Raw genomic sequence first — 167,627 nt, forward strand, 5'->3', positions numbered from 1 at the left:
GTTGTGGTTGAGCATCCGGGCCTCTTCTTGGGCCAGGACGACAACCCGTCGCGCTCGGTCGGTGAACCGCTCGAACATGCCCTCGTGCTCCTCACGTGCCGTGCGCACTCGATCTTGGTGGTCAAGACTCTCGGCGGGGCCGGATACGCAAGCGCCCGGGACGGGCGTCCGCGCCTCTTTACTCTATCGCCGCGGACCGACTCGGCTGACCTCGTGTGTCTCCGACGATGGCCCGGTACGCGTCGTTTTGCACAACCCTCCACGCTCAACGGGTGTTCCGGGCATGGTGCGTGTACGCGCAGAGCGAAATTCGAGCACGAGCCGGGGGCCGCCGGAAGCACCGCACGGAGCCCTCCCGACACCGGACGGTCACCCCTCGCCCGTTGTCCACAGGCTGTGGACAACCCGTCCACCGGCTGTGGACAACGGGCGGCGCGACCCGTACGGCCGGACGACCGCGCCGGCCCGGAGAGGCGCTCCGAACCGGCGTGGCGGACGGCCTGGTCTCAGTGACCGGCCTTGGAGTGGTACTCGTCGACGATCTCCTGGGGGATCCGGCCCCGGTCCGAGATCTCCTTGCCGGCCTTGCGGGCCCAGGCGCGGATGGCCTTGTTCTGCTCGCGGTCCGCCGTGGCGCCGCCCCGGCCCCGGGCGGCACGCCCACCGACGACCACACCGCCGCGTCCCACCTTCGACCCACCGGCGATGTACGGCGCGAATGCCTCACGCAATTTCTCGGCGTTCGAACCCGACAGGTCGATCTCGTACTGAACGCCGTCGAGCGCGAACTTGACAGTCTCGTCCGCGTCCCCGCCGTCCAGGTCATCGACCAGCCTCTGAATGATCTGCTTGGCCACGTCCCACATTCCTTTCGCGCAGGGTTCGGTGCACCTGCCAGTTACCAGAGCACAATAGCTCGTCAGATGCTTGTTACGTCAATGGGATCCGGTAACGCGGCGGAAAGTTCCGTGTCGACTACTCGGGGCGAACCAAGGGGAACAGGATGGTTTCCCGAATTCCAAGACCGGTCAGCGCCATCAGGAGCCGGTCGATTCCCATTCCCATGCCACCCGCCGGCGGCATTCCGTACTCCATCGCCCGGAGAAAGTCCTCGTCGAGCCGCATCGCCTCGTCGTCGCCACGGGCACCCAGCTGCGCCTGCGCGACCAGCCGTTCCCGCTGCACCACCGGGTCGACCAGCTCCGAGTACGCGGTGGCCAGTTCAACCCCGCGCACGTACAGGTCCCACTTCTCGGCCAGCCCCGGCTCCTCGCGGTGCCCACGCGTCAGCGGGCTGGTCTCCTCCGGGTAGTCCCGCACGAAGGTGGGTGCCACCAGGCCGGGCACGACCAACTCCTCGAACAGTTCCTCGACCAGCTTGCCCGACCCCCACCTGGGGTCGACGGTGAGGCCCACCTTGTCCGCGTACTCGACCAGGCGGCGGTGCTCGGTGCGGACCGTGACCTCGTCACCGAGTGCCTCGGAAAGCACGCCGAACAAGCTCACCGAACGCCACTCACCGCCGAGGTCGAACTCCTGACCGTCGGCGTGAGTGACCACCGTCGACCCGGCGACCGCCATCGCCGCCTGTTGCACGAGATTGCGGGTCAGTTCGGCCATCGTGTTGTAGTCGCCGTACGCCTCGTAGACCTCCAGCATCGCGAACTCCGGCGAGTGCGAAGAGTCGATGCCCTCATTACGGAAGTTACGGTTGATCTCGAAGACTCGCTCGACACCGCCGACCACGGCGCGCTTGAGAAACAGTTCCGGTGCGATTCGCAGATACAGGTCGGTGTCGAGTGCATTGCTGTGGGTCACGAAAGGACGGGCCGTCGCGCCACCGTGCAGCAACTGCAACATCGGGGTCTCCACCTCGAGGAAACCCGTGTCGTGCAGGGAATCGCGAAGACTACGGACCGCCGTTGCCCGCGTGCGTACCATCTGGCGGGCCTGCGGGCGCACGATCAGGTCGACGTAGCGCTGCCGGACCCGGGCCTCCTCGCTCAGCGGCTTGTGCGCCACCGGCAGCGGGCGCAGCGCCTTCGCGGTGGTCACCCACTCCTGCGCCAGCACCGACAACTCGCCCCGGCGGCTGCTGATCACCTCGCCGGTGACCCCGACGAGGTCACCGAGGTCGACCAGCCGCTTCCAGTCCTCCAGCCGCTCGGGGCCGACCCGGTCCAGCGAGAGCATCGCCTGGAGCTCGGTGCCGTCGCCGTCGCGCAGGGTGGCGAAACAGAGCTTGCCGGTGTTCCGTACGAAGATCACCCGGCCGGTCACCGACACCTGGTCGCCCGTCGCGGTGTCCGTCGGCAGGTCGGCGTAGCGTTCCCGCACCTGGGCCAGGGTGCTGGTCCGCAGGAAGCTGACCGGGTACGGCTCGACGCCGTCGGCGAGCATCCGGTCCCGCTTCTCCCGGCGGACCTTCATCTGCTCGGGAAGGTCGTCGGCGGGGTCGACTGGCACGGGGCTCTGCTGGGTCACGGCACGCTTCCTCAGTGGGAGATTTCGGGCGAGGTCAGGCCCGAGCGTACTCAAGCCCTCCGGCGGCCGTCGGCGGATAGCCTGCCGGTCATGACGCATCCCACCGAGGCCCGCTCGTTCGGTCCGGCGGCGGCCGACTACGACCGCTACCGGCCCCGCTACCCGGAGGCGGCACTGCGCTGGGCGCTGGACGGACTGGCCCGGCCCGCCCGGGTGGTCGACCTGGCGGCCGGCACCGGCATCCTCACCCGTGGCCTGCTCGCCCTGGGACACGAGGTGATCGCCGTGGAACCCGACCCCGAGATGCGCGCCCACCTGGTCGCCACCACCCCGGGGGTACGCGCGGAGGCCGGTGCCGCGGAGTCCATGCCGCTACCCGACGGGTACGCCGACGCCGTCCTCGCCGGTCAGGCGTACCACTGGTTCGACCGGGAGACGGCGCACGCCGAGATCGCCCGGGTGCTGCGCCCCGGCGGCGTCTTCGCCCCGATCTGGAACCTCCGGGACGAGCGCGTCGACTGGGTGACCGAGCTGAGCCGGATCGCCGAGATCGGGGACACCGTCGACCGCCTGCGCCAGACCGTCATCGACTTCGGCGACGCCTTCGGCCCACCCGAGTGGGCCGAGTTCCCCCACACCACCACGCTGACCCGCGACGACCTACGGGGCCTGGTCCGGACCCGCTCCCACTACCTGACCGCCACCCCTGCCCGCCAGGCCGAGGTCGACCGCCAGGTCCGCCACCTCCTCGACACCCACCCCGCCCTGACCACCCGAGGCCCTATGACCCTTCCCTACCGCACCCTCACCGCCCGCACCCACAAACCCTGACCCACCACCACGAAATCACCGCCAAACCGCTCCACGCAGCACCAGGCGGGTCGATGCCCGCGACCTCCATCTGTCCCCGACCCGCAGACCCGCCCCACCCCAACCGCCGCACGCACCGTCCCCACCCCACCGACCACCTCACCGGAACGGACGACGCAGGCCCCCCGAGGGTTTCCGGGCCGCCCGACCGGCGCAGGGATCAAGCCTGACCGCCCGGAGCCGGTCGGGCGGCCCGGAAACCCCACCGCAACCAGGCCCACCGCAACCCCGCCCACCGCAACAACCAAGAACAAAAAGCGTCAGACGTTCCGCTCATACACCATGCGCAACCCGATCAACGTGATCATCGGCTCGTGATGAGTGATCGTCCGGCACTCGTTGAGCACCAGCGACGCCAGTCCACCGGTGGCGATGACCGCCTTGAGCTCGCCCAGCTCGGCGGCCATCCGCTCGACGATCCGGTCCACCTGGCCGGCGAAGCCGAAGTACAGCCCGGCCTGGAGGCACTCGACGGTGTTCTTGCCGATCACCGACCGGGGTCTGGTCGCCTCGACCTTGCGCAACTGGGCGGCGCGGGCGGCGAGCGCGTCGAAGGAGATCTCGATGCCGGGCGCGAACGCGCCACCGAGGAACTCTCCTCGACCGCTGATCACGTCGAAGTTGGTGGTGGTGCCGAAGTCGACCACGATCGACGGTCCGCCGTAGAGGCTGTGGGCCGCCAGCGTGTTCACCACCCGGTCGGCCCCGACCTCCTTGGGGTTGTCGATGGCGAGCTGTACGCCGGTGCGGACACCCGGCTCGACGATGACGCTCGGCAGGTCGGCGTAGTAGCGGGTCAGCATGGTCCGCAGCGAGCGCAGGGCGGCCGGGACGGTCGAACAGGCGGCCACCCCGGTGATCTCGACCGCGTCCCCGGCGAGCAGACCCCGGAACATCAGGCCCAGCTCGTCGGCAGTGGATCGGGCGTCGGTCTTGATCCGCCAGTTGTGCACCAGCTTGTCACCGTCGAAGGTCGCCAGGACGGTGTTGGTGTTCCCGATGTCGATGCAGAGCAGCACGCACGAAGCCTAGACGGGTTCAGTCCGTACGCAGGTCCAGGGCGATGTCCAGGATCGGCGAGGAGTGGGTGAGCGCACCGACGGAGAGGAAGTCGACGCCGGTGGCGCCCACCTCGGCGGCGTCGGCGAGGGTGAGTCCGCCGGTCGCCTCCAACTCGGCCCGGTCGCCCACCGCCGCCACCACCGTGCGCAGTGTCGCCGGAGGCATGTTGTCCAGGAGCAGGAAGACCGCGCCGGCCTCCACCGCCTCCACCGCCTCGTCGAGGGTGTCCACCTCCACCTGCACCGGTACGTCCGGAAACGCCTCCCGGACCCGGCGGTAGGCGGCGGCGACACCACCGGCGGCGAACTTGTGGTTGTCCTTGACCATGGCGACGTCGTGCAGGCCCATCCGCTTGTTCGTGCCGCCACCGGCGCGGACCGCGTACTTCTCCAGGGCGCGTAGGCCGGGCGTGGTCTTGCGGGTGTCCAGGACCATCGCCTTGCTGCCGGCCAGCGCGTCCGCCCAGGCCCGGGTGTGGGTGGCGACGCCGGACATCCGGCAGAGCAGGTTCAGCGCGGTCCGCTCGGCCGTGAGCAGCACCCGGGTGGGGCCGGTGACCGTGGCGAGCACGTCGCCCCGCGCCACCCGCTCGCCATCGCGGGCCACCAGCGACACCTCGACGGTACGTCCCGTCCCGGTCACCTCGCCGGCCAGCTCGAACACGGCGGCGGCGACGGCCAGCCCGGCGACCACCCCGTCGGCCCGGGCCACCAGGTCGGCGGTGTCGGTCTGGGTGGCCGGGATGGTGGCGACGCTGGTGACGTCGAGCAGGCCCGGACCGAGGTCCTCGACCAGCGCCGTCTCCACGATCCGGCGCACCTCCGCCGGGTCGAGCCCGTTCTCGTGCAGCATCCGTGCCGTGTCCGCCATCAGCTCTCCTCCCACCGGGTCGTCAACCGGCTCTGCGCGCCTATCGCGCCGACCAGGTGCCCCTGCCATCGCTCGTCGGCCGCCCCGTGGTCCTCCCGCCAGTGGCAGCCACGGGTCTCCTGCCGCGCGTACGCGGCGGCGACCAGCGTGGCGGCCACCGTGAGCAGGTTGGTCGCCTCCCAGTCGGCGGTACGCGGGGTGCCCCGGTCGGCGCCCAGGTCGACCAGTTCGGCGGCGGTCGCGGCGAGCGTGCCGGCGGAGCGGAGCACACCGGCGCCCCGGGTCATCGCCTGTTGCAGCCTCGGGGTCGCCGCTGCCGGCGCCACCCAGCCGGTGCCGCCGCGCCACGCTCCGGTCTCCGCCGGGCGGGCCTGCTCGGGCAGGCCGGACGCGATGTCGTCGGCGATCCGCCGGGAGAAGACCAGCCCCTCCAGCAGCGAGTTGCTGGCCAGCCGGTTGGCGCCGTGCACGCCGGTGCAGGCGACCTCGCCGCAGGCGTACAGGCCGGGGATGGAGGTCCGGCCGCGCAGGTCGGTGCGTACGCCGCCGGAGGCGTAGTGGGCGGCCGGCGCGACCGGGATCAGGTCGGCTCCCGGGTCGACGCCGATGGCCAGGCACGAGGCGACGATGGTGGGGAAGCGTCGGGCCAGGAAGTCGCCGCCGAGATGTCGGGCGTCGAGGTGGACGTGGTCCGCGCCGGTGTCCAGCAGGACCCGGTGGATGCCCTTGGCCACCACGTCCCGGGGCGCCAGCTCGGCGAGGTCGTGCTGGCCGAGCATGAACCGCTTGCCGTCGGCGTCCACCAGGGACGCGCCCTCACCCCGCAGCGCCTCGGAGACCAGCGGCTGCTGGGCGTGCCCGGCACCGGGTACCCGGGCGGCCGGCGGCACGATCAGCGCGGTCGGGTGGAACTGCACGAACTCCACGTCGGTGACCGCCGCGCCGGCCCGCATCGCGAGCGCCACGCCGTCGCCGGTGGAGACGGCGGGATTGGTGGTCGCCGCGAAGATCTGCCCCATCCCGCCGGTGGCCAGCACCACGGCGCGTCCGAGGATGGCGCCGACCCCGTCCTCGCTGCCCTCGCCGAGCACGTGCAGGGTGATGCCGCACGCCCGGCCCAGCCCGTCCGGGCCGTCGCCGGGGGCGCGGAGCAGGTCCAGCACCAGTGCGTGCTCGACGAGCCGGATCCACGGGTCGCGGCGTACCGACTCGTGCAGGGCGCGTTGGACCTCGGCGCCGGTCGCGTCGCCGCCGGCGTGCACGATGCGGTCGGCGCGGTGTCCGCCCTCGCGGGTGAGCATCAGCGAGCCGTCCGGGTGGCGGTCGAACTCGGCACCGATCCGCATCAGCTCGCGCAGTCGGGTCGGTCCCTCCTCGACCAGTACCCGCACCGCCGCCGGGTCGCAGAGGCCGACGCCGGCGATCTCGGTGTCCGAGGCGTGCATCGCCGGGGTGTCCGCCGGGTCGAGGACCGCCGCGATGCCGCCCTGGGCCCAGCGGGTCGACCCCTCGTCGATGTTGACCTTGGTGACCACCGTGACGTGCAGTCCGGCCCGGCGCAGGTGCAGCGCGGCGGTCAGCCCGGCCACCCCGGAGCCGACCACGATCACGTCGGTGGTCTCCACCCAGCCGGGCGCCGGGGCGGCCAGCAGGCTCGGCAACGTGGGCAGGCCGACGGTCGGGAGCTCCATGCCACCAGTCAACCCGAATGCGTCTCGGCTCGGACGGCGGGGGCCGGACGAGTGGTTCTTGCTACTTCGTCCGGACCGGCAGGCCGGCCGGACCGGCACCCTTGAGCGAGCCGGTCACCTTGCGGTCACCGAGCCACAGGTAGCAGCGGACCCCCCGGTCCCCGGCCCGCCACCGGCCGGCCCCCGGCGGCCGGACCACCAGGTCGCTGCGGAAGACCAGGTCCGTGTCGTTCGGTACGCCCGCGTAGCGCGCGATCACCGCACGGCAACCCTCGTAGAACGGCGCCCACTGGGCCCTGCGCGTCGGGTACGCCCGCTCGGGCGACTGCCACACCCCGACGAACTCGGCGTCGTGGCGCGTGGCGCAGTCCACCGCGACCAGGGTCTGCACCATCCTGTTCCGGTCGGTACGCGTCTGCTGGCAACCCAACCGCACCGGCGACGGTGCCCGGAGCGCGTCCCGCAGCGAACCGGTACGCAGCACCACCGTGGCCGCCGCCTCGGCCGTGGTCACCTCCATCAGGTCGCAGCGGTACCACCGCGAACCGGCGGCCCAGCCCGGCTCGGAGGGCACCGCCACGGCCAGCCGAAGCCGGCCGGCCCGCCAGTTGTCACCGACGAAGCCACTGGCGCGGTTGTCGCACTCGGCGAAGGCGGTCCGCAGTTCGGCGGAGCCCACGGCGGGCGGTGCGGCACGGTCGGCCGGCAACGCACCGACGTGCACCGTCTCCACCCGGTGCGGCTGCGCGCAGTCCACCGGCGCGTACGCGGCCAGCGAGACGGTGGGGGTGAACTCGGGCTCGTGGCAGACCTGGGCGGCCGGGGTGAACGGACCGGGTGGCGGCAGAGCCCCCCAGTCGTCGATCAGGTCACCGTCGAGCCCACCGGACCCGCTGCAGCCCACCAGCAGGGCCGCCACGGCGAAGGCCGCGACCAGGCTTCTCGTCGCACGCTGCATGACGCCGCCTCCCCCAGCCAGCGACCGTCTCCCGACGGCGCCCCCAGGGTAACCAAAAATGACCTTCCGGTGACAGACCGGATTCCCGGGCCTGTGTGTAAGGAGGGGACCCTTCCTATACACGAGGCGTTAGCAGGGGGCCCTTCCTTACACCGTGAGCGGGTTGGGGATGGGGGCGCCGGCGGTGCCGGGCGCGGCGGTCGCCGGGTCGGCGTCCAGCTCGACGATCCGGTTCTCGGCGTCGACGTGCACGACCCGAGGGTGGTACGACCGCGCCTCGGCGTCGTCCATCTGCCCGTACGAGATCAGGATCACCAGGTCGCCCGGGTGCACCAGGTGGGCGGCGGCGCCGTTGATGCCGATCACGCCGCTGCCCCGCCGCCCCGGGATCACGTACGTCTCCAGCCGGGCGCCGTTGGTGATGTCCACGATCGCCACCTGCTCGCCGGGTAGCAGGTCGGCGGCGTCGAGCAGATCCTCGTCGACGGTCACCGAACCGACGTAGTGCAGGTCCGCCTGGGTGACGGTGGCCCGGTGGATCTTCGACTTGAGCATGGTGCGGTACATCGGGAACGCCTTTCGCGAGCTGCGGGGTCAGGAGGTCGGGGCGAGCCGGACCGGAGCGTTGTCGATCAGCCGGGTCTCGCCCACCCAGGCCGCGACGAGCAGCCGGGCCGGACCTTCGACCGGGCCGGGCGCCAGATCGGGATCGGCGAGCACCAGGTAGTCCAGCCGGGCACCGGCGGCTGCGGCGCCGAAGGCCGCGTGCGCGGCGGTCAGCACCGCCCCGGCGTCCCCGCCGGCCTCGGCGGCGTCGGCACCGGCGCGCAGCGCCCGCGACAGGCTCAGCGCCGCCGTCCGCTCCGGGGCGGAGAGGTACCGGTTGCGGCTGGACAGCGCCAACCCGTCCGGTTCCCGGACCGTCGGTACGCCGACCACCTCGACCGGTACGTCCAGGTCCCGGCACATCCGCCGGACCAGGGTCAACTGCTGGTAGTCCTTCTCACCGAAGAACGTCAGATCCGGCCGGGTGAGCTGGAGCAGCTTCATCACCACGGTCAGCACGCCGTGGAAGAACCCGGGTCGGCTGAGCCCCTCCAGGTCCTCGCCGAGCGGCCCCGGGTTGACCCGGACCGCCGGCTGGCCGCCGGGGTACATGTCCGCCACCGAGGGCGCGAAGACCAGGTCGGCCCCAGCCCGCCGGCACACCTCAAGATCAGTTTCCAGGGTACGCGGATAGCGGTCGAAATCCTCGTTCGGCCCGAACTGCAACGGGTTCACGAAGATCGTCACGATCACGTGGTCGACGCGGTCCCGGGCGGCCCGGATCAGCGTCTCGTGCCCGGGGTGCAGCGCCCCCATGGTCATCACCACCCCCACCGTGCCGGTGCGGGCGGACCGCGCCCGGGCCAGGTCGGCCCGGCTGTGCACCAGTTCCGTCATCTCGTCCGCCTCCCTGGGCATCGGCCGGACCGCCCCGTCACCCGGTGTCACGCCGCCACTCCGGTCTGGTCCCGGCCGAGCACGCCGAGCAACGACTCGGCGTCCACCGGTCGCAGCCGGCCGGCGGCCACCGCCCGGTCGGCGGTACGCCGAGCCAGAGCCAGGTACGCGCCGACCGCCTCGGGCGCGGTGGCGGCGAGCGCGGCCAGGTGACGCTCGACGGTGCCCGCGTCACCCCGGGACACCGGGCCGGTCAACGCGTCGTCGCCCAGCCGTAGCGCGTTCTCCAGCGCGGCTCGCAGCAGCGGGGCCAGCACCTTCTCGGGTCGACCCACCCCGGCGTCCCGTAGCCGGTCGGCCGCCTCGTTGACCAGGGTCACCAGGTGGTTCGCACCGTGCGCCAGCGCCGCGTGGTACAGCGGCCGGTCGGCCTCCCCGATCCACTCGGGCACCCCGCCCAGATCCGTCACCAGCCGGGCGGCCAACGGCCGAAGCTCGGCCGGGGCGGTCACCCCGTACGAGATGCCGGGCAGCCGGCCGAGGTCGTCCGGCGTACCGGTGAACGTCATCGCGGGATGCAACGCCAGCGGTCGGGCACCGACCCGGACGGCCGGTGCCAGCACGGACAGGCCGTGCGCGCCGGAGGTGTGCGCGACCACCTGGCCCGGGTGCAACGCGCCGTCGGCGGCCAACGCGGCGACCACCCCGGCGAGCGCGTCGTCGGGTACGGCGATCAGCAGCAGGTCGGCGGCGGACCGGGCGACCGCCTCGGCGGGACGGCAGGCGGTGGCCGGCAGCAGCAACGCCAGCCGGGCCTGGGAGGCTCCGGAACGCCCGGTGGCGGCGACCACCCGGTGCCCGGCGGCGGCGAGCGCGGCGCCCAGCGTGGCACCGACCCGGCCGGCGCCGATGACGCCCACGGTGAGTACGGCACGGTTCACGACCTGGGCCGACGGGCCGGTCGCAGGCCGCCGAAGGGCGGCCGGATGGTGGCGCAGCGGTGCGCTCATGTCACGATCCAGTCCTCGAGATGGGTACCGGTCGGGGCAAGTATGCGTCGCTGACACGGATCTCAAACAAGGATGTGTGAAATCGTTCACCGACGCCGAGGAGGTACCCCGATGTCGATGCCTTGGCAGGCCGCCATGCAGCAGGCGCTCTACGGACCCTCGGGGTTCTTCGTCGCCGGTGCCGGGCCGGCGGCACACTTCCGCACCAGCGTGCACGCCTCCCCGGTCTTCGCCTCGGCGCTGCTGCGGTTGATCCACCACCTCGACGCGGCTCTCGGCTTTCCCGACCGGTTCGACGTGGTGGATGTGGGGGCGGGTCGGGGTGAGCTGATCTGTTCGTTGGCTGTTGCGGTGGGGGTTTCCGGGGAGCCCACCCGCTCCGGGCGGTCAGGCTTGATCCCTGCGCGGGTGGGCTCCCCGGAAACCCTGACTTCCACGGCCGCCGTCCGTGCCGGAGGCTTCACCCCGGGGGTTGGGGGTACGGCGGGACGCGGGGAGGGTGCGGCCGTCAGGCCGAGGTCTGAGGGGGCGGCGGGAATCGGGGAGGGTGGGACCGTCACGTCGGGGGGCGGGGGTCCGGGGGTTTCGCTGGTGGAGCGGGTGCGGTTCACCGCGGTCGAGGTGGCGCCGCGACCCGATGATCTGCCCGAACAGATCGCCTGGACGGATGAGATCCCCGACGGCGTCACCGGGCTGCTGCTGGCCACCGAATGGCTGGACAACGTGCCGCTGGACCTGGCCGTCCACACCGAGGACGGCTGGCGCTACCTCCTCGTCGACCCGACGTCGGGCGAGGAGACGACAGGTGCCCCGGTCAGCCGAGCAGACGCCACCTGGCTCACCACCTGGTGGCCCCCACAAAACCAACCTCACCCCACAGACCCACCCGAAGGCTCGCCGGAGCTCGCCCTTGACCTCCCACCGGACGCGAACGCCCACCCCCTGAGCCCCCACAGCCCGACCGGGTCGGGTTTCCGGGCAGCCCGACCGGCGCAGGGATCAAGCCTGACCGCCCGGAGCCGGTCGGGCTGCCCGGAAACCCCCACGGACCGCACCCTCACCGTCGAGCGCGCCGAGATCGGGCGGAGCCGGGACGAGGCGTGGGCCGCTGCGGTAGGCCACGTCGAGCGTGGGCTGGCCGTCGCGGTGGACTACGGGCACCTGCGTACGAGCCGGCCCTTCGAGGGGTCGTTGACCGGGTACCGGGGTGGGCGACAGGTGCCACCGGTGCCGGACGGGTCGTGTGACGTGACGGCGCACGTCGCCATGGACTCGGTCGCCTCTGCCGGTGAGCGGGTCGCGCGGTGTGCGTACTCCCTGGGGACTCAGCGGGAGGGGCTTCGGGCGCTCGGGGCCGACGGCGGGCGACCACCGTTGAGCCTGGCCTACCAGGATCCGGCCGGGTACGTGCGGGCGCTGGCCGAGGCGACGGCGGCGGCCGAACTGACCGATCCGGCCGGGCTCGGCGGGCATCTGTGGCTCTGGCAGCCGGTCGGGCTGGCCGTGGACCGGCTGCCACTGTGGTCCTGACGTTCATGGCACGATGGCGGGCATGACCACGGGCGACCTGCGCGAGCTGACCGTCGGCACCGGTGCCGGGCTGGTGGCGGGCACCGGTGGGGAGCAGCTCGGCACGGACATGGTGCTCAACATCGGGCCGCAGCACCCCTCCACCCACGGTGTGCTGCGGCTCAAGCTCGTCCTCGACGGCGAACGGGTGATCGCCGCCGAGCCCATCGTGGGCTACATGCACCGGGGCGCGGAGAAGCTGTTCGAGGTACGCGACTACCGGCAGATCATCGTGCTGGCCAACCGGCACGACTGGCTCTCCGCCTTCGCCAACGAGTTGGGCGTGGTGCTCGCGGTCGAACGGCTGATGGGTATGGAGGTGCCGGAGCGGGCCACCTGGCTGCGGATGGCGCTGGCCGAGCTGAACCGGGTGCTCAACCACCTGATGTTCCTCGGCTCGTACCCGCTGGAGATCGGCGCGATCACGCCGATGTTCTATGCCTTCCGGGAACGGGAGACGCTCCAGACGGTGATGGAGGAGGTCTCCGGCGGGCGGATCCACTACATGTTCAACCGGGTGGGCGGCCTGAAGGAGGAGGTGCCGTCCGGTTGGACCGGGCGGGCCCGCGCCGCCGTCGGCGAGGTACGCCGTCGAATGCCCGACCTGGACAATCTGATCCGGCGCAACGACATCTTCCTGGCCCGGACCGTCGGGGTGGGGGTGCTCTCCGCCGCCGACGCCGCCGCGTTCGGCGCCTCCGGGCCGGTCGCCCGGGCCTCCGGGCTAAACCTGGACCTACGCCGCGACGAGCCGTACCTCGCCTACGACCAGCTCGACGTGCCGGTGGTCACCCGCACCACCGGCGACTGCCACGCCCGCTTCGAGGTCCTCCTCGACCAGGTGTACGCCTCGTTGGACCTGGCCGAACAGTGCCTCGACCGGGTGGACCGGCTCACCGGGCCGATCAACACCCGGCTGCCGAAGGTGCTCAAGGCGCCCGAGGGCCACACCTATGCCTGGACGGAGAACCCGCTCGGCATCAACGGCTACTACCTGGTGTCGCGGGGTGAGAAGACGCCGTGGCGGCTCAAGTTGCGCACCGCGTCGTACGCGAACGTGCAGGCACTCGCCACGCTGCTGCCGGGCTGCCTGGTGCCGGACCTGATCGCCATTCTCGGCTCGATGTTCTTCGTGGTCGGCGACATCGACAAGTAGGCCGGCGACCGGTCAGCGCCAGCGACCCCGGTCGGGTTCGTAGCCCTGCCGGTCGTAGCCGGGCTCCTCGGCCTGGTGCCGCCGCCCGTACGGCTCCGGTTCCGGGCGCCCCCGGACCGGTTCGGGCTGTGGAGCACGCTGACGGGGCGGCCGCCACTCCTGCGGCACCGGGACCCCGCCGGGCGGCAGCGCCGGCTGGCCCTCCGGCTCGCCCCGGCCCTCCCGCCACGCCTCGTCTCGGGCCCGCCGTGGCTCGTCCTGTCGCACACTGGCCCAGCGGTCCTGCATCCGGTACTCGGTGCCGGTCTGGTCGGCGTGCACCTCGGCGCGCCGCTCACCGACCCGCAGTTCCCGGCCCTGGTCGTCGTCGCGTACGGCGGCCCAGCGGTCACCGGCGCGCATCTGCGCCCAGTACTCCCCGGTGTCGTCCGGCCGGGCCGTCCGGTTCTCGGCCGGGGCCTCGGGAGCCGCCTCCCACCGCGCGGCACCGCCGTCCCACCCCCGGTCGTCCCGGCCGGTCGGTCGGTCGTCTCGATATCCGGCGTACTCGTCCCGGTAGGCCGGGCGGTCGTCGCGGTGGCCGGCACGGTCGTCGTACGCGCCGCTCCAGGACCGTTCCTGGGGCGGTTCCCCCCAGGAGGTGTCCTCCTCGCGGGCCCGGCCGGACCGGGGACGGTCGTCGGCCCGGGCCGCACCGGACGACCAGGACCGCTCCTCCTCGCGGCCGGGCGGGGCCGACCAGGAACGGCTCTCGCCCCGGCGGGAACGCTCGTCCGCGTCGGACCACGACCGGTCGTCCCGGTCGGCGGCGTGGCCGCCCCGCTGCCGCTCGTCCGGCCAGGACGTCCCGTAGCCGCCGTAGCGGCCACCGGACTCCCCGCCTCCACCGTCCACGACGGTGTGCCGGGTGGTGACGTGCACGGTCTCGGTGTGCCGGACCACCCCGTGCGGGCGGTGCGCGTGGTCACCCGAGCGGCTCTCCGGCTCCTGGCGGTTGGCCGCGCCGTAGACCCCGGCGGTCGCCGCCGGACGGTCGGCGCCGTACCCGGACGACCGGTCCTCACCGCCTCGCGATGCCGGACGGTCCTCGGCGAAACCGCCGGGCGCGGCAGCGTCGGGTTCGGCCGTCGCGGCCGCTCCGTACACCCCGGAAGCGGGCTCCGCGACCTGGGCCGCACCGTAGGTGCCGGTCGTGCCGGCGGGCCGCTCGGCGTACCGGGGCGGTGCCTCCGCAGCGGGCGCCGGGACCCGGGCCCGACCCGGGCCGGGTGCCTCCTCGGCACCGGCCACCTGGGCGGCACCGGCCAACTGGGCGGCGCCCGCGTCGAGCCGACGCCGCAGCCCCGCCAACGCCTCGTGGGCCCGTTGGGCCTCGGTGAGCGCCTGGTTGCCGCGCTGGGCGGCGGCCACGATCTCGCCCCGCAGTTCGCGGCGGAGCTCGTCGAGGTCCGCGCGCAGCTCCTCGCTACGCGCCGACCCGTCCCCCTCGGTCCGCAAGGCGATGGAGAGGCCGATGAACACCACGGCCATGATGGCCAGCACCGCGGCGAAGCGGAGCGGGCCGTTGCCGTCGGCGACCAGCAGGATCAGCGCCGCGACGGGGGCCAGCGCCACACCGCCCCAGAAGAGCGCTTTCAGCATTTTCTTGTTGCGCGCGTCGACGGGTACCGGGGCAGGCATGGGTCCTGACCCTACCGAGAGTTGCGGTGGGTGGGAACGGCTCGACCGAAGACCTTTCGGTGGGCGATGCGCCGATTTCGCGGCACTTGCCGGGGACCAGCGACGACGCGGCGCCCCCGGCCGGATTCGACCGAGGGCGCCGGGAGTCGACGGGTCAGTTCTGCGCGTACGCCGCGTCGGTGGAGAAGACCAGGCCGACACTGATCGTGCCGTTACGCAGACCGGTCTTGGTCAGCGGGCCACCACCGTCGAGGGACGAGAACGAACCGACCGTGAGGCCGTACTTCTCCTCCAGGCCGGGCTTGCAGAACGGGCGCTCCTGGCACTCCGGCGGGCCGCCCAGCACGGTGGCCGTACCCGAGCACTTCTCGGCCAGCTCGGAGAGGGTCCGCACGCCGTACTTGTCGGCGAACTCCTGGGTCACCGCGAACGCGTTCTGGCTCTGGGCGGCGGCCGGGGCACCGAAGGTGAGGCCGGCCTTCTCGCCGAGGCCGCGCAGGGCGGTCACGGTGGCTTCCACGTCCGGCGAGGAGACCGGCTGGCCGCCGCCCGCCTTGCCGTTGAGGAACTCGGCCATGGTGGCCGCGTACTCGGGGACGACCTGGATCTCGCCCTTCTCCAGCGCCGGCTCGTACAGCTCCCGGTTGCCGATCTGCTGGACGGTGACCTGGTAGCCGGCCGCCGTCAGCTGGATCTTGTAGAGCTCGGCAATGATCTCACTCTCGGTGAAGTTGCCGGCGCCCACGGTCAGGCGCCCGCCCGGTCCCCGCTCGACCCCGTCGGCAAGCGAGTTGGCCGTGGCGAACTCCTGCGCGGCCACCTGGGCGCTCTTGCGGTCCACGTCGACCGCCTTGTTGAGCTGCACCAGCTTGGGGGTGTCGAGCACCGACGAGACCTTGTCCAGCGCCGCGACGAGCTGCGGCGTGGACACCTCGCTGTTGATCGCCGGAATGATGTTGTCCGCGTTCTGCAGGGACTTGTCGTCGTCGAGCGCGATGAGCTGCTCGCCGGCCACCGGTGCGCAGCCCTCCCCCGAGGCCCCCTGCTGCGGCGCCTCGGTGCCGGACGAGCCGGCCTCACCGCATCCGGCCAGCACGCCCGCGGCGGCGATCGCGCCGACGAACGCGATGGACAGTCTTCTACCTGCGCGCATGTGCCCGCCTTCCGTGTCCCGGCGCGACCCCTCGGGCCGGCCGCGTGTCCGACGGGCGATCCGCATCAGCCGCCCGCAGTCCCACCCAACATCCTGGTGGCGGGCACCGACAACTCGGAGAGAACTTCGTCACCGGAACGTCACCATCCGTCCACGACGGCGGCGCGACGGGCCACCCGGACCGGTGACTCCAGGGCGACTCAGGTGCCGGTGACCGCGTCCGCCGCGCGTCGTGCGGCCCGACGCCGGACGCGACGCAGCGGGCGGGGCGTGACCATCCGCTCGACCCCGGCGAAGATCAGTTCGACGCTGACCGCGAGCGCGGCCACCAGCAGGCCACCGGCGAGGATCTGTCCCCCGCCGACCGCGATGCTCAGCCCGAAGCCGAATCGGATGATCTCCCCCAGGCCACCACCGTTGACGAAGGTCGCCAGGGCCGCCGTGGCGACCACCTGAACGGCGGCGGTCCGGAACCCGGCAGCCAGATAGGGCACCGCGAGCGGCAACTCGACCCGACGCAGCACCTGCCTGCCGGTCATCCCCATCCCCCGGGCCGCCTCCCGGATCTGCGGGTCGACCTGCCGCACCCCGGTGTACGCGTTGGCCAGCAGCGGCGGCACCGCGAACACCGCCAGGGCGACCACCACGGCCGGGCGGCCGAAGCCGAGGAAGGTCAACGGCAGGATGGTCAACAGCGCCAGCGTGGGCACCGCCAGGGTGACGTTGGAGACCAGCACCACCACGCCGCCGCCCCGGCCGGTGTGTCCCAGCCACAGCCCGAGCGGCCAGGCCACCAGGCAGCCCAGCAGCACGGCCGTGGCCGACATGCTGACGTGCTCGCCGAGCCGGTCCAGTGCCCCGCCCGGGTTGGTCCAGTTCAACGGGTCGTTGAGCCAGACCACCGCCTGCTCCACGGGATTCATGGCGTCCTCCCGCCGGTCCGCCGGCCGCCCGCCGCGTCCGCGCTCATCCGACCCGCCCGCGCAGCCACGGGGTGAGCAGCCGGCCGACGCCGACCAGGAACAGGTCGAGCACCAGCGCCAGCAGCACGCAGAGCAGCGTCCCGGTCATGATCTGGGCCTTGTAGAAGTTGTTCTGGAAACCCGCGAAGATGATCTGCCCGAGGCCGCCGCGCCCGATCACCACACCGACGGTGACCAGCGCGACGGTGGAGACCGTGGCCAGCCGCAGGCCGGTGAGGATGCCGGGGAGGGCCAGCGGCAGTTCCACCCGCAGCAGTCGGCCCCAGCGGCCGTAACCCATGCCCTCGGCCGCCTCGCGTACCTCGACCGGCACCTGGTTGAGCCCGGCAACGGCGTTCCGGACGATCACCAGCAGCGCGTAGAGCACCACCACGCTGAGCACCGTCGTCACCCCGATGCCCAGGTACGGCGCGATGAACGCGAACAGCGCCAGGGACGGGACGGTGTAGAGCACCCCGGTGAGTGCGAGAATCGGACCGGTCAACGGCCGGAACCAGTACGCCACGACGGCCAGCGGGACGGCGATCAGCGCCGCGATCAGCACCGCCCGTAGGGTCAGCGTGGTGTGGTCCCGCAGGGCGGCCAGCACCGTGTCAGAGTTGTCCCGCACGTACTGCCAGGAGAACCACGGGTTACCCGGGTCGGCCCGGTAGCTCAGGCGGAAGGACATACGTGGACGTTACCCCGGCCACCGACGACGGTCGGCGCGCGGCGTCGATCACTCTCGACGGTATCGGCAAGCGGTATCCGGACGGTACCGAGGCCGTCCGCGACCTCAGCCTGCACATCGACGCGGGTGAGCTGGTCGTGCTGATCGGGCCCTCCGGGTGCGGCAAGTCGACCGTGTTGCGGATGGTCAACCGCCTGATCGAGCCGACCGCCGGCCGGATCGTGCTCGGCGAGTCCGACGTGACCCGGGTCGACCCGGTGAAACTGCGGCGACAGATCGGGTACGTCATCCAGAACGTCGGCCTGTTCCCGCACCAGACGGTGGCCGCCAACGTGGCCACCGTGCCCCGCCTGCTCGGCTGGCCCCGGGACCGGGCCCGGCGCCGCGTCGACGAACTGCTGGAGCTGGTCGGCCTCGATCCGGCGCAGTTCGGCCGGCGCTACCCGCACGAACTCTCCGGCGGTCAACGGCAGCGGGTCGGCGTGGCCCGGGCACTCGCGGCCGACCCGGTGGTGCTGCTGATGGACGAGCCGTTCTCCGCCGTGGACCCGATCGTGCGAACCCGGTTGCAGGAGGAGTTCCTGCGGCTCCAGGCCGAGGTCCGCAAGACCATCGTCCTGGTCACCCACGACCTGGACGAGGCGGTACGGCTCGGCGACCGCATCGCGGTGCTCTCCGAGGGCGGCCACCTGGAGCAGTACGACACCCCGGCGGCCCTGCTCGGCAGCCCCGCCACCCCGTTCGTCCGCGAGTTCGTCGGCGCCGACCGGGGCATCCGGCGGTTGGCGGTGACCCCGCTGACCCGGGAGGTGCTCGAACCGCTGCCCGCCGACGGCACGGCGGAACTGCCCTCGGTGCCGCTGGGCGGTTCGGCGTACGACGCGTTGGCGGTGCTGCTCACCTCGACGCAGGGTCGGGCCCTCGTCACCGAGGACGGTCGCCCGGTCGGGTTGCTCAGCCGGGAACGCGTCCTCACCCTGGCCGAACCGACCGGCTGAGCCACGCCGCACCTCGGTCGACGCGAAACCGGGCCCGCCGATGCGGCAGGCCCGGTCGCGGTCGTCGAGCAGGTCAGCGGCGTCCCCGGTAGCCACCGAGGGTGGCGATGCCGATGATCCAGCCGGTGAACAACCCGTACTCGGCACCGTCGCCGGCGGCCTGGAAGGCGCCGAGCAGCGACGGGTTGGTGCGGATCAGCGCGGTGAGCAGGGCCGCGAAGGCGCCCGCGAAGACGAATGCCGCCCAGCCGGCGAAGAACTGGCTGAGCGTGCCCCGGGCCCGGGCGAGCTGCGAGCCCGGCAGGAGGTAGAGGAAGACGAAGGTCATCACGACCACGAGAATCGCCTTCAGGTCGGCGGCGAAGATCTCCTGGATCGAGTCGGAGGAGTCGAACCGCCAGGCCGGCCAGGCGAGAAGTCTCAGGAACCAGCCGCCGGCGCTGTCCGGGTCGGTGTTGTCCCGTGCCCAGTCGGCGTACCAGGGGCTGCCGAAGACCAGGACCATGATGAGCGCGGCGAGCGTGCCGGCGCCCGGTGCGGACTTGTATCGATTGGTGAGAGCCATGGCCCCGCTAGTTCCCAGCACATCGACACGGGCAAACGCGAGGCGCGTTTTATGGGGGTACGCCCCGTTCGGCGATGGGTACCGACCCGGCCGGTCAGTGCTTCATCAGGTAGTCGATGAAGGCGGCACGCAGCAGCGGAGCGGACTCCTCGTAGCCGTGACCGGTCATCTCCCGCCACAGCGCGGCGGCCTCGTCGATCGTCGGCCCCACCGAGTTCGGCGCGCCGTCCAGGGCGGCGGCCTCGTCCGCGTTCGGCAGGCGGCGCAGCACCGACCAGAAGAACTTCACGTCCCGGTTCTCCCGGGCGAGCGCGAACGCCTGCTCGCGCAGCTCCTCGGTGGAGAGGGCGTCCAACTCCTCGAACGACCGGCCGCCGGAGATCGATGATGTGTCGGTCATGAACCGAGCCTAACCGCCGAGATCACATTCGGCGCGTCGACGGCGCGCGGGACCGACGGTCCGTCACCGGTCCTCGGCGTCCCAGGGGCGCGGGCCGGTCTCCCAGCGGCGGGGCCCCCACGGGTCGGTCGTGCTCGTCGGCGACTGCGCCGGAGGCATGGGCGGCCAGTCACCGACCGGCTCCGGTCGTGGCAACGTCCAGCCGCCGCCGTTGGTGGCGTCCGGCGGCGGGGGCGGCGGTGCGGCCGTGAACAGCGGCGCGGGCCGCCCGTACGCCTCGACCAGCCGGGTGACCACCAGACCGACGGCCAACACCACTCCGCCGACCGCCCACCGGCTGACCGTCCAGCCACGGGTCTGGGCGTACGCGAGGAACAGGCCGATCGCACCGGCCGTCAGCAGCGTGCCGAACACCCCGCCGCGCAGCCCGAAGGCGCTGGTGCCGGCGAGCACGGCCGCGCCCACCGCCAGCACCGTCCAGTCCAGCCCGGTCGCCGGGGTCACCGCCCCCTCGGCGGAGGCGACGAGCGCACCCGCGAGCATCGCCAGGACGGTGGAGAAGACGTACCCCAGGGTGGTGACGACGGCGGCGGCCGTCCCCCGCCGCCGGGCCGGGTCGGCGACCGGGCGGAACCGGCCGACCAGCCGGCGGACCGGTCCCAGCGCTCCGAACAACGCGCCGAACACCGCGATCGCGGCGAAGCCGACGAAGAGCTGGCCGGCGACGCCACGCGGGTCGAAGTCCCCCTGCACCAGCACCGGTGCGGAGCGCTGCTCGATGTAGACGATCACACCGGCCGCACCCGCCAGGCTGGCCGCCCAGCCGGGCACGTGCAGCACCACCACGAGCAGTCCCAGCAGCAGTCCACCGAGGGCGGCCACGCCACAGGCCAGCCCGACGGCCTCGACCAGGCCCCGGTCCGACTGCTCGGCGAAGTGCAGCCCGGCCGCGACCGCCACCGGCCCGATCGCCAGGTTCACCGCGGCCGTCCGCAGGCTCAGCCCGGCGGCCAGCGCCAACAGGCCGAGGGCCACCACCTCGACGATGAGTACGCGCAGCCCACCGCCCCGCAGGATCGCCGGGTCCTCCCGCCAGACCAGGTAGACCAGCGCACCGAAGCCGAACAGCAGGAGCGTCTCCCAGACGATGTGCACACCGAAGCGGTCCGGGCCGGTCTCGCACTGCGGATCGTCGGGACCGGGCTCCGTCACCGCGACGGGGGCGGCGGAGGTCGGTTCCGGGAGTTGACTCCGGCCCGGGTCGTCGTACGCCATGATCGTTGCCTCCCAGCAGCCGCCGGGAACCCATCGACGCACCGGCGGTGACCGTCACTTCTGGTCGCTGGCACCGTACCCGCGTGGCGGAGCCGGGCGTAACCCCGCGTTCACCGTCGAGGAGGGCGACTCTCCCAGTCGTCGGGCTCCTGCTCGTCCTCCGGCCGCTCCGGGACCCGGCAGGACCGCTCCAGCCAGAGCGCGGCGGCCACCAGCGCGACCGAGGCCACCAGCCCGGCGATCGCCGCCGGCCGATCCGATCCCGCAGCCTGGGTGCTCTGCACCAGCAACCAACCCACCAGCCCGGCGTACGCCCCGGCGAAGATCGCCCCGACCAGGGCGGACGCCTTGGCCAGCACCACGAAGCGGGCGACCAGCAACGGGTTGACCGGGTCACGGCCGGGTCGGCGGTCGATGCGACCACGGGTGTTGACCGCCGCGTACGCCTCCAGCACGGCGAGCCCGGCCAGGGTCACCACCGGCAGCCAGGGCAGCGGCGGCAACCCGCTGTAGTAGAAGCTGCTGATCAGCAGCCAGGTGGCCGCAGCCGCGGCCAGGGCGGCGACCACCAGGGTCGAGATCCGGGTGGGACCCATCCGCGACTCGTCGTCGGGGGGCGTGGACCGCGTCATGCCGGCCCGCCGTCACGCCGCGCGCCGACCAGGGCTGCGGCGCCGCGCCTGACGGCCGACCCGCCGTACTCGCCCGTGTCGACTCCGCTGCGCTCTCTCATGGCGTCGACTCTAACGTCAGATCCGGCCGTGGGCTCAGTTCCGCGACCTCGGCGTCGAGTGGCCCGGCGGTGAGCAGATCGGTCAGCCAGCCGTGTCCGGGCAACCGGCCGTAGGGCTGGATGTCGATCCACGGCCGCAGCACGAAGGCGCGCAGATGGGCCCGGGGATGCGGCAGCGTCAGCTCGGGGTCGTCGCGGAGCACCGGCTCACCGTCGTCGCCCCAGACCGCGATCACGTCGACGTCGAGCGTGCGGGGACCGAACCGCCGTTGCGGGTCACGGACCCGCCCGGCGGCCCGCTCGGCGCTCCGGGCCCGCGCCAGCCAGTCGTCCGGCCCGGCGGCCGGGTCACCGACCAGCGCCACCGCGTTCAGGTACGCCGGCTGCGCGGTGTCGCCCCAGGGCGGCGTCTCGTACACCCCGGAGACCATCAGCACGCTCTCGCCGAGCGTGGCCACGGCGGTACGCAGGTGGTCGAGGCGGTCACCCAGGTTGCTGCCCAGGGAGAGCACCGCCCGCGTCATCGGGTACGCGTCCGGCGCATCGTCACGGCCACGTCGCCGAAGGCGTGCGGGATCGGCGCCTCGGGTTTGTGCACGGTCACCGTCGCGGCGGACACCCGTGGATCGGTCAGGCAGACCTCGATCAGGCGGTCGGCCAGCGACTCGATCAGGTCGACCGGCTCGCCGGTGATCACCGCGACGAGGCCGTCGGCCAGCTCGCCGTAGTGCACCGTGTCGGCGACGTCGTCGGAGCGCGCGGCGGGGCCGAGGTCCAGCTCCAGGACGACGTCGACGACGAACTCCTGCCCCCGGGCGCGCTCGAAGTCGTACACGCCGTGCCGGCCGTGGGCCCGCAGGCCGGTCAGCGCGATCCGGTCGGTCATCGCCGGACCTGCCGGTCGCTGCCCGCCCCGACGGACGGTCGACTCTCCGGCGTGCCGCCGAGCCGGGGAGCGCCGGTGGCCTGCCAGACCGCGAGCGCGTCCACGGTGGCGCGGACGTCGTGCACGCGTACCCCCCAGGCACCGGCGGCGATCGCGAGCAGGCTGGTGGCGACGGTGGCCGCCTCCCGACCGCCGGTGGGTCGCGGGGTGCCATCCGGTCCGGCCAGCAACTGGCCGAGGTAGGACTTGCGGCTCGCGGCGAACAACAGCGGACAGCCGAGGTCGAGCAGTTCCGGCAGCCGGGTGCTGAGCTGCCAGTTGTGCGCCGCCGTCTTGGCGAAGCCCAGGCCCGGGTCGATGATCAGTCGGTTCTCGGACACCCCGACGGCGAGCGCCGCCGCCACCCGCTCGCCCAGTTCGGCGCGGACCTCGGCGACCACGTCCCGGTAACTGGCCAGTTCGCTCATCCGTCGGGAGTGACCGCGCCAGTGCATCAGCACCCAGGGGCAGTCGGCGTCCCGGACCACGCGGGCCATGTCCGGATCGGCCAGGCCGCCGGAGACGTCGTTGACCACCACCGCCCCGGCGGCCAGTGCCGCCTCGGCGACCCGGGCCCGGGTGGTGTCGATGCTGACCGGTACGCCGGCCGCGGTCAGCTCCCGGACCACCGGCAGCACCCGGGCGCTCTCCGTCTCGGCGTCCACCCGGTCGGCGCCGGGCCGTGTCGACTCTCCACCGACATCCACCAACGCCGCTCCGTCGGCACGCAGCCGGACGCCGTGTGCGACGGCCGCGGCGACGTCGGCGTAGCGTCCGCCGTCGGAGAACGAGTCGGGCGTGACGTTCAGAACGCCCATCACCACCGGGGCCGAGGCCCGTACCAGATCGGTCACGACTAGACGGTACCGGTCCGTTCCACCGCCCTGAGCAGGCCCGCGATCCGGGCACTGACAAGGCGATTAGAACGCGTGTACGATCGGTCGTCCGGGTAGCTTCGGGCAGACTCTTCGCGGCTTGTCGCAAAGGGGGGCGGCCCGTACGCTGTGGAATTGCCCAGCATCGAGATGGCGAGGCGTGAAGAGGAGGGCCGAAGCGGGGTAATTCGCCCAAAAATCGCCACTTTCCGTGGCGAGTGACACACACAGGGTCTCGGGCGCTGTGCCGACCGAGCGCCCATCCCGCAAGGCTTGCCTACTGCACCACCGCGGCACCGCCGGCCGCGACTTGGGGAGGTTCCAGTGATCGCCATCGAGCTGATGGAAGCGGCGTCGAGCAACGCCGCCCACCTGCTCTCCACTGTGGCGTCGTCGATCCCGCTCGCTGCCGACGAGCCGACCGGGATCAACACCGAAGGCGTCGTCACCTTCTTCGCCAGCAAGATCGCGCCGATCCTGCTCGCCGTCCTGGGTGTCATCTTCATCGGCCGTGCCAGCCGGGGCGAGATCTCCAAGGTGTTGACCAGCTCCGCCATCGCGATCGTCGGGCTGGCCTTCATCGCCGGAGCCGCCACCCTCTTCTTCATCGGCGACTTCCTGATCAACCTGATCTTCGAATAGGCGCGGGCTCGACATGCGGCTGCGCACCGACGACGACATCTACCGGGCCCGCCTGGTCTACCTCGGGCCGCCCGGCTACACCCTTCCGGTCCACCTGCCGTACGCCCAGTACGGGCTGTTCATGCTGCTCGTTCCCCTCTACATGTTCATCCACTGGTTGTTCACGTTGCAGGTCGAGCTCTTCCCCGCCTGGGAGATCGCCCTCGCCATCGTGACCACCTCGTTCGTCTTCCGGTACGTCGACCCGGATCGGCCGGCGCGCATGGTGATCCGTACCGCGCTGACCGACTGGCGACGCACCCGGGAGCCGGCCGCCGAGCAGCGCGATCCGCGCCTGGTCGGCAGCAGGATCAGGATCCGGGAGGAACTCGCATGACCGGCTGCACGCCGTACCGGCCGTCCCACAGGTTGCCGGGCCGTCCCGGTGCCGCCGAGACGACACACGGCCTCCCGACGGCCACCACGGACGCGGGCAGGGCGGTCGCATGAGCCCCTCCCCCACGCCGGGTTCCCCGGCCGGGCGTCCGGCCGCACCACACGGTAACCGTGCGCGATCATTCGACTACCCGCAGGCCGGTGAGCTCGACGAGGCCGACCTCGATCCGGCGCTCGCCACCACCCCCGGCCACGGTGGCGTCGGCGTCTTCCAGGCTCCCCGCCCACCGCAGCGCCTGTCGGTGGCGGCGGAACCCGCGCCGCCACCCCCGGCACCCCGCGACGGGGCCGACATCGACTCGCCCTTCCTGGACCTGTTCGGCGGCACCTACGCCCGGCCGGGTTCCGCCCAGCGCGGCAACGCCCTTTCCGGGCGGAGCGTGCCGCAACAGGCACTGCCCCCGCCACCCCCACCGGTCGTACCGCCGACGCCGGTGACCCAGCGGCCGGCCACACCGCACCTGCCCGCGCAGGCCACCGGCCCGGCCCCCGCCGTAGCCCGACCGGCCGTCGAGCCCCCCGTGGTCACCGCACCCGCCGTGCCGCCGCCTCCACCTCCGGCACGGCCGCCGGCACCGGCCCCCGACCGGCTCCCGAACGCCCGCCCGCCCGTCGACGACCAGCCGACCCGGGCCGAGCGGTCCGCGCGACCCGGCGTCGACGAGCGCCCGCCCCGCGACGATCGTCCGCAGCGCGATCCCCGGCCGGACCGCGACGACCGTCGGCCGGCCGACGAGGCCCCCCCGGCCGAGCCCGCCCCGCCGTCGCGCCGGACGCCGGCACCCGCCGCCCGGACGACCGCCGCACCCCGGCAACGCTCCGTGGAGCGGCGGGACCGTCCGGTGAAACCGGCCCGCGTCCGCGCGCCGAAGATCAAGTTCGGCGACCGGGACCCGGCGGTCGAACTGGCCATCACCGAGATCGCCGGTCACCTGACCTTCACCCCCAACACGGTCACCGCCTGGTACTGGCTACCCGAGGTGCGCTGGGCGTTCCGGCCGGACGCGGAGCGGGAAGCGCTGCTCTCGGCCATCTCCGAGCAGTACGCCGGCCTGGCCGGATTCCGGCTGCACCTGCGGCGCACCAGCCGGCCCTTCCCGGCCGACGAGTGGGCCCGCACCATCGACGGAAACACCGCCTCCCCGTTGCCGGACGTCCCCGGCACCCCTGGCTGGGCCGATCACCTGGTCGCGGCGCAGCGGCACCTGCTCTCGGTCAACCACGCCGAGGGGCAGACCTACCTCGGCGTCACCTTCGCGCGTCGCTCGCTCGGCGACTCGCTCACCGAACGGGTGCTGCGCACCTTCGGTCGAGGCGTGGCCGAAGGCGAACGCCGCAAGCTCGGACGCACCGTCGAACAGTTCGACGAGGTCCTGGGCGCGTTCGGCATGCGTGGCCGCCGGGTCACCTCGCAGGAGCTGGAATGGCTGCTGTACCGCTCGGTGGCGCTCTGCATGGCGCCGCCCGGTGCCCTCTCGCCCATCACCGACGGGCGCTGGGAACGCGGTGACCTGCTGGCCCTCACCGAGCAGGTCGAGCGCTACCGCACCCCGTACGGTTCGACGGTAAAGCTGGTCAACCGGATGACCGGCGAGGAACGGCACGTGGCGGTGCTCGCCGTCGGCCGGATGGAGCCGCTGGAGATTCCCGAACGCCACGAGCCCTGGCTGCACTTCCACGAGCGGCTGCCGTGGCCCATGGAGCTCTCCACCCGGGTCGACATCCTCGGTTCCGGCGACTCCTTCCGGAACCTGGAGCACCGGCTCCGGATGATCCGGTCGCAGCAGCTCGACTACGCCGAGCACGGCATCGACGCCCCGCCCGAGCTGGAACGCCTGGCCAAGCGCGCCCTGGTGATCGGTGACGAGATGACCACCGGGCTGCCGGTCGACTCCGCCCGGGCGCACGGCTGGCACCGACTCGCCGTCGGTGGGCGTACCCGGGAGGAGTGCCTGGAGCGGGCCCGGCGGCTGATCCAGCTCTACTCGCGCGAGCTGCGCGTCTCCCTCCAGCACCCGAAGAACCAGGACTGGCTGGCCCGCGAGTTCATCCCCGGCGAGCCGATCGCCAACACCGGGTACGTCCGACGGATGCCGGTCCACCTCCTGGCGGCGGCGCTGCCCCAGGCCGCGTCGACGGTCGGCGACCGCCGGGGCGACCTGATCGGGCGTACCGCGGGCACCTGCCGCCGGCCGGTCTTCCTCGACCTGCACTTCCCGATGGAGGTCCGCGAACGCTCCGGGCTCGCGGTCTTCGTGGCCGAGCCGGGCGGTGGCAAGTCGACCCTGCTCGGTGCCCTGGGCTACCTCGCCGCACGACGCGGTGTGCAGGTCACGCTGCTCGACCCGTCCGGCCCGCTGGCCCGGCTCTGCGCGATGCCGGAGCTGCGCCCGTACTCTCGGGTGCTCAACCTGACCGGCTCCGAGCACGGCACCCTCGCGCCCTACTCGCTGATCCCGACGCCGCTGCGCAGCGAGTTCAGCAGCGGTGCGTCCGGCGACCGCGAGTTCGAGATCGCGGTCTCCAACGCCCGGGCCGAGCGTCGGATGCTGGTGCAGGACATCTGCATGATGCTGGTGCCGCCGCAGGTGGCCCGCGAGGCGTCCACCGCCACCCTGTTCCGGCACGCCGTACGCCAGGTGCCCGCCGAGGAGACCTCGACGCTGGACGACGTGGTCACCTGCCTCGGGCAGCTCGACGACGACGCCGGCCGGGAACTGGCCAACCTGCTGCTGGACACCGCCGAGATGCCGCTGGCCATGCTCTTCTTCGGCCGGCCGCCGGAGGGGCTGCTCGGGGCGGACGCGGCACTCACCGTGATCACCATGGCCGGCCTGCGGCTGCCCGACCTCAAGATCGAACGCGAGTACTGGTCGGCCGAGGAGGCGTTGGCGCTGCCGATGCTGCACACCGCGCACCGACTGGCGGTACGCCGCTGCTACGGCGGCTCGATGTCGTCCCGCAAGCTCGTGGGCCTGGACGAGGCACACTTCATGGAAGGGTGGCGCTCCGGCCGGTCCTTCCTGGTCCGGCTCGCCCGCGACTCCCGCAAGTGGAACCTCGCCGCGCTGGTCGCCTCTCAGAATCCAAAAGACATCCTCGGCCTCGACGTGCAGAACCTCGTCTCCACCGTCTTCGTCGGCCGGATCGCCGAGGACGCCGAGATCGCCTCCGAGGCGCTCCGGCTGCTGCGCGTCCCGGTGGACGACGGGTACGAGGCGACCCTCGCCTCACTCTCCACCGCCGACGCGACCTCCGCCCACCGGCTCGGCTTCCGTGAGTTCGTCATGCGCGACGTGGACGGCCGGGTGCAGAAGGTCCGCGTCGACGTCTCCTACGTGGACGGACTGCTGAGTCACCTCGACACCACCCCCGCCGCCATCGCCGCCGCCGCAGGGGTGTTACCTACCGTCCTGCCTGACATGGAGGCGTGACATGGCGAGGGCCCGGGCAAGGATCACGGCGTTCCTCCTGGCACTCGGCGTCCTCGCCGTGGCCACGATCAGTTGGCCCGGGCTCACCGCCACACCCGCGTACGCCGCCCCGGTCGCGTACCAGGCACCCACCGACCTCTGCACGGTGCAGGAGTGGCAGGTCGACTTCCGGGCCTGCGTCGCCAAGCTCCAGCAGGTCGCGGAGTCGGAGGCCACCTGCCTGAACCCCCCGACCCCGACCGCACCGGACTCCGGCATGGCCGGCTGGTTCGCCTCCCGCCCCGATGCCTCCAAGCTCCCCGGCCCCAAGGGGTATTACACCGACTACGGCTACGCCGGTTACAGCTACAGCACCTACAAGGTCGAGTCCGGCTGCGCCACCACACTGCTTCACCCGGACTACAAGTTCACCAACACCGTCGCCAACGGCGAGTTCATGATGGCAACGGCGATCATCGGCGCCTCGAACGCCCTGCGCGAGCGCGCCTGGGAACCAGGGACGATGTGGGGCTGGGCCGACCCCCTGGTGGACCAGGCGACCAAGGCGATCTACCAGAAGGTGTTCAGCGTCTTCGGCATCGTCACGCTCTGTGTCGTGGGGCTCTACCTGCTCTGGCGGTCCCGCCAGTCCGACATGAGCACCGCCATGACCACGGCGGGGTGGGCACTGGTGGTAATGATCGCGGTGACCGCGTTGGCCGCCTGGCCGGTCAAGTCCGCCAACCTCGCCGACGGTGCCCTCGTCTCCACACTCGGTGTCGTACACGACGCCGTCGGCCCGGCGTCCAAGGACGTGCCGGCCGACCGGTGTGTAATGCCCAACCCGGATGCCTGCACGGACAAGCGTCCACCCGCGGTACGGGCGAGTGACACCGCCGCCGAGGCGATGCTCTACCGCAACTGGTTACGTGGCGTGCTGGGTTCGGCCGACAGCGAGACCGCGCGCAAGTACGGTGCCGCTCTCTACGACGCCAAGTCGCTGACCTGGGGCGAGGCTGAGAAGATCCGCACGAGTCCTGAGACCCGCGATGCCACCATCGCTGCCAAGAAGCAGCAGTGGATGACCGTCGCGGCGCAGATCGAGCGGGAGGACCCGGAGGCGTTCGAGTACCTACAGGGCGTCCGGGACATGGACCGGGTCGGTGCGGGTTTCATCGCCGTACTGGCCGCCCTGCTCTTCGCGATGTTCGACCTGACCGCGTCGCTGCTCGTCCTGCTCGGCTTCCTGATCTTCCGGTGGGCGGTCATCGCCGCGCCGATCCTGGGCACGATCGGTCTGCTCCGACCGGCCAGCGCCGGGCTACGACGGCTCGGCAACGCGGTGGTGGCGGCCCTCTTCAACATCGCGATCTTCGGCACCGGTGCCGCCATCTATCTCTTCGCCGTCGACCTCATCATGAGCACCGCCACGCTGCCGGGCTGGCTGCAGGTGGTCCTGGTCTGGCTGTGCGGAGTGGTCGGCTGGCTGCTGCTGCGCCCCTACCGGCGGATCACCCAACTGGGCGGCAAGGACAGCAGTGCGGCGGTCAGTTCCGCCGGCTCCTGGCACCGACGGTTCTTCCGGGACATGCGTACCGCCGCCCGGCTCGATGTGGCGGAGCCCGGTGGGACCACGGAACCCGGCATGGGACGGCGCCGAGGCCTGGTGCCGGAACAGCCGAAGGTACGTCCGGAGGCCCGTCCGGATCCGGTTCCCACCGGAGGTTCGGCGGCACCGCAGCGTCCGGATGCTCCGCAACGCCCGGACGGTCGTGAGCCGAAGGGCACGCCTCCCCCGGCAGACGAACCGCGCCCCGAGGGCCGGCCCTCCGCGCCGCGACCGCGCCGTCGTCAGCCCGCCTCCTGGACGGCGCCGGACGTACCCGAGGAGAACCCGTCCTTCGCCATCTACCGTCCGGGCTCAGCCGAGCGCGCGCCCGAGAAGGTGACGCCGCGGGTTCGCTCCGAGGCCCGGTGAGTGTCGTGCGACGTGCCATCGAGTTCGTCTTCACCAGGTTGTTGCGGTCCCGGCTCGGCGTCGCGCTCGGCATCGCCGTCCTGGTGCTCGGCGTGGTCGGGGCGGCCCGGGTGATCTCCGGTCCGGACGACTCCACCGGGTTGAGCAATCGCCCTCCGGCACCGATCACCACGGTGCACCCGACCACCGGCGACGACGGTGCGATCTCGACGACCACGACGCCGTCGCCGGTCACCCGCCCCGGCGAGCCCACACCGGAGCGGATCGCGGAACGCTTCACGACTGCCTGGCTGGGGCAACCGGGCCAATCTGCGGAGCAGTGGCGTCAGGAGTTGCGCCCGTTCGCCACTCCGGCTCTTCTCGACAAGCTCGCCGGCGCGGATCCCGCCGGCGTGCCCACGGGAAAGCCGACCGAGGTGACCGTGCGCGCTCGAGGGGAGACCTTCGTGGAGGCGCTGGTCACGCTCGACACGGGGCGACTCCGACTCGAGTTGGTAGCGCCGGACGGACGATGGTTGGTGGACGCCGTGGACTGGGAGCGCGCATGAGCGAGCGGCAGCGAGCGAATCATCATCGCAGTGCGGTGGTGCCTCATGACGGCACGAAGCGAAGCGGAGTGCAGTCATGAGCGAGCGGCAGCGAGCGAATCATCATCGCAGTGCGGTGGTGCCTCATGACGGCACGAAGCGAAGCGGAGTGCGGTCATGAGCAGCGAGAGCAGTCCTCGTCGGCAGCCGGTGCGGGTGGGCGCACTCGCTGCGGCGCTCACCGCCGCGCTCGCCTTACTGTGCTGCACTGGTGGGGCCGGTGCCTTCTTCCTCACCGAGTTGGGTGGCGAGTCCGCCGAGCAGATCGATCCGGTCAGCATGGAGTGCACCGGGGACTTCACGGTCGACGTCACGGGCAAGATGCCCCGGTTCTCCGATTACGGGGAACGGCAGATGCGCAACGCCGCAGCAATCATCAAGGTCGGCCAGGACATGAAGGTGCCGGCGCGGGGCTGGGTGGTCGCCGTGGCGACCGCGATGCAGGAGTCGCGGCTGCTCAACCTGGCCAACCGCACCGTCGCCGAGTCAAACGACATCCCCAACGAGGGCGTCGGCGCCGACCATGACTCGGTCGGCCTGTTCCAGCAGCGCGCCTCGTGGGGGTCGGTCCGGCAGCGGATGAATCCGGCGTACGCGTCCCGCAAGTTCTACGAGAAGCTCGTGGACGTACCCGACTGGGAGAAGCTGCCGCTGACCGTGGCCGCCCAGCGGGTCCAGATCAGCGCCTTTCCCGACGCGTACGCGAAGCACGAGGAACTCGCCTCACGCATCGTCGACGCGCTCGCCGGTGGTGCCGCCCGGACGGCGCTGATCGCCGGCCAACAGGTCTGCGACGCGGCCGCGTCGGGTGATATCGCCGCCTCCGGCTGGACCGCGCCCATCCCCGGCGGCGTGGGCTCCGGCTTCCAGACGGCCAGCCGCCCCGGGCACAACGGGGTGGACATCGCCGCGCCGAAGGGCACCCTGATCAGAGTCGCGGCCACCGGCCGGGTCATCGTTTCCCGCTGTGACCCGGACTCGCGCGGGCGACTCAGCTGCAACGTGGACGGTTGGCCGAACAAGGGCGGCTGCGGCTGGTTCGTGGACGTGCTGCACGCCCAGGATGTCATCACCCGATACTGTCACCTGGTCAGTCGTCCCCGCGTCCAGGTGGGTGACACCGTGCAGGCCGGTGAGGTGATCGGCGAGGTGGGCAGCAGCGGCAACTCCTCCGGGCCGCACCTGCACTTCGAGGTGCACGTCGACGGAGACCGCAGCAGCCGGGGTGCCATCGACCCGGTGCCCTTCATGCGCGCCAAGGGCGCACCGCTCAAGGGCGCGGGGTGAGACACCCGCCGTCATGACAGGACCCCTTCCCGACCCCTTCGCCGACCAGCCGGACTGGGCGCCACGACCACCCCGCCCGATCGAGATCGTGCCCGCCACCAGCCGCGTCGACCTGCGCGGCCAACGGGTCCTGGTCGGGCTCCCCGGCCTCGGGTGGCGCACCGACCTGCGGGCCGACGAGCGGGTGGTGCAGAACAGCCGCACCTTCGTGCCGGTCATTCCCGAACACGAGTGGTACCGCGCCGAGTCCGAACAGGTGGAGGTCTTCGCACCACTGGTGCCGGTCGAGCGGGTCTGGGTCGAGACGGTGAGCTCACCACGGACCACCCCCGTCGAGGAGAGCGGGCTGCGGCTCGTCTCACTGGACGCACCCGCCCACCGGGCACCCACCCCGGTCTTCGAGGCGGATGCGGTCACCGGCCGGCGCGTCGTGCACATGGTCGACGGCGTCGAGCACCGCGACCTGCGCGCGGTCACCGAGACCTACTCCGGTGCCGAGGGCGACATCTGCGTACGGGTCACACCCGAGTTGGAGTGGTATCGCTGGGCCTGGCGCGGTCAGTCACCGACCACACTGGAGGTTCCCGTACACCTGCTGTGGGTCGAGTAAGGTCTCAGCCTTCCGTCACACCAGAGCAAACACGCCAATCATCGCGTAGTTGTGTCGTGAATTTCCACGACTGGCGATCAGTTTGCCGAAGGCCATCAACCTGTGCGGAGAAGGTGACATCAACACGAACCTCGGCGTTGTTGCCGTCCCTATTGACCTGAAGCCCTTCCCAGCTGACCAACAACGTGATCCCGAACCGCTCCTCACGAGCACTCAGGTCGCTTCTAAGGTCGCGAACCTGCTCCAGATTCGTAGCACCTTGGCAAGTGAAGAGATCAGCACGAATATCGTTCTCATCGACCAGAAACGCACGAAGATAGTTATCTACTACCGCCGCAGGTGTACTGCGGTCGGGGGCGGTGGCGCGGTCGTACAGGACGAAGCCGGTGATCCCACCCGCCAGGCAGAGCGCCGCCACCGCTCCGGTGATCACCATCAGGACCTTCCGCAGCCGCCGCCGAGGCTGGGGTGGCGCCGGCGCGGTCGAGGGCGGCGCCAGATCCTCCTGCGGCGGGGTCCGTTGCGCCGGTACGCGGGAGACCTGGGAACCGGCGGGGGGCGGCACTGATTCCACCCCCTGAGGCTATCGGCTGGACGCTGTGGACCCAATGCCCCAGATTCAGCAGATCGTGACGGACCACTGGCGACCGGTGAGATCCACGACAACACCGGCGCTGTGGCGCCACGCATCCCCGAGAAGGAGCCGCGACTGGGATACCGTCGTCTCTGCCCGGGACGTGGTGCCGACCTCGGGCGGAGGAGGTGGACGCGGTGGGCGGTCCGAAGGCACGGACGCTCCGCGCCGCCGCGCTGCACCGCCGAGCCGCCGCGACGGTCACGGCGGCGGCTGCCGTCCTCGACGAGACCCGTCCCGCTCCCGCTGATCAGCGTCGGCAGTACGCGCTCGCCGAGCGACTACGGGGCGCCGCTCAGGTTCTCGCGCCCGGCTGGGCCGGTACCGCGCTGGACGCGGTCGCGCCGACCTGTCCCGCCGGGGAGGGGCCACCGCCCTTCGTCCGGGTGGGTACCGCCGCGCCGCTGGACGACGCCCGTTTCCCCGCGCTGGTCCCGCTCGTCGGCACCGGGCATCTGGCCGTCGACGTCGACGCGCACGATCCCCGGGTGGCCGGGCTGCTGCGGGCCGTACTCCTGCGGTTGGTGGCGGCGACACCGGCGGGGGCGCTGCTGGTCCGGGCGGTGGACGCGACGGGTGGGGTACTCGGGCCGTTCGGGGCGCTCGGCGACGCCGGGGTGCTCTCGCCCCCGGCCACGGACACCGACGGCCTGCGGACGGTGTTGACCGAGGCGGAGCGGTGGGTGGCGCCGGGGGCCTCGGGTACCCGCCGGCACGACCGCTCGATGGTGCTGGTGGTCGCCACTCTCCCGGACGAGATCGAGGCGACCGACCTGACGCGGATCGAGGCGCTTGCCGAGCAGGGACCTGCCGCCGGGCTGCACCTGGTGGTGGCCGGGTGGCCGGCGGCCGGGCGGGATCCGCTGCCCCGGGCCACGGCACTCTCGGTCCGCACCGCGTACGCGCTGCTGGGCGATCCTCCCGGGGCGCCTTTCGCCAGCGCGGGCACGGGCTCGCCGGGTGGCTTGAACTCGCCGGTGTTCGTCGAGCCGGATCCACCGGCCGAGCTGGTCGACTCCGTCTGCCGTCGAATCGCCGCCCAGATCGAGGCCGGCACCCGACTCTCCCTGTCGGGCCTGCTGCCGCCGGACACCGACGAGTGGTGGCAGGCGGACGCGACCGACGGGCTGAGCACCACGGTCGGGGACGCGGGTGGGCGTCCGGTGCTCCTCGGCTTCACCGAGTTGACGCCACACTGGCTGGTCAGCGGCCGGTCCCGGGTCTGCCGGGCCACGTTCCTGACCACGGCGTTGCTGGGTCTCGCCGCCCGGTACGGCCCGGAGGAGCTGGAGCTGTACCTGGTCGACCTCGGTGCCGGCGAGTCCTTCGCGGAGTTCCTGCAGACCGAGCGGGACCGGTCCTGGATTCCCCAGGTTCGCGCTGCGGCGATGGCCGCCGACCGCGAGTACGTGCTGGACCTGCTGGAGCAGTTGGCGGCGGAGGTGCAGCGGCGGTCCGAGGCGGCGGCCCGCGCGGGCGGTCAACGCTTCGCCGAGCTGCGGCGATACCGCCGGCTGCCCCGGGTGGTCTGCGTGGTGGAGAACCTGCCGCTGCTCTTCGCCGAGCGGGACCGGTTGGCCGCCGACGTGGTGGCCCGGTTGGACTCGTTGACCAGGGCGGGCCGGGCGTACGGGGTGCATCTGGTGTTGTCCGGTGAGGGTGACCTGGGGTTGGGCGTACGCGACGGTGGACAGCGGGATTCGCTGCTCGGTCAGTTCCCGGTGCGGGTGGCGCTGCCGGGGGGCGGGCCGGTGCTGGAGCCGACCAACGACTCGGCGGCCGGGCTGCCGGTGGGCAGTGCCGTGGTGAACACCGCCGGGGGTCTCGGTGGCCCGCGTGGCGCGATCCGGGGTCACGAGCGGATGGTCCGGTTCCCCGATCCGCAGGACGAACCGGCCGTCGTGGAGGGCCTACGGCACCGTCTCTGGCAGGCGCGTCCGGAGGGGAGCGTCCCGCCGGTGGTCTTCGCCGGGTACGCGTACCCCTCGTTGCGCAACGATCCACGACACCGGTCCGCCGAGTCCGGGCAGGCGCTGGCGCCGGCGGCGCTGCTCGGGCGGGCGGTGGACGTGGCACGGAGCACGGTGGCCGTGTCGCTCGGTCCGGTCGCCGGACGCAACCTCGCCGTTCTCGGGCCGCGACCGGAGGCGACCCGGCTGCTGGCCACAGCCGCTCGGAGCACGGCGGCGCACCACCCGCCGGGGACGGCACGCTTCGTGATCGCCGTACCGGACTCCGAGTCGCGGTCGTCGGCGGAGGATCTGGCGCGGGAGTTGGCGCAGCGGCATCCGGTGGAGACGGTGGACCTGGCCGGGCTGCTCGCGGTCGTCGACGCCGGGCAGCCCGCCTACCTGGTGGTGTTCGGGCTGGACGTGGCGCCGCCGGAGCAGTTACCCCCGGAGCGGCTGCGGATGCTGCTGCGGGACGGCCCGCCGGCGGGGCAGCATCTGCTCGGCTGGTGGCGCACGGTGCCGTCGTTCGCGGCGCTGCTGGGCCCGGAGGAGACGGTCGACAAGCTGAGCGCGGTGGCGGTGGCGGGTGTGCCGGGGGCGCAGCTCACGCCGGTGTTCGGTCGGCCGGTGGAATGGCGGCCCCGGCCCGGGCGGGTGGTCCTCTGGGACGGCCCGGTCGAGCACGGACTGGTGCTGGTGCCGTACGACGTGCCGGATGACGTGGACGGGGAGGCGGCGTGACGGGAAGCGGATCGTCGGTCACGGCCGCCGGGCCGGTGCGGCAGCGGACCGGTGGGACGTCGCCGTCCGGTTCCTCTGACCCGGTGGCTGTGGCGTGGGCCGACTATCTGGCCGCGACCCGTCAGCTCGACGGGGTACGCCGGGACGCGGCGACCGCCGCGAGCGAGCAGGCGCGGACGGTCCAGGCGGCCCGCGAGGAGTTGGCGGCGGTGCGTACCCGGTTGGCGCCGCAGGAGGCCCAACTGCGGGAGGCGGGCGTACCGCCGATGTCGCTGGTGCCCGCGCCGCCGGAGCTGACCGAGGCGACCCGCACGATGACCGGTGGGTCGGGCGCGGTGCTGGCCGCGTTGCGGGAGGCGAACCGCTGGGCGCACGGTGCGGACGACGTGCTCGCGGCCCGGGGCCTGCCGGGCGCGGCCCACTGGCCGGCCCGACCGCGCAACCTGCTGGTGTACGGGCCGTTGGCATTGTTGGTGCCGCTGCTCCAGATCGTGGCGTACCTGGTCGCCGGGAGCGACGCGGTGACGGTGTTGACGCTGGTGGTCGGCCTGCCGGCACCGGCGGTGGCGTTCGGGGTGGGGTGGCTGGCGGTGGGGCGGCTCTTCCCGTCCCGGCCGGGCGAACGGGTGGACCGGACGTTCCGGTTCGGTGCGTTGACCTGCCTGGTCCCGGCGGTGCTGACTACCGCCGGGATCGTCCTGGCGATGCTGGCCGCCTGAGCGGCCCGGGCCGGGCGCGGTCCCCGTGGTGGGGCGTCCCGGTCGAGCCGCTCAGCGCGGGATGATCAGCGCCATCGCCTCGGCGCGGGACTTGGCGTCCCGTTGCAGGGTGCCGCGCACCGCCGAGGTGATCGTCTTGGCGCCCGACTTCTGGATGCCGCGCATTGCCATGCACATGTGTTCGCACTCCAGCACGACCACCACGCCCCGTGGCGCCAGCCGCTCCATCAGCAGGTCGGCGATCTGGGAGGTGAGTCGCTCCTGCACCTGCGGGCGTCGTGCGAAGACCTCGACCAGCCGGGCCAGTTTGGACAGGCCGGTGATCCGACCGTCGGGCCCGGGGATGTAGCCGATGTGCGCGCTGCCCCGGAACGGCAGCAGGTGGTGCTCACAGAGGCTCATCACGTCGATGTCCCGGACCAGCACGAGTTCCTCGTGGTTGGCCTCGAAGGTGGTGGTGAGCACCGTGGCCGGGTCCACCCGCAGGCCGGCGAAGAGTTCGGCGTACGCCCGGGCGACCCGCGCCGGGGTCTGCTGGAGGCCGTCGCGGTCCGGGTCCTCGCCGACCGCGATGAGGATCTCGCGGACCGCCTTCTCGATCCGGCCGAGGTCCATGGTGTCCTCGACCGGGCGGCCGGTGAGCCGGCCGTTGACCAGCCGGGCGGCGATGTAGTCGAGGTCGTCGAGATCGTCGATGTCGGGCTCGGTTGCGGAGGCGGCCGATCCCCGTTGCTGGGGACCGGCCGCCGTGTCGTCGGTGCTCAGTGCGGGCCGTCCGAGTTGTTCGAGCTGACGCCACCGACCGTGGTGGCCTGGGCGCCGTCGGCCTCGGCCTGCACCTTGAGCGCGTCCTTCTCGGCCGGGGTGAGCACGGGCGGCTCGGTGGAGGGCTGCCGTTTGCCGAAGCCGTTGTACGGCGCCATCGGCGGACGCTTCACCACCCGGGAACAGATCCGGGCCATGTCGGCGGTGGAGAGGGTTTCCTTCTCCATCAGCTCGAGCACGATGTTGTCCAGGACGTCCCGGTACTCGACCAGGATCTCCCAGGCCTCGTCGTGGGCCAGTTCGATCAGCGCCCGCATCTCGCCGTCGATCTCGGCGGCGACGGAGTCGGAGTAGTCCCGCTCGTGGCCCATGTTGCGACCGAGGAACGGCTCGTCCCCGCTGGTGCCGTACTTGATCGCACCGAGCTTGGAGCTCATGCCGTACTGCGTGATCATCGCCCGGGCCAGTGCGGTGGCCTTCTCGATGTCGTTGCCGGCACCGGTGGTGGGCTCGTGGAAGACGAGTTCCTCGGCGGCCCGGCCGCCCAGCGCGTACGCCAGGGTGTCGATCATCTCGGCACGGGTCTGGGTGTACTTGTCCTCGGTGGGCAGCACCAGCGTGTGCCCCAGCGAGCGACCGCGCGACAGGATCGTCACCTTGTGCACCGGCGCGGCGTGCGGCAGGGCCCAGGCGACCAGTGCGTGACCACCCTCGTGGTACGCGGTGATCTTCTTCTCCTGGTCGCCCATCACCCGGGTCCGGCGCTGCGGGCCGGCGATCACCCGGTCGATCGACTCCTCCAGCGACTCGTTGCTGATCGCCCGCTGGTCCTTGCGGGCGGTCAGCAGGGCCGCCTCGTTGATCACGTTGGCCAGGTCGGCGCCGCTGAAGCCCGGCGTCCTCTTGGCCACCGAGTCGAGGTCGACGTCGGGCGTGAAGGGCTTGCCCTTGGCGTGCACCCGCAGGATGGCCTTGCGGCCCTCCATGTCGGGGGCGTCGACCGGGATCTGCCGGTCGAACCGGCCCGGACGCAGCAGCGCGGGGTCGAGGATGTCCGGCCGGTTGGTGGCGGCGATCAGGATGACGCCGCCCTTGACGTCGAAGCCGTCCATCTCGACGAGGAGCTGGTTCAGGGTCTGCTCACGCTCGTCGTGCCCGCCGCCCATGCCGGCGCCACGGTGGCGACCGACGGCGTCGATCTCGTCGACGAAGACGATCGCGGGGGCGTTGGCCTTGGCCTGCTCGAACAGGTCGCGGACCCGGCTGGCGCCGACGCCGACGAACATCTCCACGAAGTCGGAGCCGGAGATCGAGTAGAACGGCACCCCCGCCTCACCGGCGACCGCCCGGGCGAGCAGCGTCTTACCGGTTCCGGGCGGCCCGAAGAGGAGTACGCCCTTCGGGATCTTGGCCCCGAGCGCCTGGTATTTCGCCGGGTTCTGCAGGAAGTCCTTGATTTCGTGCAGTTCCTCGACGGCCTCCTCGGAGCCCGCGACGTCCGCGAAGGTCGTCTTCGGGGTGTCCTTGGTGATCATCTTCGCCTTGGACTTGCCGAAGTTGAGCACCCGGGAGCCGCCGCCCTGCATCTGCGACATGAAGAACAGCAGCAGCAACACGAGCAGCACGATGGGGAGCAGGTTGACCAGCAGGCTGACCCAGATGCTGTCGGACGACACCTCGGTGTCGGCCGGCCCGGTGACCCGGTTGTTGGCCTTGGCGTCGAGGACCTGGTTCCAGACCTCGTTGCCGACCTCGTACGGGAACTGGGCCTCGATCAGCTTGGTCTTCGTCTCGCCGAACTCGGCCTCTTCGGCCAGGTCCAGCTGGATCGTCTGTTCCTTGTCCTGGAAGACGACCTTCTCGATACCGCCCTTGTTGAGCTGGTCGAGCGCGACTGAGGTGTCCACGCGGTGGTAGCTGGGTCCACCGGTGAACAGCTGACTGAGCACGACGGCGCCGAGGATGACCAGGATGACCCAGAACACCGGTCGGCGGAAGAAACGCGTACGTTCCATGCTGTATGTCGAGCGCCGAGACGCCCGCATCCTCCTGATCGACGTCCTGACCGACTGTGGGTGTCGCCGCTTGGGCGGCTGCCGGAGCCGCCGTGCGGGCCGGCCTCGACCCCGGGGCGCGAATTGTCGCACCACGGTCATTCGACGGTACACCGTACGCGACCGATCTGAGCTGGCGAGCCCAGCACTTACGCGTACGGCGAACCGGATGTCGACCGGCGTGACGGAGAGCGGATTCCACCGTCACCGGAGTCCACGGTAGCCCGACCAGCTGAAAGTCGGCTGAACGTCGACCGGACCGGCGGCATCGGACCTCGGTGCCGTCCCGGCCGGAACCGAGGTCAGGAGCGGGCGTACACCTCCGGCTTGAGCACGCCGACGTACGGCAGCTCGCGGTATCGCTCACCGAAGTCCAGGCCGTACCCGACGACGAACTCGGTCGGGATGTCGAAGCCGACGTACTTCACCGGCACCGTCACCTTGACCGCGTCCGGCTTGCGGAACAGCGCGACCACCTCGACGCTCGCCGCCGACCGGGACTCCAGGTAGCGCAGCAGCCAGGACAGGGTCAGGCCGGAGTCGACGATGTCCTCCACGACGACGACGTGCCGGCCGGCGATGTCCCGGTCGAGGTCCTTGAGGATCCGGACCACCCCGGAGGAGGTGGTGCCCTGGCCGTAGGAGGAGATGGCCATGAAGTCCAGCTCGGCGGGGGGGCCCTGGCGGCCCAGCGCCCGGGCGAAGTCGGCCATGAACATGACCGCGCCCTTGAGTACGCAGACGAGCAGCAGCCCGTCGGTGACGTGGGCGTAGTCCGCGGAGACCTGCTTGGCCAGTTCCGCGGTCTTCTCGCGGATCTGCGCCTCCGAAATGATCACGTGGTCGATGTCGGCGTCGTACCAGGAGCCGTCAGCCATGGCCCTAGCCTGCCGTACGCCCCGGGTTCGCCGTCGGCGGGGCCGCCTCTTTCGGGGCGACCCCGGCCCGGATCTTTCCGACGAAGGGCACGAACCGCATCAGTACGGGTGGGACCGCCAGCGGTGGCCACCGTCGGACGGCTTCCAGTCGGCCGAGTCACGGCTGTCCGCGGTCAGCCCGACGGCCGAGAGCAGAGCGAGGAGCAGGAAGAACACGAGGAAGAAGAGAAGTCCCATGGCGGCGCTCGCTTTCATCTGGTTTCTGGTGATCTCGCCGCCGGTGCACCGGGCTGACACCAGTCTGCGGGTACCGCCGATCGCCGGACAGTGGCAGGAATGCCACTCATCCTCGATTTTCTGCCACCTCCCGGGTTACCCTCGTCACATGCTCCGCTCGGTCGCGGTACTCACCCTGGACGGCGTCGCCCCGTTCGAAGTCGGCGTGCTCGCCGAGGTCTTCGGCACCGACCGCACCGCCGACGGCCTGCCCGGCTACCGGTTCGACCTGTGCAGCCCGCAGGGCGCACCGGTGCGTACTACCGCGGGTTTCGGCCTGGTGCCCACCGCCGACCTCGACGCGATCGACCGGGCCGACCTGGTGGCCGTGCCGGCGCACCACGGCACCGAAGCGCCCGCCGAGGTGCGCGAGGCGCTGCGGCGGGCCGCCGACCGGGGGGCACACCTGTTCAGCGTCTGCACCGGGGCGTACCTGCTGGGTGAGGCCGGGCTGCTCGACGGCCGGGAGTGCACCACGCACTGGCGGCACGTCGACGAGTTGCAGCGCCGCAATCCGAGTGCGCGGGTCCGCTGCAACTCGCTCTACGTGCAGGACGGCCGGCTGCTCACCAGCGCCGGCACCGCCGCCGGCATCGACGCCTGCCTGCACCTGGTACGCCAGGAGCACGGCTCGGCCGTCGCCACCCGGCTGGCCCGACGGATGGTGGTGCCGCCGCACCGCGACGGCGGCCAGGCGCAGTACATCGAGGCGCCGATCCCGAAGGCACCGGAGGCACCCACCCTGGAACCGGTGCTGGAGTGGCTGATGGAACGGCTCGACCAGCAGTTCACCGTCGACGAGTTGGCCGCCCGCGCGGGCATGGCGCCCCGGACCTTCGCCCGCCGGTTCCGCGCGGAGACCGGCACGACCCCGCACGACTGGCTGACCGGCCAGCGGGTGCTGCTGGCCCGTCGACTGTTGGAGGACACCGGGCTGTCGGTGGAGGCAGTCGCCGAGCAGGCCGGCTTCGGGGACGCCGCCGCCCTGCGGCACCACTTCACCCGCCGGGTCGGCGCCACCCCGCACACCTACCGCACCACGTTCCGCGACCGCGCCCCGGCGGGCTAGAAACCGCCGGCGGCGCCGTCGACCCGGGACTCCGAGCCGGCGACGTAGCCGCCGTCGGGGCGACGCCAGATCGCCTGGCCGTACCCGAAGACGCCCGGATCGTCCGCGACGGTGACCCGGTGACCCCGGGCGCGCAGGTCGGCGACGAGTTCCGGCCCTCCCGGCCCGGCCGCCAGGTGCTCCTCCACCAGCAGGGACCGGCCGGCGTGCCAGTACCAACGCGGGGCGTCCAGCGCCGCCTGCGGGTCGAGACCGGCGTCCACGGTCGACGACATCAGCTGCACGTGTCCCTGGGGCTGCATGTGCCCACCCATCACCCCGAACGGCCCGACCGGCGCACCGTCGCGGGTCAGAAATCCGGGGATGATGGTGTGGTACGGCCGCTTCGCCGGGCCCACCACGTTCGGGTGGTCGGGGTCGAGGCGGAAGCCGAGACCTCGGTTCTGCAGGGCGAAGCCGTGTCCGGGCAGCACCACGTGCGAGCCGAAGGCCAGGTAGGTGGACTGGATCAGGCTCACCATCATGCCGTCGGCGTCGGCCGCGCAGAGGTACACCGTTCCGCCGCGCTCCGGGACCCCGACGGCCGGATCGGCGGCGTGTCCGCTGATCGAGGACCGGCGGGCCGCCAGGTGCTCGGGAGTGAGCAGCGCCTGGACCGGCAGCCGCATCCGGTCCGCGTCGGTGACGTGGGCGTGCGCGTCGGCGAAGCCGAGCTTGACCGCCTCGATCTGCCGGTGCCGCCACGCCGGGTCGGCCGGGTCGAGCCCGTGGAGGACGCCCAGGGCGATCAGGGCGGCCACGCCCTGCCCGTTCGGCGGCAGCTCCCACACCTCGTGGTCCCGGTAGCCGACCGACACCGGGTCGACCCAGGTGGAGGCGTGCCCCGCCAGATCGTCGCCGGTGAGCAGCCCGCCGGTCCGGGCCGCGTGGTCGGCCAGGGCCGCCGCGATCCGTCCCCGGTAGAACTCCTCGGCCCCGCTGCGCGCGATCAGCCGCAGGGTCCGGGCGGCGCCCGGGTTGCGCCACCGTTCGCCGGGGCGGGGTGCCCGCCCGTCCGGGGCGAAGACCCGGGCGAACTCGGCGTACTCCGGGCCGGTGGAACCGGCGTGTCCGGCCACCGCCCGGGCCCAGGCCGTGGCGGTGCCGGTGGAGACCGGGTGACCGTGCTCGGCGTACCCGACGGCGTCGGTGAACAGGTCGGCGAAGGGCAGCGAGCCGAACCGGTCGTGCAGGTCACGCCAGCCGGCCGGTACGCCCGGCACGGTCACCGGCAGCCAGCCACGGGCCGGCATCGCCGGTCCCCTGGCCTGTGCCCCGCCCAGCGCGTCGGTGGGCTCGGCACCCCGGCCGTCGGTGGCGGCCAGCACCACGTCCCGGGTCAGCGCGGCCGGTGACCGACCGGAGGCGTTCAGCCCGTGCAGCCGCTGGCCGTCCCAGACGATGGCGAACAGGTCACCGCCGATGTCGTTCGACGGCGGCTGCACCACGGTCTGGGTGATCGCGGTGGCCAGGGCGGCGTCGACCGCGTTGCCGCCTCGGCGCAGCACCGCCAACCCGGCCGCGGTGGCCAGCGGATGGCTGGTGGCCACCGCGCCGTGCGGGGCGTACAGCGGGCTGCGGGGGTACGTCACGTGTCGACCTCGCCGTCGTCCGTCGGGAGCGCGGCGGTCGGGTCTGCGGGCAGCAGGCGGTCACGATGCCGACGGACCCGCAATCCGCCGGGCAGGTACGCCGCGCCCTGCCCGCGCCAGGCGGTGATCAACGTGTCCAGCGCGGCGACGTGCCGGTGCGACAGGGCGGCCGGCGACGCGCCCAGCTCGTGCGCCCAGGCGCGGAGCACCCGGCCCCGCAGCGCGGGAGCGAGGTCGGCCAGCGCCTTGACGGTCAGCCCGCCGTCCGGGTGCCGGGCGGCGGTCAGCGCCTCGACGGCCAACCCGTCCAGCACCGCGTTGTCCGCCGCGACCAGCCGCGCGGTCCGGGCGAGGTTGTCCACCACCGCCGGGCCGAGCGCCCCGACCAGCGCGGGCAGCACGTCGGCCCGTACCCGGGACCGGGCGTAGGCGGGGTCGGTGTTGTGCGGGTCCTCCCACGGGGTCAGGCCCAGCGCCGCGCACGCCGCCCGGGTCTGTTCCCGACCGGTCTCCAGCAGCGGCCGGAGCAGCGGCACCCCGGCCAGTTCCCGGTACGCCGGCATCCCGGCCAGCCCACGCGGCCCGGCACCCCGGGCCAGCGCGAGCAGGACCGTCTCCGCCTGGTCGTCCCGGGTGTGTCCGGTGAGCACCGCCGCCGCCCGGTACCGACCGGCGACCTCGACCAGCGCCTGGTAGCGCGCCTGGCGGGCGGCGGCCTCGGGGCCACCGGGCCGGCCGGCGACCTCCACCCGGACCACCTCCACCGGCGCCAGCCCGTTCTGCCGTGCCCAGTCCGCGACCGACTCGGCCCGCTCGGCGGATCCGGGCTGCAACCCGTGGTCGACGGTGACCAGTCCGGCGGCTCGATCCGTCCGGGGCGCCACGAACACGGCGGCGGCGGCCAGGGCGAGCGAGTCGGCTCCGCCGGAGCAGGCCACCAGCACCGGTCCGGGCCCCGTCAGGTCGGCCAGCGCACGACGGACCGCGACCCGGATCGCGGCGACCGCCGGGGCGAGTGGGGCCATGCTCAGTCGGCGGGGGGCTTCGGCCCGACCGGACCGTGCACCCGGGCCACCCAGGCGTCCGGTTCGCTCAGCTCGGAGAGGCGGGGCAGGGTCAGCGGCGACTCGAAGATCCGGTTGAAGCCGGCCATCCCGACCCGGTCCACCACCGCGTGGACGAACGTGCGGCCCTCCGCGTACTGCCGCAGTTTGACGTCGAGGCCGATCAGGCGGCGGACCGCCTTCTCCACCGGGTTGCCGGCCTCCCGGCGCCGGTCGAACCCGGCCCGGATCCGCTCGACACTCGGGATGACCTGCGGCCCGACGCCGTCCATCACGAACTCGGCGTGCCCTTCCAGCAGCGTCATCAGCGCGGTCAGCCGGTCCAGCACGGCGCGCTGCCCCGGGGTCTGCACGATGTCCAGCACGCTGGACCGGCTCTCCGGGTTACGGACCACGTCGGCGAGCGTGCCCACGCCCCGGCGCAGCCGCTCGGCGAGGTGCTCACCCCCCTGCGAGGCGTCCACGAAGGCCTGCACCTCACCCAGGAAGTACCCGCGCATCCACGGCACCGCGGTGAACTGCGTCCGGTGGGTCACCTCGTGCAGGCACACCCAGAGCCGGAAGTCACGCGGCTCGGCGCCCAGCTTCCGCTCCACCTCGACGATGTTCGGCGCGACGAGCAGGAGCTGACCCGGATCGGCGGAGAAGACCTCGTACTGGCCGAGCACCCGACCGGACAGGTACGCCAGCACGGTTCCCGCCTGGACCCCGGTGACCCGCGACCCGATCGCCTCGGTGAACGCGCCGGGCTGCTTGTCCTCAGCGAGCCGGCCGACGAGCGGAGTGATCACCTCGCGCAGGCCGGCGATGTTGGTCGCCGCCCAGTCGCGCCGGTCGACCACCCGCACCGGCGGATGGGCCACCTGCGACGTCAACCCGGTGTAGTCGGCCACGTGCCCGGCCGCCTCGTCGGTCAACCGGCGCAGCTCGGCGACCACCTCGGTGGCCTCGGCGTACGACACCCGGGGGCCCGACTTGCCCAGCGCCCCCGCAGTAGCGGCGGCCAGATCCCAGTCCACGAACTGCGCCATGCCACCCACCGTACCCGCGCCGCGACACCCGTCCCCGGATCGCGCCGGGCGCACCGGCCGTCCTGGTCAGCGGCAACCGCAGGTGGCGAGCGCCGAGGCGATCCGGTCCAGCGCCACCCGGGCGGGTTCCATGCCGTCCGGCGACACCTGGTCGGTGAGCACCGCGAAGGTGAGCAACCGTCCCTCGACGGTGGTCACCACACCGGCGATCGCGTGCACCCGGGTCAGCGTGCCCGTCTTGGCGCGGACTACCCCCATACCGGCGTCCGTGCCCGGTGCCGAACCGTAGCGGTCGCGCAGCGTGCCGGACCAGCCGCCGACCGGCAGCCCACCGAAGATGCCGCCGAGTTCGGGCCGGTCCGGACCGGCCGCGAGCGCCAGCAGCTCGGTCAGCAGCGCGGGGCTGATCAGGTTCTTCCGGGACAGGCCGCTGCCGTCGGCGAGCGTCAACCCGTCCACCGGCAGGCCGAGTTCGGGCACCATCTCGGCCATCGCCGTGGCGGCACCGGCGAACGACGCGGGCTGGCCGCGGGCCAGCGCGACCTGACGGGCCAGTGCCTCGGCCACGATGTTGTCGCTCTCGCTGATCATGACGTCGACCAGGCGGATCAGCGGTGGCGAGTGCACCACGCCCAGCTCCGCGCCGGGCTCGGTGCCGCCGGTCGCGTCGACCGGGGCCACCGGGGCGGTGCCCTTGCTCACCGCACCGGCCGGTACGCCGAGCAGCCTGGCGAAGGCCCGTCCGGCGGTGAGGTCGGGTTCGGGTACCCGCTCGGCCCAGCTCCGCCCCGCCTTGGGGTCCTTGCGGGCGCCGTCGAGCATCAGCGCGGTGATCGCGCCGCCGTAGCCGCCGGTGGGGATGTCGTCGTCCCAGCCCGGCCCGAAGACCGGCCCGGGATACAGCGAGGAGTCGACCACGACGCGGGTCGGCGGGGTGCCGCCCAGGGCGGTACGCACCTGCTCGGCGAGATTCTCCAGGCTCGCGGCACCGGTGTAGAAACCCTTGGCACCGGCGGTCAGGGTGGGATCCCCGCCACCGACGACGACCACCTCACCGGGCTGGGCGCCGGCCACCACCCGGGTCGGGATCCGGTAGCCGGGGCCCCGGGCGGTCAGCACGGTGACCGCGGTCAGCAACTTCGTCACCGAGGCCGGCACGGTGGCCTCGGCACCGCCCCGGTCGAAGAGCAACTGCCCGGTCAGGGCGTCGGCCACGGCGAGGTGGACCCGGTCACCGAGCGCGGGGTCACCGATCAGCGGGTCGAGCACCGCACCCATCCCGTCGGCGCTGGGCACGGGCGCGCCGACGTCGGCGGCAGCCAGCACCGCGACCGGCGCGGGCTCCGGTGAGCCGGCGACCGTCGAGGTGTCGGGGTCCTCGCCCAGCCACTGACCGACCGGTCCGGGGCGTACCACGGCCACGCCCACGCCGACCAGCACGAGCGCCAGCACGGCGGCGAGCACCAGCGGCAGTCGGCGGCGGACGGCGGACGGTGGCGCGGGAGGCGGCCCCTGGTCGGCGGGCGCGGCGGTGTTCCCGGGTGGGCCCGGCGGCACCGCGCCGGGGTCCGCCTGCGGACCGGCCGGCGCGTCGGCGGCACCGGACGCCGCTGCGGCCGGGACCGCCCCGGAACCGCCCGGGACGCTCACCCGCCCGGACGCGGTGCCGGACGGCACGGACGCGGTGCCGGACGGCACGGACGCGGTGCCGGACGGCACGGACGCGCTGCCGGGCGGCACAGGTGACACCGAGGCAGTGCCCGGCGGTACGGACGCGGTGCCGGTGGCGGGCGGGGTCGGGCCGGGAGCCGGGCTCGTCGGAGCGGAGTCGGCGGATGTCGGTGACGGTGTCCGGAGCAGGTGCGCGTCGGGTACCACCACACGCCCGGTCGCCGGTGTGACCGGCGGTGTCGCGGGACCGCCCTCGGCGGCACCCTCCGGACGGTAGTGTGAATCTTCCCTCCCCACGACCCCCTCCTCCCCCACCGGAAACCGGCCTGGGTGACACTACTTCGGTCCGAAGACTATGCGGCGGCCGGACTCGGTGGGCGGGCAATCGCCCGTCCGGGCTGGTCGCCGGTTCCGTCAGGCCAGCGTGGGCGAACGAGGGAGCGTGCGAATGGATTTCGACGTCACGGTTGAGATCCCCAAGGGTCACCGCAACAAGTACGAGGTGGACCACGTGACCGGCCGGATCCGGCTGGACCGCACGCTCTTCACCTCCACGCAGTACCCGGCCGACTACGGCTTCATCGAGGGCACCCTCGGCGCGGACGGCGACCCCCTGGACGCCCTGGTGCTGGTGCCCGAGCCCACCTTCCCCGGCTGCCTGATCCGGTGCCGCACCATCGGCATGTTCCGGATGACGGACGAGAAGGGCGGCGACGACAAGGTCCTCTGCGTGCCGTACGAGGACCCCCGGCAGGAGCACCTGCGCGACATCCACCACCTCGGCGAGTTCGACCGGCTGGAGATCCAGCACTTCTTCGAGGTCTACAAGGACCTGGAGCCGGGCAAGTCGGTCGAGGGCGCGACCTGGGTGGGGCGTACCGAGGCCGAGGCCGAGATCCTGATCTCCTACCAGCGGGCCAAGGACGCCGAGGAGCGTGGCGAGACCATCCACTGACGCGGCCTCGCGACGGGCCCGCCGGACCGCTCAGCCGAGCAGTCCCCGGGCCCGTTCGTAGAGTCCGAGCACCGCGCAGGCGATCGGCACCACGGAGATCACCAGAGCGGTGTCGGTGAGGTCGGCGAGCCGCCCGACGTACGGCGAGACCGGCCGGTGGGCGTGACCGGTGCCGGCCGCCGCGACCGCGAGGCCGACCAGCACACCGCCGACCGCCAGGATCAGTGGTCCGGTCGCGGGGTCGACGGCGAGCACCGTGCCGAGGGCCGCGTACCCGGCCAGACCCGCGAGCACCGGCGGCACCCGGTGGCGTACCGCCGCGAAGAGCCGGGCGCGCAGCAGGAACACCGTCGAGGTCACCCCGACCAGCAGCCGACCGGTGACGCCGCCGGTGACGGCGAGGACCAGACCGGCCACGCCGCCCAGCACCGCGTGCCCGATCAGCATCCCGGTGAGCATCTCCTCGGTGCGCGCCACCGCCGCGTACACCCGGCCGCGATCGGGCAGGTCACGGGCCTGGTCCAGGTCGTGGTCGGCACCGGTCGGCAGGGTGGTCGGCGGCAGCGGCACCCGGCCCAGCCGGATCGCCAGCAGCGGGACCGCACCGATCGCGAAGGCCAGCACGCAGAGCAGGACGGCCGTCGCGCCGGCCGGGCCGAGCAGCATGTCGCCGAGGGCAGCCGGGACGCCTACCGCACCGACCGCCACCCCGGCCACGAAGACCCGTTGCCGGGTGGCCACGCCGAGCAGCCCGAGCACCGACACCAGCAGCAGCGCCACCGCCCCGGCCAGCGCCTCCTCCGCGCCGACCCAGCGCAGCGGACCGAGCGGCCCGACCGGGTCGCCCGAGCTGACCGCGAGGGCACCGGCCACGGCGGCGTACGGCAGCGCGTACCCGCCGAGGACGGCACCGGCCGCGCCGTCGCCCCGGGCCCGCGAGAACACCGTGCCGGCGAGCACCAGCAGGACCGCGAGCAGGGTCGCCACCGGCCACACGGCCCGGTCGACGGGGCCGGTGGCGAGCAGGGCGACCAGGCCGACGCCGAGCGGCACTCCGGCACCGGCCAGCGCGGCGACCCGGGTGGCCTCGGGTGACCAGGCGGCACCCCGCCGTCGTGCGCCGTCGGCGATGGCCTCCACCACGTCGTCGTACTCGGGTTCGGGCCACTCGGCACGGCCCGGCACCAGGTGCAGCACCTCACCGTCACGGACGCCCTGGGCGAGCAACGCCTGCCCGGTGGCGAGCATGCTGCCGTCGGCCCGCCGCAGCAGCCAGCCGCCGTGCCGTTCACCGTCGTCGGCGAGCCCGACACCGGCGTGCCGGAGCACCTCGGGCAGCAGCTCGACGAGCGGGACCTGCTCGGGCAGGGCCACGTCGACCCGGCGCAGCGGCGAGCTGACGGTGACCCGGGCCAGCCCGATCGTCATCGACTGATCTCCCTATCGAGCGGGGTGCGGGCCTGCGCGGACGGAAGGACTTTACCTACCATGAGCCAGGCTCGGGTCACCGTGCGTCGTCGGGAGGTCGAGTGTCCACTGTCGTCGTCCGGCGGGCGGCCCGACGTCTGGCACCGGAGATCCCCGTCGGCGAGGTGCCGGTGCAGGCCCCGCCGGAGATCCCGGCCGTCACCGGTGGCCGCTGGCAGCAGATGCTGATGGTGCTGCCGATGCTCGGCGGTACGGTCGCGATGGCGATGATGTTCGGTCGGGGCGGCGGCGCGTACGCGTACGTGGTCGGCGCGATGTTCGGCCTCTCCACGCTGGCGATGCTGGTCACCTCGTGGGGCAGCGCCTCGGGCAGTCCCCGCAAGTCCGAGATGATGGCCGCCCGACGCGAGTACCTGCGACACCTGGCGACGTTGCGGCGGCAGGTCCGGCAGACCGCGGCACGACAGCGCAGCGGCCTCTGTTACCGGCACCCGGATCCGCAGGGCCTCTGGTCGACGGTGGAGAGCCACCGGGTCTGGGAACGTCGTCCCACCGATGCCGACTTCGCCGTGGTGCGGGTCGCCGTCGGGCCGCAGACGCTGGCGACTCCGCTGGTCCCACCGGTCACCCGGCCGTTGGAGGAGTTGGAGCCGATGACCGCCGGGGCGCTGCGCCGCTTCCTGGACGCGTACTCGGTGGTGCCGGAGCTGCCGGTGGCGGTGTCGCTGCGGAGCTTCGCCCGGGTGTTCGTCCGGGCCGCGCCGGCCGGTCCCGCCGGGTCACCGGCCGCGCAGTCGCTGGTCCGGGCGATGCTCACCCAGCTCGCGGTCTTCCACTCCCCCGACGAACTGCTGATCGCGGTCTGCGCCGGGCCGGAACGGCGGGCGACCTGGGAGTGGGTGAAGTGGTTGCCGCACACCGGTCATCCGTCCCGGGTCGACGCCCTCGGCCCGGTCCGGCTGGTCGCGAGCGCGGCGGTGGACCTGGAGAAGCTGCTCGACGAGGTGCTGGACAGCCGGTCCCGGTTCAGCCCGGCCGGGCCGGTCACCGACGGGCCGCATCTGGTGGTGGTGCTCGACGGCGGCGACCTGACCGGCGCCACCGAGCTGGCCGGGGACGGCGGTATCGACGCGGTCACCCTGATCGACCTGAGTTCCCCGCCGCCCCGCCTGCTGGACCGCTTCGCCCTGCTGCTGGAGGTGCGGGGCGGCCGGCTGCACTCGCACTCGGCGGACGGGCCGGCCGAGGTCGGCACGGCCGATGCGCTCAGGATCGCCGAGGCCGAGGCGGTGGCCCGCCGGTTGGCCCCGTTACGCCCGGCCGCCGTGCGTGGTCCGGACGCCGCGACCGGTGCCGAGCCGGGCCTGCCGGAGCTGCTTGGCATCGGCGACCCGGAGGGCTTCAGCACCGAGCAGGGCTGGGCGCCCCGGTCGCCCCGTGACCGGCTGCGGGTGCCGATCGGCGTCGGGGTGGACGGTATCGCCGTCGAGCTGGACCTGAAGGAGTCGGCGCAGGACGGCATGGGTCCGCACGGGCTGTTGATCGGCGCCACCGGCTCAGGCAAGTCCGAGCTGCTACGGACCCTGGTGGTGGGGCTGGCCGCCACGCACTCCTCCGAGCAGCTCAACTTCGTCCTGGTCGACTTCAAGGGCGGGGCCACCTTCGCCTCGTTCGACCGGCTGCCGCACACCGCCGCCGTCATCACCAACCTGGCCGACGCGTTGCCGCTGGTGGACCGCATGGTCGACGCGATCAACGGCGAGTTGGTACGCCGGCAGGAACTGCTGCGTCGCGCCGGCAACTTCGCCAGCCTGCGCGACTACGAGCGGGCCCGGGCGGCCGGCACCGCGCTGGCCCCGCTGCCGTCGCTGCTGCTGGTCTGCGACGAGTTCTCCGAGCTGCTGTCGGCCAAGCCCGACTTCGTCGACCTCTTCGTGCAGATCGGCCGGTTGGGGCGGTCCCTCGGGGTGCACCTGCTGCTGGCCAGCCAGCGGTTGGAGGAGGGGCGGCTGCGCGGGTTGGACACCCACCTGTCGTACCGGATCGGTCTGCGTACCTTCTCGTCGCTGGAGTCGCGCACGGTGCTCGGCGTGCCGGACGCGTACGAGCTGCCCCGCTCGCCGGGTCACGGCTACCTGCGCTTCGGCACCGAGCCGCTGGTGCGTTTCAAGACCGCGTACGTCTCGGGGGCGGTCCGTCGACGCCTTGTGGCGGCCGGTGCGGCCGGGTCCGAGCGCCCGCGCCTGCTCACCTTCTCCACCCATTTCACACCCGAACCGGAGCCGCCCGCCCCGCCCGTCGAGGAGGACGAGGAGCCGGGCCGGGAGACCCTGCTGGACCTGCTGATCACGCGCCTCGCCGACCAGGGGCCGCCGGCACATCGGGTGTGGTTGCCGCCGTTGGACGGCGCGCCGGGGCTGGACGAGGTGGTCGGGCCGTTGACCGTGCACCCCTCCCGGGGGCTGACCTCCGGCAATCCGGAGCTGCACGGGGCGTTGCAGGTGCCGGTGGCGCTCGTCGACAAGCCGTACGAGCAGCGGCGCGATCTGCTCTGGCTGGCCCTGGACGGCGCCGCCGGGCACGTGGCCGTGGTCGGCGGTACGCAGAGCGGCAAGTCCACCGCGCTGCGGACGTTGATCTGCGCGCTGGCGCTCACCCACACTCCTGCCGAGGTGCAGGTCTACGGTCTGGACTTCGGTGGCGGCGGATTGGCCGCGCTGCGCGACCTGCCGCACGTCGGTGGGATCACCGGTCGCGCCGACCCGACCGGCGTGCGACGCACCGTGGGTGAGATGGCCACCCTGCTGGCGGACCGGGAGCGCGCCTTCGCCGAACTCGGCGTCGAGTCCATGGCGGTCTGGCGGCGTCGGCGTGTCGAGCAGGCCGCCGCCGGTACGCCGGACACCGACCGGTTCGGAGACGTCTTCCTCGTCGTCGACGGCTGGACCACGCTGCGCGGCGAGTACGACGACCTGGAGCCGCTGATCACCGACCTCGCCACCCGGGGACTCTCCTACGGCGTGCACGTGGTGGCCACGGCGGTGCGTTGGCTGGACTTCCGACCGGCCATCCGGGACCTCTTCGGTTCGCGACTGGAGTTGCGGCTCGGTGACCCGTCGGACTCGGTGATCGCCCGGCGGGCGGCGGCGGACGTACCGGAGCGAACGCCGGGTCGCGGCATCACCGCCGGGAGCCTGCACTTCCTCACCGCCCTGCCGCAGGTCGCCGACGCGGACACCGCCGCTCTGGTGCGGCGGGCGGCGGAGAGCTGGTCCGGTCCGCCGGCACCCCGGGTACGGCTGCTCCCGGCGGTGCTGCCGTACCCGGAGATCGACCTGACCGGCACCGCCGGGTTGCGGATCCCGGTCGGGATCGCCGAAGCGGACCTGCGGCCGGTGGTGCTCGACTTCGCCACCGAGCCGCACTTCGTGGTCTACGGCGACGCCGAGTGCGGCAAGTCGTCGTTCCTCCGCGCGCTGGCCCAGTCGATCGTCACCCGGTTCACCCCGGAGCAGGCGCGGGTGATCCTGGTCGACTACCGCCGCAGCCTGCTCGGCGCGATCGAGACCGAACACCTGATCGGGTACGGCACCGCCGCCGCGCACACCGCCGACCTGGTGGAGTCCGCGGCCGGTTACCTGCAGGGCCGCACGCCCGGTCCCGAGGTCGGGCCGGCGCAGTTGCGCGACCGGTCGTGGTGGACCGGCCCGGATTTGTTCGTGCTGGTCGACGACTACGACCTGGTGGCGAGCGGGCCGGCGAACCCACTGCGGGCGCTGGAGGAACACCTGCCGCACGCCCGCGACGTCGGGTTGCACCTGGTGCTGGTCCGCCGCTGCGGCGGTGCCGGCCGGGCCCAGTACGAGCCGGTCGTGCAGCGGCTGCGTGAACTGTCCACCTCGGGCCTGGTGATGTCGGGCAGCCCCGAGGAGGGCGCGTTGGTGGGTGCGGTCCGGCCCGGCCCGCTGCCGCCCGGACGCGGTCGACTGTCCACCCGGCGGGAGGGTGTCCGCCTGGTGCAGTTGGCATACCTGCCGCCACAGTGACGTCGAGTCCACGGAACGTCCCGTAAAGGGGAGGCGAACCGGTAATCTCCGATCGTCATGTGTCCCTGCGACGAATGGCGGAGGATGTGACCAGGGTGCGGCAGAGCGGCCCGCCGGGGCCGCGACGGTTCGCGCATCGGGCGCTGCTGGCGGCGGCCACGACGCTGGCAGCCGCGGTCGCGGCCGTTCCGGCCGCTGCCGTGCCGGTCGCCCCGACCTCCTTCGGCGTGCCGGTGGCCTACGCCCCGGACACCGCCGAACGCGCCGACCCGGTCCGTGACGAGCAGTGGCAGCTCGACAAGCTGGGCGCGCAGATCGCCTGGCGTACCTCGACCGGGCGTGGCGTGATCGTCGCGGTGATCGACTCCGGGGTGGACGGTTCGCACCCGGACCTGGCCGGTCAGGTGCTCCCCGGTCTCGACCTGGTCGCACCGGACGGAGCCGCCGAACCCGATCCGGTCGGGCACGGCACCACGGTCGCCGGACTGATCGCCGGGCGCCGGGACGACCGCCGGGGCGTGGTGGGGCTGGCCCCCGACTCCCGCATCCTGCCGGTCCGCGTGCTCGACGAGGAGAACCGGTACGACGACGCGTTGATCGTCGCCAAGGGCGTCCGGTGGGCGGTCGACAACGGCGCCAAAGTGATCAACCTGTCGCTCGGCGGCAACGGCGACAGCCCCGCCCTGGCCGCCGCCATCGACTACGCCTTCGCCAAGGACGTGGTGGTGGTCGCCTGCACCGGCAATCTCGCCACGTCACCGGAGGCGAAGGTGTGGTATCCGGCCCGGGAGCCGGGCGTCATCGCCGTCTCCGGGCTGGAGCGCAACAGCGACAACCTGTGGAGCGGCGCGATCACCGGTCGCGCCACCGTCCTCACCGCCCCGGCCAGCGGCCTGGTCGGCGCCCGGCCGCCGCAGGGGTACTGGCGGGTGCAGGGCACCAGCTTCGCGGCCCCGCTGGTCGCCGCCACCGCCGCCCTGGTCCGGGCCCGCTACCCGCAGATGTCCGCCGGGGACGTGGTGAACCGGCTGCTGGTCACCGCGAAGGACATCGGGCCCACCGGCCGCGACGACCGGTTCGGGTACGGCCTGGTCGACCCGATCGCGGCACTGACCACGGACGTACCCCCGGTCGGCGACAACCCGCTGGACGACAACGACTCGCCCGGGGTGACCGGCTTCGGCCCGGCACCCGGCTCGGTGCCGGTCGGCGACCGCGACGCCGAGCAGCTCGGTCTGACCGGATCGCCGCAGGAGACCCGGTGGCGGGCCCGCGCCGCCGGGGCGGCGGAGGACACCGGTCCGGTCCGCCTCTGGGCCGGCTCGGCGATCCTCGTCGCCCTGGTCACCGGTGCGGCGCTGATGGTGCGTCGGCTGCGGCGACGCTGAGCGGCACCGCCGGGCAATCCGGCGATCCCGGGTCTTCGATCCTGCTCGGCGGGGTACAACCATCGGCGTGAGTGCCTCTGGCCGGCGCACGACGGCGCCCCCGTCGGTCCGCGACCCGTTCGGTCCTGCGGACGGTCCGTCGGGCCTGCGCCCCGGCCCCACCGCCTCCGGCCTGTCGATGCTCGTGCCGTTCGCGCTGCTCGCCACGCTGGTGATGGGCGACTGGTCGCCGCTGCGGCGGCTGGACGCGGCGATCACCGCCGACCTGCACGCCGTCGCCCACGACCATCCGGCCTGGGTGTCGGTGATGCGCCTCTGGACGGACGTGTTCGCACCGATGCCGCTGCGCGCCGGGGCGCTGTGTCTGGTGGTCTGGCTGGCCTACCGGGGTGCGCGGCGGCTGGCCGTCTGGGTCGCCACGACCATGATCCTCGGCGGTCTGCTCGGGCCGCTGCTCAAGCTCGTGGTGGGCCGTCCGCGACCGGATCTGCCCGAACCGGTGGCACTTGCCCCCGGCCTCTCCTTCCCGTCCGGCCACGCGCTGAACGCGGCGTTGGCCGCCGGGGTGCTGCTCGTGGTGTTCCTGCCCCGGACCAGGGCCCGATCGGCGGCCCGGGTGGCGGTCTGGGCCGCCGCGCTGGCCATCGCCCTGGTCACCGGGTTCAGTCGGGTCGCGCTCGGGGTGCACTGGTCCAGCGACGTGGTCGCCGGATGGCTGCTCGGCACGGCGGTGGTCACCGCGACCACTGCGGTCTTCGCACTCCGGGCCCGCCGGTCACCGTCGGCCGGGTGACCGTCAGGTGCACTCGCCGGTGCCCACCTCCCGGGTGCGTTCCGCACCGGCCAGCGCCACCGGCCGGGCCTCGGCGGCGGTCACCGCGAAGCCGGTGTTCGGGTCGTACGCGGCCGCTGCGAAGATCACCCCGAGCACCAGGCCGTTCGAGGAGACCAGCGGCCCGCCGGAGTTGCCGCTGCGCACCAGGGCCCGGATCGTGTAGATCTCCCGGGTCACGTCCCCCGACGAGTAGATGTCCGGGCCGGTGATCCGGTCGACGTCGCGGATCCGCGCCGACTGGGCGTTGTACGGCCCGTCCAGCGGGAAGCCGAGCACGATGGCGTCCGCGCCGCTGGTGGTGTTGCCGGCGGCGAACCGCATGGAGGGGCCGGGCAGGTTGGGCACGTAGAGCACGGCCAGGTCGCGGTCCGGGTCGTAGACGACGACGACGCCCTCGTACCGCTCGCCGCGCAGTTCCACCGCGACCGAGTCGGTGCCGGCGACCACGTGCGCGTTGGTCATCACCCGGTCGTCGGCGTACACGAAGCCGGAGCCCTCGATGCGGCGGGAGCAGCTCTTCGCCGAGCCGAGCACCTTGACCACCGACTGCTGGCCGTTCGCGACCACCGGCGATCCGGCCAGCGCCGGGTCGGGCGGCTCGACCTGCCGTGCCTGGGAACGGCGCAGGCCGTCGAAGACGTCCGGGAAGCCGTTGGTGTCGACGGTGTCGCGCAGTGCGGTGGAGAGCTGCTGGGCCTGGTCCGGCAGCACCTGGTCGACCACGTTGAGCAACGCGCTGCTGCGGACCGAATTGGCGAGCCAGGGCAGCGAGGAGGAGCCGAGCGGCACCGCCACCAGCCAGGCGACCAGGAGCACCGCGAAGAGCGAGACGAAGGCACCGCCGATGTCGTCGAGCCGCCGACCCGTGTCGCTGGCGATGGTGCGGCGCAGGTGGGAGCCGAGCCATCCGGCGAGTGCCTGGCCGATCACCGCCAGGCCGAAGATGGCGACGAGCGAGATCAGCACACGGGTGCCGCTGTCCACGAACTGCTGGGCGAACATCGGCCCGATCTGGAGCCCGATCAGCGCACCGAGGAAGAACCCGGAGAACGAGAGCACCCCGATGACGAACCCCTGCCGGTATCCGCTGATCGCGAACACGAGCATGAGTAACAGCAGAACGAGATCAACGGCCGACACGGGTCAAGCGTACGGGCCGGGGGCTCGTGGGATGACGACCGCTTGCGGAAGGTGACCGCACGATCAGCGGATCGCGCTCTCGTCCACCTCGTCGGTGCCGGCCGAGGGGGCGGGCGACGCACCGGACCGGGGCAGGTCGATCACCCGGCCGTGCGGCCACGGTCGGCTCCAGCCGCCCATCTCCAGCAGCGCGGCCAGCACCCCGGCGGTGAAGCCCCAGACCAGCATGCCGCGTACCGAGAAGGCGGGGCCGACCCAGCCGCTGGAGTGGCGTACCCGGACGCGGTTCTCCGGGTCGACCAGCTCGGTGACCGGCAGCCGGGCCACATGCGCCACCTCGGCCGGTTCCCGGGGGTGCACCCAGTGCGGCGTGTGCCACCAGGCGAGCACCGGCGTCACCACGAACTCGCTGACGGGGATCCACAGCCTCGGTAGTTGCGCCAGTACGGTGACGCTCGCCGGGTCGAGGCCGACCTCCTCGTTGGCCTCACGCAACGCGGTGGCGGCGGCGTCGGCGTCGCCCGGGTCGGCGGCACCGCCCGGGAACGCCGGCTGACCGGCGTGGTTACGCAGCGTCGCGGCACGTTGGAGCACCAGCACGTCCGGACCGGTCTCGGGGTCCTCACCGAGCAGCACGAGTACGGCGCTCTCCCGGCCGCCCTGCTCCGGCGTGCGTACCTGGGTGAAGTCCTCGATGCGGGCGGTACCGAGCCGGACCAGCAGCGGGTCCAGCCAGTCCGGCACCGGCCGTGGCGCGTCGGACGTCCCCGGGCCCGAGGTCATCCTGGCGGGCACCTCGCTCACGCCGGTACCACGATGTCGAGGTGCTGCCGGACGAGGTCGGCGAGGCCGGCGTCGTCCAGGGCACCGGAGGTGTCGATGTGCCGGACACCGCCGTCGGCGCCGACGAACACCGTCATCGGGAACGCGTTGCGTTCCAGCGCCCGCTGGAACGCCTTACCCTGGTCGAACAGCATCGGGAACCGCACGCCGAAGTCCTCGCCGATGGACTGCGCGGCGCTGCGACTGTCCTGGGTGTTCACCCCGACGACCCGCAGTCGTCCCTCGGTCTGCTCGCTGAGCCGCTGGAAGGCGGGCAGTTCCTTGCGGCAGGGCGGGCACCAGGAGGCCCAGATGTTGATCACGGCCGGGCCGGGGATGTCGCGCAGGGCGACCGGGTTGCCACCGGTGAAGCAGGTGAGGGTCAGCTCGGGCAGCCGGTCACCCTGCGGGGTGCCGGTGTCCACCGCGCCGGGCTCGGCGACGAGGGAGGTGCACTCCTCGAACGGCGACGGCCGGCTGGTGCTCGTGTCCGCCCCGGTGGCGGCGGGCCGGTCGGTCTCGGGCGTACACGCCACGGTGCCGAGCAGCAGCAGCGGCAGGGACATCAGGGCCAGTCGGCGGATCACGGCGCCTCCGCCCGGACCGCCTGCACCGGCACCAGGTCGGGGTCGACTCCGGCGGCGACGGCCAGGTCACGGGCCCGGGGGCCCTTGAGCAGCTTCGCGGCGGCGGCCGCCTCGGTCGGGCCGGTGCCGTACGACGGGCAGAGCTTCGCCAGCGTGCACGCGCCGCAGGCGGGCTTGCGGGCATGGCAGACCCGTCGGCCGTGGAAGATGATCCGGTGCGACAGCATGGTCCAGTCGCGCTTGGGATACATCGCCCCGATGGCGTGCTCGATCTTGACCGGGTCGGTCTCGGCGGTCAGTCGCCAGCGCTGGACCAACCGCTGGAAGTGCGTGTCGACGGTGATGCCGGGCACGTCGAAGGCGTTGCCGAGGATGACGTTGGCGGTCTTGCGGCCGATCCCGGGCAGGGTCACCAGGTCGGCCAACCGCCCCGGGACCTGGCCGTCGTACCGCTCGACGAGGGCCTGACCGAGGTGGATCAGCGAGCTGGTCTTGTTGCGGTAGAAGCCGGTCGGCCGGATCAGCTCCTCCATCTCGTCCCGGTTCGCCCCGGCGTAGTCGGAGGCGCTCGGATACCGGGCGAAGAGCTTCGGCGTGACCTCGTTGACCTTCTTGTCGGTGCACTGGGCCGAGAGGATGGTGGCGACGGCCAACTCCAGCGCGTTGCCGTGGTTCAGCTCACAGTGGGCGTCGGGATGTGTCTCGGTCAGCACGCGGCCGATCCGCCGCGCCCGACGCGTACGACCGAGGTCGGTCTCGGTGGCGCTTCTGGTCACGACGGCCAGCCTACGTCGCCGCGCCGACGCTCCGGTCGGCCCACACGTCTCGGACCGGCGATCAGCCCTCGTCCGGCGGACTGATCTTGCCCGCCTTGGTGAACTGGGCGCCGGTCTCCGGGAAGTCGAGCTTGGTGAGTTCACGGAGCAGGCCGAGGCCCCGGTCGTCTGGGTCCGTGGTCGGCTTGCCGATGCCGTTCATGTACGTCGAGACGAACGACCCGCCGGACCAGGTGCCGTCCGGTTCGAGGGTCACCTTGAGCACCCCGCCCCAGCCGAGGCGGCCGTTGTTGCTGAGCATGCCGCCGCCCCCGGCGAAGTTGCCCAGGCTGTACGCGATCAGTCGGCCCTTGTAGAACTCCATGCCCCGCAGCACGTGCGGGCCGTGGCCGACGATCAGGTCGGCGCCGGAGTCGATCATCGCGTGGGAGAACTTGATCGGGTCGCCCCGGTTCTCGCCGAGGAACATCTCGGTGCCCGGACGGGTACGGGTCATCTCCGAACCCTCGGCCCCCATGTGCACCTGCACCACGACGATGTCGGCCATCGTGGCGGCCTTCTCGACGACCTTCTTCGCGGACGGGATGTCGACCAGGCTGTTCGACCAGCGGTACGACGAGAAGCCGGCCACCGCGACCTTGACGCCGTCGGCCTCGACCACCGTGATCTGGTCGGGCGCGCCGGTGTGCGCCAGGTCGTGCTCCTCCAGCGCCTTCTGGGTGTTCTCGTACCCCTTGGGCCCGAAGTCGTAGCCGTGGTTGTTGGCCTGGTTGAGCAGGTCGAACCCGGCGTCGGCGAGGTGCGCGGCGTACTCCGGCGGCGCGCGGAACTGGAAGCACCGGGTGGAGTCGGCCCCGCACTTGCCGGTGCCGGTGTCCACCGTCAACGGCTCTTCCAGGTTGCCCATCGCCACGTCGGCGGAGATCGCCTTCTTGACCGAGTCGAAGAAGCCCTTCCCGCCGTCGGGCGGCAGCCGGTTGGGCGCGTTGCCCATCACGATGTCACCGGTGGCGGAGAGCGAGATGGTCTTGACCTTGGGCGGGGTCGACTCGACCGGCCCACCGGTCCCACCGCCCGCGCCCGGCTGCCAGACCGGCTCCTGACCGAGATCGGCACAACCGGCGAACAGCAGCATGGCGAGCAGCGCACCGAGCGCGGCCAGGGAACGGCGGCGTGGACGCGCCGCGAGAGCGGCGTGGGGGCGCGGACGCGACGCCGTGGAGGCACGGCGGCGTGGACGCGACGCGAGGGGGGCGCGAGCATACATCGGGGGCGACCATACCGGGCGGGAAACGCCGCGACGACGGCCGATCGGGTGGAGGATTCAGCCCTGGAGCCGATCCGACCATGGGACGACGGTGTCGGTGCCGACCGCCGACACCGCGGCGTGCACCGCGCGGGCCAGCGGCGCTCCCCAGGTCGAGCGCGGGCCGCCGTACGCACTGACCGGCCCGTCCGGTGGGCAGAGCACGGTGACCGCGTCCGTCGGGGTGCCGGTGCCGGGCAGCCCGAGGTCCGCGATCGCCTGCGCCTTCGCCTCGGTCGCCGTGGCCACCGCGTTGACCAGGGCCGCGTCGCCGAGCCGGGCCGGGACGTACACCACGATGTTGACCGTGCCGACCCGCTGGGCCGGGGCCGCCACGTCGGGTGCCGCCGCCGGCACCGGGGTACCCAGGCCGACGGTGGCCCAGACCTGCACGCCGGTGTCGGTCCGCGCGATCACCTCGGTCACGTCGACACCGGTCAGCAACCCCACCCCGGGTCCGTCGAGGCCGAGCCGCCGGGCCATGCCGGCCAGGTGGTCGGCGGGGTCGTCCCGGTCGTACGACATCGGCACGGTCGCGTTCAACACCCACCGCCGTACGCCGAGCCCGCCGCCGAGCGGGCCGGTGCCGACCGTCCGCAACGGCCGCACGGCGCGCCACACGAGTAGCGGAATGTCCCTTCCGTCCTCGTGTCGGGTGGTCACCAGCGGCTCACTCAACACGCCGTGACCCTACGGCCGACGGCCCTGCCGGTCGTCGGCGGCCCGCGCGGGCGAGCGATGGTACCGGGCGACCGACACGGGAAGGTTACGCCCAACGATCAAGATTCCAGGGGTGCACCTCTGATTCCTGCTCACGTGCGCCTAGACTGGGCGGCGCGCGAGGGATCAGCGGACGGCGGCCCGGCCGACAGACGGCACGCGCAACCGGAGGTGCGCGATGGACGAGGTACTGGCCCGCAGCGGGATCTTCCAGGGAGTCGACCCGGAGGCTGCCGAGGCGCTCGCCAAGGAGATGGAGACGATCGAGGTCCGCAAGGGCGAGGTCGTGTTCAACGAGGGCGAGCCCGGCGACAGTCTCTACATCCTGCTGTCCGGCAAGATCAAGGTGGGTCGCCGGGCGGCGGACGGCCGGCAGAACCTGATCGCGGTGATGGGGCCGTCGGACATGGTCGGCGAGCTGTCGCTCTTCGACCCGGGTCCGCGTACGGCGACCGCCACCGCGGTGACCGACAGCCGCCTGGCCCGACTGCGCAAGCAGGCGCTGCGTCCGTGGCTGAACAACCGGCCGGAGATCGCCGAGCAGCTGCTGCGCGTGCTCGCCCGCCGGCTGCGCCGGACCAACGACGCCCTCGCCGACCTGATCTTCACCGACGTACCCGGCCGGGTCGCCAAGAACCTGCTCCAGATGGCGGGCCGCTTCGGCACCCGGGACGGTGGCGTGCTGCGGGTGACGCACGACCTGACCCAGGAGGAGATCGCCCAGCTCGTCGGCGCCTCACGCGAGACGGTCAACAAGGCGTTGGCCGACTTCGCCTCGCGGGGCTGGCTCCGGTTGGACGGCAAGAGCATCATCATCCTCGACCCGGAGCGCCTGGCACGCCGCGCCCGGGTCTGACACCCCTGCTCCCGACACCGCCCGGCCGCCACTCGCGGCCGGGCGGTGTCGTGTCCGGGCGGCCGTGTCCAGGCGGCATCGTGACCGGACGGGGCCTTGTCCGGGCAGAGTCGTGTCCGGCCGGGCGGGGTCGGGTTCGGGTTCGGTGACCGACTCGTGCGGCTCACCGCACCGAAAAAAGTCAGTCTTGACTGTTTGTTTTCCGGGCGGCAGGCTGTGCCCGTGCCTCCCGCATCGACCCGCGTCCCTCAGCAACAGCGCAGCCGTGCCACCCGGGCCCGGCTGCTGGAGGCGACCGTCGAGTGCCTGGTCGAGCATGGCTGGTCCGGCACCACGACCACGGTCGTGGCGGCCCGGGCCGGAGTCTCCCGAGGCGCCCAACTGCACCACTACCCGACCCGGGCCGCCCTGGTCACCGCCGCCGTGGCACACCTCACCGAACGCCGGGCGGCCGAGCTGCGGGCCGAGGCGGAGGCACTGCCGGCCGGCCCCCGCCGGCTGGACCGGGTGGTCGACCTGCTCGCCGCCGCCTTCACCGGGCCGCTCTTCGTGGCCGCCCTCGAACTCTGGGTGGCCGCCCGCACCGACGCCGAACTGCGTGCCGCGTTGCTGCCGCTGGAGACCCGGGTCGGGCGCGAGATGCACCGCCTGACCGTCGAGCTGCTCGGCGTCGACGAGCGACGGCCGGGCGTACGCGAGGCGGTGCAGGCCACCCTCGACCTGCTCCGGGGCCTCGGGGTGGCCAACCTGCTCAGCGACGACTCGGCCCGCCGGGCCGCCCTGCTGCACGCCTGGAAACACCAGTTCACCACCCTGCTCACCCCCGCCGACGACCTGCCGGAAGGCGAGCGGGACTGATTCCCACCGGAGGCACCATGGTCGACCTGGCCGTACTCCTCACGGATCTGGCCGCCGAGTCCGCGCAGCTCGACGCGCTCGTCGCGACCCTGCCCGCGACGGAGTGGGAGCGCCCCACCCCGGCAGCGGGCTGGACCGTCGCCCACCAGATCGCCCACCTGGCCTGGACCGACCACGTGTCCCACCTGGCCGCGACCGACCCGGACGCGTTCCACGCCTCGGTCGCCTCCGCGCCGGACCCGGCCCGTCTGGTCGACGCCGGGGCGGAAGCGTTCCTCGCCCCGCCGGACGCGCTGCTGAACCGCTGGCGGGACGGCCGCCGCACGCTCGCGGCGTCGCTCGCCGCCGCACCGGCCGGACAGAAGCTGCCCTGGTACGGCACCCGGATGTCGCCCGCCTCGATGGCCACCGCACGGATCATGGAGACCTGGGCGCACGGCGAGGACGTGGCCGACGCGCTGGGCGTGTCCCGGCCCGCCACCGCCCGGCTACGGCACATCGCGTACCTGGGCTCCCGGACAGTCGGGCACAGCTTCGCCGCGCACGGCCGGGCGGTGCCGACGGCGCCGGTCCGGGTCGAGCTGCTGGCGCCGACCGGCGACACCTGGGCCTTCGGCCCGCCGGACGCGGGCGACCGGGTCACCGGCGCGGCGCGCGACTTCTGCCTGCTGGTGACCCGACGCCGGCACCGGGCCGACACCGCCCTGGTGGCCGACGGACCGGTGGCCGACGCGTGGCTGGACGTGGCGCAGGCGTTCGCCGGCCCACCCGGCCCGGCCCCCACGCCCCGGTCGCCGGGCGACGACCGTGCCGGAGCCCGCGCGTGAGCGCGCCCGACCGGCGGCCACGCACGGGTGACGTGCTGCGGGTAGGCAACGCGTCCGGCTTCTACGGTGACCGGTTCTCCGCCTGGAGGGAGATGCTCGACGGCGGCGAACTGGACGTGCTGACCGGCGACTACCTGGCCGAGTTGACCATGCTGATCCTCGGCCGGGACCGGATGCGCGACCCCGACCTCGGGTACGCGAAGACGTTCCTGCGGCAGCTCGAAGGGTGCCTCGGCGCCGCGCTGGACCGCCGGGTCGCGCTGGTCACCAACGCCGGCGGACTCCACCCGGCGGGGCTGGCCGCCGCGATCCGTGCCCTCGCGGAGCGACTCGGGCTACCCGTGCGGGTCGGGTACGTCGAGGGCGACACCCTGGCCCGCCCGGACGCGCTCACCGCGAACGCGTACCTCGGGGCGTTCGGTATCGCCGCCTGCCTCGACGCCGGGGCGGACGTGGTGGTGACCGGCCGGGTCACCGACGCCTCCCTGGTGGTCGGCCCGGCCGTGGCCCACTTCGGCTGGACGCACGACGACCTGGACGCGCTGGCCGGCGCCACCGTCGCCGGGCACCTGATCGAGTGCGGGGCCCAGGTCACCGGCGGCAACTACAGCTTCTTCACCGAGCTGCCCGACGGCGGCCACCGGCCCGGCTTCCCCGTCACCGAGCTGCGCCGCGACGGTTCGTCGGTGCTCACCAAGCATCCCGGCACCGGCGGCGCGGTCACCGTGGAGACGGTCACCGCCCAACTGTTGTACGAGGTGGCCGGGCCCGCGTACCTCGGGCCGGACGTGGTGACCCGGCTGGACACGGTCGCGCTGCGCCAGGACGGGCCGGACCGGGTACGCGTCTCCGGTGTCCGGGGCACGCCACCGCCGGAGACGCTCAAGGTCGGCGTCAACAACCTCGGCGGCTTCCGCAACTCGATGACGTTCGTGCTCTGCGGGCTGGACATCGAGGCGAAGGCGGCCCTGGTCCGGACGCAACTGGAGGCGGCGGTCGGCACCGACGGGCTGGAGTTCCAGGTGGCCCGTACCGACCACCCGGACGCGACCGACACCGAGGTGGCGAGTGCGCTGCTGCACGTACACCTGCGGGACGGTGACAGGACGCGGGCCGGACGGGCGTTCTCGGCGGCGGCGGTGGAGCTGGCGCTGGCCTCCTATCCCGGCTGCACGCTGACCACGCTGCCCGGCGACGCCACCCCGTACGGCGTCTTCACCACCGACACCGTGCCCCAGGACGCGGTCACCCACGTCGCCGTACTGCCCGACGGCACCCGACGCACCATCCCCCCACCCCCGGTGCGACGTAAGGAGGGGTCCCCTGTACGACACCAGGCGATAGCAGGGGACCCTTCCTTACACCTGAGGGCGGGGACGCGGCGGGCACCGCTCGGGGAGTTGGTCGGGGCGCGCTCGGGCGACAAGGGCGGGGACGCGAACCTCGGCGTGTGGGCGCGTACCGACGCGACGTGGGGCTGGCTGCGCGGGTGGCTGACCGTGGCCCGGCTCGCCGAGTTGCTGCCGGAGACCGCCCCGCTGACCGTGCGGCGCTACGAGCTGCCGAACCTGCGGGCGGTCAACTTCGTGATCGAGGGGCTGCTCGGACCGGGGGTGGCCGGTTCGACCCGTTTCGACCCACAGGCCAAGGCGCTCGGTGAGCTGCTCCGCGCCCGGCTGGTCGACCTGCCGGCGGAGTTGCCCACGGGTCCGGCCCCCACCGGTAGGTCGGCAGGATGACCATCGTGGACACGCCGGAGCGGCGTCAGTTGCGCGAACTGACCCGGGCCTTCGTGACCCGGGAGGTGCTGCCGTACCTGGCCGACTGGGAGAGGGCCGGCGAGGTGCCCCGCGCGCTGCACGTCACCGCCGCGCGGACCGGGCTGCTCGGCGTCGGCTTCCCGGAGTCGGTCGGCGGCAGCGGCGGCGACCTGCTCGACTCGATCGTCGTCACCGAGGAGATCATCCGCGCCGGCGGCTCGTCGGGGCTGGTCGCGGCCCTGTTCACGCACGGCATCGCGTTGCCGCACATGGTCGCCGCAGCCGGCGGTCGGCTCGGCGGCACGCTCCCGGGCGCGGCCGGGCCGCCGGTGCCGCGCACGCCGGCCGATGACGACCTGGTCGACCGGTACGTCCGACCGACGCTCGCCGGCACCACGATCGGCGCGCTCGCCGTCACCGAGCCGGAGACCGGTTCCGACGTCGCCGGGATCCGCACCCACGCCCGCCGCGACGGCGACCAGTACGTCGTCAACGGTGCGAAGACGTACATCACCAGCGGTGTCCGGGCGGACTTCGTGACCACGGCGGTCCGCACCGGTCCACCGGGTGGCGGCGAGTTGAGCCTGCTGGTGATCGAGAAGGGCGCGCCCGGGTTCACCGTGGGGCGTCGGCTGGAGAAGCTCGGCTGGCACTGCTCGGACACCGCCGAACTCTCCTTCGTCGACGTACGCGTCCCGGTGACGAACCGGATCGGTGAGGAGGGCACCGCCTTTCTCGCGATCATGCAGCATTTCGCCGCCGAGCGGCTCTCCCTGGCCACCCAGGCGTACGCGATCGCGCAGCGCTGCGTCGAGTTGACCGTGCGCTGGTGCCGGGACCGGTCCACGTTCGGGCGTCCGCTGGTCGGGCGACAGGTGGTCCGGCACCGGCTGGCCGAGATGCACACCCGCGCCGAGGCCGCCCGCGCGTACGTGCACCAGGTGGCCGCCCGGGTCGTCGCCGGGGAGCCGGTGGTGACCGAGGTGGCGATGGCCAAGAACGTGGCCGTGGCGGCGAGCGACTGGGTGGTCGACCAGGCCCTGCAACTGCACGGCGGCTTCGGCTACCTGCGCGACGCCGAGGTGGAGCGGCACTACCGGGACGCCCGGATCCTCGGCATCGGGGGCGGCACCACCGAGATCATGAACGAGATCGTCGCGAAGGGCATCGGTCTATGACCACGTTGGAGAGCACGGTCGACCTCACCTCACCGCCCCACCGGGCCAACCGGGAGGCGTTGCGGGACCGGATCGCCGAGCTGGACGCCGCGCTCGACCAGGCACGTGCCGGTGGTGGCGAGAAGTACGTGACCCGCCACCGCGCACGCGGGAAGCTGCTGCCGCGCGAGCGCATCGAGCTGCTGCTGGACCGGGACGGCCCGTTCCTGGAGCTGTCGCCGGTGGCCGCGTACGGCACGGACTTCCCGGTCGGGGCCAGCGTGGTGACCGGGATCGGGGTGGTCGAGGGCGTCGAGTGCATGATCGTGGCGAACGACCCGACCGTACGCGGCGGTGCGGTGAACCCGTGGTCGCTGGCGAAGACCCGGCGGGCCGGGGAGATCGCGCTGGCCAATCGGCTGCCGATGGTCAACCTGGTCGAGTCGGCCGGCGCGGACCTGCCCACCCAGGCGGAGATCTTCATCCCGGGCGGCCGGGTGTTCCGTGACCTGACCCGACTCTCGGCCGAGAAGATCCCGACGGTCAGCGTGGTCTTCGGCAACGCCACCGCCGGTGGCGCGTACGTGCCCGGGATGTCGGACTTCACCATCATGATCCGAGAGCGTTCGCAGGTCTATCTGGCCGGGCCGCCGCTGGTGAAGATGGCCACCGGGGAGGACGCCGACGACGAGTCGCTCGGTGGTGCGGCGATGCACGCCACCCGTAGCGGCCTGGCCGACTTCCTCGCCGCCGACGAGCGGGACGGCATCCGGCTGGCCCGGCAGTGTGTCCGCCGGCTGAACTGGCGCAAGCAGGGGCCGGGGCCGCGTACGCCGCACCCGCGCCCGCCCCGGCACGACCCGGAGGAGTTGCTCGGCATCGTCAGCGCCGACCTGAAGGTGCCGTTCGATCCACGTGAGGTGCTCGCCCGGCTGCTCGACGGCAGCGAGTTCGACGAGTTCAAACCGGCGTACGGCACGGCCCTGGTCACCGGGTGGGGCGAGCTGCACGGGTTCCCGGTCGGCGTGCTGGCGAACGCCCGGGGGGTGCTGTTCAGCGAGGAGGCGCAGAAGGCGACGCAGTTCATCCAGCTCGCCAACGCCGCCGACACACCGTTGATCTTCCTGCAGAACACCACCGGCTACATGGTCGGCACCGAGTACGAGCAGCGCGGCATCATCAAGCACGGCGCGCTGATGATCAATGCGGTGTCGAACTCGACGGTGCCGCACCTGACGGTCAACCTGGGCGCCTCGTACGGGGCCGGGAACTACGGCATGTGCGGCCGGGCGTACGAGCCGAGGTTCCTGTTCACCTGGCCGAACGCGAAGTCCGCGGTGATGGGCCCGGCCCAGTTGGCCGGCGTGCTCTCCATCGTGGCCCGGCAGGCCGCCGCCGCCCGGGGCCACGAGTTCGACGAGGACTCCGACGCCGCCATGCGGATGATGGTCGAGCAGCAGATCGAGTCCCAGTCCGGCGCGCTGTTCCTCTCCGGACGGCTCTACGACGACGGGGTGATCGACCCCCGGGACACCCGTACCGTCCTCGGGCTCTGCCTGTCGGCCGTGCACAACGCGCCGGTACGCGGTGCCGCCGGCTTCGGCGTCTTCCGGATGTGAACCCCCGTGAGCGCGAGGAACGCAGCGCAGCGGAGTCCCGCAGTCGCGAACGAAAGACCAGCCCGATGAGCGCGAGAAAGGCTCTGCTGCCATGATCACCAGGCTTCTGGTCGCCAACCGGGGCGAGATCGCCCGCCGGATCATCGCCACCTGCCGGATGCTCGGCGTCGAGACGGTCGCCGTGCACTCCGACGCGGACGCCGACGCGCCCTTCGTCGCCGAGGCCGACCGGGCGGTACGCCTGCCGGGGAACACGCCCGCCGAGACGTACCTGCGGATCGACCTGATCCTGGCGGCGGCCCGGCGGTCCGGCGCGGACGCCGTGCACCCGGGCTACGGCTTCCTCGCCGAGAACGCCGACGTCGCGGCGGCGGTGACCGACGCCGGGTTGACCTGGGTCGGCCCGTCGGCGAAGGCGATCGCCGCGATGGGCGACAAGCTGGCCGCCAAGGCGTTGCTCGCCGAGGCGGGCGTGCCGATGCTGCCCTCCTGGACCGACGCCGCCCAGGTCACCGACTTCCCGGTGCTGGTGAAGGCGTCCGCCGGTGGTGGCGGTCGCGGCATGCGGATCGTCCGGGACGCCGACGGTCTCGCCGAGGCGGTGGCGGGCGCGGGCCGCGAGGCGGCGTCGGCGTTCGGCGACGGCACGGTCTTCATCGAGCGGTACGTCGAGCGGGGCCGCCACGTCGAGGTGCAGATCGTCGGGGACCGGCACGGCACCGTGCTGGCGCTCGGGGAACGGGACTGTTCGATCCAGCGCCGGCACCAGAAGATCGTCGAGGAGGCTCCGGCGGTGCTCGCCCCGGAGCTGCGGGACCGGCTGCACGCGGCGGCGGTGGCCGCCGGCCGGGCCGTCGACTACGTCGGCGCGGGCACGGTGGAGTTCCTGCTCGCCCCGGAGGGCGACTTCCACTTCCTGGAGATGAACACCCGTCTCCAGGTGGAACATCCGGTCACCGAGGCGGTCACCGGGCTGGACCTGGTCCGGCTGCAACTGCTGGTCGCCGAGGGCGAGCCGCTGCCGCTGACGGTGACGCCGCCGGCCGAGGGCCACGCGATCGAGGTACGGCTCTGCGCCGAGGATCCGGCCCAGGGTTTCCTGCCGGCCACCGGCACCCTGCACCGGTTCACGGTCCCCGAGGTGGTCGGCGAGTTCGTTCCGACGCGTGGGCTGCGGCTCGACTCGGGCGTGCGGGACGGCTCGGCGGTGCAGGTGCACTACGACTCGATGCTGGCCAAGGTGATCGCCTGGGCGCCCACCCGCGCCGAGGCGGCCCGTACGCTGGCCGCCGCGCTGGCGCGGGCCGAGTTGCACGGCGTGGCCACCAACCGGGACCTGCTGGTCCGGGTGCTGCGGAGTCGGGAGTTCGGCGCGACGGAGGTCGACACCGGCTTCCTGGACCGGCATCCCGGGGTCTTCGCCCCGCTGCTGCCGCCCGGCGAGGTGCCCCTGGTCGCGCTCGCCGCCGCGCTCGCCTCCGCGGCGGCCCGCCGTGCCGCCGCGCCGGTGCTGGCCGGGCTGCCCTCGGGGTGGCGCAACGTGCCCGCCTTCCCGCAGGTCGCCCACTTCTCCGGCCCGGACGGGGAGGTCGAGGTCCGGTACCGGCTGGACCGCGACGGCGGCATCGCCGAGTGGTCGACGTCGCCGGAGAGCGAGTCGCCGGAGGTCACGCTGGTCGAGGCGGGCCCGGAACGGGTGGTGCTCGACGTCGACGGGGTGCGCCGGGCGTACCGGGTGCACCTGGTCGGTGCGTCGATCTTCGTGGACGGCCCGGACGGCGCGGCGAGCCTGACCGAGCTGCCGCGCTTCCCGGCGCCCGGTGCGGAGCTGACCGCCGGGTCGCTGCTCGCCCCGCTGCCCGGGGCGGTGGCCCGGGTCCACGTGGAGGTCGGCCGGCGGGTGGCCGCCGGTGACCTGCTGCTGACCCTGGAAGCGATGAAGTTGGAACACCCCGTGCTCGCCCCGACCGACGGCGTGGTCACCGAGCTGCCGGTCGCGGCCGGCGGCCAGGTCGACACGGGTGCGGTGCTGGCCGTGGTCACCCCCACCGAGGAGGCATCGTCATGAACTTCGACCTCAGCCCGGAACAGGAGCAGCTCCGCGACGCGGTCCGGTCGCTGGGCCGGCGGTACGGCCACCGCTACTTCGTGGATAAGGCCAAGGCCGGCGAGCACACCACCGAGCTGTGGCACGAGGCCGGCCGGCTCGGCTACCTCGGCGTCAACATCCCCACCGAGTACGGCGGCGGGGGCGGCGGCATCACCGATCTGGCCATCGTCTGCGAGGAACTGGCCGCCGCCGGCTGCCCGTTGCTGCTGCTGGTGGTCTCCCCCGCCATCGCGGCCACCGTCATCGCCCGGCACGGCACCGAGGACCAGCGCAAACGCCATCTGCCCGGTCTGGCCGACGGCTCCCAGAAGATCGTCTTCGCGATCACCGAGCCGGAGGCCGGGTCCAACTTCCACCGCCTCGGCACCGTCGCCCGTCGCGACGGCGACGACTGGGTACTCTCCGGTCGCAAGTGCTACATCTCCGGCGTCGACGAGGCCGGGCACGTCCTCGTGGTGGCCCGCGCCGGGGACGACACCACCACCGACGGTGCCGGGCAGCGGCTGAAGCCGGCCCTGTTCATCGTGCCGACCGACGCGCCCGGGTTGACCCGGTCCAAGCTGGACATGGAGATCCTCTCCCCGGAGAACCAGTTCCTGCTCTACCTGGACGAGGTCCGGCTGCCCGCCGACGCGCTGGTCGGCGAGTCGCTCGACGCCGGACTGCCGGCGTTGTTCTCCGGGCTCAACCCGGAACGCATCACCGTCGCCGCGATGGGCGCCGGCACCGGCCGGTACGCCATCGAGCGCGCCTCGGAGTACACCGCGACCCGCACGGTCTGGGGCGGTCGGACCATCGGCACGCACCAGGGCGTGTCGCATCCCCTGGCCCATGCGGCAGTGCAGGTGGAGCTGGCCCGGTTGATGATCCAGAAGGCGGCGACGCTCTACGACGCGGGCCGCGACCTGGAGGCCGGGATCTCCGCCAACATGGCCAAGTACGCCTCCGGTGAGGCCGCCGCGCTCGCGGTCGACACCGCCGTGCAGGCGCTCGGCGGTGCCGGCATGACCACCGAGTACGGCGTGGCCACGCTGCTCGGGGCGGTACGGGCCGGTCGTATCGCCCCGGTCAGCCGCGAGATGATCCTCAACTTCGTCGCCCAGCACGTGCTCGGCCAGGACAAGTCGTACTGAGCCCGGGGCGGTGGGCGCTCACCGGCAGGCGGCGTCCACCCGGTGCACCGGGCGTACCCGCCGGCCCAGCCCTTCCAGCAGTGAGTCCTCGATGTGGAAGTCGTGGATCCAGAGCCGGTAGCGGGGCAGCTCCTCCTCGGAGGGGCAGAGCACCTGTTCGCGTACGTGGTCGACGGGCACGTACCGGACGCCGCCCCGGTCCTGGAGGATCACCGTGTGCACGTCGTCGGTGGTCACCACGTGCCCCCGGATCTCCTCGGTGGCCTCGGCGGAGTCGCCGACGGTGGTCACGGTGAGCGGCAGCACCGGTGTGCTGATCACCGGCAGCGCCGCCCAGACCAGCACCACCAGCACGGCGGCCTGACTCAGCGGGGCGAAGGCCCGGAGCACCACCCGGGGCAGCGGCCCGGCGACGAAGATCGCCAGCAGCGGCGGCACCACCAGCAGCGCGATCGGCAGCGGCTCGGCCTGCCGCCACGCGTCGCGCAGCGTCGGCAGGAGCAGCCACAGGTAGCCCGCGTACGCCGCAGTGATCATCAGGATGCGGACCGCCGGGCGCTCGTGCAGCCGGACCGCCGTGAGCCCGAACGCCGCCGCCAGGGTGGGCAGCAGCAGCGGGAGGTACAGCAGCGGCCAGGTGAGCAGGGCCATCAGGAAGCTCGCCGCGATGAACCAGCTCGGTGTGACGTCCATCCAGCGGGCGAAGAGCGAGCGGCGGGCGGTGGCCTCCCGGCTGGCCGCGAGCACTCCGCCGAGCGCGAAGACCGCGACCAGCGCGGTGCAGAGCAGGCGGGCCGCCGTGGTGAGGAAGCCGGCCAGCATGTTGACCGGTCCCACGTTTGCCACCAGCAGCAACGTGGTCTGCAACTCGCCGCCGGCCTCGACGCCGAGGCGGAGCACCGAGAAGATCGCCGGTACGCCGACCACCGCCGTCCAGAACGACTGGCTGGACCGCGCTCGGCGCTCGGTCCGGTCCCCGCCGACGTCCGCGGGCCCCTCCGACGTGGCAGGCCCGTCCTGCCTGGCGGGGGCGTCCCGTGGCGGCACCACCGGCTCGGAGGGCGTCACCTGGGACGGCACCGGCCGGTCGGCGTCCGGGGCGTTGCCGGTGGTCGCCGCCGGCGTGCTCATCGGCCCGGCACCTTGTCGTCGAAGTCGACCAGTCGGGGCACGTCGAGGGGCTGCGGTTGCCGCTTCTCCGTCCGCAGCCACGGACCGAGCGTCCGGTTGTACGCGACCTGCCACGGGCTGATCTCCCCATTGCGACCCTGGCGGTAGCTCTTGTCGAGGAAGTACGCCACCAGGTCGCGCAGCGCGGGGTCGCCGATGGGCACGCCGATGCCGAGCAGTTCGCTGGTGCCGAAGGGCATGTCGACGATCTCGAACTCGGTCGGATACCGGGCCACGAAGCCGGCGAGGATCGTCTCGTCCGAGCTGACGGCGTCGTACCGGCCGTCCAGGATGCCCTCGACGCAGTCGCCGACGTCCTTCACCACCACCGCGCGCACCTGGTGCTGTTCCAGCTCCGCCTCGGTGGTGGAGCCACCGCTGGTGCAGATCTGGAACTTCGGGTTCCGCAGGTCCTCGATGGTCCGGATGGTGTCCCGGTGCCGGCTCGGGACCATCACCTCCTGTGTGGTCACCAGGTACGGCCCGGCGAAGCTGACCTCCTTCTTGCGCTCCTCGGTGATGGAGAAGCTGGACACCACCAGGTCGACTATGCCGCCCTGGAGGGCGGGGATCCGGTCCTCGGTGGAGACCGACACGAACTCGATCCGCTGGTCGCCCTCGAAGCCGAGCGAGGCGGCGACGTAGCGGGCGATCTCGACGTCGAAGCCGACGTGTCCGCCGTCGCGTACGTCTCCCATCAGCGGCTCGTTGACCGCCACACCGATCCGCAGCACGTTCTGTTCCCAGACGTGCGACTCGCGGAGCTTCTCCTGCACCGAGGGCAGTTCCGGCTCCTTCTGACTGTCACAACCGGCCGCTGCGCCCAGGAACAGCGTCAGGGCGACCGCGAGGGTGGTGGCCACCGAGCGGAACCGGGTGGTGGAGAACCGACTGACCATGGATCACCTCGCTACCTTCCGAAGTTGTCATGACACTGAAAGTAGCGAGTGTCTGCCAGTCGGTACCGTCGTGAAACGCAGCGGGGTGCGGCGGGCATCCGACTGCCCGCCGCACCCCGGAGGGTGTGTCGCGACCTCAGCGCGCCGTCAGCGCGCCGATCCCCGGCATCGGCACGACCACCGGCGGGAGCTGCTTGGGCGCACCGCGGCGCGGTGCACCCTTGGCCGCAAGGTCCTCCTTGGAGGTGTCGACCCGGGCGCCTGCCGCCGACTCCGGCAGTTCCTCGAACGGCTGGATGTCGCCGTGGCAGACGGTGCCCTTCTTCGGCAGCGTCAACCGCAGCAGGTAGGCGTCGATGGCGCCGGTCGCGCAGGCCGAGGTGCCGTACGCGGTGTGACCCCAGTTGTCGCTGGAGAGCAGACGGCTGTTCGGCAGCAGCTTCGCGGAGGCGACAGCGCCGTTGTAGTTGGTCGCCGGGTCCCAGTGGTTGCCGACGACCAGGACCGGGTTGACGGTCCGCCGGTCGAACGGGCCGGTGAAGCGGTCCTCGTCCCGCACCGTCCAGGTGTCCCGGGCACAGGGTGCGGTGACCCAGGTCCAGTACCGACCGAAGTACGGGTCGCGCTTGTCGGCCTTGGCGGCCCGAGCCGCCCAGGAGGCCGGGTCCTTCGGGTGGTTGGCGTCGGTGCAGTCCACCCCGAGGAAGGTCTCCAGCCCGTTCTCGTACGGGAAGTCGTAGGCGCGTGCCTGCTCCCGTGCCTTCTCGGCCCGCTGGAGCAGCGAGGTACGTGCCTGCGTCCGTGACGCGGTCGCCGCCGACGGGTCGGTCAGGACCAACAGCTCCTGGGTGAGGTAGGCGACGTCCAGGTAGCCGAACGGGCCGTAGAGGGAGCCCGCGATGATGGCGACGAAGTCGGCGTAGGTGAAGGTGTACTCGCCCAGGTCCGGGTCCTCCAGCACCAGCGGCGTGGCCTTGAGTCGCTTCGCCACCAGCTCGAACAGCGCGGCCGGGTCACCCGAGGCCAGCGGGCAGGCGTCCACCCCGGCGGTCTTGCAGCGCTTGAGGATCTCGCGGAGCGCCAGGTACGCGCCCTGCGCGCTGCGCATCCGGTCCTCCTGGCCCAGGTTGCCGGCGGCGCCCGCGCCTAACCACGCGGTCGGGTCCAGTACGCCGTCGATCGCCAGGGCGCGCACCCGGTCCGGGAACATGTTCGCGTAGTACTGCCCGAGCACGCTGCCGTAGCTGAAGCCCACGTAGGACAGCAACTTGTCGCCGACCGCCCGCCGCAGCACGTCCATGTCGCGGGCGACCTCGGCGGTCGACATCGCGCCACTGAGCGGCTTACCGGTGGTCGAACAGCCCTTGCCGATCCGGATCGCGGCGGCGACGTACGCCTTCTCCTCGGCCTTCGTGTACGGGAAGGCGACGTTCGCCCCCTCGTACGCCCGGGTCTGGTCCTTCACCGACCGGAAACACCGGAGCTGCTCGCCGGAGCCCACCCCGCGCGGGTCCACGCCGACGATGTCGAACCGGTCGAGCACGTCGTCACCGAAGACGTACGGCGCGGCGAGGGCGAAGCTGGTGCTCGAACCACCGGGGCCACCCGGGTTCACGAAGAGGCTGCCGATCTTGCGCTTCTGGTCCCGCGCCTTGACCCGCAGCACCGCGATCTCGGTCGTCGCACCCCTCGGCTGGTCGTAGTCCAGCGGCAGGTCGACGGTGGCGCACTCGGCGTAGTCGTAGCACTCGTACCAGTCCAGCTTGGGCGTGGGCACACGGTCGACGCGCAGCCGCTCCAGCGGGCTGGTGCGGTGCGAGACCGTGGCGGTGCCCCCGCCGATCGTGGTGGGTGCGGCGCTGGCGGGCACGACCGCCGCTCCGGCGAGGAGCGCGCCGATCAGCCCGGCGGCGGCGAGGTTCCGGATTGGTCGTGGCATGTGGACGCCTTCCGGTGGGAGACGGGACACGTCGAGTCGGGCTCGACCTCCGTCACTCTAGAGACGTCGGACGATGCATGCGGTCCGATGAACAGCAACATGTCCGACAATGCAGGCGTCAAGGTCGCGTTTTCAGCATCCCGTAAGGTGGAGTTGTCAGATGTTACGCAGGCGCTCGACCGTCTGCTGTTGACAGATCGGCAATCTCCGACATTCTGGACGCGTGAGACGCATCCCCGGACCTGACGCGCGCACCGTGGCGGTGGTCGCCGCACTCGGATCGCTGTGGCTGCTGGTGGCACTGATCGTCGGGCCCCGGCAGGACCTGCTGGGGGTCGCGATGGCCCTGGGCTGCGTCCTGCTCGCCATCGTCACCGGGGTGGCGGTCACCGCCGCCCGGCAGGCCGCCCCGGTCGACACGCCACCTCCACCCCCACCGGTCCACCCGATGGCACAGGCGCCCGGCGTCGACGCGGACACCCTGGAGACGCTAGGCGACCGGGAAGCCGTCCGGGCGATGCGGGACCGCTACCGCCGCGACGCGAGCCACTGACCCCGGTCAGCTCCCGGTGAGGGTGGGGGACGCCAGCCCGTCCAGCCCGCGCCCGGCCAGGCAGCGGTAGGTCGCGTCGTTCTGCGCGTCGGCCGGCGGCAGCACCTCCAGGTTCCACCCGGTGGGCTTGTCGATGCCGCTGACCAGGCGGAACGTCTCCGTGTTGCAGATCTTGCGGACGGCCGGATCCGCCACGATCTCGTCGTGGTCGGCGTCGCGCAGCGTGGGGGGCAACTCCCCTGCGGCGTAGCTCTCCCAGGTGTGCCGGGTGTCGCACGGCACCTGGCTGGCCTCGGCCCGCTGGGCGCGCACCTGCACCGGGCCGAAGCACTCCAGTTCCTCCGCGCAGCGGGCGCCCTCCGGCAGCGCCTCGGGCAGGGCGGCGCAGCCGGGACGGTGCACGCCGGTCGTGATCTGCCGGGTCGGGGCGGTGGGCTGGCCGGACTGAAGCCCACCGGCGGCCCAGGCACCGACGCCCGCCGAGGCGGCCAGCGCCACCACGCCGGTGGCACCCAGGAACCAGCGCCGTCCCCGGCCGCGCTCGGTGGAGGCGCCGGTGTCCCCGGCGTCGGGTGTCTCACCCGCCGCCCGGACACCGCCGTGGTATCCGCCGCCGAGCAGGCCGATAGGCGGACTCGGCGGGCCGAGACCCTCCAGTTGCAGGCCGACGAGCATGTCGTGCAACTGGACGACGGAGGGGCGGTCCGCCGGGTCGTTGGCCATCCCGGCGCGGAGCACGTCGAGCAGCTCCTCCGGGATCCCGGGGATGCCGGGGACCGGCTGGTGGAACATCTCCAGCACGGTGACCAGGCTCGGGTTGCGTTCGGTCTGCCAGCGTGGCGGCCGACCGTGCATCACCGCGTAGAGCGTGGCGCAGAGCGCGTAGACGTCCACCGCCGGTGAGGGCGGACTGTGGCTGAACATCTCCGGCGGGGCGTACGCCGGGGTGAGCACCTCCAGGGCGACCGTGGCGTCACGCATCTCGGCGACCACGGCCAGCCCGAAGTCGGCCAGCACCGCCGAGTTGAAGTGCGAGTAGAGGATGTTGGCCGGCTTGACGTCGCGGTGCAGCACCCCGGCCGCGTGCGAGTGGGCGAGCGCGTCCGCGATCTTGATGCCCAGGTCCCGCGCCTCGGCGGCGCCCAGCGGCGAGGTACGCATCCGTTCGGCGTACGACCCGTCGCAGAGCTCCATGATCAGGTAGGGGTGCTGGTCGATGGTGACCCCGACGTCGAAGAGGTCGACCACGTGCGGGTGCGACGACATCCGACCGGCCGCACGCGCCTCGCGCAGGAAGCGGGCCTGGTCCCGGTCGCTGGCGAGAGTGCGGTTCTCGACCTTGACCGCGACCTCGCGGTCCACCGAGATCTGGGTGGCCCGGTAGACGGTCGCATAGCCCCCTCGGGCAAAGACCCGCAAATCAGTCAGACCAGGCACGATGGGCGTCGGCAGGGCGCCGGGCGGGGTGTCGGTCACGGTTTCGAAAATACCCAACTGGACCGGCGGCTCAGTGAACCGCATCGGCGGGCGACGGCTCCGGCGCGGTCTGCGCGGCGCGTCGGGAGTCCCACCACAGGCCGGCGGCGGTGGCCAGAGCGCCCACACCCTCCCAGGCCGCCACGCCGAAGAACCGGCCGGGCGCCACGTCGGCCAGCACCGCGAGAGTGAACACGGTGAACGTGACCAACCGGAACACCACCGTGAAGCGGAAGAACGCGCGCCACTCGGTGGCGGTGGCGAGCAGGTAGTAGACCCCCATGTTGAACGAGGCCATCGACGAGGCGGTCACGAACACGCCCGTGTAGTCGCCGGGCGCCCGGGTCGCCGGGATCTCGAAGCCGAGCATCCCGAGCAGCACCTCCGGCCAGATCAGCCCGACCGCACCCATCACCAGCGCCAACACGCCGAACACCGCGACCGTCCAGCCGGCGACCGAGCGCGGCAGCCTCATCTGAGCCCTCCCCCTTGACGGCACGACCGCCCATGTTGACCGCCGCGTGCACCGTGCACGCTATCGGTCGGCCCCGACAGCCCACATCACCGGAACCGACATACCCGGCCCCACCGCACCACGTCGGCAGGCCGACGGGTCGGCTCAGCGACCGTCGCGCAACCGGGTGTACAGCGCCTCGGCGTCGGCGCGCTCGCTGCGCTGCTCGGTGGCGAACGACAGACGGACCGCCTCCTCGGCACTGGTCAACGCCTCCGCCGGCCGGCCGCAGGCAGCCAACGCCTCGGCGCGTACCCGGGCCGCGACCACCTGGCTGCGGACGTCCTCGGCCGGCGTGCCCGCCGCCCGACGGGCCCAGTCCAACGCCTGCTCGTACTGCCCGTGCGCGAGCAGTGCCGAGGCGTAACGCGCCATCGACTGCCGACGGGAGAACAACAGCGACGGCGAGGTGGCGGCGGCGGTGGCCACCGGGGCCAGCAGGCCGACCGCGGTGCCGGAGTCACCGGCTGCCAACCGGGCCGTCGCCAGCAGCACCCGAGGCCCCACCTGCGCGGGCGCCTGCGGATTGTGCGGCTCCACACTGGTCAGCACCGCCCGCGCGTACCGCTCGGCACCGGCCACGTCGCCCATGTCCAGCGCCACGAAGCCGCGCAGCGTGCCGGCCATGCCGGTGAGCAGCGGATGGGCGGTCCGACCGGCGTACTCCAGGGCGTCGGTGAGCAGGTCGGCGGCGTGTTCCGGCTCGCCCAGGCCACGGGCCACCACACCCCGGACGACAAGCGCGAACCCCTGCCCCCACTCGTCGGAGGCCGCGGCGAACTCGCGGTACGCCCGACGGGCCTCCCGGTCCGCGTCGAGCAGTTCGCCCAGCTCCGCGTTGGCGTACGCGTCGACCGCCCGGAGCGTGCCCACCGCCCACGCCTCGCCGACCCGCTCCCCGAAGGGCAGGAAGATCCGGGCCAGCCGACGCGCCTCGCTCAGTCGACCGGCCAGCAGCCGGGCGAAGGCGGTGGTGCCCCGCAGCCACGCCCGCCCGTACGGGTCCTTGAGTTCGGCGAAGAGTCGGGCGGCCCGGCCGAGCACCGCGTCCGTACCCGCGAAGTCGCCCCGGGTGGTGGTCACCCAGGCCAGGTTCTGCAACGACCACGCCTGCCCCCGACGGTCCTGCACCGCCAGGCTGACCTGGTACGCGGCGGCCAACCGGCTGCTCGCCTCGCCGAGCCGGCCGGCCAGGAAGTCGGCCATGCCCAGCCGACGCATCGCCGAGGCCCGCAGGCTCGGCAGGTCCGCGTCGGTGGCCACCTGCAACGCCTCCCGCCAGCAGGTCTCGGCCCGCCGCAGGTCACCCATGGCCTGCTGGGCCTGCCCCGCGAGCAGCAGCGCGCTGATCCGGGTGGTCGCCTGGTCCCCGGCGTTGGCGGCGATCTTCTCGGCCGACGCCAGCGCGTCGGCCACCCGCCCGACCTGGAGCAGCGCCCGCGCGTGCACCACCCGGTCCTGCGCCGGTACGCCGTCGACGCGGGCCAGTTCGGCCGCGCGTTCGGCGTACTCGACGGCGAGGGCCGGCTCGCCCTCGTGCAGCGCGCGCCGGGTGGCCCGGCCGAGCGCGGCGACCCCCAGCGGGGCGACCGCCCGGGCCGGCGCGTCCGGACGCAACGTGACCGCGTCGGCCAACGCGGTGGCCCGCTCGACGTGCTGCGCCACGAAGTCGTCCCGGGCCGCCTCGGTGAAACCGCCCGGACCGACCGTGGTGCCGGTCGCGACCAGGTCGGGGCCGCCCAGGCCGCTGGTGACGCTGGCCGCCGGGCTCGCCCACCGGGCCAGCGCGGCGTGCCGTTCGGCCAACTCCGCCTTGCTGACCCCGGCGTACGCGGCCTCCCGCATCAGCGGGGTGGCGAAGGCGTACCCGGTGCGCGTGCGGTGCAGCATGCGGCGTTGCAGCAGTTCCTCCACGGCCCGGTCCAGTTCGAGCGCGACCACGGCGGCGGGTCGACCGTCGCGCCCGGCCCGCTGGTCGCGCAACGCCTGCAACGCACCGTCGGGCACCGTGTCGCCGACCACCGCCGCGTCCCGCAGCACCGAGCGGGCCTCGGCGGGCAGCGCGTCGATCCGGGCCGCGAGCACGGCCGCCAGGTCACGGGAGAGCAGCCGGCTGCCGAGCGAACCGGGGGCCAGCCGCCAGTCGTTGCGCGCCCCGGCGGTCAGCGCGCCGCGCTCCATCAGCAGGGTGATCAGCTCGGCCAGATAGAACGGGTTGCCCTGGGCGGTGGCGAGCAGCCGGTCGGCGTCGGCCTGCGGCAGCCGCCCGCCGCCGAGGTAGCTGGTGAGCAGGCGGGACGCGTCGGCACCGCGCAGCGGCGGCAACGGCTGCACCTCGGCGTCCGCGACCCGGGCCAGGGTGCCCGCGGTACGCACCAGTTCCGGCCGCCCGAGCAGCAGCACCAGGACCGGCCCGTCGAGCCGGGACAGGGTGATCTCCAGCGCGCCGATGGTCTCCGCGGTGGCGTCGTGCAGGTCGTCCACCACCACCATCAGCGGCGCCTCCTCGGCGAGCGCGCTCAGCAGGGCGGCCACCGCGTTCGGCACCGCCTCGGCGTCGGGTGGCGGTTGCGCGGCGGTCCACTCGCTCTGGTCGGTGTGCGCGGCGGCGGGCAGCTCGGCGTACCCGAGCAGGGCCAGCAACTGGTCGACGGCGACCGGGGCGGGCGCGGTGCGGGAGCGGCTGAGGCGCTGCCCGAGGCGGCGCAGCCGCTCCTCGACGGCGGCCCGGGTGACCGCCGTGGCCGTGTCGTTGGGCAGGCCGGCGGCGGCGCGCACCAGGTCGGCCAGGGGGGCGAGCCGACGGCGCTCGCCGAACGCGGCGCAGCGTACGGAGAGGACCCGGGCACCGGTGTGTGCCGCGTACCGTCCGGCTCCCACGTCGTAACCGGCGGCCAGGCGCTCCACCTCGGCGGCGAACCGGGACTTGCCGATCCCCGCCTCGGCGGTCATCAGCAGCACCCGGGGCTCGCCCCGGTCGATCACCTCGGCCAGCCGGCCGGCGACCCGGCCGATCTCGGTCTCCCGGCCCACGAAGGGCGCCTCGTCGCCGAGGCCGGAACGGGTGCCCGGCGCATCCAGCAGGCCGAGCAGCTCGTACGCCTCGACCGGCTCGCGCTTGCCCTTGAGCCGCAACGGCCGCAGCGCCCGCCAGCTGGCGACGTGGCGGGTGGCCGCCGCGGTCCGCGCCCCGCCGTAGACCGCGCCGACGGCGGCGGCGTCGGCCAGCCGTGCGGCGGTGTTCACGGTGTCGCCGATGACGGTGTACTCGATGGCGGCCTGGATGCCGGCGATCACGTCACCGGTGTTCAGCCCGACTCGCAGCCCCAGCGGCGCACCGCCGCCGCGCTCGTCGTCGAGCACCCGGCGGACCGCCCGCTGCATGGACAGGGCGGCCCGGACGGCGCGTTCGGCGTCGTCCTCGTGCGCGACCGGAGCGCCGAAGACCGCCATGATCCCGTCACCGGTGAGTTTGTCGACGTGCCCGCCGAAGGTCTTCACCGCGCCGGCCAGGGCGGCCAGCACGCGGTCGGTGACCGCGCCGACGCGTTCCGGGTCGAGGTCCTCGGACCAGGAGGTGAAGTCGGACAGGTCGCCGAAGAGCACGGTGACCACCCGCCGCTCGGCGGCGGGCAGGGTGGCGGCGGCCGGCAGCGCGGCGCCGCAGTTGTGGCAGAACCGGGCGCCGGGCACGGCGACGGTTCCGCACACCGGGCAGGTCACGGTCGGTCCAACCTCGCGGCGTCACCCTCGGATTCCCGGCCCAGGTACTCCAGTTGGGCGCGCACGGACCACTCCGCCGCCCACCAGAGCGACCGGTCCACGTCGGCGTAGACGACGGCGACCACCTCGGCCGGGGTCCGCGCCCCACCGTCGCGCGCCGCCCGGACCTGGTCCAGGCGGGCCCGCCGGTGGGCCAGGTAGAAGTCGGCGGCGGCGCCGCAGTCGGCCAGCGCCGGCCCGTGGCCCGGCAACGCCGGGATCCCCCGGTACGTGGCGAGCAGTTCCAGGCTGGCCAGGTAGTCGCCGAGGTGGCCGTCCGGATGAGCGACCACGGTGGTGCCCCGCCCGAGAATGGTGTCGCCGGTCAGGACCACCTGCCGGCCATCGTGCTCGACCAGGAAGCAGACCGAGTCGGCGGTGTGCCCGGGGGTGGGTACGAGCCGGATCGTCAGCCCGTGCCCGTCCACGTCTCCGGCGGGATCGAGTGCCGGACCGCCGATGCTGTGCGCCGGGTCGGCGGCGCGTACCGGTGCACCGCCGAGCATCTCGTGCAGGCGCGGCGAGGCTTCGGTGTGGTCCGGATGCCCGTGGGTGATCAGCACCAGGCCGACCGGTCCCCACTGCGCGATCGCGGCCAGGTGGTCCTCGTCGGCCGGCCCCGGGTCGACCACGACGCCGTACGCCGCGCCCGGGGCGCGCAGCAGCCAGGTGTTGGTGCCGTCCAGCGTCATCGGCCCCGGATTTGGTGCCCGCAGCAGCGTCACCCACTCCGGCAACTCGCTGGCGAGGGCGCTCACCGCCCCCGTCACATGCCCTCCCATGGCTGCGATCGTACGACCCCGGGCACGCACCTCCGCGATCTTGCAGTTCTGGTCCCCGATTCGCCCTCGTTAGGGGCCTTCGTCCGGCCGGAACCACAAGATCGCGACGGTGCGGTCAGGCGACCTCGACGATGACCTCGACCTCGACCGGCGCGTCCAGCGGCAGCTCGGCCACGCCGACGGCCGACCGGGCGTGCCGACCGGCCTCACCGAACACGGCGCCGAACAGGTCGGACGCTCCGTTGATGACGCCGGGCTGACCGGTGAAGCCGGGGGCGCTGGCCACGAAGCCGGTCAACTTGACGATCTTGACGACGTTCTCCAGGCCGACCAGCGAGTCGATCGCGGCGAGCGCGTTGAGGGCGCACCGCTCGGCGAGCTGCTTGGCCTGGTCGGCGGAGACGCCGGCACCGACCTTGCCGGTGGCCAGCAGCTTGCCCTCGGCCATCGGGAGTTGCCCGGAGACGTACACGTGCTGGCCGGACTGCACCGCCGGGACGTAGCTCGCCACCGGCGGGACCACCTCCGGCAGCTCCAGCCCGAGTTCCGCCAACTTCCCGTGCGGTCCGTTGCTCACGGCCTTATGCCTTCGGGCGCTTGAGGTAGGCGACGAGCTGCTCCGGGTTCGGCCCGGGTACGACGGAGACCAGTTCCCAGCCGTCCTCACCCCAGTTGTCGAGGATCTGCTTGGTCGCGTGGACCAGCAGCGGGACCGTGGCGTATTCCCACTTCTGCATCGGTGGAGAGCTCCCTCGGTGGCATGGACACTTCGGGGCACAGCCTACGGTCCGCCGGCCGGTCAGGACGCGGGACGCTGCTCCGAGGTCGGCCACTGCTCCGTGGCGGGACGCTGCTCGGGGGCGATCGACACGTCCCCGCAGAGCCCCTTGTGGTCGTACGGCTGGGGGCACCGGGTGCGGTCGGGCAGCAGCAGGTCGCAGAAGACCCGGTGCCGGTTGTTCTGGTCGTCGGCGGTGGACACCTCGGTCTCCCCCGCGTCCAGCTCGGGCAGGAAGTTCAGCGAGGTCGCCACCCGGGCCGCCAGCGCGGTCGCGGCGGCCAGGTCGGCCACCCGGACGGGCAGGTGGATGACGTAGCCCGGAACCTCGTCGTCCCGCCCACCGGCCGGCTCGACCATGCCGACCGGGTCGGCGGGACGCCGGTACGACCGCTCGTTGACCGGCAACCGGCCGGAGGGGTCGCCGCCGGCCGTCCGGCTGCCCCGCCGCCCCCCGACGGAGAACTGGGCTCGGGGGGTGTTGTCGATGTCGCGCATGCACTGCCTCCGGGCGTCGTACCTGGTCACGGCGCCGCCGGCCGGTCCGGCACCGCTGCGGCCAGCCCAGTCAGGGCGTGCCGGAGCGACGGTAGGGCGGCGGCGGCGGTCCCATCAACAGGACGCGCACGCCCGGCGGCCTTTCGTCACATTTGCGACACCCCACCAGCAGGAAACTGATGGCGCCGTCCGCACAGGTGACACCGGGACCCCCGCACCCCACCGATGGACCGCTACCCTTCCCGTCTGGACGGGCGCACGGCCCGGCCGCCCCAATCCCACGCCCGTCGCTGTCGCGCGACGGTGCGCCGCACCCGGGGGTACGCGATGACCCAGCCACCCGCAGGCGGCCCGACCGGCCCCACCGACCCGCTGCCGGCCGGCCCACCGGTCGCCCCCTCCTCGCCGGCCGGTCCGGAACCGGTCACGGCGTCGCCCGGCAGCCGTCCGCCGTACCCGCCACCGACCGCGCCACCCCGCAAACGGGGTGGCGCCATGGTGGCCTCGATCGCCCTGGCCGTGGTGCTGCTGCTCTGCGCGGGCGGCGGCGTGGTGGCGTTCCTGACCGTGCGCAACGCCGAGTCCGGCGAGGGTGCCCAGGATCCGTCGGTCGCGGTCGACGAGTTCCTCACCGCCGTTTACCAGGAGCGGGACGCGGCCAAGGCGGCCCGACTGGTCTGCACCGGCGCACGCGACCAGGACCGGATCCGGGCCAAGGTCACCGAGGTCGAGCAGTACGTGGCGGCCCACCAGAGCCCCCGCTTCCGCTGGGACACCCCGACGGTGGACAACGAGACCGGGGACCGCGCCACCGTCACCACCACCGTGACGGTGACCACCGCCGACGAGAAGATCGCCGACCAGGACCTGCGCTTCACCGTGATCCGGAAGAGCGGCTGGTGGGTCTGCGAGGTCGCCTGAGCCGGCCGGCTGGATAGGCTCGGCCGGTGGGAGCAGCGCAGCGCCCGGCCGACCGGGCCGGCACGGAGTGGCCCGCCCGACTGCACGTGGTGACCGGCAAGGGCGGCACGGGCAAGACCAGCGTGGCCGCCGCCCTGGCCCTGGCCCTGGCCGCCGGTGGGCGGCGCACACTGCTGGTCGAGGTGGAGGGGCGGCAGGGCATCGCCCAGCTCTTCGGCACCGACCCGTTGCCGTACGCCGAGCGGCGTCTGGCCGACGCGGCGGACGGCGGTGAGATGTGGGCGCTCACGGTGGACGCCGAGGAGGCCCTGCTGGAGTACCTGGACATGTTCTACAAGCTGGGTGCCGCCGGCCGGGCGCTGCGCAAGCTCGGCGCGATCGACTTCGCCACCACCATCGCCCCCGGCCTGCGCGACGTGCTGCTCACCGGCAAGGTCAAGGAGGCCACCACCCGCAGGGTCGAGCAACGGCGGGTGTACGACGCGGTGGTGCTGGACGCCCCGCCGACCGGCCGGATCGCGCGCTTCCTGAACGTGACCGCGGAGACCGCCCGGCTGGCCAAGGTCGGCCCGATCAAGACCCAGAGCGAGGGGGTCTCGGTGCTGCTGCGGTCGCCGATGACCGCCGTGCACGTGGTGACGCTGTTGGAGGAGATGCCGGTCCAGGAGACCGTCGACGCGATCGCCGAGCTGGCCTCGCTCGGTTTCGGGGTGGGCCGGGTGATCGTCAACGGGACCCGGCCGCCGCTGCCGGCGGGACGGATGGTCACCGAGGCGGAACTGGAGCGGGGGCTGCGCGCCGCCGGGTTGTCCGCCGACCGGCGCGTCCTCGCCGGGTTGCGCGACGAGGCACGTGACCAGGCCGTCCGCCGGGATCTGGAGGACTCGCTCCGCGCCGATCTGGCGGAACTCGACGTGCCCCTGGTGGAGCTGCCCCTGCTGCCCGACGGGGTGGACCGCGCCGGCCTGGACGTGCTCGCCGCAGCCCTGGTGAAGGGCGATTGACTCACACCTGACGTCGGCCCGCCGCGCGGACCGGGTCGGGCCGATACGCTCGAATGGTGCCTTCCGACAACGCCGCACCGCCGCTGGACGTCGACCGGATCCTGGCCGATTCCGGCGTACGGATCGTGGTCTGCTGCGGTGCGGGCGGGGTGGGTAAGACGACCACGGCCGCCGCGCTCGCACTCCGTGCGGCCGAGCGACACGGTCGCCGTACGGTGGTGCTCACCATCGACCCGGCCCGCCGGCTGGCCCAGTCGCTCGGCCTGACCGAGCTGGACAACACGCCCCGGCAGGTGAAGGGGATCGACGTCGAGGAGAGCGGCGGCGAGTTGCACGCCATGATGCTCGACATGAAGCGCACCTTCGACGACGTGGTGCTCGCGCACACCGACCCGACGAAGGCCGCCGAGATCTTCGCGAACCCCTTCTACCAGGCGATGAGTTCCACCTTCGCCGGTACGCAGGAGTACATGGCGATGGAGAAGCTGGGCCAGTTGCACGCACGGGGCGACTGGGACCTGATCGTGGTGGACACCCCACCGTCGCGGTCGGCGCTGGACTTCCTGGACGCGCCGGCCCGACTGTCCCGGTTCCTCGACGGACGGATGCTGCGCCTGTTGCTGGCCCCGGCGCGGACCGGCGGGCGCAGCATGTTCAGCCTGGTCACCGCCTCGTTCGGGATGTTCTCCCGAGTGGTGCAGAAGATCCTCGGCGCGCAGTTGCTGACCGACCTGTCCGGCTTCGTGGCCGCGCTCGACTCGATGTTCGGCGGGTTCCGGCAGCGGGCGGAGCAGACGTACCGCATCCTCCAGGCGAACGAGACGGCGTTCCTGCTGGTCGCGGCCCCGGAGCCGGACGCGGTCCGGGAGGCCGCCTACTTCGCCGGACGCCTGCGGGAGGAGAACATGCCGCTGGCCGGTCTCGTGCTCAACCGAGTGCACCGCCCGGCCGACACCGGGTTGGACGCGTCGGCCAGCCGGGCCGCCGCCGACCGGCTGGCCTCGACCGGGGGCCACGAGGGCGTCGTCGAGGTGTTGCGGGCCCACGCGGCCCTGTCCGAGCAGGCGGTTCGCGAGAAGCGTGTGGCGGCACGGTTCACCGAGGCGTTTCCGCAGGTGCCGGCGGTCTCGGTGACGGCACAGCCCGCCGACGTGCACGACGTCGACGGGCTGCGGACGATCGGTGCGGCGATCGGCCGCTCCTGACCGTGCCGGTCAGGTGGTGGCGAGAATCTTGTCCTTGCCGACCTTGTCCTTGGCGTTCTTCTTCATCGCCGCCTCGAACATCTTGCGCCAGCTGGTGACCTGCGGGTGCCGACGCAGCAGTGCCCGGCGTTCGCGTTCGGTCATGCCGCCCCAGACGCCGAACTCGATGCGGTTGTCCAGCGCGTCGGCCAGGCACTCGTAGCGGACTGGGCAACTCCGGCAGATCCGCTTGGCCACGTTCTGTTCGGCGCCCTGTACGAACAACGCGTCCGGGTCCCCGTTCTGACATGCCGCCAACGACGGCCAGTCAGTGATCATGCCCATCTGTACTCGTCCCCCCTTGCAGTACTACCGACGCCGTCGCGGGTCAGCCGGCAATTCCCCCCGGTCATCCGGCACGCCTTACCCCAAGGCGGCACAGACGACATGTGGCGCTGTCGCCGCAACCATCATGCTCTGTAGTCACCCGATTACGCAACGTTGTCGGCTAAATCCATCATTCCGGACACTCCCGGCTTCTCGGGCTCGGGGCCCCCGCTTACCCCGCCCGAGTCCGCGAAAACGCTGCGCGCCACCCCCCACGCGGAGGAAACTCGGCACGGATCACACGCAACCAGATCTCCGGTGCCACGCGTCTAGCACAACGAGGACGGCGCGCGCAGGAAATGGGGAAAAGACGCCCCAGCGCCCCTCGTTACCTGTTCGCGTACCCTGTCGAGGTGACCTGGATGCGGAAACGTGACCACAACATTCTGACCAACGCCGCATCGCTGCTCATCTGTGGGTTGTTGGCCGGCGTAGTGGTCGCCGCAGCGGCATTCCCCGCGGTGGCGATGTCTGGCCTGGCCGCCAAGGCCGGCGCGGAGACCTTCGGCGCGCTGCCGAAGGAACTGACGGTGTCCCGCGCCCCCCAGATCAGCTACCTGCTGGCGTCCGACAAGAAGACACCACTGGCCACGATGTACGACGAGAACCGGCGGGACATCAAGTTCGCCGACATCGGCGAGAACATGCGCAACGCGATCATCGCGGCCGAGGACCACGACTTCTACAACCACAACGGGGTCGACCTCAACGGCGTCGCCCGCGCCTTCGTCAACAACAGCGCCGCCGGCAACGACCGGCAGGGCGCCTCGACGCTGACCATGCAGTACGTCCGGATGGGCATCGCGTACTCGGCGACGCACCCGGCCGACGTGGTCGCCGCGACTGAGGACACCAGCGCCCGCAAGCTGCGCGAGATGAACTACGCGTTGCAGATCGAGAAGACGCTCACCAAGGACCAGATCCTGGAGAGCTACCTCAACCTCGCCGCGTTCGGCAACGGCGCGTACGGCGTCTACGCCGCCAGCCAGGTCTACTTCAGCAAGCCGCCGAAGGACCTGACGGTCGACGAGGCCGCCATGCTGGCCGGCCTCGTGAAGGCGCCGACCTCGTTCGACCCGACCACCAAGAGCGGCTACCCGCAGGCGGTCGCCCGGCGCGACTACGTGATCGACAACATGGTCAAGACCGGTGCCGTCACCCAGGAGGACGCCGACAAGGCCAAGGCCGTCAAGCTGGTGGTCAAGGGCAAGCGGGCGCCGAACGGCTGCGTCGCGACGAACAAGAACGCCTGGGGCTTCTTCTGCGACTACTTCTACCGCTGGTGGATGTCGCAGGAGACGTTCGGCTCGACCACGTACGACCGGGAGCGGCGGCTCAAGAGCGGCGGCTACACGATCATCACCACCCTGGACAAGCAGGCCCAGGAGGGCGCCGACAGGGCGGTCCGCAAGGCCAAGTCGGTGAAGTCCAAGGAAGCCGCGATGATCGCGGTGGTCGAGCCCGGCACCGGCCGGGTCCGTGCCCTCTCGGTCAACCGCAACTTCAAGCTGGACAACCCGAACAAGCCGAAGAACCTGCCGCACAGCGACCCCAAGCAACGCGGGAACGGCAAGCTCGGCAACTATCCGAACACGGTCAACCCGCTGCTGACCGGCGGTGACGGGATCACCGGCTACCAGGCCGGCTCGGTCTTCAAGATCTTCACGATCGTGGCCGCGCTGGAGAAGGGCATCCCGCTCAGCTACACCATCAACGCGCCGCAGCAGTTCAAGTCGGAGTACATCATCAGCCCCAGCAGCCCGGCCGCCTGCGAGGGTACGCACTTCTACTGTCCGACCAACTCGAACCTTCAGCCCGGTGGCGTGAAGGACATGTGGAGCGCCTTCTCGGCCTCGACCAACACGTACTTCGTCCCGCTGCAACAGCAGGTGGGCGCGGCGAACGTGGTGGACGTGGCCAAGCGCCTGGGCATCCAGTTCCGGGAGCGCGAGGACGCGGACCTCGCGCGCACCAAGGAGTCGGCGAACCAGTGGGGCGCCTTCACGCTCGGCGTCTCGCAGGTCACCCCGCTGGAGTTGGCCAACTCCTACGCCACGCTGGCCGCCGACGGCAAGTACTGCGAGCCGACCCCGGTGCAGGAGATCCGCGATCTCGACAAGAACAAGCTGGACGTGGCGAACCCGCGCTGCGAGAAGCGGATCAGCACGGACGTGGCCCGGGCGGCCGTGGACGCGGCCCGCTGCCCGGTCGGCGACAACTCCCCCACCACCAAGTGTGGTAGCAGCCGGACGTCCCCGCAGACCAAGGTCGTCGTCAACGCTCCGGTCGCCGGCAAGTCCGGCACCACCGACTCCGAGAAGACCGCCTCCCTGGTCGCGATGACCAAGCAGTACGCGGTCGCCGGCATCATGGCCGACCCGGACTGGCCGCAGACCAACGTCAAGATGAGGCACAACGCGGCGGACGGCATCAACCCGCCGGTCAACGAGACGCTGCGGGACGCCATGAAGGGCAAGAAGAGGATCAACTTCGACCCACCCGGCAAGAAGATCTCCGAGGGCGACCAGCGCAGCATCCCCGGCGTCAAGTGCCTCTCCGTCGACGAGGCCAGATCACGCATCTCCGGTGCCGGGTTCCAGCCGGTCGTCTCCAGCAACCGGGTCACCTCGGAATGCGCGGCGGGCACCGCGGCCGGCACCAGCCCTGACGGTCGCACCATCAAGAACGGGATCGTGACGATCCTGGTCAGCGCCGGTGGTGGCGGAAGCAACGCCGGTAACGGCCCTCCGGGTGGTACGCCGAGCAGTCCCGGTCGACCGCCGGGCAGACCTGGCGGCTGATCACCGCTGAGACCGCACGCGAACGGGCGGGCAACCCTGGAGAGGGATGCCCGCCCGTTCCGCGTCGTCGGGAGTGATCAGCGGTAGCGCCGCGTCCGGGGCGTACCGGCCGGTGACGTGTCAGAGACCGAGCTGTCGGCGTACCTCGGCGGCAACCCGACCGCCCTCGGCCCGGCCGGCCGTCGCAGCCTGGGCCGCCTTCATGGCCGGGCCCATCTGTGCCTTGCCGGTGAACCCGCCCCCGGCGAGTGCCCCCGCGACAAGCTCGGTCAGCTCGGCGTCGGAGAGCTGCTTCGGCAGGTAGCGCTCCAGCACCTCGCCCTCGGCGGTCTCCTTGGCGGACTGCTCGGCGCGACCCGCGTCGGCGAAGGCGGTGGCCGCCTCGCGGCGCTTCTTGGCCTCCTTGGTCAGCACGCCCAGCACCTCGTCGTCGCTGAGCTCACGCTTGGCCTTGCCGGAGACCTCGGCCGTGCCCACGGCGGCCAGAGCCATCCGCAGGGTGGAGGTGGTCAGCTCGTCGCGGGCCTTGAGGGCGGCGCGCATGTCGGCGGTGAGGCGGTCCTTCAGCGTGCTCATGGTCGCCCAAACTACCCTGATCGGCATGCGAAAGCGCACACTATTCCGGCTCGCGACCGCCACCGTCGCGACGGGCGCCGCCGCCCTGGCGTACGCGTCCCTCGTCGAGCGCAACATGTTCACCCTCCGGCGCTTCGACGTCCCGGTGCTGCCGACCGGCACCGAGCCGCTGCGCGTCCTGCACCTCTCCGACCTGCACATGACCCCCAACCAGGTACGCAAGCAGAACTGGGTGGCCTCGTTGGCCGCCCTCGACCCCGACCTGGTCGTGGTCACCGGTGACAACATGGCCCACCCGGGGGCGGTGCCGGGTGTCCTGCGGGCGCTGCAACCGCTGCTCGACTACCCGGGTGCCTTCGTCTTCGGCTCCAACGACTACACCGGGCCGGTGCTGAAGAACCCGTTCAGCTACTTCCTGCCCGACCGGGAGTACACCGAGGGCGTCGAGCTGCCCTACGAGGAGCTGCGCGACGTCTTCAGCGGGGCGGGCTGGACCGACCTGAACAACCGGCGGGTGACGCTCAAGGCCGGTGGCCGGACGATCGACATGGCCGGCGTGGACGACCCGCACATCGAACGCGACGACTACCCCTCGGTGGCCGGTCCGGTCTCCGCCTCGGCCGATCTCTCCATCGCCCTGACCCACTCCCCCGAACCGGCGCTGCTCGACGAGATGGCCGCCGACGGCTTCGGGCTGCTGCTCGCCGGGCACACCCACGGCGGCCAGGTGTGCGTACCGGGTGTGGGCGCGCTGGTGACCAACTGCGGGCTGCCCCGGTCGATGGCCAAGGGCCTGCACCGCTGGCCCGGCTCGGACTCCTGGCTGCACGTCTCCGCCGGCCTCGGTACCCATCCGACCGCCCCGGTCCGGTTCGCCTGCCCGCCCGAGGCCACCCTGCTCACCCTCATCCCCCGCTGACCCTCCGGCCCCGGGGGTACCGAGTTTGACCCCCGGGGCGGGTGGGCTAGTATTTGTCCGCACGCCTCGGGGTGTGGCGCAGCTTGGTAGCGCGCTTCGTTCGGGACGAAGAGGTCGTCGGTTCGAATCCGGCCACCCCGACAGATGTGAGGCCCTGACCGGCATTCTCGCCGGTCAGGGCCTCACTCGTGTGCAGGGCAGCGGTCCTGCACGGGGGCGCACCCGTGGGCCGGCCGGTCGGACAGTGCACACCATTCGGTCGAACGCTCCGGGCCTCGCATCGCCCCCCCCCCGCGTCCCACCCCCCGAGAACGGGCGTGGTGCACTACAGTCCGAGAACGCCCAAAAGGCCGCCTGACCTCACTCGGCACGGCCGCCACCACAATCTGGGCACCTCGTTCGAACACAAATACCTACGCGCAAAGTCGCTGAGATCAGTTCAATGTTTGCTGGTTCGGTAATCCTCCACTCAAGCCAGGATAAACCAGACAGGCGATAATTCCTGGGGTCGACCCTTTTTCCTCCACCACTGAGCGTGTTACCGTACTCACGCAACAACGGCCGTAGATGGTTTGGGGACCCCGGCTGATAATTTCCAATGGGGGGAACAGTGCGTTGTCCAAGCTCGGCGCGCTCCGAGTTGACCCCGCAGATGCTTGTTTACGATGATTTCGACCAGCGCGGCCAGGCTCGCTGGATGTCCTATGTGATGCATTTTCACCGCGTGCACTACCGCTCTCCCGTCATCAATACGGATCGTCTCGGTTTTCGCATCTCGCACGGCGCCGACGGGTACGCCTCGGCGGGCGGGGAGCCGGCCGACGGCCCGATCCGGTTGTTGGCCGGCAGTTCCATGGCGATGGGCATCGGAGCCACCTGCGACCAGGCGACACTCGCCTCGCGACTGTGGACCGCCCACGCACCGTCGCTGCCCTGGTTGAACTTCGCGGGACGCAGCCATTCCTCGGCCCAGGAGCTGCTGCTCTTCCTCTTCTACCGGCATCTGCTGCCGCCGGTGGAGGAGATCGTGATCGTGTCCGGGCTCAACAACCTGGCCCTGGCGCGCCTACCCGCCGCCCAGCGCGGCGACGACGGCGCGTTCTTCAACTGCGGTGACTTCTTCGGCCAGATGGACAAGCTCAGGTCCCAGCACCGGACGCATCCCTTCGGCTCCGGCACCTCGTCGAACGGCGGCGACGAACCGGTCCGCCCGCTGGAGGTACGCATCGCGGACGCCGCCGCGCTGACCGTGCGGCACCTGGAGTCGTGGAAGCAACTCGCCGCCGCGACCGACACCAGGATCACGTTCGTGCTGCAACCGCTGGCAACCTGGGTACGCGAGACGGCCGCGCCACCGGAGAAGTGCCTCTTCGACGAGCTGGACAAGATCTCGAACTTCTGGGAGTTGTTCGGCGACATCGCCACCCGGGAATCGGTCCGCAGATATGCGGAGCTGCTGCAACTGGGCTGCGAGAAGATCGACGTCGGGTTTCTGGACATCAACCCCCTCCTCGCGACCAGCGTCAAGGACGACAGCTGGCTGTTTGTCAACCGGGCCCACATGACCGACCACGGGTTAGACCTGGTGGCCCGGCTGTTGGCCGAACAGTTGAATTTCTCGTCCTAGGACCGACACGGGTCCGACTCAGGTGAGGGCAGAAAGATGAACGTGGTGCGCAGAATTCTTAACAAGATCTTCGGTCGCAAGAAGAAGCCGAAGAACGACGCCTCGATCTACCCCATGTTCTAGCTTCTGCGAAGACGGCGACACCTTTCCCGTCACGACGAATGGCACGTTCGTCGCGCGGGCCATCCGTGCCGTCCAGATTCCGCACACATTTGGTTACCACATTGTTTCGGGATACCAGACACGAATAGAGCCAGGAGCTGGCAGTGTCAACGAAAGAAGTCGGTCAGTCAGGTCGACATACGGCCCGACCGCTTGATCAGCAGGCCCGGTCCCGCGAGCTCTTCGTCATCGCGGTCGACCCCGAGACCTCCTTTCCCGGCGACCCGTTCGTGACACGGCTGCGGGCCGAGATCAGTGACGTGGCAGATCGCGAGTCGTCGCCGACCCCGTTGGACGTGCTCCGGGACGAGGCGGTGCGCTGGTCGACCGCCGAGTCCCGCCGGTTCGAGGAGTTGGGCGCGACGGCCTCGGCTCCACCGGCCACCGAGTCCCTCGTCCGCCGCACCGCGCTCGCGGTGGCACCGCTCGCGCTGCGGTCGGGCGCCTGGTTGCAGTGGCAGAGTGCGCCGGGCAACGCGGACGACGCGACCACACTGCGCATCCTGACCCTGTACGCGTCGGACGTCGGCGTCGGCCGGCCGCAGGACTCCCGGGGCAGCGTCTACCTGACCCTGCTCCGGCACCTGCACCTCTCCGAGCACGCGGTGCCGGTGGCCCGGCTGGTGCACGACCCTCGGGTGGCCGACCACCACTTCTATCTGCCCGCGATGCTGCTGGCCATGAGCAGGAGACCGGCCGACTTCCGCCCCGAGATCATCGGCGCCGACCTGTGCCTGCGGACGGTCGGGCTACTGCCCGCGTTGCGGCTGGTACGTCAGGCGCATCCGCAGCTCGTGGAGTGGAGCGCGATCGATCCGTCCGCCGGCCGGGACGGCGCGGCGCGTACCGGGTTGGAGCTCTGCCTGGACGTCGTCGAGCACGGGTTCGACGACGGGGAGCTGGCCCGGGTACGCGACGGTTTCCGGTGGGCGCTCACCGTGCTGGACAGGTGGAGCAGGAGCCTCTTCGCCGAGTTGGAGGAGGCCCTCGACCCGGCGTACGAGATGGCCGAGCTGCTCCGCCATCGGGCCCGCGAGGGCGCCGTCTACCACCGGGACTTCACCGTCGGGGACCGTTCGCTGTCGAACTGGTTGGAGGAGGCTCGGACGGATCCGCGCGGGTTGCTGGCCGAGCTGGCCGCCAGCCGTCTGGTCAAACCGGGCCGCTCCGCACAGAGTCCGCTGGTCAACGGCCTCGTCGGGGAACGGGGCCCGATGTTCCGGGTGTTCTCCCCGGCCGATCTGGTCGTCATCCGCCGGTGGATCGACTCGCTCCCCACCGGGCAGCCGGTGCGCGATCACCCCGGACCGGTCCACGACGTGCACACGGTCTCCCCGGAGCTGCTGGCCCCGGTCACGGCCGGTCCGGTCGCGAACGACCGGGAGCCCGTCGACGTCCGGGAGGCGTACCACCTCCTCCAGCAGCGGACGGACACCCCTGCCGTCCGCCGGTTCGCCGTCGACTACGTGCGGGGCTGGCTGGCGCGGTCCCGGCACAACATGGCCTCCGACCCGCAGCGCCTGCCCGACGTGTGGGGCCGGGAGGGGCTGCGGCCCTGGCTCGTCGAGCAGCACGACCGGCAGGGGCGTGACTTCGAGGAGTCGGCCGGCGCGCCGATGCCGTCCCGGGAGGATCTCGTCGACTCCACCGTGCAGCTGGCCCCGTTGACGTTGATCGACGGTGCCTGGCTCCAGGGGTTCACCGACTACGAGCACGCGGCGTCGGAGCAGGGCTACTTCCTGTTCGAGACCTACTGGGACGAGCTCGGCAACGGCGTGCCACGGATGAACCACCCGTTGATCTATCGGGAAGTGCTCGCCGAGATGGACGTCCGGGTGCCGCCGACCGCGTCGCGGGAGTTCGCCGAGTGGGACGGATTCCGGGACGAGTCCTTCGAGCTGCCGGTGTACTGGCTCAGCATCGGGCGCTTTCCGCGTACGTTCCTGCCGGAGATCCTCGGGTTGAACCTGGCCATGGAGCTGTCCGGCGTGGGCGGGACGTACCGCCGGGCACGTCAGGCGTTGAAGAGCTACGGCTTCTCCACGAAGTTCGTGGACATCCACAACACCATCGACAACGTCGCCACCGGGCATTCCGCCTGGGCCGCCGATGCCGTCGACACCTATCTCGCCTCGCTGCCGGTGTCCCACGGCGCGCAGGCGGTCACCGAGGTCTGGGACCGGGTACGCACCGGCTTCCGCTCGCTCAACCCGCCGACGGGTCTGCTGGCTCGACGGGCGTTTCGCCGCGCCCGCAGGGCCAGCAGGTCACTCGCCGCCATCTGACCGTCCACCCGCCCACACCCACAACCGAGGGGAACGCCCGTGGGAAAGCTGGTTCTGGGGTTGTCCGCCTACTACCACGACAGCGCGGCGGTGCTGGTGCGGGACGGCACGCCCATCGCGGCCGCCCAGGAGGAGCGGTTCACCCGTAAGCGCCACGACCCGGCCTTTCCGACCGAGGCCGTCCGGTACTGCCTGGCCGAGGGCGGCGTCACGCTGCGCGACGTGGACGCCGTCGCCTACTACGAGGACCCGGAGCTGAAGTTCGGCCGGGTGCTGACGAGTTTCGCCGGATCGGCTCCGTTCTCGCTGGAGGCGTTCACCAGGGTCCTGCCGGAGTGGATGTCCTGGAAGCGCGACACGATCGGAGAGGTACGCCGGTCGTTGGCCGCGCTGGGGTCGGCCGAGGTGCCGGAGATCAGCGTACGACGGCACCACGAGTCGCACGCCGCCTCCGCGTTCCTGCCCAGCCCGTACGAGTCGGCGGCGGTGCTCTGCATCGACGGTGTCGGCGAGTGGGCGACCACCACCCTGTGGCACGGTCGGGGCAGCGAGCTGCGTCAGGTGGCGGAGATCCGGTACCCGCACTCGTTGGGCATGCTCTACTCGGCCTTCACCTACTTCTGCGGGTTCAAGGTCGACTCGGGCGAGTACAAGCTCATGGGGCTGGCCCCGTACGGTGTGCCGCGCTACGCGGACGTGATCCGGCAGCACCTGATCGACGTCAAGGACGACGGTTCGTTCCGGCTGAACATGCGCAACTTCGAGTTCCTGCGCGGTCGCGTGATGACCGGCCGTGGGTTCGAGCGGTTGTTCGGTGGCCCCCGGCGCGAGCCGGAGAGCCCGCTGACCGAACGCGAGTTCGACCTGGCCGCCTCGGTGCAGCTGGTGACCGAGGAGGTGGTGACCCGGCTGGCGCGGACCGCCCGCGAGCTGACCGGGGAGACCAACCTGTGTCTGGCCGGCGGCGTGGCACTGAACTGCGTGGCCAACGGCAAGGTCGTCCGGGAGCGCCTCTTCGACTCGGTGTGGGTGCAACCCGCCGCCGGTGACGCCGGTGGCGCGTTGGGTGCCGCCCTGATGGTGGCGACGGAGTGGGGTGCGCCGCGCGCGCACCTCGCCGAGGGCGGCGACGGCATGTCCTCCGCCCTGCTCGGTCCCGCGTTCGACGACGAGGAGATCGCCCGTTTCCTGGACGGTCTGGGTGTGCCGTACACCCGGCTGGCCGAGGACGCCATCGCCAAACACGTGGCGGAGGAGTTGGCCTCCGGCAAGATCGTCGGCTGGTTCCAGGGCCGGATGGAGTTCGGGCCCCGGGCTCTGGGCGCCAGGTCGATCATCGGTGACCCGCGCGACGTCGACATGCAGTCGACGATGAACTTGAAGATCAAGTTTCGGGAGTCGTTCCGGCCGTTCGCGCCGTCGGTCCTGGCCGAGGACGTCGAGGAGTACTTCGACCTGGCCCAGGAGAGCCCGTACATGCTGCTCGTGGCGCCGGTCGCCGGGCGGCAGCGCCGGGCGGTGTCGGAGTCGGCGGCGGCCACCGGCCTGGACCGGCTGAAGGTGCACCGTTCCACGATCCCGGCGGTGACCCATGTGGACCACTCGGCGCGGGTGCAGACGGTCACGGCACGGTCCAATCCGACCTACCACCGGCTGCTGACCTCGTTCAAGCAGATCACCGGCTGCCCGGTGCTGGTGAACACCTCGTTCAACGTCCGGGGCGAGCCGATCGTCGCCACTCCGCACGATGCCTACCAGTGCTTCATGCGGACCAACATCGACCTGCTCGCCATGGGCAACTTCCTCCTGCACAAGGCCGATCAGCCCGTATGGCGGGAGCAGGGCGACTGGCGCGACGAGATCGCCCTGGACTGACCGACCGATTCCGCACCGACGAGGGTTGATCATGAAACTTCTGTGGATCCTGGCCTATCTTCTGATATTCGTTCCGGTTGGTATATTCTTCCGGGTGTTTCGCGACCCGCTGCGCCGAAAACTGCAGCCGGAGCTGAGCACCTACTGGGATTTCCACGAACGGCCGCTGTGATTTCGGCTGCCCATTATCCGAAGCAGGAGAAAAGACGTGATCGACGTCAACGCAGGGCTCGGCATCGCCGCTGTCGCCCTGGCAATGGTGCTCACCCCGGGGCCGAACATGATCTATCTGGTGTCCCGGTCGATCACCCAGGGCCGCCCGGCCGGCCTGGTCTCCCTGCTCGGGGTCGCCGTCGGCTTCTTCGTCTACCTGCTCGCCGCGGTGACCGGTGTCTCGGCGGTGTTCGCGCTGGTGCCCGCGCTCTACACGACGATCAAGATCGCGGGCGCGTGCTACCTGCTGTGGCTCGCGTGGAACGCCCTCAAGCCCGGTGGCCAGTCGGCCTTCGCGCCCAAGGACCTGCCCGTCGACGGGACCCGGAAGCTGTTCACGATGGGCCTGATGACCAACCTGCTCAACCCCAAGATCGCAGTGCTGTACGTGTCACTCCTCCCGCAGTTCGTCGACCCGGCCAAGGGCGACATCGCGACGCAGAGCCTCTCCCTGGGGCTGATCCAGATCACGGTGGCACTGACCGTCAACTGCCTCATCGTGCTCACCGCGGGTTCGGTCGCCGCCTTCCTCGCCCGGAAGCCAGCCTGGCTGCGGGCCCAGCGCTACATGATGGGCACCGTCCTGATCGGTCTCGCGGCGAGCATGGCCTTCGACCGGACGGAGGCATCGGTACCGCAATAGTCGATTCCGGCAACGTCGGGCAATTACTGCGTGCCGCTGAGCGACTTCCTGACTACGTGAACGGTGGCGAACTCGCCACCCATTCGAATCGTGGGATCGACGGAAAGGCGAGGAGCACGCCCCGATGAAGCCGCACATTCTGATCATTCACCGCTGGCGCGATCACTATGCGGGATACGCGGAATACCTCGACCACGACCTGCACCACGTCACGTACGTCTGCACCGAACTGGCCACGGCCGCCGTACCCGCGTCGGCCGCGGCCGTGGCGCTCGTCGCCGCCACCGACCGCCTGGATCTGGTGAGCGCCGCCGCCGACGGGTTGATCGCGCGATTCGGCGTCCCGGAACGGATCGTCGCCCTCAACGAGGGTGACCTGGACACGGCGGCCGAGCTACGCGCCCACCTGGGGGTGGCCGGTGACCGTCCCGACCGGCTGGCCCGGTTCCGCGACAAACTGGTCATGGCGGAGACCGTCGTGCGCGGCGGCGTCGCCATCCCGGCGTTCGCCGACGCACCGGACACCCAGGCCGTCGTACGCTTCGCCGACTCCCACGGCTGGCCGTTGATCGTCAAACCCCGTCGGGGCACGGCCAGCCGGGACGTGCTGCGGCTGAACTCGGTCGACGACCTGGTCACACTCGACCGGTTGCCGCCCGAACCCCGGATGGTGCAGACCTTCTGCCCGGACCAGGTCTTCCACATCGACGGCCTGTGGACCGGTGCCGAACTGGGTCCCTGGCGGGCGTCGCGCTACGTGAACACCTGCATGGAGTTCGCCGCCGGGGACGTGCTCGGTTCGGTCGAGGTGGACGACGCCGACCTGCTCGGTCCGCTCGGCGGGTTCCTCGCCGACGCCTGCGCCGCCTTCGGTGACGCACCGTGGGTGTTCCACATGGAGGCGTTCGTCGGCACCGAGGCCGACGGCACCGTCCGGATCAACTTCCTGGAGGCGGGCTCCCGGGTGGGTGGCGCCGAGATCCCGTTCGTCTGGCGCGAGGTGCACGGCGTCGACCTGATGGAAGCGGCGATCCACATCCAGCTCGGCCGCAACCCGATCGTGCGGCAGATCAGCGATCAGCGGGTCGGCGGTTGGCTGCTGGTGCCGACGCCGGTGCCCGCGCCCTGCCGGATCACCGTCGCGGAACTCGACCTGCCGGCGGCCGAGTGGCCCTACGCCCGGGTCATCCCGGCCGTCGGCACCGAGATCCCCAAGGCCGGCGGCTACGAGCACGTCGGCGCGCGGTTCCGGTTCTCCGGTGCGGCCACCGACGACGTGGAGAAGGCCATCCGGCGTACGGCGGGCCAACTCTGGTTGGAGTGCGTGCCCAGCCGGTCGGACCTGCCGTCGGCACGCTGACGCCACGATGAGCACCTCCTTGTCCTACCTCCACCAGCAGCGTGGCCCCCTCGACAGCGTCGAGTCCGCCGCGTACGAACATGCGGTGCTGGGCAGTCGGCTGTACGCCGACCGCCCGCCGCCGGAGACCGGCATCAGCCGGGGCGAGTGGGCACACGCCTGCGAGAACCTGGTCCGACGCCGGCTGCTCTCCCGCGACGAGGACGGCGGCCTGACCGCAGTGCATCCCGATGTCGCCCTGAGCATCCTCAACGCACCGCTCACCGACGAGATCCGCGAGCGGGAACAGGCGATGGCCGCCAACAGCCGGGTGCTCCAGTCGATCGGCCGACGGCTGGCCGAGAACGGCAGGCAGCACGAGGGCGTACGGGTCGTCCAGGGCGAGAAGGCGATCCGTGACGAGATCGACTCGGCGATCCTGCGCTGCGCCACCGAGATCCTCTCGCTGCGTCCGGGAGGTCCACGGTCGACGGACCAGTTCAGCGCCTCGGAGGCGTCGGTGACCTCGATCTTCGTACGCGGGCTCCGCTGCCAGTTCGTGTACCACCACACCGCCCGCGCGAACCCGGGTCTCACGGCCCGGGCCAAGGCGGTCGCGGCGTACGGCGGTGGCATCCGCACCACGGCGGCGAGTTTCGAACGTCTGATCATCTTCGACCGACGGGTGGCGTTCGTTCCGGTCGACGCACCGGGTGCGGATCACGCTGCCGCCGTCATCTCCGACGACCTGGTGGTGGAGTACCTGCACCGCACGTTCACGCACCTCTGGGCCAACGCGGTCCCGCTCGAACTCGCCGAGGACCAGATGGACGAGGTGTCGCTGGGCACCAGGATGGCGATCCTCCGACTGATGGCCGCCGGGCTCAAGGACGAGGCCATCGCCAACCGGCTGGGCATGGCGCTGCGGACCTGCCGACGGCACATCTCCTCGATCCTCAAGGGTCTCCAGGTGTCGAGCCGGTTCCAGGCCGGCATCAGGATCGCTCAGCTCGGGATCCTCGCCGACGAGGTGGCGGACTCCGACCAGTCCAGCCGGACCGACATCAGCCCGCTCTGGTGACCCCTCCGCCTCTCTCCACCCCCATCCGACAAGGAGAACCGACGACGTGAAACTCCAGCGCGAGATCCTGACGCCGCAGATGCTGCAGTACGACGACTTCGCGTCCCGTGGGGAGACGCAGTACCTCCCGTACCTGATGTACTTCAACCGGCCGGACTACCGGTCGGAGGCGATCAACACCGACCGGCTCGGCTTCCGTATCTCCCACGGTGTCGACGAGCAGGCCTCGGTCGGTAGCACCCTGCCCGAGGGGCCGGTCCGCCTGCTGGTCGGCGGTTCCGTCCCGCTCGGGTACGGCTCCACCAGCGACGCGGCCACGATGGCGTCGCGGTTGTGGACGAAGCACGCCTCGTCCCGTCCGTGGCTCACCTATGCCGGCCACTGCTACAACTCGACCCAGGAACTGCTGTTGTTCCTGCTCTACCGGCACCTGCTGCCGCCGGTCGAGGAGATCGTCATCCTGAGCGGTTTCAACACGCTGGTGATGTCCCGGCTGGTCGAGATGCACCGCGCCGACCAGGGTCCGTTCTACTTCTGCGGCGAGTTCTTCGAACAGATGGAGGAGGTCCGGGCCCGGCACCGCAAGACGTCGCGTGGTTTCGGTCGCCGGGCCAAGCCGACCGTCCCCTCCTGGCCGTCGCCGGACGAGGTCCGTCCGGAACTCGACGAGGCGATCGCCAGCGCGGTCGACCTGGTCGGCAGGCATCTCGCGAGCTGGCAGGTGCTCGCCGCCGCCACCGGCGCCCGGGTCTCCTTCGTGTTGCAGCCGATGGCCACCTGGCTGCGGGCCGAGCCCGCGCCGGAGGAGAAGCTGATCTTCGACGAGCTGGACCGGATCTCCAAGCTGGGCACCTGGGAGGCCCTCTACGGCGACGTCTCCTCGGTGGCGGCCGGGCAGCGGTACGCCGACGCGCTGGCACCGGCCTGCGAGCGGCAGGGCGTCCGCTTCGTGAACCTCAACCCGGTCCTGCGCGCGGCCGTGACCGACCGGTCCTGGCTGTACGTCGACCGGGCCCACCTGACCGACGAGGGCAACGACATCGTCGCCGCGCTGCTCGCCGAGCAGCTCGGCCTCTCCTGAGCCGGCTGCGATGACCGGGCAGCCGTTCCATCCCACGAGAAGGTGCGCGACTGATGTTTAGAGTAGCCGTGATCGGTGGTCGTCCCGCCCCGATCAAGGGAGCCAAGGACCTGGGCGTCGACGTCGTCCTGGTGCATCAACCGGGGCAGTACGAGGAGTCGATCCGGCAGCACTGCGAGCGGATCGTGCACGCGCCGCTGGCCGACGGCGAGGCGATGCTCGACGTGCTGCGCCCGCTGCACGACGAACGCCCCTTCGACCGGGTGCTGACCGTCTCCGAGCCGTGGGGTGTGCCCACCGGACACGTGGTGGACGGCCTGGGCCTGCCCGGGACCTCGGAGAAGACCGCCCGCCTGCTCAAGGACAAGGCGCTGATGCGCGAGCGGCTCGCCAAGTACGACCTGAGCCCGGTCCGCTACCGCGTGGTGCGCACCGAACGCGAGGCGAACGACTTCCTCGCGGAGGTCGGCGGTCCGGTCGTCCTCAAACCGGTCGACGGTGCCGCCAGCCGGAACATCCTGCGGGTGGCGGACGCGGCCGAGCTGGGCCACGCCTGGCGCGTGCACACCGAGGCCGGCAACACCTCGGTGCTCGCCGAGGAGTTCCTCGTCGGCCCGGTGGTGAGCGTGGAGTCGTTCTCCTTCGGCGGTCGGCACCTGCCCGTCGGCTACTCCGAGTACCTGGTCAACTCGTACCACGTGGAGTGGCAGGTCAGCGTGCCGAGCCGGCTCGTCGTGCCGTACCTGGAGGAGCTTCGGGACCTCACCGTGCGCCTGCTGGACGCGGTCGAACTCACCGAGGGCCCTTCGCACAGCGAGTTCGTCCTGACCGACCGGGGTCCGCGGGTGCTGGAGTCGCACGCCCGGATGGGTGGGCACGCCATCCCCGAGCTGGTCCGCCGGGCCTACGGCCTGGACCTGGCCCGGATGTGGCTGACGGTGCCGCTCGGCATCGACGCGCTGTCCGCCGAGTCTCCGCAGCCCACGGCGGGTGCCGCCATCCGGTTCCTGCGGCCCGAGCCCGGGGAGATCCGCGCCGTCACAGTCGCCGAGGACATCCCGGCGGTGGTCAAGCGGGTCCCGCCCGGCGAGATGGCCGACGTGTACCTCCCGCTGCTCGGCGAGTTGGTCGACGTCCCGGTCGGCGCGGTCGTGCACAAGAACCCGGGCGACGTGATCACCCCGATCCAGACGCTCGCGGACTGCAGCTCCGGGTACGTGCTGGCCACCGGCGCGGACGCCGACTCGGCGATCGCCACCTGTGTCCTGGTCGACCAGCAGATCCAGTTCCACACGTGACCCTCCTGCGGCATCACGACTTCCGGCTGCTGTGGACCACGCAGACCCTGGGGCAGTTCGGCGCGCACTTCAGCCGGGTCGGCCTGCCCCTGGTGGCGATCCTGGCCCTGGACGCGACCGCGTTCGAGGCCGGACTGCTGGCGACGTTCCAGACCGTGGCGTTCCTCGTGGTCGGCCTGCCCGCCGGGGCGTGGGTGGATCGGCGGCGCAAGCGTCCCGTCATGATCGTGGCGAACCTCGGGCGGGGTCTGCTGTTGGCGTGGGTGCCGGTGGCGGCCTACCTGGGGGTGCTCTCCCTGACCCAGTTGTACGTGGTCGCGCTGGGGGTGAGCGTGGGGACGCTGCTGTTCGAGACGGCGTACGTGAGCTACCTGCCGCTGCTGCTCGAACGCGGGCAGTTGGTCGAGGGCAACGCGAAGCTGGAGAGCACCCGGTCGGTGGCCCAGGTCGGCGGTCCCACGCTCGGCGGCTACCTGATCCAGTGGCTGGGGGCGCCGCTCGCGGTGCTCACCGTCGCGGGCGGCTACCTGACCTCGGCGGTGGTGCTCTGCCGGATCCGGATGCGGGAGTCCGTTCCCGCGCGCGGCACCGACCGCCACCTGGTTCGGGAGATCCGGCAGGGGCTGTCGTTCGTCTTCGGGCACCGGTCCCTGCGCGCGCTCGCCGTCTCGGGTGCCCTGTTCAACCTCGGGGTGTTCGTCACCGGAACGGCGGTGGTGGTGCTGCTCGCCCAGCAGCTGCGCATCGCGCCGGGAACGGTGGGACTGTGGTTCGCCGTCGGCGGACTGGGCGGGCTGGTCGGGGCGTTCCTCGTCCGGCGGGTCAGCGCCCGGATCGGCCCGGGGCCGGCGGTCTGGGTGGGTATGGCGGTGGCCGGCGTCTCCGGTCTGGTCGTGCCGCTCGCCGACGCCGACTGGCGTCTCTGGCTCGCCGGGGCGGGCAACGCGTTGGTCTCCACCGGCCTGGTCATCAACAACGTGAACAGCATGGCGATACGCCAGCAACTGTGTCCGCAGGAGTTGCAGGGCCGGATGAACGCCACCATCCGCTTCCTCATCTTCGGGGCCATGCCGATCGGCTCGTTCCTCGGCGGGTTCCTCGGGGAACGCGTCGGGCTCCGGGAGGCCCTGTGGGTGGGGGCCGGACTCAGCCTGGTCGCCGTCCTGCCGGTCTACTTCTCGCCGCTGCGGACCATGCGTGGCGACCCGGGCGACGACGACCCGGGTACGGATCGGAGCAGCACCCGGCCCGGACGCCGGGAGCGTCGACGCGACCCGGACGGCGTCGGTTCCCGATGAGGCGGGCTTCCGTCGGGCCCGCCGGGTGTGTCATCCTGACTCCAACAGTTCTAGAACAGTGGGAGTCCACGTGACCGACCTGACCGTGCTGCCCAACGGCAGCGTCATGGCCGATCCCGGCGAGCGCGGCAGATTCGGCGGGCACGGGGGTCGTTTCGTCCCCGAGTCGCTGATCCCCGCCTGCACCGAGCTGGAGGCGGCGTTCCGGGAGGCGTGGGCGGACCAGCGCTTCCGCCGCGACCTCGACCGGCTGCTCGCGGTGCACGCCGGCCGCCCTACCGCGCTCACGCCGGCCTGGCGGCTCTCCGAGGAACTCGGCATCAACGTGCTGCTGAAACGCGAGGACCTGGCCCACACCGGCTCACACAAGATCAACAATGTGCTCGGTCAGGCCCTGCTGGCGCGCCGGATGGGCAAGACGAGGTTGATCGCCGAGACCGGCGCCGGCCAGCACGGCGTCGCCACGGCCACCGCCGCCGCGCTGCTCGGCCTCCAGGCGACCGTCTACATGGGGGCCAAGGACGTCGAGCGCCAGGCGCTGAACGTGTTCCGGATGGAGCTGCTCGGTGCCGAGGTCGTTCCGGTCACCGGCGGCAGCCGCACCCTGAAGGACGCCACCAGCGAGGCGCTGCGGCAGTGGGTCACCCGGGTCGACGACACCCACTACTGCATCGGCTCGGTCATGGGCCCGCACCCGTACCCGTGGATCGTGCGGGAGTTGCAGCGGGTCATCGGCGAGGAGGCGCGCGCACAGTGCGCCGCCGAACTACGGACCGGCGTGCCCGACTACGTGGTGGCCTGCATCGGCGGTGGCTCGAACGCCGCCGGCACGTTCGCCGGCTTCGTCGACACCCCGGCCCGACTCGTCGGCGTGGAGGCCGAGGGTGGGGCGGCGGTCGCGTTCGGCCGGGTCGGCGTGCTGCACGGGTTCCGCTCGTATGTCCTCCAGGACGAGCACGGCCAGGTCAGCGAGGCGCACTCGATCGCGGCCGGGCTCGACTACCCGGGCGTGGGCCCGGAGCACGCCTTCCTCAACGACTCCGGCCGGGCGCGGTACGTCACCGTCAACGACGCCGAGGTCATCCCGGCGGTCCGGCGGCTGGCCCGCACCGAGGGGATCCTGCCCGCCCTGGAATCGGCCCACGCCATCGCCTGGGTGATCCGCGCCGCGGAGAGCGGCGAGCTGCCGCCGTTCAGCACCGTGCTGGTCGCGCTCTCCGGCCGTGGCGACAAGGACATCCACACCATCCGGGAGACCGCATGAACGGCAAGCTGCTGGTCCCGTACGTGACCGGGGGCATCCGGCCCGACTGGACCGGGTACGTCGAGGCGTACGCCCGCAGCGGCGCGGACATGATCGAGATCGGGCTCCCCTTCTCCGACCCGATCCTCGACGGGCCGACGATCCAACAGGCGTCCTACCGCGCCCTGCAACAGGGGGCCACGGTCCGGTCGATCCTCGACGACCTCGCCGGGGTGGACGTCGACGTACCACTGATCGCCATGACGTACTACAACCTGGTGATGCACGCGCCGTCGTTCTGCGCGGACCTCGCGGCGGCCGGGGTCAGCGGGCTGATCGTGCCCGACGTGCCGATCGACGAGGTGGACGACCTGGCGGCCAGCGCCACGGCGGCCGGTGTCGACCTGGTGCTGCTCGCCGCGCCCACCACCCCCGGCCCTCGGCTGGCCGCCATCGCGCGGCGCAGTCGCCGCTTCGTCTACGCCGTCTCGGTGATGGGCACCACCGGCGAGCGCGACCGACTCGCCGAGGACGCCGCCCGGCTCGCCCGCGACCTGCGGGCCCTGACCGACCTGCCGGTGCTGCTCGGCTTCGGCATCTCCCGGCCCGCGCACGCGGTGGAGGCGGCCGAGGCCGCCGACGGTGTCGTGGTCGCCTCGGCACTGATGCGGATGGTCCTCGACGGCGCGGACCCCGCTGAGGTCGGAGCCGTGGTCGCGGAGTTCCGCGCGGCGTTGGACGGGGTGGGCGCAGCGGTTCCCGGGTGACCGCGAGCCGGGCGGGTGCCCGGTGCGGCCGGTCACGGACCGTGGGCCACACTGGGCACCGGCACGGCCGCAGGGACGGGAGACACCCATGGGTGAGGCGACGGCGGGTGGGCGACCGACCGCGCGCTACCGGCAGATCGCGGCCGACCTGGCGGCCCGGATCCGGCAGGGCGAGTACGAGCCGGGCGAGGCGCTGCCGGCGCAGCGGGACCTGAGCGCCCACTACGGCGTCACGCTGATGACGTTGCGTCAGGCCCTCCAGGAGCTGTCCGACGAGGGACTCATCGTCCAGCAGGCCGGGCGGGGCACCTACGTCACACCGGTCCAGGCCGCCTATCGGGTGGACACGCTGCGCAGCTTCACCGAGGACCTCCGCGAGCAGGGCCACGACGTGCTCACCCAGGTGGTGTCCGGTGCGATGCGCCGACCGCCGGCCTGGGTGGTCGACCGGTTCGGCGACGGTGGCGGCGAGCGGGCCCTGCGGCTGGAACGGCTGCGCCTGCTGAACGGCCGTCCCGCCATCCACCAGGTCTCCTGGGTCCGCCCGCCGTACGCGGCGACGATCCGGGACCGCGACTTCGCCCGGACGTCGCTCTACGCCGCGCTGGCCGACGCCGGTGTCGCCATCCTGCGGGCCTCGGAACGGATCGTCCCGTCTCTCCTCGCCGCGCCGGCCGCCGGGCATCTGCGCCAGCCCGTCGGCAGCCCGGTCCTCGTCAGCGAACGGACGACGATCGCCCTGGACGGGACCGCCGTGGTGGTGGACCGGGCGGTGGTCGTCGGCGACGCCATGGAGATCCGTGCCGAGCGCGCGGCGACCCGGTTGTCGGTCCGGTGGGGTGCCGTACGCTCCCCGGTCCTGCCGGGCGACGGACGTCCCGGCGGCGACGCGCCGTAGGGCGGTCCGCTTCCTGCCCGCAGCGGGCGACGGCAGCAAGGTGTCTGGCCACTTCTGGCCTCCGTGACGGCGTTGTTACCCGCTGTCGCCGTCCGGCATCGTGAGGTCTCGGGTGCACGACGACTGGGCGTCGCACCCGATCCGACCGCGAGTTGGGGATTCGCGGCGAACCCTCATGATCGGAGCCGTTCATGACCCGTGCACTCCGGGTGGCCCGTCACCATCTGAACGACCGGACCCGTGACCTGCTCGACAAGGAGCTCACGGCCGCTGTCTGCGACATCGAGCTGGATTCGGACGCCCACGAGGCGATCCTCGCCGGAATCGGTGCCCACGCCCTGCAGACCCACCTGCCCGGCGAGATCCTCCAGGCACTGACGTTCTTTCCGGCCACCGGCTCGCACGTGCTGACCATCGGCAACCTGCCGCAGCAGGAGTTCCCGGCCACGCCACGTGACGGCTTCACCGACGAACCCGCGATGGCCGTGACCAACGCCCTGCACTTCGGGCTGCTGCAACTGCTCTCGCTGACGCCGTTCGCGGTCGACTACGAGAACGCCGGCAAGTACATCCGCAACGTCGCCCCGAACCCGGCGGCGGCGGGAACCACCAGTTCCTGGGGGGCGGATTCCGAGTTCTCCTGGCACACCGACAACCCGCACCTCCCCTTCGGCGGCAGGGGCGTCGACCCGCGCCGGTACGTCCCGCGCTACCTCAGCTTCTATGCGGTCCGCAACGACGAGCAGGTGCCGACCGAGGTGCTCGCCATCGAGGAGGCCGTGGCCGCGCTGGACGAGACCACCGTGCGGGAGTTGCAGTCGGCCCAGTTCACCGTCGGCCCGCCCGCCTCGAACGACGAGACGGCACCGCTGCGGGACACCGCCCTGCTGGAGCAGAGCTACGAGGGAACACGGGCGCGGTTCGACCGGGGCACGGTCGCCGCGAACACGCCGGCCGCGAGTGCCGCCCTCGACAGCTGGGTGCGGGCCCTCGACCAGGCGCGGTCCGAGGCGTTCGTGCTGCGGTCCGGCGATTTCCTGATCTTCGACAACTACCGGGTGCTGCACCGCCGTCGGGCGTTCCGACCCGGCCCGGCGGACACCGCCCGCTGGCTGCGCCGCTGCTACGCAAGCTGACCCGGACACCAGGAGGATGACCATGGGCAAGTATCGCGTCGCCGTCATCGGCGGTATGCCCGCGCCGATCCACGGCGCCAAGGAACTCGGCATCGACGTCGTGCTGGTGCACGAGGAGGGCAAGTACGAGCCGTCCATCCTGGCCCACACCGAGCGGGTCGTCCACGCTCCGCTGGACGACGGCCCGGCCATCCACGCCGCGCTCAGCCCGCTGCACGCCGAGCGCCCGTTCGACCGCGTGATGACCACGACCGAGGTCGCCGCGATCTCGTCGGGCTACGTCGTGGACATGTTCGGCCTGCCGGGCGTCACCGAGTTCACCGCCCGCGCGCTCAAGGACAAGTCCCTCACCCGGGAGTGCCTGGCCAAGGCCGACGTGGAGAACGTCCGCTACCAGGTGGTCAACTCGGTCCAGGAGGCGGTCGCGTTCCTGGAGCAGATCGGCGGGAAGATCGTCCTCAAGCCGATCGACGGTGCGGCGAGCCTGCACATCAAGGAGGTCGAGACCCCGGAGCAGGTGGCCGAGGCCATGTCGGAGCTGGCCGCCGCCGGTATCACCGCGCCGATGGCCGAGGAGTTCCTCTCCGGCCCGGTGGTGAGCGTCGACTCGTTCTCCTTCGGGGGCCGGCACCTCACCATCGGCTACTCCGAATACCGGATGAACGACCGGTTCGTCGAGTGGGAGGTCAGCACGCCGAGCCGGGTCGCCGTGCCCTACCTAGCGGAACTCCGGGAACTCACCGCGAAGCTCCTGGACGCGGTCGGTGTGACCGAGGGACCGTCGCACAGCGAGTTCGTCCTCACCCCGCACGGGCCCCGGGTGCTCGAATCCCACGCGCGTCTGGCCGGCAGTGGCGCGCCGGAACTGGTGCGGCGCGCCTTCGGGCTGGACCTCAACCGCATGTTCCTGACGGTCCCGTTGGGCATCGACGAGCTTCCGCTCGAATCACCCGCACCGATCGGGGGCGCGGTCGCCCTCTTCCTGACCCCGAAGCCGGGGCCGATCACGTCGATCACCGTCAGCGAGGACATTCCGGCGACGGTACGCCGGATCCCGCCCGGCGAGTCGGCGCGGGTCTTCATGCCGTACCTGTTCGAGCTGGGCGCCGAGGACACCGCCGTGGTCATCACCAAGAACCCCGGCGACGAGGTCGCACCGTTGCTGACCGTCGCGGACTGTAGCAACGGCTACATCCTGGCCTCCGGCACGGACGCGCTCGACGCCATCGCCAAGGCCGAGGCGATCAACGCGAAGATAGACTTCGTCACCGGTTGATGAGGGAGAACACCATGAAGCGCACCGCAGTGGTGACGGGTGCCAGCAGCGGGATCGGGGCGGCCACGGCGCGCCGGCTGGCCAAGGACGGATTCTTCGTCGTGGTGGCGGCCCGCCGGTGGGACCGACTGGAGGCGCTGGCGGCCGAGATCGGTGGGCAGGCCGTCGCGCTCGACGTCACCGACCAGGCGTCCGTCCAGGCTCTCGCCGCCGGTCTGGACCGGTGCGACCTTCTGGTCAACAACGCGGGCGGGGCGGTGGGTGCCGACCCGCTGGCCACCACCTCGCCGGCCGACCTGGTGCGGAGCTTCGAGATCAACGTCCTGGGCATGCTGTACGTGACCCAGGCGCTGCTGCCGCTGCTCCGCGCCTCCGACGCACCGACCATCGTGACCGTCACCTCGACGGCCGCGCACGTGACCTACGAGTCCGGCGGCACCTACACGGCCGCCAAGCACGCGGAACACGCGCTGGTCGAGACGCTTCGGCTGGAACTCTGCGGTGAGCCGGTGCGGGTCATCGAGATCGCACCGGGCATGGTCCGCACGGACGAGTTCGCGGTCAACCGGTTCAACGGCGACGCGGAGAAGGCCGCCTCCGTGTACGCGGGCGTGGACCGGCCGCTGGTGGCCGAGGACGTCGCCGAGTGCATCGCCCTGACGGTGGCACTGCCCAGCCACGTCAACGTGGATCGTCTCGTCGTCCGGCCGGTCGCTCAGGCCGCCCAGCACAAGGTGCACCGTCAGCCGATCTTCGGGAGCTGACGGACGGGACGTCGTGCTGAGTCGCACCGCGAGCGGTGCGACTCAGCCCAGATCCTCGGGTTTCACCTTCCCCCTAGCGACAAGACTCTTCGCGAGACGAACCCGCCCCAGCATGACCGCCTGCACGTAGCCGAGCACGACCAGCACGGCGGCGAAGATCTCGCCACGCTCGGCCAGAATCCAGGTGGGAATGATCGCGAAGAGGACCACCGGCACCGCGAAGACCCACAGCGGGTAGCGCAGGTGGTTGCTGAGTGTGGCGTCGAAGAGCTTGGGCACGAGATCATTAGATCTCACCCGGCAAGGACTCCTCGTCCGTCCGTCGACTCAGAACCCAGCGGGCACGTCCCGTGCCTCCGATACGTGGTCACCACCACTTGGGGTAGTGCCGGAGTACCCGGTCCGCCGGTTCCGGTGACTTCGACCTGCGTTCCCGCCACTTCTGCACCAGGTTCGGGCCGTGCACGAGTGCGCCGGCGACCAGCAGGAGCAGGGACCCGTACCGTCCCGACCACCCGAACCAGAGACCGAGACCGGCCACCAGCCAGAGCAGGAAGCCGAGGCCGAGCAGTGCCGTTCGAAGACGTGGGCGGCGCACGACTCTCAGACTACGGCTCGCCGCCAACGAGGCACGTCATCCGTGACCCCTTGGGCCACGGGCGGAACCTGATCCCACCGAGAACCGCGACGCCTCGGTGGGATCAGGCCCGTGCGAGAGATTCCCCTCGGCGCGCCCCAACGCTCGCGCGCCGATCAACGGTTACCCGTTCAGCAGGCGGTGTAGCCCTTGCCCTTCTTCGACCAGGCGCACTTGTCGATCAGCTTGCCGCTGGCGTTGCGCAGGTACGCGGTGTCGCCATTGTTGTTCCAGACGTAGTTGCCCGAGCCCCAGTAGCGGTTCTTGGCGGTGTTCGTGCCCTTGCCGGTGCGGATGACCACGCTCTTGCCCTTGGCGAGCTTCACGTCCCCGCTGAACGTGTAGACGTGGTTGGCCTTGTCGCGCAGCGTCCAGTTCTTCAGGTTGATGGTGCGGGCGCGCCGGTTGGTCAGCTTCACGTACTCGGCGTTCAGGCTGGCGTTCGAGCGGGTGTCCGTACCCGGCGAGTCGTAGTAGACCTTCGTGATCTCGATCGCCGGGGTGGCGGCCTGCGCCGGGGCACCGACGGCCAGCGAACCGCCGAGCGCCACGGCGAGCGCGGACACCAACCCGATGAACCTTCTCGACATGCGTGTTACCCCCACAGGATGCGCGCCGACGTTCGGCGCGGAAACGTCACGCCGACGCGTGACGGAGCGAGGTTAACGACGAGTTACGGCAACATGCGTCCCACTCGCACCCGCGCCGCCGATTACGGCCACGCGGTTGTCGATTAGCGTCCAGCCGGCTCGACCCGACCCGCCGGTCCGGTTGTGCCGACTCGACCGGAGTTCCGTGCCGACCGCACGAAAGATGATCGACGGCTGTGCGTTCGACGTACATCGAGGACCGCAAGACGAGGCACCGAAGCCGCAGGTCCTTTCCGGCGGTCTTGCTGCCATCGCCGCAGACGTCCGGGCGTTGCCCACAGGCCGCATCCACAGCCTGTGGATAGCACATGTGTACGAGTCCAGCTCGCTCCCAGTCTCCGGTGAGTACGCTTGGTCATCCTCCCGGTGCCGCCGGGAGGCGTACCCGACCTGGAACGACGTGCGAGTGGATCATCAGCAAGTCCTCCGCGACGTGACGGTCCGCCTGCCGATGGCGTCGACCGTCGCCGAGGTGTGCCAGGCCACCGTCGATTCGCTGGCCCGTCACACCCCCGCCACCATCGCCGTCCTGCTGCACGTGCACGACCGGCTCCGGTGCGTCGCCGCCACCGGCTCCTGGCAGGTCTTCGCCACCGTCGCGCCGGACGCCGGGATCGTCGGTCGGGTCTACACCGGCGGCGCAGCGGTCGTCGCCCCGGACGTCACGACCGATCCCGACCACATCCCGGTACGCCCCGACGTCACCGCCGAGGTGTGCGTACCGGTGCCGGATCCGGCCGGGCGGGTCATCGGCGTACTCGACGTGCAGTGGACCGGCCCCGCCGACCTCGCCACGTGGCGGACGACCGCCGAACGGGTGGCCGCCCGCCTCGGCGCGCGGATCGTCGCGCTGGGCGGACCGACGGAGAGCCGCAGCGAGAAGCTGCTCCGGCACGCCGCCGCGATGACCGCCGCCGGCACCGAGTGGGACCTGATGACCGCCGCGATCGGGGCGGCCCGGGACGTCTCCACGCTCGGCGCGGCCGTCCTGGTGCTCGGCGGCCGGGGCGGCGTACGGCTCGGTGCCCCGACCGGGGCTCCCGGGGAGCTGGAGAACCGGATGCGGGCCGAGCTGGCCGAGGCGGGCCCGGAGGCGCTGCGCGGCATCATCGACCGGGCGCACCGCTACGGGGCCGGCTACACCCTCGGCGAGGCGGGCCACCCGCCCACCGTGGAGCACGAGCCGCTGGTCCGCGCCGGTGTCCGGACGCTGGTCACGGTGCCGGTGGGTCCGGCCCGACGCGGCGGGGTGCTGCTGGTCGCCGACGACCGGCTGCTGCGTCCCGACCCCACCACGGTCAACCTGATGGAGCTGCTGGCCGGTCAGGCGTGGAGCTGCCTGGACCGGTTGCGCACCCTGGACCGGCTGCGCGAGCAGGCCAGCTCCGACCCGTTGACGGGGCTGCGGCACACCGGCCCGTTCGGGCAGCGGATCGCCACGGCGACGCCGGGCCGGACCGCGCTGCTCGCGATCGATGTGGACGGCTTCAAGACGATCAACGACACCTACGGGCACCAGGCCGGTGACCGGGTGCTGGTCGGCCTGGCCCGGGCGCTGGAGGGCGCGCTGCGCCAGGGCGACGAGCTGTACCGGGTCGGCGGCGACGAGTTCGTCGCGGTGATCGAGGTGAGCCGTCCCGAGGAGGCGGTCCGGGTCGCCGAGCGGCTCACCGAGGCGGCCCGCCGGATCGGCCGCACGATCAGCGTCGGTGTCGCCCTGCCCCGGCCGGGCGAGTCGCCCGAGATGACGCTGCGCCGCGCCGACCAGGCGCTCTACGCGGTGAAACGGCAGGGTCGCGACGGCGTACGCCTCGCCGCCGCCTGAGTACGACGCTCAGCGCTGGGTGATCTCCTTGGCCAGGAGTTCGGCGATCTGGGCGGTGTTCAGGGCGGCACCCTTGCGGAGGTTGTCGCCGGTGACGAAGAAGTTCAGTGCGCGAGGGTCGTCGAGGGCACGACGAATCCGGCCGACCCAGGACGGGTCGGTGCCGACCGCGTCGATCGGCATCGGGAACTCCCCGGCCGCCGGGTCGTCGACGACGATCACACCGGGGGCGTTACGCAGCACGCCACGGGCACCCTCGGCGTTGATCTCGATGCCGAAGACGGCGTGCACCGCCACCGAGTGACCGGTGAGCACCGGCACCCGTACGCAGGTGGCGGTGACCTTCAGGTGCGGCGTACCGAGGATCTTGCGCGACTCGTCGCGCATCTTCATCTCCTCGGAGGACCAGCCGTCGTCGGCCGGTGAACCGGCCCACGGCACCACGTTGAGCGCTATGGGTGCGGGGAACGGGTCGAGGTCGTCGCCGACCGCCTGCCGCACGTCCCCGGTACGCGAACCGAGCAGCCGGTCCCCGGCCACCTTGGCCAACTGGTCGTGCAGCGTGTCCGCGCCGCGCTGACCCGCCCCGGAGACCGACTGGTACGAGGCGAGCACCAGCTCGCGCAGGCCGTACTCGCGGTGCAGCGGGGCGACCGCGACGATCATCGCCAGGGTGGTGCAGTTCGCGTTGGCGACGATGCCCCGGGGGCGGTGCTGGACCTCTTCGGGGTTGATCTCCGGCACCACCAGCGGGACGTCCGGCGCCATCCGGAAGGCGCCCGAGTTGTCCACCACGATCGCGCCCCGGCGTACCGCGATCGGCGCCCAGTGCGTGGCGACCTCGTCCGGTACGTCGAACATCGCGACGTCGACGCCGTCGAACGCCTCCTCGGTCAGCGCCTGGACGGTCAGCTCCTCGCCCCGGCACCGGACCTTGCGCCCGGCCGACCGCTCGGAGGCGAGCAGGCGGATCTCACCCCAGACGTTGCGACGCCCGGTGAGCAGTTCACACATCACGGTGCCGATAGCGCCCGTCGCCCCGACCACGGCCAGGGTGGGCAGCCCGGCCATCCGCGCTACCGTCCCGTTCCCGCGTACACCACGGCTTCGGTGTCACCACCGAGGTCGAACGCCTCGTGGATGGCGCGTACGGCGGCGTCGAGGTCGGTGTCCCGGCAGACCACGGAGACCCGGATCTCCGAGGTGGAGATCATCTCGATGTTCACGCCGGCCTGGCCGAGCGCGGCGAAGAAGCCGGCCGCGACGCCCGGGTGCGAGCGCATCCCGGCGCCGATCAGGGAGACCTTGCCGACGTGGTCGTCGTAGAGCAGGCCCTTGAAGTTGACCGACTCCTGGATCTTGCTGAGCGCGGCCATCGCGGTCGGGCCGTCGGTCTTCGGCAGGGTGAAGGAGATGTCGGTGCGTCCGGTGCCCTCGGTGGAGACGTTCTGCACGATCATGTCGATGTTGATCTCGGCGCCCGCGACCGTGTCGAAGATCCGCGCGGCGGCGCCCGGCTCGTCGGGCACGCCGACGATGGTGATCTTGGCCTCGCTGCGATCGTGGGCGACGCCGGTGATCAGTGCCTGCTCCACAGGAAGCTCCTCCGTCGATCCGATGACCATCGTGCCGGTGTTGGTCGAGTATGACGAGCGGACGTGAATCGGGAGTCCCGCCCGGCGGGCGTACTCCACGCTGCGCAGGTGCAGCACCTTCGCGCCGCAGGCGGCCAGCTCCAGCATCTCCTCGTAGGTGATCTGCTTGATGTGCCGGGCGTTGGGGACGATCCGCGGGTCGGCGGTGAAGACGCCGTCCACGTCGGTGTAGATCTCGCACACGTCCGCGTGCAGTGCGGCGGCCAGCGCCACGGCGGTGGTGTCCGAGCCGCCCCGGCCCAGGGTCGTCACGTCCTTGGTGTCCTGCGAGACACCCTGGAACCCGGCGACGATGACCACGGCGCCCTCGTCCAGCGCACCCTTGAGCCGCCCCGGGGTGACGTCTATGATCCGCGCCCGACCGTGCACCGAGGTGGTGATGACACCCGCCTGGGAACCGGTGAACGAGCGGGCTTCGTACCCCAGGTTGTGGATCGCCATGGCGAGCAGCGCCATCGAGATCCGCTCGCCGGCGGTGAGCAGCATGTCCAGCTCGCGCCCGGGCGGCAGCGGGCTGACCTGGTTGGCCAGGTCGAGCAGCTCGTCGGTGGTGTCGCCCATCGCCGAGACGACCACGACGACGTCGTCGCCGGCCTTCCGGGCGGCCACGATCCGTTCGGCCACCCGCTTGATCCGCTCGGCGTTGGCGACGGAGGACCCGCCGTACTTCTGCACCACGAGTGCCACGACGGCGCACTCCCTCCCAGTTGCCTGAGCGTGCCGACGCCGCCGGCACCGGGGCCGGCGGCGCGGGTCGGACGACCTCAGGGTATCGGGCCGCTCTGACCGCCGGGTCAGGTGATCCCACGATCCGGCCCGGCGTGGCGGGACGGGTGGTGTGCGACACGCCGGAAAGGCCGACCTTTCCGGGGGTGTCCGCAAGGGCACCCAACGCCGAGAATGGCCGGGTGTACGCCGCCCACCGTCCCGTCGTCCGTCTGACCGCCCCGATCGCGTTCGCCCTGCCCGTCCTGCTCGCCGGCTGCTCCTCGGATCCGCCGGACGATCCGCCGCCCCCGCCGAGCGCCGCGCCACGGCCGGCGGGTCAGGACGCGGCCCGCGACGAACTGGCCGCGCTCGCCGCCGCCGCGCAGGATCGGCACCTGATCGCCCGGTACACCCTGCGGGTGGCCGACACCCCGGACCGCTCGATCGTGGTGACCAGCGCCAACGACGGCAGTTGGCGGGTGGACGTACCCGGCGGCGCGCTCGGCGGCACGGCGGACATCTCGCTCGCGGCCACCGCCGACGGGCTGTTCCAGTGCGCGTTGCCGACGGCGACCCGGCCCGAGCCGGCGACCTGCGTACGCGTCGGCGAGCGGGACGACACGCTGCCGCGCCGGATCGACCCCCGCGTGCAGCACCCGTTCACGGACTGGCTGGACGTGCTGACCGACCGGCGCGCCCCGCTGTCGGTCTCCCCCGCGATGGCCCCACCCGAGGCCACCGGCACCTGCTACTCGGTGGAGACCACGGCCGCCTCGATCAACCCACCGTTGGACGTCGGCATCTACTGCTTCGACGGGGACGGCACGCCGACCGCGGTCCGCGCGGCGTTCGGCACCCTGACGCTGGCCGGACCGACCGAACCGGCACCGGCCACGGTGCAGCTCGCCGGTCCGGTGGTCGACGGCGAGCCGCTGGGTATGGAGGCGCCACCACCGCCGTCCACGCCGTCCGATCCTGATCCGGGCGGCACCGCTCCGGACGGCACCGATCCGGGTGACTCCGGAGCGGGCGACGCCGGGCCGGGAGGTACCGCGCCGACCGGTGGCGGGTAGGCCCGGTCCGATCTCCAGGTCCGGCACACCGGGCGTTCTCCGCCCCGGTCCGGGCGGGTGCGGCGTCGGGGTGCGGCTCGGCAACGCCCGGCCGGTCGTCCCGTTACGGGTGTCGTTTCCCACATTCGACCCCCCTGACAACACCACCAAATCCCCCATAAAGGACGCTCCTGCACATGACCGACCTCACCCCCGTACTGGCCTTCCGCTGGAGCCCACGCTCCTTCGACCCGGTCGCGGAACTGCCCCGGGCCGAGGCGGCCACCCTGCTGGAGGCGGCCCGGTGGGCGCCGTCGGTCGGCAACCGGCAGCCCTGGCGGTTCGCCCTCGGACACCGCGACGACCAGACCTTCAAGCGGATCCTGGTCAACCTCGCCCCGGCCGAGCAGCGGTGGGCCGGACGGGCCGGTGCGCTGGTGCTCGGCGCGTACCGGCGGACCGAGCAGGCGTTCGCCGCGTACGACCTCGGGCAGGCGGTGGCCCACCTCACCGTGCAGGCCACCGCGCGGGGACTGCACGTACGACAGGTGACCGATTTCGACCGGGCCGGACTGATCGCCGATCTCGACCTTCCCGCCGATGTGCGACCGTACGTGGTGGTGGCGGTCGGCCAACTCGGCGATCCGTTGAGCCTTCCGGCCGACCTGCTGGCCGATGAGACCAGTCTGCGGCACCGTCGCCCACTCTCCGAACTCGTCCTGAGCTGCGGCGAGATCGTCATCTGATCCGCTAGGCGCAATTTCCATCCCATACTCCGGACGGACCTTTCCCACACCACGTCCCATCACGTAGGGTCACCCTGTCATGTGGCAGGCGCACCTTCTCCTTGGTCGCCGCGACGAGGCCTGACGGCCGGCACCTCGTCGCGGAGTCGAACCGCGCCGCCAGCACCGTCCCGGATCTTTCGCTCGGCATTCCTGCCGACCCCCGTCGCTGACGACACATGACCCCAGGAGAAGTCCGCCATGGCTCACCCAGCCGGCCCCACCGACGTTGACTCCGATGCCATCGCCCGGCAACGTCCCAGCCAGATGCCGCACCGCCGCTACCAGCCCTACCAGCAGCAGTTCCGCATCGACCTGCCGGACCGCACCTGGCCGACCCGGCACGTCGAGACCGCGCCGCGCTGGTGCGCGGTCGACCTGCGCGACGGCAACCAGGCACTGATCGACCCGATGTCGCCGGAGCGCAAGCGCCGGATGTTCCAGCTCCTGGTCCAGATGGGCTACAAGGAGATCGAGGTCGGTTTCCCGTCGGCCAGCCAGACCGACTACGAGTTCGTCCGGCAGCTCATCGAGCAGGACATGATCCCCGCCGACGTCACGATCCAGGTGCTGACCCAGTGCCGGGAGCACCTCATCGACCGCACCTTCGAGGCGCTGCGCGGTGCGCGCCGGGCGATCGTGCACTTCTACAACTCCACCTCCACGCTGCAACGACGGGTGGTCTTCGGGCTGGACCGCGACGGCATCGCCGACATCGCCACCACCGGCGCCCGGCTCTGCCAGAAGTACGCGGAGATCCACACGCCGGACACCGAGATCTACTACGAGTACTCGCCGGAGTCGTACACCGGCACCGAGCTGGAGTACGCGCTGGAGGTCTGCGCCAAGGTCATCGAGGTCGTCGACCCCACGCCGGACCGCAAGCTGATCGTCAACCTGCCCGCCACGGTCGAGATGGCCATGCCGAACGTGTACGCCGACTCGATCGAGTGGATGCACCGGCACCTGCCCCGACGCGACAGCCTGGTGCTCAGCCTGCACCCGCACAACGACCGGGGCACCGGCGTCGCCGCCGCCGAGCTGGGCCTGCTGGCCGGCGCCGACCGCATCGAGGGGTGCCTCTTCGGCAACGGCGAACGCACCGGCAACGTCGACCTGGTGACGCTGGGCCTGAACCTCTTCTCCCAGGGCATCGACCCAATGATCGACTTCTCCGACATCGACGAGATCAAGCGGGCCGTCGAGTACTGCAACCAACTGCCCGTGCACGAGCGCCACCCGTACGCCGGTGACCTGGTCTACACCGCCTTCTCCGGCTCCCACCAGGACGCCATCAACAAGGGCTTCGCCGCGCTGAACGCCGACGCGGCGGCGGCCGGCGTACCCGTCGACGACTTCACCTGGGCCGTGCCGTACCTGCCGATCGACCCGAAGGACCTGGGCCGCAGCTACGAGGCGGTGATCCGGGTCAACTCGCAGTCCGGCAAGGGCGGCGTCGCGTACATCATGAAGACCGAGCACCAACTGGACCTGCCCCGACGGCTCCAGATCGAGTTCTCCGGCGTGGTGCAGCAGGTCACCGACCACGACGGTGGCGAGGTCGGCCCGGACACCATGTGGCAGATCTTCGCCGCGCAGTACCTGCTCGACCACCAGAGCGACCCGGCGGTGACGCTGACCGAGTACGAGATCGGCAGCGCCGATGGCAAGGTCGAGATCACCGCGCAGGTCGGGGTGGACGGTCGGGCCCGTTCGGTGAACGCGATCGGCAACGGCCCGATCGACGCGTACGTGAACGCGCTCGGATCGGCCGGGGTGAGCGTACGGGTGCTCGACTACCACGAGCACGCGCTCTCCTCCGGCGGGGACGCGCAGGCGGCCGCGTACGTGGAGTGCGAGGTGGACGGCCGGACGGTCTGGGGCGTCGGCATGGACGCGAACATCGTCACCGCCTCCGTCAAGGCGGTCACCAGCGCCGTCAACCGCGCCCGTCGCTGATGTAAGGAGGGGTCCCCTGCTATCGCCTCGTGCATAGCAGGGGACCCCTCCTTACATCGCAGAGATCATCCGTCCGGCGTGGAGACCGGCATCGAGTGGCAGGGTTGTGCGGGCGGTGCACGGCGGGTCGGCCGGCGTACCAGAAGTGCGGCGACGATCGCCCCGACCACCAGCAGGCCGGCGCACCAGAGCAGCGCGCCCCGGTACGCGGCGGTGAGTTCGGCGGGCTGCTCGTAGCCCGTGCCGGTGAGCCCGACCAGCAGCGGCAACGCGGCCACCGCCAGCAGGCCACCCACCCGGGACGCGGCGTTGTTGAAGCCGCTGGCCACCCCGGCGAAGCGGTCCGCCACGGCGGCCAGCACGGACGCGGTCAACGGCGCCACCACCAGGGTCAGCCCGGCGCCGAACAGCACCACCCCGGGCAGCACCTGCCGCCAGTACGACGCACCCGCGTCCACCTCCCGCAGCATCAGCAGCCCGACGGCGGCCAGCACCGGGCCGACGGTCAGCGGCAGCCTCGGCCCGATCTTCGCCGACAACGCTCCGGCCTTGGGCGAGCCGACCAGCAGCAGCACCGTCATCGGCAGCAGGGCCAGGCCGGTGAGCAGCGCCGACCAGCCGACCACGTTCTGCAGGTAGACGGCGAAGAAGAACGTGAACCCGCCGAGTGCGGCGTACACCAGCACGGTGAAGACGTTCAGCACCGAGAAGAGTCGGCTGCCGAACAGGCCGGTGGGCAGCATCGCGGTCTCGCCGCGACGCCGCTCCACGAGCACGAACGCCAGCGCGGCCAGCACCGCGACCAGGGCCGACACCAGCACGGCAGGTGAGCTGATCCCGCGACCCGGCGCGTCGACGAGCGCGTACGTGACCCCGGCCAGTGCCACCGCGCCGAGCAGCGCACCGGCCACGTCGAAGCGTCGGCGCCCGCCCCGGCTACGCGAGGCGCTCTCGTCCCGGCTCTCCGGCACCCAGCGCAGCGCGGCCAGCACCACCAGCACGGCCAGCGGCAGGTTCAGGAAGAAGATCCACCGCCAGGAGAGCGCGTCGATCAGCCATCCGCCGATGAACGGGCCGAGGGCGGTGGAGACGCCGGAGAGCCCGGACCACGCCCCGATCACCTTGCCCCGGTCGTCCGGGTGGAAGCTGGCCTGGAGCAGCGACAGCGAGCCGGGGGTGAGCAGCGCGCCGCCGGCACCCTGGAGGAACCGCGCGGCCACCAACCAGTCGGTACGCAGCGCCAGCCCGCACAGCACCGAGGCGACGGTGAACCAGACCACGCCCAGCAGGAAGATCCGCCGTCGCCCGAAGCGGTCCCCGAGAGCCCCGCCGAGCAGCACGAACGCGGCCAACGTGAGCAGGTATCCGTTGACCGTCCACTGTAGGCCCGCCACCGAGGCGCCCAGTTCGGCGCCGAGTCGGGGCAGGGCCACGTTGACCACGGTGGTGTCCAGGAAGACCATGCCGGAGGCGAGGACGGCGGCGGCCAGGGTGCCTCGACCGGCATGCGACTTCAGCCGGAGGGCGGGCGCGGTTTCGGGCATGACTACCAATGTGCCGTGCGCCATACGTGAGACACCACGAATCGCCGAAACTGGGCCCGGGTACTGTGCGGGATCGCCGAAAGCCCGCAAGCTGGAGAGGTGTCGTCTGTGCGTACCAGATCAGGACCTCGCGCCCTGGGGGCGCTCGCGCTCGTCGCGGCGCTGACCCTAGGCGCGGCCGGTTGCGTCGAGTTGGTGGAGCCGGAGGTGTCGCCCACCAGCGGTGACGGCGGCACCGCCACCCAGATGCTCTCCGAACTGACCGTCGCCGAAGCCAACCCGATGCGCGGCTACAGCCGCAACCGTTTCTCGCACTGGCGCAAGACCGGCCAGAACTGCGACGTCCGGGACACCGTGCTGGAACGCGACGGCAAGGACATCCAGCACTCCGGGTGCAACGTGGTGGGTGGCAACTGGGAGAGCGTGTACGACGGGCGGACCTTCACCGACCCGTCCAGCGTGGACATCGACCACATGGTCCCGCTCGCCAACGCGTGGCGCTCCGGCGCCGACGAGTGGGAAGACTCGAAGCGGAGTGATTTCGCGAACGACCTCGACCGGCCGCAGCTCTTCGCGGTTTCGGCCTCCTCCAACCGGGCAAAGGGTGATCAGGATCCGTCCCAGTGGAAACCGCCAAACCGGTCATACTGGTGCCAGTATGCCGGCGACTGGGTGGCGGTGAAGCACCACTGGAAGCTCACGATCACCAGTGCTGAGAAGGCCGCGCTGGCCGACATGTTGGAGGGCTGCACATGGGAGAGCAAGCCGTAACCGGAGCCGGCGGCACCCCGGCACCCGAGCGGACGCCCGACGCGGGTGGGGACGACGCCGCGGCGGCCACCGGCAGCCCCGGCCCGGCCACCGCCGGGATGACCGCCGACGGAGCGGCCGCGGGTGAGGTGGAGGTACCCGGTGCCGGCATGACCGCCGACGCCGGTGGCGCCACCGGCCCGCAGAGCCGGACCACGGACGTCGTGCCCGGACCAGGTGGGGTGATGACCGACGAGGTCGGCGTGGTCACCGGGGAGTTGACCCTGCGCACCGACCTCGCCGACGGCCGGGTCACCCTCCACGTGCAGTACAAGGACGCCGACGAGTGGTACGCGGTCACCGGCGGCAGCGCGGCGCTGGCCGACGCCGCCGGGCTGGACGCGGTGCACAGCATCGCGGTCGGTCTGCTGAACCGCCCCGAGGGCTGATCCCGGGTGTTGATGTAAGCAGGGGTCCCTTTCTAACGCCTACGGCATAGAAAGGGACCCCTGCTAACAGCTCAGCTAGACGAACGTGCCCGGCTCGCTGGGTGCGGAGACCACGCCGGGCTCCTCACCCTCGCCCTCCGGGCGGACGATCTCCGCACTCACCTTGTGCGGCCGCAGTTCGCCGCTGGCGATCTGCTCGGCGAAGTGACACGCGACCCGACTGCCACCGATCTCCCGCAGCACCGGCCGCTCGTCGGCGCACCGCGTCGGCTGCGCCCACGGGCAACGGGTGTGGAAGCGGCAGCCCGACGGCGGGTTGGCCGGCGAGGGCAGGTCACCGGAGAGCAGGATCCGCTCCCGGCGGTCCTCCACGTCCGGGTCCGGCACCGGCACCGCCGACATCAACGCCCGGGTGTACGGGTGCAGCGGCTCGGTGTAGAGCCGGTCACTCGGCGCCTCCTCGACCAGACCGCCGAGGTACATCACGCCGACGGTGTCGGAGATGTGCCGCACCACCGCCAGGTCGTGCGCGATCACCAGATAGGTGAGGCCGAGGCTGTCCTGCAACTCGTCGAGCAGGTTGATCACCTGCGCCTGGATCGACACGTCCAGGGCGGAGACCGGCTCGTCGGCGACGATCAGCTCCGGCCCGAGCACCAGCGCGCGGGCGATCCCGATGCGCTGCCGCTGGCCGCCGGAGAACTCGTGCGGATAGCGGGACAACGCCCAACGGGGCAGACCCACCTTGTCCAGCGTCTCACCGATGATCTTCCGACGGCCGTCGCGGTCGCCACCGATGCCGTGCGTCTGCAGGCCCTCGGTGAGGATGGACTCGACGTTCTGCCTCGGGTCGAGGCTGGACATCGGGTCCTGGAAGATCATCTGCATCCGCCGCCGCATGGTCCGCAGCTTGCCCGGCGCCAGCGTGGTCAACTCGACCCCGTCGAAGCGCACCTCGCCCGCCGTGGGCGGGTTGAGCTGGAGCAGCGCACGACCGAGCGTGGACTTGCCGCAGCCCGACTCGCCGACCAGGCCGTACGTCTGTCCGCGCGAGATGCTCAGGTCGACGCCGTCGACCGCCTTGACGTGGCCGACCGTCCGGTCGAACAGCACCCCCCGCTTGATCGGGAAGTGCACCTTGAGATCCCGTACCTCGACGAGGACATCGCTCTCGGTCATGACTTCTCCTCCTCGCGCGGCGCGGGCACCTGGCCGGTACCCGACGCCTCGACGGGCGCGGCCGACTCAGCAGCCGGCGGTGCCTCAGCGACCGGTGCGGATGGTGCAGCCTCGGCGGACGGCGCAGCCGGCGAGGGGTCCGACACCGGGGCCGGGTTGACGCAACGGTAACTGCGGCCGGCGTGGGTGAGCACCAGCTCCGGCGGCTGGCCGACGCAGGCGTCCACCCGGCGGGTGCAGCGCGGCGCGAAGGCGCAGCCCTCCGGCCAGGGCAGCAGGTCGCGCACCGAGCCGGGGATCGGGGTGAGCCGCTCGCCGCGCCCGGCGTCCAGGCGCGGTACCGAGCCGAGCAGCCCCACCGTGTACGGGTGTCGGGGCTCGCGGAACAGTGGACGCCGCCGGGCGGTCTCCACCACCCGGCCGCCGTAGAGCACGTTGATCGTGTCGCACATGCCGGCGACCACGCCCAGATCGTGCGTGATCATCACCAGCGCGGTGCCGGAGTCCCGGACCAGGTCCTTGAGGAGTTCCAGGATCTGCGCCTGGATGGTGACGTCCAGCGCCGTGGTCGGCTCGTCGGCGATCAGCAGCCGGGGCTGGCAGGCCACCGCCATCGCGATCAGGGCGCGCTGCCGCATCCCGCCGGAGAGCTGGTGCGGGTACTCCTTGAGCCGCCGCGTCGGGTCGGGGATGCCGACCCGGTCCAGCAGTGCGGCGGCCTCCTTCGCCGCGGCGGCGCCCTTCATTCCCCGGTGCCGGGTCAGCACCTCGGTGACCTGGAGTCCGATCGGTACGACCGGGTTCAGGGACGACAGCGGGTCCTGGAAGATCATCGCGATGTCGCGGCCCCGGATGTCCCGCCGGGACCGGTCGTCGAGCTGGAGCAGGTCCGTGCCGTCGAACACCGCCTTGCCGCCGACCCGCAGACCGGGCTGCTTGGGCAGCAGACCCATGATGGCGAGCGAGGTCACCGACTTGCCGCAGCCGGACTCACCGACGAGGCCGACCACCTGACCGGCGTCGACCGAAAAGGACACCCCGTCGACGGCGTGCACGGCGCGCTGACCGCGCCGGGCGAAGGTGACGGAGAGGTCGTTCACTTCGAGTAGTGCCATTACGAACCCTCCTACTTCCGCAGCTTCGGATCGAGGGCCTCGCGCATCGCCTCACCGAGCAGGGTGAATCCCAGGGCGGTGATGATGATGGCGACCGCCGGATAGATGGCCAGCTCCGGGCGTACTCCGAGGTACTGCTGCGCGTCGGCCAGCATGACGCCCCACTCGGGGGTGGCCGAGTTGGGGTTGCCGAGCCCGAGGAAGGAGAGCGCGGCGGCCTCGATGATCGCGGTGGCCAGGGTCAGCGTCGCCTGGACGATGACCGGGGCGAGCGAGTTGGGGAGTACGTGGGTCAGCGCGATCTTCGACTTGCGTACGCCGAGCGAGGTGGCGGCGAGGACGTAGTCGCTGTTCGACTGCACGATCATCGAGCCGCGCAGCAGCCGGGCGAAGACCGGCACCGAGACCATGCCGACCGCGATCATCACGGTGGTCAGGCTCCGGCCGAGCAGGGCGGCGATGCTGACCGCGAGCAGCAGGCTGGGCAGCGCCAGCAGCATGTCGATGAACCGCATCAGGATGCTGTCGATCCAGCGTCCCCAGCGGCCGCCCAGGCCGGCGGCGGCACCCGCGACGCCACCGATCAGCGCGCCGACGGCCAGACCGATCAGGGTGGCCACCACGCCGACCAGCAGGGTCTGCCGGGCGCCCACCACCATCCGGCTGAACACGTCCCGACCCTGGTGGTCGTAGCCGAACCAGTGCTCGCTGGACGGGCCGGGGATGACGCCCGGCCGGATCACGCCTTCGCGGATGCCCATCGTGTCCGTCGGGCCGTACGGCACCAGGAACGGGCCGATCAGCGCCACCAGCACGAAGATGGCCAGGATGACGGCACCGATGATTGCCGCCGGGTTGCGCCGCAGCCGCCGGAAGGCGTCCTGCCACAGGCTGACGCCCCGCTCCTCCTCGCGCGCGGCGAGTTCGGCGAGCCGGTCGATCTTCTCGCGCTTCTTGCCACTGATGATCGTCATCGGACCCTCACCCTCGGGTCGATCAGGCTGTACGAGAGGTCCACGATCAGGTTCACCAGCACGTACACCACCGCAATGATCATGATGAAGCCCATCAGGACCGGATAGTCGCGCTGGTTGATGGCCTCGGCGAGGAAGGCGCCGATCCCGCTGAACGCGAAGACGGTCTCGGTGAGCACCGCGCCGGAGAGCAGACCGCCGGTGAGCAGACCGATCGAGGTCACCACCGGGAGCATCGCGTTGCGCAGGACGTGCCGGCGGCGTACGACGTTCTCGGTCAGGCCCTTGGCCTCGGCGGTGCGGACGAAGTCCTCGTTGAGCACCTCCAGCACGCTGGCCCGGGTGATCCGGACGATGATCGCCAGCGGGATGCTGGCCAGTGCGAGCCCGGGCAGGACCAGATGCCACAGCGCGTCGGCGGCGGCGTCCCACTCCCGGGTCATCAGCCCGTCCAGCACGAAGAAGTTGGTGATCCGGGTGGCGCCGATCGTCGGGTCCTGCCGGCCGCTGGAGGGGAACCAGCCGAGGTTCTCCGAGAAGATCGCCTTCAGCACGTACGCCAGGAAGAAGACCGGGATGCAGATGCCGATCAGCGACCCGCCGACGGAGGCGTGGTCGAGGAAACGGCCGCGTCGGCGGGCGGCCAGATAGCCGAGCGGGATACCGATGCCGATCGCGATCACCATCGCGGTGACGGTCAGCTCGACGGTGCCGGGGAAGCGCTGGAGGAACTCCGTGGTGACCTCGCGCTTGGTGGAGATCGACGTGCCCAGATCCAGGCGGACCATCCGCCGCACGAACCGGCCGTACTGGATCAGGATCGGCTCGTCGAGGCCGAGATTGCGGCGGATCGCGGCGCGCATCTCGGGCGTGCCCCGCTCGCCGAGGATGGCGGTCTCGGGGCCGCCGGGCAACCGCCGGAGCCAGATGAACAACAGGATGGAGAGCCCGAACAGCGTGGGTATCAGCTGCAGGAGGCGTCTGACGATGAACCGGAACACGGCGGCCTCGAAGGGTGTGCTGAGGGTAGCGGGCGGGCGCTGTGGTACAGCGCCCGCCCGCGTTCTGTTTGCGTCAGATCAGGACTTGAACTCGGCGGTGGAGAACCGCTCGTCGGTGAGCGGGCTCGCCTTGACCCCGGTCACGTCCTTGCCGAACACGATGGCCGGCGGTGCGTGCGAGATCGGCACACCGGGCAGGAAGTTCATGATGTCGGCGTTGATCTCCTTGTAGAGAGCCACCTTGGCCGCCTGGTCCGCGGTGGTGTCCGCCTGCTTGAACTTCTCGAACAGCGCGGGGTTGTTGAAGCCCCACTCGTCCTTCTGCCGGTCGAAGAACGTACCGATGAAGTTGTAACCGTCGCCGTAGTCACCGGTCCAGCCGAGGAAGTGCAGGTCGTGCGCGGAGCCGGAGGTGGTGGCGTTGAGGTAGTCCGGGCTCCACTTCAGCGGGATCGGCTCGATCTTGATGCCGGCCGCCTGGAGGTCCGCCGAGACCAGCTCGAACAGGTCCTTCGGGTTCGGCATGTAGGGCCGGGTGACCTCGGTCGGGTAGTGGAACCGCAGGGTCAGGTCCGACGCGCCGGCCTCGGCCAGCAGCGACTTGGCCTTCTCGACGTCGTAGTCGTACTTGGTGACGTCGCCGTTCCAGCCCTCGACGGTCTCGGGGAAGAAGTTCACCGCGACCTGGGCGCCCGGGGGCAGCTTCGAGTCGACCAGCGCCTGACGGTTGATCGCGTGCGCCAGCGCCTGCCGGACCTTGATGTCGGCCAGCTTCGGGTTCCCCTTCTGGTTGATCGCCAGGTAGAGGATGTTGAAGGCCGGGCGGGTCAGGACGTTGAAGCCCTCGCCCTTGAGCGGCTCGACGTCGGCCGGTCCGACCAGGTCGTAGCCCTGGATGTCACCGGAACGCAGCGCCTGCTTGCGCGCGTTCTCGTCCGAGATGGTGCGGAAGATCAGGCTCTTGAGCTTGGCCTTGTCGCCCCAGTAGTCCTCGTTGCGCTCCAGGGTCAGCGTCTTGTTCGGGACGTCCCAGGACTTGAACTTGAACGGACCGGTACCGGTCGGGTGCTCGGTCGCGTACGCCGGGTACTTGATGTCGTCCGCGCTGCCCGTGACGTTGCTGGCGTCGTGCTCCTGCAGCGCCTTGGGGCTGTGGATCGAGAACGACGGCAGCATCAGGGCGGCCGGGATCTTGCTGGAGACCCGGGTGAAGGCCAGGCTGACCGTGGTCGCGTCGGTGGCGGTGCAGGACTTGAAGAGGCTCTCCGGGAGAGTGTCGTCCTCGTTGGCGGCGAAGCCACCCATGATGTCCTGCCAGTACGCCGTCACGTCCGGGCTCTGCATGAGGCCCTTGGCGTTGTACCAGCGGTCGAAGTTCGTGCAGACGGCCTCGGCGTTGAAGTCGGTGCCGTCGTGGAACTTCACGCCGGAGCGCAGCTTGAAGGTCCAGGTCGTACCCGCCGCGTCGGGCTCCCAGGACTCGGCGAGGCCGGGGCTGACCTTGGTGCCGCCCTCCTCGGGACGGACCAGCGTCTCGAAGACCTGACGCGCCACACGCAGCGACTCACCGTCGCTGGCGAAGCTGGGGTCGAGCACCTTCGGGTCTCCGGCGACGCCGAAGACGAGGGTCTCGTTGCTACTACCGCTGGAACCTTCGCGATCGCTTTCGGCACAGCCTGCTACCGCGAGGGCCGCGGCCGCCACGGCCGCGATAGCGACCTTCGGCCTGGATGCACGCATGGGTGCTTCACCTCGTCCTTGGGGGTACGGACAACGTGGTGACAGGGTCACCGATCGCGGTGACCATAGCTCCCACTTCGACCGCCGGGAAACGGCGCGCGAAGCTCTTGGTACCGGATCGTGTCCTTAGTGACCGGCCACCAGGAGGCACGCTCACAGGCCATGGGACAAAAAGGGCCGAAAGCCGCGAATAATCGATATCAATCTGTTACGTGTTTCGGACAGCCGTCGACGGCGGTGTCACACCCACCGGCCCTCGATCAGACCGCTCGGCGGCCCTCGAAAGCACGGCCCAGGGTGATCTCGTCGGCGTACTCCAGGTCGCCGCCGACCGGCAGGCCACTGGCCAGCCTGGTCACCGAGATCCCCATCGGCTTGACCATGAGGGCGAGGTACGTCGCGGTCGCCTCGCCCTCGGTGTTCGGGTCGGTGGCGAGGATCAACTCCCGCACCTCGCCGTCGCTCAGCCGGACCAACAGTTCCCGGATGCGCAGGTTGTCCGGCCCGATGCCCTCCAGCGGATTGATCGCCCCGCCGAGCACGTGGTACCGCCCCCGGAACTCACCGGTCCGCTCGATCGCGACGACGTCCTTCGGCTCCTCGACCACGCAGATCACCTCGTTGCCGCGGCGCGGATCGCGGCAGATCCGGCACTGCTCGGACTCGGCGACGTTGTAGCAGGTGGTGCAGAAGCGCACCAGGTCCTTGACCTTGCGCAGCGCACCGGCCAGCCGGTTCACGTCGGCCGGATCCGCCGACAGGACGTGGAAGGCGATCCGCTGGGCGCTCTTCGGGCCCACGCCCGGCAGACGCCCCAGCTCGTCGATCAGATCCTGGATGGCACCCTCGTACATCGGGTGGCTCAGAACCCGGGCAGGCCGAGGCCGCCCATCCCACCCGCGACCGGGCCCATCTTCTGGTCGGTCAGTTCCCGGACCGCCGCAGTGGCGTTGTGCAGCGCCGCGAGGACCAGATCCTCCAGGGTCTCCACGTCCTCCGGGTCGACCGCCTTCGGGTCGATCTTGATGCTCTTGATCTCACCGGCACCGGACACGGTCGCGGTGACCAGACCACCACCGGCGGTGCCGGTCACCTCGGCCTCGGCCAACTCGGCCTGCGCCTGGGCGATCTGCTGCTGCATCTTCTGCGCCTGCTTCAGCATCTGCTGCATGTTCGGCTGTCCACCAGGCCGCACGATCGCTCCCTTGACTCGTCTACAAGACCACGCCCACCCTAACCATGCCCACCGACCACACTCCGGCGGCCACACCCCGCCCACCGGGCACGGTCCGTGGGTCAGCGGGTCGGCACCTCGTCGATCTTCTCGGCGCCGAACGCCTCCCGCAGCAGACGTACCGCCTGCTCCTCACCCGACTCCCGGGCGGTCTTCTCGTCGATGACCTCGTCCCCCGGTTCGTCGCCCGGGTCGAAACCCTCGTAGGCCGGCGCCGTCGCCGCTGGGCCGCCGCCGGCACGCCCGCCGCCGCGCCCCGGACCGTCGAAGTCCGGGTCGTACGGGGGCTCACCGGCGAACTCGGCGTCCGCAGTCCGCCGGCCCGCCGCAGCGGTACGGGTACCCGCCGCACCGGTACGCGGACCCCGCCCGGCCGCCGCCGCCCGGGCCGCCGCGATCGCGCTGCTGACCGGTGCGCCACCGGAACCGCCGCTTCCGTTGCCGTTGCCCGCCGGAGTCTGCCGGGGCGGGGCCGCCGTGCCGGACCGGCCTGCCGCAGCGTCCACGGCGTGACCGCCCGACGCCGGGGCGGACCGGCCGTTCGCGACCGTGACCTGCGCTGCCGAGGCAGCCCCGGTCGACGCGGACGCGCCGCCGGGTCGGGCCGCCTCCGGCCAGTCCTCGTCCGCTCCACCCGACTCGGCGGGCGGCGTGACGCCACCGGGACGCGCCGGCTCCGGCCAACCCTCGTCGTCGTTCTCGTCCGACGCAGCCGACGGACCGCCACCGGCCCGTCCCTGCGGTCGCCCGGCAACACCGGGCGCACCCGCACCACCCTCGCCACCGGAACGGGCAGAACCGGGCGCGCCCGCGTGGGCCGCACCACCGGAGCGTGCGCTACCAGTCGCGCCACCGGGGCCCCCACCGGCCGTGCCCCCGGCGCGGCCCGAGTCAGCAGCACCGGGCCCGGCGTTCGCACCACCACCAGTGCCCGCGTCGGCGCCGCCGGGTCGACCGGCCGCTGCCGCCCCGGCGGGACCCGCAGCAGCGACGCCTCCGGGAGCGCGGCCAGCGGAGCCCGGGTGGGCCGTGCCGTCGGACGCACCGCTGTCGACCGGAGTCCCCCCACCGGCGGGACGACCCGGCGTCTCGGCGGCGGGGCGGCTCGGAGCCTCGGCGGCGGACGTCGGACGGGCGGGAGCCGGCCCGCCGGCGGCGCGCGGGTTGCCGGGCGACATACCGCCCCGCTCGCCGGCCACCTCGCACCGGATCTGCCAGCGCCCGCCCAACTCCTCGTAGAGCGCGTCGGTGAGTACCCGGGCGTGGTCGGTCATCATCTTGGCCAGCACGGTCGACTTCACGGTCACCACGAGCGTGTCACCGTCGAGGTCCCGCACCACCGCGTCCCGCATCAGCGCGGCGATCCGCTTGTTGCTCCGGTTGACCTTGCCGACCACCTCGGGCCAGACCCGGCGCACGGCCACCGCGTCCAGTTCGCCGGGAGCCGCCGCACCGGGGCGGGGCGGTTCCGGGGTGGCCGGGTCGGGCATGACGGCCGACGGCGGCACCTGACGGCGCGGTGCGACCGCCTCGGCATGAGCCGCATCGCCGCCGGAGCCACCTCCGCCCGTGTGGGCGGTGTCGTCGGAGTCGTACGTGACAGCGGCACTCCCCGTCGGGGCGGGACCGGTCGAGGCGGGGGCGGCAGCCGGCGTGCCGGTCCCGGTCCGGTGCGCGGCGGCAGCCGCGGGCGCGGCGGGAGGCGCGGAGCGTACGGCGGCGGGCTCGGTCGCGGATGCGGAGCCGACGGCGGCCGACGGCGCGTCCGTGCCGGCGAGCGTGAGCCGACGTTCCATCCGTTCCAGGCGCTGGAGCAGGCCGCCGGTGGAATCGTCGACGCCGGGCAGCAGCATCCGGGCGCAGATCAGCTCCAGCAGCAGCCGGGGCGCGGTGGTGCCGCGCATCTCCACCAGGCCCTCGTGCACGATGTCGGCGCACCGGGACAGCGTGCCCGGCCCGAGCTGTTGGGCCTGGGCCGCCATCCGCTCGATCTGGTCGTCCGGCCCGTCGATGAGCCCCTTGGTGGCGGCGTCCGGCACCTGCTGGAGGACGATCAGGTCACGCAGGCGTTCCAGCAGGTCCGAGGCGAACCGGCGCGGGTCGTGCCCGGCCTCGGCCACCCGGTCGACGGTCGCGTACGCCGCCGCGCCGTCTCCGGCCGCCAGCGCGTCGCACATCTCGTCGATCAACGCCGCGTCGGTGACGCCGAGCAACGCGGCGGCCCGTGCATAGCTGACCCCGTCCGGGCCGGCACCGGCGATGAGCTGGTCGAGCACCGAGAGGCTGTCCCGGGCGCTACCGCCACCGGCGCGGACGACCAGCGGGAACACCGCCGGCTCGACCTGTACGCCCTCGGCCTCGGTGAGTTGCTCCAGATACGGCCGGAGGGTCTTCGGCGGGATCAGTCGGAACGGGTAGTGGTGGGTCCGCGACTTGATCGTGCCGAGGACCTTCTCCGGCTCGGTGGTGGCGAAGATGAACTTGACGTACTCCGGGGGCTCCTCGACCAGCTTGAGCAGGGCGTTGAAGCCGGCCGACGAGACCATGTGCGCCTCGTCGATGACATAGATCTTGAAGCGGCTGTTGGCCGGCGCGAAGAACGCCTTCTCCCGCAGCTCACGGGCATCGTCCACACCACCGTGGCTGGCCGCGTCGATCTCGATGACGTCGAGCGAGCCGGCCCCGTCGCCGCTCAGCGAGCGACACGAGTCACAGGTGCCGCAGGGCTCCGGGGTCGGACCGTGCTCGCAGTTGAGCGACCGGGCCAGGATGCGGGCGCTGGAGGTCTTGCCGCAGCCACGCGGCCCGGAGAAGAGGTACGCGTGATTGAGCCGGCCACTGCGCAGCGCCTGCGACAGCGGCTCGGTGACGTGCTCCTGCCCGATGACCTCGGCGAAGGTGCGCGGCCGGTACTTGCGGTAGAGCGCCAGTGCCACGGCGTCCCGCCTCCTCTCGACCGCGCCATTCTCGCCCCGCGCACACCCCACTGACCACCCACCCCGCTGAACGGGATGCTCCGGAGTGCAGCGCCGAGTGCAAGGAAGGGCACCTTGTTAACGCCTCCGGTAGAGGAAGGGCCCCTTGTTAACACCGACAGCACAGCGCCCCACCACGCTGGGTGGAGGGGAGCGCACGGTGCCGGAGACAGAAAGGCCTCCCGTGCACCCGGCAGAGCTCGCTTATCCTTGCTGCCTTCCGGCCCTGGGGAGGTTCACGAGATACCGCCGCACGGGAGGTAGCACCAGCCTACCCGACCCGTGGTCGATCTTCAGGGGGTGGTGGGGTAGGCGGGTCGGCAGGGACCTGTACTCTGTTCGACGGAGGATTCGCCTAGAGGCCTAGGGCGCACGCTTGGAAAGCGTGTTGGGTTTACACCCTCACGAGTTCGAATCTCGTATCCTCCGCTCGCTTGAGCAGCACGAACGACAGGGCCGGCCCCACGGGGACCGGCCCTGATTCGTCGCGCGATGCCTGCTAGGGCTACTCGCCCTCCTCCGGTTGCCGGCTTTCGCACCAACCAGCAGCGTCGTGCAGTGTGGCCGAGCGGCGTCGGACCGGCGAGCAGCTGCGGATGCTCATGCAGGCGGAAGACCGGTGGTGAGACCGGCGGGTGGTACTTCGTGCCTGGTCATACTCATGGAGCGCTTCACGCGCCTTCCACCACGCAGCGAGCGATGTCGAACTCCCGCGCCGCCCGTAGCCGCTCCATGAGGAGGGCTGACGGGCCATAGGACGGGTTGACTCGGCGACCGATGATGACCGCTGCCACGGCTACCGCCCCGGCTGCCTTGAGGGTGAAAGCCAGCGATTGGACCCGACTGCCCGTCGTCCATGTGTCATCGAGAAGCAGAACTCTGCCGCCGGAGGCGCCGCTCTGCGGCAACTGGAAACGGTCGTGACGGAAATTCCGGTCGTCACCACGGTAGGCAGGGTTCGAGACTGGGCGGAGAACAGGGAGAGGGAGACGTCTCGCCACGATGGTCTCGAGCGGGTGGACGCCCGGTCGACCCCGCGTGGAGGGAACCGTGACGACGTGGGTGAAACGACCACCAAGCACGTCCGCGAAGCAATCCCAGTGATACGCGAGGTAGAGGACCGTCAGCGAGGAGAGGTTTCCCATCGCGACCACCGACGGCTGAGCAGACTTGTAGACGATGAGATTGTGATCATGTTGCTCCCTCGCCACCGAATAGGCGATCGGGGCGACGACGTCTGCCTGAATACCGCCGGATGCAGAACGGTGCTGGCCGCACTGGTAGCACAGCTCGAATCCGATCCCCGCAGTGCTGCGGCAGACGACACAGATGCCATCACCCGGCGGCAATGGGCTACGCAGGTAGTTGCGCTGTCGCTCGACCACCTGCATCTCGTCATGCTGGGCGGTCGCCCATTGTCTATAGGTCGACAAGACGCGGTAGACCTTCAAGTGCCTGAGGGGAATGGGGTATCTGGTGCACGATGAGGTCGACCGTAGCAACGAGCTCGTTAGCTGTCGATACGACATGCACACCTGGCCGGTCGGCGTACTCACGCGCCCAGTCGTGTTGCAGGAGCGAGTCGGTCAGGACCACTGGTCGGCCGTGCTGCAGCGCGAGGCGAGCCTGCATCCGAGCTCCGCTGCGGTATGCCGCTTCCACCACGACCGTCGCCGCCGCGTAGCCACTCATGACGGCATTGCGCATCGGGAAGGTGTGCTTGGCAGGTGGTGCGTCTGGCCAAAATTGACTGAGCACCAGGCCGTCTTCGATGATCTGATCCTGCAGCTGCCGGTTTGCTGCGGGGTAGGATCTATTGACCCCAGTGCCGATAACCGCCACTGTGCGACCACCTGCACGCAGGGCCGCGGTGTGCGCCGCCGTGTCGATTCCGGCAGCTAGACCGGAGACAACGGTGATACCCGACTCCGCCAGAGCAGCGGCACAGGTCTCGGCGATACCCACACCGCGCTCCGTGGGCCTACGGGTTCCGACCACAGCCACCGCCCGCCGGTCTTCGGCGAGCGTGCCCCGCGTGAACACAATCGGAGGCATCTGGTGGATGTCACGCAGACGTGCGGGATAGGCGTCATCAAAGAACGAGTAGACCCCGATGCCCTCCGCTGCCCAGGCTTGCATTTCGGCCCGAGCAGCGCCCAGCGCATCCCGCACCGGGTCATCGCCGAAGAGAGTCTCTCCCGCACCGATCTGGCGGCGCAGAACAGCAAGTGCACTACCTTCGGCGAGCACCTCCGCAGCCACCTCAGTCCAGCGGGCACCAGGCTGGCGCAGCAGCGCGACGAGGGCCGCCACCTGCACCTGATGGCCTTCTGGCATGGCACCGATCCTAGAAGTGCTGTGCACCGGTGGCAGCGACACGGGGCTCATTGCCGCTCCTTCCCTCGACTTACCGACGACCCGAATCCTCGTACAGCCGTACGACTGTTCCGCCCGGTCACGGTAGCGCCATTGTCCAGGCTCACGCCCCAGGAGCGCATCTGGCCGCACCGGCGACAGCGCCACCGACCAAAGCAGCACCGCTCCGGCGAGCAGCCGACGACGGCAGCCGGAAATCGCCGTTACCGCGATACTGTCCGGATGGAGCCGAGCGCTGCCCGACGACGGCGAGCACGCCCGACCACCGTCGTACACATGTTCTATCCACAGGCTGTGGACATTCGGTGAGCTACCAGCTCAGTGCGATCGTCGCGGACGCCGACCTGCTGCGCGAGGAGACCCGGGACCTGGATCACGCGGTGCTCGGCGGGTTGCGGCAGGACTTCGCCCTGCTGCCGGTGACGCCGCAGTTGGTGGCGGAGTTGACCGGCACCCCGCCCGACTATGCGGCCGACGAGCCGAGCGCGGCGGAACCGTTCGCGCTGGTGCTCTCCCCCGCGCTGGTCGAGGTGCTCAACCGCTGGTCGCGGCGGGGGCCGGTGGCGTACGTCGAGGCGGAGTTCGCCGGAGGGATCGGGCACCAGGCGGCGGCGGTCTGGTTGGGCGGCGCCCTGTCCTGGGGTCCGCGCTTCGACGCGGCCTTCGACGGGCCGCGTCCGGATTGGCCGATCAACGCCGCGTTGATCGAGCTGGGTGCGGAGCCGGGCCGCTGGCTCGACCCCTTCGCCGAGCTGGGACTGCACGTGGAGCGGAGTACCGAGGGCTGGCTCACGCACGGCCGGCGCGGGCTGAGCGCCGACTACTGGGACGAATTGGCCGACGAATGGGAGGCGCGGCAATAACCTCTTCGCTCCCGTCACGTTGGGGACTGGGGGATTCCATGAAATTGCGACAATTCGGCTTCATCGCCACACTGCTGCTTGCTGCCGCGATCTCGGGCAGCGGACCCATGCCACCGGACACCATCGCCGTCCGTGAGCCGGTCGCCGCGGCCAGCGTCGTCGACCTCGACGGTCTGTCCGATGTCGACTTCGGTGACACGGAGGACGATCTGGCCCGGCGCGGCATGCTCCGCACCGACGTCGACGCCTGCGGTCCGACGCTGGCCGGACACGAGATGATCAGCCCGGTCTTCATCGACGACCGGCTGGTCCTGCTCTGGGCCGGCGACCCGGTCCGCACCCCGGAAGGGATCGCGGCCGGGTCACCGATCACGCAGGTCAGGGCCAGTTATCCGGAGGTACGCGCGCTGCACGCACCGCCGGGAACGCACCGCTTCGACGGCCTGTTCGCCCGCGACGGCGACCGCGCGTACCTGTTCCTGCACGACGGCGACACCGTCCGAAAGATCATCGCCGGGTACGCGGACTGGGCCCACCGCCTCTTCGTCGAGGGCCACGGCCCCTGCTGACGACGAGATCCCGGTACGAATCTGCCCTCCGAGGGGCGTGTCCGCACCAGGATCTCGTCGCGGTCAGGTCAGTAGTTCAGGCCGCCGGTCTGCGCGGCGGCGAGCCGCCGGCCGTACCACAGTGGCCAGACGACGTCCGTGCGCAGGCTCAGGCCACTCCACGACGTCGCCTGCGGGACGAGCCCGCCGGAGCCCCCGTGGAACGCCGCGACCGACCCGGAGGAGAGGCCGGCCGGGTCACCGGTGACCGCCTCGCCGGGCGACGCCACCAGCGCGTCCAGCGGACCGGTGCCGTTCAGGCTGAGCAGGGCGACCGCACCACCGAACCGGTCGCCGCGCTCCGCGCCGCCCGGCACGACCGCGTGATCCTGGTCGAAGCCCTGGGCACCCGTACCGGTCAGCCCCGAGGCAGAGCCCTTCAGCAGCGCGATCGTGCCCGCCTCGGCCCTTCGTACCGATCGCCTCGCCGGGTGCGCCGACCAGCACGTCGGCCCGGCCGTCACCGGTCACGTCACCGACCGCCAGCGTCGCGCCGAACAGGTCACCGGCCTCCGGATCGCCCGGCACACCGGCCGTACGCTGGCTGAACAGCTTCACCGCGCTGCTCGACAGACCGCCGCTGCGACCGGTGAAGACCGCGACCATGCCCTCGTTGCCCTTCGGGCTCTGCGCGTGCGGGGCACCGGCCACGACCTCGCCCAACCCGTCGCCGTTGACGTCGCCGACGGCCAGCGCCATGCCGAGATCCCACACGTAGCTGTCGCTGCGTCCGGTGGCACCGCGCAGCGCCGCCCCGGTGACCGAGGTGGCTCCGCTGAGCTTCACACCGCTCGCCGAACCCCACATCAGCGTCAGCATCCCGCTGCCCGTCGACGAGGAGTTGCTGTTCTCCTGCGGCGCACCGATGACCAGGTCGGCGTACCTGTTGTTGTCGACCTTGCCGATGGCCAGCGTCCAGCCGAAGTGATCGCCCTTCTCGGCCGAGCCGGGCACCGCGGCCTGGTCCTGGTGCAACTGCTGCGCACCGGTGGCGGTCAGGCCACCGGTGCCGCCGTACAGGACGGTGACCGCACCGGCCTCACCCAGACTGCCGATCGCCTCCCCGTACGCGCCGATCGCCAGATCGTCCCGGCCGTCACCGTTGATGTCGCCCGCCGCCAACGCCGACCCGAACCGGTCCTCCCGCTCCGAGGCGCCGGGCACCCCCGGGCTGCTCTGCGTGAAGTACTTCGCCGAGTCGATCCGCAGGCCGCTGCTGCTGCCCGGGATCACCCACACCCCACCGGCGTGCACCTTCACCGTCGTGTCGTACGCGTCGTGCTCCCCGGCCGCCAGGTCGTCGTACCCGTCACCGTCGAAGTCCCCGGTGGCGAGAATCTCCCCGAAGCAGACGCAGCCACCCCCGACCGGTGAGACCGCCGTGGCCAGATAGTCCACGTACGGCGTCGACGAGTAGCGCACCACCACCAGGCCACCGGGTGACTGCGGCAGGCTGTGCTCGTAGGGATCGGCGGAGGCCGCGACGTCGTCGACGCCGTCACCGTCGAAATCCGACCGGGTCGCTCCGCTCCCCTTGACCGGCGTGACCGACACCGGCACCCGATCGACCTGGAGGACGACTCCCTCCCGGGTCACCGTCCGATAATCGCCCGCCGCGTGGGCGGGTACTCCCACCGCCATGCCGGCGGCAACCGCCAGCACAGTGACTCCCGCGACTCTTCGCCGCATCGATACCCCGTTTCTCGATGTTCGTACGTGCTGACGCGGAGGCCGCCTCACCGACCGGCGACACACTCCGCGTAGTTGATGATCTCGGTGCGGCTGGTGTTCAGTGCACGTCCGCTCCACGGACCCGACTGCGGGACGAGCCCACCGGGAGCCCCGTGGAAGCGGGAGACCGTGCCGGACCCGTCGGCCGCTCACACATCCTAGGGACCCGGAGATCGATGGCCATGCCCGGTCAGCCAGACATCGCACTCCGGACGGGCGGAACCGCTCAGGCGGGGGCGGCGTGCGGGGCGGCAACGGGAAACGCCCGGTCGATCCTCGCGGATCGACCGGGCGTTTTCGCTGTTCACGAGCGGTGGCGGCGGGATTTGAACCCGCGGAGGGCGTAAACCCTCACACGCTTTCGAGGCGTGCTCCTTAGGCCACTCGGACACGCCACCGCCGACGAGGGTACAGGACTGCCGGTTCCGACGCCGAACCGGTCCCGGACAGGTGGGCCTGGCAGGATCTCTGCCATGAGTACGCACATCGGCGCGAAGCCGGGCGAGATCGCCGAGCGGGTCCTGATGCCGGGTGACCCCCTGCGGGCCAAGTGGATCGCGGAGACCTACCTCGAGGGCGCGACCTGCTACTCGACGGTCCGGGGGATGTTGGGCTTCACCGGGCGTTGGAACGGTGTCGAGGTTTCCGTGCAGGGCTCGGGGATGGGCATGCCGTCCGCCTCGATCTATGCGCACGAGCTGGTCAACGAGTACGGCGTGAGGTCGCTGATCCGGGTCGGTTCGTGCGGCGCCCTCACCGAGGATCTGAAGCTGCGTGACGTGATCGCGGCGATCGGGTCGTCGACGGACTCGAACATGAACCGGATGCGGTTCGACGGGCTGATCGACTACGCCCCGGTCGCCGACTTCGGGCTGCTGCGTACCTCGGTGGAGGTGGCCGAGCGGCGCGGCGTCGCGATGCGGGTGGGGCCGATCCTGGCGGCGGACGCCTTCTACACGGACCGGCCGGACCTCTACGACAGCCTGGCCGAGTACGGCGTGCTGGCGGTGGAGATGGAGTCGGCCGCGCTCTACACGATCGCGGCGCGCTTCAAGGCGCGGGCGTTGACCCTGTTGACGGTCAGCGACCACATCAAGACCGGTGAGAAGACCACCTCGCAGGAGCGGGAGCAGACGTTCAGCCAGATGGTCGAGATCGCGCTGGACACCATCATCGCCTGAGCACCACACCGCCGCACCGGCACGGCCTCTGCGGTAGCCGCATCGACCGTCCCGTCACCGCCTCGCGGTGGCGGGACGTGGCGCGTCAGGACCGGTGACGATGGTCACCGCCTAAATAAATACGACCGGTCGTTCTTCTTTAGTAGGGTCGCCGTATGACCGTCGACGGCCGGCTCGCCCGGGGTGAGCGCACCCGCACCGCAGTGCTGGACGCCGCCGTCAGCCTGGCCTCCGCCAACGGGCTCGACGGCCTCTCCCTCGGGCACCTCGCCGACTCCCTCGGCGTGAGCAAGTCCGGCCTCTTCGCGCACTGGCGCTCCAAGGAGGCGCTGCAACTCGCCACCATCGACCGGGCGGCAGCGCAGTGGCAGGAACGGATCGTCGCGCCGGCCCTGCGCGCACCCCGGGGCGTACGCCGCATCCGGGCGCTGCACGAGGCACGGATCGACTTCTACGCCGCGCAGGTGCTGCCCGGTGGCTGTTTCTTCGCCACCACCGAGTTCGAGTTCAACGCCCGCCCCGGGCCGGTCCGGGATCGCCTCGCCGAGGTCTTCGCCGACTGGACGGCGTTCCTGGAACGGCTCGTCCGGGACGCCGTCGAGCGGGGCGAACTCCCCGCCGACCTGGACGTCGCGCTGCTCGCGTACGAGATCGACGCGTACGGGATCGCGGCGGCGATGCGTTCCCGGCTGCTCGACCCGGAGACCACCTACCGACACGCCCGTCGGGGCGTACTGACCCGTCTGCGGGCACTCTGCCCCGATCCCACCCTGCTACCGGAAGGCCCCTGATGACCCACGCCCTCGCCGACCAGCCCGCCGTCGCGTACGGCCACGTCGGGCCGGCCATGGTGCACTTCGACGACCTCGACGCGCTCGGTCTGCTGCACAACGCCCGGTACGCGCTGCTGCTGGAGCGTGCGATCACCGCGTACTGGTCGGATCAGGGGGTGGCCTACCGCGCCGGACGGGCCACCACGCCGGACGTGTTCCACGCGGTCCGCGAGTTCAGCATCACCTATCGCGCGCCGGTCACCGGCACCGGCCCGATCGCCGTGCACTTCTGGCTGGAGCACTTCGGCACCAGCAGCGCCGTGTACGCCTACCGGTTCCACTCCCTCGACGACACCACCACGTACGCGGAGGGGCGGCGGGCGATCGTCCGGCTCGACCCGGCGACCATGCGCCCGACACCGTGGACGGACGTGGCCCGGTCGGTCGCCGACACGCTGCTCCGCCCGACGGCGACCTGACCGACGGCCACCACCGCTGACGCCGACGCGGACGCGACGGCGTCAGCGGAAGAAGGCCGCGACACCGACAGGGGCGGGAGACGCGACGGCGTCAGCGGAAGAAGGCGCGCAGGACGGCGGCGTTCTCCGCCTCCAGCACGCCGCCGTACACCTCGGGTCGGTGGTTGAGTCGGCGGTCCCGCAGCACGTCCCAGAGCGAACCGGCGGCCCCGGTCTTCGGCTCCCACGCGCCGAACACCACGGTCGAGACCCGGGCCAGCACCAGGGCGCCCGCGCACATGGTGCAGGGTTCCAGGGTCACCACCAGCGTGCAGCCGTCCAGCCGCCACCGGCCCCACCGCTGGGCGGCCCGGCGCAGCGCCAGCACCTCGGCGTGCGCGGTCGGATCGCCGGTCAGCTCCCGCTCGTTGCGGCCCACCGCCAACTCGGCGCCGTCCGGGCCGTAGAGCACCGCGCCCACCGGCACGTCGTCGACGGAGCCGGCCAGGGCCGAGTCGACGTCGGTGGGGAGGGGCGCGCCGCCGGCAGAACCGGTCACCGCGATCTCCAGCGCCCGGCGCATCCAGAGTTCGTGCCGCTGTCGCCGGCCGGTGCCGGTCGGGTCGGCGAGTGCCTCGTGTGCTCCCGGCCCCACCCGGCCGACCACGCCGGGGGTGGGTTGGCCGGGCCGGACCGTCTCCAGTGCCGGATCGGTCGCGTCAGCCGGTCCACCACCGCCGGACCGGACCGGCGCACCCTCGACCGGCTCAGACCTCACGCAGCTCCTCGACGTCGTCCACGCAGCCGAGCACCTGGCACACCTCGGCGGTGACGTCGGCCGGCATCATCCCCTCGTGGGCGCAGAGCGCCAGCAGGCGCTGCGCGGGGATGCCCAGGTCGGTGAGGAGGTCCGCCTCGCCGACCGGGTCCGCCTCCGGGTCGACGGCGGGTTGCTCGTTGTCGTCGCCACCGCTGGTGGCCGCCGGGCGCACCTCCTCGGTGTCGTCCAGCCCGGTGACCGACGTCTTGAGGTCGCCGACCAGCAGGGCACCCAGCCGGGACTCCTCCGCGTACGCCGAGTCGGAACCGAAGACGCGCAGGTCCTCACCCTCGTCGAGGCGGAGGATGACCAGATAGGTGTCGTCCGCCTCGACGAACAGCAGCGACAGGTCCGCGTCGGGGGCGAGGTCACGGAGGCGCTCGGCCACCTCGTCGACGTCGGCGGCACCCCGCAGACTCAGCTCGGCGGCAGTCCAGCCACCCTTTTCCCGCACGACGGCCGCAGCGAAGTACGACACGGTTCCCCCAAGTAGCCTCGGCACAGCACACGCCGACCCGTTACGCGTGCACGTTAGCCGGTCGGGTCGGCAGGCGACCGGTCAACGCCCCGAAGGGCCGGTCATTCCTGGGGAAAGTGACAGACGCCGGTCAGCCGGTCAGGCGACGGCGGGTGGCGATCAGCTGGCGGAGCCGCTCGGTGCGTGCCCGCTGTGGCCGCTCGCGTTCGCGCACCGAGCGGGCGTCCGCCAGCTGCGCCAGGAGCTGCATGCGGCGACGGCTGCGATCCGGATCGAGCCGCGGAGTGGTCCAGGCCATACCGCGAGCGTGCCGAGTCGCGGCGGCCGAGTCAAGACGGGTTTCGGTGCCTGCACAACAACGCAGCGCAGTCACCGCCGGTGGGGGCCGCTCGTCGTCGGGCCGGGCCCTGACGGGTACGCCGTCCGCCCTACCAGAGCGGCCAGTCGCCGCTGGCCGCCCAGCGGGTGACCACCGCGACGGTGGCGATGCTCCAGCCTCCTGCGGTGACGATCGCGATGCCGGCCGCCGTTCCCCGGTCACCGAAGCGGACCAGCACCAGGGCGGCGATCCAGGCCACGCCACCGGCGATCAGGGTCCACCAGGCGTACCCGGCGAGGCTGCGTCCGAGCAGGGCGACCAGGCCCAGCCAGGCGAGCGCGCCGACGGCTCCCGACGCGACACCGGCACCACTGACCGGGTGCGGCTCGCGATAGGTGGGTCGTCGCGGGCGCCCGGACGGGAAGAGGCCCGAGGGGCTGTACGGCATCATCCCTGCCACTCTCCCACCCGTGGACGTCCTCCTCCCACCGTAGGCGATACCTGTCAGGATGGCCCGATGGTCTCGCTGAGGATCGGACGCCGTCGCGCGTACGCCGTGCTGCTGCTCGTGCCGGTGCTCGCCGCCGCCGGCTGCGGGACGCCCCCTCCCCCGCCCGTGGGGTCGCCGACCGGCTCGGCGACGCCGCCGATCACCGGCGAGGCAGCGCCGCCGACCGACGCGCCGGCTCCGACCGCCGCGACGCCGGACACCGCGGACCAACCGGCGGCGACCGCCAGTCCGACCCGCGCCGGGCTCCGGCACGTCTTCCCGGTACGCGCGACGAAGGTGGCCTACCACCCGACCCACTCGGCGTACCCGGGGACCGACATCTTCGCCGACTGCGGCGAACCCTTCGTGGCGGTCACCGACGGCACGATCGGTGAGGTCAGCCGCCGGGACCGGTACGACAGGCAGGGGCCGCAGGGGCCGTACAACGGTGGCCTGTCGGTGTCGGTGCTCGGCGACGACGGCGTGCGCTACTACGGCTCCCACCTGACCGAGGTCGCCGACGACATCGCGCCGGGCGTGCGGGTACGCGCCGGGCAGCAGCTCGGCACCGTGGGCCGGACCGGCAACGCCAACAACGTCTGCCACCTCCACTTCGGCATCTCCCCGCCGTGCCTGGGTGAGGACGGTTGGTGGATCCGCCGGGGCGTGATCTGGCCCGCGCCGTACCTCGACTCGTGGCGCGAGGGCGGCAACCGCGAGCCGGCGGCGAAGGTGGCGGCGTGGCACCGCAAGAACGGCTGCCCGGAGCGACCCCCGGCGCGTTGAGCCGGAGACGTCCCGTCCCGCGTCATCCGCATTTCATAAGTCCGACACATTGACGCAGGTCGTGCCGGTGAACTACCGTCGCGTAACACGGAGAGAGCGCTCTCTCACGGAATCAACCCCCCCAAACGACGACGAAACGCGCCGTCGACCGGCGCGCCATGGAGGAAAGATGCGACCTCCCGTCCCACGCCGTACCCGTCATCGGCTGCTGGCCGCCACCGCCGCAGCAGCCCTCGTCCTCGGCGGGCTGGCCGTCACCGCCACCTCCCCCGCGCAGGCCGCGCCCGTCGGCGCCGGCAGCTACACCACCACCCCCGTCGGCCCGCTGCCCAGCGGCTGCGGCGACATGACCACCAACCCTCGGCAGTTCGCCACCGCCGACGCGCCGCCCGGCCCGATCCCCACCAACGACTGGTGGTCCTCGCTGCTGTGGAAGCGGCTCAACTGCTCCTTCAGCGAGCCGCTGCACGCCCACCCGGCGTCCTACCGGCCGGTCACCGACGGACTCGGCTTCTCCGCCGAGTCGGTGGCCGCCATCAGCGGCACCGCGACCGGCGTCGGCGAGTACAAGTACCCCTACGTCGAGGACATCCGGGTCGGCGTGGCCGGGCTCGCCGCGCCGATCGTCCGGGTCGCCGACTGGACCGACTGGACGGTCACCCCGTACTGGAGCGACGGCACCCGTACCCTGCGCGCCACCATCGGTCACGGCCTGCCGTTCGCGTACTTCCGCACCACCGGCGGCGACGCGGTGATCAACGCGAACGGCGGCGGCTTCACGGTCTTCTCCAACAGCGCCGGCCGGATCAGCTTCAGCGTCCGGGGCCACGACTACGTCGCGTACGCGCCGTCCGGGGCCACCTGGACCGTGAGCGGTACCCGGATCAGCTCCAACCTCGCCGGACGCGGCTACTTCTCGGTCGCCCTGCTGCCGGCCACCGGTGACGCCACGGCCCGCGCCCAGCTCGCCACCACCTACGGCCAGTACGCGCACGCCCACGTCACCGGCACCCGGGTCGGCTACACCTACAACCAGTCGACCAGCCGGGTGGAGACCCGCTACACCTTCACCACCACCCCGCGCGAGGGCACCGAGACGCGGACCGTGGTGAGCCTCTACCCGCACCAGTGGAAGTCGCTAACCGGCGCCACCCCGATCGCACCGACCTACCCGTCGGCGCGCGGCCGGATGAAGGTGCTCACCGGTGTCGGCGAGTTCCGCACCTCGATGCGGTTCCACGGCGTACTGCCCGAGCTGCCGGCGGTCGCCACCGGCGCCGGGGCCGACCTGACCACGCTGCGGCAGCATCTCGCGGCGGTCCGGAGCAACCCGATGGACCAGCGCGGCGGTGACACCTACTGGACCGGCAAGGGCCTCGGCCGGGCCTCCCGGATCGCCGAGATCGCCGACCTGGTCGGCGACACCGAGACCCGGACCTCGGCGCTGAACGCCATCCGGTCCACGCTCAACGACTGGCTCACCGCCTCACCCGGCGAGACCGAGCGCCTCTTCTACTACGACCAGCGGTGGGGCACCCTGATCGGCTACCCCGCCTCGTACGGCTCCGACCAGGAGCTCAACGACCATCACTTCCACTACGGTTACTACATCGCCGCCGCCGCGACGCTGGCCAAGTTCGACCCGTCCTGGGCCCGTCAGGACCAGTACGGCGGCATGATCGACCTGTTGATCCGGGACGCCAACAACTACGACCGGGCCGACACCCGCTTCCCGTACCTGCGGGACTTCGACATCTACGCCGGACACGACTGGGCCTCCGGGCACGGCTCGTTCGCCAGCGGCAACAACCAGGAGTCGTCGTCCGAGGGGATGAACTTCGCCAACGCCCTGATCCAGTGGGGGCAGGCCACCGGCAACACCGCGGTCCGGGACGCCGGCATCTTCATCTACACCACGCAGGCGGCGGCGATCCACGAGTACTGGTTCGACGTCAACGACGAGAACTTCCCGGCCGGGTTCGGGCACTCGAACGTGGGCATGGTCTGGGGCGACGGCGGTGCGTACGCCACCTGGTTCAGCGCCGAGCCGGAGATGATCCAGGGCATCAACCTGCTGCCGATCACCGGCGGCCACCTGTACCTGGGCTACCACCCGAACTACAACTCCATCAAGTACCAGGAGCTGGTCCGCAACAACGGTGGCGAACCCACCGTGTGGCAGGACATCCACTGGCAGTTCCTCGCCCTCGGTGACGCCGACTCGGCGCTGGCGAAACTGCGCGCCAACCCCGGTTACACGCCGGAGGAGGGCGAGAGCCGGGCACACACCTTCCACTGGATCCGCAACCTGGCCGGGCTGGGCCGGGTCGACACCGGGATCACCGCCGACCACCCGCTGGCCGCCGTCTTCAACCGCAACGGCGCCCGCACCTACGTGGCCAGCAACATCTCCGCCACCCCGCTGACCGTCCGGTTCTCCGACGGTACGCAGCTCACGGTGGCCGCCGGGCGTACCGCCACCAGTGGCGCGCACACCTGGAGCGGTGGCAGTGCCGGCGGGGGCGTACCGCCGGGCCCGACGCCCACCCCGACCCCGACGCCGACTCCGACGCCCACCCCCACGCCCACCCCGACGCCGACGCCGACGCCGACGAACCCGCCGGGCTCGGGTCAGCCGACCCGCTACCTGCTCGCCGGCGGTGGACTGGGTACGGCCGGCACCGCCGGGACCACGACCGTGGCCAGCGCCGGTGGCACCAACCGGGACGGCACGCCGACCAACCCGTCGGTGTTCACCGCCACCGGGCTCACCCTCGACCACACCGGCGGACAGACCGCCTTCGACCTGCTCCTCGACGCGGGCAACGCGGTCGGCAACGGGGTGCAGGTACGCGTCTCGTACGACCTGACCGGCAACGGGAGCTGGGAACGGGTGGAGACCTACCGGTACTTCGCCACCGACCCGGTGCCAGGCTGGGAGACCTACACCCAGGCGGCCGGGCTCCACTCCAGCACCGGCAGCCTCGGCAACCTGCGCGGCGGCACGGTCCGCGTGGAGGTCTGGTCCGCGATCGGCAACAACTCCAGCACGCTGGGCGTCGGTAACCGGTCGGTGGTACGCCTGCCGTACTCCTGACCTCTGACATCCCGCACTCCGCGCCGCCGGTCGTACCCCGACCGGCGGCGCGGACGCGTAGTTTCACCACATGCGTGACGCTGTTACTGACCTGCGCCGGATCGCGTTCCTGCTGGAGCGTGCCAACGAGGCCACCTACCGGGTGCGGGCCTTCCGGTCGGCGGCGAACGCGCTGGCCGCGCTACCCGCCGCCGAGGTGGCCGAGCGGGCCCGCAGCGGCACGCTCACCGAGCTGGCCGGGGTCGGTGACGTCACCGCCCGGTGCGTCACCGAGTCGCTGGCCGGAGAGGAACCGGTCTATCTGCGTCGGCTGGTCGCCACCGAGGGCACCGACCTGGACGCCGAGGCGGCCACGTTGCGTGACGCGCTGCGCGGTGACTGCCACACCCATTCGGACTGGTCCGACGGTGGTTCGCCGATCGAGGAGATGGCGCTGGCCGCGGTCGAGCTGGGCCACGAGTATCTGGTACTGACCGACCACTCGCCCCGGTTGAAGGTGGCCCGGGGGCTGACCGCGGATCGGCTGCGCCGCCAGCTCGACCACGTGGCCCAGCTCAACGAGGCGCTGCCGGAGGGCTTCCGGATCCTCACCGGCATCGAGGTCGACATCCTCGCCGACGGTTCGCTCGACCAGGACGAGGAGTTGCTGGCCCGGCTGGACGTGGTGGTCGGCTCGGTGCACAGCGGCCTCGGCGACGACCGGGCGAAGATGACCCGACGGATGGTGAGCGCCGTCGCCAACCCGCACCTGGACATCCTCGGTCACTGCACCGGGCGCATGGTGTCCTCGCGTCCGGCCGGGGTGACCGGACCCGGCGACCGGGGGCATCGGGCCCGGACCCGGGCGGAGAGCGACTTCGACGCCGAGACCGTCTTCGCCGCCTGCGTGGAGCACGGCACCGCCGTGGAGATCAACTCTCGGCCGGAGCGGCAGGACCCGCCGAAGCGGTTGATCCGGCGGGCCCTGGAGGCCGGGTGTCTGTTCGCGATCAACACCGACGCGCACGCACCGGGGCAGCTCGACTGGCAGCGGTTCGGGTGCGAGCGGGCGGCCCGCTGCGGCGTACCCGCCGACCGGGTGGTCAACAGCTGGTCGGCGGAGGACCTGGTCGCCTGGACCCACGGCTGACCGTTCCCGTCCGAGGCCGCAACCGGACCGGCCGTGCTGCTCCGCTGCCCCGCCGGGCGGGTCACGTAGGGTTCGCTGCGTGGGACGAATCGATGACCTCGCGAACCGGTACGTCGCCGACTGGGCGGCGCTGAGTCCGGCCGGCGCGACCATGGTCGGCATCTCCGGGCACGACGACAAGCTCGACGACCTGTCACCCGACGGGTACGCCGCCCGCGCCGACCTGAGCCGGCGCACCCTGGCCGAACTCGACACCGTCGAACCGGCGTCGGAGGCCGAACGCACCGCCCAGGAGGCGATGCAGGAGCGGCTCGGTCTCGACCTCGCACGGTACGACAGCGGCGAGACGAGCAGCGAGGTCAGCGTCATCACCTCCGGGTTGCACGAGATCCGGATGGTCTTCGACCTGATGCCGCACGAGGGCGAGCAGGCGCAGGCCGACATCGCCGCCCGGCTGAACCTCTTCGCGGGTGCGTTGGAGTCCTACAAGACCACGCTGCGCGAGGCGGCTGCCGCCGGACACGTCAGCGCGCGGGTGCAGTTGCTCGAGGTGGCCAAGCAGTGTGACACCTGGGTCGACCCGGAGGGCGACAACGTCTTCCACGGACTCGTCGAGCGACTGGGTGCGAGCGGTGCCCTCGACGCGGAACTGCGCCGGGGCGCAGCGGCGGCCACCGCCGCGACCGCCGAGTTCGGGCAGTTCCTGCGCGCCGAACTGGCCCCGCACGGTCGGGAGAAGCAGGCCGCCGGGCGGGACCGCTACGAGTTGGCCTCGCAGTACTTCCTCGGCGCCCGGGTCGACCTGGACGAGACGTACGCCTGGGGGTTCGCGGAACTGGCCCGCCTGGAGGCCGAGATGCGGACGGTGTCGGCGCAGATCGCCGGGCCGGGCGCCACGATCGAGGAGGCGGTGGCCGCGCTGGACGCCGACCCGGTCCGCACGATCCGGGGCAAGGAGGCGTTCCGCGACTGGATGCAGGGGCTGGCCGAGCAGGCGATCAGCGACCTGAACGGCACCCACTTCGACATCCCGGAGCAGGTCCGGCGGATCGAGTGCATGATCGCGCCGACCAGTGACGGCGCGATCTACTACACCGGTCCGAGTGAGGACTTCAGCCGGCCGGGCCGGATGTGGTGGTCGGTGCCGCAGGACCTGACCGAGTTCTCCACCTGGCGCGAGGTGACCACGGTCTACCACGAGGGGGTGCCCGGCCATCACCTCCAGGTGGGGCAGACCGCCGTCCGGGCGGAGCTGCTCAACCGCTGGCAGCGGCTGCTCTGCTGGGTCTCCGGCCACGGCGAGGGCTGGGCCCTGTACGCCGAGAACCTGATGGACGAGCTGGGTTACCTGGCCGATCCGGGCGACAAGCTCGGCATGCTGGACGGCCAGGCGTTCCGGGCCGCCCGGGTGATCGTCGACATCGGCATGCACCTCGAACTGGAGATCCCGGCGGACAACCCGTTCGACTTCCACCCGGGCGAGCGCTGGACGCCGCAACTGGGGTGGGAGTTCCTGCGGGCGCACTGCCGGGTGCCGGACGAGATGCTGCGCTTCGAGCTCAACCGCTACCTGGGCTGGCCGGGGCAGGCCCCCTCGTACAAGGTGGGCGAACGGATCTGGCTCCAGGCCCGGGAGGACGCCAAGGTCCGCAAGGGGGCCGACTTCGACCTGCGGGAGTTCCACCGCCAGGCGCTCGACCTGGGGGCTCTCGGGCTCGACCCGCTGCGTCGGGCGCTGGACCGGCTCTGAGAAACGGGCCCGGGACGAGGGTCACCCCTCGTCCCGGGCGTACCGGGATCAGCTCCGGTCGGAGTCGCTGCGCGGGGCGCGTTGCCCCGGCACGGTGGGCTCGTCGGACTTCCAGTTGGTCGACGCCGGAGGGATCTCGTCGGACAACGGCCCGCTCTGCCGCTGGTCGTCGCGGACCGCCGGCTGGTCGACCCGGGTCGGCGCCGTGTTCGCGGCATGCCGGCCGGTCGCGACGCCCCGGCCACGGTCGCGGGAGACCAGCAGTCCGACGAGGATCATCGCCAGACCGAGTACGGCGAGCCCGAGGGGCGCGTACACGCCGAGGAGGGTGAGCTGGCCCCGGCTCTCCTTGGCCCGCTCCACCGAGGACGCCACGGTCTCGTCGTTGTAGGCGAAGTCGGCGTCGAGCAGCGTCACCTGGGCACCCGTGTTCGGCACCAGCACCTTCTTCTGCTGCTCGCGCACCTTCAGGTACGAGCCGGTCACCGGGTCTACCCAGACCGTCCGGGTGTTGCTGTAGACGACGTCGCCGGAGGTCGCGCCCGGGGCAAGCGCACCGAGCAGCAGTCCGACGCGGTCCGCCGGTAGCGGCAGCTTCTCGTCGGTGATGACCTGCTCGTACCGGTACGCCTCAAGCCCGTTGACGTCCTCGGTGCCCTTGAACGCGGCCACCCGGGTCTGCCGCAGATCCCGGTCGAAGACCTCGTAGTCGGTCTGGTCCGAGTGGAACGGGAACTTGTAGATCTGCCCGGCGTACGGGACCTTCTCCTGGGTGCCGCTGTCGTCGAGGTAGCCCTCGCTCCACTCGACGGCGGCGCCGGAGACCCGGTCCAGGGCCAGCTCGGCACCGTACGCGCTGACCAGCTCCTTGGTGTCGGTCCGGTCGACGGTCTGGCCGACCCGCCAGACCACCGCGTCACCGGCCAGGTCGCCGCTGAGCGCCGCGGTCTTGTCCCGCTCGGGGGTGACCAGGATGGTGGACTTGAGGTCGGCCTGGTTGATGGCCGCCGCGCCGTTGGTGATCTGCAGGAAGGTGGCGTTCCTGGCCTCGGCGACCGACGTCGAGGAGTCCAGGTCGTAGGGCAGCTTGGTCATCGCTGGCTTGACGACGAACACCAGCCCGGCGGCGAGCGCCAGGAGCAGTACGCCGCCGCCGAACAGCACGGCACCCACGGCGCGGTGCTTCATGTTTCCTCCCCGAGGAGCGAATTTTCGTCGGCATCGATTAGTGTGGCCGCGAGGTTACTACCAAGTCACATAGCGACGCGACCCCCGGTCAGCCCCGATTTCGCCACCTCGTCGGGTCGTTCGCCGGCGGACCGCCGCAGGACGAGGACGAAGTTCCACGCCACCACCTCGCGAAGGCCCGGCACCCGGATCACCCACCGCGCCCACCAGGGGTGGTAGCGGGGCAACGCGTCCACCACGTCGACGTCGCCGTTGCCTCGCGCCCACCGCAGGGTGTCCGAGATGGAGACCGGAAACAGCGTCTCCTGGAAACGGTTCTTCGGCGGTCGCCCGTGCCGTCGCTCGTAGCGGCGACGCGCCCGGTGCCCACCGAGCCAGTGCCAGGGTGCGGTCTCGTGCCCGCCCCACGGCGACAACCAGGGCGTGTACGACACGAAGAGCAGCCCGCCCGGCCGGGTCACCCGCACCATCTCGTCGAGCATCGACGCGGGATCCCCGACGTGTTCCACCACGTTGGACGAGAACGCCACGTCCACACTTCCGGTCCGCACCGGCAGCGCCGTGCCGCTGCCCCGCAGCATCCCCGACACCGTCTCGCCGCCGGTCGAGAAGTCACCCACGTCCGGGTCCAGCCCGACGTACCACGCCCCGGCGGCACGGAAACTCGTCGCGAAGTATCCCGGTCCGCCTCCCACGTCGAGCACCGTCCGCCCGGCCAGCTCGGTGTAGCCGGAGACCTGGCGGACCGAGTCGGCGGCGAGCAGTCCGTAGAAGTGGTCGGGATCGGTCTGCTCGACCAGGAAGGCCCGGAACAGCGTCACCGAGCGCCGCAGGGTCGCGAAACGGCGCAGTGCCGCCCGCCGCGTACGGTCGTCCACCGCAGTCACCGTGCCACCGCCCCGTCCTCGCCCTCGCTGTCGGCGCCGGTCACACCGGGCGACTCCACCGGTGAGACCGGCGTCACATCATCCGGTACGGGGGGCGCTGCGCGTACACCGGGGACCGGCACCACTGCGGCGACCACCGCACCGATCGCGACCAGCATCGCCGCCTGCACCCACGTCCCGTACGCCCAGTCCTGCCCGTACCCCTGCAACCGGCCGGTCACCGCGACCGCCGTGGCGACGGACAACCCGCCCAGCACCACCACCGGTAGGGCGCGCGGGGCCAGTTGGCGAAGCACCATCGCGGCCAGCACGATGGCCACCGGCAGCACCCCGCCCAGCACGACGAGCAGCGCCAGCAGCACAGCTCCGATCGCCCACGGAGACGTCTCGGCGGGTACGCCGTCCGGTATGTCGCCGTCCGCCGCAGGCCGACGGCGGGCCGGCCACCCGGCCAGGACCAGCACCCCGGCCGCCGTCAACGCGCCCGCACCCAAGCCGACGCGGTACGGCTGGTCGGGCGCGAAGACGAGTCGGACCTCGCCGCCGGCGCCGGCCGGCAGTACCCACGCCTGTTGCCACCCGTCGACGCGGGTGGTGGTCAGCCGCTCGCCGTCCAGCGTGGCCGTCCAGCCGGAGTTCGCGTTCTCCGGCACCACCAGCAGCGCCTGCTCGCCCGCCGCGACCACGACCGTGCGGTCGGTCGGCGCCCAGTCGCGCACCTCGACCTCCCGATGCCGTGGCGCGGCGGCCACGTCGCCGTCCGGCCGCAGCGTCGCGTCCTGCACGACGAACCCGGCCGACGGCGAGGTCACCAGCCGGTGACTGCCTGCGGGCAGGTCCAGCACCGCACCGTCCTCGCCGCAGACCCGCACCGGCACCGGCCGCCCGGCCCGGACGTCGGCCAGGTTGGCGGTCACCGAGGTGCGGTAGCGGAAGCCGTCCATCTCGACGATCGGCCCGTCACCGCAGCCCTCGACCACCTGGGTGTCGGCGGCCATCGGCGTGAGCAGGTCGGTCAGGGCCGGGATCTCCACCTCCGCGATGCCGGCGGTGGCGGGCCAGCCGTTGACACGCTCGTCCGCCAGGCGGTGTTCGGTCTCCAGCACGACGATCTCGATCCGGTCGGTGCGGACCGCCGGGAAGCGGACCACACCGTCGGCGTCGACCGGCACCGTGACCTCCCGCTGCGGCGTGCGGATCTCGACGCGTCGCGGCAACGAGCCCACCGGCAGGTCGGCGGCGCGCAGCCGCACCTCGTCGATCCGGCGCTGCCCCGCCCAACTCAGCCGCAGGGTGGGACGCAGGTCGTCGGTACCGGCGAGCCAGGCCGTACCCGGGTCACCGTCGACCGCCGCGTACGCCGCCACCGCCGCGTCCCCGCCGAGCTGCGACGAGGAGGTGGCGGTCAGCTCGCTCTCCGGCAACGTCCACTCGCCGCCCGGCCGGGGCACGGCCCGCAACTGGATCCGGTAGGTGCCCGCCGTCGGGTTCCGGAACACCCGGTCCAGACCCGACGGCTCCTCACCGGCCCTGGCCAGGAACCGGTCGCAGCGGATCACGCTGTCTCCCACCGCCGGCCCGGCACCGTCGACCGGGCTCGGATGACACGCGGGCCGGTGCGCCGCGCCACGGCTGAACGCCCACCTGACCGGCGTGGACGTGGTGTCCGGCAGGTCGGTCGGCACCCGCAGGCCACGCGTCGGCTCGGTGTCCGGGATGGTCATCTCCCGGATGCCCACACCACCGTCGACTCGACCGTCGGCCACCTGCAACACCGTCACCCGTACGCGGCTGGTCGAACCGGGAAGGGTGTAGTACGAGTGGGCGCCCAGGGTCTGGGCCACCTCGTGGTCCACCGAGCCCCGGTCGGTGGTGAGGCGGAACCGTGTCACCGGCCAGCCCACCGCGAGGTCGCTGACGAACGCCAGGCGCACACCGTCCACCGGACGCGGTGTGTCCAGGTCCACCTGGAGCCACTGGCCGACCGGGCCGCCCAGCGGTGCCGAGTGCCACGCCGTGCCGGGATCGCCGTCCAGAGCCGCGAACGGCAGGCGCGACGAGTCGGCCGGGCCGAAGGAGTCCACGAAGCTCACCGCCGAGGAGGCACTGACCTCGCGTACGCCCTGGTAGACGGCGGTCGTCTGGTGTCGCTCGTCGGGAAAGGGCAGCAGGTCGAGCGCGACCCGACCGAGCCGCCCCTGCTCGTTCGCGGCCAGCGTCTGGGAGAGGTTGTCCCGGACCCGGCCGATGTCCCGCTCGCGGCGCCGCAACCCGTCCGTGACGATCCAGGAGTCACCGGTGGCGTCGGGATGCCGCTCCCGGTCGCCGGCGAGCACCACCGGCCGGTCCCGTTCCACCATCCGCTGCTCCAGCAGGGGCAGCAGCGACTCGGGGCCCCCGCTGACCGTGGGCACGTCGGCGGTGAGCACCGCCGAGGCGGCGGGGACCGGTCGCTGCACCTCGTACACCTCGACCGCCGGCAGGGTGCCCGCCGGGTCGTCGACCGGGCTGCTCCAGGTGGGGGCCAGGACGTCGGTGGTGCCGAAGGTCGCCACCCGGACGATGCCCGGCGAGTCGGCCAGCGCCCGACGCAACACCGCCACCGGTGGCGCGTCGACCTGGGGCCGGTCGATGTCGTTGCGCAGCAGCAGGTGCCGGAAACCGGAGCGGGCGAGCAGGTCGGCCAGCCCCGCCGAGCCCCGACCGCTGGCCAGGGCCTCCTCGACGGTGTCCATCATCCGGGTGTTCCCGGCCGAACCGAGCGGCACCTGGTGGCGTACCGCCCATGGTGCCCCGGCCAACGCCTGCAGGGGCTCGTCGACGGTGCGTCCCCACTGGTACTGCCCGAAGCTGGTGCCCGGCACCACCAGAGTCCGGGCCAGCGCGTCGCGGTCGGCGAGCCAGGTCGCCGCCGACCGCCAGTGCGGTGGCAGGTCGGACCAGCCGGGCCCGGGCCGCAGCAGGCCCAGCCACGCGGGTGCGGCGGCTCCGAGCACGAGCAGCAGCACCGGCACGAGGACCAGCGGCCGGAGCCGCAGCCCGGGTCGGCGTCGGACGAGCGCGTGGTGCAGCCGGGTGGCCACCGCGTCGACACCGTGCGCGAAGCCGAGCATCAGCGGCAACCGCAGCACCGGGTCGAGCTTGTGGACGTTGCGGAACGGTGCCAGCGGGCCGTCCAGCAGCCCGCGCACCTGCTCGGAGACCGGGCTGTCGAGCGCGCCGACGTAACCGACGGTGAGCAGGGTCAGTCCGGCCAGGAAGCCGGCCACCAGGAACCGTCGTTCGGGCAGCAGGTTGCCGGCCAGCCCGGCCAGGCCGATCAACGCCATCACGGCGGTCAGGGTCATCAGCACGGGATGGTCGATCAGCAACCAGCCGGCGGGCCACCAGGGCTCGCCCTGCACGATGTACGCCACCCACTGGTTGGTGCCGCGCACCGCCTGGAACAGCGAGGCGACCGCCGTGGTCGTGGTGGACGACTCGATGTGGTCGAGGAACGGGAGGCTGTACTGGCCGAGCAGCAGCAACGGCACGATCCACCACAGGCAGACCCCGACCACGCTGAGGCACCACCAGACGACCAGGCGCCGATGCGCGGCGTCGAAGCGGCGGGTGAGCAACCACATGCCGGGGAGCAGCAGTGCCAGCAGCACGACGGCCGCGTTGATCCCGCCCATCCCGAGCACCGCCAGCGCGGAGAGTGCGGCGGCCCGCCGTGGTGAGCCGATCCGGCGCACGGTGACCAGCGGCAGCAGCACCCAGGGCAGCATCGAGGCGGCGAGCGTCTCCGAGGAGAGCGCACCGACTTCGGTCAGGATGCGCGGGGCGAGCGCGTATCCGAGCGCTGCCGCGTACCGGGTCGGTTCACTGCCGATGCCCAACGCGCGGGCCAGCCGCAGCAACCCGTAGAACGCGGCGACGAGCAGCAGCGCCGTCCAGAGCCGCTGGGTGATCCACGGTGGAATCGACAGCAGTTGCCCGACGGCGAAGAACGGACCCATCGGGAAGAGGTAGCCGTACGCCTGGTTCTGGAGTTCCCCCGAGGTGGCCTCCGGGTTCCACAGGTGCAGCGCGCGGGCCATGAAGTGGATCGGGTTGGCGGCGAGGTCGAGCTTGGTGTCGAAGGTGACCTGGCCGGGCCGCTGCACGAAGGCGATCACGGTGAGCAGGAGCATCGACAGCGCGGTGCCGGGCGAGCGGCGCAGCGCCGACAGCAGCCGGCTCACCTGCGGCACTCCGGGGGCTGGCAGCCCAGGTCGGCCAGGGCGGAGAAGAAGATGCGGCGTATCCCGCCGTGCTGCCTGGTCACGAACACCCGTCCCCCGGTCGCCTCCGCGATCGCCGTCAGCTCCGCCGGGTCGACGTCCTCACCGAGTCCGATGAAGATGATCGGCAGTGGCTGGCGCGGTTCCTGCAACCGCGCCAACTCCGCGAGGAGTGCCGCCCGGCTGATGCTCTCGTCGTCCTCGTTGCGACCGTCGGTCATCACCAGCACCAGGTTGATCCGGCCGGGCGTCCAGTTGCGGCGGGCGTCCCGGTACGCGGCCAGCGTGCTGTCGTACAGTCCGGTCCCGCCCTGCGGCGTGACCCGGACGGCGGCCAACCGTTCCGCGAGCAGTCGTCGCTGCGGACCCAGCGGGCCCACCGGCAGGATCTCCCGGTAGTCCCGGTCGCCGTCGAGCTTCGTGGAGAAGGTCCAGATGCCGAGTTCGCTGTTGTCGAGGAGCAGCGCGGCCCCCTGCTCGGCGGCCCGGACGGTCGCCTCCAGCCGGCTGCCCTCACCGGGCACCTGCGCGGCCATCGAGCCGGAGACGTCCAGCAGGGTGAGGATCCGGCCGCTGCGCTGCACGCCGCTCCAACCGGTCAGCACCTCGGTGACCACGTCCTCGGCCGGCAGCGGGACCGGCCGCCGCTCCTGCCCCAGCAACCGGCCGTCGTCCGGCACGGCCGGCGGGAAACCGGCCGAGGTGCGGAACCCGTAACCGGTGAACACCTGCTGGGCGGCCGGGGTGAGCAGACCGGTGAGGAAACCGGCGGCGGCGTCCCGCGCCCGTCCCTGGGTGGCGGGCAGCACCACGTACGGCAGGTCGAGCCAGGGGACGGCGATCTCCGGGTATGCCGCGACCAGCTTGTCGGTGCCGGCCAACGCGTTGTGCTCCCGCACGGCCTGCTCGGTGACGGCGACGGCATCGGCCCCGCCGGGCAGCGGTCGGCCCGGCGTGAGCGAGCCCTCCGGCGTGTCCGGGCTGAACGTCCGCTTCGCGAGTGCGCGCAGGGTGGCCGTCGTGGTGGCGGCCGAGTCCCGGTTCTCGTCGGCCAGCACCCGTACGCCGAGCAGTGCGGCGGACCCGGCCGGGTCGACCGCCGGGTCCGGCACACCCACCTCGACGTCACGTGCCGTGGACCCGACCAACGCCGCCCAGGTCAACCGCTCGTCCGGCCAACCCGAGCGGCGGGCCAGTCGATCGGGCACCGCGAGCACCACCGGGGTGCTCGCGATGGAGGTGCCCTGCCCGGCGACCTCGAACGCCCCCGCCGCCCGCGCCCGTCGCAGCCAGAAGGTCGACTCGGGTACCCAGACCTCGGCCACCTCCACGCCGTCGGCGAGGTCCCGGGCGACGACGGCCGACTCGGAGGTGCGTACCTCGACGGAGACGCACGGCTGGCTGCCGGCTCGCACCCGCGCGACCCGGTCGAGCGCGGGAGCGATCAGCGGAGCGGCCACCACGCGCAGCCGGACCTGGTCGACGCAGGTCGGTGTGCCCCGGTCGGCACGCACGTAGGCCACCGCCGCCCAACCGGTCAGCACCACCGCCAGTGCGGCGCTGAGCAGCACCACCGGCGAGCGGTGGAACGGGGCCCGCGTCGGCGCGGGACGGTCGGCCACCATCGCGGCCTCACCTCCTCGTCAGCCCTGCGCCCACCTTTCGACGCAGGTCACAACGCCACCACGAGCGAAGGACTCGGCGATCGCGGGCGGTTGCGCTGCACACCCTGCCAAGGTTTGCGTCCGTCGGCAAACCCCCGATCGATGGACGGTCATGGGCCGTCACGGCCGGAACTGCCCATTGCGCACTCGGGCCGGGCGGTCCTAGGGTGGCGCGATCGTGCTCAGTTACTCACCAGTAGGAGCAGCGTGGACACCAACGGCACCCCCTCCCGCCACGTCCTGTTCCTCAACTGGCGCGACACCACCAACCCGGAGGGCGGCGGGTCGGAGGTCTACATCGAGCGCATCGCCGCCGAGCTGGTCGCCGTGGGGCACCGGGTGACTCTGCTCTGCGCCGCGCACGACGCCGCCGCGACGGCCGGCACCACCGATTCGGGGGTCCGCGTGCTACGCCGGGGCACCCGGATGACCGTCTACCTCCGCGCGGCGCTGACCTGCATCGCCGGCCGGTTCGGGCTGGGACCGCTGAGCCGTCGCCGACTGGGCCGGCCGGACCTGGTCGTCGACGTGTGCAACGGGGTGCCCTTCTTCGCCCCGCTGTACGCCGGACGGCCGGTCGTCGCGCTGGTGCACCACGTGCACCGGGAGCAGTGGCCGGTGGTGTTCGGCCCGTGGATGGCCCGGCTGGGCTGGTGGATCGAGTCCTGGCTGGCGGTACGGCTCTATCGGCGCTGCCGCTACGTCACCGTCTCCGAGGCCAGCCGGGCCGAACTGACTTCGCTCGGCGTGGCCGCCGAGCGGATCGACGTGGTTCCCAACGGCACGCCGCCGGTGATCGGCCCGGCGTGGCCGCGTACGCCGCACCCCTCGCTCCTGGTGCTCGGCCGCCTGGTCCCGCACAAGCGGGTGGAGATCGCGCTGCGGACCGTCGCCGCGCTCGCCCGGGAACTGCCCGAACTCGAACTGGTGGTGGCCGGGCAGGGCTGGTGGGAGGAGCCGCTGCGGGAGCTGTGCGCGTCGCTCGGCATCACCGACCAGGTGCGGTTCGCCGGATTCGTCAGCGAGGAGGAGAAGCACGGGCTGCTCTGCTCGGCCTGGATCGCCCTCACCCCGTCGCTCAAGGAGGGGTGGGGCCTGACCATCGTGGAGGCCGCGGCGCGCAGCACCCCGACGGTGGCGTTCCGCTACGCCGGTGGCGTCGCCGAGGCGATGGTCGACACCAGGACCGGCCTGCTGGTGGACGACGAGGCGGAGTTCACCACGGTGGTCCGTGACCTGCTCGGCGACGACGTCCGACGCAAGGCGATGGGCGAGGCCGCACTGGCGCACGCCGCCCGTTTCACCTGGGCCGCGACCGGGGCGCGGTTCGCACAGCTGGTGGCACGGGCGACCGCTGCCACCGGTTGACGTCCGGGCACGGCGACCGGGGTGCCCGCAGATGCGGACACCCCGTCGTCACTTCTCAGGTCAGCGCGTGCCGTAGAGGGGCGCCTCGGTCTGCTCGCTCACCGTGGAGTTCGCGGCCTCCTTGGCGGACGGGCTGAGCACGTTCGTCAGACCGACGCTGCCGAGCATGCCGAGCACGATTCCGAGTACCCCGACGGCGATGAACGCAGGCAGGTTCTTCATCCACCTTCTCCTTCCGCGGGACTCGCGTGCCGGGACGTTACCACGCGGTAGCACCATTGCGCAGTGCCCGAAAGACCGACGGCCAGCAGCGCCGTAGCGGCCAGCAGATGGGCCAGGCCGACCGGCCCCGGCCGCGCCGGTCCGGGTGCGGCGGTCCACAACGGATTCTCGTACAGGGTCAGCTCGGCCCCCGCGTACCGCAGGCGCAGGCCATCCAGCGTGACCGCGTCCGGCGGCGGCCCGGCCGCCCGTTGCACCAGCACCCAACGAGGGTTGGCCGACACCACCGGCTGCCCGGCCGTCAGGGCCTCGCGCAGCCGCGCCGCCCGCACGTCCTCACCGGCGACCGAGGTGCGGCCCACCCGCAGCGTGTCGTCGATCAGCACCGGCACCGCGAGATAGCGGGGTGCCGGATCGATCACCACCTGACCGTCGTTCCAGGCATAGACCTGGTACTGCTGGAACGGCAACGAGACGACCTCGCCCGGACGCTCGGCGACCAGCCGGCTCACCGTCGCCCAGTCGGCCGGCCAACTCACCGGACGGAGTCGACCGGCAGCACCGAACGCCAGGTCGGGCAGGACCGCCACCGGCAGCAGTGCCGCACCGACCAGGAACACCCGCCCGGTGGCGGCGTCGAAACGGGCGGTCAGTCGCCCGGCGGCACGCTCCGCACCCAACGCCACGGCGACGGCCAGCGCCAGGACGTACGGCACCAGCAGTTTCTGTCCGTCCCGCACCAGACCGGCGCCGGGCACCGTCGCCACCGCCCAGCTCAGCAGCGCCGCCCCGCCGGGCAGGACGCCCAGTGCCGCGACCAGCCACGACCCCACGGCGAGCACACCGAGACGCACGACGACCGGTCCGGCCCACCGACGCCGCAGCAGCGGTACGCCGTACCCGGCGACCGCCAGCACCAGCACCGTGGCCAGGGGCACCAGCCAGCTCGCCCGGGAGGCCGGGGTGGCATCGGCGCTCCAGATGCCACCCGTGCCGGCGAGCGCCACCCACGGGCCGGCCCAGTTCTCGCCCCGCGCCGCGAAGGCGGCGACCCCGGCCGGATCGGAGCGCGCGTCACCCGCCCCGGCCACACCCGCCACCAGCCACGGCGCGTTCAGCAGCACCGCCACGCCCAACCCGGTCGACGCCGCCCGAAGCGCCCCCGGGTACCGCCCCACCAGCAGCACCGCCGACACGACCAGCGCGAGCAGCCCGCCGGTCGGTGTGATCGCCGAGGCCGCCACGCACAGCAGCAGCCGATGCAGGGCGTACCGCTCACCCGCGCGGACCCCGATCGCCGCCCTCAGCAGCCACGGCAGCACCGCGTACGCGACGAGCAACCCCCACTGGCCGATCAGCAGCCGCTCGGCCAGGAAGGGAGTCCAGGCGTACCCGAGTGCCGCCACCGCCCGCACGGCCACCCGCCCGGTGGGGACGAGCCGCGCGGCACCCAGCGCGGCCAGATAGAGGATCGCCACCAGGACCAGCCGTTGCAGCACCCATCCCGGGACCAGTTGCCCCGCCAGCGCCACCACCGCGTCCTGCGGCACGGCCCGGGGCAGCGCGGTGGCCGGGGCGATCAGCTCCCAGCTCAGTGTCTGCCGAGGCACGAACACCATGTCGTACCGCAACACGTAACCGGGTAGAGCGAGCGGGGCGAGCACCACCGCCACCACGGAGGCCGCCACCGCGTGCGGCACCAGCCGTTCCCGCATCCGTCGACCCCATCACAGCCGGGCGCGGTATCGGCCGCGCTGGTGGCGGCCACTGTACGCGGCGCGGTGCCGCCGCAGCCGTCGAACCATCCGTTGGCCTGATGGGGGGCGCCACGCCCGATGTGACACCCTTCCCGCCATGACATCGACGGGGGCGGACGTGACGGCGGCACCCGACCGGACCGCCGGCCGGTGGGGCGGCGACCCGATCCGGGCGACAGCGCTGGCCATGATCGCGCTCAGCGTGTTCTGGCGTACCCACGTGGCGTTCCGCGGCTTCCTGGCCGCCGACGACTACGTGCTGATCACCCAGGCTGCGGAGTCCGACCTGACCGTCGCGCACCTGTTCGCGCTCTACAACAACCACCTCATGCCCGGCGGGCGGTTGATCGTCTGGCTGGTCACCGAGTACGTCGGCCTGCACTACTGGCCGTACGTGCTGCTCATGGCGATCGGTCAGGCAGTCCTCGGCGTCGTCTTCCTCCAGTTGCTGCGCCGCCTGCTCCAGCCGTCGTGGCTGATCCTCCTCCCGCTCGGACTGCTGCTGTTCAGCCCGTTGACCCTGGAGGCGACGTCCTGGTGGGCGGTCGGCGTCAACATGCTGCCGATGCAGATCGCCATGGTGCTCGCGATCCGCGCACAGGTCGACTACGTACGGACCCGGCGGCCCCGGCACCTGGTGGCCCTGGCCCTCTCCGTCCTGTTCGGGCTCTTCTTCTTCGAGAAGGCGATCCTGGTCGTGGCGCTGGTCTTCCTGCTGACCGCCGCCCTCTACGCCGACGGCGGCCCGCTGCGCACCGTCTGGACCACGATCCGTCGCTGGTGGCCGTCATGGCTGCTGCTGACGGTGCTCTCGCTCGTCTTCATGGCCGCGTACCTGACCCGGTCGGAGTCCTCCCTGCGCCGGCCGGACTCTCCCGACGAGGTCTTCTCGTTCCTGACCCAGATGCTCAACTCGACCGTCGTGCCGGGTCTGGTGGGCGGGCCGTGGCAGTGGCTCGGTGCCGGTGACGGCGCACCGGTCACCGCACCGCCGGAGATCGGCACCTGGATGAGCTGGGTGGTCGTCGTCGCCGTGGTCGTGGCGACGGTCCGCCTTCGCCCGCGCGCCGGACGGGCCTGGCTGCTGCTCGTCGCGTACCTGGTCATGGTGGCCGCGATGCTGGCCGCCACCCGGCTCGGGTCGGCCTTCAGCGGCGTGGCGGGCGGTGTTCCCCGGTACGTCAGCGACGTGGTCGTGGTCGCCGCGATCTGTCTCGGTGTCGCCGTGGTCGGGCTGGCCCGGTCGCCCGCCGCCGCGCCAGCCGACACCGCACAGCCCGACACCGCACAGCCCGACACCGGGCCGGTCACGCCGGCACCGGCCGGATCACCGCCACCCGGGCTGTCCGGTCCGCTGCCGGAGCGCTACCGGGAGCCGGTGGGTATCGGGCTCGCGCTGGTCCTGGTGGCCGCTGGTCTGGGCACCGCCTGGACGACCTCCCGGTACGGCGACGAGTGGGCGGCGAAGTCCGGACGGTCGTACATCGACACGGTGCGGATCGAGTTGGCCAGCGCGCCGCCCGACACCGTCTTCTTCGACTCCCCGGTCCCGGACAACGTCGTGCCGCGCCTCTCGGAGCCGTACAACCTCCAGTCCCGCTTCTTCCGCGCGCTCGGCGCCCGTCCCACCTACGTCGACGAGGCCGAGCACCCGTCGGTGCTCGACGGGCTGGGCCGGGTCAAGGTGGCCACGGTCGTGGGCAGCACGATCCAGCCCGGTCCCCGCGAGGGCTGCGGTCACCTGGTGGCCGGCGGCGAGACGGTCCGGATACCGCTGAACGAACCGCGCTTCTCGTGGCACTGGGTGGTACGCGTCGGCTACCTCAGCTCGGCCGACGGCACGGCCACGCTGCGGCTGGGCAGTGGTGAGGCGGTGTTCCCGATCAGGAAGGGGCTGAACCAGCGCTTCTTCCGGATCGTGGGCGGCGGGGACAGCGTGGAGCTGACGGTGACCGGCACCGACCTGACGCTCTGCACGAACGAGATCGCGATCGGCGATCCGGCACCCAAGCCGGAGGGGTAGCCCTCGACACCGGTCCGTACGCCACCCGGCGGACCCGACCCTCGGTCACTCGGGACGGAACAGCACCGAGTTGACGTAGCGCGGACGCGGCCAGACGACCCGTCGGGCGAAGCTCTGGCCGACCCGCGCGATGGACTCGCGCTGGTGCCCGCCGAGGTCGAAGTCGGCCAGCGGGATCCACTGCCGGTCGGGCAGCACGTACCCCCGGTACCCCCAGGAGGTCAGCAGGTCGATCAGCGGCTCCATCGGTTGGATCCGCTCCTCGACCTCGATCAGCAGCACCGGACGGTCCCGCCGGACGGTCTCCGCCGCGCCCCGCAGCGCCGGCAGTTCGTGGCCCTCGATGTCGAGCTTGACGAACCGCACGTCGGTGAGGCCGAGCGAGTCGAGCGTGATCCGCCGGACGGACACCGGCTGGCCCTGCGTCTCGTCCTCCAACGACGAGGTACCGACGATCGCCCCGCCCTCGGGGAGATAGAGCGTCGCGGTGCCCTCGTGGTCGGAGACGGCAGCCTCGACCACCTCCACGGCCGGGAACGCCACCCGGAGCTGACCGGCCAGGGCGCTGGTCGGCTCCACCGCGACCACCCGGTCGGCACGGCGTACCAGCCGCGCCGTCCACGGCCCGTACCAGGCGCCCACGTCGACGGCGGTGCCGCCGGCCGGCACGAAGTCGACCAACCGTGCCAGTTCCGGTTCCACCCGGGGGTAGACCCGGCGGATCGCCCCGGCGAGCAGCCGTTGCGGGAGGATTGCCGCCACACCGGAGGTCGCTGCCGGTGACAGCTTCGTCGACGCCATGGGGCAGCACACTAGACGCTCACCGGCCGCTGGGGCAGGGTCTGTCGGAGACAGCTACCGGCCGGTAGGGTCTTGCCGGTCGGGGCCGTCTCCCCGACTCGGATCCGCCCGGGGCCGGACCCGCACGGGTCCGCCGGCCCGCCGGCACGACGCGGAGTGGCATGACACGGACCACGGGCAAGGACGCCACGACGGTACGCTTCGGCGCGGCCGGTGCCGCCGTCACCGTCGCCACTCTGGCGACCAATGCGCTGGCGTACGTCGTACCCGTGCTGGGGGCACGCCGACTGAGCGCGGCCGATCTGGGCGCCCTGGCCACCGTGCTCGCGTTGGCGGCGATCGCCGCCGTTCCCGGTTTCGGTCTGCAGATCGCGGTGGCGGCGCACCGGGCCCGCCTCGGCGGTGGTGGCGAGGCCGGGTTGGCTCTGCGTACCGCCACGTACACGGCGGCGGCCACGCTCGCTGCCGCACCCGTGCTCTCCGTGGTCCTGCGACTGCCGGTGACGCTGTCCCTGCTGCTCGCGGCGACCACGTTCGCCACCGTGCTCAGCGGCCGCTGGCTCGGCGAACTCCAGGGGGACCAGCGGTTCCTGCGGCTCGCCGCCGCGATGACCGTACTCGCCGCCGGCCGCTACGGCGGACTGGTCGTCGGCCTCCTGGCAGGTCGGGGACCGGTGGTCTGCCTGCTGCTGGGTACGCTCACCGGCCTGCTCGCCATCCCGGTCCTGGCCCGCCTCGCCGCACCGTCCCTCGGCGTGACGCCTCCGTCGGGTCCCGCAGGCGTCACCGGTTCCGGGAGACTCGGTGGACGCCAGGTGACGACCGCCTGCGTCGCGACGCTGGCGATGCTCACCATCTCGTACGCCGACCTTCTCCTCGCCCGCCAGCTGCTACCGGCGGCCGACTCCGGCGCGTACGCGGTCGGCGCGGTCCTCACCAAGGGTGCGCTCTGGGCACCCCAGGTGGTCACGCTGCTGGTGCTGCCCCGGTTGGCCCGGCACGACCGCCGGGCCCGTGTGGTGGCGTTGGGCCTGATCCTGGCCTGCGGCGCGGTCCTGGTCGCGGCCGCCGCCATCGGCGGAGAGACGGCGTTCCAGCTCGCCGGCGGCGCCGACTACCGGCACCTGGCCGGGCTCGCGCCGTTGTTCGCCGCCACCGGAGCCCTCTACGCGGTGGTGTTCATGCTCGTCAACGATCGGGTGGCGACCGCTGCCCGGTGGCCGGCCCTCCCGTTGTGGGTGGCGTCGGCCGTGCTGGCCGTGGCAGCCACACTGATCGCGCCACGCACCGTCACCGGCGTGTTGTCCTGCGCCCTGGCCACCGCAGCCGGGACCGCGCTGGTGATGGGCTGGCTCGTCCTCCGTCGCGGCCCGTTGACCCGGAAGGGAATGGGCGATCACCAGGAGTGACCGCGACGACCGCCTCGACCTGCTGGACGGCCTCCCTGGACGACTGACGGGTCACTCGGACTCCCCGTCGGCCGCACCGTTGGTTACCGTAGTTGTCTTCCGGGTGGGTCCCATCCCCCTGCGGTAGTTCCCCGAAGAGGTTGCTGTGACGTTGTACGGCGAGAAGAAGCCCCCCGCCGACGATCGGCCCACCGTGGAAGTGACCGCGGTCGACTGGCCGAACGCGCGGTCGGAGCCCGAGGCGAGCCCTGCCCAGCCGGGCACACCGGGCCGGCCGCGCCGGTTCCGCCTGCTCCTCGCCTCCGGGGTGGCCACCGCCGTGCTCGCCTCGGTGGGCGCGGTCACCGTCTGGGCGTACGCCGGTGACGTGCCTCGGGGCACCAGCGTGATGGGCACCGAGCTCGGTGGCCGGAGTCGGACCGACGCGGCCCGTGAACTGCGGGCGCAGCTAGACCGTCGCGCCGCCGAACTCGCCGCCCCGATCCAGGTACGCATCGGCGAGCGGACCGCCGAGATCAACCCGGCCGAGGTGGGGCTCACCGTCGACGTGGACGCCACGGTGGCGGCTGCGGCGGCCACCGACGCACACGCGGTGGACCGGCTGGTCGGCTCACGGCAGGTCGACCCGGTGGTCTCCGTCGACGTGCCGAAGTTGGAAGCCGAGTTGGAGAAGCTCGTCGGCGACCAGGGCCGCAAGATGACCATGCCGGCGATCACGTTCACCGGCACGAAGCCGAAGGTGCGTCACCCCAAACCGAGCCTCGCGGTCGACCCGGAGCACTCCGCCGACGTGGTCAAGGCGGGCTGGTTGAGCGGTCAGCCGGTGACGGTGCCGTTGGTGGAGAACCACCCGGCCACCTCGGCCGAGGAGGTGGACCGCCTGGTACGCGAGCTGGCCGAGCCGGCGGTCGCCGCGCCGGTGAAGCTGACCACCGACCGTGGTTCGGTGAACATCCCGACGTCGGCCATCGCGAAGGGCCTCCGTTTCAAGGCCGACAAGAGCGGCAAGCTCACTGCCGGCATCGACATGAAGCGGCTGCGGGCGGCCCTGGGCGACCGGCTGAACGAGGTCGAGGTGGCACCCAGGGACGCCACGATGACCATCTCCGGCGGCAAGCCGAAGGTCGTCGAGGGACGCGCGGGCCAGCAGGTGGACACCAGCAGCCTCGGCGACGACCTGATGGCCGTCCTGCCCCGCACCGAGGACCGCACGATCTCGGCGAAGCTCACGGAGAAGAAGCCGAAGCTCACCGCGGAGAAACTGGGCGGCCTCGGCATCAAGGAGAAGGTCTCCTCCTTCACCACCCACTTCACCGGCGGCCTCTCCTCGGCACGCAGCCAGAACATCGTGACGATCGCCAAGAAGGTGGACGGCACCGTGGTGCTGCCGGGCGAGACGTTCTCGCTCAACGGGCACACCGGTGAGCGCGGGTACGCCCAGGGCTACCGCGACGCGCCGGTCATCATGGACGGCAAGCTGGTGCCGGGCGTCGGTGGTGGCACCTCGCAGTTCACCACCACGCTGTTCAACGCCACGTACTACGCCGGTCTCGAAGACGTCGAGCACAAGCCGCACTCGTACTACTTCAGTCGCTACCCCTCGGTCATCGAGTCGACCATCTTCTGGCCCAACCTCGACTTCAAGTTCCGCAACAACACCGATCACGGCGTTCTGATCGACACCTCGTACACGGGCAGTTCGCTCACCGTGTCGATCTGGAGCACGAAGATCTGGGACAGCGTCAAGACCGAGTACAGCCCGCGACGCAACATCACGTCGTCCAAGACCGTCTACCTGGAGCCGGGCCCGACCTGCATCCCCGCCAGCGGCAGCCAGGGCTTCACCCAGGACGCCTTCCGCGTCATCAAGAAGGACGGCAAGGTCGTCAAGCGGGAGAAGTTCACCTGGACGTACAGTGCCGAGCCGCGCTTCATCTGCGCCAAGGAGCCAGGCACCTGACGTCCACTCTCCACCACGCCCGCGTGTAAGGAAGGGTCCCCTGCTAACGCCTCGTGCATAGCAGGGGACCCTTCCTAACAGGGCTCAGGAGCGCTTCTTCTTCGCCCAGATGACGTAGACGCCACAGAGGATCAGCATGAGGACGGCGATGCTGGTCCATGCCCAGCGGGCGAAGGGCTCGTCGGCCACCAAGGCGCGGATGCCCGCCAGGACGGCGAACGCCAGAGGGCCCAAGCCGAACCAATGGGAGTGTTCGGAGAGGGTCAGATCCTTCATCGCCTGCCTCATCCGGCGAGTCTAGGTAACGACGGACCCCTCATGAATCACCGCCGCGCTGCCCCGGTTCAGGCTGCCCCGGTTCAGGCTGCCACGGTCGGGCTGTAGCGGTCGGGCTGTAGCGGTCGGCCTGTAAATGCGTTTAGGGCCACCCCCGTGGGGGTGGCCCTAAATCGAGAAGATGTCCGGCGGTGTCCTACTCTCCCACACCCTCCCGGGTGCAGTACCATCGGCGCTGGAGGGCTTAGCTTCCGGGTTCGGAATGTAACCGGGCGTTTCCCCTCCGCCATGACCGCCGTAACCTTATCAACATGTCAAACACAATCCGCACCAACACCAACGTGTTGGGGTGTGTTTGTTTGTTGTGAGTTACACAGTGGACGCGTAGCAACTTTGATAGTCAAGTCCTCGGCCTATTAGTACCGGTCAACTGAACC

The 167,627-nt window shown here is 71.9% G+C and carries 145 protein-coding genes, 3 tRNA genes, 1 rRNA gene and 1 other RNA gene; 69 read left to right on the top strand and 81 right to left on the bottom strand.

Translation table 11 applies throughout. The features are described from left to right. Positions 1-506 precede the first annotated feature (506 nt). Together ACFYTT_RS25875 and lysS are read right to left on the bottom strand one after the other, a co-directional pair. A complete protein-coding gene (locus tag ACFYTT_RS25875) occupies positions 507-857 on the bottom strand; it encodes an Lsr2 family protein (RefSeq protein WP_162854363.1) in 351 nt (116 codons plus the stop codon). Between the two features lie 118 nt (positions 858-975). Next, a complete protein-coding gene (gene lysS, locus ACFYTT_RS25880) occupies positions 976-2,484 on the bottom strand; it encodes a lysine--tRNA ligase (protein WP_131053720.1) in 1,509 nt (502 codons plus the stop codon). 90 nt (positions 2,485-2,574) lie between these two features. Here lysS and ACFYTT_RS25885 point away from each other — a divergent pair, with 90 nt between their 5' ends. Beyond that, positions 2,575-3,315: a class I SAM-dependent methyltransferase gene (locus ACFYTT_RS25885; protein ID WP_387262964.1), complete on the top strand. Its 741-nt coding sequence runs from the start codon at positions 2,575-2,577 to the stop codon at positions 3,313-3,315. A gap of 299 nt (positions 3,316-3,614) precedes the next feature. Here the strand turns inward: ACFYTT_RS25885 and ACFYTT_RS25890 are convergent, their stop codons facing one another. The 7 genes from ACFYTT_RS25890 to ACFYTT_RS25920 all read right to left on the bottom strand — a co-directional run bounded on the left by ACFYTT_RS25890 (position 3,615) and on the right by ACFYTT_RS25920 (position 10,388). Further along, positions 3,615-4,373 carry a type III pantothenate kinase gene (locus ACFYTT_RS25890; protein ID WP_176095412.1) on the bottom strand — a complete coding sequence of 253 codons (759 nt, stop codon included), beginning with the start codon at positions 4,371-4,373 and terminating at the stop codon, positions 3,615-3,617. Between the two features lie 19 nt (positions 4,374-4,392). Continuing rightward, positions 4,393-5,286 (bottom strand): carboxylating nicotinate-nucleotide diphosphorylase, encoded by an 894-nt coding sequence (nadC, locus tag ACFYTT_RS25895; RefSeq protein ID WP_387262967.1) that lies wholly within the window; start codon positions 5,284-5,286, stop codon positions 4,393-4,395. Beyond that, positions 5,286-6,977, bottom strand: a complete 1,692-nt coding sequence (locus ACFYTT_RS25900) for an L-aspartate oxidase (RefSeq protein WP_387262970.1) — start codon at positions 6,975-6,977, stop codon at positions 5,286-5,288. Before ACFYTT_RS25900 ends, nadC begins: the two co-directional genes overlap by 1 nt. Positions 6,978-7,038: 61 nt before the next feature. Further along, positions 7,039-7,935 carry a septum formation family protein gene (locus ACFYTT_RS25905; protein ID WP_387262973.1) on the bottom strand — a complete coding sequence of 299 codons (897 nt, stop codon included), beginning with the start codon at positions 7,933-7,935 and terminating at the stop codon, positions 7,039-7,041. Positions 7,936-8,082: 147 nt separating this feature from the next. Beyond that, positions 8,083-8,502 (bottom strand): aspartate 1-decarboxylase, encoded by a 420-nt coding sequence (gene panD / locus ACFYTT_RS25910; RefSeq protein ID WP_131053714.1) that lies wholly within the window; start codon positions 8,500-8,502, stop codon positions 8,083-8,085. A gap of 27 nt (positions 8,503-8,529) precedes the next feature. Then, complete coding sequence (gene panC, locus ACFYTT_RS25915) at positions 8,530-9,378, bottom strand: pantoate--beta-alanine ligase (RefSeq protein ID WP_176096043.1); 849 nt, start codon at positions 9,376-9,378, stop codon at positions 8,530-8,532. A 47-nt stretch (positions 9,379-9,425) separates the two neighbouring features. After that, on the bottom strand, positions 9,426-10,388 hold the full coding sequence (locus ACFYTT_RS25920) for a Rossmann-like and DUF2520 domain-containing protein (protein ID WP_176095416.1): 963 nt from the start codon (positions 10,386-10,388) through the stop codon (positions 9,426-9,428). A gap of 537 nt (positions 10,389-10,925) precedes the next feature. Between ACFYTT_RS25920 and ACFYTT_RS25925 the strand changes: the two genes are divergently transcribed. Beyond that, complete coding sequence (locus ACFYTT_RS25925; protein WP_387263152.1) at positions 10,926-11,918, top strand: SAM-dependent methyltransferase; 993 nt, start codon at positions 10,926-10,928, stop codon at positions 11,916-11,918. A gap of 13 nt (positions 11,919-11,931) precedes the next feature. Then, entirely contained in the window at positions 11,932-13,113 is a 1,182-nt protein-coding gene (locus ACFYTT_RS25930) for an NADH-quinone oxidoreductase subunit D (protein ID WP_387262975.1), read from the top strand. A 12-nt stretch (positions 13,114-13,125) separates the two neighbouring features. On the opposite strand, the gene ACFYTT_RS25935 is transcribed toward ACFYTT_RS25930, so the two are convergent. From ACFYTT_RS25935 to ACFYTT_RS25950, 4 genes are all read right to left on the bottom strand, one after another. Continuing rightward, a complete protein-coding gene (locus ACFYTT_RS25935; protein ID WP_387262978.1) occupies positions 13,126-14,793 on the bottom strand; it encodes a hypothetical protein in 1,668 nt (555 codons plus the stop codon). A 154-nt stretch (positions 14,794-14,947) separates the two neighbouring features. After that, positions 14,948-15,946, bottom strand: a complete 999-nt coding sequence (locus ACFYTT_RS25940) for a glycine betaine ABC transporter substrate-binding protein (protein WP_131054217.1) — start codon at positions 15,944-15,946, stop codon at positions 14,948-14,950. Positions 15,947-16,146: 200 nt separating this feature from the next. After that, positions 16,147-16,869 carry an ABC transporter permease gene (locus ACFYTT_RS25945; protein WP_131054218.1) on the bottom strand — a complete coding sequence of 241 codons (723 nt, stop codon included), beginning with the start codon at positions 16,867-16,869 and terminating at the stop codon, positions 16,147-16,149. Between the two features lie 43 nt (positions 16,870-16,912). Continuing rightward, positions 16,913-17,599, bottom strand: coding sequence for an ABC transporter permease (locus ACFYTT_RS25950; protein ID WP_131054219.1), 687 nt, complete (start codon positions 17,597-17,599; stop codon positions 16,913-16,915). Between the two features lie 2 nt (positions 17,600-17,601). Here ACFYTT_RS25950 and ACFYTT_RS25955 point away from each other — a divergent pair, with 2 nt between their 5' ends. Next, positions 17,602-18,597, top strand: a complete 996-nt coding sequence (locus ACFYTT_RS25955; RefSeq protein ID WP_131054220.1) for an ABC transporter ATP-binding protein — start codon at positions 17,602-17,604, stop codon at positions 18,595-18,597. A 73-nt stretch (positions 18,598-18,670) separates the two neighbouring features. Here the strand turns inward: ACFYTT_RS25955 and ACFYTT_RS25960 are convergent, their stop codons facing one another. The 7 genes from ACFYTT_RS25960 to folP form a co-directional block, all read right to left on the bottom strand. Next, positions 18,671-19,162 carry a hypothetical protein gene (locus tag ACFYTT_RS25960; RefSeq protein ID WP_131054221.1) on the bottom strand — a complete coding sequence of 164 codons (492 nt, stop codon included), beginning with the start codon at positions 19,160-19,162 and terminating at the stop codon, positions 18,671-18,673. A gap of 94 nt (positions 19,163-19,256) precedes the next feature. Then, positions 19,257-19,562 carry a hypothetical protein gene (locus tag ACFYTT_RS25965; RefSeq protein WP_131054222.1) on the bottom strand — a complete coding sequence of 102 codons (306 nt, stop codon included), beginning with the start codon at positions 19,560-19,562 and terminating at the stop codon, positions 19,257-19,259. Positions 19,563-19,625: 63 nt separating this feature from the next. Beyond that, positions 19,626-20,837, bottom strand: a complete 1,212-nt coding sequence (locus ACFYTT_RS25970; RefSeq protein ID WP_357210157.1) for an ABC transporter permease — start codon at positions 20,835-20,837, stop codon at positions 19,626-19,628. A 110-nt stretch (positions 20,838-20,947) separates the two neighbouring features. Further along, the gene (locus ACFYTT_RS25975) at positions 20,948-21,433 is read right to left on the bottom strand and encodes a DUF3180 domain-containing protein (protein WP_387263155.1); all 486 of its coding nucleotides are present in this window, start codon (positions 21,431-21,433) and stop codon (positions 20,948-20,950) included. A 133-nt stretch (positions 21,434-21,566) separates the two neighbouring features. Further along, positions 21,567-22,094 (bottom strand): 2-amino-4-hydroxy-6-hydroxymethyldihydropteridine diphosphokinase, encoded by a 528-nt coding sequence (gene folK / locus ACFYTT_RS25980; protein ID WP_131054225.1) that lies wholly within the window; start codon positions 22,092-22,094, stop codon positions 21,567-21,569. Next, positions 22,091-22,456 carry a dihydroneopterin aldolase gene (gene folB / locus ACFYTT_RS25985; protein WP_131054226.1) on the bottom strand — a complete coding sequence of 122 codons (366 nt, stop codon included), beginning with the start codon at positions 22,454-22,456 and terminating at the stop codon, positions 22,091-22,093. The genes folK and folB overlap by 4 nt, the downstream gene beginning before the upstream one ends. After that, positions 22,453-23,349 (bottom strand): dihydropteroate synthase, encoded by an 897-nt coding sequence (gene folP / locus ACFYTT_RS25990; RefSeq protein WP_387262987.1) that lies wholly within the window; start codon positions 23,347-23,349, stop codon positions 22,453-22,455. The genes folB and folP overlap by 4 nt, the downstream gene beginning before the upstream one ends. Positions 23,350-23,694: 345 nt before the next feature. On the opposite strand from folP, the gene ACFYTT_RS25995 reads away from it, so the two are divergent. From ACFYTT_RS25995 to ACFYTT_RS26025, 7 genes are all read left to right on the top strand, one after another. Further along, the gene (locus tag ACFYTT_RS25995; protein ID WP_131054228.1) at positions 23,695-24,012 is read left to right on the top strand and encodes a hypothetical protein; all 318 of its coding nucleotides are present in this window, start codon (positions 23,695-23,697) and stop codon (positions 24,010-24,012) included. A 13-nt stretch (positions 24,013-24,025) separates the two neighbouring features. Next, complete coding sequence (locus ACFYTT_RS26000; protein ID WP_093409867.1) at positions 24,026-24,388, top strand: hypothetical protein; 363 nt, start codon at positions 24,026-24,028, stop codon at positions 24,386-24,388. 109 nt (positions 24,389-24,497) lie between these two features. Next, on the top strand, positions 24,498-27,881 hold the full coding sequence (locus tag ACFYTT_RS26005; protein ID WP_387262991.1) for an ATP-binding protein: 3,384 nt from the start codon (positions 24,498-24,500) through the stop codon (positions 27,879-27,881). 1 nt (position 27,882) lies between these two features. Further along, the gene (locus ACFYTT_RS26010) at positions 27,883-29,838 is read left to right on the top strand and encodes an MFS transporter (RefSeq protein WP_387262994.1); all 1,956 of its coding nucleotides are present in this window, start codon (positions 27,883-27,885) and stop codon (positions 29,836-29,838) included. Next, a complete protein-coding gene (locus ACFYTT_RS26015) occupies positions 29,835-30,386 on the top strand; it encodes a hypothetical protein (RefSeq protein ID WP_131053132.1) in 552 nt (183 codons plus the stop codon). The genes ACFYTT_RS26010 and ACFYTT_RS26015 overlap by 4 nt, the downstream gene beginning before the upstream one ends. Before the next feature lie 156 nt (positions 30,387-30,542). Next, positions 30,543-31,712 (top strand): M23 family metallopeptidase, encoded by a 1,170-nt coding sequence (locus ACFYTT_RS26020; protein WP_131053131.1) that lies wholly within the window; start codon positions 30,543-30,545, stop codon positions 31,710-31,712. Between the two features lie 13 nt (positions 31,713-31,725). Next, positions 31,726-32,322 carry a hypothetical protein gene (locus tag ACFYTT_RS26025; RefSeq protein WP_176095423.1) on the top strand — a complete coding sequence of 199 codons (597 nt, stop codon included), beginning with the start codon at positions 31,726-31,728 and terminating at the stop codon, positions 32,320-32,322. 4 nt (positions 32,323-32,326) lie between these two features. Here ACFYTT_RS26025 and ACFYTT_RS26030 read toward each other — a convergent pair whose 3' ends face one another. Then, entirely contained in the window at positions 32,327-32,896 is a 570-nt protein-coding gene (locus tag ACFYTT_RS26030; RefSeq protein ID WP_176095424.1) for a hypothetical protein, read from the bottom strand. Positions 32,897-33,084: 188 nt separating this feature from the next. Here ACFYTT_RS26030 and ACFYTT_RS26035 point away from each other — a divergent pair, with 188 nt between their 5' ends. Then, positions 33,085-35,649: an FtsK/SpoIIIE domain-containing protein gene (locus ACFYTT_RS26035; RefSeq protein ID WP_387262998.1), complete on the top strand. Its 2,565-nt coding sequence runs from the start codon at positions 33,085-33,087 to the stop codon at positions 35,647-35,649. An 83-nt stretch (positions 35,650-35,732) separates the two neighbouring features. Then, the gene (locus tag ACFYTT_RS26040) at positions 35,733-36,368 is read left to right on the top strand and encodes a hypothetical protein (protein WP_387263000.1); all 636 of its coding nucleotides are present in this window, start codon (positions 35,733-35,735) and stop codon (positions 36,366-36,368) included. Between the two features lie 51 nt (positions 36,369-36,419). On the opposite strand, the gene folE is transcribed toward ACFYTT_RS26040, so the two are convergent. The 4 genes from folE to ACFYTT_RS26060 form a co-directional block, all read right to left on the bottom strand. Next, positions 36,420-37,037: a GTP cyclohydrolase I FolE gene (gene folE / locus ACFYTT_RS26045; protein ID WP_131053128.1), complete on the bottom strand. Its 618-nt coding sequence runs from the start codon at positions 37,035-37,037 to the stop codon at positions 36,420-36,422. A 92-nt stretch (positions 37,038-37,129) separates the two neighbouring features. Then, positions 37,130-39,148 carry an ATP-dependent zinc metalloprotease FtsH gene (gene ftsH / locus ACFYTT_RS26050; RefSeq protein WP_131053127.1) on the bottom strand — a complete coding sequence of 673 codons (2,019 nt, stop codon included), beginning with the start codon at positions 39,146-39,148 and terminating at the stop codon, positions 37,130-37,132. 341 nt (positions 39,149-39,489) lie between these two features. Further along, the gene (gene hpt, locus ACFYTT_RS26055) at positions 39,490-40,065 is read right to left on the bottom strand and encodes a hypoxanthine phosphoribosyltransferase (protein ID WP_013736289.1); all 576 of its coding nucleotides are present in this window, start codon (positions 40,063-40,065) and stop codon (positions 39,490-39,492) included. 99 nt (positions 40,066-40,164) lie between these two features. After that, complete coding sequence (locus ACFYTT_RS26060; protein WP_176095427.1) at positions 40,165-40,302, bottom strand: hypothetical protein; 138 nt, start codon at positions 40,300-40,302, stop codon at positions 40,165-40,167. A gap of 148 nt (positions 40,303-40,450) precedes the next feature. On the opposite strand from ACFYTT_RS26060, the gene ACFYTT_RS26065 reads away from it, so the two are divergent. Further along, the gene (locus ACFYTT_RS26065) at positions 40,451-41,410 is read left to right on the top strand and encodes a GlxA family transcriptional regulator (protein ID WP_387263004.1); all 960 of its coding nucleotides are present in this window, start codon (positions 40,451-40,453) and stop codon (positions 41,408-41,410) included. Here ACFYTT_RS26065 and ACFYTT_RS26070 read toward each other — a convergent pair. The 4 genes from ACFYTT_RS26070 to dacB form a co-directional block, all read right to left on the bottom strand. After that, positions 41,407-43,041: a gamma-glutamyltransferase family protein gene (locus ACFYTT_RS26070; protein WP_387263007.1), complete on the bottom strand. Its 1,635-nt coding sequence runs from the start codon at positions 43,039-43,041 to the stop codon at positions 41,407-41,409. The two genes, ACFYTT_RS26065 and ACFYTT_RS26070, sit on opposite strands and share 4 nt — an antisense overlap. Then, the gene (gene tilS / locus ACFYTT_RS26075; protein ID WP_387263010.1) at positions 43,038-44,066 is read right to left on the bottom strand and encodes a tRNA lysidine(34) synthetase TilS; all 1,029 of its coding nucleotides are present in this window, start codon (positions 44,064-44,066) and stop codon (positions 43,038-43,040) included. The genes ACFYTT_RS26070 and tilS overlap by 4 nt, the downstream gene beginning before the upstream one ends. 2 nt (positions 44,067-44,068) lie before the next feature. Further along, positions 44,069-45,136 carry a zinc-dependent metalloprotease gene (locus tag ACFYTT_RS26080; RefSeq protein WP_387263013.1) on the bottom strand — a complete coding sequence of 356 codons (1,068 nt, stop codon included), beginning with the start codon at positions 45,134-45,136 and terminating at the stop codon, positions 44,069-44,071. 66 nt (positions 45,137-45,202) lie between these two features. Continuing rightward, positions 45,203-46,693: a D-alanyl-D-alanine carboxypeptidase/D-alanyl-D-alanine-endopeptidase gene (gene dacB / locus ACFYTT_RS26085; RefSeq protein WP_387263158.1), complete on the bottom strand. Its 1,491-nt coding sequence runs from the start codon at positions 46,691-46,693 to the stop codon at positions 45,203-45,205. 562 nt (positions 46,694-47,255) lie between these two features. On the opposite strand from dacB, the gene ACFYTT_RS26090 reads away from it, so the two are divergent. Then, positions 47,256-47,762, top strand: a complete 507-nt coding sequence (locus tag ACFYTT_RS26090; RefSeq protein ID WP_131055375.1) for an inorganic diphosphatase — start codon at positions 47,256-47,258, stop codon at positions 47,760-47,762. Positions 47,763-47,792: 30 nt separating this feature from the next. Here the strand turns inward: ACFYTT_RS26090 and eccD are convergent, their stop codons facing one another. Next, on the bottom strand, positions 47,793-49,190 hold the full coding sequence (gene eccD / locus ACFYTT_RS26095; protein WP_387263016.1) for a type VII secretion integral membrane protein EccD: 1,398 nt from the start codon (positions 49,188-49,190) through the stop codon (positions 47,793-47,795). Between the two features lie 101 nt (positions 49,191-49,291). On the opposite strand from eccD, the gene eccCa reads away from it, so the two are divergent. From eccCa to ACFYTT_RS26110, 3 genes are all read left to right on the top strand, one after another. Then, complete coding sequence (gene eccCa / locus ACFYTT_RS26100; protein ID WP_387263019.1) at positions 49,292-53,236, top strand: type VII secretion protein EccCa; 3,945 nt, start codon at positions 49,292-49,294, stop codon at positions 53,234-53,236. Between the two features lie 74 nt (positions 53,237-53,310). After that, positions 53,311-54,624: a type VII secretion-associated serine protease mycosin gene (gene mycP / locus ACFYTT_RS26105; protein WP_387263022.1), complete on the top strand. Its 1,314-nt coding sequence runs from the start codon at positions 53,311-53,313 to the stop codon at positions 54,622-54,624. 67 nt (positions 54,625-54,691) lie between these two features. Then, positions 54,692-55,417 carry a phosphatase PAP2 family protein gene (locus ACFYTT_RS26110; protein ID WP_387263025.1) on the top strand — a complete coding sequence of 242 codons (726 nt, stop codon included), beginning with the start codon at positions 54,692-54,694 and terminating at the stop codon, positions 55,415-55,417. A gap of 3 nt (positions 55,418-55,420) precedes the next feature. On the opposite strand, the gene ACFYTT_RS26115 is transcribed toward ACFYTT_RS26110, so the two are convergent. From ACFYTT_RS26115 to ACFYTT_RS26140, 6 genes are all read right to left on the bottom strand, one after another. Continuing rightward, positions 55,421-56,599: a MarP family serine protease gene (locus ACFYTT_RS26115; protein WP_176095434.1), complete on the bottom strand. Its 1,179-nt coding sequence runs from the start codon at positions 56,597-56,599 to the stop codon at positions 55,421-55,423. Positions 56,600-56,662: 63 nt separating this feature from the next. Next, a complete protein-coding gene (locus ACFYTT_RS26120; RefSeq protein WP_387263028.1) occupies positions 56,663-57,382 on the bottom strand; it encodes an NUDIX hydrolase in 720 nt (239 codons plus the stop codon). Between the two features lie 17 nt (positions 57,383-57,399). Continuing rightward, positions 57,400-57,987 carry a TlpA family protein disulfide reductase gene (locus ACFYTT_RS26125; protein ID WP_387263161.1) on the bottom strand — a complete coding sequence of 196 codons (588 nt, stop codon included), beginning with the start codon at positions 57,985-57,987 and terminating at the stop codon, positions 57,400-57,402. 17 nt (positions 57,988-58,004) lie between these two features. Beyond that, the gene (gene nth / locus ACFYTT_RS26130) at positions 58,005-58,784 is read right to left on the bottom strand and encodes an endonuclease III (protein ID WP_176095435.1); all 780 of its coding nucleotides are present in this window, start codon (positions 58,782-58,784) and stop codon (positions 58,005-58,007) included. A gap of 61 nt (positions 58,785-58,845) precedes the next feature. Beyond that, positions 58,846-59,919, bottom strand: coding sequence for a CapA family protein (locus ACFYTT_RS26135; protein ID WP_387263164.1), 1,074 nt, complete (start codon positions 59,917-59,919; stop codon positions 58,846-58,848). 189 nt (positions 59,920-60,108) lie between these two features. Continuing rightward, complete coding sequence (locus ACFYTT_RS26140; RefSeq protein WP_387263032.1) at positions 60,109-60,771, bottom strand: adenosylcobinamide amidohydrolase; 663 nt, start codon at positions 60,769-60,771, stop codon at positions 60,109-60,111. Between the two features lie 217 nt (positions 60,772-60,988). Between ACFYTT_RS26140 and ACFYTT_RS26145 the strand changes: the two genes are divergently transcribed. The 8 genes from ACFYTT_RS26145 to ACFYTT_RS26180 all read left to right on the top strand — a co-directional run bounded on the left by ACFYTT_RS26145 (position 60,989) and on the right by ACFYTT_RS26180 (position 71,130). Next, positions 60,989-61,666 (top strand): Crp/Fnr family transcriptional regulator, encoded by a 678-nt coding sequence (locus ACFYTT_RS26145; RefSeq protein WP_013736306.1) that lies wholly within the window; start codon positions 60,989-60,991, stop codon positions 61,664-61,666. A 222-nt stretch (positions 61,667-61,888) separates the two neighbouring features. Further along, positions 61,889-62,524, top strand: a complete 636-nt coding sequence (locus tag ACFYTT_RS26150; protein WP_131054407.1) for a TetR/AcrR family transcriptional regulator — start codon at positions 61,889-61,891, stop codon at positions 62,522-62,524. A gap of 17 nt (positions 62,525-62,541) precedes the next feature. Next, on the top strand, positions 62,542-63,351 hold the full coding sequence (locus ACFYTT_RS26155) for a TIGR03084 family metal-binding protein (protein WP_387263035.1): 810 nt from the start codon (positions 62,542-62,544) through the stop codon (positions 63,349-63,351). A gap of 92 nt (positions 63,352-63,443) precedes the next feature. Beyond that, positions 63,444-65,090 (top strand): acyclic terpene utilization AtuA family protein, encoded by a 1,647-nt coding sequence (locus tag ACFYTT_RS26160; protein ID WP_387263167.1) that lies wholly within the window; start codon positions 63,444-63,446, stop codon positions 65,088-65,090. Then, positions 65,087-66,289, top strand: coding sequence for an acyl-CoA dehydrogenase family protein (locus tag ACFYTT_RS26165; RefSeq protein WP_387263038.1), 1,203 nt, complete (start codon positions 65,087-65,089; stop codon positions 66,287-66,289). The genes ACFYTT_RS26160 and ACFYTT_RS26165 overlap by 4 nt, the downstream gene beginning before the upstream one ends. Beyond that, entirely contained in the window at positions 66,286-67,887 is a 1,602-nt protein-coding gene (locus tag ACFYTT_RS26170) for an acyl-CoA carboxylase subunit beta (protein WP_387263041.1), read from the top strand. The genes ACFYTT_RS26165 and ACFYTT_RS26170 overlap by 4 nt, the downstream gene beginning before the upstream one ends. 91 nt (positions 67,888-67,978) lie before the next feature. Beyond that, a complete protein-coding gene (locus ACFYTT_RS26175) occupies positions 67,979-69,955 on the top strand; it encodes a biotin carboxylase N-terminal domain-containing protein (protein ID WP_387263044.1) in 1,977 nt (658 codons plus the stop codon). Then, entirely contained in the window at positions 69,952-71,130 is a 1,179-nt protein-coding gene (locus tag ACFYTT_RS26180) for an acyl-CoA dehydrogenase family protein (protein ID WP_131054426.1), read from the top strand. The genes ACFYTT_RS26175 and ACFYTT_RS26180 overlap by 4 nt, the downstream gene beginning before the upstream one ends. An 18-nt stretch (positions 71,131-71,148) precedes the next feature. Here the strand turns inward: ACFYTT_RS26180 and ACFYTT_RS26185 are convergent, their stop codons facing one another. From ACFYTT_RS26185 to ACFYTT_RS26195, 3 genes are all read right to left on the bottom strand, one after another. After that, positions 71,149-72,261, bottom strand: coding sequence for a hypothetical protein (locus ACFYTT_RS26185; protein WP_387263047.1), 1,113 nt, complete (start codon positions 72,259-72,261; stop codon positions 71,149-71,151). Then, complete coding sequence (locus ACFYTT_RS26190; protein WP_131054424.1) at positions 72,258-73,199, bottom strand: transporter substrate-binding domain-containing protein; 942 nt, start codon at positions 73,197-73,199, stop codon at positions 72,258-72,260. The genes ACFYTT_RS26185 and ACFYTT_RS26190 overlap by 4 nt, the downstream gene beginning before the upstream one ends. Before the next feature lie 136 nt (positions 73,200-73,335). Beyond that, positions 73,336-75,138, bottom strand: coding sequence for an alpha/beta hydrolase (locus ACFYTT_RS26195; protein ID WP_176095446.1), 1,803 nt, complete (start codon positions 75,136-75,138; stop codon positions 73,336-73,338). 223 nt (positions 75,139-75,361) lie between these two features. On the opposite strand from ACFYTT_RS26195, the gene ACFYTT_RS26200 reads away from it, so the two are divergent. Further along, positions 75,362-75,691: a hypothetical protein gene (locus ACFYTT_RS26200; protein ID WP_387263051.1), complete on the top strand. Its 330-nt coding sequence runs from the start codon at positions 75,362-75,364 to the stop codon at positions 75,689-75,691. 6 nt (positions 75,692-75,697) lie between these two features. On the opposite strand, the gene ACFYTT_RS26205 is transcribed toward ACFYTT_RS26200, so the two are convergent. From ACFYTT_RS26205 to ACFYTT_RS26235, 7 genes are all read right to left on the bottom strand, one after another. After that, the gene (locus tag ACFYTT_RS26205) at positions 75,698-77,167 is read right to left on the bottom strand and encodes a serine/threonine-protein kinase (RefSeq protein ID WP_387263054.1); all 1,470 of its coding nucleotides are present in this window, start codon (positions 77,165-77,167) and stop codon (positions 75,698-75,700) included. A 31-nt stretch (positions 77,168-77,198) separates the two neighbouring features. Beyond that, complete coding sequence (locus ACFYTT_RS26210; RefSeq protein ID WP_131054420.1) at positions 77,199-77,642, bottom strand: hypothetical protein; 444 nt, start codon at positions 77,640-77,642, stop codon at positions 77,199-77,201. A gap of 144 nt (positions 77,643-77,786) precedes the next feature. Beyond that, a complete protein-coding gene (locus ACFYTT_RS26215; RefSeq protein ID WP_176095448.1) occupies positions 77,787-81,404 on the bottom strand; it encodes an adenylate/guanylate cyclase domain-containing protein in 3,618 nt (1,205 codons plus the stop codon). Continuing rightward, positions 81,401-82,225 carry an MBL fold metallo-hydrolase gene (locus tag ACFYTT_RS26220; RefSeq protein WP_176095449.1) on the bottom strand — a complete coding sequence of 275 codons (825 nt, stop codon included), beginning with the start codon at positions 82,223-82,225 and terminating at the stop codon, positions 81,401-81,403. Before ACFYTT_RS26220 ends, ACFYTT_RS26215 begins: the two co-directional genes overlap by 4 nt. Positions 82,226-82,340: 115 nt before the next feature. Continuing rightward, entirely contained in the window at positions 82,341-82,802 is a 462-nt protein-coding gene (locus tag ACFYTT_RS26225) for a RidA family protein (protein ID WP_131051588.1), read from the bottom strand. A gap of 4 nt (positions 82,803-82,806) precedes the next feature. Next, positions 82,807-82,962, bottom strand: a complete 156-nt coding sequence (locus tag ACFYTT_RS26230) for a DUF4177 domain-containing protein (RefSeq protein ID WP_013736319.1) — start codon at positions 82,960-82,962, stop codon at positions 82,807-82,809. Positions 82,963-83,024: 62 nt separating this feature from the next. Continuing rightward, complete coding sequence (locus ACFYTT_RS26235; RefSeq protein ID WP_131051589.1) at positions 83,025-83,501, bottom strand: hypothetical protein; 477 nt, start codon at positions 83,499-83,501, stop codon at positions 83,025-83,027. 327 nt (positions 83,502-83,828) lie between these two features. On the opposite strand from ACFYTT_RS26235, the gene ACFYTT_RS26240 reads away from it, so the two are divergent. The 3 genes from ACFYTT_RS26240 to ACFYTT_RS26250 are packed head-to-tail and all read left to right on the top strand — an operon-like array spanning position 83,829 to position 86,631. Continuing rightward, the gene (locus ACFYTT_RS26240) at positions 83,829-84,422 is read left to right on the top strand and encodes a hypothetical protein (protein ID WP_176095450.1); all 594 of its coding nucleotides are present in this window, start codon (positions 83,829-83,831) and stop codon (positions 84,420-84,422) included. Between the two features lie 26 nt (positions 84,423-84,448). After that, on the top strand, positions 84,449-85,426 hold the full coding sequence (locus tag ACFYTT_RS26245) for an ArsA-related P-loop ATPase (protein ID WP_131051591.1): 978 nt from the start codon (positions 84,449-84,451) through the stop codon (positions 85,424-85,426). Positions 85,427-85,479: 53 nt separating this feature from the next. Beyond that, complete coding sequence (locus ACFYTT_RS26250) at positions 85,480-86,631, top strand: ArsA-related P-loop ATPase (RefSeq protein ID WP_176095452.1); 1,152 nt, start codon at positions 85,480-85,482, stop codon at positions 86,629-86,631. 9 nt (positions 86,632-86,640) lie between these two features. Here the strand turns inward: ACFYTT_RS26250 and ACFYTT_RS26255 are convergent, their stop codons facing one another. Continuing rightward, on the bottom strand, positions 86,641-86,955 hold the full coding sequence (locus ACFYTT_RS26255; RefSeq protein ID WP_131051593.1) for a WhiB family transcriptional regulator: 315 nt from the start codon (positions 86,953-86,955) through the stop codon (positions 86,641-86,643). Positions 86,956-87,359: 404 nt separating this feature from the next. Here ACFYTT_RS26255 and ACFYTT_RS26260 point away from each other — a divergent pair, with 404 nt between their 5' ends. Beyond that, entirely contained in the window at positions 87,360-89,798 is a 2,439-nt protein-coding gene (locus ACFYTT_RS26260; RefSeq protein ID WP_176095453.1) for a transglycosylase domain-containing protein, read from the top strand. Positions 89,799-89,918: 120 nt separating this feature from the next. Here the strand turns inward: ACFYTT_RS26260 and ACFYTT_RS26265 are convergent, their stop codons facing one another. Beyond that, a complete protein-coding gene (locus ACFYTT_RS26265; RefSeq protein WP_131051595.1) occupies positions 89,919-90,374 on the bottom strand; it encodes a GatB/YqeY domain-containing protein in 456 nt (151 codons plus the stop codon). A 25-nt stretch (positions 90,375-90,399) separates the two neighbouring features. Between ACFYTT_RS26265 and ACFYTT_RS26270 the strand changes: the two genes are divergently transcribed. From ACFYTT_RS26270 to ACFYTT_RS26355, 18 genes are all read left to right on the top strand, one after another. Next, a complete protein-coding gene (locus tag ACFYTT_RS26270) occupies positions 90,400-91,293 on the top strand; it encodes a metallophosphoesterase (RefSeq protein WP_131051596.1) in 894 nt (297 codons plus the stop codon). Between the two features lie 67 nt (positions 91,294-91,360). Next, positions 91,361-91,434: transfer RNA gene (locus tag ACFYTT_RS26275), tRNA-Pro, on the top strand. A 583-nt stretch (positions 91,435-92,017) separates the two neighbouring features. Continuing rightward, positions 92,018-92,920: an Inducer of phenazine A gene (locus tag ACFYTT_RS26280; protein ID WP_387263063.1), complete on the top strand. Its 903-nt coding sequence runs from the start codon at positions 92,018-92,020 to the stop codon at positions 92,918-92,920. 266 nt (positions 92,921-93,186) lie between these two features. After that, positions 93,187-95,367: an iron-containing redox enzyme family protein gene (locus ACFYTT_RS26285; protein ID WP_176095455.1), complete on the top strand. Its 2,181-nt coding sequence runs from the start codon at positions 93,187-93,189 to the stop codon at positions 95,365-95,367. A 39-nt stretch (positions 95,368-95,406) separates the two neighbouring features. Then, on the top strand, positions 95,407-97,242 hold the full coding sequence (locus ACFYTT_RS26290) for a carbamoyltransferase (RefSeq protein WP_131051599.1): 1,836 nt from the start codon (positions 95,407-95,409) through the stop codon (positions 97,240-97,242). A 31-nt stretch (positions 97,243-97,273) separates the two neighbouring features. Then, positions 97,274-97,414 (top strand): hypothetical protein, encoded by a 141-nt coding sequence (locus ACFYTT_RS26295; RefSeq protein WP_161594902.1) that lies wholly within the window; start codon positions 97,274-97,276, stop codon positions 97,412-97,414. Positions 97,415-97,450: 36 nt separating this feature from the next. Then, positions 97,451-98,098 (top strand): LysE family translocator, encoded by a 648-nt coding sequence (locus ACFYTT_RS26300; protein ID WP_131051600.1) that lies wholly within the window; start codon positions 97,451-97,453, stop codon positions 98,096-98,098. A 124-nt stretch (positions 98,099-98,222) separates the two neighbouring features. Further along, positions 98,223-99,458, top strand: coding sequence for an acetyl-CoA carboxylase biotin carboxylase subunit family protein (locus tag ACFYTT_RS26305; protein WP_176095457.1), 1,236 nt, complete (start codon positions 98,223-98,225; stop codon positions 99,456-99,458). Positions 99,459-99,465: 7 nt separating this feature from the next. Next, positions 99,466-100,518: a LuxR C-terminal-related transcriptional regulator gene (locus tag ACFYTT_RS26310; protein WP_387263067.1), complete on the top strand. Its 1,053-nt coding sequence runs from the start codon at positions 99,466-99,468 to the stop codon at positions 100,516-100,518. A 46-nt stretch (positions 100,519-100,564) separates the two neighbouring features. Next, complete coding sequence (locus ACFYTT_RS26315) at positions 100,565-101,599, top strand: Inducer of phenazine A (protein WP_357210091.1); 1,035 nt, start codon at positions 100,565-100,567, stop codon at positions 101,597-101,599. A gap of 53 nt (positions 101,600-101,652) precedes the next feature. Then, positions 101,653-102,897 carry an ATP-grasp domain-containing protein gene (locus ACFYTT_RS26320; protein ID WP_387263070.1) on the top strand — a complete coding sequence of 415 codons (1,245 nt, stop codon included), beginning with the start codon at positions 101,653-101,655 and terminating at the stop codon, positions 102,895-102,897. Next, positions 102,894-104,195, top strand: a complete 1,302-nt coding sequence (locus ACFYTT_RS26325) for an MFS transporter (RefSeq protein WP_176095460.1) — start codon at positions 102,894-102,896, stop codon at positions 104,193-104,195. The genes ACFYTT_RS26320 and ACFYTT_RS26325 overlap by 4 nt, the downstream gene beginning before the upstream one ends. Positions 104,196-104,265: 70 nt before the next feature. Further along, the gene (trpB, locus tag ACFYTT_RS26330) at positions 104,266-105,459 is read left to right on the top strand and encodes a tryptophan synthase subunit beta (protein WP_254876999.1); all 1,194 of its coding nucleotides are present in this window, start codon (positions 104,266-104,268) and stop codon (positions 105,457-105,459) included. Next, positions 105,456-106,205, top strand: a complete 750-nt coding sequence (gene trpA, locus ACFYTT_RS26335; protein ID WP_131051607.1) for a tryptophan synthase subunit alpha — start codon at positions 105,456-105,458, stop codon at positions 106,203-106,205. The genes trpB and trpA overlap by 4 nt, the downstream gene beginning before the upstream one ends. A gap of 88 nt (positions 106,206-106,293) precedes the next feature. Next, positions 106,294-107,103 (top strand): GntR family transcriptional regulator, encoded by an 810-nt coding sequence (locus ACFYTT_RS26340; RefSeq protein WP_387263074.1) that lies wholly within the window; start codon positions 106,294-106,296, stop codon positions 107,101-107,103. 191 nt (positions 107,104-107,294) lie between these two features. After that, positions 107,295-108,239 carry a TauD/TfdA family dioxygenase gene (locus ACFYTT_RS26345; protein WP_176095462.1) on the top strand — a complete coding sequence of 315 codons (945 nt, stop codon included), beginning with the start codon at positions 107,295-107,297 and terminating at the stop codon, positions 108,237-108,239. Between the two features lie 22 nt (positions 108,240-108,261). Beyond that, on the top strand, positions 108,262-109,515 hold the full coding sequence (locus ACFYTT_RS26350) for an ATP-grasp domain-containing protein (RefSeq protein WP_387263078.1): 1,254 nt from the start codon (positions 108,262-108,264) through the stop codon (positions 109,513-109,515). 14 nt (positions 109,516-109,529) lie between these two features. Next, the gene (locus ACFYTT_RS26355; protein WP_131051611.1) at positions 109,530-110,279 is read left to right on the top strand and encodes an SDR family oxidoreductase; all 750 of its coding nucleotides are present in this window, start codon (positions 109,530-109,532) and stop codon (positions 110,277-110,279) included. A 42-nt stretch (positions 110,280-110,321) separates the two neighbouring features. Here the strand turns inward: ACFYTT_RS26355 and ACFYTT_RS26360 are convergent, their stop codons facing one another. From ACFYTT_RS26360 to ACFYTT_RS26370, 3 genes are all read right to left on the bottom strand, one after another. Continuing rightward, positions 110,322-110,558 carry a hypothetical protein gene (locus ACFYTT_RS26360; RefSeq protein ID WP_176095465.1) on the bottom strand — a complete coding sequence of 79 codons (237 nt, stop codon included), beginning with the start codon at positions 110,556-110,558 and terminating at the stop codon, positions 110,322-110,324. An 88-nt stretch (positions 110,559-110,646) separates the two neighbouring features. Then, positions 110,647-110,877 carry a hypothetical protein gene (locus ACFYTT_RS26365; protein ID WP_131051615.1) on the bottom strand — a complete coding sequence of 77 codons (231 nt, stop codon included), beginning with the start codon at positions 110,875-110,877 and terminating at the stop codon, positions 110,647-110,649. A gap of 170 nt (positions 110,878-111,047) precedes the next feature. Further along, positions 111,048-111,506 carry a lamin tail domain-containing protein gene (locus ACFYTT_RS26370; RefSeq protein ID WP_387263082.1) on the bottom strand — a complete coding sequence of 153 codons (459 nt, stop codon included), beginning with the start codon at positions 111,504-111,506 and terminating at the stop codon, positions 111,048-111,050. 511 nt (positions 111,507-112,017) lie between these two features. On the opposite strand from ACFYTT_RS26370, the gene ACFYTT_RS26375 reads away from it, so the two are divergent. Further along, entirely contained in the window at positions 112,018-113,391 is a 1,374-nt protein-coding gene (locus ACFYTT_RS26375; RefSeq protein ID WP_387263169.1) for a diguanylate cyclase, read from the top strand. Positions 113,392-113,400: 9 nt separating this feature from the next. Here the strand turns inward: ACFYTT_RS26375 and ACFYTT_RS26380 are convergent, their stop codons facing one another. Further along, positions 113,401-114,462, bottom strand: a complete 1,062-nt coding sequence (locus ACFYTT_RS26380; protein WP_387263084.1) for an aspartate-semialdehyde dehydrogenase — start codon at positions 114,460-114,462, stop codon at positions 113,401-113,403. A gap of 5 nt (positions 114,463-114,467) precedes the next feature. Continuing rightward, complete coding sequence (locus tag ACFYTT_RS26385) at positions 114,468-115,733, bottom strand: aspartate kinase (RefSeq protein ID WP_131051618.1); 1,266 nt, start codon at positions 115,731-115,733, stop codon at positions 114,468-114,470. A gap of 185 nt (positions 115,734-115,918) precedes the next feature. Here ACFYTT_RS26385 and ACFYTT_RS26390 point away from each other — a divergent pair, with 185 nt between their 5' ends. The 3 genes from ACFYTT_RS26390 (at position 115,919) to leuA (ending at position 119,550) form a co-directional block, all read left to right on the top strand. After that, positions 115,919-116,827 (top strand): hypothetical protein, encoded by a 909-nt coding sequence (locus ACFYTT_RS26390; protein WP_387263087.1) that lies wholly within the window; start codon positions 115,919-115,921, stop codon positions 116,825-116,827. A gap of 176 nt (positions 116,828-117,003) precedes the next feature. Beyond that, positions 117,004-117,552, top strand: a complete 549-nt coding sequence (locus tag ACFYTT_RS26395) for a nitroreductase family protein (protein ID WP_131053461.1) — start codon at positions 117,004-117,006, stop codon at positions 117,550-117,552. A 240-nt stretch (positions 117,553-117,792) separates the two neighbouring features. Beyond that, positions 117,793-119,550 carry a 2-isopropylmalate synthase gene (gene leuA / locus ACFYTT_RS26400; RefSeq protein WP_176095470.1) on the top strand — a complete coding sequence of 586 codons (1,758 nt, stop codon included), beginning with the start codon at positions 117,793-117,795 and terminating at the stop codon, positions 119,548-119,550. A 65-nt stretch (positions 119,551-119,615) separates the two neighbouring features. Here the strand turns inward: leuA and ACFYTT_RS26405 are convergent, their stop codons facing one another. Beyond that, complete coding sequence (locus ACFYTT_RS26405; protein WP_387263090.1) at positions 119,616-121,094, bottom strand: MFS transporter; 1,479 nt, start codon at positions 121,092-121,094, stop codon at positions 119,616-119,618. Between the two features lie 108 nt (positions 121,095-121,202). On the opposite strand from ACFYTT_RS26405, the gene ACFYTT_RS26410 reads away from it, so the two are divergent. Both ACFYTT_RS26410 and ACFYTT_RS26415 read left to right on the top strand, forming a co-directional pair. Continuing rightward, a complete protein-coding gene (locus tag ACFYTT_RS26410; protein WP_131053464.1) occupies positions 121,203-121,865 on the top strand; it encodes an HNH endonuclease family protein in 663 nt (220 codons plus the stop codon). Next, positions 121,847-122,293 carry a hypothetical protein gene (locus ACFYTT_RS26415; protein ID WP_131053465.1) on the top strand — a complete coding sequence of 149 codons (447 nt, stop codon included), beginning with the start codon at positions 121,847-121,849 and terminating at the stop codon, positions 122,291-122,293. The genes ACFYTT_RS26410 and ACFYTT_RS26415 overlap by 19 nt, the downstream gene beginning before the upstream one ends. A gap of 75 nt (positions 122,294-122,368) precedes the next feature. Here the strand turns inward: ACFYTT_RS26415 and ACFYTT_RS26420 are convergent, their stop codons facing one another. From ACFYTT_RS26420 to ffs, 9 genes are all read right to left on the bottom strand, one after another. Beyond that, positions 122,369-123,472, bottom strand: coding sequence for an ABC transporter ATP-binding protein (locus ACFYTT_RS26420; protein WP_176095471.1), 1,104 nt, complete (start codon positions 123,470-123,472; stop codon positions 122,369-122,371). Next, positions 123,469-124,587: an ABC transporter ATP-binding protein gene (locus ACFYTT_RS26425; RefSeq protein ID WP_387263094.1), complete on the bottom strand. Its 1,119-nt coding sequence runs from the start codon at positions 124,585-124,587 to the stop codon at positions 123,469-123,471. Before ACFYTT_RS26425 ends, ACFYTT_RS26420 begins: the two co-directional genes overlap by 4 nt. An 11-nt stretch (positions 124,588-124,598) precedes the next feature. Then, complete coding sequence (locus tag ACFYTT_RS26430) at positions 124,599-125,561, bottom strand: ABC transporter permease (RefSeq protein WP_387263097.1); 963 nt, start codon at positions 125,559-125,561, stop codon at positions 124,599-124,601. Beyond that, positions 125,558-126,562, bottom strand: a complete 1,005-nt coding sequence (locus tag ACFYTT_RS26435; RefSeq protein ID WP_117227296.1) for an ABC transporter permease — start codon at positions 126,560-126,562, stop codon at positions 125,558-125,560. Before ACFYTT_RS26435 ends, ACFYTT_RS26430 begins: the two co-directional genes overlap by 4 nt. A gap of 78 nt (positions 126,563-126,640) precedes the next feature. After that, on the bottom strand, positions 126,641-128,302 hold the full coding sequence (locus ACFYTT_RS26440) for an ABC transporter substrate-binding protein (protein ID WP_131053468.1): 1,662 nt from the start codon (positions 128,300-128,302) through the stop codon (positions 126,641-126,643). Positions 128,303-128,562: 260 nt separating this feature from the next. Beyond that, positions 128,563-129,156 (bottom strand): recombination mediator RecR, encoded by a 594-nt coding sequence (gene recR / locus ACFYTT_RS26445; protein WP_131053469.1) that lies wholly within the window; start codon positions 129,154-129,156, stop codon positions 128,563-128,565. 8 nt (positions 129,157-129,164) lie between these two features. After that, on the bottom strand, positions 129,165-129,473 hold the full coding sequence (locus tag ACFYTT_RS26450; protein ID WP_236145756.1) for a YbaB/EbfC family nucleoid-associated protein: 309 nt from the start codon (positions 129,471-129,473) through the stop codon (positions 129,165-129,167). 125 nt (positions 129,474-129,598) lie between these two features. After that, positions 129,599-132,472: a DNA polymerase III subunit gamma and tau gene (locus ACFYTT_RS26455; RefSeq protein ID WP_387263101.1), complete on the bottom strand. Its 2,874-nt coding sequence runs from the start codon at positions 132,470-132,472 to the stop codon at positions 129,599-129,601. Between the two features lie 212 nt (positions 132,473-132,684). Continuing rightward, positions 132,685-132,774, bottom strand: an RNA gene (gene ffs / locus ACFYTT_RS26460) — signal recognition particle sRNA small type. Positions 132,775-132,855: 81 nt separating this feature from the next. Between ffs and ACFYTT_RS26465 the strand changes: the two genes are divergently transcribed. Further along, positions 132,856-132,940: transfer RNA gene (locus tag ACFYTT_RS26465), tRNA-Ser, on the top strand. Between the two features lie 242 nt (positions 132,941-133,182). On the opposite strand, the gene ACFYTT_RS26470 is transcribed toward ACFYTT_RS26465, so the two are convergent. Both ACFYTT_RS26470 and ACFYTT_RS26475 read right to left on the bottom strand, forming a co-directional pair. Next, complete coding sequence (locus tag ACFYTT_RS26470) at positions 133,183-133,902, bottom strand: hypothetical protein (RefSeq protein ID WP_387263104.1); 720 nt, start codon at positions 133,900-133,902, stop codon at positions 133,183-133,185. Positions 133,903-133,930: 28 nt separating this feature from the next. Further along, complete coding sequence (locus ACFYTT_RS26475; RefSeq protein WP_387263106.1) at positions 133,931-134,899, bottom strand: DNA-processing protein DprA; 969 nt, start codon at positions 134,897-134,899, stop codon at positions 133,931-133,933. 293 nt (positions 134,900-135,192) lie between these two features. On the opposite strand from ACFYTT_RS26475, the gene ACFYTT_RS26480 reads away from it, so the two are divergent. Continuing rightward, the gene (locus tag ACFYTT_RS26480; protein ID WP_387263109.1) at positions 135,193-135,750 is read left to right on the top strand and encodes a hypothetical protein; all 558 of its coding nucleotides are present in this window, start codon (positions 135,193-135,195) and stop codon (positions 135,748-135,750) included. A gap of 74 nt (positions 135,751-135,824) precedes the next feature. Next, complete coding sequence (locus tag ACFYTT_RS26485) at positions 135,825-136,319, top strand: hypothetical protein (RefSeq protein WP_176096051.1); 495 nt, start codon at positions 135,825-135,827, stop codon at positions 136,317-136,319. A 68-nt stretch (positions 136,320-136,387) separates the two neighbouring features. Here the strand turns inward: ACFYTT_RS26485 and ACFYTT_RS26490 are convergent, their stop codons facing one another. From ACFYTT_RS26490 to ACFYTT_RS26500, 3 genes are all read right to left on the bottom strand, one after another. Continuing rightward, entirely contained in the window at positions 136,388-136,588 is a 201-nt protein-coding gene (locus ACFYTT_RS26490) for a hypothetical protein (protein ID WP_387263112.1), read from the bottom strand. After that, positions 136,557-137,954 (bottom strand): hypothetical protein, encoded by a 1,398-nt coding sequence (locus tag ACFYTT_RS26495; RefSeq protein ID WP_387263115.1) that lies wholly within the window; start codon positions 137,952-137,954, stop codon positions 136,557-136,559. Before ACFYTT_RS26495 ends, ACFYTT_RS26490 begins: the two co-directional genes overlap by 32 nt. A gap of 446 nt (positions 137,955-138,400) precedes the next feature. Further along, positions 138,401-138,487 (bottom strand) — tRNA-Ser (locus ACFYTT_RS26500). Positions 138,488-138,562: 75 nt separating this feature from the next. On the opposite strand from ACFYTT_RS26500, the gene deoD reads away from it, so the two are divergent. From deoD to ACFYTT_RS26515, 3 genes are all read left to right on the top strand, one after another. Beyond that, the gene (deoD, locus tag ACFYTT_RS26505) at positions 138,563-139,270 is read left to right on the top strand and encodes a purine-nucleoside phosphorylase (protein WP_131053991.1); all 708 of its coding nucleotides are present in this window, start codon (positions 138,563-138,565) and stop codon (positions 139,268-139,270) included. 155 nt (positions 139,271-139,425) lie between these two features. Beyond that, on the top strand, positions 139,426-140,061 hold the full coding sequence (locus ACFYTT_RS26510; RefSeq protein WP_176095485.1) for a TetR/AcrR family transcriptional regulator: 636 nt from the start codon (positions 139,426-139,428) through the stop codon (positions 140,059-140,061). Further along, the gene (locus ACFYTT_RS26515) at positions 140,061-140,522 is read left to right on the top strand and encodes a thioesterase family protein (RefSeq protein WP_131053993.1); all 462 of its coding nucleotides are present in this window, start codon (positions 140,061-140,063) and stop codon (positions 140,520-140,522) included. Before ACFYTT_RS26510 ends, ACFYTT_RS26515 begins: the two co-directional genes overlap by 1 nt. Positions 140,523-140,613: 91 nt before the next feature. Here the strand turns inward: ACFYTT_RS26515 and ACFYTT_RS26520 are convergent, their stop codons facing one another. The 4 genes from ACFYTT_RS26520 to ACFYTT_RS26535 all read right to left on the bottom strand — a co-directional run bounded on the left by ACFYTT_RS26520 (position 140,614) and on the right by ACFYTT_RS26535 (position 142,569). Next, the gene (locus ACFYTT_RS26520; RefSeq protein WP_387263173.1) at positions 140,614-141,168 is read right to left on the bottom strand and encodes a nucleoside deaminase; all 555 of its coding nucleotides are present in this window, start codon (positions 141,166-141,168) and stop codon (positions 140,614-140,616) included. A gap of 100 nt (positions 141,169-141,268) precedes the next feature. Next, on the bottom strand, positions 141,269-141,799 hold the full coding sequence (locus tag ACFYTT_RS26525; RefSeq protein ID WP_387263118.1) for a tRNA adenosine deaminase-associated protein: 531 nt from the start codon (positions 141,797-141,799) through the stop codon (positions 141,269-141,271). 130 nt (positions 141,800-141,929) lie between these two features. Continuing rightward, positions 141,930-142,097 (bottom strand): hypothetical protein, encoded by a 168-nt coding sequence (locus ACFYTT_RS26530; RefSeq protein ID WP_162854368.1) that lies wholly within the window; start codon positions 142,095-142,097, stop codon positions 141,930-141,932. Positions 142,098-142,227: 130 nt separating this feature from the next. Continuing rightward, positions 142,228-142,569 carry a hypothetical protein gene (locus tag ACFYTT_RS26535; RefSeq protein ID WP_176095488.1) on the bottom strand — a complete coding sequence of 114 codons (342 nt, stop codon included), beginning with the start codon at positions 142,567-142,569 and terminating at the stop codon, positions 142,228-142,230. A gap of 66 nt (positions 142,570-142,635) precedes the next feature. On the opposite strand from ACFYTT_RS26535, the gene ACFYTT_RS26540 reads away from it, so the two are divergent. The 4 genes from ACFYTT_RS26540 to ACFYTT_RS26555 all read left to right on the top strand — a co-directional run bounded on the left by ACFYTT_RS26540 (position 142,636) and on the right by ACFYTT_RS26555 (position 149,370). Further along, positions 142,636-143,394: a M23 family metallopeptidase gene (locus ACFYTT_RS26540; RefSeq protein ID WP_387263121.1), complete on the top strand. Its 759-nt coding sequence runs from the start codon at positions 142,636-142,638 to the stop codon at positions 143,392-143,394. Positions 143,395-143,563: 169 nt separating this feature from the next. Then, on the top strand, positions 143,564-146,491 hold the full coding sequence (locus ACFYTT_RS26545) for a glycosyl hydrolase (RefSeq protein ID WP_387263124.1): 2,928 nt from the start codon (positions 143,564-143,566) through the stop codon (positions 146,489-146,491). 70 nt (positions 146,492-146,561) lie between these two features. Continuing rightward, positions 146,562-147,620: a PHP domain-containing protein gene (locus ACFYTT_RS26550; protein WP_387263127.1), complete on the top strand. Its 1,059-nt coding sequence runs from the start codon at positions 146,562-146,564 to the stop codon at positions 147,618-147,620. A 79-nt stretch (positions 147,621-147,699) separates the two neighbouring features. Beyond that, a complete protein-coding gene (locus ACFYTT_RS26555; protein WP_131055708.1) occupies positions 147,700-149,370 on the top strand; it encodes a DUF885 domain-containing protein in 1,671 nt (556 codons plus the stop codon). Between the two features lie 48 nt (positions 149,371-149,418). Here ACFYTT_RS26555 and ACFYTT_RS26560 read toward each other — a convergent pair whose 3' ends face one another. The 4 genes from ACFYTT_RS26560 to ACFYTT_RS26575 form a co-directional block, all read right to left on the bottom strand. Beyond that, positions 149,419-150,558, bottom strand: coding sequence for a DUF3068 domain-containing protein (locus ACFYTT_RS26560; RefSeq protein WP_387263131.1), 1,140 nt, complete (start codon positions 150,556-150,558; stop codon positions 149,419-149,421). A 65-nt stretch (positions 150,559-150,623) separates the two neighbouring features. Next, entirely contained in the window at positions 150,624-151,436 is an 813-nt protein-coding gene (locus tag ACFYTT_RS26565; protein WP_254877002.1) for a class I SAM-dependent methyltransferase, read from the bottom strand. Positions 151,437-151,441: 5 nt separating this feature from the next. After that, positions 151,442-155,671, bottom strand: a complete 4,230-nt coding sequence (locus tag ACFYTT_RS26570; RefSeq protein WP_387263134.1) for an alpha-(1->3)-arabinofuranosyltransferase — start codon at positions 155,669-155,671, stop codon at positions 151,442-151,444. Then, on the bottom strand, positions 155,668-157,335 hold the full coding sequence (locus tag ACFYTT_RS26575) for a substrate-binding and VWA domain-containing protein (protein ID WP_131053211.1): 1,668 nt from the start codon (positions 157,333-157,335) through the stop codon (positions 155,668-155,670). Before ACFYTT_RS26575 ends, ACFYTT_RS26570 begins: the two co-directional genes overlap by 4 nt. 246 nt (positions 157,336-157,581) lie before the next feature. On the opposite strand from ACFYTT_RS26575, the gene ACFYTT_RS26580 reads away from it, so the two are divergent. Continuing rightward, positions 157,582-158,742, top strand: coding sequence for a glycosyltransferase family 4 protein (locus ACFYTT_RS26580; RefSeq protein WP_236145730.1), 1,161 nt, complete (start codon positions 157,582-157,584; stop codon positions 158,740-158,742). A gap of 60 nt (positions 158,743-158,802) precedes the next feature. On the opposite strand, the gene ACFYTT_RS26585 is transcribed toward ACFYTT_RS26580, so the two are convergent. Both ACFYTT_RS26585 and ACFYTT_RS26590 read right to left on the bottom strand, forming a co-directional pair. After that, positions 158,803-158,964 carry a hypothetical protein gene (locus tag ACFYTT_RS26585; protein WP_161594961.1) on the bottom strand — a complete coding sequence of 54 codons (162 nt, stop codon included), beginning with the start codon at positions 158,962-158,964 and terminating at the stop codon, positions 158,803-158,805. Then, on the bottom strand, positions 158,961-160,679 hold the full coding sequence (locus ACFYTT_RS26590) for a hypothetical protein (RefSeq protein WP_387263138.1): 1,719 nt from the start codon (positions 160,677-160,679) through the stop codon (positions 158,961-158,963). Before ACFYTT_RS26590 ends, ACFYTT_RS26585 begins: the two co-directional genes overlap by 4 nt. 139 nt (positions 160,680-160,818) lie before the next feature. Between ACFYTT_RS26590 and ACFYTT_RS26595 the strand changes: the two genes are divergently transcribed. Continuing rightward, on the top strand, positions 160,819-162,744 hold the full coding sequence (locus ACFYTT_RS26595) for a hypothetical protein (protein ID WP_387263141.1): 1,926 nt from the start codon (positions 160,819-160,821) through the stop codon (positions 162,742-162,744). A gap of 45 nt (positions 162,745-162,789) precedes the next feature. Here ACFYTT_RS26595 and ACFYTT_RS26600 read toward each other — a convergent pair whose 3' ends face one another. Beyond that, on the bottom strand, positions 162,790-163,545 hold the full coding sequence (locus ACFYTT_RS26600; RefSeq protein ID WP_387263144.1) for an FkbM family methyltransferase: 756 nt from the start codon (positions 163,543-163,545) through the stop codon (positions 162,790-162,792). A gap of 161 nt (positions 163,546-163,706) precedes the next feature. Between ACFYTT_RS26600 and ACFYTT_RS26605 the strand changes: the two genes are divergently transcribed. Next, on the top strand, positions 163,707-164,954 hold the full coding sequence (locus ACFYTT_RS26605; protein ID WP_387263147.1) for a polysaccharide biosynthesis protein: 1,248 nt from the start codon (positions 163,707-163,709) through the stop codon (positions 164,952-164,954). Between the two features lie 145 nt (positions 164,955-165,099). Beyond that, positions 165,100-166,914 (top strand): VanW family protein, encoded by a 1,815-nt coding sequence (locus tag ACFYTT_RS26610; RefSeq protein WP_176095500.1) that lies wholly within the window; start codon positions 165,100-165,102, stop codon positions 166,912-166,914. 84 nt (positions 166,915-166,998) lie between these two features. Here ACFYTT_RS26610 and ACFYTT_RS26615 read toward each other — a convergent pair whose 3' ends face one another. Next, positions 166,999-167,202: a hypothetical protein gene (locus tag ACFYTT_RS26615; RefSeq protein ID WP_176095501.1), complete on the bottom strand. Its 204-nt coding sequence runs from the start codon at positions 167,200-167,202 to the stop codon at positions 166,999-167,001. 171 nt (positions 167,203-167,373) lie between these two features. Next, positions 167,374-167,490 (bottom strand): 5S ribosomal RNA (gene rrf, locus ACFYTT_RS26620). Between the last annotated feature and the right edge of the window lie 137 nt (positions 167,491-167,627).

The organism is Micromonospora sp. NPDC003816 (genome assembly GCF_042874705.1).
GTDB lineage: Bacteria > Actinomycetota > Actinomycetes > Mycobacteriales > Micromonosporaceae > Micromonospora.

Bases quoted from the DNA above. Each gene is read 5' to 3' on its own strand.
- ACFYTT_RS25885 (WP_387262964.1), top strand. From the start codon at position 2,575: ATGACGCATCCCACCGAGGCCCGCTCGTTCGGTCCGGCGGCGGCCGAC.
- nadC (WP_387262967.1), bottom strand. From the start codon at position 5,286: ATGGCGGACACGGCACGGATGCTGCACGAGAACGGGCTCGACCCGGCG.
- ACFYTT_RS25900 (WP_387262970.1), bottom strand. From the start codon at position 6,977: ATGGAGCTCCCGACCGTCGGCCTGCCCACGTTGCCGAGCCTGCTGGCC.
- ACFYTT_RS25905 (WP_387262973.1), bottom strand. From the start codon at position 7,935: ATGCAGCGTGCGACGAGAAGCCTGGTCGCGGCCTTCGCCGTGGCGGCC.
- panD (WP_131053714.1), bottom strand. From the start codon at position 8,502: ATGTACCGCACCATGCTCAAGTCGAAGATCCACCGGGCCACCGTCACC.
- panC (WP_176096043.1), bottom strand. From the start codon at position 9,378: ATGACGGAACTGGTGCACAGCCGGGCCGACCTGGCCCGGGCGCGGTCC.
- ACFYTT_RS25920 (WP_176095416.1), bottom strand. From the start codon at position 10,388: ATGAGCGCACCGCTGCGCCACCATCCGGCCGCCCTTCGGCGGCCTGCG.
- ACFYTT_RS25930 (WP_387262975.1), top strand. From the start codon at position 11,932: ATGGCGGGCATGACCACGGGCGACCTGCGCGAGCTGACCGTCGGCACC.
- ACFYTT_RS25935 (WP_387262978.1), bottom strand. From the start codon at position 14,793: ATGCCTGCCCCGGTACCCGTCGACGCGCGCAACAAGAAAATGCTGAAA.
- ACFYTT_RS25940 (WP_131054217.1), bottom strand. From the start codon at position 15,946: ATGCGCGCAGGTAGAAGACTGTCCATCGCGTTCGTCGGCGCGATCGCC.
- ACFYTT_RS25945 (WP_131054218.1), bottom strand. From the start codon at position 16,869: ATGAATCCCGTGGAGCAGGCGGTGGTCTGGCTCAACGACCCGTTGAAC.
- ACFYTT_RS25950 (WP_131054219.1), bottom strand. From the start codon at position 17,599: ATGTCCTTCCGCCTGAGCTACCGGGCCGACCCGGGTAACCCGTGGTTC.
- ACFYTT_RS25960 (WP_131054221.1), bottom strand. From the start codon at position 19,162: ATGGCTCTCACCAATCGATACAAGTCCGCACCGGGCGCCGGCACGCTC.
- ACFYTT_RS25965 (WP_131054222.1), bottom strand. From the start codon at position 19,562: ATGACCGACACATCATCGATCTCCGGCGGCCGGTCGTTCGAGGAGTTG.
- ACFYTT_RS25970 (WP_357210157.1), bottom strand. From the start codon at position 20,837: ATGGCGTACGACGACCCGGGCCGGAGTCAACTCCCGGAACCGACCTCC.
- ACFYTT_RS25975 (WP_387263155.1), bottom strand. From the start codon at position 21,433: ATGGGTCCCACCCGGATCTCGACCCTGGTGGTCGCCGCCCTGGCCGCG.
- folK (WP_131054225.1), bottom strand. From the start codon at position 22,094: ATGACGCGGGCGGTGCTCTCCCTGGGCAGCAACCTGGGTGACCGCCTC.
- folB (WP_131054226.1), bottom strand. From the start codon at position 22,456: ATGACCGACCGGATCGCGCTGACCGGCCTGCGGGCCCACGGCCGGCAC.
- ACFYTT_RS26000 (WP_093409867.1), top strand. From the start codon at position 24,026: ATGCGGCTGCGCACCGACGACGACATCTACCGGGCCCGCCTGGTCTAC.
- ACFYTT_RS26005 (WP_387262991.1), top strand. From the start codon at position 24,498: ATGAGCCCCTCCCCCACGCCGGGTTCCCCGGCCGGGCGTCCGGCCGCA.
- ACFYTT_RS26010 (WP_387262994.1), top strand. From the start codon at position 27,883: ATGGCGAGGGCCCGGGCAAGGATCACGGCGTTCCTCCTGGCACTCGGC.
- ACFYTT_RS26020 (WP_131053131.1), top strand. From the start codon at position 30,543: ATGAGCAGCGAGAGCAGTCCTCGTCGGCAGCCGGTGCGGGTGGGCGCA.
- ACFYTT_RS26025 (WP_176095423.1), top strand. From the start codon at position 31,726: ATGACAGGACCCCTTCCCGACCCCTTCGCCGACCAGCCGGACTGGGCG.
- ftsH (WP_131053127.1), bottom strand. From the start codon at position 39,148: ATGGAACGTACGCGTTTCTTCCGCCGACCGGTGTTCTGGGTCATCCTG.
- hpt (WP_013736289.1), bottom strand. From the start codon at position 40,065: ATGGCTGACGGCTCCTGGTACGACGCCGACATCGACCACGTGATCATT.
- ACFYTT_RS26060 (WP_176095427.1), bottom strand. From the start codon at position 40,302: ATGGGACTTCTCTTCTTCCTCGTGTTCTTCCTGCTCCTCGCTCTGCTC.
- ACFYTT_RS26065 (WP_387263004.1), top strand. From the start codon at position 40,451: ATGCTCCGCTCGGTCGCGGTACTCACCCTGGACGGCGTCGCCCCGTTC.
- tilS (WP_387263010.1), bottom strand. From the start codon at position 44,066: ATGGCCCCACTCGCCCCGGCGGTCGCCGCGATCCGGGTCGCGGTCCGT.
- ACFYTT_RS26080 (WP_387263013.1), bottom strand. From the start codon at position 45,136: ATGGCGCAGTTCGTGGACTGGGATCTGGCCGCCGCTACTGCGGGGGCG.
- ACFYTT_RS26090 (WP_131055375.1), top strand. From the start codon at position 47,256: ATGGATTTCGACGTCACGGTTGAGATCCCCAAGGGTCACCGCAACAAG.
- eccD (WP_387263016.1), bottom strand. From the start codon at position 49,190: ATGACGATCGGGCTGGCCCGGGTCACCGTCAGCTCGCCGCTGCGCCGG.
- mycP (WP_387263022.1), top strand. From the start codon at position 53,311: ATGGCGGAGGATGTGACCAGGGTGCGGCAGAGCGGCCCGCCGGGGCCG.
- ACFYTT_RS26120 (WP_387263028.1), bottom strand. From the start codon at position 57,382: ATGACCTCGGGCCCGGGGACGTCCGACGCGCCACGGCCGGTGCCGGAC.
- ACFYTT_RS26125 (WP_387263161.1), bottom strand. From the start codon at position 57,987: ATGTCCCTGCCGCTGCTGCTGCTCGGCACCGTGGCGTGTACGCCCGAG.
- ACFYTT_RS26135 (WP_387263164.1), bottom strand. From the start codon at position 59,919: ATGCTGCTGTTCGCCGGTTGTGCCGATCTCGGTCAGGAGCCGGTCTGG.
- ACFYTT_RS26145 (WP_013736306.1), top strand. From the start codon at position 60,989: ATGGACGAGGTACTGGCCCGCAGCGGGATCTTCCAGGGAGTCGACCCG.
- ACFYTT_RS26155 (WP_387263035.1), top strand. From the start codon at position 62,542: ATGGTCGACCTGGCCGTACTCCTCACGGATCTGGCCGCCGAGTCCGCG.
- ACFYTT_RS26160 (WP_387263167.1), top strand. From the start codon at position 63,444: ATGCTCGACGGCGGCGAACTGGACGTGCTGACCGGCGACTACCTGGCC.
- ACFYTT_RS26165 (WP_387263038.1), top strand. From the start codon at position 65,087: ATGACCATCGTGGACACGCCGGAGCGGCGTCAGTTGCGCGAACTGACC.
- ACFYTT_RS26170 (WP_387263041.1), top strand. From the start codon at position 66,286: ATGACCACGTTGGAGAGCACGGTCGACCTCACCTCACCGCCCCACCGG.
- ACFYTT_RS26175 (WP_387263044.1), top strand. From the start codon at position 67,979: ATGATCACCAGGCTTCTGGTCGCCAACCGGGGCGAGATCGCCCGCCGG.
- ACFYTT_RS26180 (WP_131054426.1), top strand. From the start codon at position 69,952: ATGAACTTCGACCTCAGCCCGGAACAGGAGCAGCTCCGCGACGCGGTC.
- ACFYTT_RS26185 (WP_387263047.1), bottom strand. From the start codon at position 72,261: ATGAGCACGCCGGCGGCGACCACCGGCAACGCCCCGGACGCCGACCGG.
- ACFYTT_RS26190 (WP_131054424.1), bottom strand. From the start codon at position 73,199: ATGGTCAGTCGGTTCTCCACCACCCGGTTCCGCTCGGTGGCCACCACC.
- ACFYTT_RS26195 (WP_176095446.1), bottom strand. From the start codon at position 75,138: ATGCCACGACCAATCCGGAACCTCGCCGCCGCCGGGCTGATCGGCGCG.
- ACFYTT_RS26210 (WP_131054420.1), bottom strand. From the start codon at position 77,642: ATGAGGCTGCCGCGCTCGGTCGCCGGCTGGACGGTCGCGGTGTTCGGC.
- ACFYTT_RS26220 (WP_176095449.1), bottom strand. From the start codon at position 82,225: ATGGGAGGGCATGTGACGGGGGCGGTGAGCGCCCTCGCCAGCGAGTTG.
- ACFYTT_RS26230 (WP_013736319.1), bottom strand. From the start codon at position 82,962: ATGCAGAAGTGGGAATACGCCACGGTCCCGCTGCTGGTCCACGCGACC.
- ACFYTT_RS26235 (WP_131051589.1), bottom strand. From the start codon at position 83,501: ATGCGCGACATCGACAACACCCCCCGAGCCCAGTTCTCCGTCGGGGGG.
- ACFYTT_RS26240 (WP_176095450.1), top strand. From the start codon at position 83,829: ATGACCCAGCCACCCGCAGGCGGCCCGACCGGCCCCACCGACCCGCTG.
- ACFYTT_RS26250 (WP_176095452.1), top strand. From the start codon at position 85,480: ATGGTGCCTTCCGACAACGCCGCACCGCCGCTGGACGTCGACCGGATC.
- ACFYTT_RS26255 (WP_131051593.1), bottom strand. From the start codon at position 86,955: ATGGGCATGATCACTGACTGGCCGTCGTTGGCGGCATGTCAGAACGGG.
- ACFYTT_RS26260 (WP_176095453.1), top strand. From the start codon at position 87,360: ATGCGGAAACGTGACCACAACATTCTGACCAACGCCGCATCGCTGCTC.
- ACFYTT_RS26265 (WP_131051595.1), bottom strand. From the start codon at position 90,374: ATGAGCACGCTGAAGGACCGCCTCACCGCCGACATGCGCGCCGCCCTC.
- ACFYTT_RS26270 (WP_131051596.1), top strand. From the start codon at position 90,400: ATGCGAAAGCGCACACTATTCCGGCTCGCGACCGCCACCGTCGCGACG.
- ACFYTT_RS26295 (WP_161594902.1), top strand. From the start codon at position 97,274: ATGAAACTTCTGTGGATCCTGGCCTATCTTCTGATATTCGTTCCGGTT.
- ACFYTT_RS26305 (WP_176095457.1), top strand. From the start codon at position 98,223: ATGAAGCCGCACATTCTGATCATTCACCGCTGGCGCGATCACTATGCG.
- ACFYTT_RS26310 (WP_387263067.1), top strand. From the start codon at position 99,466: ATGAGCACCTCCTTGTCCTACCTCCACCAGCAGCGTGGCCCCCTCGAC.
- ACFYTT_RS26320 (WP_387263070.1), top strand. From the start codon at position 101,653: ATGTTTAGAGTAGCCGTGATCGGTGGTCGTCCCGCCCCGATCAAGGGA.
- trpA (WP_131051607.1), top strand. From the start codon at position 105,456: ATGAACGGCAAGCTGCTGGTCCCGTACGTGACCGGGGGCATCCGGCCC.
- ACFYTT_RS26340 (WP_387263074.1), top strand. From the start codon at position 106,294: ATGGGTGAGGCGACGGCGGGTGGGCGACCGACCGCGCGCTACCGGCAG.
- ACFYTT_RS26345 (WP_176095462.1), top strand. From the start codon at position 107,295: ATGACCCGTGCACTCCGGGTGGCCCGTCACCATCTGAACGACCGGACC.
- ACFYTT_RS26350 (WP_387263078.1), top strand. From the start codon at position 108,262: ATGGGCAAGTATCGCGTCGCCGTCATCGGCGGTATGCCCGCGCCGATC.
- ACFYTT_RS26355 (WP_131051611.1), top strand. From the start codon at position 109,530: ATGAAGCGCACCGCAGTGGTGACGGGTGCCAGCAGCGGGATCGGGGCG.
- ACFYTT_RS26370 (WP_387263082.1), bottom strand. From the start codon at position 111,506: ATGTCGAGAAGGTTCATCGGGTTGGTGTCCGCGCTCGCCGTGGCGCTC.
- ACFYTT_RS26375 (WP_387263169.1), top strand. From the start codon at position 112,018: ATGGCGTCGACCGTCGCCGAGGTGTGCCAGGCCACCGTCGATTCGCTG.
- ACFYTT_RS26380 (WP_387263084.1), bottom strand. From the start codon at position 114,462: ATGGCCGGGCTGCCCACCCTGGCCGTGGTCGGGGCGACGGGCGCTATC.
- ACFYTT_RS26395 (WP_131053461.1), top strand. From the start codon at position 117,004: ATGACCGACCTCACCCCCGTACTGGCCTTCCGCTGGAGCCCACGCTCC.
- leuA (WP_176095470.1), top strand. From the start codon at position 117,793: ATGGCTCACCCAGCCGGCCCCACCGACGTTGACTCCGATGCCATCGCC.
- ACFYTT_RS26405 (WP_387263090.1), bottom strand. From the start codon at position 121,094: ATGCCCGAAACCGCGCCCGCCCTCCGGCTGAAGTCGCATGCCGGTCGA.
- ACFYTT_RS26415 (WP_131053465.1), top strand. From the start codon at position 121,847: ATGGGAGAGCAAGCCGTAACCGGAGCCGGCGGCACCCCGGCACCCGAG.
- ACFYTT_RS26420 (WP_176095471.1), bottom strand. From the start codon at position 123,472: ATGACCGAGAGCGATGTCCTCGTCGAGGTACGGGATCTCAAGGTGCAC.
- ACFYTT_RS26425 (WP_387263094.1), bottom strand. From the start codon at position 124,587: ATGGCACTACTCGAAGTGAACGACCTCTCCGTCACCTTCGCCCGGCGC.
- ACFYTT_RS26430 (WP_387263097.1), bottom strand. From the start codon at position 125,561: ATGACGATCATCAGTGGCAAGAAGCGCGAGAAGATCGACCGGCTCGCC.
- ACFYTT_RS26440 (WP_131053468.1), bottom strand. From the start codon at position 128,302: ATGCGTGCATCCAGGCCGAAGGTCGCTATCGCGGCCGTGGCGGCCGCG.
- recR (WP_131053469.1), bottom strand. From the start codon at position 129,156: ATGTACGAGGGTGCCATCCAGGATCTGATCGACGAGCTGGGGCGTCTG.
- ACFYTT_RS26450 (WP_236145756.1), bottom strand. From the start codon at position 129,473: ATGCAGCAGATGCTGAAGCAGGCGCAGAAGATGCAGCAGCAGATCGCC.
- ACFYTT_RS26470 (WP_387263104.1), bottom strand. From the start codon at position 133,902: ATGCAGGTGGTCGAGCGACAGCGCAACTACCTGCGTAGCCCATTGCCG.
- ACFYTT_RS26475 (WP_387263106.1), bottom strand. From the start codon at position 134,899: ATGAGCCCCGTGTCGCTGCCACCGGTGCACAGCACTTCTAGGATCGGT.
- deoD (WP_131053991.1), top strand. From the start codon at position 138,563: ATGAGTACGCACATCGGCGCGAAGCCGGGCGAGATCGCCGAGCGGGTC.
- ACFYTT_RS26510 (WP_176095485.1), top strand. From the start codon at position 139,426: ATGACCGTCGACGGCCGGCTCGCCCGGGGTGAGCGCACCCGCACCGCA.
- ACFYTT_RS26515 (WP_131053993.1), top strand. From the start codon at position 140,061: ATGACCCACGCCCTCGCCGACCAGCCCGCCGTCGCGTACGGCCACGTC.
- ACFYTT_RS26530 (WP_162854368.1), bottom strand. From the start codon at position 142,097: ATGGCCTGGACCACTCCGCGGCTCGATCCGGATCGCAGCCGTCGCCGC.
- ACFYTT_RS26535 (WP_176095488.1), bottom strand. From the start codon at position 142,569: ATGATGCCGTACAGCCCCTCGGGCCTCTTCCCGTCCGGGCGCCCGCGA.
- ACFYTT_RS26540 (WP_387263121.1), top strand. From the start codon at position 142,636: ATGGTCTCGCTGAGGATCGGACGCCGTCGCGCGTACGCCGTGCTGCTG.
- ACFYTT_RS26545 (WP_387263124.1), top strand. From the start codon at position 143,564: ATGCGACCTCCCGTCCCACGCCGTACCCGTCATCGGCTGCTGGCCGCC.
- ACFYTT_RS26550 (WP_387263127.1), top strand. From the start codon at position 146,562: ATGCGTGACGCTGTTACTGACCTGCGCCGGATCGCGTTCCTGCTGGAG.
- ACFYTT_RS26560 (WP_387263131.1), bottom strand. From the start codon at position 150,558: ATGAAGCACCGCGCCGTGGGTGCCGTGCTGTTCGGCGGCGGCGTACTG.
- ACFYTT_RS26575 (WP_131053211.1), bottom strand. From the start codon at position 157,335: ATGGTGGCCGACCGTCCCGCGCCGACGCGGGCCCCGTTCCACCGCTCG.
- ACFYTT_RS26585 (WP_161594961.1), bottom strand. From the start codon at position 158,964: ATGAAGAACCTGCCTGCGTTCATCGCCGTCGGGGTACTCGGAATCGTG.
- ACFYTT_RS26590 (WP_387263138.1), bottom strand. From the start codon at position 160,679: ATGCGGGAACGGCTGGTGCCGCACGCGGTGGCGGCCTCCGTGGTGGCG.
- ACFYTT_RS26595 (WP_387263141.1), top strand. From the start codon at position 160,819: ATGACATCGACGGGGGCGGACGTGACGGCGGCACCCGACCGGACCGCC.
- ACFYTT_RS26600 (WP_387263144.1), bottom strand. From the start codon at position 163,545: ATGGCGTCGACGAAGCTGTCACCGGCAGCGACCTCCGGTGTGGCGGCA.
- ACFYTT_RS26605 (WP_387263147.1), top strand. From the start codon at position 163,707: ATGACACGGACCACGGGCAAGGACGCCACGACGGTACGCTTCGGCGCG.
- ACFYTT_RS26615 (WP_176095501.1), bottom strand. From the start codon at position 167,202: ATGAGGCAGGCGATGAAGGATCTGACCCTCTCCGAACACTCCCATTGG.